Source organism: Burkholderia sp. Leaf177 (assembly GCF_001424345.1).
In the GTDB taxonomy this organism is placed as follows: Bacteria; Pseudomonadota; Gammaproteobacteria; order Burkholderiales; family Burkholderiaceae; genus Caballeronia.
Window position 1 is genome coordinate 170,446 of the sequence record NZ_LMPF01000023.1, and the last position, 230,686, is coordinate 401,131.

At 59.7% G+C, this 230,686-nt stretch carries 199 protein-coding genes, 1 tRNA gene and 3 pseudogenes (2 of these 203 running past the window's edge); 81 read left to right on the forward strand and 122 right to left on the reverse strand.

Annotated features, from left to right (window positions below; genetic code table 11):
* Positions 1–154: the 5' end (the start) of an alpha/beta fold hydrolase gene (locus tag ASG35_RS21835; protein ID WP_082508545.1), read on the reverse strand. It extends 929 nt beyond the left edge of the window; the window shows 154 of its 1,083 coding nt (coding positions 1–154); it begins with the start codon at positions 152–154; its stop codon lies off the left edge, out of view.
* A 169-nt stretch (positions 155–323) separates the two neighbouring features.
* On the opposite strand from ASG35_RS21835, the gene ASG35_RS21840 reads away from it, so the two are divergent.
* The 3 genes from ASG35_RS21840 to ASG35_RS21850 are packed head-to-tail and all read left to right on the forward strand — an operon-like array spanning position 324 to position 1,897.
* Positions 324–1,103 (forward strand): DNA/RNA non-specific endonuclease, encoded by a 780-nt coding sequence (locus tag ASG35_RS21840; protein ID WP_056362579.1) that lies wholly within the window; start codon positions 324–326, stop codon positions 1,101–1,103.
* Positions 1,096–1,356: a hypothetical protein gene (locus ASG35_RS21845; protein WP_056362582.1), complete on the forward strand. Its 261-nt coding sequence runs from the start codon at positions 1,096–1,098 to the stop codon at positions 1,354–1,356. Before ASG35_RS21840 ends, ASG35_RS21845 begins: the two co-directional genes overlap by 8 nt.
* A 37-nt stretch (positions 1,357–1,393) precedes the next feature.
* Positions 1,394–1,897 carry a methylated-DNA--[protein]-cysteine S-methyltransferase gene (locus ASG35_RS21850; RefSeq protein ID WP_056362585.1) on the forward strand — a complete coding sequence of 168 codons (504 nt, stop codon included), beginning with the start codon at positions 1,394–1,396 and terminating at the stop codon, positions 1,895–1,897.
* Between the two features lie 101 nt (positions 1,898–1,998).
* Here ASG35_RS21850 and ASG35_RS21855 read toward each other — a convergent pair whose 3' ends face one another.
* The 3 genes from ASG35_RS21855 to ASG35_RS21865 form a co-directional block, all read right to left on the reverse strand.
* A complete protein-coding gene (locus tag ASG35_RS21855; protein ID WP_056362588.1) occupies positions 1,999–2,700 on the reverse strand; it encodes an OmpA family protein in 702 nt (233 codons plus the stop codon).
* A gap of 395 nt (positions 2,701–3,095) precedes the next feature.
* The gene (locus ASG35_RS21860; protein WP_056362591.1) at positions 3,096–3,803 is read right to left on the reverse strand and encodes a DUF2968 domain-containing protein; all 708 of its coding nucleotides are present in this window, start codon (positions 3,801–3,803) and stop codon (positions 3,096–3,098) included.
* A 195-nt stretch (positions 3,804–3,998) separates the two neighbouring features.
* Positions 3,999–4,274, reverse strand: a complete 276-nt coding sequence (locus ASG35_RS21865) for a hypothetical protein (protein WP_056362594.1) — start codon at positions 4,272–4,274, stop codon at positions 3,999–4,001.
* Positions 4,275–4,642: 368 nt separating this feature from the next.
* Here ASG35_RS21865 and ASG35_RS21870 point away from each other — a divergent pair, with 368 nt between their 5' ends.
* From ASG35_RS21870 to ASG35_RS21885, 4 genes are all read left to right on the forward strand, one after another.
* Entirely contained in the window at positions 4,643–6,142 is a 1,500-nt protein-coding gene (locus tag ASG35_RS21870) for an ATPase domain-containing protein (protein ID WP_056363737.1), read from the forward strand.
* Positions 6,139–6,495: a response regulator gene (locus ASG35_RS21875; protein WP_056362597.1), complete on the forward strand. Its 357-nt coding sequence runs from the start codon at positions 6,139–6,141 to the stop codon at positions 6,493–6,495. The genes ASG35_RS21870 and ASG35_RS21875 overlap by 4 nt, the downstream gene beginning before the upstream one ends.
* A 107-nt stretch (positions 6,496–6,602) precedes the next feature.
* Complete coding sequence (locus ASG35_RS21880; protein WP_056362599.1) at positions 6,603–6,857, forward strand: CsbD family protein; 255 nt, start codon at positions 6,603–6,605, stop codon at positions 6,855–6,857.
* 132 nt (positions 6,858–6,989) lie between these two features.
* Positions 6,990–7,223: a hypothetical protein gene (locus ASG35_RS21885; protein ID WP_056363739.1), complete on the forward strand. Its 234-nt coding sequence runs from the start codon at positions 6,990–6,992 to the stop codon at positions 7,221–7,223.
* Between the two features lie 29 nt (positions 7,224–7,252).
* On the opposite strand, the gene ASG35_RS21890 is transcribed toward ASG35_RS21885, so the two are convergent.
* Positions 7,253–7,480: a hypothetical protein gene (locus ASG35_RS21890; protein WP_056362602.1), complete on the reverse strand. Its 228-nt coding sequence runs from the start codon at positions 7,478–7,480 to the stop codon at positions 7,253–7,255.
* Between the two features lie 74 nt (positions 7,481–7,554).
* Positions 7,555–8,853: an AarF/UbiB family protein gene (locus tag ASG35_RS21895; RefSeq protein WP_235527672.1), complete on the reverse strand. Its 1,299-nt coding sequence runs from the start codon at positions 8,851–8,853 to the stop codon at positions 7,555–7,557.
* Positions 8,854–10,126: 1,273 nt separating this feature from the next.
* Here ASG35_RS21895 and ASG35_RS21900 point away from each other — a divergent pair.
* The 4 genes from ASG35_RS21900 to ydiK all read left to right on the forward strand — a co-directional run bounded on the left by ASG35_RS21900 (position 10,127) and on the right by ydiK (position 13,389).
* On the forward strand, positions 10,127–10,684 hold the full coding sequence (locus tag ASG35_RS21900; RefSeq protein WP_056362606.1) for a hypothetical protein: 558 nt from the start codon (positions 10,127–10,129) through the stop codon (positions 10,682–10,684).
* Positions 10,685–10,900: 216 nt separating this feature from the next.
* A complete protein-coding gene (locus tag ASG35_RS21905; RefSeq protein ID WP_056362609.1) occupies positions 10,901–11,266 on the forward strand; it encodes a hypothetical protein in 366 nt (121 codons plus the stop codon).
* 120 nt (positions 11,267–11,386) lie between these two features.
* On the forward strand, positions 11,387–12,229 hold the full coding sequence (locus ASG35_RS21910; protein ID WP_056362612.1) for an alpha/beta fold hydrolase: 843 nt from the start codon (positions 11,387–11,389) through the stop codon (positions 12,227–12,229).
* A 44-nt stretch (positions 12,230–12,273) separates the two neighbouring features.
* Positions 12,274–13,389, forward strand: a complete 1,116-nt coding sequence (gene ydiK / locus ASG35_RS21915; RefSeq protein ID WP_056362615.1) for an AI-2E family transporter YdiK — start codon at positions 12,274–12,276, stop codon at positions 13,387–13,389.
* Here ydiK and ASG35_RS21920 read toward each other — a convergent pair.
* Positions 13,386–14,795: an aminotransferase-like domain-containing protein gene (locus ASG35_RS21920; protein WP_056362617.1), complete on the reverse strand. Its 1,410-nt coding sequence runs from the start codon at positions 14,793–14,795 to the stop codon at positions 13,386–13,388. The two genes, ydiK and ASG35_RS21920, sit on opposite strands and share 4 nt — an antisense overlap.
* Positions 14,796–14,943: 148 nt before the next feature.
* On the opposite strand from ASG35_RS21920, the gene ASG35_RS21925 reads away from it, so the two are divergent.
* From ASG35_RS21925 to ASG35_RS21945, 5 genes are all read left to right on the forward strand, one after another.
* Entirely contained in the window at positions 14,944–15,258 is a 315-nt protein-coding gene (locus ASG35_RS21925; protein ID WP_082508546.1) for a DUF2917 domain-containing protein, read from the forward strand.
* Positions 15,259–15,309: 51 nt separating this feature from the next.
* Positions 15,310–16,548: a pyridoxal-phosphate-dependent aminotransferase family protein gene (locus ASG35_RS21930; protein WP_082508547.1), complete on the forward strand. Its 1,239-nt coding sequence runs from the start codon at positions 15,310–15,312 to the stop codon at positions 16,546–16,548.
* 474 nt (positions 16,549–17,022) lie between these two features.
* The gene (locus ASG35_RS21935) at positions 17,023–18,306 is read left to right on the forward strand and encodes an MFS transporter (protein ID WP_056362622.1); all 1,284 of its coding nucleotides are present in this window, start codon (positions 17,023–17,025) and stop codon (positions 18,304–18,306) included.
* A gap of 57 nt (positions 18,307–18,363) precedes the next feature.
* Positions 18,364–19,710, forward strand: coding sequence for a guanine deaminase (guaD, locus tag ASG35_RS21940; RefSeq protein ID WP_056362625.1), 1,347 nt, complete (start codon positions 18,364–18,366; stop codon positions 19,708–19,710).
* A 104-nt stretch (positions 19,711–19,814) separates the two neighbouring features.
* A complete protein-coding gene (locus ASG35_RS21945; protein WP_442854853.1) occupies positions 19,815–20,894 on the forward strand; it encodes a porin in 1,080 nt (359 codons plus the stop codon).
* On the opposite strand, the gene ASG35_RS21950 is transcribed toward ASG35_RS21945, so the two are convergent.
* Positions 20,891–21,700 carry an IclR family transcriptional regulator gene (locus ASG35_RS21950; RefSeq protein ID WP_442854854.1) on the reverse strand — a complete coding sequence of 270 codons (810 nt, stop codon included), beginning with the start codon at positions 21,698–21,700 and terminating at the stop codon, positions 20,891–20,893. The genes ASG35_RS21945 and ASG35_RS21950 overlap by 4 nt on opposite strands.
* A 112-nt stretch (positions 21,701–21,812) precedes the next feature.
* On the opposite strand from ASG35_RS21950, the gene ASG35_RS21955 reads away from it, so the two are divergent.
* Positions 21,813–22,997: a fumarylacetoacetate hydrolase family protein gene (locus ASG35_RS21955; RefSeq protein ID WP_056362628.1), complete on the forward strand. Its 1,185-nt coding sequence runs from the start codon at positions 21,813–21,815 to the stop codon at positions 22,995–22,997.
* Between the two features lie 22 nt (positions 22,998–23,019).
* Here ASG35_RS21955 and ASG35_RS21960 read toward each other — a convergent pair whose 3' ends face one another.
* Positions 23,020–23,391 carry a hypothetical protein gene (locus ASG35_RS21960; RefSeq protein WP_156393315.1) on the reverse strand — a complete coding sequence of 124 codons (372 nt, stop codon included), beginning with the start codon at positions 23,389–23,391 and terminating at the stop codon, positions 23,020–23,022.
* Between the two features lie 116 nt (positions 23,392–23,507).
* Between ASG35_RS21960 and ASG35_RS21965 the strand changes: the two genes are divergently transcribed.
* On the forward strand, positions 23,508–23,717 hold the full coding sequence (locus tag ASG35_RS21965; protein ID WP_056362633.1) for an FmdB family zinc ribbon protein: 210 nt from the start codon (positions 23,508–23,510) through the stop codon (positions 23,715–23,717).
* A 48-nt stretch (positions 23,718–23,765) separates the two neighbouring features.
* Here the strand turns inward: ASG35_RS21965 and ASG35_RS21970 are convergent, their stop codons facing one another.
* The 6 genes from ASG35_RS21970 to ASG35_RS21995 all read right to left on the reverse strand — a co-directional run bounded on the left by ASG35_RS21970 (position 23,766) and on the right by ASG35_RS21995 (position 31,216).
* Complete coding sequence (locus ASG35_RS21970; protein ID WP_056362636.1) at positions 23,766–24,005, reverse strand: hypothetical protein; 240 nt, start codon at positions 24,003–24,005, stop codon at positions 23,766–23,768.
* A 311-nt stretch (positions 24,006–24,316) separates the two neighbouring features.
* Positions 24,317–24,393: transfer RNA gene (locus ASG35_RS21975), tRNA-Ile, on the reverse strand.
* A 161-nt stretch (positions 24,394–24,554) separates the two neighbouring features.
* Positions 24,555–26,801, reverse strand: coding sequence for an RNA polymerase sigma factor RpoD (rpoD, locus tag ASG35_RS21980; RefSeq protein WP_156393335.1), 2,247 nt, complete (start codon positions 26,799–26,801; stop codon positions 24,555–24,557).
* A 487-nt stretch (positions 26,802–27,288) separates the two neighbouring features.
* Positions 27,289–29,166: a DNA primase gene (gene dnaG / locus ASG35_RS21985; RefSeq protein ID WP_056362639.1), complete on the reverse strand. Its 1,878-nt coding sequence runs from the start codon at positions 29,164–29,166 to the stop codon at positions 27,289–27,291.
* A 33-nt stretch (positions 29,167–29,199) separates the two neighbouring features.
* The gene (locus ASG35_RS21990) at positions 29,200–29,646 is read right to left on the reverse strand and encodes a GatB/YqeY domain-containing protein (protein ID WP_056362642.1); all 447 of its coding nucleotides are present in this window, start codon (positions 29,644–29,646) and stop codon (positions 29,200–29,202) included.
* Between the two features lie 358 nt (positions 29,647–30,004).
* Positions 30,005–31,216 carry an NAD(P)/FAD-dependent oxidoreductase gene (locus tag ASG35_RS21995; RefSeq protein WP_056363750.1) on the reverse strand — a complete coding sequence of 404 codons (1,212 nt, stop codon included), beginning with the start codon at positions 31,214–31,216 and terminating at the stop codon, positions 30,005–30,007.
* 111 nt (positions 31,217–31,327) lie between these two features.
* On the opposite strand from ASG35_RS21995, the gene tsaD reads away from it, so the two are divergent.
* On the forward strand, positions 31,328–32,356 hold the full coding sequence (gene tsaD / locus ASG35_RS22000) for a tRNA (adenosine(37)-N6)-threonylcarbamoyltransferase complex transferase subunit TsaD (protein WP_056362645.1): 1,029 nt from the start codon (positions 31,328–31,330) through the stop codon (positions 32,354–32,356).
* A 12-nt stretch (positions 32,357–32,368) separates the two neighbouring features.
* Here tsaD and folE2 read toward each other — a convergent pair whose 3' ends face one another.
* The 4 genes from folE2 to ASG35_RS22020 form a co-directional block, all read right to left on the reverse strand.
* Positions 32,369–33,175 carry a GTP cyclohydrolase FolE2 gene (folE2, locus tag ASG35_RS22005; RefSeq protein ID WP_056362647.1) on the reverse strand — a complete coding sequence of 269 codons (807 nt, stop codon included), beginning with the start codon at positions 33,173–33,175 and terminating at the stop codon, positions 32,369–32,371.
* A 110-nt stretch (positions 33,176–33,285) separates the two neighbouring features.
* Positions 33,286–35,226: a 1-deoxy-D-xylulose-5-phosphate synthase gene (dxs, locus tag ASG35_RS22010; RefSeq protein ID WP_056362654.1), complete on the reverse strand. Its 1,941-nt coding sequence runs from the start codon at positions 35,224–35,226 to the stop codon at positions 33,286–33,288.
* Positions 35,227–35,311: 85 nt separating this feature from the next.
* The gene (locus tag ASG35_RS22015; RefSeq protein ID WP_056362657.1) at positions 35,312–36,199 is read right to left on the reverse strand and encodes a polyprenyl synthetase family protein; all 888 of its coding nucleotides are present in this window, start codon (positions 36,197–36,199) and stop codon (positions 35,312–35,314) included.
* A complete protein-coding gene (locus ASG35_RS22020) occupies positions 36,196–36,507 on the reverse strand; it encodes an exodeoxyribonuclease VII small subunit (protein ID WP_056362659.1) in 312 nt (103 codons plus the stop codon). Before ASG35_RS22020 ends, ASG35_RS22015 begins: the two co-directional genes overlap by 4 nt.
* 297 nt (positions 36,508–36,804) lie before the next feature.
* On the opposite strand from ASG35_RS22020, the gene ASG35_RS22025 reads away from it, so the two are divergent.
* The gene (locus ASG35_RS22025) at positions 36,805–37,911 is read left to right on the forward strand and encodes an aromatic ring-hydroxylating oxygenase subunit alpha (protein ID WP_056362661.1); all 1,107 of its coding nucleotides are present in this window, start codon (positions 36,805–36,807) and stop codon (positions 37,909–37,911) included.
* 64 nt (positions 37,912–37,975) lie between these two features.
* Here ASG35_RS22025 and ASG35_RS22030 read toward each other — a convergent pair whose 3' ends face one another.
* A complete protein-coding gene (locus ASG35_RS22030; protein ID WP_056362665.1) occupies positions 37,976–38,920 on the reverse strand; it encodes a hypothetical protein in 945 nt (314 codons plus the stop codon).
* 318 nt (positions 38,921–39,238) lie between these two features.
* Between ASG35_RS22030 and ASG35_RS22035 the strand changes: the two genes are divergently transcribed.
* The gene (locus ASG35_RS22035; RefSeq protein ID WP_056362668.1) at positions 39,239–40,108 is read left to right on the forward strand and encodes a sulfurtransferase; all 870 of its coding nucleotides are present in this window, start codon (positions 39,239–39,241) and stop codon (positions 40,106–40,108) included.
* 32 nt (positions 40,109–40,140) lie between these two features.
* Here the strand turns inward: ASG35_RS22035 and ASG35_RS22040 are convergent, their stop codons facing one another.
* The 3 genes from ASG35_RS22040 to polA all read right to left on the reverse strand — a co-directional run bounded on the left by ASG35_RS22040 (position 40,141) and on the right by polA (position 45,394).
* The gene (locus ASG35_RS22040) at positions 40,141–41,016 is read right to left on the reverse strand and encodes a dienelactone hydrolase family protein (RefSeq protein ID WP_056362671.1); all 876 of its coding nucleotides are present in this window, start codon (positions 41,014–41,016) and stop codon (positions 40,141–40,143) included.
* A 248-nt stretch (positions 41,017–41,264) separates the two neighbouring features.
* Positions 41,265–42,623, reverse strand: coding sequence for an NAD(P)/FAD-dependent oxidoreductase (locus ASG35_RS22045; RefSeq protein ID WP_056362675.1), 1,359 nt, complete (start codon positions 42,621–42,623; stop codon positions 41,265–41,267).
* Between the two features lie 32 nt (positions 42,624–42,655).
* Positions 42,656–45,394, reverse strand: coding sequence for a DNA polymerase I (polA, locus tag ASG35_RS22050; RefSeq protein ID WP_056362678.1), 2,739 nt, complete (start codon positions 45,392–45,394; stop codon positions 42,656–42,658).
* 1 nt (position 45,395) lies between these two features.
* Between polA and ASG35_RS22055 the strand changes: the two genes are divergently transcribed.
* Positions 45,396–46,145, forward strand: coding sequence for a TIGR00730 family Rossman fold protein (locus tag ASG35_RS22055; RefSeq protein ID WP_056362681.1), 750 nt, complete (start codon positions 45,396–45,398; stop codon positions 46,143–46,145).
* A gap of 47 nt (positions 46,146–46,192) precedes the next feature.
* Here ASG35_RS22055 and ASG35_RS22060 read toward each other — a convergent pair whose 3' ends face one another.
* Positions 46,193–47,725, reverse strand: coding sequence for an AMP nucleosidase (locus ASG35_RS22060; protein ID WP_056363752.1), 1,533 nt, complete (start codon positions 47,723–47,725; stop codon positions 46,193–46,195).
* 222 nt (positions 47,726–47,947) lie between these two features.
* Here ASG35_RS22060 and ASG35_RS22065 point away from each other — a divergent pair, with 222 nt between their 5' ends.
* The 5 genes from ASG35_RS22065 (at position 47,948) to ASG35_RS22085 (ending at position 51,436) form a co-directional block, all read left to right on the forward strand.
* The gene (locus tag ASG35_RS22065; protein WP_056362684.1) at positions 47,948–48,361 is read left to right on the forward strand and encodes a hypothetical protein; all 414 of its coding nucleotides are present in this window, start codon (positions 47,948–47,950) and stop codon (positions 48,359–48,361) included.
* A 115-nt stretch (positions 48,362–48,476) separates the two neighbouring features.
* A complete protein-coding gene (locus tag ASG35_RS22070) occupies positions 48,477–49,454 on the forward strand; it encodes a homoserine kinase (RefSeq protein WP_056362686.1) in 978 nt (325 codons plus the stop codon).
* A gap of 3 nt (positions 49,455–49,457) precedes the next feature.
* Positions 49,458–50,279, forward strand: coding sequence for a BPSS1780 family membrane protein (locus ASG35_RS22075; protein ID WP_056362689.1), 822 nt, complete (start codon positions 49,458–49,460; stop codon positions 50,277–50,279).
* 140 nt (positions 50,280–50,419) lie between these two features.
* On the forward strand, positions 50,420–50,872 hold the full coding sequence (locus tag ASG35_RS22080; protein ID WP_056362693.1) for a MarR family winged helix-turn-helix transcriptional regulator: 453 nt from the start codon (positions 50,420–50,422) through the stop codon (positions 50,870–50,872).
* Between the two features lie 144 nt (positions 50,873–51,016).
* A complete protein-coding gene (locus tag ASG35_RS22085; RefSeq protein WP_056362696.1) occupies positions 51,017–51,436 on the forward strand; it encodes an organic hydroperoxide resistance protein in 420 nt (139 codons plus the stop codon).
* Positions 51,437–51,583: 147 nt separating this feature from the next.
* Here the strand turns inward: ASG35_RS22085 and ASG35_RS31040 are convergent, their stop codons facing one another.
* Positions 51,584–51,757: a DUF3563 family protein gene (locus ASG35_RS31040; RefSeq protein ID WP_082508548.1), complete on the reverse strand. Its 174-nt coding sequence runs from the start codon at positions 51,755–51,757 to the stop codon at positions 51,584–51,586.
* A gap of 126 nt (positions 51,758–51,883) precedes the next feature.
* Complete coding sequence (locus tag ASG35_RS22090; protein ID WP_056362699.1) at positions 51,884–53,026, reverse strand: extracellular catalytic domain type 1 short-chain-length polyhydroxyalkanoate depolymerase; 1,143 nt, start codon at positions 53,024–53,026, stop codon at positions 51,884–51,886.
* Between the two features lie 271 nt (positions 53,027–53,297).
* On the opposite strand from ASG35_RS22090, the gene ASG35_RS22095 reads away from it, so the two are divergent.
* The 4 genes from ASG35_RS22095 (at position 53,298) to ASG35_RS22110 (ending at position 56,250) form a co-directional block, all read left to right on the forward strand.
* Positions 53,298–53,993 (forward strand): phosphatase PAP2 family protein, encoded by a 696-nt coding sequence (locus ASG35_RS22095; RefSeq protein ID WP_056362702.1) that lies wholly within the window; start codon positions 53,298–53,300, stop codon positions 53,991–53,993.
* A 93-nt stretch (positions 53,994–54,086) separates the two neighbouring features.
* The gene (gene modA / locus ASG35_RS22100; RefSeq protein WP_235527699.1) at positions 54,087–54,848 is read left to right on the forward strand and encodes a molybdate ABC transporter substrate-binding protein; all 762 of its coding nucleotides are present in this window, start codon (positions 54,087–54,089) and stop codon (positions 54,846–54,848) included.
* 6 nt (positions 54,849–54,854) lie between these two features.
* Complete coding sequence (gene modB / locus ASG35_RS22105) at positions 54,855–55,529, forward strand: molybdate ABC transporter permease subunit (RefSeq protein WP_056362708.1); 675 nt, start codon at positions 54,855–54,857, stop codon at positions 55,527–55,529.
* Between the two features lies 1 nt (position 55,530).
* Positions 55,531–56,250, forward strand: coding sequence for an ATP-binding cassette domain-containing protein (locus ASG35_RS22110; RefSeq protein WP_056362712.1), 720 nt, complete (start codon positions 55,531–55,533; stop codon positions 56,248–56,250).
* Here the strand turns inward: ASG35_RS22110 and ASG35_RS22115 are convergent.
* Positions 56,213–57,028: a TOBE domain-containing protein gene (locus ASG35_RS22115; RefSeq protein ID WP_056362715.1), complete on the reverse strand. Its 816-nt coding sequence runs from the start codon at positions 57,026–57,028 to the stop codon at positions 56,213–56,215. The two genes, ASG35_RS22110 and ASG35_RS22115, sit on opposite strands and share 38 nt — an antisense overlap.
* 51 nt (positions 57,029–57,079) lie before the next feature.
* Positions 57,080–58,495, reverse strand: coding sequence for a CHAD domain-containing protein (locus ASG35_RS22120; RefSeq protein WP_056362718.1), 1,416 nt, complete (start codon positions 58,493–58,495; stop codon positions 57,080–57,082).
* A 185-nt stretch (positions 58,496–58,680) separates the two neighbouring features.
* Between ASG35_RS22120 and ASG35_RS22125 the strand changes: the two genes are divergently transcribed.
* On the forward strand, positions 58,681–60,273 hold the full coding sequence (locus ASG35_RS22125; protein WP_056362720.1) for an inorganic phosphate transporter: 1,593 nt from the start codon (positions 58,681–58,683) through the stop codon (positions 60,271–60,273).
* Between the two features lie 23 nt (positions 60,274–60,296).
* On the opposite strand, the gene ASG35_RS22130 is transcribed toward ASG35_RS22125, so the two are convergent.
* Positions 60,297–60,554, reverse strand: coding sequence for a hypothetical protein (locus tag ASG35_RS22130; RefSeq protein WP_156393316.1), 258 nt, complete (start codon positions 60,552–60,554; stop codon positions 60,297–60,299).
* Positions 60,555–60,593: 39 nt separating this feature from the next.
* Between ASG35_RS22130 and ASG35_RS31045 the strand changes: the two genes are divergently transcribed.
* The gene (locus tag ASG35_RS31045; RefSeq protein WP_069638401.1) at positions 60,594–60,752 is read left to right on the forward strand and encodes a DUF3309 family protein; all 159 of its coding nucleotides are present in this window, start codon (positions 60,594–60,596) and stop codon (positions 60,750–60,752) included.
* Between the two features lie 103 nt (positions 60,753–60,855).
* Positions 60,856–61,644: an SDR family NAD(P)-dependent oxidoreductase gene (locus tag ASG35_RS22135; protein ID WP_056362727.1), complete on the forward strand. Its 789-nt coding sequence runs from the start codon at positions 60,856–60,858 to the stop codon at positions 61,642–61,644.
* Positions 61,645–61,724: 80 nt separating this feature from the next.
* Here ASG35_RS22135 and ASG35_RS22140 read toward each other — a convergent pair whose 3' ends face one another.
* Complete coding sequence (locus tag ASG35_RS22140) at positions 61,725–62,099, reverse strand: hypothetical protein (protein WP_156393317.1); 375 nt, start codon at positions 62,097–62,099, stop codon at positions 61,725–61,727.
* An 18-nt stretch (positions 62,100–62,117) separates the two neighbouring features.
* Positions 62,118–62,348, reverse strand: coding sequence for a hypothetical protein (locus ASG35_RS22145; protein ID WP_056363753.1), 231 nt, complete (start codon positions 62,346–62,348; stop codon positions 62,118–62,120).
* 229 nt (positions 62,349–62,577) lie between these two features.
* Here ASG35_RS22145 and ASG35_RS22150 point away from each other — a divergent pair, with 229 nt between their 5' ends.
* The 3 genes from ASG35_RS22150 (at position 62,578) to ASG35_RS22160 (ending at position 64,091) form a co-directional block, all read left to right on the forward strand.
* Positions 62,578–62,844: a DUF2866 domain-containing protein gene (locus ASG35_RS22150; protein ID WP_056362733.1), complete on the forward strand. Its 267-nt coding sequence runs from the start codon at positions 62,578–62,580 to the stop codon at positions 62,842–62,844.
* A gap of 90 nt (positions 62,845–62,934) precedes the next feature.
* On the forward strand, positions 62,935–63,357 hold the full coding sequence (locus tag ASG35_RS22155; protein WP_056363755.1) for an MbcA/ParS/Xre antitoxin family protein: 423 nt from the start codon (positions 62,935–62,937) through the stop codon (positions 63,355–63,357).
* Positions 63,348–64,091, forward strand: a complete 744-nt coding sequence (locus tag ASG35_RS22160; protein WP_082508578.1) for an RES family NAD+ phosphorylase — start codon at positions 63,348–63,350, stop codon at positions 64,089–64,091. The genes ASG35_RS22155 and ASG35_RS22160 overlap by 10 nt, the downstream gene beginning before the upstream one ends.
* A 21-nt stretch (positions 64,092–64,112) precedes the next feature.
* Here the strand turns inward: ASG35_RS22160 and ASG35_RS22165 are convergent, their stop codons facing one another.
* From ASG35_RS22165 to ASG35_RS22180, 5 genes are all read right to left on the reverse strand, one after another.
* Entirely contained in the window at positions 64,113–65,435 is a 1,323-nt protein-coding gene (locus ASG35_RS22165) for a DNA topoisomerase IB (RefSeq protein ID WP_056362735.1), read from the reverse strand.
* A gap of 79 nt (positions 65,436–65,514) precedes the next feature.
* Positions 65,515–66,252, reverse strand: coding sequence for a metallophosphoesterase (locus tag ASG35_RS22170; RefSeq protein ID WP_056363760.1), 738 nt, complete (start codon positions 66,250–66,252; stop codon positions 65,515–65,517).
* A gap of 162 nt (positions 66,253–66,414) precedes the next feature.
* On the reverse strand, positions 66,415–67,797 hold the full coding sequence (locus tag ASG35_RS31050; RefSeq protein WP_156393318.1) for a cytochrome c: 1,383 nt from the start codon (positions 67,795–67,797) through the stop codon (positions 66,415–66,417).
* A gap of 23 nt (positions 67,798–67,820) precedes the next feature.
* Positions 67,821–69,422, reverse strand: a complete 1,602-nt coding sequence (locus tag ASG35_RS22175; protein WP_056362738.1) for a GMC family oxidoreductase — start codon at positions 69,420–69,422, stop codon at positions 67,821–67,823.
* Between the two features lie 81 nt (positions 69,423–69,503).
* Complete coding sequence (locus tag ASG35_RS22180; protein WP_056363763.1) at positions 69,504–70,085, reverse strand: sugar dehydrogenase complex small subunit; 582 nt, start codon at positions 70,083–70,085, stop codon at positions 69,504–69,506.
* Between the two features lie 253 nt (positions 70,086–70,338).
* On the opposite strand from ASG35_RS22180, the gene ASG35_RS22185 reads away from it, so the two are divergent.
* The 9 genes from ASG35_RS22185 to treY all read left to right on the forward strand — a co-directional run bounded on the left by ASG35_RS22185 (position 70,339) and on the right by treY (position 92,909).
* Positions 70,339–70,995 carry a DUF1345 domain-containing protein gene (locus tag ASG35_RS22185; RefSeq protein ID WP_056362741.1) on the forward strand — a complete coding sequence of 219 codons (657 nt, stop codon included), beginning with the start codon at positions 70,339–70,341 and terminating at the stop codon, positions 70,993–70,995.
* 367 nt (positions 70,996–71,362) lie between these two features.
* Positions 71,363–73,039, forward strand: coding sequence for a glycogen synthase GlgA (glgA, locus tag ASG35_RS22190; RefSeq protein ID WP_056362744.1), 1,677 nt, complete (start codon positions 71,363–71,365; stop codon positions 73,037–73,039).
* A gap of 382 nt (positions 73,040–73,421) precedes the next feature.
* Complete coding sequence (locus ASG35_RS22195; protein ID WP_442854855.1) at positions 73,422–76,802, forward strand: alpha-1,4-glucan--maltose-1-phosphate maltosyltransferase; 3,381 nt, start codon at positions 73,422–73,424, stop codon at positions 76,800–76,802.
* Between the two features lie 135 nt (positions 76,803–76,937).
* On the forward strand, positions 76,938–80,327 hold the full coding sequence (treS, locus tag ASG35_RS22200) for a maltose alpha-D-glucosyltransferase (RefSeq protein ID WP_200945773.1): 3,390 nt from the start codon (positions 76,938–76,940) through the stop codon (positions 80,325–80,327).
* Positions 80,320–82,539 carry a 1,4-alpha-glucan branching protein GlgB gene (gene glgB / locus ASG35_RS22205; protein ID WP_056363767.1) on the forward strand — a complete coding sequence of 740 codons (2,220 nt, stop codon included), beginning with the start codon at positions 80,320–80,322 and terminating at the stop codon, positions 82,537–82,539. The genes treS and glgB overlap by 8 nt, the downstream gene beginning before the upstream one ends.
* A gap of 996 nt (positions 82,540–83,535) precedes the next feature.
* Positions 83,536–85,803, forward strand: a complete 2,268-nt coding sequence (glgX, locus tag ASG35_RS22210) for a glycogen debranching protein GlgX (protein ID WP_056362750.1) — start codon at positions 83,536–83,538, stop codon at positions 85,801–85,803.
* A 94-nt stretch (positions 85,804–85,897) separates the two neighbouring features.
* Positions 85,898–87,769 carry a malto-oligosyltrehalose trehalohydrolase gene (treZ, locus tag ASG35_RS22215; RefSeq protein ID WP_056362753.1) on the forward strand — a complete coding sequence of 624 codons (1,872 nt, stop codon included), beginning with the start codon at positions 85,898–85,900 and terminating at the stop codon, positions 87,767–87,769.
* A gap of 5 nt (positions 87,770–87,774) precedes the next feature.
* Positions 87,775–90,000, forward strand: a complete 2,226-nt coding sequence (malQ, locus tag ASG35_RS22220; protein WP_082508579.1) for a 4-alpha-glucanotransferase — start codon at positions 87,775–87,777, stop codon at positions 89,998–90,000.
* A 5-nt stretch (positions 90,001–90,005) separates the two neighbouring features.
* Positions 90,006–92,909: a malto-oligosyltrehalose synthase gene (treY, locus tag ASG35_RS22225; protein WP_056362756.1), complete on the forward strand. Its 2,904-nt coding sequence runs from the start codon at positions 90,006–90,008 to the stop codon at positions 92,907–92,909.
* A 36-nt stretch (positions 92,910–92,945) separates the two neighbouring features.
* On the opposite strand, the gene ASG35_RS22230 is transcribed toward treY, so the two are convergent.
* Complete coding sequence (locus tag ASG35_RS22230) at positions 92,946–94,352, reverse strand: hemolysin family protein (RefSeq protein ID WP_056362761.1); 1,407 nt, start codon at positions 94,350–94,352, stop codon at positions 92,946–92,948.
* A 60-nt stretch (positions 94,353–94,412) separates the two neighbouring features.
* On the reverse strand, positions 94,413–95,543 hold the full coding sequence (locus ASG35_RS22235) for a sensor histidine kinase (RefSeq protein ID WP_327019662.1): 1,131 nt from the start codon (positions 95,541–95,543) through the stop codon (positions 94,413–94,415).
* A 256-nt stretch (positions 95,544–95,799) separates the two neighbouring features.
* On the opposite strand from ASG35_RS22235, the gene ASG35_RS22240 reads away from it, so the two are divergent.
* Positions 95,800–96,141, forward strand: a complete 342-nt coding sequence (locus ASG35_RS22240) for an FKBP-type peptidyl-prolyl cis-trans isomerase (protein WP_056362764.1) — start codon at positions 95,800–95,802, stop codon at positions 96,139–96,141.
* Between the two features lie 49 nt (positions 96,142–96,190).
* On the opposite strand, the gene ASG35_RS22245 is transcribed toward ASG35_RS22240, so the two are convergent.
* The 26 genes from ASG35_RS22245 to ASG35_RS22370 form a co-directional block, all read right to left on the reverse strand.
* Positions 96,191–97,384, reverse strand: a complete 1,194-nt coding sequence (locus tag ASG35_RS22245) for an O-succinylhomoserine sulfhydrylase (RefSeq protein ID WP_056363773.1) — start codon at positions 97,382–97,384, stop codon at positions 96,191–96,193.
* Between the two features lie 286 nt (positions 97,385–97,670).
* Positions 97,671–99,218, reverse strand: a complete 1,548-nt coding sequence (purF, locus tag ASG35_RS22250) for an amidophosphoribosyltransferase (RefSeq protein WP_056362767.1) — start codon at positions 99,216–99,218, stop codon at positions 97,671–97,673.
* A gap of 137 nt (positions 99,219–99,355) precedes the next feature.
* Positions 99,356–99,892, reverse strand: a complete 537-nt coding sequence (locus ASG35_RS22255) for a CvpA family protein (RefSeq protein WP_056362770.1) — start codon at positions 99,890–99,892, stop codon at positions 99,356–99,358.
* 6 nt (positions 99,893–99,898) lie between these two features.
* Positions 99,899–100,774: an SPOR domain-containing protein gene (locus ASG35_RS22260; RefSeq protein WP_056363775.1), complete on the reverse strand. Its 876-nt coding sequence runs from the start codon at positions 100,772–100,774 to the stop codon at positions 99,899–99,901.
* Positions 100,775–100,809: 35 nt separating this feature from the next.
* Complete coding sequence (gene folC / locus ASG35_RS22265) at positions 100,810–102,132, reverse strand: bifunctional tetrahydrofolate synthase/dihydrofolate synthase (RefSeq protein ID WP_056362773.1); 1,323 nt, start codon at positions 102,130–102,132, stop codon at positions 100,810–100,812.
* A gap of 121 nt (positions 102,133–102,253) precedes the next feature.
* Entirely contained in the window at positions 102,254–103,126 is an 873-nt protein-coding gene (accD, locus tag ASG35_RS22270; RefSeq protein WP_056362778.1) for an acetyl-CoA carboxylase, carboxyltransferase subunit beta, read from the reverse strand.
* A 63-nt stretch (positions 103,127–103,189) separates the two neighbouring features.
* Positions 103,190–103,993, reverse strand: coding sequence for a tryptophan synthase subunit alpha (trpA, locus tag ASG35_RS22275; protein ID WP_056362781.1), 804 nt, complete (start codon positions 103,991–103,993; stop codon positions 103,190–103,192).
* A gap of 61 nt (positions 103,994–104,054) precedes the next feature.
* Entirely contained in the window at positions 104,055–104,918 is an 864-nt protein-coding gene (locus ASG35_RS22280; RefSeq protein ID WP_056362785.1) for a DNA-methyltransferase, read from the reverse strand.
* Between the two features lie 11 nt (positions 104,919–104,929).
* A complete protein-coding gene (gene trpB / locus ASG35_RS22285; RefSeq protein WP_056362789.1) occupies positions 104,930–106,123 on the reverse strand; it encodes a tryptophan synthase subunit beta in 1,194 nt (397 codons plus the stop codon).
* A gap of 48 nt (positions 106,124–106,171) precedes the next feature.
* On the reverse strand, positions 106,172–106,840 hold the full coding sequence (locus ASG35_RS22290; RefSeq protein WP_056362792.1) for a phosphoribosylanthranilate isomerase: 669 nt from the start codon (positions 106,838–106,840) through the stop codon (positions 106,172–106,174).
* On the reverse strand, positions 106,833–107,657 hold the full coding sequence (gene truA / locus ASG35_RS22295) for a tRNA pseudouridine(38-40) synthase TruA (protein ID WP_156393319.1): 825 nt from the start codon (positions 107,655–107,657) through the stop codon (positions 106,833–106,835). The genes ASG35_RS22290 and truA overlap by 8 nt, the downstream gene beginning before the upstream one ends.
* 7 nt (positions 107,658–107,664) lie before the next feature.
* On the reverse strand, positions 107,665–109,947 hold the full coding sequence (locus tag ASG35_RS22300) for a FimV/HubP family polar landmark protein (protein WP_056362797.1): 2,283 nt from the start codon (positions 109,945–109,947) through the stop codon (positions 107,665–107,667).
* 130 nt (positions 109,948–110,077) lie between these two features.
* Positions 110,078–111,199, reverse strand: a complete 1,122-nt coding sequence (asd, locus tag ASG35_RS22305) for an aspartate-semialdehyde dehydrogenase (RefSeq protein WP_056362800.1) — start codon at positions 111,197–111,199, stop codon at positions 110,078–110,080.
* A gap of 454 nt (positions 111,200–111,653) precedes the next feature.
* Positions 111,654–112,721: a 3-isopropylmalate dehydrogenase gene (gene leuB, locus ASG35_RS22310; protein ID WP_056362803.1), complete on the reverse strand. Its 1,068-nt coding sequence runs from the start codon at positions 112,719–112,721 to the stop codon at positions 111,654–111,656.
* Between the two features lie 29 nt (positions 112,722–112,750).
* The gene (gene leuD / locus ASG35_RS22315) at positions 112,751–113,401 is read right to left on the reverse strand and encodes a 3-isopropylmalate dehydratase small subunit (RefSeq protein ID WP_056362805.1); all 651 of its coding nucleotides are present in this window, start codon (positions 113,399–113,401) and stop codon (positions 112,751–112,753) included.
* 18 nt (positions 113,402–113,419) lie between these two features.
* Entirely contained in the window at positions 113,420–113,548 is a 129-nt protein-coding gene (locus ASG35_RS31980; RefSeq protein ID WP_056362808.1) for an entericidin A/B family lipoprotein, read from the reverse strand.
* Positions 113,545–114,954, reverse strand: coding sequence for a 3-isopropylmalate dehydratase large subunit (gene leuC / locus ASG35_RS22325; protein WP_056362810.1), 1,410 nt, complete (start codon positions 114,952–114,954; stop codon positions 113,545–113,547). Before leuC ends, ASG35_RS31980 begins: the two co-directional genes overlap by 4 nt.
* Before the next feature lie 248 nt (positions 114,955–115,202).
* Positions 115,203–116,303: a polyphosphate kinase 2 gene (gene ppk2 / locus ASG35_RS22330; RefSeq protein WP_082508581.1), complete on the reverse strand. Its 1,101-nt coding sequence runs from the start codon at positions 116,301–116,303 to the stop codon at positions 115,203–115,205.
* Between the two features lie 57 nt (positions 116,304–116,360).
* On the reverse strand, positions 116,361–116,582 hold the full coding sequence (locus ASG35_RS22335; RefSeq protein ID WP_056363777.1) for a YdcH family protein: 222 nt from the start codon (positions 116,580–116,582) through the stop codon (positions 116,361–116,363).
* Positions 116,583–116,872: 290 nt separating this feature from the next.
* Positions 116,873–118,174 (reverse strand): citrate synthase, encoded by a 1,302-nt coding sequence (gene gltA, locus ASG35_RS22340; protein WP_056362815.1) that lies wholly within the window; start codon positions 118,172–118,174, stop codon positions 116,873–116,875.
* A 75-nt stretch (positions 118,175–118,249) separates the two neighbouring features.
* The gene (locus ASG35_RS22345; RefSeq protein WP_056362818.1) at positions 118,250–118,522 is read right to left on the reverse strand and encodes an FAD assembly factor SdhE; all 273 of its coding nucleotides are present in this window, start codon (positions 118,520–118,522) and stop codon (positions 118,250–118,252) included.
* A 13-nt stretch (positions 118,523–118,535) separates the two neighbouring features.
* On the reverse strand, positions 118,536–119,240 hold the full coding sequence (locus ASG35_RS22350) for a succinate dehydrogenase iron-sulfur subunit (RefSeq protein WP_031362534.1): 705 nt from the start codon (positions 119,238–119,240) through the stop codon (positions 118,536–118,538).
* 15 nt (positions 119,241–119,255) lie between these two features.
* Positions 119,256–121,034 (reverse strand): succinate dehydrogenase flavoprotein subunit, encoded by a 1,779-nt coding sequence (gene sdhA, locus ASG35_RS22355; protein ID WP_056362822.1) that lies wholly within the window; start codon positions 121,032–121,034, stop codon positions 119,256–119,258.
* A gap of 3 nt (positions 121,035–121,037) precedes the next feature.
* Positions 121,038–121,406 (reverse strand): succinate dehydrogenase, hydrophobic membrane anchor protein, encoded by a 369-nt coding sequence (gene sdhD / locus ASG35_RS22360; RefSeq protein WP_156393339.1) that lies wholly within the window; start codon positions 121,404–121,406, stop codon positions 121,038–121,040.
* 8 nt (positions 121,407–121,414) lie between these two features.
* Complete coding sequence (gene sdhC / locus ASG35_RS22365) at positions 121,415–121,825, reverse strand: succinate dehydrogenase, cytochrome b556 subunit (protein WP_056362828.1); 411 nt, start codon at positions 121,823–121,825, stop codon at positions 121,415–121,417.
* Positions 121,826–121,982: 157 nt separating this feature from the next.
* Positions 121,983–122,771: a GntR family transcriptional regulator gene (locus ASG35_RS22370; protein WP_056362831.1), complete on the reverse strand. Its 789-nt coding sequence runs from the start codon at positions 122,769–122,771 to the stop codon at positions 121,983–121,985.
* Positions 122,772–123,340: 569 nt separating this feature from the next.
* Between ASG35_RS22370 and ASG35_RS22380 the strand changes: the two genes are divergently transcribed.
* The 11 genes and pseudogenes from ASG35_RS22380 (at position 123,341) to ASG35_RS22430 (ending at position 137,967) form a co-directional block, all read left to right on the forward strand.
* Positions 123,341–124,327 carry a malate dehydrogenase gene (locus tag ASG35_RS22380; protein ID WP_056362837.1) on the forward strand — a complete coding sequence of 329 codons (987 nt, stop codon included), beginning with the start codon at positions 123,341–123,343 and terminating at the stop codon, positions 124,325–124,327.
* Positions 124,328–124,467: 140 nt separating this feature from the next.
* Entirely contained in the window at positions 124,468–125,469 is a 1,002-nt protein-coding gene (locus tag ASG35_RS22385; protein ID WP_056363779.1) for an HpcH/HpaI aldolase/citrate lyase family protein, read from the forward strand.
* Positions 125,470–125,494: 25 nt separating this feature from the next.
* Positions 125,495–126,667: a bifunctional 2-methylcitrate synthase/citrate synthase gene (gene prpC, locus ASG35_RS22390; protein ID WP_056362840.1), complete on the forward strand. Its 1,173-nt coding sequence runs from the start codon at positions 125,495–125,497 to the stop codon at positions 126,665–126,667.
* A gap of 142 nt (positions 126,668–126,809) precedes the next feature.
* Positions 126,810–127,337 carry a hypothetical protein gene (locus ASG35_RS22395; RefSeq protein ID WP_056362843.1) on the forward strand — a complete coding sequence of 176 codons (528 nt, stop codon included), beginning with the start codon at positions 126,810–126,812 and terminating at the stop codon, positions 127,335–127,337.
* A gap of 218 nt (positions 127,338–127,555) precedes the next feature.
* Positions 127,556–128,764, forward strand: a pseudogene (locus tag ASG35_RS22400) (bifunctional 2-methylcitrate dehydratase/aconitate hydratase); the annotation flags it as partial.
* 49 nt (positions 128,765–128,813) lie between these two features.
* Positions 128,814–129,206, forward strand: coding sequence for an MmgE/PrpD family protein (locus ASG35_RS32845; protein ID WP_056363780.1), 393 nt, complete (start codon positions 128,814–128,816; stop codon positions 129,204–129,206).
* Between the two features lie 74 nt (positions 129,207–129,280).
* The gene (acnA, locus tag ASG35_RS22410; RefSeq protein ID WP_056362845.1) at positions 129,281–131,998 is read left to right on the forward strand and encodes an aconitate hydratase AcnA; all 2,718 of its coding nucleotides are present in this window, start codon (positions 129,281–129,283) and stop codon (positions 131,996–131,998) included.
* 209 nt (positions 131,999–132,207) lie between these two features.
* On the forward strand, positions 132,208–133,998 hold the full coding sequence (locus tag ASG35_RS22415) for a phospholipase D-like domain-containing protein (protein WP_056362847.1): 1,791 nt from the start codon (positions 132,208–132,210) through the stop codon (positions 133,996–133,998).
* Between the two features lie 160 nt (positions 133,999–134,158).
* Positions 134,159–136,357, forward strand: a complete 2,199-nt coding sequence (locus ASG35_RS22420; RefSeq protein WP_056362850.1) for a phosphocholine-specific phospholipase C — start codon at positions 134,159–134,161, stop codon at positions 136,355–136,357.
* A gap of 192 nt (positions 136,358–136,549) precedes the next feature.
* Complete coding sequence (locus ASG35_RS22425; protein WP_056362853.1) at positions 136,550–137,155, forward strand: TetR/AcrR family transcriptional regulator; 606 nt, start codon at positions 136,550–136,552, stop codon at positions 137,153–137,155.
* A gap of 122 nt (positions 137,156–137,277) precedes the next feature.
* Positions 137,278–137,967 (forward strand): type 1 glutamine amidotransferase domain-containing protein, encoded by a 690-nt coding sequence (locus tag ASG35_RS22430; protein WP_056362856.1) that lies wholly within the window; start codon positions 137,278–137,280, stop codon positions 137,965–137,967.
* Positions 137,968–138,070: 103 nt separating this feature from the next.
* Here ASG35_RS22430 and ASG35_RS22435 read toward each other — a convergent pair whose 3' ends face one another.
* Positions 138,071–139,510, reverse strand: a complete 1,440-nt coding sequence (locus ASG35_RS22435) for an NAD-dependent succinate-semialdehyde dehydrogenase (protein ID WP_056362858.1) — start codon at positions 139,508–139,510, stop codon at positions 138,071–138,073.
* Positions 139,511–139,706: 196 nt separating this feature from the next.
* Here ASG35_RS22435 and ASG35_RS22440 point away from each other — a divergent pair, with 196 nt between their 5' ends.
* A complete protein-coding gene (locus tag ASG35_RS22440; RefSeq protein ID WP_082508554.1) occupies positions 139,707–140,774 on the forward strand; it encodes an FUSC family protein in 1,068 nt (355 codons plus the stop codon).
* 15 nt (positions 140,775–140,789) lie between these two features.
* Here ASG35_RS22440 and ASG35_RS22445 read toward each other — a convergent pair whose 3' ends face one another.
* The 4 genes from ASG35_RS22445 to ASG35_RS22460 form a co-directional block, all read right to left on the reverse strand.
* Complete coding sequence (locus tag ASG35_RS22445) at positions 140,790–141,473, reverse strand: hypothetical protein (protein WP_056362863.1); 684 nt, start codon at positions 141,471–141,473, stop codon at positions 140,790–140,792.
* A gap of 171 nt (positions 141,474–141,644) precedes the next feature.
* On the reverse strand, positions 141,645–142,268 hold the full coding sequence (locus ASG35_RS22450) for a hypothetical protein (RefSeq protein WP_056362868.1): 624 nt from the start codon (positions 142,266–142,268) through the stop codon (positions 141,645–141,647).
* Positions 142,269–142,298: 30 nt separating this feature from the next.
* Positions 142,299–143,081, reverse strand: coding sequence for a molybdopterin-dependent oxidoreductase (locus tag ASG35_RS22455; RefSeq protein ID WP_056362871.1), 783 nt, complete (start codon positions 143,079–143,081; stop codon positions 142,299–142,301).
* A gap of 3 nt (positions 143,082–143,084) precedes the next feature.
* Entirely contained in the window at positions 143,085–143,663 is a 579-nt protein-coding gene (locus ASG35_RS22460; protein WP_442854856.1) for a cytochrome b/b6 domain-containing protein, read from the reverse strand.
* Positions 143,664–143,889: 226 nt separating this feature from the next.
* Between ASG35_RS22460 and ASG35_RS22465 the strand changes: the two genes are divergently transcribed.
* Positions 143,890–144,570: a heavy metal response regulator transcription factor gene (locus ASG35_RS22465; RefSeq protein ID WP_056362876.1), complete on the forward strand. Its 681-nt coding sequence runs from the start codon at positions 143,890–143,892 to the stop codon at positions 144,568–144,570.
* Positions 144,571–144,575: 5 nt separating this feature from the next.
* Positions 144,576–145,973 (forward strand): heavy metal sensor histidine kinase, encoded by a 1,398-nt coding sequence (locus ASG35_RS22470; RefSeq protein WP_056362879.1) that lies wholly within the window; start codon positions 144,576–144,578, stop codon positions 145,971–145,973.
* Between the two features lie 30 nt (positions 145,974–146,003).
* Here ASG35_RS22470 and ASG35_RS22475 read toward each other — a convergent pair whose 3' ends face one another.
* The 4 genes from ASG35_RS22475 to ASG35_RS22490 form a co-directional block, all read right to left on the reverse strand.
* Positions 146,004–147,821, reverse strand: coding sequence for an FAD-dependent oxidoreductase (locus ASG35_RS22475; RefSeq protein WP_235527674.1), 1,818 nt, complete (start codon positions 147,819–147,821; stop codon positions 146,004–146,006).
* Positions 147,818–148,894, reverse strand: coding sequence for a DedA family protein/thiosulfate sulfurtransferase GlpE (locus ASG35_RS22480; protein ID WP_082508583.1), 1,077 nt, complete (start codon positions 148,892–148,894; stop codon positions 147,818–147,820). Before ASG35_RS22480 ends, ASG35_RS22475 begins: the two co-directional genes overlap by 4 nt.
* Before the next feature lie 304 nt (positions 148,895–149,198).
* Positions 149,199–152,888, reverse strand: coding sequence for a DUF748 domain-containing protein (locus ASG35_RS22485; RefSeq protein ID WP_056362886.1), 3,690 nt, complete (start codon positions 152,886–152,888; stop codon positions 149,199–149,201).
* Between the two features lie 154 nt (positions 152,889–153,042).
* Positions 153,043–154,557, reverse strand: a complete 1,515-nt coding sequence (locus ASG35_RS22490; protein WP_082508556.1) for a DUF1254 domain-containing protein — start codon at positions 154,555–154,557, stop codon at positions 153,043–153,045.
* Between the two features lie 345 nt (positions 154,558–154,902).
* Here ASG35_RS22490 and ASG35_RS22495 point away from each other — a divergent pair, with 345 nt between their 5' ends.
* Positions 154,903–157,191, forward strand: a complete 2,289-nt coding sequence (locus tag ASG35_RS22495) for a heavy metal translocating P-type ATPase (protein WP_235527675.1) — start codon at positions 154,903–154,905, stop codon at positions 157,189–157,191.
* Here the strand turns inward: ASG35_RS22495 and ASG35_RS22500 are convergent.
* The 5 genes from ASG35_RS22500 to gpW form a co-directional block, all read right to left on the reverse strand.
* Positions 157,125–157,625 carry a thioesterase family protein gene (locus tag ASG35_RS22500; RefSeq protein WP_056362891.1) on the reverse strand — a complete coding sequence of 167 codons (501 nt, stop codon included), beginning with the start codon at positions 157,623–157,625 and terminating at the stop codon, positions 157,125–157,127. The two genes, ASG35_RS22495 and ASG35_RS22500, sit on opposite strands and share 67 nt — an antisense overlap.
* Before the next feature lie 10 nt (positions 157,626–157,635).
* Positions 157,636–158,583: an L-carnitine dehydrogenase gene (locus ASG35_RS22505; protein WP_056362894.1), complete on the reverse strand. Its 948-nt coding sequence runs from the start codon at positions 158,581–158,583 to the stop codon at positions 157,636–157,638.
* Between the two features lie 26 nt (positions 158,584–158,609).
* Positions 158,610–159,539 (reverse strand): 3-keto-5-aminohexanoate cleavage protein, encoded by a 930-nt coding sequence (locus ASG35_RS22510; RefSeq protein ID WP_056362896.1) that lies wholly within the window; start codon positions 159,537–159,539, stop codon positions 158,610–158,612.
* A 14-nt stretch (positions 159,540–159,553) separates the two neighbouring features.
* Complete coding sequence (locus ASG35_RS22515) at positions 159,554–160,510, reverse strand: choline ABC transporter substrate-binding protein (RefSeq protein ID WP_056362899.1); 957 nt, start codon at positions 160,508–160,510, stop codon at positions 159,554–159,556.
* A gap of 506 nt (positions 160,511–161,016) precedes the next feature.
* The gene (gene gpW / locus ASG35_RS32850; RefSeq protein ID WP_442854862.1) at positions 161,017–161,208 is read right to left on the reverse strand and encodes a gpW family head-tail joining protein; all 192 of its coding nucleotides are present in this window, start codon (positions 161,206–161,208) and stop codon (positions 161,017–161,019) included.
* A 402-nt stretch (positions 161,209–161,610) separates the two neighbouring features.
* Here gpW and ASG35_RS22525 point away from each other — a divergent pair, with 402 nt between their 5' ends.
* The 3 genes from ASG35_RS22525 to ASG35_RS22540 all read left to right on the forward strand — a co-directional run bounded on the left by ASG35_RS22525 (position 161,611) and on the right by ASG35_RS22540 (position 164,371).
* Complete coding sequence (locus ASG35_RS22525; RefSeq protein ID WP_056362904.1) at positions 161,611–162,450, forward strand: hypothetical protein; 840 nt, start codon at positions 161,611–161,613, stop codon at positions 162,448–162,450.
* Positions 162,451–162,753: a hypothetical protein gene (locus tag ASG35_RS22530; protein WP_056362907.1), complete on the forward strand. Its 303-nt coding sequence runs from the start codon at positions 162,451–162,453 to the stop codon at positions 162,751–162,753.
* A gap of 634 nt (positions 162,754–163,387) precedes the next feature.
* Positions 163,388–164,371 carry a GlxA family transcriptional regulator gene (locus ASG35_RS22540; RefSeq protein ID WP_056362912.1) on the forward strand — a complete coding sequence of 328 codons (984 nt, stop codon included), beginning with the start codon at positions 163,388–163,390 and terminating at the stop codon, positions 164,369–164,371.
* A gap of 6 nt (positions 164,372–164,377) precedes the next feature.
* Here the strand turns inward: ASG35_RS22540 and ASG35_RS22545 are convergent, their stop codons facing one another.
* The 3 genes from ASG35_RS22545 to betC all read right to left on the reverse strand — a co-directional run bounded on the left by ASG35_RS22545 (position 164,378) and on the right by betC (position 168,328).
* Entirely contained in the window at positions 164,378–165,526 is a 1,149-nt protein-coding gene (locus ASG35_RS22545; RefSeq protein WP_056362917.1) for a porin, read from the reverse strand.
* Positions 165,527–165,799: 273 nt separating this feature from the next.
* On the reverse strand, positions 165,800–166,750 hold the full coding sequence (locus ASG35_RS22550) for a choline ABC transporter substrate-binding protein (protein ID WP_056362920.1): 951 nt from the start codon (positions 166,748–166,750) through the stop codon (positions 165,800–165,802).
* Between the two features lie 39 nt (positions 166,751–166,789).
* Positions 166,790–168,328 (reverse strand): choline-sulfatase, encoded by a 1,539-nt coding sequence (gene betC, locus ASG35_RS22555; protein ID WP_056362925.1) that lies wholly within the window; start codon positions 168,326–168,328, stop codon positions 166,790–166,792.
* Between the two features lie 122 nt (positions 168,329–168,450).
* Between betC and ASG35_RS22560 the strand changes: the two genes are divergently transcribed.
* Positions 168,451–169,371 carry a choline sulfate utilization transcriptional regulator gene (locus tag ASG35_RS22560; RefSeq protein ID WP_056362928.1) on the forward strand — a complete coding sequence of 307 codons (921 nt, stop codon included), beginning with the start codon at positions 168,451–168,453 and terminating at the stop codon, positions 169,369–169,371.
* A 118-nt stretch (positions 169,372–169,489) separates the two neighbouring features.
* The gene (gene purU, locus ASG35_RS22565) at positions 169,490–170,374 is read left to right on the forward strand and encodes a formyltetrahydrofolate deformylase (protein WP_056362931.1); all 885 of its coding nucleotides are present in this window, start codon (positions 169,490–169,492) and stop codon (positions 170,372–170,374) included.
* Between the two features lie 84 nt (positions 170,375–170,458).
* Here purU and ASG35_RS22570 read toward each other — a convergent pair whose 3' ends face one another.
* The 10 genes from ASG35_RS22570 to ASG35_RS22615 form a co-directional block, all read right to left on the reverse strand.
* Positions 170,459–171,319 (reverse strand): glycine betaine ABC transporter substrate-binding protein, encoded by an 861-nt coding sequence (locus tag ASG35_RS22570; protein WP_056362933.1) that lies wholly within the window; start codon positions 171,317–171,319, stop codon positions 170,459–170,461.
* A 144-nt stretch (positions 171,320–171,463) separates the two neighbouring features.
* Positions 171,464–172,693 carry a hybrid-cluster NAD(P)-dependent oxidoreductase gene (locus ASG35_RS22575; protein ID WP_056362936.1) on the reverse strand — a complete coding sequence of 410 codons (1,230 nt, stop codon included), beginning with the start codon at positions 172,691–172,693 and terminating at the stop codon, positions 171,464–171,466.
* A gap of 36 nt (positions 172,694–172,729) precedes the next feature.
* Entirely contained in the window at positions 172,730–174,031 is a 1,302-nt protein-coding gene (locus tag ASG35_RS22580) for an aromatic ring-hydroxylating oxygenase subunit alpha (protein WP_056362939.1), read from the reverse strand.
* A 63-nt stretch (positions 174,032–174,094) separates the two neighbouring features.
* A complete protein-coding gene (locus ASG35_RS22585) occupies positions 174,095–174,892 on the reverse strand; it encodes a drug:proton antiporter (RefSeq protein ID WP_056362943.1) in 798 nt (265 codons plus the stop codon).
* Entirely contained in the window at positions 174,889–176,076 is a 1,188-nt protein-coding gene (locus ASG35_RS22590) for an electron transfer flavoprotein subunit alpha/FixB family protein (protein WP_056362946.1), read from the reverse strand. The genes ASG35_RS22585 and ASG35_RS22590 overlap by 4 nt, the downstream gene beginning before the upstream one ends.
* 3 nt (positions 176,077–176,079) lie before the next feature.
* Positions 176,080–177,999: a (Fe-S)-binding protein gene (locus ASG35_RS22595; RefSeq protein WP_056362949.1), complete on the reverse strand. Its 1,920-nt coding sequence runs from the start codon at positions 177,997–177,999 to the stop codon at positions 176,080–176,082.
* Positions 178,000–178,001: 2 nt separating this feature from the next.
* Positions 178,002–180,065 (reverse strand): NADH:flavin oxidoreductase, encoded by a 2,064-nt coding sequence (locus ASG35_RS22600; protein WP_056362953.1) that lies wholly within the window; start codon positions 180,063–180,065, stop codon positions 178,002–178,004.
* A 48-nt stretch (positions 180,066–180,113) separates the two neighbouring features.
* Positions 180,114–180,650, reverse strand: coding sequence for a DUF5943 domain-containing protein (locus tag ASG35_RS22605; protein ID WP_056362956.1), 537 nt, complete (start codon positions 180,648–180,650; stop codon positions 180,114–180,116).
* A 26-nt stretch (positions 180,651–180,676) separates the two neighbouring features.
* Positions 180,677–181,648, reverse strand: a complete 972-nt coding sequence (locus ASG35_RS22610; RefSeq protein ID WP_056362959.1) for a dipeptidase — start codon at positions 181,646–181,648, stop codon at positions 180,677–180,679.
* A gap of 34 nt (positions 181,649–181,682) precedes the next feature.
* Entirely contained in the window at positions 181,683–182,972 is a 1,290-nt protein-coding gene (locus ASG35_RS22615) for a serine hydroxymethyltransferase (RefSeq protein WP_056362962.1), read from the reverse strand.
* Positions 182,973–183,390: 418 nt separating this feature from the next.
* On the opposite strand from ASG35_RS22615, the gene ASG35_RS22620 reads away from it, so the two are divergent.
* Positions 183,391–184,401 (forward strand): GlxA family transcriptional regulator, encoded by a 1,011-nt coding sequence (locus ASG35_RS22620; RefSeq protein ID WP_056362965.1) that lies wholly within the window; start codon positions 183,391–183,393, stop codon positions 184,399–184,401.
* A gap of 43 nt (positions 184,402–184,444) precedes the next feature.
* Here the strand turns inward: ASG35_RS22620 and fdhA are convergent, their stop codons facing one another.
* Positions 184,445–185,644 (reverse strand): formaldehyde dehydrogenase, glutathione-independent, encoded by a 1,200-nt coding sequence (gene fdhA, locus ASG35_RS22625; protein WP_056362969.1) that lies wholly within the window; start codon positions 185,642–185,644, stop codon positions 184,445–184,447.
* A gap of 210 nt (positions 185,645–185,854) precedes the next feature.
* On the opposite strand from fdhA, the gene betI reads away from it, so the two are divergent.
* Genes betI through betA form a run of 3 tightly spaced genes read left to right on the forward strand, consistent with a single transcriptional unit; the run spans position 185,855 to position 189,633 of the window.
* Positions 185,855–186,454, forward strand: a complete 600-nt coding sequence (betI, locus tag ASG35_RS22630; RefSeq protein WP_056363789.1) for a transcriptional regulator BetI — start codon at positions 185,855–185,857, stop codon at positions 186,452–186,454.
* Positions 186,455–186,464: 10 nt separating this feature from the next.
* Positions 186,465–187,934 carry a betaine-aldehyde dehydrogenase gene (betB, locus tag ASG35_RS22635; RefSeq protein WP_056362972.1) on the forward strand — a complete coding sequence of 490 codons (1,470 nt, stop codon included), beginning with the start codon at positions 186,465–186,467 and terminating at the stop codon, positions 187,932–187,934.
* 10 nt (positions 187,935–187,944) lie between these two features.
* Positions 187,945–189,633, forward strand: a complete 1,689-nt coding sequence (betA, locus tag ASG35_RS22640) for a choline dehydrogenase (protein WP_056362975.1) — start codon at positions 187,945–187,947, stop codon at positions 189,631–189,633.
* On the opposite strand, the gene ASG35_RS22645 is transcribed toward betA, so the two are convergent.
* Genes ASG35_RS22645 through ASG35_RS22675 form a run of 7 tightly spaced genes read right to left on the reverse strand, consistent with a single transcriptional unit; the run spans position 189,630 to position 196,990 of the window.
* Positions 189,630–189,893: a hypothetical protein gene (locus tag ASG35_RS22645; protein ID WP_056362978.1), complete on the reverse strand. Its 264-nt coding sequence runs from the start codon at positions 189,891–189,893 to the stop codon at positions 189,630–189,632. The genes betA and ASG35_RS22645 overlap by 4 nt on opposite strands.
* 7 nt (positions 189,894–189,900) lie before the next feature.
* Positions 189,901–190,341 (reverse strand): dihydroneopterin aldolase, encoded by a 441-nt coding sequence (locus ASG35_RS22650; RefSeq protein WP_056362982.1) that lies wholly within the window; start codon positions 190,339–190,341, stop codon positions 189,901–189,903.
* Complete coding sequence (locus tag ASG35_RS32295; protein WP_056362985.1) at positions 190,338–190,988, reverse strand: sarcosine oxidase subunit gamma; 651 nt, start codon at positions 190,986–190,988, stop codon at positions 190,338–190,340. Before ASG35_RS32295 ends, ASG35_RS22650 begins: the two co-directional genes overlap by 4 nt.
* Positions 190,978–193,980 (reverse strand): sarcosine oxidase subunit alpha family protein, encoded by a 3,003-nt coding sequence (locus tag ASG35_RS22660; RefSeq protein WP_056362987.1) that lies wholly within the window; start codon positions 193,978–193,980, stop codon positions 190,978–190,980. Before ASG35_RS22660 ends, ASG35_RS32295 begins: the two co-directional genes overlap by 11 nt.
* Positions 193,977–194,279, reverse strand: coding sequence for a sarcosine oxidase subunit delta (locus ASG35_RS22665; protein ID WP_056362990.1), 303 nt, complete (start codon positions 194,277–194,279; stop codon positions 193,977–193,979). The genes ASG35_RS22660 and ASG35_RS22665 overlap by 4 nt, the downstream gene beginning before the upstream one ends.
* Before the next feature lie 20 nt (positions 194,280–194,299).
* Positions 194,300–195,544 carry a sarcosine oxidase subunit beta family protein gene (locus ASG35_RS22670; RefSeq protein WP_056362992.1) on the reverse strand — a complete coding sequence of 415 codons (1,245 nt, stop codon included), beginning with the start codon at positions 195,542–195,544 and terminating at the stop codon, positions 194,300–194,302.
* A gap of 51 nt (positions 195,545–195,595) precedes the next feature.
* The gene (locus tag ASG35_RS22675) at positions 195,596–196,990 is read right to left on the reverse strand and encodes an L-serine ammonia-lyase (protein ID WP_056362995.1); all 1,395 of its coding nucleotides are present in this window, start codon (positions 196,988–196,990) and stop codon (positions 195,596–195,598) included.
* 309 nt (positions 196,991–197,299) lie between these two features.
* Between ASG35_RS22675 and ASG35_RS31055 the strand changes: the two genes are divergently transcribed.
* From ASG35_RS31055 to ASG35_RS22690, 4 genes are all read left to right on the forward strand, one after another.
* A complete protein-coding gene (locus tag ASG35_RS31055) occupies positions 197,300–197,584 on the forward strand; it encodes a hypothetical protein (protein ID WP_082508557.1) in 285 nt (94 codons plus the stop codon).
* 237 nt (positions 197,585–197,821) lie between these two features.
* Positions 197,822–197,956: a hypothetical protein gene (locus ASG35_RS32475; protein ID WP_255580681.1), complete on the forward strand. Its 135-nt coding sequence runs from the start codon at positions 197,822–197,824 to the stop codon at positions 197,954–197,956.
* Positions 197,957–198,015: 59 nt separating this feature from the next.
* Entirely contained in the window at positions 198,016–198,183 is a 168-nt protein-coding gene (locus tag ASG35_RS31620; protein WP_156393320.1) for a hypothetical protein, read from the forward strand.
* On the forward strand, positions 198,170–199,264 hold the full coding sequence (locus ASG35_RS22690; RefSeq protein WP_056363004.1) for a GlxA family transcriptional regulator: 1,095 nt from the start codon (positions 198,170–198,172) through the stop codon (positions 199,262–199,264). Before ASG35_RS31620 ends, ASG35_RS22690 begins: the two co-directional genes overlap by 14 nt.
* A gap of 27 nt (positions 199,265–199,291) precedes the next feature.
* Here ASG35_RS22690 and ASG35_RS22695 read toward each other — a convergent pair whose 3' ends face one another.
* From ASG35_RS22695 to ASG35_RS22710, 4 genes are all read right to left on the reverse strand, one after another.
* Positions 199,292–200,245: a choline ABC transporter substrate-binding protein gene (locus ASG35_RS22695; protein ID WP_056363008.1), complete on the reverse strand. Its 954-nt coding sequence runs from the start codon at positions 200,243–200,245 to the stop codon at positions 199,292–199,294.
* A 76-nt stretch (positions 200,246–200,321) separates the two neighbouring features.
* Positions 200,322–201,335, reverse strand: a complete 1,014-nt coding sequence (locus ASG35_RS22700; protein ID WP_056363011.1) for a GlxA family transcriptional regulator — start codon at positions 201,333–201,335, stop codon at positions 200,322–200,324.
* 48 nt (positions 201,336–201,383) lie between these two features.
* On the reverse strand, positions 201,384–202,286 hold the full coding sequence (gene choW, locus ASG35_RS22705; protein WP_056363014.1) for a choline ABC transporter permease subunit: 903 nt from the start codon (positions 202,284–202,286) through the stop codon (positions 201,384–201,386).
* Positions 202,279–203,457, reverse strand: a complete 1,179-nt coding sequence (locus ASG35_RS22710) for a quaternary amine ABC transporter ATP-binding protein (protein ID WP_056363017.1) — start codon at positions 203,455–203,457, stop codon at positions 202,279–202,281. Before ASG35_RS22710 ends, choW begins: the two co-directional genes overlap by 8 nt.
* Positions 203,458–203,853: 396 nt before the next feature.
* Here ASG35_RS22710 and ASG35_RS22715 point away from each other — a divergent pair, with 396 nt between their 5' ends.
* The gene (locus tag ASG35_RS22715; RefSeq protein WP_056363020.1) at positions 203,854–205,839 is read left to right on the forward strand and encodes a methyl-accepting chemotaxis protein; all 1,986 of its coding nucleotides are present in this window, start codon (positions 203,854–203,856) and stop codon (positions 205,837–205,839) included.
* An 18-nt stretch (positions 205,840–205,857) separates the two neighbouring features.
* On the opposite strand, the gene ASG35_RS22720 is transcribed toward ASG35_RS22715, so the two are convergent.
* From ASG35_RS22720 to ASG35_RS22745, 6 genes are all read right to left on the reverse strand, one after another.
* Entirely contained in the window at positions 205,858–206,490 is a 633-nt protein-coding gene (locus tag ASG35_RS22720) for a flavin reductase family protein (RefSeq protein ID WP_056363024.1), read from the reverse strand.
* Positions 206,483–207,424, reverse strand: a complete 942-nt coding sequence (locus ASG35_RS22725; protein ID WP_056363027.1) for a 3-hydroxyacyl-CoA dehydrogenase family protein — start codon at positions 207,422–207,424, stop codon at positions 206,483–206,485. The genes ASG35_RS22720 and ASG35_RS22725 overlap by 8 nt, the downstream gene beginning before the upstream one ends.
* Before the next feature lie 207 nt (positions 207,425–207,631).
* Complete coding sequence (locus tag ASG35_RS22730; RefSeq protein WP_056363029.1) at positions 207,632–207,937, reverse strand: hypothetical protein; 306 nt, start codon at positions 207,935–207,937, stop codon at positions 207,632–207,634.
* A 602-nt stretch (positions 207,938–208,539) separates the two neighbouring features.
* Complete coding sequence (locus ASG35_RS31985; protein ID WP_200945775.1) at positions 208,540–208,692, reverse strand: hypothetical protein; 153 nt, start codon at positions 208,690–208,692, stop codon at positions 208,540–208,542.
* Between the two features lie 234 nt (positions 208,693–208,926).
* Entirely contained in the window at positions 208,927–209,346 is a 420-nt protein-coding gene (locus ASG35_RS22740; protein WP_156393321.1) for a hypothetical protein, read from the reverse strand.
* A 128-nt stretch (positions 209,347–209,474) separates the two neighbouring features.
* Complete coding sequence (locus tag ASG35_RS22745) at positions 209,475–210,158, reverse strand: MgtC/SapB family protein (protein WP_056363038.1); 684 nt, start codon at positions 210,156–210,158, stop codon at positions 209,475–209,477.
* Between the two features lie 162 nt (positions 210,159–210,320).
* Here ASG35_RS22745 and ASG35_RS22750 point away from each other — a divergent pair, with 162 nt between their 5' ends.
* Positions 210,321–211,436: an AGE family epimerase/isomerase gene (locus ASG35_RS22750; protein ID WP_056363041.1), complete on the forward strand. Its 1,116-nt coding sequence runs from the start codon at positions 210,321–210,323 to the stop codon at positions 211,434–211,436.
* A gap of 266 nt (positions 211,437–211,702) precedes the next feature.
* Entirely contained in the window at positions 211,703–212,143 is a 441-nt protein-coding gene (locus ASG35_RS22755; protein ID WP_056363045.1) for a PaaI family thioesterase, read from the forward strand.
* An 81-nt stretch (positions 212,144–212,224) separates the two neighbouring features.
* Here ASG35_RS22755 and ASG35_RS22760 read toward each other — a convergent pair whose 3' ends face one another.
* The 5 genes from ASG35_RS22760 to ASG35_RS22780 form a co-directional block, all read right to left on the reverse strand.
* The gene (locus ASG35_RS22760; RefSeq protein ID WP_056363047.1) at positions 212,225–213,073 is read right to left on the reverse strand and encodes an ureidoglycolate lyase; all 849 of its coding nucleotides are present in this window, start codon (positions 213,071–213,073) and stop codon (positions 212,225–212,227) included.
* Between the two features lie 206 nt (positions 213,074–213,279).
* The gene (locus tag ASG35_RS22765) at positions 213,280–214,122 is read right to left on the reverse strand and encodes an amidohydrolase family protein (protein ID WP_056363050.1); all 843 of its coding nucleotides are present in this window, start codon (positions 214,120–214,122) and stop codon (positions 213,280–213,282) included.
* A 2-nt stretch (positions 214,123–214,124) separates the two neighbouring features.
* On the reverse strand, positions 214,125–215,198 hold the full coding sequence (locus tag ASG35_RS22770) for an aldo/keto reductase (RefSeq protein WP_056363053.1): 1,074 nt from the start codon (positions 215,196–215,198) through the stop codon (positions 214,125–214,127).
* A 32-nt stretch (positions 215,199–215,230) separates the two neighbouring features.
* On the reverse strand, positions 215,231–216,520 hold the full coding sequence (locus ASG35_RS22775) for a UxaA family hydrolase (RefSeq protein ID WP_056363056.1): 1,290 nt from the start codon (positions 216,518–216,520) through the stop codon (positions 215,231–215,233).
* Complete coding sequence (locus ASG35_RS22780) at positions 216,517–216,864, reverse strand: UxaA family hydrolase (protein WP_056363058.1); 348 nt, start codon at positions 216,862–216,864, stop codon at positions 216,517–216,519. Before ASG35_RS22780 ends, ASG35_RS22775 begins: the two co-directional genes overlap by 4 nt.
* 188 nt (positions 216,865–217,052) lie before the next feature.
* On the opposite strand from ASG35_RS22780, the gene ASG35_RS22785 reads away from it, so the two are divergent.
* On the forward strand, positions 217,053–217,883 hold the full coding sequence (locus tag ASG35_RS22785) for an IclR family transcriptional regulator (RefSeq protein WP_056363061.1): 831 nt from the start codon (positions 217,053–217,055) through the stop codon (positions 217,881–217,883).
* Positions 217,884–217,964: 81 nt separating this feature from the next.
* Positions 217,965–218,510: a hypothetical protein gene (locus tag ASG35_RS22790; RefSeq protein ID WP_056363064.1), complete on the forward strand. Its 546-nt coding sequence runs from the start codon at positions 217,965–217,967 to the stop codon at positions 218,508–218,510.
* Between the two features lie 11 nt (positions 218,511–218,521).
* Here ASG35_RS22790 and ASG35_RS22795 read toward each other — a convergent pair whose 3' ends face one another.
* Positions 218,522–220,903, reverse strand: coding sequence for a GNAT family N-acetyltransferase (locus tag ASG35_RS22795; RefSeq protein WP_056363067.1), 2,382 nt, complete (start codon positions 220,901–220,903; stop codon positions 218,522–218,524).
* Positions 220,904–221,186: 283 nt separating this feature from the next.
* On the opposite strand from ASG35_RS22795, the gene ASG35_RS22800 reads away from it, so the two are divergent.
* The gene (locus tag ASG35_RS22800; protein WP_056363070.1) at positions 221,187–222,071 is read left to right on the forward strand and encodes a LysR family transcriptional regulator; all 885 of its coding nucleotides are present in this window, start codon (positions 221,187–221,189) and stop codon (positions 222,069–222,071) included.
* Between the two features lie 79 nt (positions 222,072–222,150).
* Here the strand turns inward: ASG35_RS22800 and ASG35_RS32855 are convergent, their stop codons facing one another.
* The 7 genes and pseudogenes from ASG35_RS32855 to ASG35_RS22830 all read right to left on the reverse strand — a co-directional run.
* On the reverse strand, positions 222,151–222,504 hold the full coding sequence (locus ASG35_RS32855; protein ID WP_442854863.1) for a FimD/PapC C-terminal domain-containing protein: 354 nt from the start codon (positions 222,502–222,504) through the stop codon (positions 222,151–222,153).
* Positions 222,505–222,555: 51 nt separating this feature from the next.
* Positions 222,556–224,840, reverse strand: a pseudogene (locus tag ASG35_RS22805) (fimbria/pilus outer membrane usher protein); the annotation flags it as partial.
* 180 nt (positions 224,841–225,020) lie between these two features.
* Positions 225,021–225,764, reverse strand: coding sequence for a fimbrial biogenesis chaperone (locus ASG35_RS22810; RefSeq protein ID WP_056363073.1), 744 nt, complete (start codon positions 225,762–225,764; stop codon positions 225,021–225,023).
* 84 nt (positions 225,765–225,848) lie between these two features.
* Positions 225,849–226,409: a fimbrial protein gene (locus ASG35_RS22815; protein WP_056363076.1), complete on the reverse strand. Its 561-nt coding sequence runs from the start codon at positions 226,407–226,409 to the stop codon at positions 225,849–225,851.
* 367 nt (positions 226,410–226,776) lie between these two features.
* A complete protein-coding gene (locus tag ASG35_RS22820; protein WP_082508558.1) occupies positions 226,777–228,183 on the reverse strand; it encodes an MFS transporter in 1,407 nt (468 codons plus the stop codon).
* A 118-nt stretch (positions 228,184–228,301) separates the two neighbouring features.
* Entirely contained in the window at positions 228,302–229,747 is a 1,446-nt protein-coding gene (locus ASG35_RS22825; protein ID WP_056363079.1) for an NAD-dependent succinate-semialdehyde dehydrogenase, read from the reverse strand.
* Positions 229,744–230,686, reverse strand: a pseudogene (locus tag ASG35_RS22830) (aldo/keto reductase) (it continues 94 nt past the right edge of the window). The gene ASG35_RS22825 and the pseudogene ASG35_RS22830 overlap by 4 nt, the downstream one beginning before the upstream one ends.

Consider the following 230,686-nt stretch of genomic DNA (forward strand, 5'->3'; position numbering starts at 1 on the left):
AGACGGGGCCGTCGTTGTCGTTATCGGCGGCGGCGGGTGTTGCAGATGTCGCCGATGTCGCGGGTGATGAAGCGGTTTCATCCGCGAACACGGGCGATGCAAGCAGTGAAACCGAAGCCAAAACAGCGCAAAACAGGCGGCTGAACAAAGTCATGGGCGCATAAACTCGCGGATAAAAACAGGAAGGACCGGCACTCACGGCGCTTGAGCAGGAATACCGCGGCGAGGGAATTTTATCGTGTGCGGGCGTTGATCGTTGAGCGCTCGTTCGCGTGCCGTGCGCTTATACTGCCGCCTCGAACAAATGACGCCTCGCTTTCCGCATGCAAATCCGCATTTCGCAGTTCAAGACCCGCTTTACGCTTTTCCTGGCCGCTCTCGGCTGTACGCTGTCGCTGAACGTCCTTGCCGCCGATTGCCCGCAGTTCAGTCCCGATGGCCGCGCGCCCGTCGTCGTGAATGCGAAGATGCGCGCATCGACGCAACAGCTTTGCTATTCCGATTTCTCGGTTCTCCACTCCGGCATCACGCACGGGCCTTTATGGTCGGCGGAACATCTGACGCCACAACATATTGACGATGCCCGCGACAACGCGCGCACGAACCGCTTTTTCGTCGATAAAAAACTGCCGCCCGGCGACAGCGCCACGCTCTCGGACTACAAACGCAGCGGCTACGATCGCGGCCACATGAGTCCCGCCGGCGATCGATGGAACAAGAAGGGCATGGCCGAGTCGTTTTCGCTTGCGAACGTCGTGCCGCAAAATCCGTCGAACAACCGGCGCATCTGGGCGCGTATCGAGCAAGCCGTGCGGCGGCTGGTGGAAGAATCCGGCGATGCCTACGTCGTGACCGGACCGATCTTTTCAGGACGGCAATTGCAGACTATCGGCGAGTCGCGCGTGCTGGTTCCCACCCAGTTATATAAGGTGGTGTATATGCCGCAACGCAAGCTCGCGTTTGCGGTTGTCGTCGACAACACGCCGACGAACGAATACACGGTCAAGACGGTCAACGAACTGGAAGCCATGAGCGGCCTGCAATTCCCGGGCATTCCCGGCTCGCTGAAAGATCAACGCATTGGAGGACTGAAAGGTGTTTAAGCCATTTTCAAACGATACCGACACGCTCAACATCAACGGCGACGCCCTGGTTATTGCCAATGATCCCGCACGCCTGTCGGTTTCCGGCGACTTGACGATCACCCGCGACAAAGCCGGCCTGACAACCGCGCTCGCCTTGCAAAAAGCAGTGAACGCGATCGTCGATGTATTGCAAGGCGATCCTGCGCTGCCCGTCAAGCTCGCCGCCGAACCGGTGAAACCGGCCGGCAAGACGGATAATCCGTTCATCTAGGCAGCACGCACGTTGCATTTAAAGTAGGGAGACGCTGTTGATTGAATGTCACATTGCACCGAGTCCGCTGGGTCATCTTGCGTATCGCGCTGAAGACGAACACCTCACGGGGCTTTATTTCGTCGGGCAGAAGCACTTCCCAAAAGGTCTCATCGATACCGGCGCGCCGCAGTCCCGAGTCATTGCTGAAGCAATGGAACAGATCGCCGACTATTTCGCCGGCCAGCGCACCGTGTTTTCGGTGAAGTTGCGTTTGAACGGAACCGAATTTCAGCAAAAGGTCTGGGCTGGGTTGCAGGAAATTCCGTTCGGGAATTCGTGGACTTACGGCGATCTCGCGCGCCGCATGGGCCATGCGCCGGGGGCATCGCGCGCGGTGGGCGCGGCGAACGGGCGCAATCCGGTGTGCATTATCGTGCCGTGTCATCGTGTGATTGGCGCCGATGGCGAGTTGACGGGATACGCCGGAGGCATGGAGCGCAAACAACATTTGCTCACGCTTGAAGGCGGTCCCGGACGCGCGCAACTCACGTTGTTCTAACCGATCAAAGTTTCACCAGTTCCGAAAGCACAAAAACCCCGCAAGCGCTGCGCGCTTGCGGGGTTTTTTACACGGGGCGTTAAATGAAACGCCCGACGCGATTACTGCGTGCTGACGCGAATTTCAACGCGACGGTTCTTTGCGCGGCCCGCTGCTGTCGAGTTCGGAGCAACCGGGTTAGCTGCGCCGAAACCTTGCGCCGCGAAGTTTTGCGAGCGCAAACCGTTGCTCTTCAGGTACTGAAGAACCGATTCCGCACGACGCTGCGACAAACGCAAGTTATGCGATGCCGAACCCGTGGAGTCGGTGTAACCCGCTACTTCGACCTGACGCAATTGCACGTTCTGACCGGCAGCCACGAACTCGTCGAGCGTGCTCTTTGCATGCGGCGTCAACGTGGCGCTGTCGGTTGCGAAGTTCGCGTCGCCGCTCAGGTCGATCTGACGTGGCATTTCCGGCGCGGCTTGCGGCACGGGTGCCGGAGCCGGTGCAGGCGCTGCTTCCGGCTGAGCCGGCGCGCCGCACTGGAATGTCAGGACGCGCGGATCCTGAGCGTCGTCAGACGGTGAACGCAGGCGTTCCATGGTTTCGAGCTTGTATGCAGGCTTGTCGCCGCAAATCTTTTGCGCCTGCTTCACGCATGCCGCGACGCCTTCAAACAAACCATGGCATTCCACGCGATAAACCTGCGCGCCATTGGCGGTTTGAATCTGGTTCGCGTTGAACAAGGGACCCGACGCGCTGGAGCAGCCCGCGAGGGCGCCAATCGACAACAAGCATGCAGCGATTAATTTATTAGACATCCTGTTTACCATTTCGAAATTACGTGTGACTGAGATATCGAGACAAATGCGTACTGGTCGGGCCATCAGACACTTACCCGATTTCCACAGCCACCTTATTCGCCTCAAGCCTTCGATTCGGATAATCAAAAATCAATCTGGAATCCGAAATCGCGCGGAATGTTAGCATGCGAAATCAAGCATTCCTTACTGGATAATTCCTAATTAATGAAACAGCTTTGGACGATTCTGGAAATAACCGCCAAACGTAAATAATCAGAAAAGCTTTGGCCACTTATAAACACAGAAGGCAATAAAAAACGGCTGCAAATGCAGCCGTTTTTGCAAAGCTCGAAACGCTGCGCGATCTTCGCAGCGGCTGCTGCATCTGCAGCGGTCGACCCTTCAAACGCGGATCATTTTGGAAATGGCAGCGGCATGAGGTCGGTATCGGACTGGCGTTGCAAGTCCTGCACCTTGGTTTGCAAAGCGCGCAATTGCGCTTGCGCCGCATCCTGCTCCGCACGCAGCGAGCGAATCGCTTCCTGTTGCTCGGCCTGACGATCGACCACCTGGCTTTGCTGAGCGCGCGCCACTTCCAGGTCTGCCTGCAAGCGGCTCGCGCGCGATTGCTGAACCGCGATCAACCGGTCGGCAAAGTTCTTCTCGGCTTCGAGCTTCGTGCGGCGAATCTCTGTATCGGCAAGCGCAGCGCTGTTCTTGGCGAAGTCTGCATAAACTGTTTCCGCGCGGGCGTCGGCTTGAGTCTTGATTACCCGCCAGAATTTCTTTTGCTGGAACAAAGCAATATAGAAAGTCATTTCGTCCGGGTAAAACAACATGCTCGCGCCATAACTGCCGTTATACGTGGTGCGCAATTCCTTTACCTTTCCGTCGCGAATCATTTGCTGCAATTCCGCGATGTTGCCATTCGCCGTGGCCTGAGGTTCGTCGGCCGCGCCGTTGGTCAGAAGGCTGCGCCGTGTTCCCGAGCCACCCAGGGGATCGCCTGTTGTTGCGCTGCCTTGTGCGTTCGCCGCAGGGCCCGCCGCGTACGTTGCGCCGCACAGAATGAACCATGCCAAGACCAGCGCCCCGCCTCTCGTTGTTTTGTTGGAGTTCATGGAATTTCCGGGTTGAACGCATTAAGAATGCGAAAGCACCGGAATTATGGCAGATAGAAAAGGCAAAGCGGAAAATGCGTGAGGCTGCTTATTGCATCTACTTCATTGCCCGAAACATTGCTTGCTTTACAACGATTCCTGGAGCAATTCTTTAACGCTTCTATGCGCATTTTCTAAAGCGTTTCGAGCCGCGCTTCATAAGTCGTGGCGCAAACGGGGCCGATCCGGATTAGGGCGGCGCGGGTTCAGATCGCCCATGTCGCTGACAGGCAAGAGAATGCGATTATCGACGGTCTGGTCGGGCACCGCCGACATGATCCCGCGATCGGCCTGATACGCGAAAGGCGCACCCGAATAGATGTGTGGATCGATGGATGTTGCCGCCATGCCGGACTCGGCGTGCGCCAGACTGCTGAGCGCGAGCAGGCTCGCGGCTATCAAAACGAAACGGGAAGAAAAACCAGGGAACATGAACGATCTCGCAGCCGGATGCCTGCGCGAACGGCCAGATAATTGCGGACTCGAACAGGCGTGAAAGGTGAAAAGAACGCGTGTGCCTGAAGTGATGCAACACGCGTATGGCAAACCAAGATGAGACCATCCACGCGTTTTTCAGACCATGAGCAAGTTCTTAAATCGTTCCCGGGGAAGATGACGCCGGTCAAAACGTAGCAATACCGCGAAGTCTTCTGGTCCGGGATCGAAATCTGCGACCCAAGCTGAACCGAGCGCTGCGCGAATAAATTCAAACAAATTCACAAATACCGACATCGTGCGTCTTCTCGGCGATAATCCCGTTTTACGCGCCATCCATGCCGGGCTACGCACCCGAGATATTCATGACCGATCAAGCCTTCCCGCAGAGCCCGCCAGAAACCGATCCGAACACTGTCACCACCGGCGTGCCCGGCCTCGACGACATCCTCGGCGGCGGCCTGATCAAGGGCGGCCTCTATCTGATAGAGGGCATGGCGGGCGCGGGCAAGACGATTTTGTCGACGCAGATGGGATTTCATCGCGTGAGCGAGGGCGATACGGTGCTCTACATCACGCTGATCGCGGAATCGCATTCGAAACTGCTGTCGCATCTCAAGGCGCTGTCGTTTTATAACGCCGACGCCATCTCGGACAAGATGCTCTTCGTGTCCGGCTATCACGAATTGATGCGCGACGGCCTGAGCGGATTCCTTGCGCTGATCGCCTCGACCATCAAGACAAGCCGGCCGCGTTTCATGGTTATCGACGGATTTCGCAGCGCACGCGAATTCAGCTCGACTGAACTCGAACTGTCACAGTTCATCCACGAATTGAGCGCATTTGTATCGGCTGCGGGCTGCACCACGCTGATCCTCGCGCCGCTGTCGGGCAACGAGCCGCATCCGGAACACACGCTGGTCGATGGTCTTATAGAACTGAACCGGTTTGCGACCGGCATGCGGCGCGCGCGGGAAATCGAAGTGCACAAGTTGCGCGCTCGCGATCATCTGCTGGGGCGGCATTCCTTCAAGATTACCGTCGACGGCCTCGTCACATTCCCCCGACTGGAAGCCCGGCCGTTACTGCGCGAAGGCGCGCCTGATTTGAAAACCAAGCTCGCGTTCGGCCTGCCGGACTTCGACGCCATGCTGAGCGGCGGCGTGGTGAAGGGCTCCACTACTACGCTGATCGGGCCATCGGGGATTGGGAAGACGCTGATATCGATGAAATTCCTGGAAGCCGGTATCGCCCGCGGCGAGCGCTGCGTGTACTTCGGCTTTTATGAATCGCCGGAACGCCTGATCGCCAAGGCGGAATCCGTATCGATCAAAGTCGCCGAAGCCGTCGCCGATGGACGCCTGATCATTGAATGGCGCCCGGCGGTCGAACTTGCGATCGATGAACTCGCCGCCGAGCTGTTATCGGTCGTGAAACGCGTTGGCGCGTCCCGGCTCGTGGTCGACGGCATCGAAGGTTTCCACGATTCGGCGAACCGGACCGAGCGCTTCGGACTTTTCCTGAACGCGCTGACGCATCGCTTGCGTCAGGAAAGCGTCACCACGCTGCTGACGGAAGAACTGCCGCTGTATGGCGACATTTCGCACGGCGGTTCAATCCGGGCATCGGCGATGACGGAAAACATCGTCCTGTTGCGATACGTCGAGACGGCAACGTCCTTGCATCGGATCATTTCGATCGTCAAGCAGCGGGAAGCGGCACATGATCCGTCGATCCGGCGCTTTATCATCGACGAAAACGGCTTGCATCTGAGCGATGGATTTGTCGGCACGACCATGCTTTTGTCGGCGCGCGGCACCATTCCGCCGACCTTGTCCCCACAGGACGCCGGCACGCGGACATGAAAAAAATCCTCGTCGTCGACGATGAATTCGACTTGCTCACCACCTGGCGGCTCGTGCTGCAGATGGAAGGCTATGAAGTCGGCACCGCGTCCAATGGCTTGCTGGCGCTGGATTCGATCCGTGCAAATCCGCCCGATCTGGTCATCACGGACTGGATGATGCCGAAAATGGACGGACTTGCACTCTGCCGCGCGCTCGCAGCCGATACCAGCCTCTCGCAGATTCCGGTTGTGCTCTCCAGCGCTGCCGCGCGCACGCCGGAAATCGAACATCCCAAACTGGAGTTTCATCGGAAGCCGCTTTCCATCGATGCGCTGATCGATATCGTCACGCGGCTGATCGGGCCGGCTTGAAGCACGACGCCTGGCGTTCTCCGAAAGCCTGGGCACGAACCCTGCTCAAATGAACTCTCCGGTACGCCGGATTATTCGATAAACCGCTTCACAGAACGGGAGGCACCATGGTGCAGGATCAGGTAGAAGGCGCGGCGCAAACCGTCGTTGGCAAGGTTCAGGATGCGGTAGGCGGACTTACCGGCGATGCTTCGACGCAGGCAGAAGGCAAGGCGCGGCAAGCGCTTGGCACGATTCAAAAGAATTACGGCGAGACGCTCGACAACGTGCGCGAAGCGGTGATTTCGCAGCCGATCAACGGCGTGCTGGTCGCCGGCGCAATCGGATTTGTGCTCGGCGCAATCTGGGCGCGGCAACGGTAATTGCGTTCGTCCGGGAAAGACCGGCTGTGCCTTTGGGTGCCGCCGGTTTTTTTTTCGTCCGGATTATTCGTTGGGAAAGGCCGGGCGCAAATGATGCTGCGTCGTAAAGATCAAAATCTTCGGAACACCACCATGACAATCACCGCGAATCGTTTATCCGACACTGAAGTGGCTGTAGAAACGACCATCTATATGTTCTCTGACAAAGTGGTTGCCGACGCGTTTCTGCTGTGCATCGGGCAGGAATCTCTTGAAACGTGCAGTGCGAATCACGCGCCAATGTCTTCGCGTGCAGCCAACGAAGACAAAGTCGATGATCTTCCGCCCGGAAGCATCATTTCGCCATCGCTGGGCGGCATGCCCTGATCGCGGCCGCTGCAAAGCGGCCATATCATTTATTTTTCGGGCTTGTCGGCTACGCGTTCGGTGGCGGGCGGGCTCGATTTGCTGGACGTCCCCTTCGATACCCCTTCCGGCTCCGAACTATGCGAGCCAAAACCGCCAGTGCCACTTGGTTCCGGCGCGCCGCCGCTGCCGAGCGGGACCTCCGCGGTTTGCTTTGGGTCTTGCTTCAGGTTGCGGTTATCGGGCTCGCCCGGTTCCAGTTTCGTGGATGCGGTCATGGTTTTTCTCCTTAGTTTGACGATGTACAGGAGTTACCGAGCAACACGCGTTCCCCTTCCGATGGCAACCAAACTCAGCGCGTCGGGTTCGAGCGCGCATTCGCGTTCCGCTGGTTCTGCCGAACCACCCAGTCGGAAAGCAGATTCGGCACGCGTGGCAGCGCGTGCGGCCAGTGCACTGCCTCCTTGACCACCTGCGCCATGACGCCGTGCGAGCTGAACTGATCCAGCGCCAGACGCAGGATTACGCGCCGGGCAATTTTCCAGACATCGATATCGGGCGAAATCCGCTGCGCCATTTCCTCGATGCTTTGCGCCGAACGCGCCAGCAATGCCGCCCGCGATGCAATCCCGGTATGGGTATCGGCGAAAGCGTGTTCCAGCGCGCCCTTGCCGAGCGCGGTGAACAGATCGGCAACAGTGCGATGTCGATGCGCATTGCCAGCAAAACGCTCCGCTTCCCGCCGATATGTCGCCTCCACTCGAACCGCGTGCTGCGCGTCATGCCGGTGTGGCGTGCCCTGCCGCATGTGTTCGCGCGCCGCCGCTTTGTGGTCGCCGCGCAAGAGCGCGTCTGCGCCGGTCAGCAAAAAACCGCGTTCGTGGGCTGGGAGAAACGTGAGCGGCGAGTCGCCGTCGAGCACCAGACGACCAAACGTATCGGGTTCGATGCTGACCGCAGCGCCCGCTGCCGCAAGCCCGGCGTGGTAGACGCCCTCGCCGAGCGCGATCTCGAAAAAGGCTTCGATCCACGTCGCGATCAGATCGGCCGGCTCGATCCCGTGCGCCCGTAACGCGGCGGTATCCGATAGTGGCACGTGGCGCACGGCTCGGGTTACGAGCGCGGTATTGCTGCAGAAATCCCAGAGTACTTCGGGCACGACCACACGGGTATCGTTGTTCACGTCGCGCAGGCGATACCGCAGGAAACTTTGATCGGCGGCGCGCTGGCGAAGGTCCAGCATCGCACTGACGGCGTCGCCCAGTCGCGCTATCAATGCACTTACGTTCTGCGCGCGCACCTCGCGCGAAAACCGCTCGGCGAGGCGCGCGGCAGCAGCCGCGACATCGAGATCCTGCGCCAGCGCCTTGCATGTATCCGCGCGCAAAAGGGTAACGCGGGCGCTGAAAGGCGAGCCGCCGGCATCCGGTCGGATCAAAGCGCGATTCGATTGCTCTGCGATCCCGCAGCGCTCGGGCTCGTCGTCCACTTCGATCAAAGCCGCGGCGCGCCCGGAAGGCAACGACACCTCGAGGGCCTGACGCAACGCGCTCCCCTTCAGTGGTTCCCTCAAAGCAGCAAGCTCGACGAATGCGACACGCAGCGCTGTCTCGGACAGAGCGGGATGCTGCGCGAGAACATTCGAAGTCATGCTCAGCACGCCGGAGAGATTCTGGAGCAGCGGTACTCGCTGGGAAAGGCTGGTAGCGCCGCTAACGCGCGCGCCGGCCGCGAACGAGCGGATAACGCGATAGAGCGGCTCGTTCCGGCCGGAATGGGTCACCCGGCTCTCACGCAAGAACAGCAAAGCAAGGCGCCAGATGCTGGAGAAACGCGGCGTCACGAGTCCGTCCGAATAAGGGAGTTGCTGATGATTGTTGCTCCTGTCGAAACGAAGGTTCTGCTGCAGCAACGTGGATTAAACCCCATGGACGTTCATCACGCAATTTGTAGTGATGCTCGCTACGCGGCCAAGCGATTGGTAAGGCGATCGGACTTAGGACATTCCAATTGGATTGCATTCCATGCGTACCGAATTGAAAAGGTAATTCGAAAAGTTAAGTTGTCGAGAGTTTTGCCCACCTAATTCTCTGAACAGCTGGCGTGGATTTAACGTACATTGGAATGCCGTTTCAGTGGCGCCGTAATTAACTAGCCAATTCCCCACAACGCTCATACAGTGAATACATAACAAATTGCAATGAAGTTTGTACGTTTAGCATGCTTTTCGAACAATAAAATAGCGTGCTTTCCCCTCGGGAATTCGAGCTTTCTTCTATTCAATTCAGCATGCCAGCCGTAATATAGTTATTGAAACGATTGGTCGGACTCATTGACAACATAAGGCCATTAGCGAAAATTAGGTTTCAATGTCCAACTGCACAGAAAAGCCACGACGCGCATAAAAAGTAAGCTTGCTGGGCACCGCATTTAACCGCAATGCTTCCTCTGAAAGCAAACACAGCATGCGTTGACGGGTTCGCGCTACGGACCAATCTCAAAAGTTGCACAGGTCCCGATCTTACGCAGATGAAGAATTACTAATTACAAACATGACCATATTAGGGCAACGAGAATAACCCGACTTACTCGTGCAAGTTTTGACGTTTTTTCCGAAATGAAATGAAGCAATCAATTATTCCGCCTTCTAACAAACAGAACAGTTCCCCCCATATGCAATTGTCAAATTTATACAAATATTGCTCTTCTGTAACAGACTGCCTTTACAGTTGTTTGGCCTGCCCTTGCAAAAATATAAGGTTGAGAAGTCCCATTAAAGATCATTGTTAAACCGCAGTAAAAACCAGGGCAACTATTCGCTCCTATGACGCCTGAAATTTGGCACGGTTCATGCTAAATTTTTAGGACTTCCTCGCCTCATTCCGATCACCTATATGCCAACCATTCAAGTTATCGAAACACATATGACAGCCCTGAGCGCGGTACTCGCCGAGTGCGCCGAGCTTAAATGTCGCGTCGAGACGGAAAGAGTGGCGGTATCGGCCATAACAGCCGCGCTTGTCGACGCCAGCGAGACGCTCGTGCAGCGCGGCTTGTTGACCCCGCAAAAGGTCGAGGGGTTGACGGTATCGATGGAAGAAAACGCACTCGATCTCAGGGCCGCACTGGACGAAGTGGATGCGTCGATCACCACTGCCATCGCCCCGGTGGAGGTTTTCACTCAGGCCACCGAGCGACTTAGAAACGTTGAAACGAGCGAGGTCTTGTCGCTGGACGCAAGCGCCGGTGAGTCCGCCGAGACACTGCCCACGCTGCTCGACACCATCGCGGCGCAGTATTCAGCGTTGTGCGAAAGACTGCTGCGCAACGTTCGCGAGCTGGCCGCCATCGCGGCTCTTCGCCTCGACGATCTGCGAGAAAAAATAAGCCTGCTGCAGTCGTCTTTCGGCGAAATCACGGCTGCAATGGCCGCGCCGGAATTCCGCCGGCGGCCGGCTCGGCATGTTGTTACGCATCATTAGCGGTTTGCCGTAACACCTGGGCCGTAACGTAACATCGACGCAAAAGCTCAAACGCCGCCGCCGTCGTGCTGCGACGCTACCAACGCCTGCGGCTGTTTGCGCGGCCTCACACGTTCGGCGGAAATGGTTGATTTCGCATTGCACTGTGGCGTGATATCGTTTTCCTGTCGGAGTTAAAACTTCCGGAAAACATCAATCATCTTCGTGAGCAATGCCATGAACGATGTACGCCACAACCTTGGCCCCAATGACCGCGTCGAATTGCTCTGCTGGCTCACCTGCGGGAGCCTCGGCGCGTATTACCTGAACGGTTCCTGGCCCACCGCATCCTTCCATGTGCAGGCTGCGCATAAATGGCTCGACCGGCATCATCGGCAAGCGGAATGGCTCGCAATTGCCAAACTGTCGGCGATTGCGTCGGACCTCGCGCAGCGGCATTCCGAACTGGTCGATGCCGATTGGGCCCGCGATGCCGTCGAAGAAATTCTCGACAGCGACGACCTCAACTACCAGTCGGAACTCGTCATGCGCGTGCTGGATGAATGCCGGCGCGCGCTCGCCGACAAACGTCCGGCGGATTGATCGAAGGCGGGCAACCGGCCTTGCACGGAACCGGCGACTAACACAAACGTATGGCGGTTCTGCGCTTAGTTTCTGCGCTTAGTTTCCGCGCTTAGTTCCTATGCTTACATACGAACCCACATGGATCGCCTCGCATCGCAAACGTTCTCATCACGCCTGTCATCTCCCGCACACATCGCAGCGACGGGCGATCGCGAATCGTTGCACATTGAGTACCGCTGGTTGAATGCCGCGCGGACCGAGGCGCCCATTGCGGTGTTCCTGCACGAAGGTCTCGGCTCGGTGGCAATGTGGAAAGACTGGCCGCAGGCGCTTTGCGATCAGCTCGGCTTTCGCGGACTGGTTTATTCGCGGCCCGGCTATGGCGCGTCCACGCCGCGCAAGCCCGGCGCCAAATGGCCCGTCGAATTCCTGCACGTTCAAGCGCAAGATGTCCTCCCGGCTCTGCTCGATGCCCTCCAGATAGACCACCTCGAACGCGCCCGGATGTGGGTGATCGGACACAGCGACGGCGGCTCTATCGCCCTGCTTTACGCGGCGGCGTTCCCCAATGCACTCGCGGGCGTCGTTGCCATCGCGCCGCATGTGTTCGTGGAGGATATATCGGTGGAGATGATCGGCCAGGCTGCGGTTCAGTACGCGCAAGGCGACTTGCGCAGCCGTTTGTCCCCGTACCACGCGGACGTGGATTCGGCCTTTTATGGATGGAACGATATCTGGCTGAACCCAGCCTTTAGAACTTGGGATATAACGGGGCTTTTATCGTCTATCGAGGTGCCACTTCTCGCGGTTCAAGGCGAGGACGACGAATATGCAACGATGGCGCAGATAGATGCCATTCCGTTGCACGTACCAAACGCGACGCTCGTGAAATTGCCCGCTTGTGGTCACTCGCCGCACAAGCAACGTCCTGAAGCGCTCGATGCCGCGATTACCCGGTTCATTATTGGGAAGCGCGAGTAAAGCATTGAGGCACAATGCGGGCAAATCCTAGTCGGGAGTACCAAATGAACCCACGCCAACCAGTCGATATTGCCCGGCATTTGCTCGTAATCGTCATCCTCATGGGATTGATGATCGGCAGCCTCTATATTCTCCGGCCATTCATCCCGGGCCTGATCTGGGCTACGACCATCGTGGTTGCGACCTGGCCTGTGATGCTCGCGGTGCAGCGCCGCGTCGGCAACCGCCGATGGGCGGCTACCGCCATCATGCTCATCATGCTGGTGATCGTGATCGTCCTGCCGCTTTACAAGGCTATCTCGACACTCGCGCTGCACGGCGGCGAGATCATGGCGGCCATCAAGAGCTTGCCGAACTATGCGCTTCCGCCACCGCCCGGCTGGATATCCGACGTTCCACTTGCGGGCCATCGCATCGCGCGTGAATGGCAGACCTTGTCCGACTCCGGTCCGGGCGGCATCCTGGCGCGGCTCGAACCGTATGTGACCATCGCCGCGCGCTGGCTGCTCGGCCATGCGGCCATAGTCGGCGTGTTCGTGATCCACATGTTCGTGACCATCATCATCTCGGGCATTCTTTATAGCCAGGGCGATCACGCGGCCCGGTTCGTCACGCGCTTCGCCGTGCGACTCGCCAATCAGCGTGGCGCCGAAGCGGTCAAGCTCGCGGGACTTGCGATCCGCGCGGTAGCACTTGGGATTGTGGTGACGGCGGTGGTGCAATCGGCTTTGGGCGGAATCGGCTTGTGGATTGCGGGCGTTCCGGCCGCCGGCATTCTGGCTGCGCTGATGCTCATGTTGTGCCTTGCGCAGATCGGCCCCTTGTTGCCCTTGCTCGGCGGCGTGGCTTATCTCTTCTGGCACGACTCGCAGCTCGCGGCCATTCTGTTGCTGGTCTGGTCGATCATGGTCGCCATGCTCGACAACTTTCTGCGGCCCATGCTGATCAAACGCGGCGTCAATCTTTCGATGCTACTAATCTTGTCCGGTGTCCTCGGCGGCATGTTCGCGTTCGGGATCGTCGGGTTGTTTATCGGGCCGGTCATTCTGGCGGTGACGTCCACGCTGCTGACAGCGTGGATCGATGAACCCGCGCCGGTGGCGCGCATCACCACGGACGAAGAGCGCGCCGTAACCTCGGAACACGCAAGAAAGGTCTAGCGCTTCGGCGCGTAGTTCGCCATGTGCTCGAAAAACCTGAGTGCGCGCGGGTCGTCGGCGTGGGCCGTATTGATGCGGACCCACGCCGAGCTCTCCCCGTTCGGCCGATAATAATTTCCTGGCGCGAGCGTGATCCCGAACTTGAGCGCCTGCTCGACCAGCACCATGGAATCGTCGATGTGCGGCACGCGCGTCCAGATGAAATTGCCGCCGCTGGGTTCATCGAATACTTCCCAGCCATGTTCCTCGATCCGCTGAACGGCCGTGGATAACGCATCGCGCACTCTTCGCCGCAGCCGCTCCAGGTATTTTCTATACGTCCCGCGCTCGAGCAGCGCCGCCACCACGCATTCGCTGAAACGCGAACCACCGAGACTGGTGAGCACTTTTACATCGACGAGATCCTTCACCAGCTCGCGCTTCGCGGCCAGATACCCAATGCGCAGCGACGACGACAAAGTCTTCGACAACCCGCCGAGATAGATCACGTGATCGAGCTGATCGAGCGACGCAAGCCGTTGCGTCGGCGTTGCCTGGAAGTCGGCGTAGATATCGTCTTCCACGATGGTGAAATCGTGCTGCTGCGCCAGCTGCAGCAACTTGAACGCCACTTGCGGCGCAATGTTGGTCGCGGTCGGATTATGAAACACCGTGTTGATAAAGAACAGTTTCGGCTTGATGGTCTTTAACAGATGCTCGGCGAAATCGACATCGGGCCCGGTTGCAAGACGCGGCACGCCGACAATCTTCATGCCCTGCAGCTTGAGCAATCCGAACAGGTTGTAATAACCGGGATCCTCCACCAGCACCGTGTCGCCGGGCTTCAGCATGAAGCGCACGATCAGGTCGAGTCCCTGGCTCGCGCCGCTCGTGACGATAATGTTCGAAACATCCGCCTCCACGCCGACGTGCGCAAGGCGCATCTGGATCTGATAACGCAGGTTTGCGTCGCCATGCGGCATCGCGTAATCGATGATGCTGCTCGGGTCTATCCGCATCACTTGCCGCACGGTTTGCGTGATGCCTTCCAGATCGCGCCATGCTTCCGGTACGAAACCGCTGCTGAGTTTCAGCGTCTCGCCGGGATAGTTGAACTGTTGCAGGATCTGGTTCGATTCCTCTTCGGCGAGGCGCGGATCCGACCCGCCGCCCGGCTCCTCGCTTCCCATGTGGTTCGCTACAAAAAATCCTGAGCCGTGCTTGGGCACGATCATTCCCAGCGACGAAAGCCGGTCGTATGCCTCGATCACCGGAAAGCGGCTGATCTGCTGGCTCGCCGCGAGCGCGCGGATGGACGGCAGTTTTGCGCCCGACAGCAACTGGCGCGTGCGGATCAGGTTCGTGATGCCCGACACGAGCTGGTCGGTCATCGGAACGCCGCTGCTTGCGCTGATTTCGAGGTTCATCGTCGTCTGATCTTTGGAAGTGTGCAGGGAAAATCACTGAACAGTGCGGCACAACTGTTCGTGACTGTACATTTTCAAGATTGAAGTTTAAATAAATAATGCAGTCAAGAGGCCGTCTCTTTCTGAGCGGCCAGGATGGGAGAGCGACATGCGTGAAATCCGGACCTTGGAGCAGCAACCCAGCGAGGCGCCAGCCTGCTGGCTGATCGACCGGCCTCATACCTTGACTGTGTGCCGGGGAACAGTGTGGGTCACCATTGAAGGCGACACTGCCGACTGGTGGCTGCGAGCAGGCGATACACTCGAACTTCCGCCACGATCAAAAGTGTGGATCAGCGCGTCGGAACCGGACAGCCGTTTCATGCTGGCATCGGCGCCGGTGTTTTCGAGCATGCGCCGCTTCGCATTGCCGCTTTACTGGATGCTGGCGCGTTTGGGTCAGCGCAGGACGCGGGCAATGTGAATGCATGGGGCCGGCCAGCCCTGACCATTCAATGAATGCAGATAAAAGAATATGAACGATCGAATTCCGTCCTTCAACTCTTCAGGTACATCCAGCGCATTCGGCGTGGCGTGTCCTTCGGTGCTGCCGCTTTCATCGATCCTTCCCGAAGAGCCGCTCCTCATGATGGGCGCCGGCCCCGTGCCGATCCCCGATGCCGTCGCGAAAGCCAACGGCGTGGTGATCAACCATCTCGGTTCGACCATGGCCGCGGTTATTGGCCAGGTTAAAACCATGGCGCGTTACGTGTTCCAGACGGAATCGAAATGGGTGATGGGCGTGGCGGGTCCGGGATCGGGCGCGATGGAAATGGCGATCACGAACCTGGCGTGGAAGGATTCGCGCGTGCTCAGCATCTGCAATGGCTTTTTCAGCGAGCGCATGGCGGAAATGGCGCGGCGCACGGGCGCGGTCGTCGAGACGCTGAAAGTCAGCGACGGAAGCGCCGCCGATACGGCAAAAGTCGCGGAGGCAATCGAGCGCTTCCGGCCGGAAGTCGTCACCATCGTGCATGGCGAAACGTCTAACACGGTCTGGAACCGCAGCCTCGAATCCATCGCGGCGGTGGCGAGCGCGGCGGGTGCGCTGGTTGTCGTCGATGCCGTCTGCACGCTCAGTACCATGCCCCTGCCGATGGACGCGTGGGGTATCGATGCGGTCATCACGGGCGGCCAGAAAGGTCTGTCGTCCATCCCGGGCGTGTCGCTGCTCGCGTTCTCCGAAAAAGCGTGGGACCGCATCACGTCGCGTCCCGTGCCGCATACGCACTGGTGCTTCGACGCGTCGCTCGCGGCCAACTTCTGGCATAACGCGTCTTATCACTACACGGCGCCCGTGTCCGGCGTGCTCGCGCTGCATGAAGCGTTGCGTTTGGTCTGTGCTGAAACTTTGGAACGCCGTTTCGCGCGGCATCTGCGATGTTCGACGGCGCTGCAAGCAGGCGTCGAAGCGCTTTCCTTGAAGCTGTACGTGCCGAAAGAGAGCCGCCTGAATTCGGTTGTCGGTATCGAGGTGCCGAAGGGCGTGACCGGCGCGGATATCTGCGCGCATATCTCGCGCAAACATCATGTGGAAATTGCGGGTTCGTTCGGTGCTCCGATCGTGCGGATCGGGCAGATGGGCGAGCAATGCCGCGAGCATCATCTGTTCCGTACCATTCACGCGCTCGGCCGCACGATGGTCGATCTCGGCGTTCCGGTCGATCTTCCGAGCGGTGTCGCGGCATTGGAAAGGTCGTTATCGGCTGCTTGATGATTTTGCTGGTCTCTTTATGAATCAAAGCCCGCTGAATGCGGGCTTTTGCATTTCATGACTATCCCCGATTGAACGCATTAACAAAACAATTGAAGCGCGCCATATCAGTTACGGTCATCTGATTTCTAAAATAAACCGGGTCATTTAATAACTTCTCGTCGATCGATAATTAAAGGCTTGAAGAAGCGCTTGCCAGTTGTTAAGTTAGGCGAATTCCCAACCGATCCGTAAGCCGCTGCAGATCCTTGCTGCACATCCTTACCACGTATGCCACACAGGCACGAAGGCTGAACCGCACCATTCAACAAAGAGCAACGTACCGCATTTAATTTCGCTCATGAAAAATCCGTAACCAATACCGTCTTCGCGATTAATTCAACGCCTTATCGGCGTGAAGCTCCGGAATATTTCTAATTCATTTTAAATTGCGATCACCCGATCGCGGAGTTGCTTTTCGCCTGGAGAAAGTCCATGAACACGGTTTCATCGAAACAAACATCGGCCGCCACATTCCAGCTCGGTGGTCCGCGAGCCTGGTGGATATGGGCGTTGTCGGTCGCGTTCGTCATCTATCTTTTCAGCGTGCAAACGGGATATTCGATCGTCAATCCCGAAGTGAAAAAAAGCGCGTCGCTGAGCGTGGATCAGGTTGCCACCATCGCGGCTGTCTATACGTGGGTCTTCGCGGTTTGCCAGTTTTTCGGCGGCGCATTGCTCGACCGGCTGGGCGCGCACAAGGTCTTGCCCATATCCGTGGTGCTGGTCACCGCGGGCGTGTTCCTGTTCGCGAACGCGCAGAGCTACGGCACGCTGCTCGTCTCGCAGTTCGTCATGGCCGTGGGCGCGTGCACCGGCTTCGTGGGCGCCGGTTATATAGGCGGGCAATGGTTCGGCATGGGGCGCTTCAACTTCATGTTCGGGCTCGTGCAATTCGCGGCGTCGCTATCGTCGGCGTTTTCGGTCAACGCACTGCAATGGGGTCTCAGCGAAATTCCATGGCGCGAACTGTTCAATTTTGTCGGCGCGGCGGGCGTGGTGCTGTCCGTGCTCGCGTTCCTCTTCCTGAAAAATCCGACGCCGGTTGAATCCACCGGCGCCGGTGGCGCGGCCGCGTTTGTTCATTCCGTGCTCGATGCGCTTTTGCAAGTCGCAAAGATCCCGCATGTCTGGTTTTCCGCGCTGATCTGCGCGGCATTGTTCGGCAGCATGCTCGCCGGCGGCGTGGTCTGGACGCCGATGCTCATGGAAACACTCGGCGCGTCGCCCGGAACCGCGGCGTTCAGTTCGTCGCTGCTGTGGCTGGGACTTGCAGCAGGCTGTCTCGTCATCCCGGCTCTTTCCGACAGAATCGAACGGCGCAAGTTGCCGATCATCGTCGGCATCGCGGTGCAACTGGCTTGTCTGGGCGCGCTGTTATACGTGCCGTCCTTGCCCATTCCCGTTGCAATGGTGCTCAACTTCATTTTTGGCTTTGCCAACGCTGCGCACATGCTTACGTTCAGCAGCGCGGCCGACGTGGTGCCGCCGCAACTGATCGGTACATCGGCGGCATTTGTAAACGGCCTTGCGTTCATTGCGGGCGGCATCATGATCGCGGCGCCCGGCTCGAGAGTGGTGTCCGGCGTCGCTGCGGGACTGACCGACCATACGCTCGCCATTGCCGAATACGCCGCGGCGCCGATCCTCTACGCGCTGATTGCCGCGTTTGTCATCTCGCTGATCATGAAGGAATCGCATCCGGCCCGTCGCCACTGACCTTTCCCCCGACACGAAAGCCGGCCGCCCGGCCGGCGCACTTTCCAGGAACTCGACATGACTTCACTCAAAGCATTGCGTGCCGACGTGGTGACCTTCAACGGCGACCCGTTTCTTCAGGCGCCCGAGCAATGCCTCGTGCACATCCCTGATGCCATCGTGGTGCTCGACAACGGCAAGATCGTCGATATCGGCCCTGCAGCCGAAGTGACACCGCGTCTGCCTGCGGGAACCCAGGTTCAGCACTATCCGGACGCGATCATTTCGGCGGGGTTTATCGATACTCACATTCACTATCCGCAAACCGAGATGATCGGCGCGTATGGCGAACAATTGCTGGAATGGCTCAACACGTACACGTTCGTCGCCGAGCAGAATTTCGCCGATAAAAACCATGCCGACATGGTCGCCAAGGTTTTCCTGCGCGAACTGCTGCGCGCGGGCACGACCACGGCCGCTGTGTATTGCACCGTGCATCCCGGCTCGGTGGATGCGTTCTTCGAGGAATCGTCGCGCTTCAACACCCGCATGGTCGCGGGCAAGGTGCTGATGGATCGCAACGCGCCCGCCGCATTGCTCGATACCGCCGAACTCGCCTACTCCATGAGCTCCGACCTGATCGCAAAGTGGCACAAGCGCGGTCGCCAACTCTATTGCATCACGCCGCGCTTCGCGCCTACGAGCACCGACGCCCAGCTCGATGTCTGCGGCACGCTGCTCAAGGAAACACCCGATGCCTACGTGCAAACGCATTTGTGCGAGAACGTCGATGAAATCGCGTGGGTCATGTCGCTCTTCCCCGAGCGCAAAAGTTATCTGGACGTGTACGCGCACGCGGGCATTGTCGGGCCGCGCTCGATATACGGCCACGGCATTCACCTCACCGAAGACGATCTCTGCACGTGTCATCAGACCGGAGCGGCGCTGGCGCATTGCCCGACATCGAATTTCTTCCTCGGCAGCGGCCTGTTCCGTATCTTCGATGCCAAGAATCCGAAGCGCCCCGTTCGCGTCGGTCTGGGCACCGACGTGGGCGCGGGCACGAGCTTTTCGCAACTGCAATCGCTCAACGAAGCCTACAAGGTCGCGCAGATGAACCAGACGAAGCTCAACGCAATCCAGGCGTTCTACCTCGCCACGCGCGGCGGCGCGGAAGCGTTGTACTTGCAGGACAGGATCGGCACGGTGGCGAAGGGTTTTGAGGCCGATCTCGTGATCCTCGACAAGAAGGCAACGCCGCTGATGTCGTTCCGCTCGGGATATTGCAAGGACATCGTGGAACAGCTTTTCGTGCTGATGACCCTCGGCGATGACCGCGCGATCAAAGCCACGTACGTGGCGGGCGAACAGGTCTACGAACGCAGTCCGTCAGGCGATGGATTCCGTTATCCGCTGGCTGCCTGAGTCCAGGCACGACTTATTTTCTTTCATGCAGGCTGGAACGGCGATCCGCACCGCGCGGTGCGATCCGCGTTCGTTCGCCTGCTTTTTTGCTGGTCGGGGGACGCGTGAAGAACTGCTTCAGTTTTGGTTCAAAGGGGATCGCGGCGCTCGCGTCCGTGCTCACCACAGGAATGTTCTATAGCGGCGCCGCGAGCGCGCAATCGAGCATCCAGCTTTACGGACAAGTCGATGCCTGGGTTGGCGCACAGAAATTCCCCGGCGGCGAGCGCGCGTGGACGCTGGGCGGCGGCGGCATGTCGACATCGTATTGGGGCTTGAAGGGCGCGGAAGACCTCGGCGGCGGATACAAAGCCATCTTCGCGCTCGAAGACTTTTTCCGGCCGCAAAACGGCGCCTACGGCCGCTTTCAAGGCGACTCGTATTTCTCGCGCGATGCGTACGTCGGCATTCAGTCGCCGGATGGAACCGTGACGGCTGGACGGCTTACCACGTCGCTGTTTGTATCGACGATCCTCTTCAATCCCTTCGCCGATTCCTACACATTTTCGCCGATGGTCTACCACGTGTTCCTCGGCCTGGGCACGTTCCCCGCCTACGCGACCGATCAGGGCGTGGTCGGCGATTCCGGCTGGGACAACGCGATCGCATACTCAACGCCGGACTATCACGGCCTGAGCGGCACCGCGATGTACGCATTCGGCAACAAGGCGGGCGAAAACGGCCAGCACAAACTGAGCGCGCAATTCCAGTATTTCAGCGGGTCGCTCGCGGCAACAGGCGTCTACCAGTACGTCAACTTCAATACCCAACCCGACGACCTCAGCTCGCTGGTTTCCGGCATGCAAAGCCAGGCCGTGGCGCAACTCGGCGTGTCCTACGACTTGCGCGTGGTCAAGCTTTTCGGCCAGTACATGTACACCGACAACACCGTGCGCACCGGCAACTTTCATATCAACACGGCGCAGGGCGGCGTGACGGTGCCGCTCGGACCTGGCTCCGTGATGGCGTCCTACGCGTATTCGCGCGACGGAGGCGGCCTCGACCAGACGCGGCAAACCTGGGCGCTGGGCTACGACTATCCGTTATCGAAACGCACCGACCTTTACGCCGCGTACATGAACGACCGGTTCACCGGGCAATCGACGGGAGATACCTTCGGCGCCGGCGTGCGCGCGAAGTTTTAGCGTTCTCCGCGAACCGGCGTAAGGTTCGCCGCGGGGTTTTGCTCGCATTTCGCGCCAATCTGCTGCGCCATGCGCGCAATCGCGATGCAAATCCGCTTCTCGCGGCGCGCGTCCATGCGTCCCACCGGCACGCTGGTGCTCACCGCCAGCCGCTTGCCGTGCGGTGTTTCGCCAACGTACGCCGCAAAACATGTCAGCCCCGCTGCCGCTTCTTCACACTCGCTCGCAAGCCCGGTTTCGCGGACGCGCGCAAGTTCCCGCAGCAAGGCCGCGCGCCGCGTGATCGTTCGCGGCGTTGTGGCCGTGAGCCTGTCGGGCAGCAACTGGAGCAATTGTTCGTCGGGAAGGGTCGCGAGCAAGGCCTTGCCGAGCGCGCATGAATGCGCGGGCAGCCGCGATCCCAGATCGGATACAAGCCGCACCGCCCGTCGCGAATCTTCCCGCGCGATATACACCACGTCGCGGCCATCGAGCGTGGCAAGCTGCACGACCTCGTTGTGCGTCGCAACAAACGCCGCTGCCTGCAAGCGGAACGCGGCTTGAAAACCATCGTGGCGAACGAACGCGTTTCCCAGCTCGAACAGCTTCACGCCGATGATGTAACCATCGCCCCGCTTTTCGATCCAGAACTGACGCTCGAGCGAATCCAGTAGCAGATATAACGTGCTGCGCGATAAACCCGTGGCCTCGTGCAACGCCGACGCACGCACGGGCGTGCGCGCATTGGCAAGGACTTCGAGCACGTCGTTGGCGCGCCGCAGCGCGGGCACTTCGTAGGGGCGGTCAGGGGTTTCGGTTTTCATCATGAGCGTCCACTTTTCTGTCCAACCAGTTGGAATTATCTACAACATAATGGACAACTCGATACCCCGATAATACGATCAAGGCCCTGATTTCCACCAGCCCGGACCACTATTCATGGCTTCGTTTTCCCCATCCGCCTGCCTTCCCGATGATCTCGACCGTGCCGTGCTGATCGGCCGCGTCTGGCGTCCTGCGCCCGTCAATGGACCGTCCGTGGTCTGCGTTCGCGGCGGACAGGTTATCGACATCACGTATATTGCGCCGACGACAGCCGACCTGTTCGAACGCGCCGATGCACTCGATATTGTTCTAAATGCCGACGGTGAATCGCTGGGTTCGGTCGAAGACCTCGTGCGCGCGAGCTTCGATCCGCAATCAACCGGCGTCAAATTGCTCGCCCCGTGCGACGTGCAGGCCGTCAAGGCCTGCGGCGTGACGTTCGCGGTCAGTCTGCTCGAACGCGTGATCGAAGAACAGGCAGGCGGCGACGCAAGCAAAGCGAAGGAAGTGCGCGAGACCATCAACACCTTGATCGGCGCGGATCTTTCGAAAATCGTGCCGGGCTCGGAAAGCGCGGAGAAGCTGAAGGCGGAACTCGAGCGCCGCGGTGCGTGGTCGCAATACATGGAAGTCGGCATCGGTCCGGACGCCGAGGTGTTCTCCAAATCGCAGCCGATGTCTTCCGTTGGGCTCGGCGCGGATATCGGGCTGTATCGGACATCGGTATGGAACAATCCCGAGCCTGAAATCGTGCTGGCCGTGAACAGCGCGGGAACGATCGTTGGTGCGACGCTCGGCAACGACGTGAATTTGCGGGACATCGAAGGGCGTAGCGCGCTGTTGCTCGGCAAGGCGAAGGACAACAACGGATCGTGTGCAATAGGCCCGTTCATTCGCCTTTTCGATGAAAAATTCACACTCGATTCAGTGCGCCAGGCGAGCGTGTCATTAAGAATCGAGGGCGCCGATGACGGCTTTACGCTCGACGGCATCAGCCATATGAGCGAGATCAGCCGCGATCCGGCCGATCTCGTGGAGCAGACGATCGGTGCGCATCATCAGTATCCGGACGGCCTGATGTTATTCCTCGGCACCATGTTCTCGCCGATCAAGGATCGCGACACGCCGGGCGGCGGTTTCACACATCACATGGGCGATACCGTCACAATTTCGGCGCCCGCACTCGGCGCGTTGGTGAACACGGTGCGCCGGTCGGAGGAGATTACGCCGTGGACATTCGGCGTCCGCGCGCTGTACGCAAATCTGGCGAAGCGAGGCATTTCGCCCAGCCAGGGTTAAAACGCGCTGAAAAGGCTGCGCCTTATTCCTTGGGGCGCGGATTTTTATCGATAGTCGATGGCAGCGCGGCTTCGGTCGATGTCTGGAGACGTGGGCTGTTCGCCGAATCTCCAACGCTCGAGGTTGCGCCTTCCGTCTCTGACTTACGGTAACCATTGCCTTCTACAGGTGTCGTTCGGCGTTTGACCTCGTCGACCTCTTCCGCTGGTTTGTCGGTTCTCCCATCGTGCTCGCGCAACGGAGCGTCAGGCGTGCGCACGCCTTGGTGAGCGTCGCCGCCAGTCGCTGCTCCGCCAGGCCCAGGCAGGTTGCCAATCGAACCGCCGCCGCTCGCGCCCGATCCGCTATCGCCAAGCGGCTTGCCACTATTCTTCTCGCGTTCTGTCTGGGCCATGATGAAATCCTGTTCACTGTCGATATTCAATATGAACAGCAACTCACATTCCACTACTTACTGAATATCGCCGGAAGCGCTACGCTTGGTCTCTGATTTTCGATTTCTCTTAGAACATGCCAGTTTACGATTACGAATGCACCGAATGCGGCCATTTCGAAACTGCACGGCGGATCGCCGAACGTAACGACGCAACGGATTGTCCCAACTGCGGGTCGACCGCACATCGCGTGGTCGTGGGTGCGCCGTCGTTATCTGGCGAAGCGGCTGAACCCAGCGGGCGATATGGAATGTGGCACGTCGGCGGATGTGCGTGCTGCAAGTGACGAAATTTTGCTTCGTCGGACGCGCTTAGAACCGGCGCGGGTTCATCGTCAGGACACGCGAAGCGGCTGCGGATTGAATGGCGAGCGAGGCATCGGCTGTCCATCGACGAACGCTATCGCGCAACGAACTGCAAACGCGTAAGCGCAGTCACGGTTTGCAAAGGCGCCCAAGTCTCCAAGCGATGTGGCTTCGCCGTCTTCTTCAAGCAGCGACACACGCGCAACGAATGTGTGCCCACGCTTGATCACCGAAGGTTGAATCGCAGCTCCACGATGGTAGAAAATCATCGAACGCTCCTGCAATCAAAGCGACCACGCTTATTACGGTTTTTATGCGGCAACGCTTCCGTGATTCACTAAGCTAATAACTAAAAACGAGCGAATAAATACCGCATTTACCTTTTTTATTTTGCAATCTTTGAAAGCACTTTGTGTCCATTTCTGTTGCCCACATCCTGCGGTTTCCGTACATGCCAGAATGTTTGCTTGAATGGGACACCACGCGTTATTACTGACTGGCGTAAAGAACACGCGCACGACCAGGCGCGCTGAAGCATCGCAGCAGCGAGAGGCAGGCTAAAGCCAAGTGTGAGGATGAATGGTGGGCCGGGTGGGATTCGAACCCACTATCGGTCGATTATGAGTCGACAGCTTATACCAATTAAGCTTCCGGCCCTTTGTGCAGCTGCGGGCGAACATACGTTGCCGCAATGACGAAGTGCGTTCGCAGCCAAGATTGCGAAGGTCTGCGAGTTTGCCTTGAAACGGGCTATAAAACAAGCGCGGCGGTCCAAAATCGGGCCGCCGCGCTCAGGTGCTACGTCCACGCCGCTACGATCAATTCCCTTCCAGGAAAGACTTCAGCTTGTCCGAACGGCTTGGGTGACGAAGCTTGCGCAACGCCTTCGCCTCGATCTGGCGAATCCGTTCGCGCGTCACGTCGAACTGCTTGCCGACTTCCTCGAGCGTATGGTCCGTACTCATCTCGATACCAAAACGCATGCGCAATACCTTCGCTTCACGCGGCGTCAACGAATCAAGCACGTCTTTGACCACGTCACGCATGCTGGCATGCAGCGCGGCGTCGGCGGGCGCGACCGTATTCGTATCTTCGATAAAGTCGCCCAGATGCGAATCGTCGTCGTCGCCGATCGGCGTTTCCATGGAGATCGGTTCCTTCGCGATCTTCATAATTTTGCGGATCTTGTCTTCCGGCATTTCCATCTTTTCGGCGAGCGTTGCCGGATCCGGCTCAAGACCGGTCTCCTGCAGGATCTGCCGCGAAATACGGTTCATCTTGTTGATCGTTTCGATCATGTGAACCGGAATCCGGATGGTGCGCGCCTGGTCGGCAATCGAACGCGTGATGGCCTGGCGGATCCACCACGTGGCATACGTGGAAAACTTGTAACCACGGCGATATTCAAACTTGTCCACCGCCTTCATCAAGCCAATATTGCCTTCCTGAATCAGGTCGAGGAACTGCAGACCGCGGTTCGTGTATTTCTTTGCAATCGAAATCACGAGACGCAAGTTTGCTTCCGTCATTTCGCGTTTTGCCTGACGCGCCTTCAGTTCGCCGGCCGCCATTTGACGGTTCGTTTCCTTCAAGTCCTTGAGCGGCAACACAACACGCGCCTGCAAGTCCAGCAAACGTTGCTGCTGCTCGCGAATCGCCGGAACGTTACGCGCGAGGATCACGCTGTATCCGTGATTTTCGGCAACGACCTTCTCCGACCACTCGAGGTCCGTTTCGCTGCCCGGGAAACGCGCGATGAACTCGGCACGCGGCATGCCGCATTTATCGACGACAGTATGCAGGATTTGACGTTCCACCTGACGCACTTCGTCCACTTGCGCGCGCAGCGTGTCGCACAGGCGCTCGACAGTCCGGGCGGTAAAGCGGATGGTCATCAGCTCGCTCTGAATGGCTTCCTGCGCCTTCAGGTAAGCCTTCGACTTGTAGCCTTCCTTCTCGTACGCGCGTCGCATCTTGTCGAACCACTCGCTGATCAGCGAGAACTTTTCGAGCGATGCACGCTTGAGCGCTTCCAGCTGCGCAGCATTTGCGTTGGCCTGCGCGGTGGTTTCGTCGACTTCCTCCTCGTCCTCGCTGCTTTCGTCGGCTTCCTCTTCGTCCTCGCTTTCAATGGCTTCCGCTTCCTGCTCGGAGAAACCATCGGCATCGGCGGCATTCGGATCGATCAAACCATCCACCAGCTCATCAACGCGCGTTTCTTCGTTCTGCACGCGTTCGGCCATGGCGAGGATATCCGCGATGGTCGTCGGGCATGCCGAAATGGCCATCACCATATGCTTGAGGCCATCTTCGATACGCTTCGCGATCTCGATTTCGCCTTCGCGCGTCAGCAGTTCGACCGTTCCCATTTCGCGCATGTACATACGCACGGGATCGGTCGTGCGGCCGAATTCGGAATCGACGGTGGACAGCGCGACTTCGGCTTCCTCCTCGACTTCGTCATCCGACGATGCCGCCGGCGCATTGTCGTTGAGCAGCAGCGTTTCGGCGTCCGGCGCCTGTTCGTAGACGGCCACGCCCATGTCGTTGAACGTGCTGATGATCCCTTCGATAGCTTCCGTTTCCGTGAAGTTATCGGGCAGATGATCGTTGATTTCCGCGTAGGTCAGGAAGCCGCGTTCCTTGCCGAGCTTGATCAGCGCGCGCAGCTTTGCGCGACGCTCTTCGAGCTCTTCAACGGTACCGGGCGCGCTTGACGCGAACGCGTCCTTCAGCAGCGCTTTTTCCTTGGCGCGCCGGTCGCGCGCCTTGACCTTTTCGACCTTGACCGGAGGCGCGGCTACGGCTTCCGCTGCGGGCACCGCAGGATCGGCCTGGACGTTTTGCGCGTTTTGCGTTGCGTCGTCATCGACGGGTACTTCGTTCAGCTTTTTCGTCATGGAGTTCGCCGTACCGGCATTAGTCTCGACTCGCGGCTGCTGGACGACAGCCGATGGAACCGTGGATACTGAATGTGTGCGCGCTGCCTCGTCCTGCGTCGACACGACCTTCCGGGCATTACGCCGTCCGGGGTCCTGTGCCGGACCTCGCTTCACGACGCGCATGCGAGTCTGCTTCGACTCCTGCTTCGTGACGCGTTTCCGGCCCGCATTAGCAGCCGCTTCCGTTGCACTCGCTTGCTTGCCGGCCGAACTTCCGGCCTTCTCCGCTTCGCCCGCCGCACTTGTCTGGCCAGAAATGCTGCCGGCCCGGCTTGTCGACTGACCCAGCGTCTTTTTGCCTGGCGGCCTGACGGCTTGCGCCGCCCGGGCCTGTCCCGCACTCACTGCCGATGCAACCGAGCTTTGCTTCTTGGTACTCAAAGCAGACGATCTGGAAGGTGACTGAACGGCTGTCGCGCGATTTCTGGACGCTCCGGAGGAAGGAACTGACCGGCTTTGGGCCACTGCCCGTTTCGACTCGTTCGAGCCGCGTGCCGTCGTTTTCTTCCCGCTAGCAGTCTTAACCATGCGTGCCTCACCTCATTTCGCAAATGAGCACAAAAGTCAAAAAAACAACTTGCTGAAAACCTTTAATTGTAGCATGCGTGATTTATATGTCCCGACTCACCCCGCGTGCAGCCTTGATTTGAGCAGCTTTAACCGACAAATCCGAAAATTCGGCAATTTCTTCCGCCGTCAGGCTTGCCTGCTGCGCCAGCTGGTCCAGCCGGGTTCGGTAACTGTCTTGCCGAAGCTTGACAACCGTTGCCTGCAATTCTTCCGCCAGCAACTTCTTTTGCTCCTGAACCCGTTCATTGGCGGTTTCATCGGCTGGGTCGCGCATCAGCAAGTCCCGTACATTTTCATCATAGGCGAGAATTTCCTGGAAGATATCCTCGTAAGTCGGGGCGTTCGCGGCGTTGCGCAACAGATCGGACAACATTTGAAACTCCGCTGTCTCGCCCAGTTCCCGCGCGTGGCCGATCACCTCGCTGAATAACTCGCCATGTTCGGTCATGGTCACGAGCGACTGCTCGCTTTCGTGATCCAGTGTTGAATAGATGGATGGATACATCACCAGATTGCGCAGCGCCCGTTGCTCATGCCCTTTCACGCGACGCCGCTCGCTCTTGGGCAACGCGGCCCGCGCGACCGCTGCAGCGCGTGAATCGATATCACACAATGCCGCAATTTCACCGAACGGCGTATTCAGCCGATCGGCCAACATGTGCAGGATCTGCACGCGCAAAGCATTGGCCGGCAGCGCCTGTAACAGCGGTTTGGCATCGAAAAGCGCCTTCGCGCGGCCTTCCGGCTGATCAAGTTCCTTGTCGTTCAGGATTTCGTTGAGCAGGAACTGCGAGAGCGGCATGGCGCGATCGACCTGTTCTCCGAAACCGTCCGTGCCGAACTCACGCACGTAGCTGTCCGGGTCGTGCTCCTTTGGCAGGAACAGGAAGCGGATGGTGCGGTTATCCGCGGCGTGCGGCAAACAGGCTTCGAGCGCCCGGCGCGCGGCGCGGCGGCCGGCAGAATCGCCATCGAAGCTGAATACGACCGTTTCAGTCTGGCGAAACAGCTTTTGGACGTGGACCGGCGTACAGGCCGTGCCGAGCGTAGCCACCGCGTTCGCAAAACCAAGCTGGGCGAGCGCAACGACGTCCATATACCCTTCGACGACCAGCGCGTAGCCGAGTTCACGAATGGCCAGACGTGCTTCGAAAAGCCCGTACAGCTCGCTTCCCTTGCTAAAAAGCGGCGTTTCCGGTGAGTTCAGATACTTGGGTTCGCCGCCATCCAGCACGCGCCCGCCAAAGCCGATCACATTCCCCTTCACGTTGCGGATTGGGAACATCACGCGTTCGCGAAAGCGGTCGTATCGGCGGGATTGGCCCTGGTTGTCGCTTTTTTCGCTGACGATGATCAGACCGGCTTCGACCAAGTTGTCGTTTTTATAGTCAGGAAACGCGCTTTCCAGGTTCTGCCAGCCGTCCGGCGCGTAGCCCAGCCCAAACCGCAGCGCGATTTCGCCAGTGAGACCGCGTTTTTTCAGATATTCGATAGCGTTAGGCGCACCGCGCAATTGCTTCTTGTAGAAGTCGGACGCGGTTTGCATGATCTCCGTCAACGCGACGCTTACGGCCTTGCTCGGCGCGGGCGAATATCCTTCGCCGGAACCGCCCGCGAGCCGCGAAGGTTCTTGCGGAACCGTCAAGCCGACCGACTGGGCGAGTTCCTGAACGGCTTCCGGGAAGGTGAGCGCCGTGTGCTCCATGAGGAAGCTGATTGCCGTGCCGTGCGCGCCGCAGCCGAAGCAGTGATAAAACTGCTTGGTCGGGCTGACCGTGAACGACGGGCTCTTTTCATTGTGAAACGGGCACAAACCCATGAAATTCGCGCCGCCCTTCTTCAACTGGACGAACCTGCCCACCACGTCGACGATATCGACGCGGTTCAGCAAGTCCTGAAGAAACGAATGCGGAATCACTAATTAGGTCTTTGCTAGGTCTTTATAAGAAGCTTATTTGGCGAGCGCCGCTTTTACCAGGCCGGATACCGCCGTCATGTCGGCACGTCCGGCGAGTTTCGGCTTCAGCACGCCCATCACCTTGCCCATGTCCTGCGGACCCGCCGCGCCCGTTGCCGCCACGGCCGCCTGGATCTCGGCGTTGATGTCGTCGGCTGATAACTGTTCCGGCATATAGGCGGATAAAACCGACAATTCGGCTTGTTCCTTCGCAACCAGGTCGTCGCGCGCAGCCGTCTGGAACTGGCTGATGGAGTCCTTGCGCTGCTTGATCATCTTGTCGATAACCGCCGTGATCGCCGCGTCGTCCAGCGTGACGCGTTCGTCGACTTCACGCTGCTTGATCGCCGCGAGCAACAGCCGGATGGTTCCGAGGCGCTCGGTTTCGCGGGCGCGCATCGCGGTTTTCATGTCGTCGGTGATCTGGTCTTTAAGGCTCATTGCTTGGGAACTCTGCTAATGCTGGGTTAAAAATATTCTGCCATTCACGGCTCAATGCAAAAACCCGCTTGGGACGTTTCCTCAAGCGGGATCATGAACAGGGTGTTTCGAATGCGTGTGAAGCTGGCCAGCGATGAACCGGCAAACGCTTGCCAGCGTGTTCTCGGAAGGGATCGAATTGTCTTTCATGGATCACCGCCCCCGTTTGCACTCTGTTTGAGTTGCGCCGATTGTCGTTAAATTGTCGCTACGAACGAAGCAGTATAGCAGGTCGAAAACAGGTTTTCTCAGCCGAAAGCTCCGTTCCGCCACGCCTGATTTCGTCGCCAAAACCTATGCTGGCCGTGGGTTTTCGGCTTTACCCCGCAACCATCCCGGCCGCCGCCCTTCCCGCTGCCACGCCGGACGCCCACGCCCACTGGAAGTTGTATCCGCCGAGCCAGCCGGTAACATCGACGGCCTCGCCGATGAAATACAAACCCGCGACGCGCGCGCTCATCATGGTCGCCGACGAAAGCTCGCGCGTGTCCACGCCGCCGCGCGTGACTTCGGCTTTCCGGTAGCCTTCCGTGCCGTTCGGCGTCAGCGTCCAGCGCGACAGGGATTCGCCGATCTGGCGCAGGGTTTTATCGGCGAGATCGGCGAGACGCGAATCCGCGCGCACGCGCTGGACGTCCAGCCAGGTTTGCGCCAAGCGCGTCGGGACACGTTCCGCGAGAAACGTTCCGACCTGCTTGCGCGATTCGCGTTTGGCGGCGATCAGTTCGTCCGTGGCGTTCACGCCCGGAAGCAGATCGATGGAAATAGGCTCGGCAGGATTCCAGTAGCTGGAAATCTGCAATACGCCAGGCCCCGATAATCCGCGATGAGTAAGCAGCAGATCTTCCGAGAATTCGGTCCGCTGGCGCCCGGTGCCGGCGCTCAGCTCCACGGGAACGGATAGCCCGGATAACGCCGAGAACGGCTCCCAGTCGGCCGGCGCAAAGGTCAATGGCACGAGAGCGGGACGGGTATCGATAAGTTTATGACCAAACTGCTTGGCCACCCGATACGCAAAATCCGTGGCGCCGATTTTCGGGATCGACAGACCGCCCGTGGCTACGACGAGCGCCGCACACGACATTGCGCCTGCGGTCGTTGCAAGCGTAAAGCGGGCGCCGTCGTGACTGATCGAATCGATGCCGACCGGTCGCCGCCATGTCACGACGCCAGCATCGCATTCGCTTTTCAGAACGTGAATGATCGATTCGCTGGAATCGTCGCAAAAAAGCTGGCCTTTATGCTTTTCATGCCACGCCACGCGATGCCGCTTGAGCAGCGCCAGAAAATCCTGCGGGGTATATCGGGCGAGTGCGGAGCGGCAAAAATGCGGATTTGCCGATAAAAAATTGGCCGGCCCCGCGTTGATATTCGTGAAATTGCAACGTCCGCCGCCCGAAATGCGGATCTTTTCGGCGAGCCGTTCGGCGTGATCGATCAGCACCACGCGACGGCCGCCCTGCGCGGCCACGGCGGCGCACATCATGCCGGCGGCGCCCGCGCCGACGACGGCGATATCGTAAGTTTCCATGGCGCGCATTGTAGCGTTTTGACTGTCACCGGCGGTGGCCTTGCCTGGGTCGAAATTCCCGCCGCTGGTATACTGGTTCGTTACCCAGCAACCCCCGAGACGTCCTCCGCCATGCTCGTTCTAGGCATAGAAAGCTCCTGCGATGAAACCGGTCTCGCTCTCTACGACACAGAGCGCGGCCTGCTTTCGCACGCACTGCATTCGCAAATCGCCATGCATCGGGAATACGGCGGCGTCGTGCCCGAACTGGCGTCGCGCGACCATATCCGGCGCGCGTTGCCGCTACTCGAACAGGTGATGGCGGAGGCCAAAACGTCGCCTGCGGATATCGATGCCATCGCGTTCACGCAAGGCCCCGGCCTCGCCGGCGCGCTGCTGGTCGGCGCGAGCGTGGCAAACGCATTGGCCATGGCGTGGGACCTGCCAACCGTAGGCATTCATCATCTGGAAGGGCATTTGCTGTCGCCGCTGCTGGTGAGCGAGCCGCCGCCTTTTCCGTTCGTGGCGTTGCTGGTATCGGGCGGACACACGCAATTGATGCGCGTCACCGACGTCGGCGAATATGAGACGCTCGGCGAGACGCTCGACGACGCCGCCGGCGAAGCCTTCGATAAAACCGCCAAACTCCTCGGCCTCGGCTACCCGGGCGGCCCCGAAGTCTCGCGCCTGGCGGAATTCGGCACGTCGGGCGCAGTCAAGCTGCCGCGCCCGATGCTGCATTCCGGCGACCTCGATTTCAGCTTCAGCGGGTTGAAGACCGCGGTGCTGACGCACAGCCGCAAACTTGGCGCGAACATCTGCGAACAATCGAAGGCCGATCTGGCGCGCGGTTTCGTCGATGCCGCCGTCGATGTGCTGACGACCAAGTCCATCGCGGCGTTGAAGCAGACTGGCCTAAAGCGGCTGGTGGTGGCGGGCGGCGTGGGAGCGAACCGGCAGTTGCGCGATGCGCTGTCGGCGGCCGCGAAAAAGCGGCGCTTCGAAGTGCACTACCCTGACTTGTCACTGTGTACCGATAACGGCGCAATGATCGCGCTCGCCGGCGCTCTGAGGCTCGCGCGCTGGCCCGATCAAGCCGTGCGCGACTACGCGTTCACGGTGAAGCCGCGCTGGGACTTGACGTCTCTGGCGGCTGCGTAGTTCCTAGCCGGATCAGGCGATCCGCTTGTCACGTTCGATCACGGCGTACGCGCTGTGATTGTGTATGGACTCGAAATTCTCCGCTTCCAGCACATACGCCATGATCCGATGGTCGGCGTTCAGGCGCGTGGCGACATCGCGTACGAGATCTTCGACGAATTTGGGATTTTCATATGCGCGCTCGGTCACGAACTTTTCGTCGGGGCGCTTGAGCAATCCCCACAACTCGCACGACGCCTCTTCTTCCGCCATCCGGATCAAATCTTCGATAGCCAGATCGCCCGCGAATTCGGCGCTGATGGTCACGTGCGAACGCTGGTTGTGCGCGCCGTATTGCGAGATCTGCTTCGAGCACGGGCACAAGCTGGTCACCGGCACGAGCACCTTCAGCGACGTCCGTGTTTCGCCCGCGCGAATTTCGCCCGTCAGGGTGACCTCGTAATCCATCAGACTCTGCACGCCCGAAACCGGCGCGGTCTTCATGACGAAGTACGGAAACGACACTTCGATGCGGCCCGAATGCGCCTCGAGTTTCTGCAGCATCGCGGCGAGCATGGCGCTAAAAGAAGCTTGGTCGAGCGGCGCGCGATGTTCTTCGAGCAACGCGACAAAGCGAGACATGTGCGTGCCTTTCTGATCGGCGGGAAGGTGCACGTCGAGATTCCAGAGGCCCACACCGGGCTGCAATTCTCCAGTCGATGTCCGCACGGTCAGCGGATATCGGACCGCTTTTACGCCCACGCGCTGGATTGGGATTTGCCGCGTATCGAGTGAGCTCTGGACATCGGGCATCGCAAAGGCGGGATTCATCTGATTCATCGTATTTCCTTGTCCGTCGCGCGAATTGTGATGTTTGTCACGCGAGGATCATGCCGGGATGCAAACGGCGGACGTCACCGACGCCCGCCGTCTCAAACCATCCGCTCAAATCAAGCGACGCGTTTGGTCAGCTTGCCTGCGTTGTGCGCGACATCGTTCTGGACATCGTGCGACACGGCGTCTTTCAGAAAGCGCTCGCGAATCGACTTGGCGATACCGGCGCCGTCCAGTCCGCATGACGCCAGCAGCTTGACCGGATCGCCATGATCGATAAACACGTCCGGCAAGCCAAGCTGCAAAACCGGCTTGATGACCGAGCTGGCCAGGAGGCTTTCAACGCAAGCCGAACCCGCGCCGCCCATGATCGCGCCTTCTTCGACGGTCACGAGCGCGTCGTGCGTGGCGGCCAGTTCGCGCAGCAAGTCGGCATCGATAGGCTTCACGAACCGCATGTTGGCGACCGTTGCGTCCAGTTCCTCGGCCGCGGCCAGGGCGGGCGCAACCATGGTGCCGAACGCGAGGATTGCGATGCGCGATCCGGAACCGGCTTTTTGCGTCGATTCACGGCGGACTTCACCCTTGCCGAGCGGGAACGCCGTCATCTTCTTGACGGTTTTCACACCCGTTCCCGCGCCGCGCGGATAACGCACGGCAGTGGGATTCGGCTGCTGCAATGCCGTGTACAGCATCTGGCGGCATTCGTTTTCATCGGACGCAGCCATCACGGTCATGTTCGGGATGCAGCGCAGGAACGCCAGATCGTAGTTCCCCGCGTGCGTTGCGCCATCCGCGCCGACCAGACCCGCACGGTCGATGGCAAACACCACCGGCAGGTTTTGCAGCGCGACGTCGTGGATCAGCTGGTCGTAGGCACGCTGGAGGAACGTGGAGTAGATCGCGACGACCGGGCGCATGCCGTCCGCGGCTAGACCGCCCGCGAAAGTCACGGCGTGCTGCTCGGCAATGCCGACATCGAAATAACGATCCGGGAAGCGTTTCTCGAACTCGACCATGCCGGAGCCTTCGCGCATGGCCGGCGTGATGCCTACGACGCGCGAATCCTGCTCGGCCGCGTCGCATAACCATTCGCCGAAAACTTGCGTGTACGTTTTCTTCGATGGCACCGTCGACGGCTTGATCCCTTCTGCCGGATTGAACTTGCCGGGACCGTGGTACAGGACCGGATCGGCTTCAGCCAGCTTGTAGCCCTGGCCCTTCTTTGTCACGACGTGCAGGAACTGCGGCCCGCGCAATTCCTTGATGTTCTGCAGCGTCGGAATCAGCGATTCGAGATCGTGACCATCGATAGGTCCGATGTAATTGAAGCCGAACTCTTCGAACAACGTGGCCGGCACGATCATGCCCTTCGCGTGTTCCTCGAGCTTGCGGGCGAGATCCAGCATGGGCGGCGCAACGCGCAGAACACGCTCCACGCCGGCGCGCGCTGCCGCGTAGAAACGACCCGACATCAGCCGCGCCAGATGGCGATTCAGCGCGCCGACGGGCGGCGAGATCGACATGTCGTTGTCGTTCAGGATCACGAGCAGCGGCACGTCGTCGGCAACGCCAGCGTTGTTCATGGCTTCGAAGGCCATGCCGGCGGTCATGGCGCCGTCGCCGATCACCGCGATGGAATAGCGGTTGTCGCCCTGCAACTTGCTCGCGATCGCCATGCCAAGCGCCGCCGAAATGGACGTGCTGGAGTGCGCTGTGCCGAAGGTGTCGTATTTCGATTCGCTACGGCGCGGGAAGCCGGAGATCCCGCCCGCCTGACGCAGCGATTTCATCTGGTCGCGCCGGCCCGTCAGGATCTTGTGCGGATAAGTCTGGTGGCCGACGTCCCAGACGATGCGATCGTTCGGGGTATCGAAGACGTAATGGAGCGCGATCGTCAGTTCGACCGTTCCGAGATTCGACGACAAATGCCCGCCCGTCTGCGACACGCTGTCGAGCACGTAAGCACGCAGCTCTTCGGCCAGCGGTTTTAGTTCGTGGCGGTCCAGCGCTCGCAATGCGGCTGGATCGTCGATGGTTTTCAGCAAGTCGTACATCGTCGTCCCATTTAGGAAAACTGGCGAAACCGTTCAGGTTGCAAGCATCTTGCACGCCCGCCGGTTTCGCGTTTTATCGTATGTTTCAGTTCACCCGGTTCACAACCAGGTCGGCCAGTTCGCCCAGTCGGGCGGCCCGCGGGCCAAACGGCGCTAGTGCAGCATGGGCGTCGCGGCCCAGTTGAGCTGCCAGTTCGCGCGATGCATCGAGTCCGATGATCGACACGTACGTTGGTTTGTCGTCCTTTGCGTCCTTGCCCGCCGTCTTGCCAAGCGTGGCGGAGTCCGCGGTGACGTCCAGAATGTCATCCACGACCTGGAATGCAAGGCCAACTGCAGCCGAATACGCGTCTAGCGCGCTCATGGCGGCAGCATCCGGCGCTTCGCCACAGAGTGCACCCATTCGCACGGCTGCGCGCAACAAAGCGCCGGTTTTCTTCCGGTGCATGGTTTCAAGTTGCGGGCGCGAAAGCTTGCGGCCGACACTTTCCAGGTCGATAGCCTGGCCACCCGCCATGCCAACCGAACCGCTTGCAAGCGCCAGTTCCCGCGTGAGCGCGGCCTGCTGGACGGCGCTCAAGCCGTTATTGTCCGCTGTCAGCGCGACGAACGCCTGGGACTGCAGCGCGTCCCCAACGAGGAGTGCCGTCGCTTCGTCATATTGCACGTGTACCGTTGGTTTTCCGCGACGCAGAGCGTCGTCGTCCATGGCAGGCATGTCGTCATGAACCAGCGAATACACGTGGATCATCTCGAGCGCCGCGCTCGCGGCATCGAGCGCAGGCGCAGGCGCACCCGTCAGTTCGCCGGCGGCGTGGCACAAGAGCGGGCGCACCCGCTTGCCGCCGCCGAGCACGGCGTAACGCATGGCTTCATGCAGCTTCGCGGGCGCGATGTCCGTGCCCGGCAGGTAATGCTCCAGCGCCGTTTCAACGCGATCGAGGCTCGCGTGCATCCATTGGTCAAAGGTCATAAGTCGTCCCCGTTATCTGCCGATGTGCCTGCGCCCTGGGTCGCGCGCTGCAGGTCGGCGGGTAGCGGTTTTAGTGTGTCGCCATCGAGCACGCGAACCTGCTGCTCGACCTTTTCTAGTTGTTGCTGGCAAAAGCCGACGAGCGCAGCGCCACGGCGATACGCGGCAAGCGACTCTTCGAGGCTCAGCGTGCCGCCTTCCATACGTGCTACAAGCCCTTCCAGCTCGGCTAGCGCCGATTCGTAGTTCTCTGGAAGCGGTGCGTTGTCCGCACTCGCCGAGCCTTCCTGCATTGCGGTTTTCGCCATGAATCGTGGGTGTGATGTCTGTTTTCGGGAAACAAGTCGGACATTCTACGGCAAAAGCGGCTTTTCCGGCCTCCACCATGCGCTCACCCGCGCCTATGGCGCGTCCCAGACTTTCATCGCTCATCTCAAAAAATCTCGAAACTCCCGCAAATGCCCGGAACTCTGCGCCGGGATTTGACCCAAAACAAGTCCTCGGGCGCCCCATTGAAAGGGTTTTCGTTATAATTCGCGGTCTCCCTAAATCGAATTTTCGATGGTTGGGTTGTTCACTGCTTTCACGTCTTCACGGGAGTGGGAATGTCCAATCTGAGCAATGCATTGCAACTGAACGCAATCCACAGCCAGTTGCCAGTCACGGCTTACTTTGACGAAGCGCTTCTCAAGCGCGAAATCGACACGCTTTTCAAGCACGGTCCACGCTATATCGGCCACGAACTCATGGTGCCCGACGCGGGAAATTATTTTGCTTTGCCCGGCGAGGGCGAAGGGCGTCTGCTCGTCCGCAACAAACAGGACGAAATCGAACTGCTGTCCAATGTCTGCCGGCATCGCCAGGCCATCATGCTGAATGGACGCGGCACGGCGGAGAACATCGTGTGTCCGTTGCACCGGTGGACGTACGATCTCGACGGCCAGTTGCTCGGCGCGCCGCATTTCGCCGATAAACCTTGCCTGAACCTCGGCAAATCGCCTCTGCAGAACTGGCAAGGCCTGCTATTCGAAGCGAGCGGACGCAATGTTGCGGCCGATCTCGCCCGACTTGGGCCGGCCAAACATTTCGACTTTTCGGGCTTCATGTTTGATCACGTCGAAGTGCACGAATGCAATTACAACTGGAAGAGTTTTATCGAGGTGTATCTCGAGGACTATCACGTCGCGCCGTTCCATCCGGGCCTGGGAAGTTTTGTTTCCTGCGACGACCTGACCTGGGAATTCGGCGACTGGTATAGCGTGCAGACAGTTGGCGTGCACAAGAATCTGGAGAAGCCGGGCAGTCCCACGTACCGTAAATGGCACGACGAGGTGCTCCGTTTCCGCGACGGCAAGATGCCGGAGTTTGGCGCGATCTGGATGGTGTACTACCCGGGCATCATGATCGAGTGGTATCCGCACGTGCTCGTGGTGTCGTGGCTGATTCCGCAAGGGCCGCAGAAGACTACGAACATCGTCGAGTTTTATTATCCTGAAGAAATCGCGTTGTTCGAGCGTGAGTTTATTGAAGCTGAGCGGGCGGCGTATCTGGAAACCGCGCGCGAGGACGATGAAATCGCCGAACGCATGGACGCAGGACGGCGCGCACTGATGAATCGGGGCGAGTCGCAAGTCGGCCCGTATCAAAGCCCGATGGAATCAGGCATGCAGCATTTTCATGAGTTCTTGCGCCAGCAACTGGGCGAGATTTGAAGATGCAAGTTGTGACCGTTGAACGAAGAATGCCCATCGATTGATGGGCATTTTTTTGCCGCGGTTAGAACAGCGCGGTCTGCAGCGGCGCACGATGTTCATGAACCTTCAAGATGCGGAAATCCGTTTTAAGCGCACCATCGGCAATGGTTTGTATGTGTTGAAGATCCACAACCAGCACGTCACCCTTTCCAAAGCGTTCGCCTGCATTGACTTTCGCAAGGAAATCGCCATCGTCCATCGACGTAAAAAACGCTGACTGGCCGTCGTTCACGCGCCACTTGTTCTGATCCTTGAATGTTACAGACTCGATCTGGAGCAGCTTTCGACCGGTAAAGTCGGAGACCACCTCTTCCCGCGTGTCGGCAAACGCAAACGCTGGCAACTCTTCCTGGTCAATGTCCAGATCGATGTCGTTGCCGCGGACCACTCCGAAGCTCGTTATGCCCTCGCGTTCGAGCGGCGACAACATCTGCTGCAAAAATACTCTCACTGCCCGCGTTTTATAGAGCCGCAGCACCGGTCCCGATACCTCGATGACTTCGGTTTCCGTCATCCAGACAGTGCAAGACTCGCCGTCGACCTCGACGTGCTTGGGCCGACGACCTCGCAGCTTTCGTAGAAAACCAATCAGACCGCCGCCGCCGACGAGTCCCACTACAGCAAGAATCGCCGACGCATTGGAGACAGCCGTCGCGGTGGAGCTTGCAAACATGTCGCGCAACTGCGCAACTAACGCTTGCATGAAGATCAGCTCGATCTCGAACGACCCCGATTTGAAATTTCCTTTGACCTCGACGCGAACCTCCGCAGACGTTCCGTTCAACTCCGTATTAGCCGCGGAGAATAGATCGGCTATTGCGATCAGCGCTGGTGCGAGATCGCGAACGTTCATCCGATGCTCATCGAGCGCCGGGCCGTCGTACACAACGTGGAATTGTTCGTGGTTGCTCATTGGACCGGAGTTTATAACGGGCAAGGCGGGGAGGCCGTATGATTTTGTCGCCATGCGCAATCCTTGGATTTCGGCCGATAAGGCAGCGGGAAGTGCAACGCTGCGTGACCAACCATACTGGCGACACGCTGCACTTCATGACACGCGAAACGTCCTAATTCAGGGTCGATTTTTACTAATACCAGTTGAGAATTAAGGCATCGCGCGAGGTCGGGCGAGAGACACCGTTCTTCCGCCATTCGCGACAATGAATGGCGATAAGCACAACAGTCGCGCGTTTTTTGTTTAGACTTGAATTTCACTTTTCGCCGCGCGCGATATGCCATTCAAAGCATTCATAAGCTAAAGCGCCGCGTTGCCTCAGGAGTCGTCATGCCCCACACCCACTACACCACGCTTATTTCCGCGGCCAACCTCGTCGAGCGGATTGCCGCTGCGCCTGGCAGCGTGTTTATGGTCGATTGCCGCTTCGACCTGGCCGCGCCCGAAGCCGGCGAAGCCGCTTATGCCGCAGGACATATCCCGGGCGCGCATTATTTGAATCTCGATCGCGACTTGTCCGGCGCCAAGACCGGAAAGAACGGCCGTCACCCGTTGCCGGAGCGTGCAGCGTTCGTCGCCAGGCTCAAGAAAACTGGCTTGAACGAAGGCCAGCAAGTCGTCGCTTATGACGCTCAAGGCGGCATGTACGCGTCGCGTCTCTGGTGGCTGTTGCGCTGGCTCGGCCACGATTCCGTCGCGCTGCTCGACGGCGGTCTGCAAGCGTGGCAGGCGGCCGGGCAACCGCTGGATTCTGCAACGCCGTCCGCTTCGACGGGAACGTTCAAGGCGGCCGCACCGCTGTCGGTGACTATCGATGCAGATAGCCTGCTGCGCAATATCGATACACACGAGCGCGTGGTGATCGATGCTCGCGCGGCCGACCGGTATCGCGGAGAAAACGAGACGCTCGATGCCGTCGGCGGTCATATTCCCGGCGCGTTGAACCGGTTTTTCAAAGACAACCTGACCGTCGATGGCCGCTTCAAGACGGCGCACGAATTGCGCGAGACGTTCGGCGCGCTCATCGGCGCAATGCAGCCGGATCGCGTGGTGTTGCAATGCGGATCGGGCGTAACGGCATGCCATAACGCGCTGGCGATGGAAATCGCCGGCTTTCACGGCGCGGCGTTGTATCCGGGATCGTGGAGCGAATGGAGTTCGGACGCGTCGCGGCCCGTGGCGACCGGCGCGACAGCATAAAAACTAGCCGTGCCGAGGCGTGGGCTACGAAGTTACTTGACCCCGTGGTCCTTGAACCACGCAACCGCGCGCTTCCAGCCATCTTCGGCATCGGCTTTGCGATAACTCGGCCGGTAATCGGCGAAAAACGCGTGCGGCGCGTCGTCGTAGACAACGAATTGCGAGCCGCGCGCGACCTGTGGCCCAGTCGCGATCGCCTCTTTCATTTGCGCGAGCGTGTCCTGCGGAATGCTTTGATCGAGCTTGCCGTATAACCCCAAAACCGGCGCCTTCAAATTGGCAGCAAGGTCGAGCGGATTCGCGGGATTGTTCGCGGTTTTCGCGCCGACAACGCGTCCGTACCACGCGACCGCCGCCTTGATCCGCGGATTGCGCTCGGCATAAAGCCACGTGATCCGGCCGCCCCAGCAGAAACCCGTGATTCCGAGCCGGTTCAGGTCGCCGCCATGCTCGCCCGCCCATGCCACGGTCGAATCGATATCCGATAAAACCTGATCGTCCGGCACCTTGGAGACAAGCTGGTCGTTGAGTTGCTGCATCGACGGATATTTGGATGCGTCGCCTTCACGCACGTAGAGATCGGGCGCGACCGCCAGATAACCGAGCTTGGCGAAGCGGCGGCAGACATCGGCGATATGTTCGTGAACGCCGAAGATTTCGTGAATCACGATAATCACCGGCAAGTGCGTCTTGCCTTTCGGCTGCGCGCGATAAGCCGGCACGAGCGTGCCGTCCGCGGCCTTGAATCCGACGGGGCCGGCTTCGAGACCGTCGCTGTCGGTGATGATGGTTTGCGCCGAAACCGGCAAGACGCAGGCGGCAAAACCGCTGCCGACGGCCGCCTTGATGAACGTGCGTCGGTTGAATGGAACATGCGGAACGAGGCTGTCGATTTCAGGCGTAAGCATGCAGAGCTCCAGCGGCGTGAGGCCGCAAGAGGATGGCCGGCGGCGAGCAGTAAGCAAGCAGTAACGCGCCGGTCCATCCAGAACGGGTACGCCCCGATGTCCGGTCAAGCGCCGGACATCGAGGCACGGCAAGGACTTCGACTACGACCGCGCCTTGAACGAACCGCTTCCAAAGCGTGCCGCTCATTCTAAACAGCTTTATGCTGCATGCTCAGTTCGGCTTCAGGCTGGTCAAATCAATCGATGAATCAGTGCAGCTTGACGCGCGGCGCGGTGGAACGCCGCAACCAGTGCGCAATGGTGTCCAGCGCCATGCGCGCCCAGCCATGCAACGCGGCAATGTGCATGCGGTAAAGCGACTGGTACATGAACCGCGCGAAGAGTCCTTCTATCAGCATGTTCCCGCCAATCAACCCGCCCATCAGGCTGCCGACCGCGCTGAAGTGTCCGAGCGACACGAGCGACCCGAAATCGCGATACGTGTATTCCGGCAACGGCTTGTCTTCCAGCCTGCGTTCCATCGATCGCAGCAAAAAGCTGGCTTGCTGATGCGCGGCTTGCGCACGCGGCGGCACGGTGCGCCCTTCTTTCTCGCCGCCCGGCCAAGCGCACGCCGCGCAATCGCCGATGGCGAACACGTTGTCGTCGATCTCAGTTTGCAGCGTACGGCGCACGATGAGCTGACCGAGACGATTGATCGGAAGTCCATCGAGTTGGGACAACACAGCCGGCGCGCGAATCCCGGCGGCCCACACCGTCAGATCCGCCGCGACGGTCTTGCCGCTCGCCGTGCGGATTGAATCGCGCGACACTTCGGCCACTGTCTCGCCGGTCATCAGCTTGACGCCGAGTTTGCCCAGCAATTCGGCGGTCGCCGTGGACACGCGTTCAGGCAGCGCGGGCAGAATCCGCGGTCCTGCTTCAATCAACACAATGCCGATATCGTTTTTTGGGTCGAGTTTGTGCAGCCCGTACGCGTGCAAAACTTGCGCCGTATTGCGCAATTCCGCCGATAACTCCACGCCCGTCGCACCGCCGCCAACAATCGCGACCTGGATGCGCGGTTCCCTGGTGGCGGCGTCGGCGGGATTCAGCGTCGCCGGATCGGGCGCCCTATATTCCGCGCGAATACACGCCGCGATCAACCGTTTGCGGAACAACTCGGCCTGATCGACGGTATCGAGCGCGAGCGAATTTTCCTGCGCGCCCTGCACGCCGAAAAACGCCGTCGTGCTGCCAATAGCCACAATCAACGTGTCGTATTCCAGATCGCGTTGCGGTAACAGTTCGCCGGCTTCGTCGTCGAGAAGCGGACCGAGCGTCACCTTCTTCGCCGTGCGGTCGATGCCCAGCAAATCGCCCTGCTGGAACTCGAATCCGTGCCAGCGCGCCTGCGCCGCATACGGCAATTCCTGCGAGAACGGATCGAGGCTGCCCGCCGCGACTTCATGCAGCAAGGGCTTCCAGATATGCGTGGATTTCCGGTCGACAAGCGTCACTTGCGCACGCGCCGTGCGCTTGCCGTCGGCGCTGCCGAATTTGTCGCCCAGACGCGTAGCGAGTTCAAGCCCGCCCGCCCCGCCGCCGACGATTATGAAGCGATGCATTCAACCTCCGTTGTGACGCAACCAAAACCTGCTCAGTGCGCTTCTTCCCAGTTGTTGCCCACGCCGACTTCGGCGACGAGCGGAACCTTCAGCTGCGCGACGCCGCACATGAGTTCCGGCAGGCGCTTGCGCACTTCCGGCAGCTCGGCTTCGGGCACTTCGAGCACGAGTTCATCGTGGACTTGCATGATCATCTTGGTGTTTATCTTCGATGCTTCCAGCCAGTCCTGCACCGCGATCATGGAAAGCTTGATCAGGTCGGCAGCCGTGCCTTGCATGGGCGCGTTGATTGCCGCGCGCTCGGCGCCCTGCCGGCGCGGACCGCTGCCGCCGTTGATCTCGGGCAACCACAAACGCCGCCCGAACACCGTCTCCACGAAACCGTCGCGCTTCGCCTTGACGCGCGTTTCGTCCATGTAGTTGGCGACGCCCGGATAGCGCTGGAAATATTTATCGATATAAAGCTTCGCTGCATCGCGCGAAATGCCGATATTCGATGCCAGTCCAAACGCGCTCATGCCATAGATCAGGCCGAAGTTGATGACCTTCGCGATGCGCCGCTGATCGTTCGACACCTCGATCGGCGTCACGCCGAAAATCTCGGACGCCGTTGCGCGATGCACGTCCTCGCCCTCGGCGAACGAACGCATCAGCGACGGATCGCCGGAAATATGCGCCATGATCCGCAACTCGATCTGCGAATAATCCGCCGAGACAATCTTGCTTCCCGGCGGCGCAATGAACGCCTCGCGAATGCGCCGGCCTTCGGCGGTTCTCACCGGAATGTTCTGCAAGTTCGGTTCATTCGACGACAAGCGCCCCGTCACCGCAACGGCCTGCGCGTAGTTCGTATGCACGCGGCCGGTCTTCGCGTTGACCATGCGCGGCAACTTGTCCGTGTACGTCGATTTCAACTTCGACAAACCGCGATGCTCGAGCAGGATCTTCGGCAACGGATAGTCTTCGGCGAGCTTTTGCAGCACTTCTTCGTCGGTGGAAGGCGCGCCACTCGGCGTTTTCTTGACCACCGGCAACTGCAATTTCTCGAAGAAGATCTGCCCGATCTGCTTCGGCGATCCAAGGTTAAATTCGCCGCCCGCGAGCATGTACGCCTCGGCTTCGAGCTGGATCAGACGCGTCGCGATCTGGCCGCTTTGCACGCGCAGCAATTCGCCGTCGATCAGCACGCCATTGCGCTCCATCTTGCGCAACACGCGTGAAGTCGGCATCTCGATATCGCGATACACCTTCAGCAATTGCGCTTCGTCGGCGAGTTGCGGATACAGCGCCTGATGCAAACGCAATGTGATGTCGGCGTCTTCGGCGGCGTAGGGCGCGGCCTGATCCAGCGCGACTTCGTCGAAGCCGATCTGCGACGCGCCCTTGCCCGCGACCTCTTCGTATTTGATGGTCTTCGCGCCCAAATGCCGCAGCGCGAGGTTGTCCATGTCGTGCGGCCTGTGCGATTCGATCACATACGATTGCAACAGCGTGTCGTGCTCGACGCCATTCAGTTCGATGCCGTAATTCGCAAGCACTTGTTCATCGTATTTGAGATGCTGTCCGACCTTCTTCTTCGATGAATCCTCGAGCCACGCCTTCAATTTTTGCAGCACTTCGTCGCGGGGCAATTGCACCGGCGTATCCGGCCCGCGATGCGCGACCGGAATATAGGCCGCGCGTCCCGGCTCGACCGATATCGACAAACCCACGAGTTGCGCGAGCATGGGATCGAGCGCGGTTGTTTCGGTATCGAAGGAAGTCAGTTCAGCGGCGTCGATGCGCGCGAGCCATTCATCGAACTGCTCCCACGTCTGCACTGTTTCGTAGTGCCGTTCCATTTCGGTGGCGGCCGCGGGCGGCGTGTCCACGGGACCTTCCACGGCGTCGGCAATTTCGACTTCGCGCAACCACGTCTTGAAGCCGTGACGCGTAAAGAGATCGCGCAATTCGTCGCGCGCTTCGGGCCGCGAAGGCAGCGTTTCCTCGATCGATGCGATCTGCGCCGCCAAATCGCATTCCGTATGTACGGTAACGAGCTTTCTGGCCATGGGCAGGAAGTCCAGAGCCTTGCGTAGATTGTCTCCCACCGCACCTTTGATTTCGCCGGCATGTGCCACGATGCCATCAAGGGAATCGTATTGTGTGAGCCACTTCAGCGCCGTCTTCGGCCCGCACTTCTCGACGCCCGGTACGTTATCGACCGTATCGCCGATGAGCGAGAGATAGTCGACGATCCGCTCCGGCGGCACGCCGAACTTATTCAGCACCCCGGCGCGATCGAGCGTCTCGTTCGACATCGTATTGATGAGGGTGACATGATCCGTCACAAGCTGCGCCAGATCCTTGTCGCCCGTCGACACGATTACCTTCATGCCGCGCTTTTCGGCGGCGACTGCAAGCGTACCGATGACGTCGTCGGCCTCCACGCCTTCGATCATCACGAGCGGCCAGCCGAGCGCCCGAACGGTCTCGTGGATGGGTTCTATTTGCTTCGAGAGATCATCCGGCATGGATGGCCGGTTTGCCTTGTAATCCGCGTACCAGTCGTCGCGAAATGTCTTGCCCTTGGCGTCGAATACGCACGCGCTATACTCTGCATTGATGTCCTTCCGCAGGCGCCGCAGCATGTTGATCATTCCGTACAACGCGCCTGTTGGTCCGCCATCCGGCCCGCGCAGATCCGGCATGGCGTGGTAGGCCCGATACAGATAGCTGGATCCGTCGACCAATAGCAGGGTCTTACCTTCAAGATTAAGTTCTTCAGGCATTATGAACAAAAGAAAAGTGATTCCGAGTCTGCGATCGCTCGCAGATCAAGAGCGCGCGACGGCCAAGAAGGCTCGCGCATCGTGGCAGATGTTCACGATTATGGCAGAGTTTATCGAGGCGACCGAGTACCTCTCCGAGATCCGACCTGCCATCAGCATCTATGGTTCGGCGCGCCTGAAACCCGAGTCGCCGTACTACAAGCTCACCATTGAAATCGCGCAGAAATTCTCCGACGCGGGCTTCGCCGTGATCTCTGGCGGCGGTCCCGGCATCATGGAAGCCGCGAACAAGGGCGCGCATGCGGGCAAGTCGCCTTCGGTGGGATTGAACATCGAGTTGCCGCATGAGCAGTCGGGCAACCAGTGGCAGGATATCTCGCTGCGTTTCCGCCATTTCTTCACGCGCAAGGTCACGTTCGTGAAGAATTCGGACGCTGTGGTGGTCATGCCGGGCGGCTTCGGCACACTCGACGAAATGGCTGAAGTGCTGACGCTGATCCAGACGAAGAAATCGCGGCATGTTCCCATCGTGCTGGTGGGCGCCGAGTTCTGGGAAGGTCTGCTCCTGTGGTTCCGCAATACGCTGGTTCCCACCGGCGTGATCAGCGAGAAAGACCTGGATCTGATGCAGGTTATCGACGATCCGGATCAGGTGCTCGAAGCGGTGCTGCAGTTCTACGAAGATCGCGAAACGGCGGAAGAACAGCCGGCCGAAGGCAAGTCCGACGAAGACAGGATGTTCTATCTTTGATAGCTCGGGCGATTGAAAAGCGGCTCCCTGCGGAGCCGCTTTTTGCATCACTGGAACGCCACTTCAGCGAACCCGCGCAACTTGCGGCTATGGAGTTTCGATAGCCCGTTCATGCGCAGCAGTTCCATTGCCATCACGCCGATCTGCAAATGCTGATCCACTTGCGCGCGATAAAACTGATCCGCCATGCCGGGCAACTTTAGTTCGCCGTGTAGAGGTTTATCGGAGACGCAGAGCAGCGTTCCGTATGGCACGCGAAACCTGAACCCATTCGCGGCGATGGTCGCGCTTTCCATATCGAGCGCGATCGCGCGGCTTTGCGATAAACGCTGCACGGGCTCGCGGTGATCACGCAACTCCCAGTTGCGGTTATCCACGCTCGCGACGGTCCCGGTACGCATCACGTGCTTCAAATCCACGCCTTCGAGCTTGGTCACCTGCGCGACGGCTTTCTCCAGCGCGACCTGAACCTCGGCCAGGGCGGGGATCGGAATCCAGAGCGGCAGGTCGGCGTCGAGCACGTGGTCTTCGCGTACATAACCGTGCGCGAGAACGTAGTCGCCGAGACGCTGTGTATTGCGCAATCCGGCGCAATGCCCGAGCATGATCCACGCGTGCGGCCGCAGCACGGCGATGTGGTCCGTGATCGTCTTTGCGTTCGATGGTCCAACGCCAATGTTGATCATCGTGATGCCGCTGCCGTCGGCGCGTTTCAGGTGATACGCGGGCATTTGCGGCAAGCGCGCCGGCGCCACGCCTTGCGGTTCTTCCTGCAGATCGCCGAGGTTTTCGTTGCCGGTGATCACGTCGCCGGGTTCCACAAACGACGTGTATTCGCTTCGATACTTCCGCGTTTCTTCGTCGTCCGTTCTGGACATGATCTTGCGGCCGAGCTTCACGAATTCATCGATATAAAACTGGTAGTTCGTATAAAGCACGTAGTTCTGCGTGTGCGTGGGCGAGGTCGCGGTGTAATGCTTCAGCCGATGCAACGAGAAATCCACCCGCGCCGCCGTGAACAACGCGAGCGGATGCGGTTCGCCTGGCGCGGGTTCGTACGTGCCGTTCACAATGCGGTCGTCGAGCAGCGCGAGATCGGGCATATCGAAGATATTGCGCATGGCGAGCAGCCGGTCGCGATCCAGGTCGCCTTCCAGGTGAATGCCCTCGGCAAACGCGAAATGAATGGGAATAGGTTGCGCCGACACGCCGACTTCAATTCCGACATGATGATTCTTGGTAAGCAGGCGCAATTGCTCGCGATAATAATCGCCGAACATGTCCGGCCGCGTAAGCGTGGTCTCGAAAATCCCGGGCCCCGCGACGAACCCATACGAACGGCGAGAATCGATCTGCGTGTTCAGCTCGGTCCGCACGCGCACGAACGGATAACACGCTCTAACGCGATGCGAAAACGGCTCGTTTTTCCGATACCGCGCGAAGGCGTCGCGCAGGAATCCGGTGTTGGCTTCGTAAATGGCCGATACCCGCGCGACCGCTGCCACGGGGTCATCGAAAGATTCCGTGGGGAAGTTGCTGGCGGGCGTGGAATGAGTGGCTTGAGTCCGGTCGTTTGTCATGTTCTTCATGCGCTCTTGTGGTGAATCGACATTAACACGGAAGAACCACACGCCCATGAACACCCCTCCCGCCGATGCGTTTCTTCAACACATCGGGACACATCGCCATGCTTTATTTGAAACCAGCGCAAAATAAGGCTTTTGCGACGATTCAAATGTCCCTTAGCATCCCTCAAGCGGGTGCGGTTTGCTAAAATTCGGGGACTCATCTGGAGAAACATCATGAAGTCGCTTCAATCTGTCGCCATCACGGCTGTTCTGGCCGTTGCCAGCATTGGCGCAAACGCGCAGAGCCTTCCCGCTCAATCGGCGGCCGCGACGGATGCAACTCCGGCGCACGTCATGTCGCCCGAAGAGAATGCCGGCTTGCCCGACCTGAAGGCGATCAATCGCCCGGCGGCGGAAGTCAGCTCGAAGGTGGAAATCTCGCCGCCGCGTCTGCCGAGCTATCACGAGACCAGCACGAACGGCACGGAAATCACGGAATACCGGGACAAAGGCAAACCTGTCGAAATCAACGTGCGCTCGAATTTCGGCACGCGCTATCAGATGAGCGCGCCCGCCGACGCGTCGCCGACCGTGCGCGACAACGGCAAGGCGAGCACGCGCCTGCCTTCGTGGAATCTGCGCTACTAAGCTTTTTTATGGCCGCCGGGCTTTGCATCGACTTATGCCCGGCGTTCGCCGTTGTCCCCGCCACTGATCCGCACGCCGGTCCGCGCGCCTTCCAACCTCACCGACGCACTCCCGCATGGCCGTATTCACTGCTGTCTCCGATTCCCAGCTCACCGACTGGCTCCAGAACTACGAACTCGGCGAAGTCACCGAGTTTCGTGGCATTGCATCCGGCATCGAGAACAGCAACTTCTTTTTGACGACCACGCGCGGCTCGTATGTCCTCACGCTCTTCGAAAATCTGACGGCAACCCAGTTGCCGTTTTACCTCGATCTGATGCGCCATCTGGCGTCGCACGCGGTGCCGGTTCCTGATCCAATGCCACGTCGCGATGGCGCGTTGTTCGGCACGCTGAACGGCAAGCCGGCGACCATCGTGACAAAACTCGACGGCGCGCCGGAATTGTCGCCGGGCCCGGAACATTGCATCGAAGTGGGCCATATGCTGGCGCGGCTTCATCTGGCGGGGCGTGATTTCGCCACGCATCAGCCGAATTTGCGCAGCCTCGCGTGGTGGCAGGAAAACGTGCCGGCCGTTTTGCCGCATCTTACCGGCGACCAGCAAGCGCTGATCAAGAACGAACTCGCGCATCAATCGGCGTTTTTTGCATCGGCTGAATACAAAGCAATGCCGGAAGGCCCGTGTCATTGCGATCTGTTCCGCGACAACGTGCTGTTCGCGCATCCCACGGCGGACGAAACGCGTCTCGGCGGGTTTTTCGACTTCTATTTCGCCGGCAACGACAAATGGCTGTTCGATGTCGCCGTCTGCGTGAACGACTGGTGCGTCGATCTGGCAACGGGCGCGCTCGACGCGGCACGCACGGACGCCCTGCTGCGCGCATACCAGACGGTCCGCCCGTTCACTCCGGCCGAAGAACACCACTGGAGCGACATGTTGCGTGCGGGCGCTTTACGTTTCTGGGTATCGCGTCTTTACGACTTTTACCGGCCTCGCGAAGCCGAAATGCTGAAACCGCACGATCCTGGCCATTTCGAACGCATTTTGCGTGAGCGCATCAAAACCGCGCCCCTTCCCGCTGATGGTAATTAATCAATGCATTTGATCGAAGTCCCCGCTAAAACCGGTTATGTGTGGTTCCGACAGGGAATCTGGCTGTTTCGCCGGAATCCGCTGGCGTTTCTTACGGTGTTCTTCGCGTATCTGTTTGCCATGACGCTGATCTCGCGGCTGCCGTTGATTGGGCCCGTGCTGCCGCTGCTGCTGATACCGGGCGTGGCGGTGGGATTCATGGCGGCCTGCCGCAATACCATCGCGAAAAAGCCAGTGTGGCCGACCGTACTGGTCGATGGTTTCCGCTCGTATGGGCAGATCGTCGCGCGCCGGTTGCTCGTGCTCGGCGTGGTGTATGTGGTCGCAATGGGCGCTGTGTTCGCGTTGTCGGCGCTCGTCGATGACGGCGTGCTGCTCAATCTGATGATCGGCAACGGTCCTGCCGGCGATCCGGAAACCATCGCGGCAAGCTTCAATCCGCTCGCGGTGCTGGTTGCGATGGGCTGCTACATCCCCGTCGCCATGCTGTTCTGGTTCGCGCCGGTTCTCGTGGCTTGGCACGACGTGCCGCCGGCGAAGGCGCTGTTTTTCAGCTTTATTGGCTGCTGGCGCAATCGGGGGGCGTTCGTGCTTTACGGCGCGTTGTGGATTGGCGTGGCGCTGGCGGTATCGTTTGGATTGAGCGCGTTGATGCAAGTGCTTGGAGTTGGGCAGGAAATGGCGCTCGCCGTCCTGATGCCCGCGTCCATTCTCGTCACCAGCGCGTTGTATTGCTCGTTTTACGCGACGTATCGCGGCTGTTTTGGCTTGCAATCAGAGGACTCGGCGGACGATATTCCGGACCTTTCCGGACCTGCAGCCTGATTTGCGCGAAGGCTTACTAAAGCGCCGGCGACCGCCAAGGTCCCCGGCGCTTTTTTTCGCGCGGTTCATTTGATTCGTGCGCTAACGATTCGCGTGCAGTATCGTTACGTATCGTCCTTAGCATAAATAATGCGATCGCCATGACTTCTTCGCCGCAAATCCCGCTCGAACTCGATGCCCAGCTTTGCTTCGCGCTCTACTCCACGTCGCTTGCGATGACAAAAACGTACAAACCTATGCTGGATAAGGTCGGGCTGACTTATCCGCAATACCTGACAATGCTGGTGCTCTGGGAAAGGGATGCGCTGACTGTCAAGCAAATGGCCGAGCGGTTGAATCTCGATTCGGCCACCATGACGCCCTTACTGAAACGACTTGAGGCGCAGGGTTTTGTACAACGCGTGCGCAGCAAGGAAGACGAGCGGCAGGTGCATATCAATCTCACAGATGCCGGCCGGGCGCTCAAGAAATCCATCCGCGGCATTCCGGCCGAGATCTTCTGCGCTGCCGGATCGGACGCAGAACGCCTGCTCAAATTGCGCGACGAACTCGTGCAACTGCGTGCATCGCTGATGGAACACAACGAAACTTAACAATTCGATAGAAATTACCAATCGCGGATCACTTCTATTTCATTTGCACACTAATGATTATCGCGATATATTTCTCTCCGTGGTCAGCGCATTCCCAAACACACTTTCTGCCGCCAAGCGGTCACCATTGAACAGGAGAACATCATGAGCGTCCTTTACACCGCACACGCAACGAGCACGGGCGGCCGCGACGGCCGGGCAGTATCGTCGGACAAGAATTTGGATGTGAAATTGAGCGCTCCCAAGGAATTGGGTGGCGCGGGCGCAGAAGGCACTAACCCGGAACAGCTTTTTGCTGCCGGTTATTCGGCTTGTTTCCTGAGCGCAATGAAGTTTGTCGCCGGTCAGCAAAAGAAGGCAATTCCCGCCGATACAACCGTTTCCGCCGATGTAGGCGTCGGTCCGAACGACAAAGGCGGCTTTGCGTTGGATATCGAACTGCGGGTTTCGCTGCCTGGACTTGATGCAGCCGAAGCGCAAACACTGGTCGATACCGCCCACCAAGTGTGCCCGTACTCGAACGCAACGCGCGGGAACGTAGACGTTCGCGTCAAGCTGGTTTAATCCAGCGTAACCGGAAGGCAAAAGCCTTCCGGTGTTTTTCAGGCAGAAGACGCAAAAATGCCGGCCAATGGAGCCGGCATTTCTTTGCTTCGATAACACCGCTTTCAGCGTATCGAATCCTGCTTGTATTTCTTTACGGCCGTTGAATTACTGCGCGAGCCACGAAGGATGACGTGTCGTTGCACGGCGATCCAGCTTCTTCATGCGGTATTCGAGGTCGTAAATGTCAGTGGCTTCGGCCAGATAAGCGTCGTTACGTTCCTTGTCACGCTGGTCGGCGGATTTCGTCAGGAACAGGAAGAGGCGGCTGAGCAGATACATGGTGAACCTCGCTGGGTGATATAAGGGTAATTACCTAGTGCTTGAACGAAGTATAGGGTAATCCCTAGTCACGGGCAAGTGTTCAAAAGAACGTGTTGATGCAAAAGGCTTTTTTACAACACTGGATCAAACCAGCGTCTCGTCGCGAACCGGCGACTGCACCCGGCGTTGATGCTTGAAGAACTCCCACAGCATGGCTGAAGCCTCCGGACCCTTGGCCGAATGGAATGGCACGGTATCGTCGCCACCGCTCCACGCGTGGCCCAGTCCGCGCACGATGCAAACGCGCATGACGCGCCGGCCATTTCTCACATAATCCGTCGTCACGCTGGTAGCCTGGGTTTCTTCGCGGCGCTCACCGTTTTTCCAGGCACCGTTGGCATCGACGAAACGATTCAGACGCAGGAATTCCGAAGTCAGCTGCTCGGCATTGACCTTCGACACCACTGAATCCAGTTCGCCATGCAAGATCACAGTTGGCATGCCGGGATAACTGGTGACATCGACGGCGGCATCGATCAACGCTACCGGGTCTTTCCGCGAGCCTCGACGCATGATGTCCATTGCATCGATACCGGAGTTGGCATCGCCGAAAACCACGCCCGAATGCAGGCCCACGGCCGCGAAAACGAAGGGATATTCGACCGCAAGCCGGGCCGCGAGCCCAGCGCCGGCCGACATTCCGGCAAGATAGACGCGTTCGGCATCCAGGTCATGCCGGCCGACAATCTCATTGATCAGCGATACGACCGAAGCCGCTTCCCCGTCGCCTGCACCCTCATACCAATGCCAGCATCGATGAACATGCGCTGTTTTCGACTGCTCGGGATACAAGACCGCGAATCCATACCGGTCAGCAAGCAAATTGACGCGTGTGCCCTGCGCGAACTCTTCGGCGGATTGCTGGCAGCCGTGCATCATGACCAGCAGCGGCATATGGGTAGGTTCGGCGTTCGCGGGCAAGTACAGCGCATAGGCCAGGTGATTTACAAACCGGCCGGCCGCGGGGGGCGCCGAGTGGAACGATCGCGCCCACTTACCCGCGGCCCATGCAGATGCACGCGGCCGGACGCGCGATTCACGCACGGCGCGCGCCTTCACCGTGGTTCGCGGCTTGACTGGCAAGCTCGGGCTGATTACGGATTTCGCAGCCTTGGCGCTTACAGGACGCACTGCAGTACGCGGCTTCGGTGATCTTGGCGGCGCAATTTGTGTGGCGACCAGGCGTTTCAAGCCTCGTAGCCACAATTTCGTCAGACTTTTAGGCATCGAATTTGGTCCCACACGTTAGAAAAGTGATCCGTCAAAACGCATCAAAATGACGGAAGTTGTGCAGTGCACAATAGCATCTATTGGGAAGCTGCGTGCGAGACACAGAATTTCACCTCGACACGTATTGTTGACACGTAGATGCCAGAACAGCGCTAATTAAGCGAAGTTGAGCTTTATCATCGAAATTCATGGTGACCGCTTCGTTAAGTTTGCAGCCTGAACCGCCCGGTATAATGTCTGCTTTTTCCCGCTATGCAGAACAATCTTCATGCCTGACTTGCCGCTATCTCTCTGGCTCACCATTACTTCGATCGGCAGCGTCGGTGTCATGATCCCGCTCGCCCTCGCGGTAGCAGCCTGGCTCGCGATCGGATACCCGTGGCGTTACGCCGTCTGCTGGCTTCTTCTGCTCGGCGCGGCAAGCGGGCTGGTCTTTCTCACCAAGCTTGCGTTCATGGGCTGGGGCATCGGCATACGCGATCTGGATTTCACAGGAATTAGCGGCCACGCGATGATTTCGTCGGCGGTATTGCCGGTCGCGTTGTTCGTGGCGTGCCTGCCCGGTCGGCAATGGGTAAGAGGGCTCGGTGTCAGTGTTGGCGTGCTGGTCGGAGTCGTGGTCGGCGTGTCGCGCATTCTGTTGAACGCGCATTCAGTGTCGGAAGTGGTCTCGGGCTGCGGGCTCGGCGCTCTGGCGGCGCTTCTGTTCGTGGCGTACGCGTGGCGTGCGGAAGCGGGCAAGCTGTCGCCAGCGCCTGTTGTCGTAAGTCTCGCGCTGGTCGCAGTCGTGCTCCACGGGATTCCCGTGCCTACGCAGCGGTGGATCACCGATATCGCTTTGCAGCTATCCGGCCGCGAGCAGCCGTATATCCGGGCGCGCTGGAAAGCCGGCCAATACGACAAACCTGCCGTGAAGCCGGCAAGACATATCGACGTCCGGTTTGGTGGCCCAACGGAGTCATGAAGCCCTGAGTAATCGAGTGCGCGCTTCCCGTTATAGCCGCGAATATATTACGATGCGCTTTCCATTCATTTCGACCTGGCCATCGTGTTCAAAATCAAACAATCGCTGATCGTCGCCGCCCTCGCCGTTTCTTCCATCGCGCTGCAAAGTGCGGCTCATGCCGATGAAATCGTCGTCTCCGCAGCCGCGAGCCTGACCAACGCGTTCAAGGCCATTGGCGACGCCTACGAAAAGCAGCACCCGGGCACCAAGGTCCTGATGAACTTCGGCGCGTCCGACGTGCTCATGCAGCAGATCGTGAAAGGCGCGCCCGCCGATGTCTTCGCGTCCGCCGATCAGAAAGCGATGGACAAGGCCATCGGGGAAAAAGTGATCGCAACCGAATCGCGCCGCGACTTCGCCGCGAATTCGCTCGTGTTGATCGTGCCGAAGGACAGCGCTTTCACGCCTGCCAGCGTGAAAGACCTCACCGAAGCCAGCGTCAAGCGCGTGGCATACGGCGATCCGGCTTCTGTGCCGGTCGGCCGATACACGGAAGGCGCGCTCAAGGAAGCCGGCGTTTGGGATGCGGTCAGCGCCAAAGGGGTGCTTGCATCGAACGTGCGCCAAAGTCTCGACTACGTGGCACGAGGCGAAGTGGACGCGGGATTTGTGTTCGGCACCGACGCCGCCGTGATGCCGGATCGCGTGAAAGTGGCGCTGACCGTGCCGACGCAAACCACGATCACCTATCCGATCGCGCAGGTCGCGCAAAGCAAACATGCCGCCGATGCTCAATCGTTTATTGCGTTCGTGTTGTCGCCGGAAGGCCAGAAGACGCTGGCGCAATTCGGCTTCAAGCCGCCGGTTAAGTAAAACTTCATGGATCACGCGTGGATTCCGCTGCTGTTGTCGCTGAAAGTGGCCGGCTGGGCGACGGCGATCGACGTCGTGCTCGGCGTCGCGGTGGCGTTCGGTTTGTCGCGATGGCGGTCGTCGGCGCGCGAGTTGGTCGATTCGTTGCTGACGTTGCCGCTCGTCATGCCGCCTACAGTTCTCGGTTATTACCTGCTCGTGCTGCTCGGCCGGCGCGGCGTGATCGGCGCGTGGCTCGATAAATTCGATATCCAGCTGGTCTTTACGTGGCAGGGCGCCGTGATCGCGTCGGCGGTGGTCGCCTTTCCGCTCGTCCTGAAATCCGCGCGCACGGCGTTTGAAGCCGTTGATCCGCAGTTCGAACGTGCGGCGCGAACGCTCGGTATCGATGAAACCGCTGTGTTTTTTCGTGTCACGCTGCCGCTCGCCGCGCGCGGCATTCTGGCCGGCGCGCTGCTCGCGTTCGCGCGGGCGCTGGGCGAGTTCGGCGCCACGCTGATGATCGCGGGCAATCTCCCCGGCCGGACACAAACGCTTTCGGTCGCGGTATATGCAGCCGTGCAAGCCGGCGACGACAGCACGGCGAACGTCCTGGTGATCGTGACATCCGTAACGTGCGTGGTGATTTTGCTCGCGGCCGGGCGCTTGTTGCCCCAGCGGTCGATGGCATCGGTACGTTGATATGACCGCCCTTTCCGTTCGCCTGCGCAAGCATTTCATCACGCCCGAGCGCGATTTCCTCCTCGATGTAGCGTTCGAATCGACCAGCCAGCGCATCGTGTTGTTCGGGCCGTCGGGCGCGGGGAAGAGTCTGACGCTTCAGGCTATCGCGGGATTGATCCATTTGGACGAAGGCGCGATCGTGCTGAACGGCACCACGCTGCTCGATACAACCAAGGGCATCGACCTGACGCCGCAGGCGCGGCGGATCGCTTATCTGTTCCAGGACTACGCGCTTTTTCCCCATTTGAACGTTCGGCAGAACATTGCGTTCGGCCTGAAGCGCGGCTGGTGGAATCCGTCGAAACACGTGGCGCACGCGGACATTGATTACTGGCTGAACGCGTTCGATTTGAAGCCGGTCGCGCGGCAATATCCCGCGCAATTATCCGGCGGTCAAAAGCAGCGCGTGGCCCTGGCGCGGGCGCTGATTCCGCATCCGCAATTGTTGCTGCTCGACGAGCCATTCTCCGCGCTCGACATGGCGTTGCGTCAGCGTATGCGACAGGAACTCGCCGATCTGCAAAGCCGCCTCGATATCCCGATGATTCTGATCACGCACGATCCTGACGATGTCGCCATGTTCGGCGATCAGGTCGTGAATCTGCGCGAGGGTATCGTGCAGATTCACGATGCCGGCAGTCTCAATCCGTCACGCCAAGAATCACGCTCGACGCCTTGAATGCCGCGATCGCGTTCTGACCTTCCGCGAGTCCGAGCGTGTCCACGCTTTCGTTGGTGATGACGGCGGTGACCGTGGTCGCGTCATCGAGTGCAAGCGAAACTTCCGCGTTCACCGCGCCGCGCGTCACCTTCGAAACCTTCCCCTTCAGCTGATTGCGCGCCGAGATCCGGACCGGTTCGTCCGCCATCAGGATCACCCACGACGCCTTCACCAGTGCAAACGCGCCACCGCCTTCCTTGAGGCCGAGTGACTCGGTGCTTTCGTGCGTGACGATCGCGATAATCGATTGGCCGCCCGACAGCGCGAGTTCGATTTCATCGTTGACGGCGCCGCGCGTGATCTTTTTGACCGTGCCGAATAGCTGGTTGCGTGCGCTGGTTTTCATGCCGATCCGTCCAATGAGTTGCCAGTCGTGCTCGAAATCTTCTATGGCCGCGCCCGCGCGATCGAGAAACAGCCGGTGTTCCCGTTCGATGGCGCCATATGTATCGATCAGCTTCAGCGCCTTCGGCGTCAAAGTCGTTCCGCCGCCGCCCTTGCCGCCAGTTGCACGCACGACGAGCGCGGCGCCGGCGAGGTTGTTCATGGCATCGATAGCGTCCCACGCCGCCTTGTAGCTCATCCCGACTGCTTTGGCCGCGCCGGTGATCGAGCCGGTTTGCTGGATGGCCGCGAGCAATGCAATGCGTGCCGCGCCGCCGAGCGTCTCGTTGCCACTGCGAAACCAGACGGCGCCGCCGACTTCGATGGGTTCGTCACGCATTTCGTGGGTCATGGCTGCATCGCCGGCTTGTTAAACAGAACGCGATTATATTGGGCGCTGGAATTACCTGATATGCGGCTTTTTTATCTTGCGCAAGATACGTTCGCCTTCGGCCGCGTGCATCTGCTGAGCTGCGACGGCGAAACCCTTCGCCAGACCTTTCTGGAAATCATTGGCTTCTTCCAGCGTTGCAAGGCGTTGCGCGGCGACGGCTGCGTCGTTGCCATCGCCGAGAACGGTCTGCAAATCGCCCAATGCTTTCTCCACGTCCTTGCGCGTGGATCGCGTGACGATCGAGCGGAAAAACTCGAGCGCGTAACGCAAGCGCTTGGCATGGATGCGTACTTTGTGGCGCGTGCTTGCATCGATGCTCGTCAGATCCGGCGTCCGCGCGATCTTCCGATAATGCTTGGTGATGCGCTTTTGCGCGTGCTCGCCAAGCGTGCGATCCGCGAGCTCGGGCGGCGCTTCGAGCGTGCTGAACCATTGCACGAACGCCACGGCGAGGCTCGCGTAACGTGGCGAACTCATTGCGTCGACCAGACGCTTGCGCGCGGCCATGCGTTTTGCATCGGCGGCGCGGTTTAACACGGACCACGAATCCTGACGATGTTCGTCATCGGCGGCGGCGTAGGCCGGAAGCGTTGTGTCGGTGAAGACATCCCAGTCGCGGGCATCGGCGAGCAAGTCGCCAAACCACTTCAGATCGGGCGCGACTTGCGCGTTCCAGGTTTCATCGATCCATTCGGGGAAAAGTTTGAGCGCGGTCTTGAGCCGCCGCTGCGCCACGCGCAGTTGATGCACATGTTCAGCTTCAAGACAGACGCGCGACGCCCCGTCGTTACCGAACCATTGCGCCGCCACGGACTTGCCGATCTCATCGAACGCACCGGTCGGCGTGATGTGGCGCGGCAACTTCAGCTTGCCGGCTTTCACGGGCTCGTGCGCGGCGGGATCGATGTGAACCGGTGAGATCACGAAAGGCAGCGTCTTGGCTATCTCACGCGCGATCTCGAACAGCGCTTCACGCGATTCGGGCGTGGCGGTGAGCGTTAAGGTCGCCGGGTTATTGGCTTCTATTTTCAGGTTCGCGCGAACCGATCCCGGTAGATCCCATTCGATCATTGGCGCTTCGGAGGCTTCGCCAAGAATGGCGTCGGTATCGCCGAGAAGTTTCTGCAAGTCAGCAAGGGTTTGTTCGGACGCAATCCACGCCTTTAAATCATCTTGCGCGTCAGCGGCGGCCTCTTTAAGCCAAACAAAAGGCCATTCCCACCGGCGCGCCGCAAACATCTTTTCCTGCCCGCGCGTTTCGATGCTCACGTCAAAACCCTGCAAATCCGCTTCGACTTTTTGCGTTTGCAACATGACATCGCGGCGGCGTGCTCCGGAAAACGAAGCGAGTTCCGACAGCGCCTTATCGGGCGGCGTGTTCGAAACATCACGGGAAATCATCACCAGCTCGACGAGTTGCAACATAAGTTCTCCATCATGAACGCGACACTCATCAAGGCAGCAAGTCCCAAGCCGCGCTTTCAAATCAGACGAATTTCAATGCTTTCGCGTGTCATCAAAACGCAATAAAGCGCGTGCAAACATGGACAGCGTTACTGCCAGATGCCCACTCTCCGCACCATTCGCTGCTTCCGCACAAAGGACGTTACATGCCTGACTTGACCCTTCCCGATAGCAACGACACGCAAGGGCGAACGCTCGGACGGCGGCTCAGCATGCCGCTCTTCCTGATCGTCATTGCCGGCGGCATCATTTATTGCGTCACGCACTTGCTGCACGACCTCGAAGCAGTCCAGCAATCGTCGATATTGCCTTACGTTCTACTCGGCGTTGCGTTGATGATCGCGCTGGGCTTTGAGTTCGTAAATGGCTTTCACGATACCGCCAACGCCGTCGCGACTGTGATCTACACCCATTCGCTCGCGCCCAATCTCGCGGTCGTCTGGTCAGGCGCGTGGAATTTCCTGGGCGTGCTGGTATCGAGCGGCGCGGTTGCGTTCGGCATCCTGCAATTGCTGCCCGTGGAACTGATCCTCGGCGTGGGGACATCGCAGGGATTCGCGATGGTCTTCGCGCTTCTGATCGCCGCGATCATCTGGAACCTCGGCACGTGGGCGGTCGGGATTCCGTCGTCGAGTTCGCATACGCTGATTGGATCGGTGATCGGCGTCGGGCTGATGAACCAGATGTTGCATGGCACGTCGGGAACATCGGGCGTTGACTGGGGGCAAGCGCTCGCGGTCGGCAAGTCGTTGCTGTTTTCGCCGCTGATCGGCTTCGTTCTGGCCGGCCTGCTGCTTTACATCATGAAGCTCGTGGTACGCGTTCCCGCGCTTTATAAAGAGCCGAAGAAAAACACGCCGCCGCCCTTCTGGATTCGATGCCTGCTGATCCTGACCTGCACGGGCGTTTCGTTTGCGCACGGTTCCAACGATGGTCAGAAAGGCATGGGACTCATCATGCTGATCCTGATCGGGACGGTCCCAACCGCTTACGCGCTGAACAAGGCCGTGACTCCTGCCGAGACGCAGACCTTCTTGTCGGTCGGACATCATGCGTCAGAGGTGCTCGGCAAATACACGAATGGCGCGGCGCCGGTCGCCGATCCGCGCGCCGTCGTGCAGCACTATGTGCAGACCAAGACGGTCGAGCCGAATACGATCGTCGCGTTGAAGCAGCTCACCGATCTCATCGACGGACAAGTCGGCACGTCGGATTCCATGGCGAACGTGCCGCAAAATATCGTGGGCAACGTGCGCAACAACATGTACGTGAGTTCGGAAGCGCTGCGCCTGATGGACAAGCAAAGTGCGCCGGCTTTCGCGCCTGAAGATGCCGCCGTGCTCAAGAACTACAAAGGCCAGCTCGATCACTCGACGAAGTTCATCCCGACGTGGGTAAAGGTCGCCGTCGCGGTGGCTCTTGGGCTCGGCACCATGGTCGGCTGGAAGCGCATTGTGGTGACGGTGGGCGAGCGCATCGGCAAGACGCATTTGACCTACGGGCAGGGTGCATCGGCGGAACTGGTCGCGATGGTGACCATCGGCGCCGCCGATATGTACGGCCTGCCGGTCAGCACGACGCACGTGTTGTCGTCGGGCGTGGCGGGAACCATGGCCGCGAACGGCTCCGGGCTGCAATGGAAAACCGTGCGTAGCCTGGCGCTTGCCTGGGTGCTGACGTTGCCGGTTTCCATCGCGCTGGCGGCCGGATTGTTCTGGGTGTTCCGCGGCCTGTTCTGAGCGTTTGCGGTTGTTCAGCTGTCTCAGTTCTTCTCCAGCGGCAGCGGGTTTTTGATCTCTCTAAAAACCGCTGCCGCGCTTGCAAAATTTCCCGATCGCTGACCGGCTTTTGTTCGTGCGTCAGCATCGCGTCGATCCCAATCCATATCCACCAAGCCTTTCCGCCGATGGCACAGCGTTTGCTCATAGGATCGGGCAATCGCGAGGGTATCGGCGATGCGGGACACAACAAGCTTCACCATCCGCCGATACTCACGCCGCCCCGCTCGCGGCATCGCCATTCACTCTTCAGCAGAAGCCAATAATTAAGGAGAAGTGGAATGACTATCGGAACAATTTTGCTCGTTGTGTTGATCCTGTTGCTGCTCGGCGCTTTCCCGTCGTGGCCGCACAGCCGCAGCTGGGGTTATGGCCCAAGCGGGATTCTGGGCGTGGTGTTGATCATCGTGATCGTGCTGCTGCTCATGGGCCGGCTATAAGTCGTTAGCCGCTCTAGACCGTTGCGTCATCGCCCGCGTGCAGGGGAACATTCCTGCCGCGGGCGATTCACATTTCCAACCCTCATCAAGGAGTAAGGATTCCATGAACCTCCATCTCGAAGGAAAGCTGGCGCTCGTGTCGGGATCGACGAAAGGCATTGGACTGGCTATCGCCACCGGCCTTGCACGCGAAGGCGCGCATGTGATCGTGAACGGACGCAAGCAGGAATCAGTCGATGAATCCATCGCCAAGCTCCGCGCCGCCGTGCCCGATGCAAACGTGGAAGGTTTCGCCGGCGATCTTTCCGATGCCGCGCAAGTCAAGGCGGTGGTCGCGAAGTATCCGGCGGTCGATGTGCTCGTGAACAACCTCGGTATTTTCGATCCCAAGCCGTTCGCGGATATCCCGGACGAAGACTGGCAACGTTTCTTCGATACCAACGTCATGTCGGGCGTCCGTCTCTCGCGCGCTTATTTACCGAAGATGAAGGAGAAGAACTGGGGCCGCGTGGTGTTCATCAGCAGCGAAAGCGGCATTCAGATTCCCGTGGAGATGATCCACTACGGCGTGACGAAGACGGCGCAACTGGGGTTATCGCGTGGACTTGCCGAGGATTGTGCCGGGACGGGCGTCACGGTGAACGCGGTATTGCCGGGCCCGACGCATTCGGATGGTCTCGATGAAATGGCGGCCAAAGGCATGGGCGACAAGACGTTCGCGGAATTCGAGAAAGGCTTCTTCGAAACCGAACGGCCGAGTTCGTTGATCAAGCGTTTCGCCACTACTGAAGAAGTCGCGAACATGGTGGTGTATGTGTGTTCGGAAGCTTCATCGGCCACGAACGGCGCTGCATTGCGCGTGGACGGCGGCGTGGTGCGTTCGGCGTTTTAGGCGTTTTAGGCGTTCTTGGCGTTTTAGGCGTTCTTGGCGTTCTTGGCGTTTGGCGTTCTTGGCGCTTCAGGCAGCCGCGATCACACCCGAAGTACGCGTCCGTCCGGGCCGATCAGCGGCGGCAGCTTCGGCAATGAATCTGTCGATTTCGGTGCGGTCTTTGCGCGACCGACATTTGACGGCGATGCCGAAGGCGCAACGGTCAACGCGGGCGGCGGGGTCGTGGTTCTATCTGCGACTTGCTTGACGGCCGGACCGCTCTTGCGCTTTTTCTTCGACTGCGCCGTGACTACGCTGCGCGCCTTGGTCTTGGGCGTATGCAATTGCGACTCAGGCGGATTCCAGACTTCGACATAACGTTCGGCAGCCATTGCGGCGGCGGATCCCGCACTCAGGGATCCAGCCAGCAAAGCCAATACGACGCTCGATGAAAGTGCGGATAAAACAGGTCTCACAGCAACGCTCCAGATTGTTCAGTGTTCTTCAGCGCGCGAAAGTATAGCGTCGAGCGAGCGCTGCGATGTGTCGAGTTCGAGCAACGCGCTGTCGAGCCGTTGCAGCGCCAGTGCGACCTTGCCGCCGCCCGTGCCGAGTTCCGGCTCGGCACGAGTGGCATTGAATGCCGCCGATACCGCGCGCGTTGCCTGCACATACCGCGCGAGCGCGGCGGCTTCAGCAGAAGATTGGATGTCAAGGCGATTCATTTCGTGTCCATGCAAGAGCATCAACCTGTATGAATATACAGTAATGCCGTGCGCGCGAGAAGTGCTGTGGCGCGTCCTTGAGCAAACACATGTGCGCGACAAAGCATGCGCGTAAACCCGCCGCGTTTAAGGTGCGCTTAATTGTCGGAGGGCACATTTCAAAACGCCAGCTTTCAATACCGCCACCATTCGGCGGCTTTTCACCGGAGCTTTCACGCGAGGATACGCCATGGCCGCCAGCGCATCGTTTCAGAACATCAAGTCGACGATGAAAACCGAGCACGCTTTGCCGCTGCATCAATGTCGTTTATCGGAAGCCGTAGAACGACCGTGGGGCAAGGCTTACCGCATGGTGGAATGGGCGCGCAAGAGCGACCCGTGCAGTCAGTTGAGCGTGGTGCCGGCGGAATTCACCACATCCGAGATTGCCGAAGTTTTGCGCGCCCACATATCCGGCCGACGCTACGGCCCCACGGATTCTGACGGCAGCATCTGATAAACGCAGCGCGGGCATTTCTCGATAAAACTTTGATAAAGTCCACAAATGGACTATTATACGACTCAAGTTCAAAACGAGACTCATGCCATGCCCCGCGTTCAACGCGTCCCACGTTCTGTGCCGGCGCCCCGACCGTCTATCGCCGATATGTCCGCAGCCGGTCTGCGCGCGTTCTTCAGCATTGCGACCGACTGGACCCTTTCCGCCGACGAACAAATCGTCCTGCTCGGCTCTCCCGGCCGTTCCACGTTCTTCAAGTGGAAAAACGCGCCGCAAACCGCGCGCCTCGGCCGCGATACGCTGGAGCGGCTTTCGCTGATTCTCGGCATCTACAAAGCCCTGCAAATCCTGTTGCCTCAACCCGAAGCCGCCGATGGCTGGATCAAGCGCGCGAACACCGCACCGCCATTCGGCGGCAAGCGCGCGCTCGATCGCATGCTTGCGGGCAATGTCAGCGATCTCGTGGCGGTCCGGCAATATCTCGATGCAATGCGAGGCGGCTGGGCGTGAGCGATCTATCCAATGTGCCCGAGGCGGAAAACGACTGGCGTGCTCGCTGGCCGCACGCCGAAATCGACTGGTCGCCCGCGTATCGCGTGATTCCAACGCGTTTTCCGGCCGTCAATCTCTTTGACCGCGTGGCGTCGCCGCAAGATTTCGATGCCCTTTACGCGCTCGAAGCCATGACCAACGACCGGTTGCGAACGGAAGTGGGCGAACTCGACCTCGTTCCGTCCGATGAACGCCGATACGGCGCCGGTTACGGCCCGATCATGGCCGCGTTCACGCATCTGAACCCGAACGGCAGCCGCTTCTCCGACGGTACTTACGGCGTCTTTTATTGCGCGCGCGAGAGGCGCACGGCTATTGAAGAAACGCGCTACCACTCGGCGCTTTTTCTCGCGCATACGCAACAAGCACCGCTGCGCCAGCAAATGCGGCTTTACACGGTTCTGGCGCAAGGAGAAGTGGTCGATCTCTGCGGCGGCCGCTTGACGCAAAGCGCGCTCGATCCGGAGATTCTGTCGCCATCGAATTACGCTGCGGGCCAAGCGCTTGGGCGCGCGGCGCGCAAGGCAGGCGCGCGCGGGATTGCGTATCCGTCGGTGCGGGACGAAGGCGGCGAATGTCTTGCCGCGTTCCGCACGACCTTGCTGCGCGATTGCCATCACGCTGCGTATCTGGAATACGAGTGGAATGGCGAAACCGTCACGAACGTCTATGAGATGAGCAAGGTCGGTTAGTTTCTAAAGCCGATCAGCCGATCAGCCAATGGCAACCGCTGTCGGCGAACGCACCCGCGAAATTTTTTTCGTTGCCGGCCGCGCGGCTTTTGATTTCACCTTCGGTTGCGCCGCTTTCCCCGACGCAGCTTTGACGGCAGCAAGCGCTTCCGCCTTCACGTCCTTGCCCGAGCTTTTCAAGGCGGCAGCTTTCTGGCTGGATTTGGTCAGCAGCCGGGCGAGACCGGGATCCGCCGTGTTCGACTTGCCCTTGCGCGCACGAGCCGCTTCCCGAGCGCGGCGCTTTGCATCCTGTTCGAGAAAGATGGCGAGCGTGGCTTCATCGGATTTAAGGCCCGAACGGCGCGAAGCCGGAAGGTCATCGGCGAGCTGGCCTGCTTCGAATGCCTCGATCACCGCCGGATGCACATAACATTTGCGACAGACGGCCGGCGTATTGCGCAACATCTTCGATACTTCCTTGATCGTCCCCACCACGTGCTTGCGCGCCTCCGTCACCGTTTCCCACGCGAGCTTGCGCAGCGCGGCGAGCGCGAACACGCTGCCCGCCCACGTCCGATAATCCTTCGCGGTGAAATCGGCGCCGGTGATCTCGTGGAGATAATCGTTGATGTCGGAGGAGCTGATGGCGTGACGTTGACCGTCGGCATCGAGATACTGGAAGAGCTCGTGTCCCGGCAAATCCATGCATCGCTTGACGATTTTCGCGATGCGCGGATCACTCACCGATACATCGTGCTCAATCCCGCTTTTGCCGCGAAACTGGAAACGCAGCGTGCCTGATTTGACGCTGAGATGCTTCTTGCGCAGCGTCGTGAGGCCGTAGGACTTGTTGTCGCGCGCATATTCCTCGCTGCCAATTCGAATGAGCGTGGTGTCGAGCAACCTGACGACGGTGGCAAGAACCTTGTCGCGCGGCATGTCCGGCAAGTCCAGGTCGCGTGCGACGCGTGCGCGCAGCTTCGGCAGGACGGCGCTGAAGGCAAGCATGCGTTCGTATTTGGTGGCGTCGCGGGTTTCGCGCCATTGCGGGTGATATCGGTATTGTTTGCGGCCGCGAGCATCGCGCCCGGTGGCTTGCAAATGACCGCGCGAGTCCGGACAAATCCAGACGTTTGTGTAAGCCGGGGGGATTGCAAGAGCGTTGATGCGCTTGATCTCGGCTTCGTCGGAAAGCTGTTTGCCTTGCGTGTTGAAGTAGACGAACGCGCCAGATTTCCATTCGCGCGTGTAGCCGGCGCGGGAATCGTCGACGTAACGCAAACCCGGTGGCAAATCTTCCGGGCAACCTTTGATATCGGTGGACGGCTCGGCGATTATTTCTGTGACTGGGGAGGTCGGCATTGTTGCTAGTCTCGCAAGGGTCGCCCGTCGGGCGTTTGAGAGAACTAAGCAAGCCTGATGCCGCGACCGTTCGCGCGTTCTAGCGGAATCCCTCGGCGAGTGACCCGGCGCCCTTCGCCCAGCCCTGCTTGACCGACCAACGCTGATCCGTTCCGGCTTCGACAATCGTCAGCCTGCCATCGTCCGTGTACGCGCCGGTATCGATAAAAATCTGCGCCCCGATCTGCTTGATCGCCTTGACCGGAGTATGTCCGCAATAGGTCGGCGATAAACCCCGTTGCAGGGAAGTCTTTCCCGTGCCGAGCGCGAGCGAACGTCCCCACAGCAATTGCTGCCGGACATCGTCGGGGAAATAGGCAACTTCCAGATCGGCGTCGCTGCCAAAAAACTCCGCGTGCAGCACGTTGAAGCGCGTCGCGCCGTCGCCGACTATGCGCACCAGCGGCACGCTCGCCAGCTTTCCGGCGAGGCGTTGCAACTGTTCGTCGGTCAGATTCGATGCCCACGCGCCGCCAATCGAATACCAGACATGACGCTGCATGCGCCCGCTCGCGACGGCGCACAACGCGTCTTCATGATTGCCGAGCACCGGATAAAACCACGGCTGGTCGAGCAAATCGAGCGCTGCGAGCGAATCGCTGCCCCGATCGACCAGATCGCCGACCGAAAAAAGCCGGTCGCGGGCGCCATCGAAGCCGATCTCATTCAGCAAGTAACGCAATGCATCGACGCAACCATGCACGTCGCCAACCACGAGGTCACGGCCGAGTTTGTTCGCCGGATGCCAGCAAACGACGGGATGTGTAGCAGCAGTCATAGCCAAATCTTCTTCGTACACGGCGCAAAAGCGCGCCAAAACTTAAAGGCAAGTTCACATTCTGAAACGCGCGCCGCCGATACGCAATCTCTGCGGCGCGACAAAGCAAAATTTGCCGTGCCGCACCGCACAAACGTGCATTTACTACGCGACTTCGCATCTTTACTGCGGCGTTCCACGCAATTTCGTGACCTGAGCGCCAGTTGTCGTCGATTGCGGATTTCCGAACGTCTTCGTCACGTAGTTGCTGATGGCGGCAATTTGCTCGTCATTGAGCTGATCCGCGAACGCCGGCATGAAAACATGAGCCGTTTTGGTCTCGCGATTCACGCCGTGCAGCATGACCATGGTCAGATTGTTCGCCGCCGATGCCCCGACCACGCTGTTATGAATCAGCGACGGATACGCGCCCGCCGCACTGCCTCCGCGTCCTTCACCAGTCCAGCTATGGCAAGTCGCGCAATTCGCGATGAACAATTGCTCGCCGTTCACGCCGCTTATCCGTGTGCCGCGCATCGCGATCACGTCTTCGCTGGTCGCCTTGCCAAAAGAATCGCGCGGACGCGTGTCGCCGGCGCTTTGGGCAGGAACCGTGCGCAGATACGCGACCATGGAACGCAAGTCTTCCGAGCTCATGTATTGCGTGCTGTTCTGGATGACATCGGCCATCGGGCCTGCTGCGTTCGCGCGGCCATGCACGGCGCCGGTGGCGAGATATTGCGCGAGTTCATCGTCCGTCCAGTTGCCTACGCCCGCGTTCTTGTCCGGCGTGATGTTGTACGCGTGCCAGCCGGAAAGCTCCGCGCCGCTGAAGCGTTCGCTCGACTTGAGGCCTTGCGTGACATTGCGCGGCGTATGGCATTCCTCGCAATGCGCAAGACCTTCGACCAGGTAAGCCCCGCGATTCACTTCGGCGCTCTGCTTCGGGTCAGGGACAAAACGGCCTTCCTTGAAGTTGACCATGTTCCAGAACACCATCAGCCAGCGCTGGTTGAACGGAAACGACATCTCGTTGCGCGGCGGCGAATAGTGGATCGGCGCGAGCGTGTTGAGGTAAGCGCGGATCGCGAGGACATCGCTGTCCGTGACCTTGGTGTAGTCCGCGTAGGGGAACGCCGGATACAAGCGCTCGCCGCCCTTGCCGATGCCTTCGTGCATGGCGCGCAGGAAATCGGCGTCGGTCCATCGGCCGATACCCGTGTCCGGATCGCTCGTGATGTTCGGCGTGTAGATGGTCCCGAACGGCGTGTTGATGGGGAGGCCGCCGGCGAAGGGACGAGCTTTGTCGGCGGTATGACACGCAATGCAATCGCCCGCGCGCGCGAGATATTCGCCACGCTTGATCAAGTCGGCACTGGCCTGGTTGTCTTTGACGATCGTCGCCGTTTCCGCGCCGTTCGTCGCGCCCGCAGCCGTTTGTGCCTGCGCGGGTTCGATCAGGGAATGGACATTCATCGCGCCGGCTATGGCGAGCGCCAGCACGGCAAGTGCGGCGCCAAGACGTTTTATCGGTCTGCGGGCGTCGCGGGGTTTCTGGTTCTTCATCGTGGCTCTCCGTCGGCGCGCAATCAAAGTTCTTTCTTCAGTTTGTCGGCGAGACGCAGCGACAACGCGGACAGCGTCAACGTGCAATTCACCGATGCCGCCGTCGGCATCACCGCGCTTCCGGCCACGAACAGGTTCGGATGGTCGTGCGTGCGGCATTCGGTATCGACCACGGAATCCTTCGGATCGGCGCCCATGATGGTCGTGCCCATGATGTGATTGTTCGGGGCGAATTTATCGTCGAAGGTGATCTCCGTGCCGCCGAACAATTCCGCGATTCGCGCGTAGTGCGTGCGGGTATCGGCGGCGCTTTTCTTCACGTAGTCGTTGATGGAGTAATAGATCTCGGGCTGCGGAATGCCGAGCGAATCCTTATGGTCCGACGACGGCAACACGCGGTTCTGCGGTTCGGCCAGATGCTCGTGGAAGCTGTTGATGTTCATGGTGCGCGCGGCGCGATCGCGAATCTGGCGATCGAGCTCGGCGCCGCTCAAACCCTTCGCGATGAGATCCGCGGTGATCGCCATGGTCGGCACGCCATTCGAAAGATGCAGCTTCTTCGCCGCGTATTCGGAACGGAAGGCGCCATCGCGGAAATTGACGATGGACGTCATTTCCATCGGCCCGCGTCCCGGCCATAAGGTTTCATTCGCGAGGAAAGTCACGCCGGTTCCCGGATGGTCCATCAGGTTTCGGCCAACCTGGTCGGAGCTGTTGCCAATCCCGCTCTTGAACCTGTCGGACACGGATTGCAACATCAGCTTCGGCGTTTCGATGCCGTTCGCCGCCAGCACGAACAGCTTGCCCGTGACGCGCGTGCTGTTGCCGTTCGGGTCCTTGTAATGGACGGCGGTGATCAGGCCTTTGTCGTCGGATTCGATCTTGTAGACGACCGCTTGCGGAACCAGCCTGGCCCCTGCGCGCTCGGCTTTCTCGGCATGCGTGACGCCGTTGTACATGGCCGCGATCGGGCAGATCGGCATGCAGTTGTTATTGCCACAACACGTCGGGCGTGAATCGTACGGACGGCTGTTGCGCGCGACCGGTTCGGGCACGACATGAAACGAGTCGGCGTTGAGGACATCGGAGAAACGCTGGTCCATGTACGAGAGCGGCAACATGTCCATGGGATACGGCTTCGAGCGCGGCGAACCGAGATCGACATCGCGCCCGGGACCCGATACACCCAGCTGCACCTCGGCCGCCTGATACCACGGCTCGAGCGTCTCGTACGAGATCGGCCAGTCGCGGCCCACGCCATACAGCGTCCTGATCTTGAAGTCAGCGGGCAGCAAACGCCACGCGGCCGCGGCCCAGTGCCACGTCGTGCCGCCCACGAGCCGCAAGTATTGCGATGCATACGGATACTCGCCCTTCTGAATCAGATAGTTGTTCTCGGGCGAATACTCGGGATGCGGCGCGTAAGGCGTGGACGGATACGGCGTCGCGAAATCCGCTTTTGCGGGCGAGTTGCGAAAGTTCTCGACGATCTGCCAGCGCGGAATGCGCGGCCCGGCTTCGAGCAGGATCACGGATGCGCCCGCGCTTGCGAGCTGATGGGCGACCAGACCGCCCGCGACGCCGGATCCGACGACCACGACATCGGCCGAATTCGAATTTGCCATTTTGTATTGTCCTGTGAGGTGCTTATGTGCTTCGGTCGCGCTGATCAGCCACGCGCCGGCGTGATTTTTATACGGCCTGCTTCAGGCGGCGTTCGGCGCGCCGACTGCCGGCGGCTTTTGCGTCCAGTAGAACGGGACATCGCGGCAATAGGAAGGAATGGTCAGCACGTCGTTGACCGGATCGAACATCAGCGCGCGTTCGTAGGCCACGACGCTCGTGCTGGGTCCATCGCCGACGAGACCGAGATACCACGCGCGCATGACAGCCGTGACCGTGCCGGCGAGCCTGGGGGTATCGGCCTTCAATGCTTGCGTGACCGTATCGGATGGCACGCCGCCGTGCGCCGCGAGCCATTCGTTGAGCGCGGTGACATTTGCCACGAACTCGCTATCCGACTTCGATAACGCGTCGTACACGCGCTGCGCCAACGCGGGATCGAAGCTCGTGCGGCCGGTGAGCCTGCGCGATAGCAGAAGGAAACCTTCGAGGCCGGCGGGAGGGGTATCGGCGAAAGCCTGCGTGAAGAGCGAAGGAAACCCGAGTCCCGCCGATGTGAACGCGAGCGCGACCGCCGATGCACACGCGCCGAGGACGAACCGCCGGCGCGCGGCCGAGTGTTTGTCCGAGTGAGCGGGCAACGAGGGATGTTGAGGCTGTGTCATTGGTTGATGTCCCGATTCGCGTTTGTTGCGCAAGAGCGATGATCGACAAATACGCGGCCGGTAAGACACGGTCTGTCGATATCTTTGAAATGGTTGAAGCTGTACGTCAGAACGTCAACGCGCGTGAGACTGCACACTGCGCCGAGAGTCCGTTGGAATTTGAAAGCTGCCCGGGCAATAATCGCGGCGCTACAACTTGGCGCGATGACCGCCGATAACCGCCAATGACCGCCATTACCAGGCCACGATAAAAATGAACCTGATGCTTCCCAACGTAGTTCGATATCGCCCGAGGGCAGTCATTGCTTTGGTCATTGGTGTGATTATCGCAATTTTGGTTCCATATGACTTGCGCCCGCTCGTGCGCGGACTGATTGGCTGGGACACTACCGTATGGCTGTATCTCGTGCTCATATGGATCCAGATGTGGAGGGCTCATCAGGACGACGTCCAGAAGCTCGCCGCGCGCGAAGACGAAAACGCCGGCATGGTCCTGCTGATCGTCAGCCTCGCGGCCATGGCGAGTGTCGTGGCGATCGTCGCCGAACTGGCGGCTGCCAAGAACATGGGATTTCGCAGCGCCTTCCCTAACTATCTGCTGACGGGTATCACCATGTTCGGCGCGTGGTTCCTGATCCCGACCATGTTCACGCTCCACTACGCACGACACTACTATCAGTCGCAAGACGAGACATCGCTGAAATTTCCCGATACGCACTTGAAGCCCGGCTATTGGGACTTCCTGTATTTCTCGTTCACGATCGCGGTGGCATCGCAGACATCGGACGTGGTGCTGCGATCAACCGAAGTCAGGCGAACCGCATTGGCGCAGTCGGTGTTGTCGTTCTTCTTCAACGCTGCCGTGCTGGGTTTATGCGTGAATACCGCTGCCGGATTATTAGGCTCATAAATCTGGCCATAAACACGCGCATAGCAATAATTGCTGGAAACAAAAAAGCCGTCGGTCTTATTTTCCTGCATTCGTTTCATATAACCATTCCCAATTCCGCTGTGTAAAAACGCCGTTACCAACGCGTGCTTTTTTACACAGCTTCAAATGTCTGTCTTCTTCCGAGCGTAACGTCATCTATTAAGTGCGGCCTGCCTAACGCTTTCCCGCGGTTTTGGGGAAAATCATGCTGCATGGCACAACGTTTGCTCTAAAGAATTCGCATCCCCTCTTCCCCTCCGATAAAAGCACCGGACGCGTGCGCCGCCTTTTGAACAGGCCGGGCGCCGCCCATCGCTTTTCATCTTTCAAACGCCAGGAGTCAGCTTTGTCCTTGAACGTATTGCTTGTCGCTTCAGAGGCCGTGCCGCTTGCCAAAACTGGCGGATTAGGTGACATGGTCAGCGCATACGCCGCAGCGTTGCGTGAAGCGGGAGTGGATGCGGCGATACTTTTGCCGGCTTATCCAAACGCATTGCAATTAGTCGATGGTTTGCAGAAGGTCGCTTCATTGACGGGCCTTCCGGGCGGTGACGGCGTTTTATATCGTGGCCGCATGCCTGATACGGGCGTACCCGTAATCCTGTTGCGCATGGATCATCTGTATGCACGCGACGGGCTTTATCAGGACGCCAGCGGACGCGACTACGAAGACAACGCCATCCGGTTTGCATCGTTATCGGCGGCGGCGGTTCGGCTGGCCGAAGGCGTTCGCGGCTTCAAGAAGCCGGACATTGTCCATGCACACGACTGGCACTCCGGCCTCACGCCGCTCTTGATGAAGCACGCCGGCGTGCACGCAAAAAGCGTTTTCACGATCCACAATCTGGCGTTCCAGGGCAACTATTCGCTCTCGCTTGGTGCAGCGCTCGGCGTGCCGGCGAAGTGGCTCGTGCCTGCGTTGACTGAACAGAAGAGCATCGAATTTTATGGCGCGTTGAGTCTGATGAAAGCCGGCATTGTCCACGCGGATCATGTCGCTACCGTCAGCGAAACCTATGCGCGCGAAATCCTCACGCCGCGCTTCGGCCATCTGATGGAAGGCGTCCTGCAATGTTATGCAGAGAAGCTGTCGGGCATCATCAATGGCATCGATGTCGGCGCGTGGGATCCCATGACGGACGCACAAATCGCGCGCAACTATTGTTTCGACGATATGCGCGGCAAGCACGCCTGCAAGCGCGAGCTTCAACAAATGTTCGGGCTTCCTGTCGATCCTTTCGCGCCGGTGATTGCAATCGGCAGCCGCATGACATCGCAGAAAATGGCCGATGTCGTGATCGATGCAATCCCCGCCATGCTCGAGCAGCATCCGCGTTTGCAGATCGCGGTGATCGGCAAAGGCGAAGCGCACATTGAAACGGCGTTCCAGCGTTTGGCGCAAACGTGGCCGGACCGGATCGGCGTGCATATTGGTTACGACGAACGTCGCGCGCACGTGCTTCACTCCGGCGCAGATATCCTGCTGCACGGCAGCCGCTTCGAGCCATGCGGCCTAACGCAAATCTACGCAATGCGCTACGGCACCTTGCCGGTGGCATCGCGAGTTGGCGGACTGGCTGACACCATCGTGGATGCCGCCGAAGCTTCGTCGCTGCAAGAAGGTTTCCAGTCTTCGCCGGTTGAAAGCCTCGGCAGCTTTGAAGGCGCGACATCGTCGCGTGCGGCCACGGGTTTTCTCTTCGATGGCGAAGCGGCTCAAGACATGGTCGCCGCCGTCACGCGCGCCGTTCAAGCATTCATGCGCCCGCAACAGTGGCGCACGCTCCAGCGCAACGCAATGGCGCGCGACTATGGCTGGAGCCACGCGGTTGCAAAATACGTTCAGCTTTACGCAAGCCTGACGGACGCACGTCCCGCGAAAACACCGCTGCGCACGCGCCGTGTGCCGGTCCATACGCCCGCGGTTCCGTCGATCGCCGTCATCTCCGCCAAGGCAGCGCCCGCTGCCGCTGCATCCCGACAGGGCACAGAGCGGCCACAACTCATCGCGCGCAGCGCCTGAAGGCGTTCACATCGCGCCGTTCAATGGTACGGTTACGACGTTGCTGCCCGCCGCACTGATTTACGTGCGGCGGGCAGCGGTCGTTTGACCTGAAGCAAGGCTCTCGACACCCACGCCAGATCCCGCGAACGGCGCGGCACGTTACGTGCTGTGACCACAAGGCGACCCTGGCGCCGCACTGAACGACGTATCGCGCATGACAGCTTCATGAAGATACGTACCGCACTCGTGACCCCGGAACTGGTGCTTGAAGACTGTCTGAGGCTCGTCTGCCGTAGCCGTTCTTGCGGTTGGTTATTGCCTGGTTGAGCGCGATCGCGTTTTCCCGCATCCACGCCATAGCAGGACGAACTGGAAAAGACGACCGATGGAACACCATCACATGCTTCAAGCGTATGCGCCACGAATCTATTTCATCGACCCGCTTCTCGTCGGACCATTGTCTCAGTGGCCCGCGCAATTCGAACACGCCGCAGCCCTCGGCTTCGATCACGTCCTGATCGGTGCGCCTTTCCTGCCCGGCAAGAACGGGCATCGACAGGCAGTGGCCGATCATCACAAATTGCACCCCGCATTCGAATCCGACCTGCCGGCAAGCGAAGCCTTGCGACTGCTTTCAAGCCAGGCGGAGAAGAGCGGGCTGACACTGCTGGTCGATATCAACCTCGATCGCGTCAGCGCCGAAGGCGGCCTGTTCCAGGACAACCGCCATTGGTTTCATCCGTTCGAAGCCGCCGAAGCGCGGCTCGACCCGCGCACCGCGCCGCACGAAGAAAGCGTCGCGCATGCCAATTTCGGCGATGGCGAAGCGGCCCACGCGCTGACCGAATGGTGGGCGCGCGAGTTGATGCTGATCGCCGATGCCGGCGTTGGCGGCTTTCGCTTCGAAGCGCCGCACAAGGTGCCCGCGCATGTCTGGCGGCGTTTGGGTGCGGCCGTGCGCGAGCGTCATCCGCAAACCAAGTGGCTTGCGTGGACGGTTGGCATCAGCCGCCAAGACATTGCGAATCTCGCCGATGCCGGTTTCGACTCGGTGTTTTCATCGGCGAGATGGTGGGACTTTCAGAGCAACTGGCTCTTCGATGAACACGCGGCGTTGTTCCGCATCGCGCCGCCGATTGCGTTCCCCGAAGAACCCTACGGCACGCGCTTGCTAAACGACCTTCCCGATACCAGCGATTCGTCGCTCGTGGAACGCGCTTACCGACGCGCGTTGTACACGGCGGCGGGCATCGGCACGGGCGTGCTCGTGCCAATGGGCTTCGAATACGGCGTCACGCAACCGCTCTCGTACAACCACGGCAGCGCGGAAGAATTCAATCGCGCGAAAGAGAATGCGCGCTTTAATGTCTCGGCGGAAGTCGCGCACGCGAACGCGCTGCAACGCAATTCCGCTGCGCTCGCCAGCACCGGCGAGTTGCGCACGCTCACCGGTCCCGGCACGCCGTACGCTGCAATCTTGCGCGGCAGCGGCCCGGACTTGCGCACGGCGAGCGAAGCTGCGCTGATCGTGATGAACGCCGACCTGACCAAGCCGGTTTATATCGATACCCGTCATTTGCTCGATGGCGCGCCGGGCAACTTCACGCGTTTTCGCGCGATCGATGAAGACACGACCGAGACGCCGTTGCCGCTCAAACCTTTCCTGCTGCAGCCGGGCGAAGTCCGCTTGTTGCGCGGCGCGTCCGAACCGCCCATTTTGCTTGCCCAGCCGCAAGTGAAGCGCGGCGCCAAATCCGCCGATAGAAAATCGGTGAACGAGGCGCTCGTCGCGGCGCGCGTGATGATCGAGAGCGTCGAACCATCAGTTGATCACGGACGTTTCCCGGCGAAGCGGATCGTGGGCGAAGCCGCCGAGATCACCGCGGCGATCTTCGCCGAAGGCCACGACAAGATCGCGGCCGCGGTCCAATGGCGCGCCGCCGATGAAACCGACTGGCACGAAGCCAAGATGGTTCCGGTCATTCCGCTCGGCAACGATTTGTGGACGACCAGCATTCCGCTCGATCGTCTTGGCCGTCATGAATTCACCGTGATCGCATGGCGCGACGATTTTGCATCGCTGATCGATCACATGCAGAAAAAGCTCAAGGCCGAGCAGACGGTCGAACTCGAGCTCGAAGAATTGCGGCACTTGTTCGCGCTGATCCTGGCCGAGGTGAAGACCACGGAAGGTTCACAGACGGAGCCGCTGGAAGGCATCGTCAAGCAGTTCGCGAAAGCCGATGGCGAAACGCGCCTTGCGCTGGCTTTGTCCGCGGAGACGGCGCAGGCGATCGAAGCGGCGCGGCATCGTCCGTTCTTGTCGCGCGATCCTGTGATTTACCGGATCGACGCCGAGCGCGCCGCCGCGCGATTTGCAAGCTGGTACGAGATCTTCCCGCGTTCCATGAGCGACGATGAAAACCGCCACGGGACATTTATCGATGTGATCGGCAAGATGCCGCGCATTCGCGAAATGGGTTTCGACGTGCTGTACTTCCCGCCGATCAACCCGATTGGCATTGCAAACCGCAAGGGCAAGAACAATACGCTGACGGCTTTACCCGGCGACGTGGGCAGCCCGTATGCGATCGGCGGCAAGGAAGGCGGGCACGACGCCGTCCATCCGGAGCTTGGTAATCTGGACGACTTCAAGCGCATGCTCGAGGCCGCGCGTGCGCACGGCCTTGAAATTGCGCTCGACTTCGCGGTGCAATGTTCGCCGGACCATCCGTGGCTGCAGGAACATCCCACGTGGTTCGCGTGGCGCCCTGACGGCACGCTGCGTTACGCAGAAAATCCGCCGAAGAAGTATCAGGACATCGTGAATCCGGACTTTTATGCGAAGGACGCAAAGCCTGAGCTGTGGCTTTCATTGCGAGACGTATTTCTGTTCTGGATTGCGGCAGGCGTGAAGATCTTCCGCGTCGATAACCCGCACACCAAGCCCATGCCTTTCTGGGAATGGGTGATCGGCGACGTGCGTGCGCGCCATCCCGACGTCATGTTCCTGGCCGAAGCGTTCACGCGTCCGCGTGTCATGAACCGCCTCGCCAAGCTCGGTTTCTCGCAGTCGTACACGTACTTCACGTGGCGTGAATCGAAGCGCGACTTTGTGGAATACATGCACGACCTGACGCAAACCGATGCGAAGGATTTCTTTCGTCCGAATTTCTTCGTCAATACGCCCGATATCAACCCGCGTTTCCTGCAGCGTTCGGGACGCGCCGGATTTGTGATCCGCGCGGCGCTTGCCGCAACGCTTTCGGGACTTTGGGGCGTGTATAGCGGTTTCGAGTTGTGCGAAGCCGCGGCGCTGCCGAACAGCGAGGAATATCTCGATTCGGAGAAGTACCAGATTCGCGCGTGGGATTGGAACTGGCCGGGGAATATTGTCGGCGAGATCACTGCGTTGAACCGAATCCGGAAAGCAAACCCGGCGCTGCATTCGCATCTCGGCGTCAACTTCCTGCCTGCGCACAACGACAACATCCTCTTCTTCGAGAAAGCCAACGCCGCGCGTGACAACGTGGTGCTGGTCGCGATCAACCTCGATCCGTTCAACGAGCAAGGCGCGGATATCGAATTGCCGTGGCAGACCCTTTCCGGCTGGGGCGTGCAGGAATGGGACGCGCTGGCGGTAGAGGACCAGATGACGGGCGAACGTTTCGAATGGCGCGGCAGACGGCAGCACATTCGTCTCGATCCCAATACGCGGCCGTTTGCGATCTGGAGAATCGCACCGACGTGGGGCCTGCCCCGCAAGGACACCGCAGCCTGAAATCAACGAGCCCGCGGGCCTTACAAAAAGCGCGCGGGGCATCATCACGAAGGCATTGGCCGACGTGACACAGAACAACTCACGCAGCCGGAAACAGTGCGCACACGCGCACCTCGCCGGCTCAAGGAGCGACACGTGAAGCGCAACAAGAATTCGACTGTCAGCAACGATCCGCTCTGGTACAAAGACGCGATCATCTATCAGATCCATATCAAATCTTTCTTCGATGCCAACAATGACGGCATCGGCGATTTCCCCGGTCTGCTCGCCAAGCTCGATTACATCGCGGAACTCGGCGTGGATTGCATCTGGCTGCTGCCGTTCTATCCATCGCCCCGTCGCGACGACGGTTACGACATTGCCGATTACCGCAACGTGCATCCGGATTACGGCACGCTCGCCGACGTCAAGCGCTTCATTCAGGAAGCGCACGCACGCGGCATTCGCGTGGTGACGGAACTCGTCATCAACCATACGTCCGATCAACACCCGTGGTTCCAGCGCGCGCGTCTTGCGAAGCCCGGCTCGAATCACCGCAACTACTACGTCTGGTCCGATACCGACAAGAAATACGAAGACACGCGGATCATCTTCATCGATTCGGAGCCGTCCAACTGGACGCATGATCCGGTCGCGGGTCAGTATTATTGGCACCGGTTCTTCAACCACCAGCCCGACCTGAACTTCGATAATCCTTCCGTGCTGAAGGAAGTGCTGTCGGTCATGCGCTTCTGGCTGGATATGGGCATCGACGGGCTGCGGCTCGACGCCGTGCCGTATCTCGTGGAACGCGAAGGCACGAACAACGAAAATCTGCCTGAAACGCACGCGATCCTGAAGACGATCCGCGCGACCATCGACAAGGAATATCCGAACCGCATGTTGCTGGCCGAAGCGAATCAGTGGCCGGAAGACGTGAAGGAATATTTCGGCGATGAAGACGAATGCCACATGGCGTTCCACTTCCCGCTGATGCCGCGCATCTATATGTCGATTGCGAGCGAAGACCGCTTCCCGATCACCGACATCATGCGCCAGACGCCGGACCTCGCGCCGACCAACCAGTGGGCGATTTTCCTGCGTAATCACGATGAACTCACGCTCGAAATGGTGACGGATTCCGAGCGCGATTATTTGTGGAACACGTATGCAAGCGATCGCCGCGCGCGCCTGAACCTCGGCATTCGGCGCCGTCTCGCGCCGCTGATGGAACGCGATCGGCGTCGTATCGAGCTGATCAATTCGCTGCTGCTTTCCATGCCCGGCACGCCCGTGATCTATTACGGCGATGAACTCGGCATGGGCGACAACATCCACCTGGGCGATCGCGACGGCGTGCGTACGCCGATGCAATGGTCATCGGACAGGAACGGCGGATTTTCGCGCGCCGATCCCGAGCAACTCGTCTTGCCGCCGGTGATGGGATCGCTTTACGGCTACGACGCGATCAACGTGGAATCGCAAAGCCGCGATCCGCACTCGTTGCTCAACTGGACGCGCAAGATGCTCGCCGTGCGTCGCGCGAAACATGCGTTCGGCCGCGGCACGATCCGCTTCCTGCGCCCGAACAACCGCAAGATCCTGGCGTATATCCGCGAGATCGAAGGCGAACCGCCAATCCTGTGCGTCGCGAATCTTTCGCGCGCGCCGCAAGCCGTTGAGCTGGATTTATCCGAGTACGCCGGTTCCGTGCCGCTGGAAATGACCGCGGATTCCGCTTTCCCGCCTATCGGCCAGTTGACGTATTTGCTGACGTTCCCGCCGTACGGTTTCTTGTGGTTCCAGCTTTGCCCGGGCAATCAGCGGCCGGCGTGGAGCCAGGCGCCGTCAGAACAATTGCCGGAATTCGTGACCATGGTGATCCGCGCCGGCCAGACCGGCCCGACGCCGGAGAACGTGCGCCTGCTCGAGTCCGAAGTGCTGCCGTCTTATTTGAGCAAGCGACGCTGGTTTGCATCGAAGGATCAGACGTTGAAGAGCGTGCGGCTCGCCGCGTTGACGACCATTCCCGAAGCAGGCTTCGCGTTCACCGAAGTGGAAGCCGATGTCGGCGATCACACCGAACGCTACGTGCTGCCCCTGACCATTGCATGGGGCACGGAAACCACGTCGCCGCTTTACATGCAACTGGCGCTGGCCCGCGTGCGCCAAAGCCGCAATATTGGTCACATCACCGACGCGTTCGCCGTACCGGCGTTCACGTATGGCGTGTTGAGGAAACTCAAGCAGCGCGCGGTGGTTCCGACCGTGCAGAAAAGCGAGATCCGCTTCGTCCCGACCGAGCGTCTGGATGCGCTGAATTTCAATTTCAAGCCGGGCGAACCGCTGCCCGAGATCCGCTGGCTGGCGGCAGAACAAAGCAACAGTTCGCTCGTGATCGGCGATCAGGTCGTGCTCAAGCTCGTGCGGCGTCTCGTTGGCGGCATTCATCCGGAAGCGGAAATGAGCCGCTACCTGACCAAGCTCGGTTACGCGAACACGGGGCCGCTGTTCGGCGAAGTCGTGCGCGTCGATCCGGAAGGCGTGCCGCATACGTTGTGCATCTTGCAGGGATTCATCGACAACCAGGGCGATGCCTGGAACTACGCGCTCGACTATTTGCGCCGCACCGTCGATGAACTGGCGCTCGCCGTGGACACCGAAGATCATTCGATGGACCGCGAGAAGGAAATGCAGGGCATCGAGGGATACCGGAAGATCGCGGGGATCATTGGGCGGCGTCTCGGCGAACTGCACGTCGCGCTCGCCTCGCCTTCCGACGATCCGGCGTTCTCGCCCGAGACGGCATCGAAGGAAGATGTGCGTGCATGGAACGACGGCACGCACACGCTGCTCGTCACCGCGCTCGACATTCTCAGCGCCAAGATCCGCGACTTCAGCGAGCACGACCGCGAACTCGCGCAAAGCCTGCTCGATCGCCGCGATCTGCTGCTCGCGGCCGTGCAGAAACTCGTGCCGGAAAGCGCCCAGGCGCTGCGCATCCGCATTCACGGCGACTTCCATCTGGGTCAGGTCCTGATGGCTCAGGGCGATGCATTCCTGATCGACTTCGAGGGCGAACCGGCGCGGCCGCTGGAAGAGCGCCGCAAGAAGTCGAGCCCGTTGCGCGACGTGGCCGGCTTATTGCGTTCGCTTTCGTATGCCAGCGCCGCAGCGCAGCCGACGACCGAGAACGCACCGGCCGCTACCGCCGATCGCAAACGTGCACTGTTCGAGCGCCTGCGCGCGCACGGCGAAGAAGGTTTCCTTGCCGAATACAACGCGGCGGTCGCGACCTCCCCGCAACCCGTTGCCGGCGATGAATCCACCCTGGCTGCCTTGCTCGATCTTTTCCTGATCGAAAAAGCCGCCTACGAAATCCGCTATGAAGCGGCCAACCGTCCGACCTGGATCGGCTTGCCGCTGCGTGGCCTCGCGTCGCTCGCGAGCCGCTTGCTTGGCGATACCGGCGCACCGCTCGCGCCCGGCTCGCGTCCCGCGGACGCCGCACAAAAGGACACATCCGATGGAAACGAACATGAATAAGCGCACCGACGACCGCAGCCTGACCGAAGGCCTGCATCCGCTCGATATCGACGCGCTCGTCGAGGCGCGGCATCCCGATCCGTTTTCCAAGCTCGGCTTGCATCAGACCGATACCGGCCCGGTAGTGCGCGTGCTGCTGCCCGGCGCGACCAGCGTGCAGGTCCTCGCGCGCGACGGCAGCGCGCCGCTCGGCACGCTCACGCAGATTCATCCCGCGGGGCTTTTTGTTGGGTTTATCGACGAGATGCAGCCTTACCGGTTAAATATCGACTGGCACGGCACGCCGCAAGAAGTCGCCGATACCTATTCGTTCGGCCCGGTTCTCGACGAAGACGCGCTCAACCGCATTTCATGGGGCGATCCGTATGCGGTGCTCGAATGCCTGGGTTCGCGGCCGGTCGTGCATGGCGGTGTATCGGGTGTGCGTTTTGCCGTCTGGGCACCAAATGCGCGTCGCGTTTCCGTGGTCGGCGACTTCAATTCGTGGGACGGCCGGCGTCACCCCATGCGCCTTCGCCACAACGCGGGCGTCTGGGAATTGTTCGTCCCGGGCCTCGGCGCGGGCACGCGCTACAAATACGAAATCATCACGCGCGAAGGCCATGCGCTGCCGTTGAAAGCCGACCCGTGCGCGATGCAAAGCGAACGGCCGCCGGCGACGGCATCGGTGGTTGCAGATGCGGATGCCATCGACGGATACAGCTGGACCGACAGCGAATGGATGAACACCAAGCGCGGCCCAAAGCAGACCGTCGACGCGCCGATCTCGATTTACGAAGTCCACGCGGAATCGTGGCTGCGCGTGCCTGAAGATGGCAACCGCGGTTTGAACTGGCATGAACTTGCCGAGCGTTTGATCCCCTATGCAAAGAGCATGGGTTTCACGCACCTTGAATTCATGCCCGTTGCCGAGCATCCGTTTGGTGGATCGTGGGGATATCAGCCGTTGGGGCAATTTGCGCCATCGGCACGATTCGGGACGCCTGAGCAATTCGCGGAGTTCGTGAACCGCGCGCATGAGGCTGAGCTCGGGATCATTCTCGACTGGGTTCCGGCGCATTTCCCGAACGACGCGCATGGTCTTTATCAGTTCGACGGCACGCCGCTTTACGAGCATGCCGATCCGCGCGAGGGTTATCACCAGGACTGGAACACGATGATCTACAACCTCGGGCGCAACGAGGTGAGTGCGTTCCTGGTGGCGTCCGGGCTGGCGTGGCTGAAGCGTTATCACGTCGATGGGCTGCGCGTGGACGCGGTGGCATCGATGTTGTATCGCGACTATTCGCGGAAAGCCGACGAATGGGTGCCGAACATTTACGGCGGCCGTGAAAATCTCGAATCGATTGCGTTTTTAAAACGCCTGAATCACGAGGTCCGCCAGATCCCGGGCGCGATCACGATTGCAGAAGAATCGACGGCGTGGCCGGGCGTGACGGCGCGCGTCGAAGATGGCGGATTGGGTTTTGATTTCAAGTGGAACATGGGCTGGATGCACGACACGCTGCATTACATGGAAGAAGATCCTGTGTACAGGCAGTACCACCACAACATGTTCACTTTCGGGATGGTCTACGCGTATTCCGAGCGCTTTGTATTGCCGCTTTCCCACGATGAAGTCGTGCATGGGAAGGGATCGTTGATCGGCAAGATGCCGGGCGATCACTGGCAGAAATTTGCCAATCTGCGGGCATATCTAGGTTTTATGTGGACGCACCCGGGCAAGAAATTGTTGTTCATGGGTGGTGAATTTGGTCAGTTCGCCGAGTTCAATCACGATGCATCGCCGCATTGGCATTTGCTTGATGATCCGTACCACGGCGGATTGCAGAAGCTCGTTCGCGATTTGAACAAGGTGTACGGGGCGGAGCCGGCGCTTCATAAGCTCGATAGCGATCCGCGTGGTTTTGACTGGCTCGTGGGGGATGATTCCGGGAATAGCGTGTTTGCTTTCCGGCGGACGGATGGTGAAGGGCGTGAGTGTGTGGTGATATCGAATATGACGCCGGTGCCCCGGCAGGGGTATAGGGTTGGGTTGCCGTGCGGCGGGCGATGGACGGAGATTCTTAATTCCGATGCTTCGGTTTATGGGGGATCGAATGTGGGGAATGGCGGCGTTATTCATGCCGAGGAGATTTCTAGTCATGGGCGAGAGTTTTCTGTTGCGCTAGTGTTGCCACCGTTGGCTACGATTGTGTTGAGGCTGGACTGAACGGGGGGTTGGTCGGGGTTAGTGCTGGGTTGCTGCTGTTTAAGCTTTCGCGGGTTTTGTGTTTTCTATTCTCTCTTGCACTGTTAGCCACTGTCCGTGGCGGGACTTCATTTCTTTGTCCAACGGCGACAAAGAAACGAAGCAAAGAAAACGCCTTCCAACCGCTAATTCTTAAGTGTCCACATGTCCGTGGCGGGACTTCATTTCTTTGTCCAACGGCGACAAAGAAACGAAGCAAAGAAAACGCCTTCCAACCGCTAATTCTTAAGTGTCCACAGCGTGCAGTGAAAACTGCGTGGCACGCAAGAAGCACCCCCAGCGCATAACCCCGACCACTTGAAACCCTCCCCCTCCGTTCACGGATACCCACACGCTTCGCCACCAGTGTGGGAATCCACTAACTCGGAAACCCAGCGCCCACCAGTTCAGGGCAACGAAGACTTAGCCGTGTTGGCGGCAACCAGACGATAACCCTGCGCGGAGCGTACGCACGGTGAGGTCTTGGACGAATTTCGAGATGCGGGAAATGGTTACGAGCTCAAGCCGAAAATATGTGTATGCCGGGTTTCCGTATTAACGGATTCCGACGTTGGTGGCGAAGCGTGTGGGTATCTGTTGCCGGAGGGAGAGGGTTTCAAGAGGACGCGGTTATGCGCTGAGGGTGCTTCTTGCGTGCCACGCAGTTGTCGCTGCACGCTGTGGACACTTAAGAATTAGCGGTGGAGAGGCGTTTTCTTTGCTTCGTTTCTTTGTCGCCGTTGGACAAAGAAATGAAGTCCCGCCACGGACAGTGGCTAACAGTGATAAAGAGAACAGCTAAAACAGAACCCGCGAGGACCTGAAAAGCAGCAACCCGGCACGAACCCCGACCGCTACTGTGAAACAGGCCCGCCACGGCCAAAGCGAACAGCAAAGACAAAACCCGCAAAGACCCAAACAGTAAAAACCCACCCAAACCCCAACCCCAAAACCCCATCGAGTGCGAACGAAAATTCTATGCCGAATTCATTCCCCGACAAGTTACTCCCGGGCGCGCCCTACCCGCTCGGAGCAAACTGGGACGGTTTGGGTGTCAACTTCGCCGTCTTCTCCGCCAACGCGCAAAAAATCGAAGTCTGCCTCTTCGATACAACCGGCCGCAAAGAACTCACCCGCTTCGAACTCCCCGAATGCACCGATGAAATCTGGCACGGTTACCTTCCGGGCGCGCACCCCGGCACGGTCTACGGCTTCCGCGCCCACGGCGCCTACCAGCCCCAACACGGCCACAGGTTCAACCCGCACAAGCTCCTCCTCGACCCGTACGCCAAAAAACTCGTCGGCCAATGGCGATGGTCCGACGCACTCTTCGGCTATCGCGTGCACTCGAATCGCCTCGACCTCTCCATGGACCGGCGCGACTCCGCGCCCGCCATGCCGAAATGCGTCGTCACCGACGACGCTTTCGACTGGTCCCGCGACACACGCCCCGACGTCCCCTGGGGCGAAACGGTCATCTACGAAACACACGTACGCGGCACCTCCATGCTGCGCCACGATATCCGCCAGCACGAACGCGGCTCGTTCGCAGCGTTGTCGTCACCGTGGTTCATCGAACATTTGCAGAAGCTCGGGATCACGGCTGTCGAATTTCTTCCGGTGCACGCGTTCCTCAACGACCGCTTTCTGGTCGAACGCGGCCTGAAGAACTACTGGGGCTACAACACCGCCTGTTTCTTCGCGCCCGAACCGTCCTACCTGTCAACGAACCGCTTGAACGAGATGCGCATCGCCGTGCGCCGGCTGCACGCGGCGGGCATCGAGGTGTTCCTCGACGTGGTCTACAACCACACGTGCGAAGGCAACGAACTCGGCCCGACCATGTCATGGCGCGGCCTCGACAACGCCAGCTACTACCGCCTGATTCCCGGCGACGAACGCCATTACATCAACGACACCGGTTGCGGCAACACGGTCAACCTCTCGCATCCGCGCGTGCTGCAAATGGTGATGGACTCGCTGCGCTACTGGGCAACCGCGTTCAACATCGACGGCTTTCGTTTCGATCTGGGCGTGACGCTCGGCCGCGAAGGCCACGGCTTCGATCCGGGCTCGGGTTTCTTCGATGCCATTCGTCAGGATCCCATCCTGAATACGCGAAAGATGATTTCGGAACCGTGGGATATCGGGCCCGATGGCTATCAGGTCGGCAATCATCCGCCGGGCTTCGCGGAATGGAACGATAAATTTCGCGATGGCGTGCGCCGTTTCTGGCGCGGCGACGCAGGCGTGCGTCCCGACCTCGCGGCACGGCTGACGGGATCGGCGGAGCTGTTTTCCCGGCGGCGCAGGAAACCGTGGGCATCGGTGAATTTCGTGGCGTCGCACGACGGCTTCACGCTCGCCGACGTCACCGCCTACGACCAGAAGCACAACGAGATCAACAAGGAAGGCAACAACGACGGCCACAACGAGAACTGCAGCACAAACTGGGGCGTGGAAGGCCCAACCGACGACGCCGAAATCCTCGAAACACGCGCTCGCGTGGCGCGCGCGCTGGTCGCGACCAACCTGCTTTCGCTCGGCACGCCAATGCTGCTCGGCGGCGACGAATTCGGCCGTTCGCAAATGGGCAACAACAACGCGTATTGCCAGGACAACGAGATTTCGTGGATGGACTGGCGTCTCGCCGATACCCCCGCCGGCCGCACGATGACGGACTTCATCGCGCGCGTGATTGCGCTGCGAAAAAACTACCCGCTGTTACGCGAAATGCGTTTCCTGCACGGCGATAAAGAGGTCCTCCCCGGTCTCTACGATGTCGGCTGGTTCGACGAACGCGGCGCCGCGCTCACCACCGACGCGTGGCAAGACCCGGAAGGGCGCGCGCTCACGCTGCGTCGCGCGGGACCGGGTCTCGACGGGACGATCGACGTCATGCTCATCATGATGAACGCGTCCTCGGCAGCGCTGACTTTTGTGCCGCCCGCACCGCACTTGGAATGGAATGTGCTCATGGATAGCGCTGCGCCCGACGCATTGCAGTCCCCGTTGATTGGCGCGGAACTGGAGGTGCAGGCCCATAGCGTGGCCGTCCTGCTCGCGCAGCCAACCGGCGACGCCGACTGGCAAGCCGTTTGGATGGCCGGTGCGCACGAGGGACCGCGGTTGCTGACCGCGTTGCCGCCGGACCCCGGCACGATTGGACCCAGACGCACGCCGGAACCCTGGAAAACGGCTGGGAATCCGGCAACACCATTGGCGCCCGACGAATCCGAAACTTGATTGACGTAGCGATAAATGCGGCGAACGTGGCGAATGATCAAAGCCTACGCACCCTAGCCAAGTATCTGAAAGCGCACTTGAAGGCAAAGAGACCATGTCTGAAACTCCCATTGACCCGCACAAGCGCCAACACGCTCATTGCCTGCCGTTCGGCGCCCACCTCACCGACGCCGGCCACACGCGGTATCGGTTCTGGGCGCCATCGCTCAAAGCGGTTCAGCTCGAACTGCTTGAAGGCGACCAGCAACCCAGGCTCATCGATATGAACGCGACAGGCGACGGCTGGTACGAAGCCGTGGCCGAAGGTGGCGCGGGTACGCGCTATCGCTACAGACTGAACGACGATCTGGCCGTGCCGGATCCCGCATCGCGTTTTCAGCCCGAAGACGTCAATGGCCCGAGCGAGGTCATCGATCCACGCGCGTTCCGGTGGGAAAACACGAGCTGGCATGGCCGGCCGTGGGAAGAAACCGTGCTCTATGAATTGCACGTCGGCACGCTCGGCGGTTATGCCGGCGTGACGAAGCGCCTCGAAGAACTGGCGCATCTCGGCGTGACGGCGATCGAGCTGATGCCGCTCAATGACTTCAGCGGCACGCGCAACTGGGGTTACGACGGCGTGCTGCCTTACGCGCCGGATTCGGCATATGGCACGCCGGAAGAACTGAAGACGCTTATCGATACCGCGCATGGTCTCGGCCTGATGGTTTTCCTCGACGTGGTCTACAACCACTTCGGCCCGGACGGCAATTACCTGAGCGCGTACGCAAAGACTTTTTTCCGCGAAGGCGTGAATACGCCGTGGGGCCCGGCGATCGATTTCGAACGCCCGCAAGTGCGCGATTTTTTCTTCGATAACGCCATCTACTGGCTCAACGAATATCGATTCGACGGCTTGCGTCTGGACGCCGTGCACGCCATCAACGACGACGAATGGCTGCGCGAATTGGCGGACCGCGTGCGTTCGTCGGTGGAACACGGGCGCCATGTGCATCTTGTGCTCGAGAACGAGAACAACACGTCGAATTTGCTGGAATCGCATTTCAACGCGCAATGGAGCGACGACTCGCACAACACCTTGCACGTGTTGCTGACCGGCGAAGACGAAAGCTATTACGGCGCCTACAGCCAGGATCCGATACACAAACTCGCCCGCGTCCTGAGCGAAGGTTTTGTGTATCAAGGCGAGCCATCGCCCATTCACGATGGAGAACCGCGCGGCGAACCGAGCGGTCATTTGCCGCCGACCGCATTCGTGATGTTCTTGCAGAACCACGACCAGGTTGGCAACCGGGCGATGGGCGACCGGCTGCGCACGCTGACCACGGAAGACGCGCTGTACGCCGCAACAGGCTTGATGCTGTTGTCGCCGCAAATCCCCATGTTGTTCATGGAAGAGCAGCACGGTTCCACGCAACCGTTCCTGTTCTTCACGGATTATCACGACGAACTCGCCGATGCCGTGCGCGAAGGACGCCGCAAGGAATTCGCGAAATTCACCGTTTTCACCGACGAAAAGCGCCGCGCGCAAATTCCGGATCCGAACCATATCGACACGTTCAAGATGTCGTCGCCGGACGCATCAAAACTTGCCGCCGATCACAACGACTGGCTGCATTTCTATCGCTCGGCGCTGGCTGTGCGCACGAAGCTCCTGATGTCGCGCCTGAAGAATTCGAAGGCGCTGGGCGCGAAGGTGATCGGTGAAAAGGCGGTCGTCGCGAACTGGCGGCTTGGCGATGGCAGCACGTATTCCATCGCGCTGAATCTCGGCCGCGAACCGGTTCAACTCGCGGGTCATCCGCCAGGCAAGGTCGTCTTCGAAACGCCGGCGCGCGCACGCGATTCCGCGGATAAGGGCGAGCTTGGCGCCGAGACTTTTATCGCGTGGCTGACGGGCGATTTCGCCGATGCCGCGTTCAATCATGACGCCCGCCGCGTCAAAGCTTCGGGGAAAACCTCGTGAGCACGATCACCACACCGCCGGCCACGTCCGGCCAAGCACCCACGCCGCCCACGCCCATCGAGGCGCTTGCCATCAAGGCCGGTTTCGAAGTCGAGTGGCAGGACGCGCACAAGCAAACGCAACGCGTGCCGGAAGAAACGCTGACTGTGCTGCTGGAACGACTTGGTCTGCCTTGCGGCAACGCCGCGCAGTTGAAGCAAAGCACTGCCACGCTCGACGCCGAGCTGGCCGGCCGCAAGCTGCCGCCGCTGATGACCGCTGAAATCGACCGCGCCATTGCGCTGCCGGTGGCGGCTGTGAAAACCGGCGCGCGGTATCGGATAGAGCTTGAAAGCGGCGCTGTGATCGACGGACGATTCACGTCGCCACGCGGCGAAACCGCGTTGCTCTCGCCGATCTCCGAGCCGGGATATCACACGCTCGTGATCAACGAGCAGCGCACGACGCTCGCCGTGGCACCGGCGCGCTGCTTTACCGTCGACGACGCCTGGCGCGCGATCGAATCCGACGCGAAAAAAGCCCCGCCGATGTGGGGCGTCGCCGCCCAGGTTTACGGTTTGCGGCGCGCGGGCGACGGCGGTGTCGGCGATTACACCGCGCTTGCCACGCTCGCCGCCGAGAGCGCGAAGCGTGGCAGCCACGCCGTTGCGATCAGCCCGATGCACGCCATGTTCAGCGCCGAGCCGAACAAGTTCAGCCCGTATTCGCCGTCGTCGCGCTTGTTCCTGAATATCGCGCATATCGATCCGGCGGCGGTGATGGGCGCGGAAGCTGCGCAGAACGCGATCGAGACAGCCAATGTCGCCGATGAATTCGCCAAGCTCGAAGCGCTGCAACTCATCGACTGGCCGCGCGTGGTGACGGCGAAGCTGGCGGTGCTGCGCGCGCTTTTCGCCCAGCTGAAGTCGCAAACCGACAACTCGCTGCACCAGGACTTTGCGAAGTTCGTCAAACATGGCGGACGCGCGCTGGAAGACCACGCGCGTTTCGAAGCGCTGCAGGCGGCGCAGTTGAAGGAATCCGGCGAAGGCCATTGGCGCAACTGGTCGAACGATCTGGACGATCCACGCAGCCACGCCGTCGCCGAATTCGCCGATGCGCATAAAGAAGAAGTCGAATTTTTCCTGTTCGCGCAATGGCTCGCGGCGAAAGGTTTGTCGCATGCGCAACACGTGGCGCGCGATTCCGGCATGGCGATCGGGCTGATCGCGGATCTCGCCGTGGGCTGCGACAGCGCGGGAAGTCACGCCTGGTCGTATCGCGATGAAATGCTGCAAGGCGTGTCCGTCGGCGCGCCGCCCGATCTGTTCAACCAGAAAGGGCAATCGTGGGGACTCACCACGTTCTCGCCACGCGCCATGCGCACGCAGGGCTTCACGGCGTTTATCGACATGCTGCGGGCCGCATTCACGCTCGCGGGCGGTATTCGTATCGATCACATTCTCGGCTTGCGCCGTTTGTGGCTCGTGCCCGATGGCGAAAGCGCGAAGAACGGCGCGTACCTCCGCTATCCGCTTGAAGATTTGTTGCGCCTGATCGCGCTTGAATCGTGGCGGCATAAAGCGATTGTGATTGGCGAAGACCTCGGCACCGTCCCGCCGGGTTTTCGCGAGCGGCTGCAAGAACATGGACTGCTCGGCATTCGCGTCCTGTGGTTCGAACGCGCCGAGGAAGGTCCCGGTTTCAAGGCGCCCGCGGATTGGGACCACGATGTTTCCGCGACCACGACCACGCACGATCTGCCGACCGTAACCGGCTGGTGGACCGGCGAAGATATTGTGTGGCGCTCGAAGATCGGCCAGACCGCGGTTCGCGCCGATGGTAAGGACCCCGTCGAACTGGCGCAGGCGGAACGCGGTGAGGATCGCGAATTGCTGTGGACTGCTTTTCAGGATGCCGGCGTTGCCGCGCCGGATGTCAGCATTGCCGCCGATATCTCGCCGCAAACGGCGCCGGTCGACGAAGCGCTTGCGTTCGTGGCATCCACGCCCGCGCCGCTCGTCACTTACCCGCTGGAAGACTTGCTCGGGCTCGCCGAGATGCCGAACCTGCCCGGTTCTATCGACGAGCATCCGAACTGGCGCCGGCGGCTGGCCGTTCCCGTACCAGAACTGTTCGATGACGATTCATTCGTTGACCGGCTGCTTGCCATCGATCAGGCCCGACAGAAATCCGCCCATACGAAGGCGGCCGCGCATGACACCGCGCATAACGCATCACCCACTGACTGAACACCATGACCGTCCCGCGCTCCACGCTTCGCCTGCAGCTTCACAAGGATTTCACGTTCGACGACGCCGCGCGCCAGGTCGACTACATGGCGTCGCTTGGAATCAGCCACGCATATTTATCGCCGATCACGACCGCCACGAGCGGTTCCACGCACGGCTACGACACCGTCGACTACACACGCGTGAACCCTGAACTCGGCGGCGAAGAAGGCTTGAAACGCCTGGTCGAAAAGTTACGCGAACACGAGATGGGCGTGATCGTCGACATCGTGCCGAATCACATGGGCGTGGGCGGTTCCGAAAACCTTTGGTGGATGGATATCCTCGAATGGGGCCGGCACGCAGCGCATTCGCGTTATTTCGACGTGGACTGGCACTCGCCCGATCCCGCCTTGCGCGGCAAAGTCCTCGCGCCGTTCCTGGGCGCCGCCTACGGCGAGGAACTGAAAGGCAACAAGATCAAGCTGACCTTCGACGCCGCCGACGGCCGTTTCAAGGTCACGTACTACAGCAACACGTTCCCGGTCAGCCCGCTCGACTACGCGTCGATCCTGCAGGACAGCGCGCCGGACATGGCGCAGCGCTTCACCGGCCTCTCGACGCAACCTGCCGATCAGCCACGCGCCGACGAAGCACGCGCGGCGCTCAAGGAATTCGCGGCAACGGATGAAGGCAAGAAAGCGATCGATGCCGCCGTGCGCGCCCATTCCGGCGAAAACGCAATAGGCCGCGACCGTTTGCACCGCTTGCTCGAACGCCAGCATTATCGCCTTGCATGGTGGCGCACGGCCGCGGACGAAGTGAACTGGCGGCGTTTCTTCGACGTCTCCACGCTCGGCGGCATGCGCGTTGAGCGCCCGGAAGTGTTCGAGGCATCGCACGCGCTGATTTTCCGGCTGTTCACTGAAGGGCTGATAGACGGCGTGCGTATCGATCACGTCGATGGCCTTGCCGAGCCGCGCGAATATTGCCAGCGCCTGCGCAGCCGCCTTGAGGATCTTGCGCAACAGCGGCCCGAACATCTGCGCCAGCCGCGCACGTATTTTGTCGTCGAAAAAATCCTGGCTCGCGGCGAGCCGGTGCGCGATGACTGGCAAATCGATGGCACCACCGGCTACGATTTCATGAACGACGTCGGCGCGTTGCTGCACGATCCGCGCGGCGCCGAACCTTTGGCCCTGAGCTGGGCCGAGTTGTCCGGCCGTCCCGCCGAGTTCGCAGTCGAAGCCGAAGCCGCGCGCCGCAAGATCCTCGCCGAGAATCTTTCCGCCGAACTCGACCGCGTTTCGCGCGCGCTGCACCGGATCGCACGCGACTTGCCCGCCACGCGCGACTTCACGTTTTCATCGTTGAAACGGGTCACGACTGAACTTGTCGTGCATTTCCCCGTGTATCGGATTTATCCCGTTAGCGGTCAGCGCAGCGCCGAAGACGAACGCTTCTTCTCAATGGCATACGAAGGCGCGAAAGCCGCGCTCGCACCTGCGGATCACGGCATTCTGGATCAAGTCGCGCAATGGCTCGGCGGTCCTGGCGGCGAAGAAGCCGTTGAAGAAAAGCCGCGCGAACGGCCGCTCGATCGCCACGGACGCGAGCGCCCGGTCAGCGCGTTCAACAACCCGCCGGCAAGCGTCAACGGCTCGAATTCAATCGGCTCGCACAGGCGCAATGCGCAAACCTTGTTCTCGCAGCTGACGTCGCCGGTAGCGGCCAAGGCTGTTGAAGACACCTCGTGTTATCGATACGGCCGGCTCATTTCACGTAACGAAGTCGGAGCGGATCCGGGCGAGTTTTCGTTATCGGTCGAGAAGTTTCACGCAGGCAACGAGGAACGTGCCGAACGCTTTCCGAACGCCATGCTCACGACCGCGACGCACGATCACAAGCGCGGCGAAGACGTGCGCGCGCGAATCGCGGCGCTGAGCGAGATCCCCGATGAATGGGCGGCCACGCTGAAAAGCTGGTCGACGCTGAACACGCCGCATCGCCGCATCCTGAACGCCGATGAAACCGCGTGGGCGCCCGGCGCCGGCGCCGAAGCAATGCTGTATCAGACGTTGGTCGGCTGCTGGCCGCCGACGCTTTCCCTCGACGACGAAGCCGGCGTCAAGGAGCTCGCCGAGCGTGTGAGCGCGTGGCAATTGAAGGCAATGCGCGAAGCCAAGTTACGCACGAGTTGGTTCGCGCCGGACGAAGCGTACGAAAACGCCTGCCGCGATTTCCTCTTCGATATCCTCGCGCCTCAGCGCCGCGATGGTTTCCTCGGCGAGTTGCCCGCGTTCGTTGCGCGCATTGCGAAGACCGGCGCCATCAACAGTTTCCAGCAGACATTGTTGCGGCTGACATCGCCGGGCGTGCCGGATCTTTATCAGGGCACCGAACTATGGGACTTCAGTCTCGTCGATCCCGACAATCGCCGGCCGGTCGACTTCGATCAGCGCCGTGCGTGGCTTGCCGAAGGCGAGGCGCAAGGTGCGCCATCGGAACAATTGCAGAACTGGAAGGACGGTCGCGTGAAGCTCGGCATCGTGCGCCGAGCGCTTGCGTTGCGCGCGCATGCGCAGTCGCTGTTCGAGCGCGGATCGTATGTGCCGCTGAAAGTGGAAGGCGCTCACGCCGACAACGTGATTGCCTTCGCGCGGCACCTGGGAAGCGCGTACGTGATCGTTATCGCAACGCGCCTGGCTGAGTCGTTGCTCGCGGAAAACAACACCGGCCTGCCTTTGGTCGATGCCGCCGATTGGGGCGACACGGCGGTCGTGTTGCCGGAAGCGCTGGCATCGCGCGCGTTGTTCGACTGGCTGAGCCCGAACGCGCCCAAGTCCGACGGTCAGCACCTGTTCATGCGCGACGCGTTGGCATCGATGCCGGTTGCACTGCTAATGGAAGAAGGCGTGCCGCGCGTCTGATAAAGCCACGCTTCAGGAAGGGGAAGAAGCGGACGATCAGTCCGCTTCTTCCGCAACCTCTTCATGCGGATACACACGCACGAGCACGATGCGCGGCCCGTTCATCTTCTTCACGACAATATCGAAGCGATCGAAACCCACGCGCTGGCCTTCGCTCGGCAGATCGCCCAGCGCGTTGATCACGAGTCCGCCGACCGATTCGGCCTGCCCTTCATCGATATCGATCCCAAGCGCGCGTTCAAGCGATACCACCGGCAAGCTGCCCTTGCCCATCAGCGTGCCGTCGTCCATGCGTGACCAGTCGGCGTCGCCCTGACGAAACTCGTCGTGGATCTGGCCGACGAGCGCGCCCAGCAGATTGTCGAGCGTCAGAAAACCCATCGGCTTTTCACCTTTGCGACCGACCAGCGCAAAGTGCGGCGCGCCCTTGCGAAAACGCCGGAACAGTTCGAGCGCGGACAGATTGCCCGCCACGTACTGAACCGGGCGCACGTGCCGCGCGAGGGTGTCCTGCTTCGTGTCCTGGCGCGTCAGGCCGTGAAGCAGGCCGCGCCCGGCGCCATCGCGTGCGAGCAGCAGGTCTTTCAAGTGGATCATGCCCAGCACGCGTTCGTTGCTGGCATCGGCGAAAAGCGGATAACGGCTGAAGCGATGCCGCGCGATCACCTGCATGTTGTCGCGCATGGGCACGTCGTTGCGCAAGCCAACCATCTCATGGCTCGGACGCATCAGGTCGGAGACCGTCATGCGGCTGAAATCGAGCGAATGCGCGATGGTGTTCCATTCGTCGGCGTTATAGCTGGAGTCGGCGTTCGACGTGGAAAAACCGAAGGTATCCGGCGTAGTCGATGCGCCGGTCAAACGGCGGCCGCGCAGGATCAGCTTGAGTTCGTCAGTGGAATAGTGCGCGTCGCCGCCGTGTTCCGCGCTCAATCCAAAGAGACGCAGCACGAAATTCGCGCTCGAATTGAGCACCCAGATGAACGGGTACATCGCCCAGTAGAAGCCGTAGAGCGGCATGGCGACCCAAAGCCCGACCTGTTCCGCGCGACGGATTGCCCAGGATTTCGGCGCGAGTTCACCGACCACGATATGCAAAAATGAAATGCAGGAGAAAGCGAAGAACAGGGAGATTGCATCGATCAGCTTTGCCGATTCAATGCCCACCAGCGCAAACAGCGGATGCAGCAATTCGGCGAACGCCGGCTCGCCGAGCCAGCCGAGTCCGAGCGACGCCAGCGTGATACCAAGCTGACACGCCGACAAATACGCGTCGAGCTTGCCATGAACCTTGGCAAGCAGGCGTCCGGGCAACCCGTTCGACCGCGCGATTGCCTGGACGCGCGTGGCGCGCAACTTGACCAGCCCGAACTCGGCCGCGACGAAAAACCCGTTCAGCGCGACGAGTAGCAAGGCACCAATTAGCGCGACAACCTGATTCAAAGCAACTTGCTCCGCAAGAGAAAACGCCAGTATAGAGGCGCAAGCTGATCGAAAGTTAAATCAGGTGCCGCTCAACGGCACGCGAAGTTTGAGCGTTACGTTGGCGCCATCGGTTATGTCTTCGTGTTCGAACGTACCACCGTGTCCTTCCGCCACGCGCTTGCAGAGCGCCAGGCCCCAAGCGATGCGCGCCGCTTCGCGCGGCGCGATCGCCTGCTTGCGCGCGAATGCTTCGAGCGCGTGAGGGAGATCGGGATCGCCGAGCGCTTCTGCCGACGCCGTGAAACCGACCGTCGCGACAAACGCGCCGTCCTCCACGCGCACTTCGGTAATTACGGTTGAACCGGCCGAACTGGCTTCGGTAGCGAACGCGAGCATCAGCCAGAGTGCCTGGGTCAGCCGTTCGTTATCGCCGATGATCTGCTCTTCCGCCAGCGTCGATTCCACTTGCAGCGTCACTTTGCGCGCCGTTGCGAGGCTTGCGCGCGCTTCGCCCGCCGCGTGCTCCACGAGCGGACGCAAGGCGAGCGGCCCGCGGTTGAGCACGAGCGTCTTGGTCTCGGCGCGGGTTGTATCGATGGATTGCTCGATCAGCTTCACCTGCTGCTCCACGCCGGAGCGAATGCCGCCCAGGGCGCGCTGAGCGGAGGCATCGGCGGAATCGACCTTGCGTTCCAGCACGTAACCCCAACTGTGGATTGCATTCAGCGGTCCGCGCAGATCGTGCGACACGACGCCCAGCACGTGATCGCGCATGAACAACGCCGCCTCGGCGCGCAAGTGCGCGGTGCGCTCGTCCGTCTGCTTTAGCGAGCTTTGCGCGGCCGTATCCGGGCGGCACGGCGACACGATCAGCGTCACCGTATCCGAACTGGGCAGCGCGAGGATGTCGAAGGCCCGCGCGCCGCCCTCGCCGATCGATACCCGCGCGCGCCGGACGCTGCCGGCTGCAAGCGCGGCGTCGGCGGCTTCGGCCAAAACCGCGATGAGCGGCTTGGGCAGAGGGGTATCGGCGAGTGCGCGGCCATCGACCGCGTGAGCGTCGAGATCGAACAAATGGGTGAGGACGGTATCGGCGGAAAGGCAGCGTTGCGCGGCATTCAGGACGAGCACGCCATCCGTGCCCGCGACCGGCGCTTCAGGACGGGGAGCGCGCCCCGTTTCGACCGTGCCGGAAAATGACGTTGTCACGATTGGAAATCCTTGAGCGTTGATAAATGCGTGGACCTTGCCCGGTTTTCGAGATGACCGGCCATTATAGGAGAGTACCCGACGGCCTTTCGTTTCGGGGCAAGTCATCCTCACGTAAATGTTTACAAGATAAACGGCCTGACGGTGCAGCAAACGTCGTGCACGCTTCGCCCGATGTAACGATGCGTCCGAAAGCCCTACAATACCGGTTTCGATTTCAGCCGGCGATGAAGCCGGCGATTACAAGGAGAGTGAGATGGCGATCGTGACGACAGATTCGGGCCTCAAGTATGAAGACCTGGTCGTGGGTGAAGGCGCGGATGCCGTCGCCGGGAAGACGGTCAGCGTGCATTACACGGGCTGGCTGACCGACGGCCAGAAGTTCGATTCGAGCCACGACCGCAATGATCCGTTCGCGTTCGTGCTGGGCGGCGGCATGGTCATCAAGGGCTGGGATGAGGGCGTGCAGGGCATGAAGGTCGGCGGCAAACGCAAGCTGACCATCCCGCCGCAACTCGGTTATGGCGTGCGCGGCGCGGGCGGTGTGATTCCGCCGAACGCCACGCTGGTATTCGATGTGGAATTGCTGGACGTTTGATTTTTTACCGCAGCGCGGACCGGAATCGATTTCCGGGCCCGCTGCCGGATCATTGCCCGTTCAGGCCGCGCTCCAGATCTCCACGAATATCGGCGGCGTTTTCCAGCCCCACCGCGAGCCGGATCAACCCTTCGCGAATTCCCGCAGCTTCACGAACCTCCGGCGTCAAACGCCCGTGCGTGGTCGTCGATGGATGCGTGATCGTCGTGCGTGTATCGCCGAGATTGCCGGTGATCGAGCAAATCTTCGTTGAATCGATCACGCGCCACGCGTTCGCCCGCTGCTCTTCGCGCGTCGCGCCCTTCAGCTCGAACGACACAATCGCCCCGCCCGCCTTCTGCTGTTTCTTCGCGATCGCATATTGCGGATGCGATTCGAGCCCCGGATAAAACACGCGCTCGATGGCCGGATGCGTTTCCAGCCAGCGCGCGATCTCGAGCGCATTCGCCGACTGCTTTTCCACACGCAGCGAAAGCGTTTCCATTCCCTTCAGCAACACCCACGCGTTGAACGCGGACAAGGTCGGCCCGGCGCTGCGCACGAACGGGAACACCTTTTCCATGATGAATTGCTTCGATCCAACCAGCGCGCCGCCCAGCACACGGCCTTGTCCATCGAGGAACTTGGTGGCCGAATGCATCACCACGTCCGCGCCGAGCTTCAAAGGCTGCTGCAAGGCCGGGCTGCAGAAGCAGTTATCGACCACGAACAACGCGCCCACTTCCTTCGAAATCTTGCCGATCGCTTCGATATCCGCGATCTCCGTCAGCGGATTCGAGGGCGTTTCGAGGAAGAACATCTTTGTTTCGGGCCGGACGGCGGCCCGCCATTCGTGGAGATTGGTTGGATCCACGAACGTGGTCGTGATGCCGAACTTGGTGAAGATCTGCGAAAACATCCCGACCGTCGATCCAAACAGGCTCTTCGAGCTAACCAGATGGTCGCCCTGCTGCATGGAACACATCACGACCGACATGATCGCGGCCATTCCCGACGCCGTCGCCATGCACGCCTCGCCGCCTTCGAGCGCAGCCAGGCGCTTCTGAAACATCGCGACGGTCGGGTTCGTGAAGCGCGAATACGTGTAAGCCTCTTCGGCGTTCTTGAAGCTTTCCGCGGCGTGCGCGGCGCTTTCGAACACGAAACTCGATGTCAGGAAAATCGCCTCCGAATGCTCGTTGAAGTCGCTGCGCAAGGTTCCCGCGCGTACGGCGAGCGTGTCGAAGTTGAGGTTGTCGTCCATGTTCGTATCTTCCATTCTTTCCATCTCTTTATTCGTGGTGACCCGGCGGCAGCCAAAACCGGGACGCAAAAAAGCCCGCTTCTGCGTCAGCATGAGCGGGCTCGGTGCGGAAAAGCCTGTAGCGTCGCCGGGAAGTGTCGAGTGAAATGAAACGATCACCACCGGTTCGCTTTAGCTGTTTCGGGTTCCGATTGATAAAACCATCAAAACCCGCGTCCGCAAGCTGATCTCAAATCGACGCAAACCCAATCCTATCACGCGTTTTCACGCGTTGCAGCCAACCGCGTCATTCCACCGACAACTGCAAGTGCAGCTGCGAACGCGATACGCCGCCTTCCATCGCTTCACTTGCAGCGTCGCGATCCGATTGTGCCGATGGCGCGAGACGCGCCGTTTCCAGCCGGTCGAGATACGCCTCGTTGATGTCGCCGGTGATGTAGTTGCCGTCGAAGCACGACGCATCGAATTCCTTCAGCTCCGGGTTGATATCGCGGATAGCCTGCTTCAGATCGGCCACGTCCTGATACACCAGATGATCCGCGCCGATCATGCGCGCGACTTCATCGTCCGAACGGCCATGCGCCACGAGTTCGCCGCGCGTGGGCATGTCGATGCCATACACGTTCGGGAACTTCACCGGCGGCGCAGCGGACGCGAAAATCACCTTCGCGGCGCCGGCATCGCGCGCCATTTGCACGATTTCGTGAGACGTAGTTCCACGAACGATGGAATCATCCACGATCAGCACGTTCTTGCCCTTGAACTCGATCGCCATGGCGTTGAGTTTCTGGCGCACCGACTTCTTGCGCACTGCCTGGCCCGGCATGATGAACGTGCGGCCAACGTAGCGGTTCTTGAAGAAACCTTCGCGATATTCCACGCCCAGCTTCGCGGCCACTTGCATGGCGGCAGGACGCGACGAATCCGGAATCGGCATCACCACGTCGATTTCCACGCCGGGCAGCACGCGCTTGATCTTCTCGGCGAGGTAATCGCCCATGCGCAGACGCGCGTTGTAGACCGGCACGCCGTCGAGGCACGAGTCCGGACGCGCGAGATACACGAGTTCGAAAATGCAGGGGTTGAGGCTGGGATTATCGGCGCATTGCTGGCTGTGCAGATTGCCGTCGTTATCGATGAAAATCGCTTCGCCCGGCTCCACGTCACGCACGAACTCGAAGCCGATCCCTTCGACCGCGACCGATTCCGACGCCACCATCCATTCCACGCCCGTGGCCGTTTCCTGTTTGCCGAGAACCAGCGGACGAATGCCGAACGGGTCGCGGAAAGCCACGAGGCCGTAACCCGCGATCAACGAAACGATCGCATACGAGCCTTTCACCCGGCGATGAACGCCGCTGACCGCCTTGAACAGCGCAGCCGGATCGAGTTGCAAGCCGGAGCTCGACAACTGCAGTTCGTGGGCGAAAACGTTGAGCAGGACTTCGGTATCGGACGCGGTGTTGATGTGCCGGCGATCGATCCGGAACATCTCTTCCTTCAGCTGCGGCCAGTTGGTCAGGTTGCCGTTGTGGGCGAGGATGATGCCGAACGGCGCGTTCACGTAGAACGGCTGGGCCTCTTCTTCACTCGATGCCGACCCGGCCGTCGGATAACGCACCTGGCCAATGCCGACATTACCCGGCAGGCTGCGCATGTTGCGCGTGCGGAACACGTCGCGCACCATGCCATTGGCCTTATGCATGTGGAAGTTGTTGCCGTTCGCCGTCGCAATGCCGGCTGCGTCCTGGCCGCGATGCTGCAAGAGCAGCAAGCTGTCATAGATCAGCTGGTTGACGGGAGTCTGGGAAACTACGCCTACGATGCCGCACATGGCATTGGTCCTTCAAAGAGTCGAAACGGGTCGAAAGGGCGTATCGATGCAACGGTTCAGGCATCTCAAAAAATATCCGAACAACGTGGATGTTGCGCCGAGCCTTCACACAACTCCCGTGTAGCGCGCCTTGGCCGTTATTGCGCGGGCGCCGTCGACGGTTCTTGCGAGCCGTCCGGCGGGGTGCGCACATACGCGGCGAGCGTATCGGGAAGCAGCGGTTTCAGTTCTCGCACGCCTTGTTCGACCGCGGGCCGGAACAACGCGTTACGCCAGAAATCGTGTTGCGGCAGTTCGGTCAAGCCCGCCAGGGCGACCAGGATCACTACCAGAATTGCGCCTCGCACGAGGCCAAACAAAAGTCCAAGCGACCGGTCTATTCCGCGCAACCCGACTACTTCGGTTATGCGTGAAAACAACGCGCCCGCCACACTCGATACCACCAGCACGGCCGCCACGATCAGCAAGAATGCAATCAGCCATTGTGTCAGCGCGCCGCCCGGCCAGTTCGCGGGAATGTACGGCACGACCAGGCTGACAAAACGTCCCGCGATCAACAACGCCGCGATCCAGCCGATCAGGCCGAACACTTCGGCCAGCAGGCCACGCCACATTCCGCGCAGCGCGGAAAGGCCGATCACGGCCATCACCGCGTAGTCAAAACTCGTAAACATCAAATGCTAGTTCGCCGACGCGTTATTGCCGCCGCCAAGTCCGGCCTGGCGCACTTTGCTCAGCGCCGCCGATGCAGCCGCCCGGTCGGCAAACGGTCCCGCGCGCAACAGCGCTCGCGTGGTGCCGTCGGCTTCCTTCCGACGTTCAACATATGCGGGCACTCCGGCCGCCTTCAACTTCGTCACCCAATTTTGCGCAGCGGCGTCTTCGTCGAACGTACCGATCTGGATCACAAAACGGCTGCCAGCTGGCGATGCCGGCGTGTTTTTCTGAGCCGCGGCGGCGGTCGCCGGTGCGTCTGCGGGAGGCTTTGCGGCTTGCGATGTTTGTGCCGGCGTCGGCGCGACAGGCGCCGCTGTAGTGGCCGGCTTCGGCGCTGTAGGTGCCGCAGCAGTTGCCTGTTGTTGCGCTTGATTTGGCTTTGAAGCCGGCTTCGTTACGGGCGCGGCGGCAGTCGGCGCGTTATCCGTGCCGGTAACCGGACTATCCGGCGCTACGCCAGCCTGTGTATCGGCGACGGAATCGGTTGCCGGGCCGGCCGCCGCGGTATCGCCATGCGTGGTCTTGGGCAATGGCGCTGCGGGGCGCGTAGGGATATCGATGGAAATGTCGTCGGTGACGGGCTTCGGATGCGAATCCAGAACCATTGGCAGAACGATCACAGCCGCCGCGACCAGCGCAAGTGCGCCCACCAGACGGCGACGCGCGCGCTGCTTTTCCGGCAGCGTGGGATCGAGCATCATTGCGTCGGCTTCAGGACGGTCGCTGCGGCGCGTCCGGCGTTCCGTACGGACGGTCTGACGCGAACCGCGCGGGGAGTCGGAATAATCATCGCGACCCGAAGGCGCGTCGTCTTTCTTGCCGAACGAAAAAAAGGACATGGTTGGCTTGTGCGAGAGGCTGGCCGGCCGTCCGTTCAATGACGCTGCGATTTACGGTACGCCATTACGCCGGCGACCGTATGGAAACTGCCGAAAACCAAAATTCTATCATTTTCGGACGCCCGCTTTAACGCATCTTGAAAAGCGTCGGCCGGATTGTTGAATTGAGTAACGCTGCTGTCCGCGCTGTCGTTGACGCCGGCCTCGCGTAATACGCTTTCGAGAACAGCAGCCGATGCCGCGCGCGGCAATGGAAGCGCCGTCACGTTCCAGTGATCGACCTCGCCTTTCAAATGATTCACGACGCCCGCGATGTCTTTATCCGACATGGCGCCGAAGACGGCATACGTGTACGGGAAAAAGCCCATATTGCCGAGGTTTTGCGCCAGAACGGCCGCTGCGTGCGGGTTGTGGGCGACATCGAGGATCACCTGGGGCTTGCCTGGTACAACCTGAAAGCGCCCGGGCAACTCGACGTTTGCCAATCCGAGACGAATATCCTGCGCGGAAACCGGAATGCGATCGCGCAACGATTCCAGCACGGCGAGCGCCGCCGACGTATTGATCAGCTGATTCGCGCCCCGCAGAGCCGGATAAGCCAGCGCGGAACGCCGTTGCGTTCGGCCGATATAACTCCATTGCTGGCGCTCGTTGCCGCCCTGCGCTTCGTACCGGAAGTCGCGGCCAACCAGCCACAGATCTGCGCCAATCGCCTCGGCGTGATCGATCAACGACTGTGGCGGCGATGGATCACCGCAAATCGCAGGCGTATCGGGGCGGAAAATACCGGCTTTTTCGAAGCCGATCTTCTCGCGTGTATCGCCGAGATAATCCGTATGGTCTATGTCGATGCTCGTCACGATCGCGCAATCGGTATCGATGATATTCACCGCGTCTAGCCGCCCTCCAAGCCCAACTTCGAGAATCACCGCGTCCAGTCCGCTGGATGCAAACAGCCGCATGATCGCGAGCGTCGTGAATTCGAAGTACGTCAGCGACACCGGTTCCGCGAAACTCGTCCGCGCCTTTTCAACGGCCTCGAAGTGTTCGAGTAGCTGGAAATCCGTGGCATCGACGCCATTCAGCCGCGCGCGCTCGTTGAACGCCAGCAGATGCGGCGACGTATGGCAGCCCACGCGATACCCCGCGCGCAGCAAAATGGTTTCGAGGATCGCGCACGTAGAACCCTTGCCGTTCGTGCCGCCCACGGTGATCACGGGGCACGAAAATTCGAAGCCAAGCGCCTCGCGGACCCGGCCGATGCGCGTCAAACCCATATCGATACCGACCGGATGCGCCGATTCCAGATGCGCGAGCCACGCGTCGAGGGTAGGAAAGCTATACGAAGAAGTCGTCATGAAAGAGTGTTGAGCGCGGCGCTTTGCATGTTCGCGCCGTAAAGCTGCTCGGCGGCCGCGAGACGTGCTATGTCCTGTCAATCGCTGCTTGGAAGGCGCATTAAATCAATGCGCTACGACTTCAAGCGACCGAATCTGCCGGTTGCAGCGTCAGCAATGCGATCAGGCGCGCGATCTCTTCGCGCATTTTCCGGCGATCGACGATCATGTCGATGGCGCCTTTCTGGATCAGGAACTCCGAGCGCTGGAAACCTTCCGGCAATTTTTCGCGCACGGTCTGCTCGATCACGCGCGGCCCTGCAAAGCCGATCAACGCCTTCGGTTCCGCGATTACCACGTCGCCGAGAAACGCGAAGCTCGCCGAAACGCCGCCCATGGTCGGATCGGTCAGCACGGAGATGAAGGGCAACTTGGCTTCGGCGAGCTTGGTCAGCATGGCCGTGGTTTTCGCCATCTGCATCAGCGAAAGCAGGCTTTCCTGCATCCGCGCGCCGCCTGATGCCGTGAAACAGATGAACGGCGTGCGCTGTTCGAGCGCGTTGCGGGCGCCGCGGGCAAAACGTTCGCCGACCACCGAGCCCATCGATCCACCCATGAACGAGAACTCGAAGCACGCAGTAGTGACAGGGATGGTGTGGATCGCGCCGCCCATGACGACCATGGCGTCGGTCTCGTCCGTGTCTTCCATCGCCTCTTTCAGGCGATCCGGATATTTGCGGCTGTCCTTGAATTTCAGGGCATCGACAGGAAGCACTTCCTGGCCGATCTCGTAGCGGCCTTCCGGATCGAGCAGGCCATCGAGCCGTTCACGCGCGCCGATCCGCATGTGGTGGCTGCACTTCGGGCAGACGTGCAGGTTGGCCTCGACGTCGTTGCGGTACAGCACCGCTTCGCACGCGGGGCATTTGATCCACAGCCCTTCCGGAATGCCCTTGCGGCTTTTCGGATCGGTTTGCTTGATCTTCGGCGGTAACAGCTTGTCGAGCCAGCTCATCGTGTTTCCTTCATTTTTCTCGTGTTTCGCGGCCTTTTTAGTTATTCGGGCCGCCAATACGGGTTATTTTGCAGAATCCAGCGCGGTACGGATTTCGGCGATAAAACTTGTCAGCTTCTCAGCTGCCGCGTCCGGCGACGCTTCTTCGAGCAATTGCACAAGACGGCTGCCGATCACGACCGCATCCGACACATCCGCCACCAACCTCGCCGATTCCGCGTCGCGAATCCCGAAACCGACGCCTACCGGCAACGCCACATGCTTCTTGATCGCCGGGATTTTACTCGCGATACTCGCCACGTCCAGATTTGCCGAACCGGTCACGCCTTTCAGCGACACGTAATACACATAGCCGCTTGCCACTTTGCCAACAGCGGCAATGCGTTCGTCCGTCGACGTGGGCGCGAGCAGAAAGATTGGATCGATGCCCGCTGCGAGCATCGACTGGCTGAATTCCACCGATTCTTCCGGCGGGTAATCGACGACCAGAATGCCATCCACGCCGGCATCCTTCGCCGCTTTTGCGAACGCTTCGGTGCCCATGCGCTCGATAGGATTGGCATAGCCCATCAACACGACCGGCGTTTGTGTGTTCGTTTCGCGGAAGCGTTTTACATCGGCGAGAACGTGTTTCAGCGATACACCGCGCGACAAAGCGCGCTCGGACGAACGCTGGATCACGGGACCGTCGGCCATTGGGTCGGAAAACGGAACGCCTAGTTCGATGACATCCGCGCCGCCCTTGGCCAGGGCGTGCATGAATTCAACTGTCTGTTCAGGGTTCGGGTCGCCGGCGGTGATGAACGGGATCAAGCCTTTTTTGCCCTGCTCGGCGAGTGCCGCAAATGTACTTTTGATACGGGACATGATGATCTCTCTGCGCAATGTTGGCGCGATTTAGCGTTTTATAGCAGTGACTTAGCGACGTTCAGGCTTGATCGATGGAAACATCTTCAGCAACGGCCACGGGCTTTTCGACAGGCACAACGGCCAGAGGCGTTTCAGCTACTCGCGCTTCTGCAATCGCATGATAGTCGGCGTTGATCTCATAGCCGACAAACTCACGCCCGTGCCGCGCACACGCAACCGCCGTCGTGCCGCTACCCATGAATGGATCGAGCACGCGGCCGCCGCGTGGACAACTCGCCAGCACCATCCGCTCGATAATCTCGAGCGGCTTTTGCGTTGGATGATCGACCCGTTCAGCGTGTTGCCTATGCAGCCTCGACACCGACCAGACGTCTTTCGGGTTGTATCCAAGCTCGAGCCACTTGCTGCCTTCGAACAACTTGCGCGAACGCGCTTTCTTCGTCACTGCATCGTAAGGAATGCGGATGGGGTCGAGATCGAAGAAGTAATCCTTCGATACCGCGAAATACCCGATGTTGTCATGCACCGACGTGAATCTGCGCACCGTTCCGCCCATGCTCGGCACGCGCCGGTCCCACACAATTTCGTTGACCATGGTGAGGCGACGCTTGAGGAACACGAAAATCTCGGGCGCATATTGCCATGTGCAAAAAATGTAGAGCGAACCGCTGGGCTTGAGCTTCGGGATTGCAAGCTCGAGCCAGCCGTAGGTCCAGTCGAGGAAAGCATCGCCGGAGCGCATATCCGAGTCGTTGCCGTAATCCTTGCCAAGACCGTAAGGCGGATCGGCCACGATCAAATCGATCGAGCCGTCCGGCAGATTCGCTGCATCGGTCAGGAAATCGCGGTGATGCAAGTGGATGCCAACGTGCGACTTGCCTTCGGCGGCATCCGTTCCTGCATTGACGATTTCATCGCGCATTGGCTGCGAGCTCAGAACGTGATGCCGGTGCGCTCGGCGACCGTATGCATGTCCTTGTCGCCACGGCCCGACAGATTGACGAGCAGAAGCTTGTCTTTCGGCAGCGTGGGCGCAAGCTTCGCGGCGTAGGCCAGCGCGTGGCTCGATTCGAGCGCGGGAATGATCCCTTCGATCCGGCAGCAATCGTGGAAACCCTTGAGCGCTTCTTCGTCGGTGATGCCCACGTACTCGGCGCGGCCTGCGTCCTTCAACCACGCGTGTTCCGGGCCAACGCCAGGGTAATCCAGCCCAGCCGATACCGAATGCGTTTCGATGATCTGGCCGTTGTCGTCCTGAAGAAGATACGTGCGGTTACCGTGCAGAACGCCCGGGCTTCCGCCCATCAGCGACGCAGCGTGACGGCCCGTATCCATGCCGTCGCCAGCAGCTTCAACGCCGATCAAGCGGACGTCCTTGTTATCGATATACGGGTAGAAGATACCCATCGCATTCGATCCGCCCCCAACGCACGCAATCACCGCATCGGGCTGACGTCCGGTCATTTCGGGCATCTGAACCTTGCATTCGTCGCCGATAACCCGCTGAAAATCGCGAACCATCATCGGGTACGGATGCGGACCCGCCACCGTGCCGATAATATAAAACGTGTTTTCGACGTTCGTAACCCAGTCGCGCATGGCTTCGTTCAACGCGTCTTTCAGCGTCTTCGAACCGGATTCGACTGGCACAACCGTCGCGCCCAGCAGCTTCATCCGATAAACATTCGCCGCCTGACGCCGCACATCTTCCGAACCCATATAAACAACGCATTCCATGCCGAACCGCGCCGCAATGGTCGCCGTCGCCACGCCGTGCTGCCCCGCGCCGGTTTCCGCGATCACGCGCGGCTTGCCCATCTTCCGCGCCAGCAACGCCTGGCCGATCACGTTATTAACCTTGTGCGCGCCCGTATGGTTCAGGTCTTCGCGCTTCAGATAAATCTGCGCGCCGCCGAGCATTTCGCTCCAGCGCTTCGCGTGATAAATAGGCGAAGGACGGCCGACATAATGCTTCAGCTCATACTCGTATTCCGCGATAAACGCCGGATCCTTGCTCGATTCTTCGTATGCGTCGCGAAGTTCATCGAGTGCGTGAATCAGTGTTTCGGAGACGAACGTGCCGCCATAAGGGCCGAAATGGCCGCGATTGTCAGGTAAGTTGTACATGTATGCCACTCTCTCGGTACGTGGAAGCGTGGTGCTTGCTCACGTTGATCATCCGGCATCCGCTACGCGCACCGCGCGTACGAACGCCGCCATTCGGGCGTGATCTTTCACGCCCTTGACCCCCGCTATTTCAATGCCGCTGGAGACATCGACCGCGTAGGGCCGGACGAGCCGGATGGCGTCATGGACGTTTTGCGCGTTCAACCCACCACTCAAAACGGCCCGATGCCCGAGATCTGTTGGGATAAGTGACCAATCGAATACCTTTCCACCGCCACCGTAGCCATCGACATGGGCGTCGAGGAGCACACCGCTGGCTGCTGAATAATTAAGAGATGATTCTACCAAATCGCGTGGGTTGGCATCGGGCCCTACCCGAACGGCACGCCACCACGGCAGACCAGCGACTTCGGCGAGCGCGGCGCATTGAGCCGGGGTTTCGTCGCCGTGGAACTGCAAGAGCGACAATCTCACATTCGATGTCACCTCGCGAATCCATTCCGGCGTCGCGTTGACGAAAAGCCCCACAGCCGAAACCAGCGGCGGGACGCGATCCGCCAGATCGATCGCCTGGCCGACGCCGACCGAACGCGGGCTGGGCGGATAAAACACGAAACCCACGGCATCGGCGCCGAGGTCGACGGCCACATCGACATCTTCAGGCTTCGATAAACCGCACAATTTGATGCGCGTTCTATGCAGATCGTTGTTATCCATTATGTTTTGCACGTTCAATTCCTTGCCAGACTGCGCTCCACGGATAGCTTCCAAGACGTGGCGCGGGAACAGCGAAGTTCTCAGGATAGCCGACCTCGGCCAGATAGAGGCCGTCGGGCATGAAGGTCGGCGCGGCGCGCTTGCGGTCGCGCGCTTCGAGCAGATCGCGCATCCATGAAGGCGGATGTTTGCCACGGCCGATGGCGACGAAACATCCCATCAGGTTGCGCACCATGTGATGCAAAAACGCGTTCGCGCGAAAGCGAAAGTGGATGAAATCGCCCTGCTCGACAATATCGATCTGATGCAAGTATTTCACCGGCGTCTTCGCCTGGCATTCGGACGACCGGAACGCCGTGAAATCGTGCTTGCCGATGATCAGCGCGGCCGCTTCGCGCATGGCGTTGGCATCGAGCGCCGCGTAGCACCAGCCGGCGTGGCCGGTGCTCATCGGCGAGCGCACCGGATGGACGTACAGCGCGTAGTAATACGTGCGCTCGAAGGCGCCGAAACGTGCGTGGAAATCGTCGGGCATCGGACGCGCCCATTGAACCGCGACGCTTTGCGGCAGGAAAGCGTTCGTGCCGCGAACCCACGCAAAGTCAGTACGTTCGAGTTCGGTATCGAAATGCACGACCTGACCGAGCGCGTGCACGCCCGTGTCGGTGCGCCCCGCGACGACCGTCTGCACGCGCGTCTGCGTGAACTTGCCGAGCGCGCGTTCAAGCACGTCCTGCACGGTCGGAACGTCCGATTGTGTCTGCCAGCCGCTGAACGCCGAACCGTCGTACTGGATACCCAGGGCAATGCGCTTCAAAGCCATATCAGGAAAGCGGCGCCAACGTGGATAACAACGTGGCGGCGGGTTGTCGCGTAGCTGGATCGTTCGATTCGATGACTTCCTGGAGCAGCGTGCGCGCGCCGGACAAGTCGCCGAGCTCGATGTATTCAACGGCCAGTTCCAGCTTGTTGCGCGCGATCGTCGCAATCTGCTCGGGCGTGAACGCGGGCAGCGGTTCGGTCTGGCTCGACGGCGAATCGTAGTCGAAATCGAGGCTTAACGGGCCGAAGCGCGACGCACCCAAACCGGCTACCGATGCCGCGCCGGCTGTGCCTGTTTCGATTTGCTGCGCCACGGACGCGGCTGGCGGCTTGGACAGGGCATCCGGGTGACAATGCTGCTCGTTTTGTTGATCGAATACGGCCGGATCGGCGATAGGTTGCGGGGTTATCGCTGAAGGGACGATCTCCGGTTGTTTGGGCGTTTGGGCTTGTTCCGCTTCACGCGAAACTTCCCGGCGCGGCGGCAAGCCGAAATCGAGCGCACTCAAGGCTTCTATGGCTTCTTGCGGGAATTTGGGCTGCGGCAGACGCGACGCTGCGCTGGAGGGTTCGTCGTCGTAGGAGTCGTCGTTCGGGGAGTTTGCGTGGTCGGCGGGAGGCGCAGCATGCAACTCGGCTTGCCGTTCGGAAGCCTCGCGCGCTGCGGCTGCTTGGGCTTGAGCCTGAGCTTCGGCTTGAGCCTCAGCTTCGGCTTCGGCCTGAGCTTCGGCTTGGGCCTGAGCCTGAGCTTCGGCTCGGGCCTGAGCCTCGGCTTGCGCTCGCGCCTGAGCTTCCGCTTCGCGTGCTGCCGTTTCCCGCGCCTTGGCCTCACGTACTTCCGCTTCTCGTGCCGCGGCTTCACGGGTCGCTACCTCGCGCGCTTCTGCTTCACGTGCCTCCGCCGCTAGTCTCTCCGCTTCACGCTCTTGCGCCTCGCGTTCCGCCGCCTCCTTCGCCTCCAGTTCGCGTTCCGCAGCTTCCCGCTCGATGGCCTCCCGCGTTGCTCGCTCAAGGGCCGCCGCGCGCTCCGTCGCAGCACGCTCGGCCGCCAGCGCAGCCTCTACCGCACCCGGCCGGGGCGGCGTGAAATCGCGATGCAGCGCCGCCGGCGCATCCGGCATGAATGGCGCGCGCCGGGTATCGGGTTCGGGTTCGGTCGGCGCAACCGCGGCGCTCAGTGTTACGCGAGCGGCATCGTCGTTATCGACGCCTGGAGTCGCTTCCGTCGGCGTAAGCGGCGTGTCTTCCGTGGGGGTATCGAAGGATTGAGCGGCGTCGTAGTTTTCCATGCTCGCCGCGACCGCGTTCAGCTCACCCTGCCCGCGCTGGACGGCAACGCCTTCAAGGTCGGCCGCGCCGGTCGCGGGATGCGAATGCGTGTCGTGCGCCGCGGAATGCGTCACCTCTGGCGCCGGCGGCACAACCGCCGGCTCCGGCGTCACGCGATCATCCTCGGGCGCCTCAGCATTACGGCGGCGCTTGCCGGCTCGCATAGCGATCAGAAGCAAGCCGATAGCCACGATCACGCCGATGATCCAGCCAATCGGCCCATTTCCGGACGTCGGCCCAGCGCTCGCCGTCGAGGCGGGTGTCACAGCCGGCGCAACGGGCGCGGACGCGGGCACTGAAGCCGCCATCGGCGCCGAAGCCGTGTCGCTTATGCTCGACGCAGGCTGCGTTTCGGAACCAGCTGCCGCGCCACTCGCCGTGCTTGCGGTCACAGCACCGCTCACCTCGGCGCCGGATGCCTTGTCCGTAGAACTGGACGCCGCGTCAGCAGGCGCGGCAGTCGTAGCCGAAGCGCTCGGTGCAACAACCGGCGCCGCAGTAGCAGGCGATGAAGCAACAACAGCAGGCGCAGCCGGCGCAGACGCAACCGAAGCCACCGCCGAAGCCGCCGATGCGCTCGCCGCCTCGTCACCCTGCGGCACGTTCAACACCGATCCCAGCTTCAGCCGGCTTGGATCGTGACCCATGAACGCGTTCGGATTGGCATCGAACAACGCGCGGGCCATCTTTTCGCGCGTGGCGCGATCAGTCGATCCGGTGATCTGCGTAGCGATATCGCTGAGAGATTGCCCGGGCTTCACGCTGTATTGCGTCACCGCAGCCGAGTCCGACGCAACCGTGGGCGCGGATGCAGCGCTCGCCTGGGCCGCTGCATCGAAAGAAAACAACGTCCCGAGCAGCACACTCGCGGCACTCGCCGCGATCAGCGCCGCACGCCGCGCACGATGGAAATGGCGGCGCTGCGAACGAAGTGGCCGACTCGGACGAACGATCATTGAAACTCCAGGCGAGTGGACAAAAACGGAAGAACAGGACACGACGGCAAACCTTGCCGCACAACGAAAAAGCGCCGCGCAAGCGCGACGCTTCAATCGGACTACCGCGCGTCGTGGCGCGTAGTTTACTTTACTTGTCCAGCAGGATGCGAAGCATCCGGCGCAGCGGTTCGGCCGCGCCCCACAGCAACTGGTCGCCAACCGTGAACGCCGACAGATATTCGCCGCCCATCGCAAGCTTGCGCAGACGGCCGACCGGCACCGTCAACGAACCCGTAACGACTGCCGGCGACAAATCGCGCATGGAAGCCTCGCGTTCGTTCGGCACGACCTTCACCCAGTCATTCGCCGACGCCAGAATGCCGTGCACTTCGTCCAGCGGCACGTCCTTCTTCAGCTTGATGGTCAACGCCTGCGAATGACACCGCATTGCGCCGATACGCACGCACAAGCCATCGACCGGAACCGAGCCCGGCTCGCCCATGGCCGGCAGTCCGAGAATCTTGTTGGTTTCCGCGCCGCCTTTCCATTCTTCCTTCGACATGCCGTTGCCAAGGTCTTTATCGATCCACGGAATCAGCGCGCCGGCGAGCGGCACGCCGAAGTTGTCGATAGGCATGCGTTCACTCGACATGGCCGCCTGAACGCGCTTGTCGATATCCAGAATGGCCGACGAAGGGTCCGCCAGATCTTCCTTGGCCGCGCCATACAGCACGCCCATTTGCTGCAGCAGTTCGCGCATGTTCTGCGCGCCCGCGCCGGAAGCCGCCTGATACGTCATGGCGGTCGTCCATTCGACCAGCTTGTGATTGAACAAACCGCCGAGCGCCATCAGCATCAAACTGACCGTGCAATTTCCGCCGATGAAATTCCGGCCACCTTTAACCAGCGAATCCTTGATGACGTTCAGGTTCACCGGATCGAGAATGATGACCGCGTCGTCTTTCATGCGCAGCGACGAAGCCGCGTCGATCCAGTAACCCTTCCAGCCGGCCGCGCGCAGCTTCGGGTACACGTCGTTCGTGTAGTCGCCGCCCTGGCACGTGATGATTGCGTCGCACTTTTTCAGGTCGTCGATGCTTGTCGCGTCTTTGAGTTTCGTCTCGTTTTTCGCGAACGACGGCGCATTGCCGCCCGCATTGCTGGTGCTAAAAAACACCGGTTCGATCAGGTCGAAATCGCCTTCCTGCTGCATGCGCTGCATCAGCACGCTGCCGACCATGCCGCGCCAACCAACGAGACCTACGTTCATGACTAACCTTTAATTTGGACACTTCCCCGCTTGTCCGGCCCTCCGCCGGCGTGACCGCGCGGGGAAGATGGGCGGGCACGACAGGCGATCAGCGCAACGTGATCGTTTTGAGGGAAATGGTTTTCGTAATGCGTTTGAGGCACGTGACCGTGCTCGAACGCGTCATGGCGAGACGAATCGTGCGGGCGCCTTCAATGCCGCCGCATGAAATCGAGTCCTGAGAGATTTTGGAGATCTTCGCCATAACAAAAGAGTCTACACGATAACCCGCATATTCGTCCCCGGGCACGAGCGAAACACGCTGTTTCGACGTGGTTCGTGCGTCAAAAGCGACGAATCGAGGTGAAAGTTCGCGATCGGCCGTATCTTGATAATGCGCCGATCGCGTGACGCTTTTCCACCGGAATTTTTCGCCGAAGCGTGCAGTGGAAAAGCGCGTTGCCGTTCCGAACGATTAAAGCGCTGCGAGAACCGCGTCGCCCATTTCCTTCGTGCCGACCGTCCGGCCGTCTTGCGTGGCAATGTCGCCGGTACGAAAACCTTGCGCCAGCACCTTCTTCACTGCCGTTTCCACGCGATCCGCCTGCTCAGTCTTGCCAAGCGAATAGCGCAGCATCATGGCGGCCGAAAGAATGGTCGCCAGCGGATTCGCCACGCCCTTGCCGGCAATATCCGGCGCCGAACCATGCGACGGCTCGTACAAACCCTTGTTGTTCTTATCGAGCGAAGCCGAAGGCAACATGCCGATGGAACCCGTCAACATGGCCGCTTCGTCCGAGAGAATGTCGCCGAACATGTTGCCGGTGACGACCACGTCGAACGCTTTCGGCGCTTTCACCAACTGCATGGCCGCGTTGTCCACGTACATGTGCGACAACTCGACATCCGCGTATTCCTTCGATACATCGATCATCACGTCGCGCCACAACTGCGACGTTTCGAGCACATTGGCCTTGTCCACGCTCGTCAGCTTCTTCGCGCGCTTTTGCGCCGCCTGAAACGCGACGTGCGCGATCCGGCGCACTTCCGGCTCGGAATAACGCATGGTGTCGAAGCCTTCCTTCGCGCCTTCGAACAAACCATCCGGCGACGAACGCACGCCGCGCGGCTGGCCAAAATAGATATCGCCATTCAGCTCGCGGATGATCAGGATATCCAGCCCGGCCACGATTTCCGGTTTCAGCGACGAAGCCGCCGTCAATTCCGGATAACAAATCGCCGGACGGAAGTTCGCGAACAATTGCAGATGCTTGCGCAGACCCAGAATGGCCTGCTCGGGACGCAGCGCGCGCTCGAGCGAATCGTATTTCCAGTCGCCCACCGCGCCGAACAAGATTGCTTCCGATGCCTTCGCCAGCGCAAGCGTTGCGTCCGGCAGCGGATGGCCGCTCGCCTCGTAACCCGCGCCGCCGACCGGCGCTTCTTCGATCTCGAACTTCTCGCCGAGCGCGTTCAAGACCTTGACGGCTTCCTTGATGATCTCCGGACCGATGCCATCGCCGGGCAGCACTGCAATCTTCATGGTATTTCCTTATCTTTGTTGGTTAGTTTTTAGCGCACGAGGCGGTTATTCAGCCACGGCTGCTTCACGAGGCGTTCGTTTTCGAATTGCTTGATCTTGTCGGCGTGACGCAGCGTGAGGGCGATATCGTCGAAACCGTTCAGCAGGCAGAACTTGCGGAAACCCGGCACTTCGAACGGATATTCCGTGCCGTTGCCCGCCAGCACGACCTGGCGCTCGAGGTCCACTGTGAGCGTGAAGCCGTTGAACGCGTAGGTTTCGTTGAACAGCTTGTCGACCTGGCTGTCCGTCAGCACGATCGGCAGCAGACCGTTCTTGAAGCAGTTATTGAAGAAAATATCCGCGAAACTCGGCGCGATGATCGCGCGGAAACCGTACTGGTCCAGTGCCCACGGCGCGTGTTCGCGCGAGCTGCCGCAGCCGAAATTCTCGCGCGTCAGCAAGATGGAAGCGCCCTTGTAGCGCGCCTGGTTCAGCACGAAATCGGGGTTCAGCGGGCGTTTCGAGTTGTCCTGGCCGGGCTCACCGACATCCAGATAACGCCATTCATCGAACGCGTTCGGGCCAAAACCCGTGCGCTTGATGGACTTCAGGAACTGCTTCGGAATGATTGCGTCCGTGTCGACGTTTGCACGATCCAGCGGCGCCACGAGCCCGCTATGTACAGTGAATTTTTCCATGATCCGTAACCGGTTGGTTTATTTGACCGCGTTGCTGATTGCGTTGCCGGTGGCGCGAACGTCCTCGCCAAAGCCGTGGACGGTGTTGCAGCCCGCCGCGCTTATGGCAATGCCCATCAACACCAGCAAACTTGCGATGCGTTTCATGCGAGTTCGCGGATATCGACAAAATGGCCTTCGATAGCCGCTGCCGCCGCCATCGCCGGGCTCACCAGATGCGTGCGTCCGCCCGCGCCCTGACGTCCTTCGAAGTTACGATTCGACGTAGACGCGCAACGTTCGCCCGGATCGAGCCGGTCGGCGTTCATGGCGAGGCACATGGAGCAGCCGGGCTCGCGCCATTGGAAGCCGGCGTCGATAAACACCTTGTCCAGCCCTTCGCGCTCGGCTTGCGCCTTCACGAGGCCCGAGCCCGGCACGACCATCGCGAGACGAATATTCGATGCCACCCGGCGGCCGAGCGTCTTCACCACATACGCGGCCGCGCGCAAGTCCTCGATCCGCGCATTCGTGCACGAGCCGATGAAAATCTTGTCCGGCTTGATGGATTGCATCGGCGTGTTTGGTTCGAGCGCCATGTATTTCAACGCGCGTTCGATTGCATCGCGCTTGACCGGATCTTTTTCACGCTCTGGATCGGGCACGCGACCGTCGATTGACACCACCATTTCCGGCGACGTGCCCCACGTCACTTGCGGCACGATTTCGGCGGCGTTCAATTCCACCACGCGATCGAACTTCGCGCCTGCGTCGGAGGTGAAACCGCGCCAGTAGGTTGCGGCCTGCTCGAACTCCACGCCCTGCGGCGAGAACGGGCGATCCTTCAGGTAGTTGATCGTGGTTTCATCGACGGCGACCATGCCGGCTCGCGCGCCCGCTTCGATAGCCATGTTGCAGACCGTCATGCGCCCTTCCATGGAAAGCGAACGGATGGTCGAGCCGCCGAATTCGATGGCGTAGCCATTGCCGCCGGCCGTCCCGATCTTGCCGATGATCGCCAGCACGATGTCCTTGGCCGTGCAGCCGCGCGGAAGCGGTCCTTCGACCTTCACGAGCATGTTCTTGCTTTTCTTTTGCAGCAGCGTTTGCGTGGCGAGGACGTGCTCCACTTCCGACGTGCCAATACCATGCGCCAGCGCGCCGAACGCGCCATGCGTGGACGTGTGCGAATCGCCGCAAACGATGGTCATGCCCGGCAGCGTCGCGCCCTGTTCCGGCCCGATGATATGCACAATGCCCTGGCGCAAGTCGTTCATCTTGAACTGCGTGATGCCGTAGGCGTCGCAGTTGTCATCGAGCGTATCGACTTGCAGCTTGGAGATCGGGTCCGCGATGCCATTCGAACGATCGGTGGTTGGAACGTTATGGTCCGAAACCGCGAGGTTCGCGCTGATGCGCCACACCGGCCGTTCGGCCAGTTTCAGTCCTTCGAAAGCCTGCGGGCTGGTCACTTCATGCAGCAAATGGCGATCGATATAAAGAATGGACGTGCCGTCGTCCTCTGTATGGATCACATGCGAATTCCACAACTTGTCGTAGAGAGTCTGGGCCATGGTCTTTTTGAACGGTTGTAACTGCGGGGTATGTTTTTTGGTTCGATGATTATGCCACGCGGAATGCGGCGCTGCGCTATTGCCCGAGAAAAAACCGATATAAAACAGTGAGTTAGGGTGGTAGTCGCGCTACCTGTATGGGTAATACCGGGCTCGCGGGATTATGAATGCGCGCGGCGCCAGAACGTAAAACGGGTGTAAGCGCTTATTGCGCTTACACCCGCTCTTCAACCCCTTGCAGTTGCCTTTTACAACGCTCGCCCCACAATCAACGGATCAACCGTTCCAATTGCGCGCATATCCCGGTTCGTGTACGGCAACTTGTGCAGAATGTGCCGCAACGCGTTAAGCCGCGCTCGCTTCTTGCAATCGGAGAGAACAACCGCCCAGGGACAATCGGCTGTGTCTGTTTGCGCGAACATCGCTTCCTTGGCTTGCGTGTATTCGTCCCATTTATCCAGCGATGCCAGATCTACCGGGCTCAGTTTCCATTGCTTGAGCGGATGAATCTCGCGCTCCTTGAAACGCCGCCGCTGCTCTTCGCGGCTTACGGAAAACCAGAACTTGACCACATGGATTCCGCTTCGAACGAGCTGGCGTTCGAACTCGGGAACCTGCTGCATGAAATCGTTGTATTCGTTTTCCGAGCAAAAACCCATTACACGCTCGACGCCCGCGCGGTTGTACCAGGATCGATCGAACAGAACGATTTCACCCGATGTCGGCAAGTGCTGGACGTATCGCTGGAAATACCATTGGCCGCGCTCGGATTCCGACGGCTTCTCAAGCGCGACGACACGCGCGCCGCGCGGGTTCATGTGCTCCATGAACCGTTTGATGGCGCCGCCCTTGCCGGCTGCGTCGCGTCCTTCGAATACGATCACCAGGCGTTCGCCGGTCTCGCGGACCCACGCTTGCAGTTTCAGCAGTTCCACTTGCAGCGCGTACTTCTGCTTTTCATATCCGCGCCGAGACATCAGATTTCGATACGGATAACCGCCCGTGCGCCAGTTGCGCGACAGCTCGTTATCCGGATGGCGCGAAGCGCGCGTGTGCCACAACGCCGGATCACCCTCGAGCATGGCACTGCGCAAGGCGGTTGCCTCGTCGGGCGAGAGCCCGCTCATCAGCGCCTTGATGGTTTCCATCAAGGTTCCAGCGTCTTGTGCATCACTAGTCGAGAGCACATGCTGCACGGTGCTTGCAATGTGTTCATTGGCTGCGTCGACGGCGCGGCTTGTTTCATCGATTTGCGCAGCGCGCGGCGTATTACTGGGCAACGTGTCGCCATGTGCGACGGGTCGAACGGCCGAGTGGCGAGTGTTGAATTTGTCGTGCGGTGATGTCAAATCGTTATCCTTGTGACGAAGCACCCCGGCTTTAAGAAGCAACGGGGCGCTTCCTGCTCAAGCTGTCGCTGCGGCTTTTTTCAGAACTACATAGATCTTGTCCTTCAGCAGCAATTTCTCTTTCTTGAGCGTTTCGATAGAACGCCCGTCCGCGGGGACCGGACCGTCCTCCATGTTTTTGATTTGCTGATCCAGTTCGTTATGGCGCTGGAAAAGCCGGGAAAAATGGGCGTCTTCAGTTTTGAGTGTGGAAATGAGATCGCGGAATTCTGGAAACATCGGAAGCTCCTCAAACAATATGCGGGTAATACCCACAGGGTCAGTAAGCCTGAATATCTTGGCATTACTACATAAATTGGATGTTGATAAACATCGTGTTTAAGTGAGTTTTGCCTTGGCTGCGATGTTTTCATGATCTGTCGGCAGCACAGGTCTTACAACGGCGCGTTGTTTCGCATCAGCCAAAAGAAAACGCCCCGACTGGCAACCAGTCGGGGCGTTTGTCCATCTCTCTACTTCACGTTTCGCAAAACCTTGAAAATCGTGCGAAGCGCAAAACAGCTTATTGCTTACCGCTTGTCAATCGACTTTGCTTCACGCGGGGTATCGCCGATAAACAATTGACGCGGACGGCCAATCTTCTGTTCCGGATCAGCGATCATTTCGTTCCACTGCGCAATCCAGCCCACGGTACGCGCCATTGCGAACACGCAGGTGAACATGGCCGTCGGGATGCCCAGCGCGCGCTGAACAATGCCCGAGTAAAAGTCGACATTCGGGTACAGCTTGCGCGACACGAAATATTCGTCTTCCAGCGCGATCTTTTCCAGCGCCATGGCGAGCTTGAACAGCGGGTCGTCGTGCAGACCCAGTTCTTCGAGCACTTCATGGCACGTTTCACGCATCAGTTTCGCGCGCGGATCGTAGTTCTTGTACACGCGATGCCCGAAGCCCATCAGCTTCACGCCGGAATTCTTGTCCTTGACCTGCTTGATGAACTCGGGAATGTTATCGACGGAACCGATTTCTTCCAGCATGTTCAACGCGGCTTCGTTCGCTCCGCCGTGCGCCGGGCCCCACAAACAAGCGATGCCGGCAGCAATACACGCAAACGGATTGGCACCCGACGAACCTGCCAGACGCACGGTCGAGGTCGATGCATTTTGCTCATGGTCTGCATGCAGGATCAGGATGCGATCGAGCGCACGCACGAGCACGTCGTTGACCTTGTACTCTTCGCACGGGTTCGAGAACATCATGTGCATGAAGTTCGCGCTGTAGGACAGGTCGTTCTTCGGATACACGAACGGCTGACCGATCGTAAATTTGTACGCCATGGCCACCAGCGTCGGCAGTTTCGCGATCATGCGAATAGCCGATACGTCGCGGTGACGCGGGTCGTTGATGTTCAGCGAGTCGTGATAGAACGCCGACAATGCGCCAACGGCTGCCACGAGCACGGCCATCGGGTGTGCGTCGCGACGGAAACCGCGGAAGAAGAAATGCATTTGTTCGTGAACCATCGTGTGCTTCGTGACGGTTTCGACGAACTCTTCCTTTTGCTCGGCAGTCGGCAGATCGCCGTGCAGCAATGCGTAGCAGGTTTCCAAAAAGTCGGCCTTGACCGCGAGTTCCTCGATCGGATATCCGCGATACAGCAACTCGCCCTTGTCACCGTCAATGTACGTGATCGCGGAATTGCACGCCGCCGTCGACATGAAGCCCGGATCGTAGGTGAACTTGCCGGTCTGGCCGTACAGCTTGCGGATGTCGATTACGTCCGGGCCCAGGGTGCCCTTGTAGATCGGCATTTCGACGCTCGGCGAGTTGTCGCTGAACGATAGCGTGGCTTTAACATCTGACGGGGTCATAGCACATCCTCAATCGAAGTATGGAAACAGGTTTTCGATAATTCGCACGACAATTGCACGACTCTCGTGGCTGGCTCAAGCTGAGCGCAGCATCTCCAGCACGCGAGTCATATCCGGCGAGGCCAGTTCGCCATCCGGTTCCTTGCGTGCCAGCAGCAAGTCCATCAGGTCGTTGTCGCTCAGTTCCAGCAGTTGCGTCAGCACGCCGACGTCCGTGTCACTGAGGTCATGCTCATATCGGCTGAAAAAACGCTCGAAGATCAGATCGTTTTCCAGCAGACCGCGCCGCGCCCGCCATCTCAGGCGTGCGCGACGTAGAGGGTCGGACTGATGCCCGGAGTCATTCATGACACAGTCCCTATCAGACAGCGCGGCGCACCATCAATTCCTTGATCTTGCCAATTGCCTTGGTGGGGTTCAGTCCCTTCGGGCACACATCCACGCAATTCATGATCGTGTGGCAACGGAACAGACGATACGGATCTTCCAGGTTGTCCAGACGTTCACCCGTCGCTTCGTCGCGGCTGTCCGCAATAAAACGATAGGCTTGCAGCAAGCCCGCCGGACCCACGAACTTGTCCGGGTTCCACCAAAAGCTCGGGCACGAGGTGGAGCAACTGGCGCACAGAATGCATTCGTACAGGCCGTCAAGCTCGTCGCGTTCTTCGGGCGTCTGCAGACGCTCCTTTTCCGGCGGCGGCGTGTCGTTGATCAGGTACGGCTTGATCGAATGATACTGGTTGAAGAATTGCGTGAAGTCGCAGATCAGGTCACGCACGACCGGAAGACCCGGCAGCGGACGCAGCACGATCTTCTGCGGCAGGTCGTTCATGTTCTGCAGGCACGCCAGACCGTTTTTGCCATTGATGTTCATGGCGTCCGAACCGCACACGCCTTCACGGCACGAACGGCGGAACGACAGGGTTTCATCGACGGATTTCAGCTTCAGGAGCGCGTCCAGCAACATGCGTTCGTGCGAGTCGATTTCGATCTCGTACGTCTGCATGCGGGGCGCCGCGTCCTTGTCCGGATCGTAGCGGTAGATTTCAAAAGTACGCTTTGCCATTTCGATTCCTTTGCCTTAGAAGGTCCGTGCTTTGGGCGGCACCGATTCGACCGTCAGCGGCGTCATGTGCACCGGCTTGTAGTCGAGCTTGTCGCCTTCGCTGAACCACAGCGTGTGCTTCATCCAGTTTTCGTCGTCGCGATGCTCGAAGTTGCTGTGCGCGTGCGCACCGCGGCTTTCCTTGCGCGCTTCCGCCGAAATCATGGTGGCGCGGGCCACTTCGATCAGGTTCGCAAGCTCGAGCGCCTCGACCTTCGCCGTATTGAAGACCTTGGACTTGTCCTTCAGATGCACGTGCTTGACGCGCTCGGACAGTTCCTTGATCTTGCCCACGCCTTCTTCCAGCAACGCGGACGTGCGGAACACACCAGCGTGTGCTTGCATGGTCGCGCGGATATCGTTGGCGATATTCTGCGTGTATTCGCCCGATGACGAACTTTCCAGCACGGCGAGACGTGCGAGCGCTGCGTCGGCTGCATCGGCGGGAAGGGGCTTGTGCTCCTTCATTTCCTGCGCGTGCTTGATGATGTGATTGCCGGCCGCGCGGCCGAACACCACGAGGTCGAGCAGCGAGTTCGTGCCGAGACGGTTCGCGCCGTGCACCGACACACACGAGCATTCGCCGACAGCGTAGAAGCCGTTCACCGGTTCTTCGTAGCCGCCCTTGAGCGTACCGACAACCTGGCCGTGAATGTTCGTCGGGATGCCGCCCATCTGGTAATGGATGGTCGGCACAACCGGAATCGGTTCCTTGATGCAATCGACGTTCGCGAATTTCATCGCGATTTCGCGGATCGACGGGAGACGCTTCATGATGGTCTCGGCGCCGATATGCGACAGGTCCAGCAGCACGTGGTCCTTGTTCGGACCCACGCCGCGGCCTTCCTTGATTTCCTGGTCCATGGAACGCGAAACGAAGTCACGCGGCGCCAGATCCTTAAGCGTCGGTGCGTAGCGTTCCATGAAGCGTTCGCCGTCCGAGTTACGCAAGATGCCGCCTTCGCCGCGCACGCCTTCCGTAATCAGCACGCCCGCGCCGGCAACGCCGGTCGGGTGGAATTGCCAGAATTCCATGTCCTGCAATGCAATGCCCGAACGCGCCGCCATGCCGAGTCCGTCGCCGGTATTGATGAACGCATTGGTCGATGCCGCGAAGATCCGGCCCGCGCCGCCCGTGGCGAACAACGTGGTCTTGCCTTCGAGAATGTGGACGTCGCCCGTTTCCATTTCGAGCGCGGTCACGCCGAGCACGTCGCCGTCGGCGTCGCGGATCAGGTCCAGCGCCATCCACTCAACGAAGAAGTGCGTCTTGGCCGCGACGTTTTGCTGATACAGCGTGTGCAGCAATGCATGACCCGTACGGTCAGCCGCAGCGCACGCGCGCTGGACCGGCTTTTCACCATAGTTCGCCGTGTGGCCGCCGAACGGACGCTGATAAATCGTGCCGTCGGCATTGCGGTCGAACGGCATGCCCATGTGTTCGAGTTCGTAGACAGCGCCGGGCGCTTCACGGCACATGAATTCGATCGCGTCCTGGTCGCCGAGCCAGTCGGAGCCCTTGATGGTGTCGTAGAAGTGGTAATGCCAGTTGTCTTCGCTCATGTTGCCGAGCGACGCGCCAATACCGCCTTGCGCGGCCACCGTGTGCGAACGCGTGGGGAATACCTTCGACAGCACCGCGACCGACAGACCTGCGCGAGCGAGTTGCAGCGAAGCGCGCATGCCGGAACCACCTGCACCTACGATGACGACGTCGAAACGGCGACGCGGCAGGGACGTTTTAATTGCAGCCATTCTTTACACTCTCCAGAGAATCTGTGCCGCGTAGCCGATACAACCGACCAGCCAGAGGATCGTTACCACTTGCAGGAGCAAACGCAAGCCGACCGGCTTCACGTAGTCCATCCAGATGTCCCGAATGCCGACCCACGCGTGGTAGAAGAGCGAGAGCAAGGCTACGAAGGTGGCGAGCTTCATCCATTGCATGGCGAAGATCGACGCCCAGCCGTCATACGAAAAATCGCGCGCACCGAAAAACCAGAACAGCAGCACCAGCGTGTACAAAGCCATCACAACGGCCGTAATGCGCTGCGCGAGCCAGTCGCGCAGACCGTAATGCGCGCCGACTACGAGGCGCTTGGGACCAATTCGATTGTTGTTATTCACGGCCATTGTCAGAAGGCTCCGAAGAGTTTAAGCGCAACGACGATTGTCAGCAGAGTCGACACCGTCAGCACGACGATGGACGTCTGCTTGCCGCCTTCCTTGCTCACTGCGCGGTGTGTATCGAGGAGGAGGAAACGGATGCCGGCACAAAAGTGGAACAGGAAGGACCACGACAGCACGAGCACCACGATCTTGACGAGAGGATTGGCGAGAAAGCCCTTGAATGCATCGAAACTGATTTCCGATGTCAGGCTCTGGTCCAGCAGATAAAGCAGAAACGGCAGCGCTACGAATAGAAGCAGACCACTGATGCGGTGAAGAATCGAAACCTTCCCCGCTAGCGGCAGCCGGTAGGTTGCGAGCTGAGCAAGTCCGATATTCCGGTACTCAGGCCTTGGTTTTTTTACAGCTTCAGCCATGCTAGACCCCAACTTTGTTATCACACTAGTCCGCGATTTTAGCGCCTTTTCATATCGCGCTGCAGCGAAATGCCTCACAAGAAGCTATTGCCAATCGCGTGAGAAAGGCTTTTATGTCGACCCTGCGGGTTCGTCATGCAGCCGTCCACGTTCTGTTTCAACTCAAATCGTTTTGATAGTAATAACCGTCCGTGACATACCAGCCGCGCCGGACTTCTACTGGCCGGTCGCCGTAGGTATAAGACACGCGCTCGACCGATAAAAGCGGCGAGCCCTCGCTTACTCCCAGCAATTGCGCGACCGCGACGTCGGCTCCGACCGCTCTTATTTTTTCCGATGCCCGGATCATCCGCGTGCCGAACTCCGTTTCGAACATCGCATAAAGCGGGCCTTTGTAATCTGCCAGCCGCTCGGCCGTAAGTCCGCGGAACACCGCGCCGGGAAGCCAGATCTCGTCAAATACGGTGGTTTCGCCGTCGAATTGCAGCAGGCGTTTTATGCAAACGACCGGATCGGAAGGTTTTAAATCGAGCTGACGGGCGATTTCGGCGGGTGCGCGCAGGCGGCGACACTCCAGCAAACGGCTGACGTGAGGGTGGACATCGCCATCTTCCGGCAGCAGCCGCAGAAAGCGGAACTGTACGCGATCTTCGTTGTGCGTCGCAACAAACGTGCCCTTTCCCTGACGCCTCACGAGCAGGTTGTCGGCCGCCAGTTCGTCGATAGCCTTGCGTACCGTGCCTTGGCTCACCTTGTAGCGGGCGGCGAGTTCGACCTCGCTAGGGATGATTTCGCCAGGTTTCCATTCACCCGTTTCGAGCCCTTGCGTGATGAGGGCCTTGATTTGCTGGTACAGCGGGCTGAACGTCGGCGACGAAGCGGGCACGCTTTCAGCCGCGTTGGGCGTGCCGGAAGGGTTCGTCGTGCTCGCTGGGTTCGAATTCATCCGCGCATTTCATCATAAAGCCCCGAGCCGCGTCCAGCGGTTTCCCCGACATTCCTATGTCTTATATAAGACATATGATATGGTTGACTTTGACTCATTCGAATCCTACACTCCTTGGCGAGCAAGGGTTTGCGGGGTGACGCGCGCGTTTGCCGGCGTAGCCTGTATGTCATTCGGTAAGGCGCTTTTGCGGTACTTTGCGTCAATGTGCCTTCGCTCATCGCTTCAAGCCGAACGGCTTTCGTGTTCGCTTGGCCGCTGCCAGTGCCCCGCTCTTGCAACGCCCGCGCGCAGAACGAACCCGCAGCGCTCGAAGCGTTGAACGGCGCTGATGAAGCTGATCCCAGTGCAAACTCCCGCTCGCAGGACCCGATTTCCAGCATGTGGGTCGGGCTGCGATTGCCGGCATGCTACCGGACAGTCAGTGACAATCTCGCTCCAGGCGCGTGGTTATTGGCTTTCCAGGGTTGCCCGCGCAGTTCGGATCACTTGCTTCATCAACGCTTCGCGTAACGCGCCTAAAATGGCGTTTTCCCTAGCGTTTCACGCACCGTTCAGGAGTGTTCTCAATGGCTAAGTCCGCAAAGCGCGTTGCCGTCACCGGCGCCGCAGGTCAAATCGGTTACTCGCTGCTGTTTCGCATCGCCAATGGCGATCTGCTTGGCAAGGACCAGCCGGTCATCCTTCAGTTGCTCGACCTGCCGCAGGCGCAAGGCGCCGTCAAGGGCGTAGTCATGGAACTGGAAGATTGCGCGTTTCCGCTGCTCGCTGGCGTGGTCGTCACCGACGACCCGAAGGTTGCGTTCAAGGACGCAGACGTAGCGTTGCTGGTCGGCGCACGTCCCCGCTCGAAAGGCATGGAGCGCAAGGACCTGTTGTCCGCCAACGCCGAAATTTTCACGGTGCAAGGCAAGGCGCTCAACGACGTGGCAAGCCGCGACGTCAAGGTGCTGGTCGTCGGCAACCCGGCGAATACCAACGCCTATATCGCCATGAAGTCGGCGCCGGATCTGCCGAAGAAGAACTTCACGGCAATGCTGCGTCTGGACCACAACCGCGCGCTGTCGCAACTGGCATCGAAGTCGGGCAAGCCGGTCGCCGCCATCGAAAAGCTGGCCGTGTGGGGCAATCATTCGCCGACCATGTACCCGGATTTCCGTTTTGCAACGGTCGAAGGCGAGTCGCTCACCAAGCTGATCAACGACGACGAATGGAACCGCAACACGTTCATCCCGACGGTTGGAAAGCGCGGCGCGGCGATCATCGAAGCGCGTGGTTTGTCGTCAGCGGCGTCGGCTGCCAATGCGGCAATCGATCACGTTCGTGACTGGGTGCTCGGCACGAACGGCAAGTGGGTGACCATGGGCATTCCGTCCGACGGTTCGTACGAAATCCCGGAAGACATCATCTACGGTGTGCCGGTGACGTGCGAAAACGGCGAATACAAGCGTGTGGAAGGCCTGGAAATCGACGCGTTCTCGCGCGAGAAGATGACCGGCACGCTGAATGAATTGCTGGAAGAGCGCGACGGCGTTGCGCATCTGCTGGGCAAGTAATTAGCAAGATGTAATCGCGCGGACGCCTTTGTACAAGGGCGTTCGCGGCCGATTCGAGTGCGTTTGGGCGGGCTTTGTTCGCATCGAACGTAATCGAATCCGCAGTTCCCATTCTCTTAAAAGCAAACCCGACGCCGACGATGCGCGCTCTCACCCCCGCCGAAGTGCTGTTTGAAGGCGACGTGCCCCCCGCTGTGATGCCGCCGTGCGATCACTACGCCGGAAGCGAGAAGCTGATCCGCAAATCGCTCGCGTTGCAGGCGCAACTCGGCCCGGTTTTCGATATCACGCTCGATTGCGAAGACGGCGCACAGGTCGGTCAGGAAGCGTCGCACGCGGAGATGGTGGCATCGTTTCTGGGTAGCGACGACGACCGCTTCGGCCGCGTCGGCGTCCGGATTCACGACTTCGAAAACCGCGCGTGGCGCGACGACGTGCGCATCATCCTGCGCGCCGCCAAAAAAGCGCCCGCCTATATCACGCTCCCCAAGATTCGCAGCGTCTTCGATGCCGCCGAGATGGTCGCGTTTATCGAAGCTTCGCGATGCGAGTTCGGGATCGAGAGTGCGATCCCGTGCCAGTTGTTGATCGAAACGCATGGCGCGCTGGCCGAAGTGTTCGACCTTGCCGCGCTGCCCGGCGTGGAAGCGCTGAGTTTCGGGCTGATGGACTTTGTATCGGCGCATAACGGCGCGATCCCCGATACCGCCATGCGCTCGCCCGGCCAGTTCGACCACCCGCTCGTGCGCCGCGCGAAGCTCGAGATCGCGGCGGCTTGCCATGCGCACGGGAAAGTGGCGTCGCATAACGTTTGCACGGAAGTGCGCGACATGAGCGTGGTTACAAACGACGCCCAGCGCGCTCGCAACGAGTTTGGCTACACGCGCATGTGGAGCATCCATCCGGAGCAGATCAGGCCGATCGTCGATGCCTTTCTGCCACGTGGCGATGAAATTGCCGTGGCTACGGAGATTCTTCTTGCTGCGCAGAACGCGCAGTGGGGCCCGACGCGGTATCAGGACACGCTGCATGATCGCGCGAGTTATCGGTATTACTGGTCCGTGCTGCGGCGCGCGAAGGCGTCGGCACAGGCTATCCCCGAAAGCGCGGAGACGCTTTTTTCACAAGACAGAGTAGCTTGACCTACCTATCAGGAGACCAGGTCGAATGAGCGATACCTTGACGAAAGAAGCACCCGCTGCAGGCGGGTTCAAGCCGAAGAAATCCGTCGCGCTATCCGGCGTGACTGCGGGAAATACCGCGCTGTGCACCGTCGGCAAGACGGGCAACGATCTGCATTATCGAGGCTACGACATTCTCGATATCGCCGGGACGTCCGAGTTCGAGGAGATCGCGTATCTGCTCGTGCACGGCAAGTTGCCGAATGCGGCCGAATTGAAATCGTATAAAACGAAGCTCAAGGCCTTGCGCGGTTTGCCCGCAAATTTGAAAGCCGCGCTCGAATGGATCCCCGCTTCCGCGCATCCGATGGACGTCATGCGCACCGGCGTCTCCGTGCTCGGCACGCTGTTGCCCGAGAAAGACGATCACAACGTCCCGGGCGCGAAGGATATTGCCGACCGTCTGATGGCATCGCTTGGATCGATCCTTCTGTACTGGTATCACTATTCGCATAACGGCCGGCGCATCGAAACCGAGACCGACGACGATTCCATCGGCGGCCATTTCCTGCATTTGCTGCATGGCGTCGCGCCATCGAAGTCTTGGGTCGATGCCATGCATGCATCGCTCATCTTGTATGCCGAGCACGAGTTCAACGCATCCACGTTCACGTGCCGCGTGATTGCCGGCACGGGATCGGACATGTATTCGGCGATCACCGGCGGTATCGGCGCGTTGCGCGGCCCGAAGCACGGCGGCGCGAATGAGGTCGCGTTCGAAGTCCAAAACCGCTATCAAACGCCCGACGAAGCGGAAGCCGATATCCGTCGCCGCGTGGAAGCGAAGGAAGTGGTGATCGGCTTCGGCCATCCGGTGTACACGATCTCCGATCCGCGCAACAAGGTGATCAAGGACATCGCGAAGAAGCTGTCGAAGGAAGCGGGCGATACAAAAATGTTCGACATCGCCGAGCGACTTGAAACGACGATGTGGGACGCGAAGAAGATGTTCCCGAACCTGGACTGGTTCAGCGCGGTTTCGTATCACGCCATGGGCGTGCCCACCGCCATGTTCACACCGCTTTTCGTGATCTCGCGCACGTCGGGGTGGAGCGCGCACATTATCGAGCAACGCATCGATAACAAGATCATTCGACCGAGCGCGAATTACACCGGGCCCGAAAATCTGAAGTTCCAGTCTCTAAATAAGCGAAAATAGCGCGCTGCGTGCGCCGGATGGTCCAACCGGCACGCGTGCTTTCGCAAAACGGGCCAATGCGGCGCACCATTTCACACTGAAATATCCCGCCGATAAAGACCCGGGTTGAACACTTAAACGATATCTAGAAAGGCTGTCATTGATGAACAAACTCCTGATCGCCGCCGTAGTCGGCGCCCTGTCCATGTCCGGCATGCTCGCCACCACGAGCGCGCTGGCCGCGGATGCATCCACCGCACCTGCAAAAACCACGGCTAAAAAAGCAGTTGCAAAACGCCCGGCCCCGGCGCGCCGTCTGATCAAGCGTAAACCCGGCACCGAAGCCAAACTGGCGGCCAAGGTTGACCCCGTTCCCGATGGTTCGACCAAATGGTCGTGCAACGAAGGCCTCGCTTTCTACCTGAAAGGCGACATGAAACGCGACCAGATCGTCACCGTGAACTGGGCGAAGAAGGATTACCAACTGCCGCGTCAGGCCACGACCACGGGCGCTGACCGTTTCCACGATTCCGCCACGGGCCTCGATCTGGTCGTGATCCCGACGAAGGCCATGCTGTTCTCCGACAAAGACGAAGCGCGTCTCGCCGACGAATGCAAGACGGCTGAAATGGCAGCAACGGGTGCTCCGGCGCCTACGCAAGCAAACGAGTTGATCAAGAACGTCAAGTAAGTTTCCAACTGGGATTTTCGATGTCCGCACCGATTTCAAACGTCCGGCCCGAGCCGGATCGCGTACTGGTCGACATAGTCGACTACGTTCTCAACTATCAGATCGACAGCGAACTGGCGCTCGATACCGCTCCATTGCTGGCGCTCGTTGCCGCCCTGCGCTTCGTACCGGAAGTCGCGGCCAACCAGCCACAGATCTGCGCCAATCGCCTCGCCTATATGAGCCATATTTCAAACGTCCGGCCCGAGCCGGATCGCGTACTGGTCGACATAGTCGACTACGTTCTCAACTATCAGATCGACAGCGAACTGGCGCTCGATACCGCGCGCAATTGCCTGATCGACACCCTCGGTTGCGGACTCGAAGCCCTCACCTATCCCGCYTGCACCAAGCTGWTGGGACCCATCGTGCCCGGCACGATCGTCCCCAACGGCGCCAAGGTTCCAGGTACATCGTTCCAGCTCGATCCGGTTCAGGCCGCGTTCAACATCGGCGCGCGACCCATCGTGCCCGGCACGATCGTCCCCAACGGCGCCAAGGTTCCAGGTACATCGTTCCAGCTCGATCCGGTTCAGGCCGCGTTCAACATCGGCGCGATGATCCGCTGGCTCGACTTTAACGACACGTGGCTCGCCGCCGAATGGGGTCATCCGTCCGACAATCTCGGCGGGATTCTGGCGACTGCCGACTGGTTGTCGCGCAACGCCGTCGCCACAGGCAAAAAGCCGCTGACGATGAAAGACGTTTTGATCGGCATGATCAAGGCGCACGAAATTCAAGGCTGTATCGCGCTGGAAAACTCGTTCAACAAGGTCGGGCTCGATCACGTGTTGCTGGTGAAGCTGGCATCGACGGCGGTCGTCGGGCAACTGATCGGCCTCACGCGCGATGAACTGATCAACGCGGTTTCGCTGGCTTTCGTCGATGGTCACTCGCTGCGCACGTATCGTCACGCGCCGAATACGGGTTCGCGTAAATCGTGGGCCGCAGGCGATGCCACGTCGCGCGCCGTGCGTCTTGCGTTGATCGCGAAGACCGGCGAGATGGGATATCCGTCGGTTCTGACCGCTAAAACGTGGGGCTTTTACGATGTCCTTTTCAAGGGCAACGAGTTCAAGTTCCAGCGTCCGTACGGTTCGTACGTGATGGAAAACGTGCTGTTCAAGATTTCGTTCCCGGCTGAATTCCACTCGCAAACGGCGGTGGAAGCAGCGATGACGTTGAACGCGAAGCTGGCTGAAAGCGGCAAGAAAATTGAAGACATCAAGAAGATCACGATCCGCACGCACGAGGCGGCGATCCGGATCATCGATAAAAAGGGTCCGCTCGATAACCCCGCCGATCGCGATCACTGCATTCAGTACATGGTCGCCGTGCCGCTGATTTACGGTCGTCTCACGGCTTCCGATTACGAAGATTCGATCGCGATCCGATAACCCCGCCGATCGCGATCACTGCATTCAGTACATGGTCGCCGTGCCGCTGATTTACGGTCGTCTCACGGCTTCCGATTACGAAGATTCGATCGCGAAAGATCCACGCATCGATACCTTGCGCGCGAAGATCGAGTGCGTGGAGGACCCGCAATTCACGAAGGATTATTTCGATCCGGAGAAGCGTTCGATCGCCAATGCGCTGACGGTGGAATTCAACGACGGCAGCACGTTCGACGAGCTGGTCGTTGAATACCCGATCGGACACAAGCGCCGCCGCGAAGACGGCATTCCGCTGCTGGTCGAGAAGTTCAGGACCAACCTCGCACGACGCTTCCCGGCGAAACAGCAAGAGGCGATTATCGCGGCATCGCTGGATCAGGCAACGCTCGAAGCAATGCCGGTCAATGAATATGTTGATTTGTACGTGATTTGAGTCAGCATCCGTGACACGTTCTTTAGATTGAAAGTACTGAAGGTGTTTCCTCGTTTAAACCAAGGAAAAAAAACATGGCCCACAATCTCCATAAAACGCTCAAGGAATTCGACAGTGGTTCCGGCAAAGGCAAGTACTACTCGTTGCCCGCGCTCGGGAAGGCGCTGAACATCAAGATCGAACGTCTGCCGGTATCCATTCGTATCGTGCTGGAATCGGTGCTGCGCAATTACGACGGCAAGAAGATCGGCGAAGAACACATCAAGCAACTGGCGAACTGGAAGCCGGTCGCGGATCGTACCGACGAAATTCCGTTCGTGGTCTCGCGCGTCGTGCTGCAAGACTTTACGGGCGTGCCGCTGCTCGCCGATATCGCCGCAATGCGTGGCGTGGCGAAGCGCGCAGGTAAGGACCCGAAGGCAATCGAGCCGCTCGTGCCGGTCGATCTGGTGGTCGATCACTCGGTTCAAATCGATTACTTCCGTCAGAAAGACGCGCTCGACCTGAACATGAAACTGGAATTTCAGCGCAATAACGAGCGCTACCAGTTCATGAAGTGGGGTATGCAAGCCTTCGATACGTTCAAGGTCGTGCCCCCGGGCGTCGGCATTGTTCACCAGGTGAACCTGGAATATCTGGCGCGCGGCGTGCACAAGAAGACGCTGGAAGGCGACACCGTGTATTACCCTGATACGCTCGTCGGCACGGACAGCCACACGACCATGATCAACGGCATTGGCGTTGTGGGCTGGGGCGTGGGTGGTATTGAAGCTGAAGCCGGCATGCTCGGCCAGCCGGTGTATTTCCTGACGCCGGACGTAGTGGGCGTCGAACTGAAGGGCAAGATTCGCGAAGGCGTGACGGCAACCGATCTCGTGCTGACCGTCACCGAAATGCTGCGTAAAGAGAAGGTCGTCGGCAAGTTCGTCGAGTTCTTCGGCGAAGGCACGGCTTCGTTGTCGCTGCCGGACCGCGCGACCATCGGCAACATGGCACCGGAATACGGCGCGACCATGGGCTTTTTCCCCGTCGATGAAAAGACCATCGATTATTTCAAGGGAACGGGCCGTACCGACGCTGAAATCTCCGCGTTCGAATCGTATTTCAAGGCGCAGAACCTGTTCGGCGTGCCGAAGGCCGGCGAGATCGACTACACGAAGACGCTAACTCTGGATCTGAGCACGGTTGCGCCTTCGCTGGCGGGTCCGAAGCGCCCGCAGGATCGTATTGAAATCACGAACGTGAAGTCGAACTTCACCGACCTGTTCTCGAAGGCTGTGAGCGACAACGGTTTTGGCAAGAAGGCCGCCGACCTGAACACGCAATACACGACCACGAACAACGTCAACGTGAAGAACGGCGACATCCTGATTGCCGCGATCACGTCGTGCACGAATACGTCGAACCCGAGCGTCTTGCTGGCTGCCGGATTGCTGGCGAAGAAAGCGGTCGAAGCCGGTTTGACCGTTGCGCCGCACATCAAGACGTCGCTGGCTCCGGGATCGCGCATTGTCACGGAATACCTGACGAAGACGAACCTGTTGACGTACCTGGACCAGCTCGGTTTCACGCTGGCCGCTTACGGCTGCACGACGTGTATTGGCAACGCGGGCGACCTGACGCCGGAACTGAACGACGCGATCACGAAGAACGACATCGTGGCGGCCGCCGTGCTGTCCGGTAACCGTAACTTCGAAGCGCGTATTCACCCGAACATCCGCGCGAACTTCCTGGCATCGCCGCCGCTGGTCGTGGCTTACGCCATCGCCGGGAACATGACGGTCGACCTGATGACGGAACCGGTCGGCAAGGGCAAGAACGGCAAGGACATTTTCCTCGGCGACATCTGGCCGACGAGCGACGAAGTCAACGCGCTGCTCAAGTACGCGCTCGACGCCGATGCGTTCCGCAAGAACTACGCGGAACTGACGAAGACCGGCGACCTGTGGAGCAAGATCGAAGGCGAAGCGGGTCAGGTTTATGACTGGCCGAAGTCGACGTACATTGCCGAGCCGCCGTTCTTCGGCAAGGACTTTTCGATGACCCCGGCCGACAGCATTCCGGCCGTCAAGGGCGCGCGTCCGCTGGGCATCTTTGGTGATTCGGTTACGACCGACCACATCAGCCCGGCTGGCTCGATCAAGGAAAGCTCGCCTGCGGGCGTGTGGCTGAAGGCAAACGGCGTGCAAAAAGCCGACTTCAACAGCTACGGCTCGCGTCGCGGCAACCACGACGTCATGATGCGCGGCACCTTCGCCAACGTGCGGATCAAGAACCTGATGATCCCGCTGAAGGCGGACGGTTCGCGCGTGGAAGGCGGCGTGACGATATTCCAGCCGAGCGGCGAAGAAATGTCGATCTACGATGCAGCGATGAAGTACATCGATGCAGGCACGCCGACCATCGTGTTCGCCGGCGAAGAGTACGGCACGGGTTCATCGCGCGACTGGGCCGCGAAGGGCACGCAACTGCTCGGCGTGAAGCTGGTGGTCGCGCGCAGCTTCGAGCGGATTCACCGTTCGAACCTGGTCGGCATGGGCGTGTTGCCGCTGCAATTCAAGGGCTCGGACAGCGTCCAGTCGTTGAACATCACTGGTGAAGAAACGTTCGACCTCGAAGGCCTTTCGTCCGATATCAAGCCGCAGCAGGAAGTGACGCTCGTGATCCATCGCAAGGATGGCAGCGAGCAACGCGTGACGGTGCTGCTGCGTATCGATACGCCGATTGAAGTTGATTACTACAAGCACGGCGGGATTCTGCCGTTCGTGCTGCGGTCGTTGCTGGCTGCTTGAGGTTTAGTTGTTGCAGGTGACCGCGCGTTTTTTTGGATCAACGCGTGATTTGGTCGTATTGCCGGTCACTTGAAGCAATGAATAAAGCCGCGCTCATTTATGAGCGCGGCTTTTCTGTTTTTACGTGGTCACCGCAAGGCCACCCGCACCGGATCGGAGAGTTGTCACACAGCCTCCATAAAATCCCCTCGTCCAATGAGGGGAATTCCATGGCTATCGATATTCGCGCATATTTGTCGCCGACCTTGGTGCTGCTGGCATTCGACTGGGCAGAAGGCAAGTCGAATCCCGATTTCCTCGGTTTCGCGATCAAGCGTTCACCGGGTTTCTGGTCGGCCGATGGAAAAACGCGCGATGCACAAAGCTGGCTTCCCAATCGGCTCACCTTCGAAGGACCTGTTCCAGCGGGCAAGCCGGACGCTCCGTCGAACATCGCGCCGATTCAGAAATTCATGTGGTGGGACGCGAAGATCGATGAACCCGATCGAGGACAGACGTTCACGTACACCGCTTACCCTGTTGTCGGCAATTCGCACGCCCCGGCGCTCTGGGAGGCTGATGCTGCCACGCTGCAAGTGACGCTGCCCGCGCATGTGGAAGATGGCATTGGAACGTGGTTCAACCGCGCGGTGCTCGGCTCGCAGGCGTTCTCCCGCAAGCTCGCCGCGATGGGGCTCGACCCAAAGAAAGCGCCCCCTGCGAACGAAGCGCGGGAACTGCGCACGTGGCTTGCGAACGATCTCCAGGACAGTTTCCAGTTTGTCTTCGATAACGCCACGCGCGCGGCCACTGCCGTGTATCACCTGACCGATAAACTTTGGGTGATCCCCAAATTCTCCCAGTTCGCCAAGGCCAACGGTCCCGCATCTTTAGCCGTGGTGTACGACGCCCATGGCGACGCCGGCAGCAAGACACGTCCGCCCGCATCGTCACCGAATCAACAAGCGGTCCAAGAGCTTGGTCCCATTGCCAGGTTGTTTCCGCGCAAGGCGACCAACATCATGCACGACAAGTTCATTGTCACGGATGCACCACATGGCTCGCAGGCGCCATCGCGGCTGCTCACCGGCTCGGCCAATTTCACGACCGAAGGCATCACCCAGCAAGCGAACCTGCTTCACTCGTTTGATTCAACTGAACTCGCCAAGCTATATAGCGATCGTGCCGCCGCCATTTCGTCCGATCCGCCGTTGGCGGCAACCGCGAAGTTACCGCATGGCTGGACAGACCCGGTGGCAGTCGGCGATGCCCTCGTCCGCGTCTCTTTTTCTCCGGAGCCGACCGCCGAACATAGCCAGATCGCCGCAATTGTCGATGCAGTTTCGAAGGCCCGGCATTCGGTACTGTTCTGCCTCTTCTCGCCTACCGACGAATCCTTGCTTAGCGCTTGCTTCGAAGCCGGCGACAAAGGCTTGATGATGTTTGGCCTCGTCAATTCCATATCGGAACACGCGGCTGAAACAGCGGAAAACAAAGAATTGCAAGGAGGCCACTTGAGCACGTCGGAACTGGCGAGCATCGAGCTTTATCATCGGAACAAGAAAAATCGTGATGTGGTCGATGGCAAATATTTCACGAGCGCAACTGTGCCCGAAGGCTTCGATGTCGAAGTCCAGTTGTTCCCCGGGGACAAGCGACCGCCTTATCCGCCGGTTGTGATCCATCACAAGTTCGTGGTCATCGATGCAGAGGGAACCGAACCTGTCGTGTTCACGGGCTCGGCGAATATGAGCAATAACTCAGAGCACAAAAACGACGAAAACCTGCTTGAGATTAGAGACCGACGCGTCGCCAGCATTTATATAGCGGAGTTCCTGCGGCTGTATGAGCACTATCGTGCACGCGCGCTGGCTATTGAAAACAAGCTGAATCCGACTAAAAAGATCCATTTGGCGCTTCAGCCGGATCGGCATTGGGCCGACAAATACTACGTCGATGGAAGCGCGGAATCGAAGGCGCGTGTGGCACTTGCTGCTCCTGTAGCCGCACCTTCGAAATAAACGCGCGGAGCGTTTGGCAACGACGGGTTTGAATTCACATCGGTGTCACTGCACCGAATTAAATTTCGTCCTGATAAATTACGAAATATTACCTGCAAGAAGCGCGGGCTGCGCGGCCTCGCCTATACCTATCCCATCCTCGGATTACCCCGACAAAAATATGACAACGATTGATCGCCGTACGTTCTTACGCACCGCCGCCAAAGCTGCGGGCGCGGCAGCAGCTACCGCCCTCCCGGCGTCTATTCGCGACGCGTTGGCTATTCCGGCACACAACGCAACACGCTCGATCAATGACGTCAAGCACATCGTGATCTTGATGCAGGAGAACCGTTCCTTCGATCATTACTTCGGCGCGCTGCGTGGAGTGCGTGGATTCGGCGACCGCTTTCCCATACCGCTCGAAAGCGGCAAATCGGTCTGGCATCAATCGAACGGCGTGAAGGAAATCACGCCTTTCCATTTTGACGAGTCGAAGATGAACGCCGCGCTCATCATAGACACGGCGCACAACTTTCCTGATCAACAAGGTGGGTGGGCTCAGGGCAAGTTTGGTCAGTGGCCCATGTACAAGGGCGACACATCGATGGGCTATTACAAGCGGTCCGAAGCGCCTTTCCAATGGGCGCTCGCCGACGCATTCACAATCTGCGACGGTTACTTCTGCTCGCTGCGCAGCGCCACCGATCCGAACCGCACCTTCCTCTGGTCGGGATCCAATTTCGATCCTGCGCGCCGTGAAGCAGGACTGAACAGCGACATGTCCACAGCCGAAGTCGTCAATCTGCGATGCTGGATCACCGGAACGTTTCCCACCCCTGGCTACACTTACTACGGTTCGGCGCTGCCATGGAAAACGATCCCCGAAGTGCTTCAGGACGCAGGCGTGAGCTGGCGGATTTATCAGGATCCGAATGACAACTGGACCGGCGCCATGAATGGCGCTCTGGCATTCGAAGGTTTTCGCAACGCAAAGCGTGGGACGCCGATCTACAAAAATGGACTGTCGCACTGGTCTCTTGACGACCTCAAACGCCATGTGATGAAAGGCACGTTGCCTTCCGTGAGCTGGATATGTCCGTCGCAACTGCAATCGGAGCACCCCGGCGCTCCATCGAGTCCGGCGCGTGGAGGCGACTTCACACAGCAAGTCCTGGAAGCGCTGACGGCCAATCCGAAGAGCTGGAGCAAGACGGTGTTCCTCGTGACCTTCGATGAAAACGACGGGCTCTTCGACCATCTGCCGTCGCCGGCGGTGCCCTCTTACAACCTCGACGGCACGCTTGCAGGGAAATCGACAGTTGATCTGCGGGGCATGTATTTTGAAACAGACGGCAGCCCTTACAGTGATCCGCTGTTCGCCCGGCTGGGGGGTGTGCCATCGGTCACCTATCCGTTGATCGATCCGCGCGACACCATCAGCGGCAATGTACGGCCATGGGGCATGGGCGCGCGCGTGCCCATGTATGTCATTTCGCCATGGAGCCGCGGCGGCTGGGTCAGTTCGCAAGTGTTCGATCACTCGTCCGTAGGGCAGTTCATCGAGAAACGTTTCGCCGTGACGATACCGGCCATCAGCCCATGGTCGCGCGCGGTCAGCGGCGATCTCACGTCCGCGTTTAACTTCGTCACGCCAAACGATCCGTCGGTGCCCACGCTGCCCGACATGAGCGATTACGCCGCGATCGAAGCCGCGTCGAAAAAGTTGCCCACGGTATCCGTGCCCGGTACGCCGGAGCCGCTATATCAAGAATCCGGGACCCGATTTTCGCGAGCATTGCCATATGAGTTGCACACGAACGCGCGTCTCAAGGCGCACGCGCAAAAGGTGACGCTGTCATTTATCAACACCGGGCGTGCCGGCGCGGTCTTCCATGTCTACGATAAAAAACATCTCGATCGTATTCCGCGTCGCTACACCGTCGAAGCTGGAAAAGCGCTCGAGGACGATTGGGACGTGCATTACGACGCGGGCAATTTCGAGCTGCTTGTGTACGGTCCGAATGGCTACTATCGCGGCTTCAAAGGGCATGTCGGCGCAACTGACGAGCCGGTCGTCCATGTGGGTTACGAGGTGTCGCGCGGAGGCGTGCAGCTTAAGGTCAGCAATACACAGGGAAAGCCCATCGATATCACCATTACCGACAACGCTTACCGCCTGGGTGGCCCCTGGACACACAAAATCCGCGTGGGCGACGACTTCGAAAAACTGATATGGCTCGCGACGAGCGGGAACTGGTACGACTTCACGATCACGTGCGCGCAGACCAGCGGTTTCGAACGCCGCGTTGCCGGGCGAGTGGAAACGGGCAAGGACAGCTACAGCGATCCGGTATTAGCTATCGGCGGAACGTTATGAACTATCAGAACCGCCTAATTTATATTGCGACGAGCTTATAAATATATTTCGGATAACTTACATATTGCACCGTAGGTAAGCTCGACGATTTAGCCAACGATGATCTAGCGCAGCTTCGGCTCATTGCAGGCGATGTAAATCCCTCAAAAAATATTTCTAGACGACTGGTCTACTATGAGCTAAAGTTCATGCATGGCTACCGCAAACACATCCGAAACCGCCGACGTCCGCGAGAACATTATTGCCGTTGGTCAGCGGTTGATCGGCGCCAGAGGTTTTTCAGCTGTTGGTTTGAACGAGATTCTGTCAGAGGCAGGCGTTCCGAAAGGATCGTTCTATCACTACTTCGGTTCGAAGGATGCGTTCGGCGTGGCGCTGCTTGAAAGCTATTTCGATGAATATTTGGAGGATCTCGACCAGACGCTTGCTCAGCCGGGTTTGAACATGGCGCAGCGGTTGATGAACTACTTTCGGATATGGCAGGAAACCCAGTCGTTCTACGATTGCCAAGGCAAATGCCTCGCGGTCAAGCTGGGAGCCGAAGTGGCCGACATGTCTGAAGCGATGCGCACGACCTTGAATCGAGGCACGGCGGGGATTGTCACCCGGCTGTCGCGTGCTATCAAAACTGGCGTAAGCGAAGGTTCGCTTTCTATCGAAGGCGATACGGCAAGCGCCGCACAAAGCCTTTACCAGTTGTGGCTCGGCGCCAGCATCATGGTCAAGATCGTTCGCAACCTGCAGCCATTCGAAATGGCGATGAAAACCACGCAGCAGATGCTTCACCTCGTGCCTTGATTCGATTGGGCAACGAACGCACTTCTCCGGAAGTGCTTTTTTTAGGCATTTTTACTAGACGACTGGTCTACTATATGTAAGTAACCCGTTCACCAACTTACTCACCCCGACGGAGAAACAACATGAAAGTACTGATGGTTCTGACCTCGCATGACCAGCTTGGCAACACAGGCCGCACGACGGGTTTCTGGCTCGAAGAACTGGCCGCGCCCTATTACGCGTTCAAGGATGCTGGCGCGGAAATCGTCTTGGCTTCGCCCAAGGGCGGTCAGCCGCCGCTCGATCCGAAGAGCAATGAGCCGGCCAATCAAACCGAAATGACACATCGTTTTGAAGGCGACGCAGATGCCAAGGCGCAACTTGCGGCCACGCTGCGACTCGACAGCGTCTCGCAGGAAGATTTCGATACGGTGTTTTACCCCGGCGGCCATGGTCCATTATGGGATCTGGCAGAAGACAAGAACTCGATCGCGTTGATCGAATCCTTCATTGCCGCCGGCAAGCCCGTCGCGCTGGTCTGCCACGCGCCCGGCGTGTTACGGCATGTCGTTACGAAGGATGGTGCGCCGTTGGTCGAAGGCAAGAAAGTCACTGGTTTTACCAACTCTGAGGAAGCCGCGGTTGGACTGACCGAGATCGTGCCATTCCTCGTTGAAGACGAACTTAAGGCAAAGGGCGGCGTTTATTCAAAAACGGAAGATTGGGCGCCGTACGTCGTCAGCGATGGCCTGCTGATCACGGGACAAAACCCCGCGTCATCGGCGCCGGCCGCGGCCCTTCTGCTTAAGCACCCTGCGCTCGCCACGAAGTAGAGTTATTGGTGAAGTGAAATGGAGTGAAGCTAACCGGACGATAAAAAAACGCGACGCAGCCAAAAGCCACGTCGCGTTTTCACGTGCAACGACTGCCAAGCGACTATCGCGCTTCGCTCACGAACTTCGTGACCAGATACGCTTCCATTGCTTCGCTGCCGCCTTCCGAACCGTAGCCCGATTCCTTCACGCCGCCGAACGGCGTTTCCGGAATGCCCAGACCGTGGTGATTGATCGACACCATGCCGCTTTCGATATCCTCACCCACCGCCGCCGATGTCGCGCTCGAACGCGTATAAGCGTAAGCCGCAAGGCCAAATGGCAAGCGATTCGCTTCGGTGATGGCTTCGTCGTAGGACTTGAACGTCGAGATCGGCGCGATCGGGCCGAACGGCTCTTCCGTCATGATGCGGGCCGACAGCGGTACATTGGCGAGAACCGTCGGCGCGAAGAAGAACCCTTCGCGACCGATGCGCTCACCGCCCGTCAGGACCTTGGCGCCGTGCTCGACGGCATCGGCGACAAGACGTTCCATGGCTTGCAGGCGACGGCCGTTTGCCAGCGCGCCCATTTGCACGCCCTCTTCCAGTCCGTTGCCGACCTTCAGCTTCTTGGTCGCCGCGACAAAATGCTCGGTGAACTCCTCATAAGCCGATTCCTCGACGATAAACCGCGTCGGCGAAATGCAAACCTGACCGGCATTGCGGAACTTGGCGCCAGCCAGAAGCTTGGCCGCGCGCGGGATGTCGGCATCGGCGAAAACGAGTGCCGGGGCGTGGCCGCCGAGTTCCATCGTGGCGCGCTTCATGTGCTCGCCGGCCATCGCGGCCAGCAACTTGCCAACCGGCGTGGAGCCCGTGAACGAGATCTTGCGGATCAGCGGATGCGCGATTAGGTACTTCGATACGTCGGCAGGAACGCCAAACACGAGGTTCAGCACGCCGGCAGGCAAGCCTGCATCCACATAAGCCTGAACCAGCGCCGCGCAGCTCGCCGGCGTTTCTTCCGGTCCCTTCAGCACGACCGAACATCCCGCAGCGAGCGCCGCCGAAACCTTGCGCACTGCCTGGTTGATCGGGAAATTCCACGGCGTGAACGCGGCGACCGGGCCGACCGGCTCGCGCGTCACGATCTGGCGCACATTCTCGGCGCGTGCCGGGATCACGCGGCCGTACGTGCGGCGCGCTTCCTCGGCGAACCAGTCGATGGTATCCGCCGCGCCCAGCACCTCGATGCGCGCTTCGACCAGCGGCTTGCCCTGCTCCATTGTCATGATGGCGGCAACTTCTTCCGCGCGATCGCGCAGGTTTTGCGCGGCGCGGCGCATCAGCTTGCTGCGCTCGAACGCCGATACCTTGCGCCACGCCTTGAAGCCGCGGCCGGCGGCATCAGCAGCTTCCGCGAGTTGCTGTTCGCCGGCCAGCGCCAGACGGCCGATTTCCGCTTCCGTCGCCGGATTGACGACAGCCGTGTCGCGAGCGCCCGCGCGCCATGCGCCATCGATATACAACTGCGTGCTCGGATATTGGGTGTTTTGGCTCATGCGTGGCTCCTGATTAGTGTGATCGATGAAACGGGTAACGATGCGCGCCAGCTTCAAAAGCGCGTTTTACCGAACCACTTATGGTAACGCGACCAGCGCGATGCTGCAGGCTGGTGTTTTGCACGTGGATGAACGCTCACACAGGGAAAGTGCGCGCGCTCGGCCATAATTCAAGCATCCAATCTGGTATTACTCCATGTCTTTAGCTGCCTTTCACGATCTACGCCGGTTATCGTTCAAACCCGGTGGAGCGGAAATCCGGCGATTTGCGCGAACGCTGATCGGTTGTTTGCTGAGTTATGGCGCGGCCAAACTCGCGACGCTGCCCGAACTTTATTGGGCCGTTATCACGACGTTGATCGTGGTCACGCAACCGAGTCTCAACCAGGCGCTGACGACGGGACGCGATCAGATTATCGGCGCGGTGATCGGCGCGATACTCGGCGTGCTCGGTTTGCTTGCCATCGTTCGCGGGGCGCCGCCGTTGGTGGTTTTCGCGGTCGAACTCGTGCCGCTTGCAGCGCTCGCCGCGTGGCGCCCAACGTTGCGGCTCGCGTGCGTCACGCTTGTTATCGTCGTGCTGATTCCTGCGAGCGGCGTTGGGTCGCCGTTTTCGAGGCCTATCGATCGTGTGCTGGAGATTTTGATTGGCGCGGGCTCGGCGTTGGTCGTGGCGTTTTTGCTGCCGAACCGGGCGATTAATGCCGCGCACAATCGCGCTGGGGAAATTGTGCTGGCGCTTGGCGAATTGATCGCGCTTTATCTGCGTAAGCCCGACGATGCGCGCACGGCGGAAGGGTTGCATCGAAAATCGGCGGCGGCGGAACAAGCTCTCGACGATGCAATTACCGAGGCCGGAAGGGAGCACATTATCGTGCCGGTTAAGAGGTCGCGCGAGAATGTCATCGATAAGGTTGCGCCTATGCTGACGCGCTTGCATCGCGATGCGCTGTTTTTAGGGCAGGCGTTTGTGGGCGATGTGAGCTTGGCGCGGCGGTTGAATTCGGTTGCTCGAAAGGCGTTAAGCGAATGCGCGGATGCGTTTGATGCGTTGGCGAAAGCGCTGGCGGCTACGCTCGATGCCGATAAACGATCGCAGGATGAGAATGTTAAAGCGGCGCGGGAGGCGTTTGAGAGGCTGAGGGAAGCGGCGAATAAAGCGACCGCATCGATGGAGAAGAATACCGTGCTGGCGTTCGTGCTGAATCTGCTAGTGACGGATTTTGGGGAATTGGTTACGACGGTGGAGAGGACGGACGAGTAATCCGCGCCGCGAAAATCAGGACTTATTGTGTGAGTTTCTGACCTCACCCGTGACCTTCGTGATACGCAACGCAAGAGCAAACGCCAGGAGTAAAGGTCCTAATACCTTCATCAGGTTTTCCGTCTTATTGGGCATGCTAGTCGCTCTATACATGGCATACCGGCGCTGCTCACGCTCGTAAAAATCAGCGGCTTGGTTGATCTCCGCTATGTACTGCATCTGATAATGAGCATTCATCCCGAATCGCTCGAAACCTGTGTCAGCAAGCGGAGGGAGATCGTGGTCGAAATCCATGGGCATCCGCTTCGCGATTTCATTCGACTTCGCGCACAATTCGCGCGCTTCCTTCACTCTAGCGTCAAAGTCCGCAGGCGAGTTTGGCCCTTTGGTGTAAGCGGCGCAAACGCCGGCCGGATTGATCAACGCCTCTCTCAAACGATGGTACGCGGACCATGTAGCAGGACCTTGCGAATGTTCTGCGTATCGTCCTGATAAAAAATGCTCCGCTTCCCTGCTGCTCCCAATCAATCCCAATGTCGCCGCCGCAAGCCATATGTAGTCGATGCGTTTCCACGAACGGCTGGAAAGTGGCCGCCAGTAGACGAGTGTTGCGTGCATCAATATCAACAGGAAAACAAAAAAACTAGCCAAGTACGCGGGTGTCGCGCTAAGTTCTTCTACTAAAGTGCTGTAACGCATGAACCCTCGCTGTCCTAAGGAATAGCAAAAAATCTCAGGCCAGATTGTAGTTGGTCGTTGGGGCGCATTTAGTGACTATTTGTCGAAGTGTGTCACTGATCTGGACGACGTTACTCAATAAAAAGCCGACCTCCGGTCGGCTTTATCCTTTCCTACGCCTACGTCCCAACCTCACATCGGCGGCGCAACTCCATCCTTCTCCACCACAACACGCGAAGCCGCATACTCCGTGCCCTTGACCGGTGTGGCAATAATGAACACCTTCTTCCCCGCGAGCAAATCAGCGCGCGCAGCCGGCGCAAACGTCACGACAGGCACGCCTTCCGGCACCGTCACGGTATTCGAACCACCCTTATAAGACAGCTTCAAATCCCGGCCACTTGTTCCGGTAACAACCTGATCCACATTCGCATTCGTCATCGTGCTATTCGGCGACAAGTCCCAGGCGTAATGCCCTTCACCCGTTCCGCGTGCCGCTTCCGGGAATACCAGCACTTCAGTCGCCGTCATCTTGCCGTCGGTGCCAGTCGTGGCAGCGGTTCCAATAAACGACCCCGCCTTGATATCGCCGAGCTTGATGTTCTTGACGGCCGTAACCGGCGTGTCCTGCTTCATGTCGATGGTCACGGTATCGCCGCTACGACGGTGCACGGTGAGTGTATCGCCGGAGATCGAGACGATATCGCCACGAATGCGCGCGGGCTTCGCAGCCGGCGTTTGAGCCAGCGCGGCACCGGCGAATGCGAGCGCTGCAATCGATACACCCAGTTTCATGCGAATTGACGCAGATGCCATGGAAACTCCAATAGTGATTAGTGAAAAACCTTAAGCCCCACCGAACCAGTTGTAACCCTGGTTCTCCCAGTAACCACCGGGATATTCGTTCGTCACGGTTATCGCGACGATGTGCTTCGGATTCTTGTAGCCCAGCTTCGTGGGCATGCGCAGCTTCATCGGGAAGCCGTATTTCGGCGGCAAAATCTGACCGTCGTAAGTCAGCGTCAAAAGCGTCTGCGCGTGCAGCGCGGTCGGCATATCGATGCTCGTGGAATAGTTGTCGGCGCAATGGAACGCTACGTACTTGGCTGTCGTATCGGCGCCCGAACGCTTGAGGAAATCGGCAAAACGCACGCCGCCCCATTTGCCTATCGCGCTCCATCCTTCAATGCAAATGTGCCGCGTCACCTGGCTTTCCTGCGGTAACGCATGCAATTCATCAAGAGTCCAAATGTTCTTGCCCTTCACCAATCCGCCAATAGGCAGCTTGTAACTGGCGGCATCGACTACCGGAACTTCGTCGATGTCATAGAACGCGTTGAACGGGAACGGCCGCGTGATCATCGACTCGGGATAGGTCGGCGCGAGTTTGTTGGGATCGAAGAGGAAGGCTTGCGCGTCATCGTTGAAACGCGACATGGTGCGCAAAACGGTGTCGACGGATTTATCGTCGGAGATATTGCAGCCCGACAACAGCATCAAACCGCCCAACGACAAAATACGCTTGCCGAAGAGACGCCGCGCGGGCGCTTTCAATTCGTTGCGCGCATCTTTGAGGATGTTGTCGACATCGAGATGCTTGGCTATGAGTTCGCTCTTTCTATTCAACATGGTTCATCGGCCCCGGATCATCAGTAACAACGAGCGTGGAACGAGCGCGACCATCACCACGTGCAGAACGAAGAACGCAACAAGGAAACTCATCGCGAAGAAATGGACCACGCGCGCATTGTCGTAACCGCCCAGCAAGTCGCGCAATAACGGAAACTGCACTGACTTCCAGATCGCGAGCCCCGACAAAATCACGACCACGATGTCCACGATAACCGCAAGATAAGCCGCCTTCTGCACGGCGTTGTAATGCGACAGGTCGTCGTGCTTGAGCTTGCCGGTGAGCGCTGCGCGCAAATCCCCAATGAGGCTTTTCGCGCTAAGTGGAAACAGCTTGCGGCGGAATCGTCCGGACACAATGTTCATCGCGACGTAGATCAGGAAGTTGGCGACCAGCACCCACATGGCCGCGAAGTGCCATAGCAACGCGCCGCCGAGCCATCCGCCTAAAGTGATGCTGGCCGGAAAAACCAGCGCCGGGAAAATGGGTGAAGCGTTATAGACCTGCCAGCCGCTCGTGACCATGACCACGACCGCAAGCGCATTGATCCAGTGCGTGATGCGAACCCAGCCGGGTTGCATCGCGCTCGCCTTCATTGATTGAGTCGAAGATTGAGCCAAACTCGCCTCGTGGAAATGGTTGTACAACGCAATGAAGCCGCTGCTTGATCGCATCTTAACGATCGCACGCTGATGAACGCATGACACGTTAATGACTTTTTTGTCATTCTTCAGGCTTACGAGAGATGGATCGTTAGAATAAGGTTCTTCGCAACCTGATCGCACTCGCACGCAACATACCCGCTGCATGACCATTCTCGTTATAGAAGACGACCGCAAGACCGGCGACTATCTGAAGAAGGGACTGACGGAGTCCGGGTATCAGGTCGACCTGGTTCGCAATGGCGCCGATGGCCTGCATCAGGCTCTGGCGCATCCGTACGAGCTGATCGTGCTGGATGTCATGCTGCCCGGCCTCGATGGCTGGCAGATCATGCAGGCGTTGCGCGCCAAACGCGACCTGCCTGTCATCTTCCTGACGGCGCGCGATCACGTCAGCGATCGTATCCACGGTCTCGAACTCGGCGCGGACGATTACCTCGTCAAGCCGTTTTCGTTCACGGAACTCGTGCTGCGCATCCGCACGTTGCTGCGGCGCGGCGTGATCCGTGAATCGGATGTGTTCCAGGTTGCGGACCTTCATGTCGATGTCTTGCGACGTCGCGTGACGCGCCAGGGCGTAGATATCGCGCTGACGAACAAGGAGTTTGCGTTGCTGCATCTCTTTTGCAAACGGCAAGGCGAAGCATTGTCGCGCACGCTGATTGCGTCGGAAGTGTGGGACATGAACTTCGACAGCGATACCAACGTGGTCGATGTCGCTATCAAGCGCCTGCGCGCCAAGCTCGATCAGCCCTTCGATATCAAGCTCATCCACACGGTGCGCAGCATCGGTTATTCATTCGGCGCGACCGGGGAGTCGCATTGAATCCAATGCGTTCGCGCTCGCTCGTTGTCCGCATCACGGTCCTGTTTGCGTTGATCGTGTGCGTGGTGGTGAGCATGGTCGGCGGCTCGCTTTATCACGCGACAAGCCTGACGCTGTCCACGCGCGCCGATTATCAGCTGATCGGACGCGTTGAACATTTTCGCTCTCTGCTGCACGACCTCTACACCATCCAGGAAATCGAAGCGCGGCCGAGGCTCTTCGAAACCATGCTCGGCGATCGTCAGGACGTGATCATTTTTCGACGGTCGGGCGTCCCGCCGTTCATCAACGTGAATCCGGAAAACATGCCGTTGCCGCCGCTGGTTCCCGTGCCGGTGCAGCGCGCGGTGGGCCTCGATGCGCTTTACGAAGGCACACGTTCCGACGGCGTGCGCATGCGCTGGGTTGCGGCTCAGGCGCAAGTGGGCGATAGCGGCGAAGTGGTCGAGATCATCGCGGCGCACGTGATGACGCAAGAGGCGCGGGTGTTGTCCACCTATCTGGTGCGGGTCTGGATCAACGTGGCGATTGCCGTTCTGGTCACGGCGCTGCTGGCGTGGTGGGTATCGAGCCGCGGTCTTACGCCGTTGCGAAAAATGGCCGATAAAGCCGCCGAAATCACGCCCAATACACTTTCCGCGCGGCTCGATGTCGAAAACACGCCGACCGAATTGCAGAGCCTGGCGGTATCGTTTAATGCGATGCTCGATCGATTGTCGACGGGATACGAACGGCTGCTGCAATTCTCGGCGGATCTGGCGCATGAAGTGCGTACGCCCATTGGCGTGTTGATCGGGCAAACGCAGGTCACGCTCGCCCATACGCGCAGCGAGAGCGAATACAAGGGCGTGCTGGAATCGAATCTGGAGGAGCTCGAGCGGCTGGGACGCATTGCGCAGAACATCCTGTTTCTCGCGCAAGCGGATCACGAACGGCAGGAAATCGAGCGCACGACGCTGAACACGCGCGAACAGCTCGAAACCATCGCGACTTACTTCGAAGGTCTCGCCGATGAACGTAATCTCCACTTCGACGTTCAGGCCGAAGGCGAGATGTTCGTCAACGAAATCATGTCGCGGCGCGCGATCAGCAATGTAGTGGTGAACGCGGTTCGATACGCGCAACCCGGCACCACGATCCGCCTGACCGGCAGCGAAGACGCGCAAGGTGCGCGCATCGTGATCGGCAATCAGGGCGAGCGCGTGTTGCCGGAAGAACTCGCGCGGCTGTTCGACCGGTTTTATCGTGGTGATGCCGCGCGCAGCGAATTTACGGAATCGAGCGGACTCGGCCTTGCGATCGTGCAGGCAATCATGCGCCTGCATGGCGGATCGGCATCGGCGAGTTGCTCGGCGGATGGGTGGATCGAGTTCACGCTGCGGTTCGCCTCAAAACCGCGCTGAACTTAACACGCTGAACTAACGCGCAAACCTTTATTCCACCGCGCCGGCCTTCAGCGCGAGTTCCTGCCGCACCGCCAGCAAACCGTGAATCTGCGACACGACCGCCGCGCCCTCGCCAACCGCGGCGGCGACGCGTTTTGTCGATGCCGACCGCACATCGCCGATGGCAAACACACCCGGCACGCTCGTTTCCAGCGCAGTCGAGCCGTCCGTGTGCCCGCCGTGCGCCTCGGGTCCCGTGAGCACGAAACCCTTGCCATCCGTGCTGACGTTGCATCCGGTGAGCCATGCCGTATTCGGATCGGCGCCGGTGAACAGGAACAAATGCCGCGCGTCGAGCGTGAGCGGACCGTCGGGCGTCTTGCAATGCACGGCGGCGAGCGTGCGGCCATCGCCTTCGAGCGATTCGATCTGCGTGCGCGTATGCACCGTCACGTTCGGCAACGAAGCAATCCGGTCGATCAAATACCGCGACATGCTCGATTCCAGCCCCGCGCCACGAATCAGCAAATGCACGCGCGCCGCGTGCGAGGCAAGATAAACCACCGCCTGTCCCGCCGAATTGCCACCGCCGACGAGCACAACCTCCGAGCCCTTGCAAAGCTTCGCCTCGACTGGCGACGCCCAATAATAGGTGCCGCGTCCTTCGAATTTCTCCAGCCCTTCAATCTCCGGCCGCCGATACGCCGCGCCCGTCGCGATCACCACGGTGTGCGCGGTGACGCGCGTGCCGTTCATCAATTCGATCTGGATGGGCGTGCAATCGCAATGCAGCGCCTTGATCTCGGTGGGAATGGCAATATGCGCGCCGAATTTCTGCGCCTGCACGAACGCACGTCCGGCCAGCGCCTGACCGGAAATGCCGGTCGGAAAGCCAAGATAATTTTCGATACGCGAACTCGCGCCCGCCTGGCCGCCCGGCGCGCGGCAGTCGAAAACGGACACCGACAAACCTTCGGAAGCCGCATACACGGCCGTCGCCAATCCGGCCGGTCCCGCGCCGACGACGGCGACATCGTAGATATGCGCCGGATCGAATTCCGGCAGCCAGCCCAGTTGCGACGCGAGCTGGTTTTCATCGGGGGCGCGCATCACGGTGCCATCGGGACAAATGACGAGCGGGAAATCCGCCTTCGACGTCGAAATCCGTTCCAGCAGTGCAATGGCTTCGGGATCGGTGCAGGCATCGATCACGGTATGCGGATAACCATTCCGGCTCAAGAATCCTTGCAGCGATACCAGCCGTCCATCGTCCGATTGCCCCACAAGAATCGGCCCGCTGCCCTTTTCGATCAAGCCCACGCGACGCAGGATCAGCGAACGCATGATCCGCTCGCCGAGATCCGCTTCCGCCACGAGCAACGCGCGCAGCCGGTCGGGCGCGATCAGGATGGCTTCGACGTCATCGATTGCGTGGCCATCGACCAAAGCGGGTTTCCCCGATAACTGACCGACTTCCGCGAGAAATTGGCCCGGTTCCGATTCGACCACCAGATGCACATGACCCAGACCGTCGCGCCGCGTGATACGCACGTGGCCGTTGAGCAGGACGAACATGCCGGGACCGGGCGAACCGACTTCGAACATCAGTTCGCCGGCGCGGTAGTGCTTGATCGAGCCGAACCCGCGCATGCGGTCGATTTCCTCGACCGTGAGATGCGGGTACATCTGGTGACGGCGGCTTTGAAGCGGGGAAAACGGGGCATCGGCAGGCGTTTCCGCCGGCGCGGCGCTGCCCGCGTCGTTAGTGATGGTGTTGAGGTTTTCGCGCGGCGGCGGCGCGTTGTCCCGCCATTCCGCTCGGGCGTGATTCGATCCTTCGTTCATGCCTTCGTGGGCAGTACTCATGCGTGTCGATCTCCGTGAAGGTAGACGGCGTCGTGCAACGTGCCTTTGCCGGCGGCCGGCGCTTTTGCGGGCCACGGGCACATGGCGGCCATTTCACCCAAGTCCTCGCGCGCGCCGCCGAAGTCCGTCAGCGGCTTGAGTTCGAGGCCCGCGAGCCGCCATGCGTCCAGGCCGCCGGTCAGCGGCACGACGTCCTTGAAACCCGCGTTGCGCAATGACTTCGCCATCCACGCCGCCGATACCTCGTTCGGGCACGAGCAATAAATGATGATCTTCTGATCAGGCTGATAACTTTCGACGATCTTCTGGAGTTCGCGTTCATCGGCGAAAACGGAACCGGGGATCACGAACGGATCGAGCACGCGTTTCTCGGCCGAACGGATATCGAAGATTGCCGGCAGCGGCTCGTTTTCCATCAGGGCATAAAGTTCATCGACGGTGATGCGCGCCGTTTCCAGCGTTTTCATCAGCATCTTCCGGCGCCAGTAGCGGTACGCCACGTAGCCCGCCAGCGCAATTGCCACGACAATCAGCGCCTGCCGCCCGAGTTGCGCGATCATCGCAAAAACCATGTCGAGCTGCGCCGCGAAGACTACGCCGACCAGCAAGCCGACCGCGGCCCACAGCGCCACGCCCACGCCGTCATGCGCGATGAACGAGCGCGTGCGCACGCCCATGGCGCCGGCCAGCGGCACCGAAACCAGCGACAAACCCGGAATGAATTTCGCGACGAGCAACACGCGCACGCCCCATCGGCCGAAGAAGCGTTCAGTCTTCTTCACGCAGGTATCGCGCGAGAGCGACAACTTGCAGATGGTCTTGAGCGTGCGGTCGCCATAACGCCTGCCGCCCTGGAACCAGACCAGATCGCCCAGCACGCCGCCGAGCACGGCAATGCCGAGCATCAGCGCGAGATGCGGGAACACGGCCTGGCCGTTCACGCCCATCATGGCGACCGATGCGCCTACGACAATCAGCGTAGGCATTGCGGGAACGGGCAGGCCGAGCGCCGCGCCCATCACATTGAAAAACACGATAGCCGGACCATACCGGTCAGCCAGATCATGCAACAGCATGAGATTCTCCCTGCGGGTTGTGCAGCGCTGGATTCGGTGGGGAATGCCTGATGCTGGAAGTCGCCCGGAGGCGCGTGCTCAGCGGCAGTTTTTACGGCTCTGAAACGAAGCGCGGGACGGATTTGAAGCAGCGCCCGCAGCAGTCATGCACGTCGCCCGGCGCCGCTGCATTAATGAGATGAGTGTAGCGCGGATTGACGAAAATGCCATGAACCGCGCGCCTCGCCTTACCCCATATGACGGCGCTGAATTTCAGCGCACGCCTAAATAATCAAGTCCGAGTCCAGAAATCAAAAAGGCCTTATTGCAAACCAAAATCCACGCGCGTGGGCGCGCCTTTGTCCTTGATGCCGTCGGCGTTCATATGCGGTGAAACAATGAAAATCCGCTTGCTGTCGATCTTGCCGTCAAAGTAAGTCTTCACCGCTGTCGCCCGTTTTTGCGCCAACGCGCCGAGCGCGCCTTCATCGATAGGCGCATTGGCCGCGAGCGCCGCTTTCATGTCGGCGTCGGGCAAGGTCTTCGTCAAGCCGATCATGTTGCGCGGCTTCTTGAAGTCCGCGTCCTTGTACGCCTTGGTCAGGAACTTCGTGTATTCATCCGCGGAAAGCGTGATGGTCGACGGGCTGATGTTCGGGTTGTCGTCGCTCGAATCCTTCATCTTGGCAAGCTTCACCTGGCGATCCACGTATGCCGCGCGCAAGCCGGGTTCGTCGACGGCGGGATCCACCCGCGCCGACAAATCCATCTTGATGGACGGCTTGTCCGCCAACGCCTTCGCGATCGTGTCGAGCTTTTCCTTGCTGGCGTCGCTCAACGTGGACGAACCCGGGTCGAACTCCACATAACCGAGTTCCTCGGCGTTCTTGCCGCCGCCAAACGCGTTTGCCAGCAACGAGAACGGCGCGGTCACGGCGCGTTCCAGCAGGTTCACGATCGCTTTCCAGACCAGCGCGCCGACCGAAAACTCAGGATTCGAAAGCGAGCCGGAAATCGGGATATTTACATCGATCTCGCCGCGCGAATTCTTCAGCAAGGACACGGCCAGCCGCACCGGCAACTTGGTCGCGGTCGAGTTATCGACGTGATCGCCGAACGTGAGTTGATCGATAAAAAGATGATTGTTCGCGCTGAGCTTGTCGTCGGCGAGCTGATAGTGCAGGTCGACGTTCAACTTGCCCTTTGTGATCGGATATCCGGCGTATTTCGTGGAATACGGCGAGATATTCGGCAATTCGACGTCGTGCGCGCTCGCCGTCAGATCCAGGGCGGGTTTGGCAATCAGCGGATTCACCGTTCCCTTGATCGATACCGGTCCGTTTGCGTTGAGTTTCGCGGCGACATCGACGGGCGCGGAAACGGTCGAATGCGTCCCGAATGCGCCGATAGTCCCCGTGATCGCGACCAAATTCGCCGTGAAATTCGGCTTGATGAAGTTGTCGGTGTAAGTCACGCGGCCGTTTTGCAGCACGAGCTCGCCGAAGCGCAGATTAGGTGTAGGTGAGGTCGAGGTCGAGGTCGATGCCGGCTTGGACGTAGCCGGCGCGGAGGCAGCGGGCGCGGGCGTGGCGGCTACGGTCTGAATTCCCGTCTTGTCCTTCACCACGACGTCGCGCAGGTTCAGCTTGCCTTGTGCATCGAGAAGAACGCGGCCGTAGAAGTTGGCGAACGTGACGCGCGCGGCTTCCACGTCGGCGCCTTTTTCGTCGTAACGCGCGTTGAGCTTCGTCAAGCCGAGCAGCTTCCATCCGGCGAGCGGCTGGGAACTTACCCGGTCGATCAAACGCACGTTCGACAACGACACATCGCCCTTGTAACCCGCCTTGAGCGTGCGGCCCTCGCCCGAGAACGACGCGTCGCCGTTCGCGGTAAGCAACGCGCTGGAAAGCGATGCGTTCAGCGCGCTTCCGAAATAGGGCTCGAATGCCGCGGCGTCCAGCTGGCTTGCATCGAGATGCAGCGCGAGACTCAGCGGCTTGATCGTCAACGTTCCCGCCGTGGCAAGCGCGCCATTGCCGTTCAAGGTCAGCTTGCCATCCACGGCGAGCGGTTTCGTGAGGTCGTCCGTGACCTGCTTCACGTTCACCTGAAGCGGCGCAATGTGCAGCTTTACCGGAGTTGGCGTGGTTTCGTCGGTGAATTCGGCGGTGCTGTCGGCAAGCGAAACCTGCGCGATCTGGTAGCGCCAGGCCGGACCAGCGGCGTTCGTTTTTTGGATCTTGTGGGTTGCGCTGACTTCCGGCGCGGCTTCGTGCGGTCCGGCGAGCGCCGCGAGGTCGATGCTGCCGTCCTTCAGGCGTTTTGCATCGATGGACAGGCCGTTCAGCGTCACGCTTTCCAGTGCGGCGGTGCGCGCGGCGACATCGATTTTCGTAATTTTCGCCTCGGCCGAAGCCAGCGCAACCGGCGCCGTATTCGCGGTTGGCACGAGTTTCAGCGACTTGAGCGAGACATCGCCGGCGCTTACCTGAATGGACGCTTCGGGCTTCGACCAGTCAACGTGCAGCGGCAAGTTCGCGCTGAGCGCGCCGTCCGATACCCGCGCGGCAAGCGCGTTCGCAACGTACGGTTGCAGCGGCGGAAGCGGCAGACCGGCGAGCGCGAGTTTTGCGTCGGCGTTCTTGCCGGGTAATGTGAATCCGCCCGATGCCGCCAGCGTCCCGCCATGATCCAGCGCGGTTTTCAGCGTATAACGCGCCGGCGCTTTTCCGAGTGTGGAGAAGTCATCGAGCGTGACGTCCAGCGCCTTCAGGCCGAGCTGGGCGGGTTGCGCCATCAGGTTGTCGTTGAAGGCAATCTGGCCTTGGTCGATAGCAACATGTTTGATCGATAAATCCAGCGGTTGCGTCTCAGCCGCGGCCTTGGTTTCGGCGGCCGGAGGATTATCCGCGGGTGGACCGCTCAGTTTCTGGAAGTTGAAGGCGCCGGATTTATCGCGGGAAAGTTTTATATCCGGCTGAGCTAGTTTTATCTCGGTCAATTGATAAACATTGCGCAATGGCTCCAGATTCACCGCGTTCACATGCAGCGACTGCGCGGCAAAAAGCGGCGCGTCCTGCTTGTCCGTCACGTCGATATCCGCAAGATCCGCCGTGCCCTTGATGCGCACGACGGGTGCGTCGCCATTGAGCGAAAAACTCACGTCGAGATTGGTCGAAAGCTTGCCGCTTTTCACTGCGACGGGGAGCGAAGCCGGCGCGTACGAAACCAGTTGCGGCACATCGAGCCCGTCGAGTTGCAGCGCGACTTCCGACTCGCGCGACTCGGCGAACGGCTTCGTGCGGCCCTTGATGAACAGCGGCGATCCGTCGATGCGCGCCTGCAACGACGGCGTCACGAACAACTCGGTCGTGGAAGGCAGGTTCGCGATAAACGGAATCCCGACCGACCATTGATCGATCACGTGCTGCGTCTTCTGCAAGCGGTCGTCGAAATCGATGCGCCCGTTCGCAATCCGGATATTCGATACGGAAAACCGCGCGGGTTTATCGGAGGGCTTGGCGGACGGCTTTGAAAACTTTTCGATGAGATCCGAGAAATTGAAGCGCTGCGCGTCGTAACGGACGATATGAAAGCGCGGCGAATCGATCTTCAGCTCGTTGATCACGGGCGCGAGCCGAAACAGCGACGACCACGAAGGCAACACGATCAGCCGTTCTATATCGATAAAATCGCCGCCCTTGGCGTCGGCCGAAAGATTGCCTTTCGCCTCGCCAATATGCACGCGGTCGGCTTCGAAGCTGAGCGTATAAGGATTGAGCGCAATCCTGCCGATGCTGGCCGGACGGCCAAGCTGCGCGGAAATCTGCTGCTCGGCGATATGACGAATGAGAGGCGGCGCCGCGAAAAAACCGAGCAGCCCGATCACGATGACAAATAAAACCAGGCCAATTGCGACACGGCGCGTGCGGTTCGAACTGGCAACCGCATTTGCTCGACCGATCAGGCCACGGCCAGCGGATGTCAGGGAAGTCTTGTTCAGGCTTGCCATGCGGGCCTCACAGCGCGGCCACGCGCCTTGAAACCGCGCGTGACCTGGGGGAAACGGAAGGCCCGAGTATACGACGCGAAAGCGTCAAATTGAATCGGCGATGGTCCGTAGGTCCCTCGCTTAATACCGCGCTTAGTGCCTGTTTACTACCGTTCTATTGCCGTTCGATGGCCGGCGGCGCCCACGCGCCGGAAGTCGCTTCGGGCTTCGGCGCGTACAGACGCATCATCAACTGGAAGTCGCCATCGGGCGCGGGCAACCAGTTCGACGCGCGCGCCTTGCCCGGCGACGTCGCGGAAACGACTACATCGGTGGAACCATCGCGATTCTTCTTCAAGCGATCGCGGTCGCTGAGCGAAAGCCGCGGCGCTTTGTCATCGATCAGCGCGCCGTCCTTCGTGTACGCCGTCAAGGTCCAGAAACCGCGCACCGGCGGCAACTGATTGGGCGCGAAGTGCAGCACATAAGTATTTGCGCCGTTGAGCGCGTGGGCGTCGCTGTCCAGGAACGCGACGGGTTTCACCTCGCTCTCCTTCGTGCCCGTGCCCGGCTGACGTTTGGCGAGGAATGCACGCAACGTGTAGTCGGTGTCGTAATTGCCGACGGCGTCGCCGAACCAGACCCAGCCGTTGCGGCTCAACGCGTTCGACGGAACCGTGTCGACGCGCGCGCGGCCATCGGCGAGACCGGTTGTGAGCAAACCTGCATCCGACGGACGGAACTGAACCGGCTCGCCCGCCTTCACGCCCAGTTGCGCCAGCAAGCTCACCGCGTGCGGATCGTCGGGCACGGGCGGATTGTCTTCCAGCGACTTGGCCAGGCGCGTGAAATACGCGGTGGCGTCGAGCGACTCGGGTTTGTCGCCGCTCGAAATCACGCTCGGCGTGTTGGCCGTGACGTTCGGCCACGCGGCGCCGGCGGTGGTGGGACTGGTTTTATCGGCGGAAGGCGCCTCGATGCGCATCGCGGTCTGGAGCTTGCGCGCCTCGCGCACGTCGCGCTGACCGTTCACACGCACTCGCACCGACAACCACACGTAGCGCGTTGGTGTTTCCACGCGCGTCACGCCGTCGGGCAGCGTGCCGGTATAACCCTTCGGCACGAACGCGAGAACGCTGGCTTGCTCGGCCGCCGCGCGCGCCGCCTTGCCACGTTTTTTCACGATGAGCGCGGGGGCATCGGGCGTGGCGCCGATGCTGGAATAGATCACGTTGGTCCAGGCATCGAAGGCGCGGGCATCGAAATAACGGCCGCGCAACGCACCCGATGGCGCCGATTGCATGGACGACAACGCGGGCAACGAAACCAAAACCGGTCCACTCGATACATCCAGCCAAGCGGTCGACTCGAGCGTATCCACGCTCGGCCGCCCGGTCGCGCCGACCGGCGGCAACGCCGTGGTGTGCCGCAAGGTGTTCACGGGCGCTTGTCCCGGCTTCGATGCATTGCCGCCCGTCGCTTTTTCGCGCGCCAGGTCGGAGGCCACCAGCGGATAACCGAACACATAAGCATCGGCGACCTGATCTTTTCGCCAGCCGTCGCCGTTCGTCACCACGGGCGCTTGTGTAGAGCAACCGCCCAAGATTGCCAGCGTGCTCAAACCGGCAAGCATCCAGCGTGTCCCACTCATCGCAAACAACGGCACTGCCCAGCGTCGGTTATTTTTCATTCGAATTAGGTCTGTTTAGGCTTTTTTACTTCGTTCGGCGCGCGCGCCGGCTAGTCCTGGAATTCATGTCCTGCAGGTTCGCTCGCCGACGTTCAAACTATCGCTCAAGTTATCTTGAAAACGCGTTTTATCTTATCCAATGACGATAGGCAAGAAGCGCGTAACGATGTCAGATAATTAGTCAGATGTTTCAGAATTTTTGCTGCCTGTAACTGCCTATATAGTGCCGGTTTTTTATTCCCGCGCCATGGCAACGCAGGTACATCTCGCTTGAAAATACGCCTTGACCTTCCAATCATTGGAATGTCGATACTGGTGTTATCGGCCGGAAACTGATGGCCTGCAATGAATCGGGAAGGTTTTATGTCTGTTAGTACGGTTGAAAACATCGCTGTTGCATCGAATACCGCTGAATTTGCGATCGGCGGAATGACATGCGCGTCGTGCGTGCGGCGCGTCGAAAAAGCGCTCGCCAAAGTGCCGGGCGTGGAAACCGTCTCCGTGAACCTCGCCACGGAAAAAGCCACCGTTCACGCCGAATCGACCGTCTCGCGCGACCAGTTGCTCGCGGCCGTGACCAAGGCGGGGTATGAAGCGACGTTTATCGAGCCGGAAGCCGCGCCGGTCGTCGGGCCCGCGCACACGGGCGAGCTGGTCGCCGTGGTCGTTTCGGCGCTGCTGACGCTGCCGCTCGTCCTGCCGATGCTCGGAATCGACCTGAATCTCGGCGTGTGGGTATCGCTGGCATTGGCGAGCATTGTCCAGTTTGGGCTCGGCGCGCGATTTTATGTCGGCGGCTTCAAGGCGGTGCGCTCGGGCGAAGGCAACATGGATTTGCTGGTCGCGCTGGGTACATCGGCGGCGTGGGGTTTGAGCGTCTATGAATTGTTCGCGCATCCGGGCGAGTCCGCGCATCTCTATTTCGAAGCCGCGGCGGTCGTGATCACGCTCGTGCGCTTCGGCAAATGGCTGGAAGCGCGCGCAAAGCGGCAAACCACCGACGCCATTCGCGCCCTCGACGCATTGCGCCCCGAGCGCGCGCGGATTCGCGACGCCGCGACCGGCCAAGAACGCGATATCGCGCTCGCCGATGTCCTTAACGGCGACGTGGCAATTGTCCGGCCAGGCGAGCGGATGCCGGTCGATGGCGTGATTCGCGAAGGCCGCACGCACGTGGACGAATCGCTGATTACCGGCGAAAGCCTGCCGGTCGCGAAAGAAACCGGTGCGCGCGTCACGGCGGGATCGATCAACGGCGAAGGTGTGATTGCCGTCGAAACGACCGCGACGGGCGCGGAAACCACGCTCGCGCGCATCATCCGGCTGGTTGAATCGGCGCAGGCGGAGAAGGCGCCGATACAACGGCTTGTCGACCGGGTATCGGCGATCTTCGTGCCGGTGATCCTCGTGATCGCGCTCGTGACGCTGATCGGCTGGCTCGCGGTGGGCGCGGGCGCGGAAACGGCCGTGCTGAACGCGGTCGCGGTGCTCGTGATTGCGTGTCCGTGTGCGCTCGGGCTTGCAACGCCCGCCGCGATCATGGCGGGAACTGGCGTTGCAGCGCGCCACGGCGTGCTGATCAAGGATCCGCAGGCGCTGGAAATGGCGCATCGGATCAGGATTGTCGCCTTCGATAAAACCGGCACGCTGACCTTTGGCAAGCCATCCATGACCGCCTTCGATGCCGCCGATGGAATCGAACGGAACGAAGCGTTAGGGCTGGCCGCGGCCGTTCAACGTTTCAGCGATCACCCGTTGGCGCGCGCGGTCGTGGCCGCCGCCGATGCCGAATCGCTCTCGCCCGTCACCGCAAGCGATGCAAAAGCGGTCGCCGGGCGCGGCGTGGAGGCGCGCGTGGGCGAGCGTCGCCTGGCCATAGCGAGCGCGCGTTGGCTCGAGGAACTGGCCGTTGCCGCGCCGGATGGGCTCAAACAGCGCGCGGTGGAACTGGAAGCGCTTGGGAACACGGTGTCGTGGCTCGTGGACTTGAGCGTCCCGGCACGCGTCCTTGCTTTGCTCGCATTCGGCGATTCCATCAAACCTGGCGCGCGCAATGCCATCGCCCGGTTGAGCGCAATGGGCATCCGCAGCGTCCTGATTACCGGCGACAACGCGGGCAGCGCGGCGAGCGTTGCAAAGTCGCTCGGTATTGCCGCCGAAGACGTCTATGCGCAAACTCTTCCCGCCGACAAAGCGCGTGTCATTACGGAGTTGAAAGCGCGCACGACGGGCGCGGTCGCGATGGCCGGCGACGGCATCAACGACGCGCCCGCGCTCGCGGCGGCGGATATCGGCATTGCGATGGCGACCGGCACCGACGTCGCCATGGAAGCAGCCGGCATTACCCTGATGCGCGGCGACCCGGCGCTGGTGGCGGATGCTATCGATATTGCGCGGCGCACGTATCGCAAGATCCAGCAGAACCTGTTCTGGGCGTTCGTGTACAACCTGATCGGCATTCCGCTCGCCGCGTTCGGCCTGCTCAATCCGATGCTCGCCGGCGCTGCCATGGCGTTCTCGAGCGTGAGCGTGGTGACGAACGCCTTATTGCTGCGGACGTGGCGCGCTCAGGCCGGTCTGGTCGATGCCGGCGAACCCGACCTCGAAGGCAAGCCGATCACGCGCCCGGCGTAACGCGCGTCCGTGATCGACTCACGATGCATCTCTTCAATGCGGGCGGCAATGTCCGTATCGAAGAGCGCCGCTTTCGCGCCGTTCGTCATATCGACGTGAAGCAACATCTGCTCGCTCGCCGAGACGGGTTCCGAGCCGTCGCCCTCGAACATTTCCATGTAGAGATGAACGCGCTTGGCATCGAACGCAAGCACCGATGCCTCCACGCGAACCGCCGCGCCTTCCTTGATCTCATGCAGATAATTGATGTGCGCTTCGAGCGTGAACAACGAGCGGCCACGGGACGCGCGCCCGGCCTCGTCGAGACCGATGCGATCCATGAACGCATCGGTCGCGAGGCTGAAGATCAGCATGTAGAACGCGTCACGCAAATGGCCGTTGTAGTCGACCCACTCCGGCTTCACTATGTCACGATGAATGGTCGCGTTTTGCATGGTTGCGCGCTTAATCCTTGATGCCGTGGCGTGATTTCGCTTCGGCTATCGCGGTGAGTACGCTGGTAATGCAGTCATCGCGATACCGTTCCAGCTGCTTGATCGAGTGCGAACCTTGCTGTTCGGTCGTGCCTTCTACCACGCGGCCGATGAGTTCGTCGGTGAGCTTGGGCGCAACCAGTTTGGTCCACGGCAATTCTAGCGCCGGGCCGAATTGCTGCATGAAGTGGCGCATGCCAGCTTCGCCGCCCGCGAGCGTGTAGGTCAGGAACGTGCCCATGAACGACCAGCGAATTCCAGCGCCAAAACGGATGGCGTCATCGATTTCACCGGTCGTCGCCACGCCTTCGTTTACCAGATGCAACGCCTCGCGCCACAACGCTTCGAGCAACCGGTCCGCAATAAATCCCGGCACTTCCTTTCTCACGCGCAACGGCCGCATGCCGATGGATTCATAGAACGCAGACGCCGCTTTCAACGTGTCTTCGGACGTCTGCTCGCCACCTAGAACCTCGACCAATGGCAACAGATAAACCGGATTGAACGGATGGCCCACGATGCAACGCGACGGGTTTTTCGCGCTCGCGTAGAAGTCCGTTGGCAACAATCCGGATGTGGATGATGCAATGATCGCTTCCGGTTTTGCCGCCTTCGATACCCGCTCGTGAAGACTCAGCTTCAGGTCCTCGCGCTCGGGAGCGCTTTCCTGAATGAAGTCGGCTTCGGCCACACACTCTTCAATTGCTTCGACGAACCTCAATCTTTCCTTCGATGCCCCGTGCGCCAGCCCGACACGCTCAAGCGCGGGCCACGCATTCGCGACGTTCTTCCTTAGTTGTTCCTCGGCGCCCGGCGCCGGATCCCACGCAATCACGTCGAGCCCGGCCGCCAATGCCCGCGATACCCATCCACTGCCAATCACACCAACGCCCAACGCCGCAAACGTTCTGACTTGCATACAACGGATTCCTTATTAATTGTAATTCAAGCAAACTGCTCGATCTTGCGACGATCCAGCAAACGTTCGCCGCGTGCGGGCAGCTTGAGCTTCTTGCGCCCTTCAGCAGGTGTCAACGCGCGGCCGCCCAGACGTTCGATGATCTCGACCGCGCGCTGCACGAGCGTCCCGTTGCTCGCGTGCACGCCGCGATCCAGATACAAATTATCTTCCAGTCCAACGCGAACGTGGCCGCCTAAAAGTATGGCTTGCGCGACCATCGGCATCTGCATCCGTCCAATACCAAACCCTGCCCAGTGCGCGCCTGTCGGCATGTTGTCGACCATCGACTTGAACGTGCCGACATCCGCTGGCGCGCCCCATGGAATGCCCATGCAAAGCTGGAACAAGGGTGCGTCGTCGAGAAGGCCTTCCTTTTGCATTTGCTTCGCGAACCAGAGATGGCCGGTATCGAAGATCTCGAGTTCGGGCTTTACACCGAGTTCCTGAATGCGTTTTGCGCCGGCACGAAGTTGCGCGGGAGTCGAAACATAGATGGTGTCGCCATCGCCGAAATTCAGCGTGCCGCAGTCGAGCGTGCAGATTTCCGGCAACAGTTCTTCCACGTGCGCCAGACGCGTCAAGCCGCCGACGAGATCAGTGGCGGCGCCGAATTCCATCGGCGATTCGCCTGCGCCGATTTCCAGATCGCCGCCCATGCCGGCCGTGAGATTGATGATCACGTCCACGTCCGATGACCGGATGCGGTCCACGACCTCGCGATACAGCGCCGGATCGCGGCTGCCGCGGCCCGTTTTTGGATCGCGAACATGGCAATGCGCGACGGTCGCGCCTGCACGCGCGGCTTCGATTGCCGCTTCCGCGATCTGTTTCGGTGTGACCGGAATTGCCGGATGTTTGCCGGTGGTGTCGCCTGCGCCCGTTACCGCGCACGTCACGATTACTTCGTAGTTCATGTCACGCCGTCCTTTCAAAGGCCAAGATATTGCTTGACTGCCGGCAAGCCATCCTTGCCGTCCACCGTCTTCACGCCCGCAAGCCATGCGTCGAGCACTTGCGGATTTTTCTTCAGATAAGCCTTCGCCGCGTCGGCTGGGCGTTCCTTCGCCATGACGGGAATCATCAACTGGTTCTCGAGTTGCGTTGTGAATCGAAGGTTCGATACGAGCTTTCCGGCATTCGGGCAACGCGTCAAAAAGTCCGGGTTGGTGAGCGTATAGACGCGTGCTTCGCCATAGTTCGGGCCGAAGACTTCGTCGCCGCCGGCGAGGTAATTCATCTTGACCTGAATGTTCATGGGATGCGGTTCCCAGCCAACGAACACGACCCATTTTTTATCGCGGACAGCGCGATCGACCGTCACCAGCATGCCCGCTTCGCTCGATTGCACGAGCTTGAAACCGCCGAGTCCGTACTGGTTGGTATCGATCATCTTCTGGATTTGCGCGTTAGCGCTGCTGCCTGGTTCGATGCCATAGATCTTGCCGTCGAGTTCGTCCTTATGCTTCGCGATGTCCTGGAAAGTCTTCAGGCCCGCGTCGTATTCGTAGCTCGGCACGGCGAGCGTGGCTTTTGCGCCGGAGAGATTCGGTGGATCGAGTTTGTCGATGGCCTTTGAGTCGATGAATGGTTGCACCACCTTTTCCTGCACGGGCCACCAGTAACCGAGCGATACATCGATTTGTTTGCTTTTGAGCCCTGCGAGCGAGATTGGCACGGAGGCGACGGTGACTTTCGGGTTATAGCCCAGGCCTTCGAACACGACTGACGCGAGTGCGGTGGTCGATGTAATGTCGGTCCAGCCGATATCGACGAAACGGACCGTATGACAGGTTGCGTCTTCTTTGCTCTGGGCTGCGGCGCTGAGTGAAGTCAGCGCGAAAAACAGGCAGGCGAAGAGTTTTCTTGTGGCCGGGAGAGTGGGCATGGCTTCCTGTTCCGATGGTTTTTGTTTGGACGTTGGGTTGGGGTTCGGTCCCAACTGACCGTGTGTAAAAGTACTGCCGCAGAATACCGGGCGGGCGCCCGGGTGCGACCGGGTTTTGACTGCATGCGACCAGGGCCGGTCGTTCGCACTTGGTTTTGGGGGGCGGTTGGTAAGGGTTTGAGGGTGGGTTGCTGCTTTTTAGGTCTTTGCACGTTCCGTTCTAGATGTTCTCTTTAGCACTGTTAGCCACTAGCCGTGGCAGGGCTTCATTTCACGAGGTTCGACGCTGGCGCTTGGGCGGTTGTTTATAGTGGTTGGGGTTGGTGCCGGGTTGCTACTGCTTGGGGCTTTGCGGGTTCTGTCTTAGCTGACTTCTTTATCACTATTAGCCACTGTCCGTGGCGGGACTTCATTTCACAAGGTTTGCCACTGGGGCTCGGGCGGTAGTTTGTCTTGGTCGGGGTTGATGCCGGGTTGCTGCTTTTTGGGGCTTCTCGGCTTCTGTCTTAGCTGTTCTCTTCAGCACTGTTAGCCACTGGCCGTGGTGGGCCATATATAAACCGCACCGGGGCACGCGCCTTGCAAATAACCTCGAGCGCTTGCTGTAGCTGTCGAATCAGCGCGACAAGGTTAGCCATGTTCGACGCCGTATAGGTCACACTCTTGGTGCCGTCGCCTTGCGCGTACGAATACGACACACCCTGCCCGCCGTCGAGAGTCGCAAATATCGGCTTGCGCTTCGGAGAGTTGCGCTTCAAGTTGCGCTCGCGTTATGCCGCTAAAAAGGCTCGTCGCGGGGTCGTTACAGCATGGGCGCATGTACGGACACATGAGAGTCCTTTAAAGTCGTGCGGCGAATCCGCGGGCCTTTTCTTGGATCACGCGGCGCGCGCACACGCGATGCACGGTGTTATGTCCCGTCGCTATTGCTTGCATCGTTCGCCGCTTGGCCGGGATTGCTTCCTTTCCCATTCGTCGCACGCGCGTTGCGTAATGCGGATTGCACCTCACATTTGAAGATATGACATTGCGCCTATTTTGAGATTGATGCGCGCAAAAGTGCGTTAGCGTAGCGAGCCATGCATTAACAAAAAATCAGGATGACAACCGAATTGACGCGGTACGACAGATTCCGTTATGTGATGCGCAAGGCGCAACGCTTCAGTGTTGGCGATGACGCCGATAAAACGAAGGCTGGGCGCGCCATGTTGATGAACGCCGACATGCACATATGGGAGTCGAACACAGCGCTTGTGGCGCGCGTCGAAACGTTTCTGCGCGGCGGCTTTTCGTGGTATTCCCAATCGGACAAGAGCGCGCGGGACACGCTGCAGACGTTGCTCTCATACGTGCGTGATGGCGCGGTCGACATCTTGCAGGAAAGCGGCGCGACTACAAACGCGTTCGAGAACGGCGGCTTCACGCTTGACCCGCCAGCGCGACAAGAAAAACCGGATGCGCCGCCGTTCGATTACAACGCGCTCCTAGAACCGGATCGTCAATCGCTACGCGAATACAACGCAGCTATTGACGCGCGTATCGAGCAGGAAGCGCGATTGAACCCGTTGCCCTTCGAAACGGTGAAAGAATCGGAAATGCCGTTCCTGCTTTCGGTTGTGAGCATGGTTGCGCGTAGCGCAAACCTTGGACGCCAAGCGGTGCAGAAGGCAGCGTCCGGGCTTGGCGATATAGCAGACAACGCAAGTACGCCGTTGGGCCACGCGGCCCCGTTTGAGTACGTTAAGAGCATGGCGCGCGATGATGTATTGTCTATAGCCGCGCGCGGAGTGAGTGAATCACACGAAGGGGAATGCTTCGCAGATTACGAGAACGACTTAGAAATGTGCAATTTCGCAGGTGCACTGTATAAAGACCCGCGCACATTGGCTCTATGCAAGCAAAGGGCGTTTTCGAATTACCAATCCTGTAGGGGTTACTGAATGAATCTACGATACTTAGTTACCGGCTATGATCCGGCTACAAAAACACTTCGTCAGTTTTTTGTAGCCGCAAACGCGATAAGCGGTATTAGTGATGCACAAAACCGAACCCTTATCGAAGTCCCCGTGGATGATGAAAATGTGCTCGATGATGAGGCGGCGCGACGAATCGGAGGTATGGTTTTGATGTCGCTAGTTTCACAATACCCCGAATTGCGCCCGCTCGCGTTGATAACGGACGGCGACGGGAAAACGCTAATAGAGCGGACGGACGGGGGGCGAAAGTCGCCGTTTGAGCCGTAGAAGCGCCGTCAAGCGCTTAGTGGCCCAAGAGTTGGGACTTGCTATCACCGCGTTATGCCGCGTGTTGGTAGTTGTCATCCTGCCCGTCTAGATTGACGTTAGACCATTCGAGCGAGAGCATTTCTGTTAGCCGCATACCCGTATTAAGCGCGGTCAGTACGGCGAGTTTGAGGTAGCCAGCGAACACGCCGTCGAGCGCTGAAAGCGTAATCCTACGCGCGTTACGAGTCATGCGGCGCACTCTGCGCGCACCTGCGATTCGTGGTCTTCGAGCGCTTGCATAAGCCCGATACGTTCGTCATCGGTTGCCGCTGGGGTTAGCGGAAAACTCAGGCAAAATCCAGCGTTGAACTGTTCTGCACAACGGAGCACACTGTAAGACGTGACTTGCTATTTAAAAGAGGATTCGCACCGTTTAGGATATCAGCGCATCGCATTTTTTACCCCGGACAGAGTGGCTAACAGTGATAAAGAGATCAGCTAAGACAGAACCCGGGAAGACCTGAAAAGCAGCAACCCAGCATCAACCCCCGACCACTCCCACCCAACCCTCCCGTCCCCCGGTAAACCTCCCCATTGCGCCAGCAATATCCTCTTGCTACCGTCCCCGGTGCCACCAAAAAACCCACCCCTGATGCCACCGATCGAAGACTTTCATTTCTTGCTGCTGCCGGAGTTTTCGTCCATCGGCTTCATGTCGGCTATCGAACCGCTGCGCGTGGCAAATCGCTTTCGCGGCGAACTCTACCAATGGCACATTCTAACCACCGACGGCGGCCCCGTTTGCGCCAGCAACGGCATCTCCCTCAACGCAGAATGCGCCCTCGCCGACGTCAAATCAGCTCAGAACGTCATCGTGGTCGCCGGGTTCAACCCGCTCAGCCAATACTCCCGCGAAGTCGCCGAATGGCTGCGCAAGATGGACCGCGCAGGCGCAACCCTCGGCGGTATCGATACAGGCAGCTTCATCCTCGCCGAAGCCGGTCTCCTGCAGCACGAACGCGTGACCCTGCACTGGGAAGCGGCATCGGCGTTTCAGGAACGCTATCCCTCGCTGGCTGTAAGTCAGGAACTCTTCGAAATCGATGCACGCCGCATCACGTGCGCGGGCGGCACGGCGTCTATCGACTTGATGCTGGACCTGATCGGCCGCGGCCATGGCGTGGAACTCGCCGCGCAAGTGTCAGAACAGTTCGTGCTCGGCCGCATCCGGCAACGCTCGGACCATCAGCGCATGCAGATCGCGGCGCGTTATGGCATCCACAATCGCAAGCTGATTCAAGTGATCGGGGTGATGGAACAGCACATGGAGGAACCGCTGTCGCCCGATGCATTGGCGGAAGAAATCGGCGTGACGCGTCGTCAACTCGAACGCCTGTTCTGCTCTGCGCTGAAAGACACGCCGACGCATTTCTATCTCGGCCTGCGCCTTGCGCGCGCCCGCGAATTGCTGCAGCAAACGGATATGTCGATCACCACGGTGTGTGTGGCGTGCGGCTTCGAATCGCCATCGCACTTTTCTCGCACGTATCGCACGCGCTTTGGTTCCAGTCCGCGACAGGACCGCGCTTCGCCACGCGCGGCACCCCCACTTCAGGTCTCCGCCGCGGTGGCTTGAACGTCTTTAGAACGAGTGCCGCAGACCGATACGTACATCGCTTTGCGTATTCGATGTCGATGGCGTGAAGCTATATCCAATCACCGCATCCACTCCGTTCGATGCCCTCAGGTAATCGCCGGAGATGTAGACATCGGTACGCTTGGACAAGAGGTAATGTAACGCGAGCGAACCCATGTTCCACTTGTGCCCCTCGAAGGCCGTGAATTGATAACCGCCGTAGAGAATGAGCGCCGGCGTGAAGTTATAGGACGCGCCGCCCTCGCCCACATGCATGTGCGACGATTGTCCAAAACCCTTGATCGTGGTGTACGTATAGTTGCCGAGCAGCATGAGGTTGCCGAACGCATACGATGAACCAATGCCGTAAGTCGCCTGGCTATCGACAGCAAGCGGCGTGCTGCTGAACAGATCGTTGAATGCACCAGTTGCCGGGTCCACCGTTGCAACAGTCTGGCCGAGGAAGGTCTTCGTGCCGATCATCGCGTAGGGATCGAACGCGTAGATGCCGTTCGGGTTGTTCAGGCGCGTGTATGCCGTGCCAATCGTGAAGTCGCCATGCGCGTAGTGCGCGCCTGCGCTATACGCGCTTTGCTGATGAAAATTGCCGGAGACATTGCCGAACGAATACATGCCGCCGAACGTGAGACCGCTGATGTCGGGCGACATGTATTTGATCGCGTTCGGCAAACGGTCGCCGTTCATGCGGTCGAAGTCGCCTTGGTGGATCGCGTAGCCGCTTGCGAACGCGGAGATATTGTAGCCTTCCATGAACTCGTTGGTCATGTCGAGCTGGTTACCCAGCGACACCGTTCCCCACTGGCTCTGCAATCCGACATACGCCTGACGCCCGAACTCCGCGCCGCCGAACGCGTATCGCCCGGTGCCGATATGAAAACCGGACTCCAGCGCGAAGATCGCCTTCAATCCGCCGCCGAGATCTTCAACGCCCTTGAACCCCAGCCGGTTGCCGTACGAGATGCCGTCCTCGAAGCGAAAGGCGTGCGAGCCGCCGGTGTTGTTCACGTAGGTGATACCCGCGTCCAGAATGCCGTACAACGTCACGCTGCCTTGTGCGTGGACCACGGCGGGTGCGGATACGGCGCTTGCGCTCAATGCAAGGGCCGCCAGCTTTGCGGCATTTCGCTTCTTCATCGTTGATTCTCCCTGATGCCCGGTTGCTCGTTGCGTTGGATAAAGCGAGTCCCGCGCTGCTCCGGCGAAGCCGTCCCGAAGGGCAGCCTCGCGCAACGCTCCCGCTCGATTTTTTATTGCTGAGACTTGTTGGTACGGTGATCTGAAGCTAGTGATGCCGGCGCTCGCTGCGGCACTTTCAAATGCGCGCACCAGCCATGCAAAAGTACGGGTCCATATTTAACGGGGCTCGACGGTTTGCGACGAAAACCTGCCCATGTGCGACGTATGTTGTTATTTCGATCCAAGCGCGGTTTGCACGGCTTGCAAACCATTCGCGCCTGTGGCCGTAGTCACACCATCGAGCCAACCCGTCAAGACATCGGGATTGCGCTTGAGCGCCGCGGCGGCAGCGGTATCGATGTTGGTCTTGTTTTGCAGCACGTCCGCGATGATCCCGTTTTCGAGGTCCACATTGAAGGTCATCTGCTTGAACAGGCGTCCGACGTTAGGGCATTCGCCGATATACCCCGTGCGTGCCACCGTGTTCACCGTCGCGCCGCCGAAGTTCGGGCCGAAGTACTTGTCGCCGCCATCGAGGTAAGTGAGATGAAATTTCGTGTTCATCAAATGCGGTTCCCACGCGAGAAACACGATCCATTTCTTCTCCCGCACAGCACGCTCGACCTGCGTCAGCATGCCGGTTTCGCTGGATTCAACGAGCTTCCAGCCATTGAGTCCGAAAGCCTTTTCATCGACCATTTTCTTGATGTTCTGGTTCGCCGGCGCACCCGGTTCAATGCCGTAGATCTTGCTTTCGAACTTGTCCGCGTTCTTCTGCAAATCGGCGAAGGTGTGGACGCCCGCGGCGGCCACATAGTCGGGAACGGCAAGCGTGAACTTGGCGTTGCTCAGGTTGGGATGCACGACCTCGATTGATTTTTCATCGACGAAAGGTTTGACCATGGGTGCCTGTGCAGGCATCCAGTTGCCGAGGAACGCGTCGATCTGCCCTTTCTTCAACCCTTGATACGTGATCGGCACCGATAGATTCGATACGGTCTGCTTGTAGCCCAGCGCCTTCAGCACCACGCCGGCCATGGCGTTGGTTGCGTCGATATCAGTCCAGCCCGGGTCCGCCATCTTCACCTGCAAGCAGCTTTGAGGTTCGGCCGCGACCACCGAGCTAATTGATGCGCAAAGCGCCGCAATGCAGAATAGTGCTTGTTTCAAGGGCTTTTTCATGGTGCCTTCCTGTGGGTGTGTTTTTTTAAAGCGCCTGAATCACTTCTTAACGGCGGGAAAACGCGCCATTGCTTCGAGCGTGTCCAGGTCGATGTGATTGCGCATATAACGCTGGCTGGCATCGACCGAGGGCTGCCAATCCCATGATTCGATCACGCCTTGCGTGGTGGCATCGAAATGAAACTGGCGGCGTCGCTGGCTTTGCACCACGTCTTCTCGCAGCTTCGCGAGATCCCAACGTTCCGCGATTTCCGCACGGAATGCAGCGACCTGCGCCGCGTGTTCCGGATGCGTGGCCAAGTTCGTTCGCTCGAGCGGATCGGCGGTGACGTTAAAAAGCTGATCGGGATCGGCCGGCGTATGGATGAACTTGAAATCGCCGCGACGCAACATGACGATAGGCGCAATCGCCCCTTCGGCAAGGTATTCGCCAATGGCTTCATCGTGCGCCCGAGGCTCGCCGCGAAGATGCGGCACGAGGCTTCTGCCATCGAGCGTATCGGGCCACACGGAGCGTTCGGAACCACGGCCCAGCTCGACCAGCGTCGGCAACACGTCGAGATGCGAGACCGACGCCTTCACATGTCGCGCCTCGAATTGTCCCGGCGCATGCACGATCAGCGGCACGCGGCACCCGCCTTCGAAGAACGTCATCTTGTACCAAAGGCCGCGTTCGCCGAGCATCTCGCCATGATCGGATGTCACGATCACGATGGTGTCATCGGCCATGCCCGATTGATCGAGCGCTTCGAGGATCGCGCCGAATTGCGCATCGACGTATGAAATCGCGCCGTAATACGCGTGACGTGCGTTGCGAATCTGCTGGTCGGTCGGCGGCGTCTTGTCGGTTTCGCAAACATAGCGGAGACGCTTCGAATGCGGATCGGCCGCTTCCAGCGAGTCGCGATACGCGGGCATCTCGATGTCTTCATCGCGATACATGTCCCAGTACTTCTGCGGAATCGCGTAAGGATCGTGCGGATGAGTCAGTGACGCCACCACGCAAAACGGCCGCGCATCTTTGCCGGCCTGACGCTCACGAGCAATATCGAAAAGCTTCTGGCGCGTGGTGTACGTGACTTCGTCGTCGAAATCGAGCTGATTGGTGCGCACGCACGGCCCTGCATCGATTACCGAACTCATGTTGTGATACCAGCTCGGGCGCGTCTCGAAGTCATCCCAGTTCGGCGTCCAGCCGAAATCGGCCGGGTAGATATCCGTGGTCAGCCGCTCTTCGAAACCGTGCAACTGATCGGGACCGCAGAAATGCATCTTTCCCGAAAGAACGGTCCTGTACCCCTCCGCGCGCAGATAATGTGCGAACGTCAATGTTTGCGATGGAAATTCGGCGGCGTTATCGTAGGCACCTATGTTGGATGGCAGCTTGCCGGACAAGAATGAAAAGCGCGAAGGCGCGCACAACGGACTCGCGCAGTAAGCGGAATCGAACACCACGCCGCGCGCCGCGAGCGCGTCCATGTTCGGTGTTTTTGTCACGTGGTGACCATAAGCCGATAACGCGAATGGCGTCATCTGGTCGGCCATGAGGATCAGGATATTTTGTCTGGGCTTAAGCATCGGGTGAGGCTCGAATAGAATCAATGGGTGAAACGCGGAACGCATTGCATCGCGTATCACTATTGCCGTTCAATTCGCGGCTGTGAAGAGAGCAAAACGTTATGAGCTCATAAGGGGCGCTTATGTCGAGACAGGATCGTTTGCCGCCAATGCAGGCGCTCTCCATGTTCGAGTCCGCCGCGCGTCTTGCCAGCTTTACCGCGGCCGCGCGCGAACTCGGCTCCACGCAGCCGGCAGTAAGCCAGCGTGTGGTGCAGCTCGAAGAAAATCTCGGCGCGCCGCTGTTCGAGCGAGGGCATCGCGGCGTGACGCTGACCGAGGACGGGGCGCGCTTGTTCGAAGCCGTGCGCCTGGGCCTGGAAACCATTCGCATCGCCACAAACGATATTCGCGCGCGACACTCGGCGCCCGCGCAGCAGTCGCTCAACCTTCTGACGGACTTCGGCTTCGCGACCTACTGGCTGATGCCGCGTTTGTCGCAATTCAAGGCGTTGATGCCTGACGTCGATGTGAAGATCACCACCGCGCAGGACGTGCTCGCGGCGGAACACGATCATGCGGATATCGTGATCGGCTTTGGTCATGTCTCCATGAACTGGCCTGGGCACGGCACGCTCAAGCTGTTTCCCGAACAGGTCACGCCCGTATGCAGTCCCGCGTTTCTGGCGCGGCACGGCAAGCCGGTGACTGCTGCAGACTTGAGCGAATTACCGCTGCTGCATCTCGAACCAACGAATCCTGAACGCTGGCTTTCATGGCACGGCTGGTTTGCAGCACACGGGCTGGCCGCGCCGCCTGCGCATCGCGGCATCACGTTCACTAGCTACGGCTTTGTTGCACACGCCGCGATCATGGGCCAGGGCGTGGCGCTTGGCTGGGCGCCGCTTGTGGATGAACTCGTCGCAAGCGGGCAATTGATCCGGCTATTCGATACACCCGTGATCACCGACGGAGGATATTTGCTAAGCGCTCCGCGCGCGCAAACAACGACCGTCTGTGCATTCCGCGATTGGCTGCTCGCGGAATGCGGCGTTGCATCCTGACGCTCATATACCAGCATCACGGCGCGTAGCTTCTAGCCGGGCGCATACGCGATTTGCTCTACTGGCATTTACACGCGCCGTGTTCGCGGCGCTGCCCTTTGCTAGTGGAGAAAACCGCATGGCCGGCGTTACAGTCAGTGAAACCCTTCCTCATCAACTCGTGCTGACGGTCGCTTGTCCAAGCGCCGCAGGACAGGTCGCCGCCGTGGTCGGCTTTCTCGACCGCCATCATTATTATGTCGATGAACTGACCGTTTTCGACGACGACCTCAGCCAGCGCTTTTTCGTGCGCTGCGTTTTCCATGGCGTGGATCGCGATGAAACCCTGCCGCTCGCGGCATTGCAGCAGGAATTCGCGCCGATCGCCGAGCGTTTTTCAATGACATGGGCCATTCATAATGTCGACGCGCGGCCGAAGGTTTTGATCATGGTGTCGAAGCTCGAGCATTGCCTCGCCGACCTGCTGTTCCGCTGGCGCATGGGTGAACTAAAGATGGATATTGTCGGGATTGGATCGAATCATCGTGACCTTGAACCGCTTGCCGTTCAGCATGGTCTGCCGTTTCATCACCTTCCTGTTACCGCCGAAACCAAACCGCAACAGGAAGCGCGTCTGCTCGATTTGTTCGAGACGTCCGGCGCGGAGTTGATGATCCTTGCGCGCTATATGCAGATTTTATCGGGCGAGACGAGCCGCAAGCTCGCCGCGCGCGCGATCAACATCCATCATTCGTTTCTGCCTGGATTCAAGGGTGCGAAGCCTTATCATCAGGCGCATACGCGCGGTGTGAAGCTGATCGGCGCAACGGCGCATTTCGTGACCGATGACCTCGATGAAGGTCCGATCATCGAACAGGTGGTCGAGCGCGTGGATCATTCATACAAGCCCGAACGCTTGCTGGCGACCGGACGCGATGTGGAATGCATCACGCTTGCGCGCGCGGTTAAAGCGTTCATCGAAAGGCGAGTGTTTATCAACGGCGATAGAACGGTAGTGCTGTAGCAACTTCGAACTGCCAAAAAGAAACGCCGCTTGATACAAGCGGCGTTTTCATTGAAGCGTTGAAACGTCCAGCATTGGAACGATTTAGTTCGTCCAGCTCGTCACACGATCTGCATGCGCATTCACCCATGCATCGGCAGCGGCGGCCGGCTTTGCGCCGTTCGTCGTTGCGAGCATGACGCTGTCAATCTCACCCGGTTTCCACTGGAACTTCTTCAGGAACGCGACAACCGTCGGCGCTTTCGTTTCCAGTCCAGGATTGACCACGCTGTCCACGTGCTCGGCTTCACCGAATACCTTCTTCGGATCGTCCAGGAACTTGAGCTTGTACTTCGCGAACATCCAGTGCGGCTTCCAGCCCGTCACGATGATCGGCTTCTTCGCATTCTCGGCGCGCGCCAGTTCCGCCGTCATCGCGCTGCCCGAACTCGGCATGAGCGTGTAGTCGAGGTTATAGGCCTTGATTGCCTCGCTCGTCTTCGACATCACGCCAGCGCCTGCGTCGATACCCACAATCCGTCCGCCGAAATCAGCCTTCTTCGCTTCGAGATCCGTGAGGCTCGTGACAGGCGCATCTTCCGGCACGATCAAGCCGATCTTGGCGTCAGGAAAGTTTGCGCCGAGGTCGACGACCTTGGACTTGAAGTTGTCCCAGTACGCGCCGTGCGTGACCGGCAACCACGCTGACAAGGTTGCGTCGAGGTCGCCGCGCGCCACGCCCTGCCACATCACGCCCGCTGCCACGGGCACGAGTTGCACGGGATAACCGAGCTTCTTCTCGATGATCTGAGCCGCGACATTCGACGTCGCCACGCTGTCATCCCAGCCTTCCACGTAACCGATCTTGATGGTCGGTTTCGCATCGGCGGCGATAGCGGACACGCTGGCCGCAGCCAACGCTGCGCTCATCGCGCTCACAACAAACAGTTTCTTGATCAGTTTCATTGTCTTCTCCCCTTCGCGGTACAAACGATATTGAGGCTTTAGAATCACTTGCCAGAAATACGCCGACTGGTTTTTTTTCGACACCCAGTTGTCCGGATGCGACCTCGTTTTATCCCGGTGCGTCGCCGGTCCTGATGAATACCCTTACTTGTCTACGATGAGATCGCTCAAAGGCTTGCTGCAACACAGAAGCACCATGCCCTGATCGATTTCCCGCTGACGAATGCCGCCGTTGTGCTTCATCTGCACTTCGCCGGAAAGTAGCTTGACCTTGCAGGTGCCGCACATGCCTTGCGTGCAAGAAGCGGGCAAGCGCACGCCGGATTTTTTGGCGGCATCCAGGACGTGTTGTCCGCTACCGCATTCAATTTCGCGATTGCTCTTGGCGAAGCTGACCTTGAACGTGGTTTCCGCAGGCACTGCCGCCGGTTCGGGTGTCGGCGCTGGTGCGGGTGCGGGTGCAAAGCCGACCGCGGTTTCACGCGCTTCGACAAACGTCTCGGCTGACTGCAACGCATCGGCGACATGAGCCGTGGTGAGTTCGGCTGCAAGCTCGGCGATCGTCTCGAAGGAAAAGCTTTCCTCGTGATAATGCTTTGCGTTGAAACCGCCTTCCGCGAGCAGATCGCGCACGGCTTTCATGTACGGCGCGGGACCGCACGTGAAAATTTCACGCTCCATGTAATCCGGCGCGATGAGCTTGAGCAAGGGCAGCGTAAGGAAACCCGTCACGCCCTGCCAGTTCGTTCTTGCGCCGACGCGTTCGCAGACGAATGCGGTACGGAAGTTCGACTGGTTCGACGCAATCAGGTCGAGCTCGCGAGCGAAGATGATGTCATCGGGCGTGCGCGCGCTGTGCACGAACACAATGTCGCGGTCTTCGCCCAGTTCGTGATGCGCGCGGCTCATGGACATCAATGGCGTGACGCCCGATCCCGCCGATAAAAACAGAAACTTGCGCGCCGGGTGCCTCGCGCAAGTGAACTCGCCAGCCGGTCCGAGCACGCGTACCTTGCCGCCGATCTGAAGATTATCGTGAAGCCAGTTCGATACCTTTCCGCCGGGTACGCGCTTCACCGTGATGGAAATGGTATGCGGGCGCGTAGGCGGTGACGAGATGGTGTAGCAGCGATTGATCGACTCGCCGTCTATCTCCAGCTCGAGCGTAATGAACTGACCCGGCTCGAAAACGAACGTGCGCTCACTCGGCGCGCGGAAGAAAAAGCTTTTGACGTCATGCGTTTCCTGACGCACGTGACAACAAACGAGTGTGTCGTCGGTATCGCTGTCCCAGCGTGCTGGAAGCTTGCCCCAGAACTCGGGCTGGGTGACTCGGTTCGGGGCGGGCTCGAACGTCGCCTGATCGCGCATCATCTGTTTCTCCGCTTTTAGCCTTGGTACGCGTTGTAATCAGCGCTTGAACGACACAACTTTTTCGCCGTGCGAAGAAGGTACGGCGACTTCATCCGGCGTATTCGCGTAGTCCTCCAGACGCCCGATGTACCACTCGCAGAACTTCTCCACCAAGCCTTCGGTGTAGGGCGAATACGGACCCGGTTCATACGCGCTGCTCGTCACGCCCAGTTGCGAAAATTCAACCAGCGCACGATCCTGATCGTTGGTCGCGCGCCAGACGGCCGTGAGGTTATCGACGTTGTAGTCAATGCCTTCGCGCGCGTCCTTGTTCACCAGCCACTTCGTGCGCACGAGCGTTTCTCCCGCCGACAGCGGAATCACCGAAAAGCTCACGATGTGATCGCTCATGAAGTGATGCCACGAGTTGGGTTGCGTCCAGAACGACAGGCCGCCGAGATCGGCTTGCTCAAAACCGCCGAGCAGTTTTGTCGATGCAACCTTGGCGTCCATGGTTTGCGATTCACCGCTGCGATCGAGCGGCAGGCGTTGCGTGCGAAAGCCGGTGACGAGATCCGCAAGCCGGTCGATTTCCTTCGACGGCAGGTTCATCGCTTCCCATTGCGCGGTACGTTCTTCCACGGTCTTGTCGAACGCGGCCATCGCTTCTTCGTTATCGGCGGAACGTTGATAACCGAAGCCGTATTCGTAGAGCGAGATGGTCAGTTCGGGATGATTCGCCACGCAGTGATAGCACTCGCGGTTGTTCTCCATGGTGAGCTTCCAGTTGCCCTTTTCGATGATGTCGATCGAAGCGGCAACCTTGCAATCAGCGAGACCATGCGGCAACAAATACGGTTCCATGGATGCACGCAGCACCGCGAAATCTGCAGGCGGCGTTTCGGCGAGACAAACGAAGATCAGCCCGGCGAGGTTCTCGAGATGAACCTTCTTCAGGCTGTGCTTGCATTTGTCGAACTGCTCGCCCATGTGTTCGGCGAACATCAGGTCGCCGTTCAGGTTGTACGTCCAGCTGTGATACGGACACACGATATTGCCAAGCGAGCCCTTTTCCGAGCTGCACAGACGCGCGCCGCGATGGCGGCAAACGTTATGGAACGCGCGGATCTGCATGTCGTCGTCGCGCACGATCAGAATTGAATCGTTGCCGAGTTCAACGGTCAGATAGTCGCCAGCTTCCGGCACGTCCGGCTCCACCGCCACCTGAATCCAGTGCTTGCGGAAGATCACCTCCATGTCCAGCGCGTGAATTTCCTCGCTCGCGTAGAAAGGCGCTTCGAGCGTGTGGCCCTTCTTGCGGCGTTCGATCATTGCGCGAACGTCAGCCGAAACTTTCATCGTGTACTCCGTGTTTTGGTGCCCCGGGCGACCTTGAACGCGCGGGAAATTTCATATCGCGAATCAGTAATCCACGAGTTGATGCTCGCGCAAATACGCCAGGATCACTTGTGCTTTTTCGACGGAAGTCCCTTCAATTACGACGCTTCCGCCACGGCTTTCGGTAGTTGTTGCAGAGAGCATGCGCGCGTGGCCCGAACGCTTCTCGGCCGCGGCCAGGCGCACGGGTTTTGCGGTCGCGGGTTTGACGGTCCATGCCGCGTGATCGGTCGCGCTCGCCGCACTGACCAGCACTTTTTCGATGGCGCCTTCGCGCAGCTTTGCATACGCGTAGCGCGGCGTGACGTTTGCCATCGGATGCACGGCGACAAGCGCCGGAAGCCTTGCCTGAACCCGGCGACGCAACCCTTTTGGCAGGAATTGCCGGACCGTCACGTGATCCGTTTCAATATCGATGTCCACCGCCGATGCAATCAACGGCAAGTCCAATGCATCGGCAAGCTGGTACGGCAGCATGCCGCTGTCTTGCGTGCCCTCCGCTCGCGTGCCGGTAAGGACGAGGTCATAGCCTTTCAAGCGAACGCTCAGCGCGGGCGTGATTTCATCGCCGTCGGCCACCGAAAGCACTTCGACTTTCGTCGCGCCCAACGCGAGATATTCGCGCAACGCGGGGTTCGTCGGATCGCCCGCGTGGATCACGTCGAGCGTCGCCTGATGTTTGACGGCAAGCGCCGATGCGAGCGTGAGTGCAGCGGCGTCGTTGCGGCTATAGCGCTGCGTTCCGCTGACCGGATGACGGCCGACCGATACCAGCACCGCAATCCTGCCCGCGCGTTTCGTGGTCGATGCGTTGACGTTCATGCAAGCGCTCCTTCCAGCTTTGCGGCATTTGGCACACCGCCACCGTGCGCGGACATTGCGCCCGGATTTGCGCGAGCGCTGCGCGCTGCAGCGGCAGCATCGGTCAGCGCTGCGATGGTTTCGGCCGCATCGCCGATGATCGTCAGATTGGCCCGTTTCGAAATCGGCGCACTTGCGTCCAGGTTCACCGCGATCACGTGGCGGCAATCCTTGATGCCCTGCAAATGCTGCACCGCGCCCGAGATACCAAACGCGATATAGATGCTGGCATCGACGGTCTTGCCTGTCGCACCGATCTGCTTGTCGCGCGGGAACTTGCCATCATCGACCGCGACCCGGCTTGCACCGATCGCGGCGCCAACCGTGCTGGCAAGACGCTCGAATGCAGGGACGTCGGTGACGCCGTTGCCTGCCGACACGATGAAATCCGCTTCCTCGAGTGCGACCTGCGCGGCATCGATTTCTTCAATGCCGAGGTCTTTGTACACGCTTGCGCTTTGCGTGCTTGCGCTCGCGAACTGCGCGGCATCGACATGCTCGCCAGCGCCTACAAAAGGCAAACGGACATCGACTGCATTCGGTGACAGCAAGATCACATCGGGCAATGTGCGAACCGCGTAAGCCTTGCGCGCCTGCGCGTAGACCGAAACATGCGCGGCATCGATCTCGACTACTTGCGTTGCGACCGATGCCTTGGCTTGCGCCGCGTATCGACGTCCGAGGTCGCCGTCGCCGGTGGCGTTATCGGGCAGAAAAATATGCGCCGGCGAGTACGCCGCGACACATGCAGCAAGCGTGTCGAGCGCAGCGTCGGGCGTGAACGCGCGGCGATCGAATGTGGGCAGTGCGATCACTTTGTCTGCGCCGAGCACGGCTGCGTCGTCTTTCAATTCGCCGAACACGAGCAATACGACTTGCGTCGCCGCATCCGAAAGCAATGCTGCAGCGGCGAGCGTCTGACGTGCGTGGTCATCGAGCGAACCGCGATCGCTGTGGGCCGCCACAAGCATGGACCGAAGCGCGGCAGATGTCGTGCGACGCGGCTTTGCCTGTTCACGATGCCCGCTCAGCGCCGCGAGATTGAGTCCACCCGCCGTTCCGATAACACCCAGCGTTATGCGTTTCAGTCCCTCGGCCGTAACCGAAAACGGCCGGCGCGGATCGATTCGTTTGATTGTGTGCATTGCTTACTCCAGCGCCGCTGCAACGAGTTCGGCAACGTCGAGCACCTCGGGACGCGCACCCACGACACCTTCGAGCATCGCCGTGCAATTCGGACATCCGACCGCTACGATCTCCGCGTTGACTGCGCGAGCGTCGTTAATGCGGATGTCGGGAATGCGCTGCTTGCCGGGAATGTCCGTGAGAGGCGCGCCGCCACCGCCGCCGCAGCATCGTCCGCGCATGCCATTGCGTTCCATCTCGACCACCTTGATGCCGATGGTCCGCAGCAACGTGCGCGGTGCTTCGGTCTCGCCGTTGTATCGGCCGAGATAGCACGGGTCGTGGTACGTGACGGTCTTGCCTGCCGCGAGCGCGCTTTCTGCCGATGGTTTCAGCTTGCCGCTTGCCACAAGCTCCGCAATCAGCGCCGTATGATGCTGCACTTCATACAAGCCACCGAGCGCACGATATTCATTGCGCAAACTATGCATGACATGCGGGTCGGCGGTGACGATCTTCCTGAACGAATACTGCGAGAGCGTTGCGATCAATTGCGCGGCGAGCTGCTGGAACGTGGCTTCGTCGCCGAGACGACGGGCGGTGTCGCCCGTGTCCGTTTCCACGCCGCCAAGTACCGCGTAATCCACGCCGGCCTTGTTCAGCACTTTGACCAGCGCACGCAACGAGCGTTGGTAGCGCATATCGAACGCGCCTTCGCCTGCGATCAGCAACACGTCGACCGGACGCCCGGGTTGCGCAACCTGAACTTGCAGATCGACGGCCCAGTCGTAACGCGCGCCGATATCAAAGCCATTCGCGCTGCCCGTCTCGCGCAGATTGGCAAGCGTTTCCGGACCCTTGCCCGGCACGATGCCTTCGACCAGCGTCTGGTTGCGCCGCATATCGACGATTGCATCCACGTGCTCGATCAACATCGGGCACTCCTGGACGCAGGCGAGGCAGGTGGTACACGACCAGATGGTGTCCGCCTCGATCATCGTGGAGATCAACGGTTTCGAAGGCGCGCCAGAATGTTCGCCGAGGGGAATGCCGGGCGTCGGGCTGCCTGCATACGCGGCGTCGGTTCCGCCGACCATGCCGGTCACCAGATCCTGAATCAGCTTCTTGGGGTTCAACGGCTGACCTGCCGCGAATGCCGGACATGCCGCTTCGCACTTGCCGCATTGCACGCAGGCATCGAAACTGAGCAACTGGTTCCATCGAAACTCGACCGGCTTGGCGACGCCGTATTCCTTCGCATCGAGAACGGGCATCTTGAGCGCGGTCGGCGGCACCACATCATGTTCATGACTGCGGCCGGTAAAGCGTTCCTGGCGCGGATGAAACGCCAGATGCAGCAAGCCTGCAAGCGCATGCTTCATGGGACCGCCGCGCGCAGCACCGAAGGTCATCGTGAACGCACCCGCTGCAATCAGCAATGCAACGATGATCGCCAATGCGCCGGACATCGCGGCGGCCGGCAGCACGATAAACAGCACGAGTCCCAGCGCAAACGATCCGAGCAACAACGGCAAGCTGTCCCACGGACCACGCGACAGACGCGCCGGCACCGCTTTCGCACCATGCCGGCGACGCCACACGAACACCGCGCCCACCAGCATGATCAACGCCGCGAGGAAAATCAGCTTGTCGATCCACGCCGAATAAATCGCGAGACCGTAGTTGATGAACACGAGCCCCATTGCGGCAATGGCGCCACCAGCCGTTGCCACATGGGTCTTGGCAATGTACGGATCACGCGCGACCACATGATGCAGATCGACAAAATAACGCTTCGGAATAGACAGCAAATTGCCCCATCCGTATGCGCCCGCGGCTGTCGCGCGGCCTTCGCGCCAGTACGCCGCGCGCTTGAACAATGCGAATGCCAGACCCGCCACCGACAACCACAACAACGCGGTAATGACAAACACCGGGCTCATTATCAGAAGTCCTTGACGAGGCGCAGCGCGTCGTAGATCGCGCCGTGAATGTTGTGCATGGAAATGCAATCGCCAACGCGGAACAGCAGGAAGCGACCATTGCCAAGCTCTTCGCTCAACGAGGGTTGCGGCTCCGATGCAAAGAGCTTGTGGACATCGACCTGTCCGCGATTGAGCGACTCTGGCTTGAGCTTCCAGTAGAGATCGTCGTTCGGCGTAATGCCGTTCTCGATCACGACCTGATCGACCGCCCGCTCTTCCTGCTCTTCGGTGTATTCGTTGCGGATCACGGCGATCTTCTTGCCGTCTTCCTCGTAGACTTTATCGAGCCAGTAGTTAGGCGTGGAGATCACACCTTGCGCATACAGCCGCCGATAAAAAATCGGGAACGTCGTACCGCCCACGTCGTCGGAGACCTTTACGTCCGGCGTCACGATCTCGACATTCGCACCACGGCTCGCGATGAAATCCGCCACGCCCGCGCCCGCGTGCATGCTGACACCGTCATACACCAGCACGTTCTTGCCGGGCTCGACCTTGCCTGAAAGAATGTCCCACGAACTCACCGCGAGCCCTTCTTCGACACCCCACGCCGGAACCTGCTGCGTGAACGACGAACCCCCGGTCGCCAACACGATGATGTCCGGCTTCTCCGCCATGATCATCTTCTCGTCGGCGGCAACGCCCAGGCGGCGATCCACGCCAAGGCGCTTCGTTTCCATATCGAACCAGCGCACAATGCCGGCCATCTGTTCACGTTGCGGCGCCTTCGCGGCCAGCATGATTTGCCCGCCGACGTAGTCGTTCTTTTCGAACAGCACCACGTCATGGCCGCGCGATTTCGCAACCCGCGCGGCTTCGAGTCCTGCAGGACCCGCGCCCACGACCACCACCTTGCGCTTCGGTCCGCGCGACTTTTCGATCACGTGCGGCATGGTTGCTTCACGCGATGTCGCCGCGTTCTGCACGCACAATACGTCGAGTCCGTTGTACTGGCGGTCGATGCAATAGTTCGCGCCCACGCACTGCTTGATCTCGTCTTCGCGGCCATCGCGAATCTTGATGACCATGTGCGGATCGGCGATCTGCGCGCGCGTCATGCCGACCAGGTCGATCATGCCGGATTCGAGCAGACGCTCCGCTTGCCCGGCCTCGCGAATACTTTGCGCGTGCATGACCGGCAGCTTCACGACCGACTTGATACCGGCAGCCAGGTGCACGAACGGCTCGGGCGGCAACGCCATCGGCGGCATGCAGTTCGCGAGCGTGTTGTGCGTATCGGCACCGGATCCAATCACGCCGATATAGTCGATCAGACCCGACTCCGACATCGACTGAGCGATCTCTTTCAGTTGCGTGTGATCGAGTCCGTCTTCGTGAAATTCGTCGCCGCACATGCGCAGGCCGACGCAGAAGTCAGGGCCTACCGCTTCACGCACGGCCTTCAACACTTCGTTCCCGAAGCGAAGGCGATTCTCGAGCGAGCCGCCCCATTCATCGGTACGAAAATTCGTGCGCGGGCTCCAGAATTGGTCAATGAGATGCTGGTGCGCCGCCGAGATTTCGACGCCATCCATACCCGCGTCTTTCACGCGTTTCGCGGCCGCCGCGAAGTCGGTGATGATGCGTTTGATTTCCTCGACTTCAATGATCTTCGCGTTACCGCGATGCACCGGTTCACGCACACCCGAAGGCGACATCAAGTGCGGCCAATGTTCGCCGTGATACGCCGTACGACGGCCCATGTGCGTTGCCTGGATCATGATCTTCGCGCCGTGCTTGTGCATGGCTTCAGCAAGACGCGCAAGCGGATCGATGATCTGATCCGTCGACAGGTTCACCGACTTCCACCATCCTTGCGGACTATCCACCGACACCGGGCTCGAACCGCCGCACACCGCGAGTCCAACACCACCCTTCGCCTTCTCTTCGTAATAGCGGATGTATCTGTCGCCCGGCAAACCACCCGGCTCCGCGTAGACCTCCGCGTGCGCGGTGCTGACAATGCGATTGCGCAGCGTCAGCTTGTTCAACGTGAGAGGCTTGAAAAGGTTGGGGTAACGCATCGCGGTCGACCTCGGATTTATCTATGTACTGTGCGGCTTGCTACGCGTTCACGCTGCCAGCGGCGTCACTTCGAACACGCAATGCGGATAACCTTCCGCGGCGCATTGCGTTTCGACCGAGAACGACTTTGGTCCCTTCTTCGTGCCTTCCGGCGCGGTGTCGTTGACCCAGTCCATCGCACCTGAAAACCAGCCGGCGAACATGTAGCAAAGCTTGCCTTCCCTTCCCGGCTGCGCAAGCACGAACGACGAGTTATGCAAGTGCACGGTTGCCGTCGATGCTGCCGGATCGCTCTTTACGATCGAGAACAAACCCCAGCCGCGCTGCGACAGGCGCTTCAGATAATGCTCGAACACCGCCATGCCGCTGATGCCGTGCTGCTTGGCTTCCTTGTCGCACCAGTGATACGCCGACTTGTGGCCCGCCGTGTACAGGCTTTTTGCGTACACTTCGCGGCCCAGTGCTTCTTCAACGGCAAGATGATTGTTCGTGAAGAAATGGCGGGGAACGTACAGCATGGGCAGCGAATCCGTGGTCCAGACGCCGGTTTCCGGATCAACGTCAATTGGCAATTGCGGTTGCATTGTTTAGTTTTCCTGGGAATGAGGGCTTAGACGTTCCAGACGCTGTCGAACACGCGTACCCAGTTCTCGCCCATGACCTTCTTGATGCGCGACTCGCTCCAGCCGGCGCGTTCCATCGCGGCCGTCAGGTTCGGGAATTCGCCGATCGTACGGATTCCTTCCGGATTGACGACCTTGCCGAAATTCGTCAATTGCCGATAACGGCCCTTGTCGTGCGTGATCCAGTCGAAGAATTCCGTGCTGTAGCCTTGCGTGAAGTCCGTGCCAATGCCCACGTTGTCTTCGCCTATCAGATCGACCACGTATTCAATCGCTTCGAGATAATCCTCGACGGTTGCATCGGGGCCGCGCTTAAGGAACGGCGCAAACATCGTCACGCCTACAAAACCGCCTGCATCGACAATTTCCTTGAGCTGCTCATCCGTCTTGTTGCGCGGGTGTTCCTTCAGGCCCGAAGGGCAGCAATGCGAATAGCAAACCGGCTTGGTCGACGCCGCGATCGCTTCAGAAGAAGTCTTGCCGCCAACATGCGAAAGATCGACCATGATGCCGACGCGATTCATCTCCTGGATCACTTCGCGGCCGAAACCGGACAGGCCGCCATCGCGTTCGTAACATCCCGTACCCACCAGGTTTTGCGTGTTGTAGCAGAGCTGCACCACGTTCACGCCAAGCTGCTTGAACGTTTCGATATAACCCAGGTTGTCCTCGAATGCATGCGCATTCTGGAAGCCGAAAATGATGCCGGTCTTGTTCTCTTTCTTCGCGCGGCGAATGTCGTCCGTGGTGCGTACGAGCGTGAGAATGTCGCTGTGTTCGCGCATCATCTGGCGCATTTCGGCGATGTTGTCCACGGTCTTCTGGAAGCTCTCCCAGACGGACACGGTGCAGTTCACCGCGGTCACGCCGCCCTTTCTCATGTCCTCGAACACGGAAAGCACGAACTTCGAAATGTTCAGCCCGTCGATGATGATGCTGGTGTCGTGCAATGTGCTCATCTCATGCTCCAGAATGGGAGGACGTATCAATTGATCAATAAATGGGGAAGCGTTCGCACAGCGCGAAAATCTCGCGGCGCACGCGATGTTCTGTATCGGCATGGCCTTCCGGGTGGTCGCGCAACGCGTCGAACACTTCCACGATCAAGCGGCCAATATCGCGGAACTCGGCCACGCCGAAACCGCGCGTCGTGCCGGCCGGCGTACCCAAGCGCACGCCCGAGGTGACGGTGGGCTTTTCCGGATCGAACGGAATGCCGTTCTTGTTGCACGTGATGCCGGCGCGCTCAAGCGCGTGCTCGACCTGATTGCCCTTCAAACCCTTCGGACGCAGATCGACGAGCAGCAAGTGGTTGTCGGTGCCGCCTGTGACGAGGTCCACGCCGCCCGCCTTCAGCACTTCGCCGAGCGCCTTGGCGTTTGCCAGCACGTTGTCTATATACGTCTTGAACGAAGGCTGCAGCGCCTCGCCGAAGGCCACGGCCTTACCGGCGATCACGTGCATGAGCGGGCCGCCCTGAAGGCCCGGGAAGACCGCGGAATTGATCTTCTTGGCGATATCTTCGTCATTGGTCAGCACGAATCCGCCGCGCGGACCGCGCAAGGTCTTGTGCGTGGTTGAAGTCACCACGTGCGCATGTTCGACCGGATTCTGATGGCGCCCCGCCGCGATCACGCCGGCAATGTGCGCCATGTCGACCATCAGCTTTGAACCGGCTTTTTCGGCGATGGCGCGCAGCCGTGCAAAGTCCAGTTCACGCGGATAAGCCGAGAAGCCCGCGATCAACAACGTCGGCTTGTGCTGCATTGCGAGTTCTTCGATTTGCTCGTAATCGATCAACATGGTCTCGCGGTTCACGCCGTACTGAACCGCGTTGAACCACTTGCCCGACATTGCGGGCTTCGCGCCATGCGTCAGGTGACCGCCCGCATCCAGCGACATGCCGAGTACCGTATCGCCCGGCTTGGTCAGCGCGAGCATCACTGCGCCGTTGGCCTGGGCGCCGGAATGCGGTTGCACGTTCGCGAACTGAGCGTTGAAGATTTGCTTCACGCGATCGATCGCAAGCGTTTCGATTTCATCGACGAATTCGCAACCACCGTAATACCGCTTGCCCGGATAACCTTCCGCGTACTTGTTCGTCAGCACCGAGCCTTGCGCTTCCAGCACGGCGCGCGACACGATGTTTTCCGACGCGATCAGTTCGATCTGCGACTGCTGGCGCTCCAGCTCCTTGAGAATGGCGCTGCGCACGGGTGTGTCCCGAGAGGCGAGCGGTTCGTCGAAGAAAGGCGCAGCGGGACGAGTGGTGGAATTTGACATTGAAACATCCGTGAGTTCGGGGACAAGTCGTATTTTGGAAGGTGGACTTGCGATGCCGGGGCATTCAAAAAGCGCTTCCCAATGCGTCTATTCTTGACTTTCGTCCAATCCGCCAATTTATGAATTTAGACGTGTTCTTGGCCTTTTCCGACATGAGCGTCCGTTTTACACAAGTCGCACTGAGCGCTTTCAGATAGGCCGCTCCTTGCTGCACTGCGGCGGACATTTCGCGCTCTCGCGCGGTGCGCATTCATCGCACTATCCCCGTGCCGGTGCGCTATCGGCGACTTTCATTTGCGTAAGCTTCAATGCCGATAGGGTTTAGCCTGATGGCATGCTAGTTGCAAACATCTACAAAATGTCCATAGTCGTGTCCCCACGACACAGCAACCCACGATTCGAAGGAATCATTCCTCTCATGTCCCCCGACCGCACCGCGTCGCTCGCGCATTTTGCGTTCATGCCGCTGCCGAACTTCACGATGATCGCGTTCACCAACGCCATCGAAGTGCTGCGCATGGCGAACTATCTGACGGGGCAGAAGCTTTACACGTGGTCTATCGTGAGTCCTGAAGGTGGCCCGGTGTCGGCGAGCAACGGTCTTTCCGTCGATACAGGTCCGGTCGATAGCGTAGGTCAGCCGGACATCGTGTTCGTGGTTGGCGGTATCGACGTACAGCGCGAAACCACGGCGTCGCATCTTGCCGCGTTGCGCCGATTCGCGCGTCTGGGCAGCGCCCTCGGCAGTCTCTGCACGGGCACCTACGCGCTTGCACGCGCTGGCCTGCTCGCCGGTTATGCATGTGCAATCCATTGGGAAAACATGTCGGCGCTGAAAGAGGAATTTCCCGACACACGCTTTCTCAAGGAGCTGTTTGTTATCGACCGGGATCGCGTGACGTGTACCGGCGGCGTTGCGCCGCTCGACATGATGCTCAATCTCATTGCTACGCGCGTGGGTTCCGCCAAGGTCACGCAGATCGCGGAGCAGTTTATCGTGGAGCATGTTCGCGATACCAGCGCACAGCAGCGCATGCCGCTGGTTGCGCGCCTTGGGTCGGCGAACAAGTCGTTGTTCGAAGTGATTTCGCTGATGGAAAACAACATAGAGGAGCCGTTGTCGCGGGAAGAACTCGCGCGGCTTGCGGGGATGTCGCAGCGGCAATTGCAGAGATTGTTTCGCGAGCATCTCGGCATGACACCCACGCACTATTACCTCACGCTGAGGCTGCGGCGTGCGCGCGAATTGCTACTTCAAACCGATATGTCGATCATGCACATCACGATGGCTTGCGGCTTTCAGTCGGCATGCCATTTCAGCAAGAGTTATCGCGATGCGTTCGGGACGGCGCCCACGCGCGAACGCCGCCGCCAGTTGCCTCCGCTCGCCGTTGTTCCTGCAATGGCCATTGTGCAAAGCGCCGCATAAGAGCCTGTTTCAAGCCTTATGCGACGACCGCAGGACTCACGCTTCAAGCGGCTTTCAGCAATCCGTGCGGATCGATCACGAACTTGCGCGGCGCACCGCCATCGAATTGACGATACCCATCCGGCGCCTGATCGAGCGTCACCACCGACACATTCACAATATCCGCAATCGGCAAGCGGTCCCACAAGATCGCCTGCATCAGGTTCTGGTTGTATTTCATGACAGGCGTCTGCCCCGTGAAAAACGAATGCGATTTCGCCCAGCCCAGACCGAAGCGGATGCTCAACGCGCCCTTCTTCGCGGCTGCATCGGCGGCGCCTGGATCGTCGGTGACATACAGGCCCGGAATCCCGATTGCGCCCGCTACCCGCGTGATCTCCATCAGCGAATTCAATACTGTCGCGGGCGCTTCCTGTTGGTGTCCGCTGCTGCCGGTGCCGTGCGCTTCGAAGCCGACGCAATCGACCGCGCAATCCACTTCCGGCGTGCCGAGAATCGCGGCGATCTGTTCGCTGAGCGTTGCGTCCTTCGATAAATCCACCGTCTCGAAGCCCACCTTGCGCGCGTGCGCCAAACGCTCTTCGTTCATATCGCCGACAATCGTGACAGCCGCGCCCAGCAGGCGCGCCGACGCCGCGGCGGCCATCCCCACCGGTCCCGCGCCCGCGATATAAACCGTCGATCCCGGTTTCACGCCCGCCATCACGGCGCCGTGATATCCCGTCGGCAAAATGTCCGAAAGGCATGTGAGGTCGCGGATCTTCGACATCGCCTGATCGCGATCAGGAAACTTCAGCAGATTGAAATCCGCGTACGGAACCATGACGTATTCAGCCTGACCGCCAATCCAGCCGCCCATGTCCACGTATCCATATGCGCCGCCCGCCCGCGATGGATTCACGTTCAGGCATACGCCGGTGTTCTGCGCCTTGCATGTCGGACAGCGTCCGCACGCCACGTTGAAGGGCACGGAAACCAGATCGCCGATCTTCAGTGTCTCCACGTCGCGGCCGATTTCAATGACTTCGCCGGTGATCTCGTGTCCGAGCACGAGCCCGACCTGAGCGGTCGTCCGGCCTCGGACCATGTGCTGGTCGGACCCGCAAATGTTGGTGGTGACGACCTTGAGAATCACGCCGTGGCCGATTTGCCGGCCGGCTGGATCGACCATCTTCGGATAGTCGATGGATTGCACTTCCACCTTGCCCTGCCCTAAATACACAACACCGCGATTGTTGCTCATGCCTGTCTCCGTTCTCGTGGACGATCCGCATGGCTGACAGCGCCATGCACCGTCATACGAGCGTAGTCCCGTCCCGCACCCGAGATGCGCCTGAAACGCGACATGGGTTTGCCCGGAACCGACATCGCGGTTTTTTATTGATTGACCGTTCAATATAAAATCCATAGCATCCGGGTCATGCATCTGGTAGCCGCTATAGAGATAACGTTTATGCCCAAGCTTGGAATGCGCGAGATCCGCCGGGCGCAGCTGATCGATGCGACCCTGCTCACCATCGACCATGCGGGTCTTCCCGGAACCACGCTGGCATCCGTCGCACAGCGCGCGAGCATATCAACGGGTATCGTCAGCCATTATTTCGGCGATAAAGACGGCCTGCTCGAAGCCACCATGCGCCATGTTCTGCGCGATCTTTGGAACGCGACTTCGCGCAAACGCCGCCTTGCGAAAGACGAACCGCGAGCACGTTTGCGCGCTGTCGTCGCCGCGAATTTCGATGCGGCGCAAGTCAGCAATCCGGTCACGAAGACATGGCTCGCGTTCTGGTCGGAGAGCATGCACAAACCGCAACTGCAGCGCCTGCAACGCATCAATACCCGCCGGCTCTACTCCAACCTGTGCGCCGATTTCTCCAAGGTCCTGCCGCGTGTTGCAGCGCGTCGTGCTGCGAGCGGCCTGGCCGCGCTGATCGACGGTTTGTGGCTGCGCGGCGCATTGTCGGGGGAACCCTTCGACACAAAGGCCGCGGTGCGGCTCGCCAACGACTACATCGACCTCGTGCTCGATACACGCGGCCGCACATTCACCTGAGGACTACGCCATGCCCGCATTCGAATTGCAGCGCCTGTACATAGGCGGCGCTTACGTCGACGCCACCAGCGGCGAAACCTTCACCACGACCGATCCCGCCACCGGCGAAACGCTTGCAAGCGTGCAACAGGCGAGCGAAGCCGATATCGATCGTGCCGTGCGATCAGCGCATGACGGGCAGCGTGAGTGGGCCGCCATGACCGCCATGCAGCGCTCACGCATCCTGCGTCGCGCGGTGCAGATTCTGCGCGAACGCAACGACGAACTCGCCGCGCTCGAAACACGCGATACAGGCAAGCCGATCGCGGAAACACGGGCGGTCGATATTGTCACGGGCGCCGATGTGATCGAGTACTACGCCGGGCTTGCAACGGCAATAGAAGGCCGGCAAATTCCGCTGCGCCCGACATCGTTTGTCTATACGCGCCGCGAACCGCTCGGCGTTTGCGCGGGCATTGGTGCGTGGAATTATCCAATTCAGATCGCGTGCTGGAAGGCAGCGCCCGCCCTCGCCGCCGGCAACGCGATGATCTTCAAGCCAAGCGAAGTCACGCCCTTGAGCACGTTGAAGCTCGCCGAGATCTTCACGGAAGCGGGAGTCCCCGCGGGCGTGTTCAACGTCGTGCAAGGCGACGGCCGCGTCGGCGCAATGCTCGCGGCACATCCGGACATAGCGAAGGTATCGTTCACCGGCGGTGTGGAAACGGGCAAGAAGGTCATGTCGACGGCGGGCGGTTCGTCGTTGAAAGAAGTCACGATGGAACTCGGCGGCAAGTCGCCCCTGATCGTTTTCGATGACGCCAATCTTGAACGTGCCGCAGACATTGCCATGAGCGCGAACTTCTTCAGCTCGGGCCAGGTTTGTACAAACGGCACGCGCGTATTTGTTCAGCGCGAGGTATATACGAAATTCGAAGTGCTGATTCTTGAACGCATCAAGCGCATTCGGATTGGTTCACCGACGGACGCCAACACCAATTTCGGGCCGTTGGTCAGCGCAGCGCAGTTGCACAAGGTGCTGGGGTTTATAGAGAGCGGCAAGAAAGAAGGCGCGCGGCTGCTGGCGGGTGGATCGCGGATCGAGCACGGTGGGTTCGCCCAAGGACAATATGTCGAACCAACCGTCTTCACTGATTGCCACGATGGCATGCGCATTGTGCGCGAAGAAATCTTCGGGCCTGTCATGAGCATCCTGATCTTCGATGGGGAAACCGAAGTAATCGACCGGGCGAATGCGACATCGTATGGGTTGGCCGCGGGTGTGGTGACCGAGAACCTTGCACGTGCGCATCGTGTGATTCATGCAATCCAGGCTGGCATCTGCTGGATCAATACGTGGGGCGAGTCGCCTGCGGAAATGCCCGTTGGCGGCTTCAAGCAATCGGGCGTAGGCCGCGAGAACGGCATCACCACGCTCGAACACTACACGAGCATCAAGTCCGTTCAGGTCGAGATGGGTCCCTATCAAGCCGTGTTCTGAGGAGCGGTCAATGAGCGCTAAGGAGTTCGATTACATCATCGTGGGCGCGGGTTCGGCGGGTAATGTGCTGGCGTCGCGTCTCACAGAAGATGCCGACGTGACCGTCCTGCTGCTGGAAGCGGGCGGTCCTGATTACCGCTTCGATTTTCGTACGCAAATGCCGGCGGCGCTGGCCTATCCGCTACAAGGCCGCCGATACAACTGGGCCTACGAAACCGATCCCGAACCGCACATGAACAATCGTCGCATGGAATGCGGACGCGGCAAGGGACTGGGTGGATCGTCGTTGATCAACGGCATGTGTTATATCCGCGGCAACGCGCTCGACTACGACGGCTGGGCCGAACGAAAAGGCCTTGAAAACTGGACCTATTCGAATTGCCTGCCGTATTTCCGCAAGGCCGAGACGCGCGATGCCGGACCCAATCCATACCACGGCGGCGATGGTCCGGTCCACGTGACGACATCGAAGCCCGGCAACAATCCCCTGTTCGCCGCAATGGTCGATGCCGGCGTGCAAGCCGGATATCCGCGCACCGACGACCTCAACGGCTACAGCCAGGAAGGCTTCGGTCCAATGGACAGAACAGTTACGCCGCAAGGACGCAGATCGAGCACTGCGAGAGGTTATCTCGACCGCGCGAAAGGCCGGCCGAATCTCACTATCGTCACGCACGCCGTGACAGACCGCGTGCTGTTCTCGGGCAAACGAGCCATTGGCGTAGCGTATCTTCATGGCGGCGAACGCGTGAGCGCGCATGTGCGCCGCGAAGTGCTTGTATGCAGCGGCGCAATTGCATCGCCCCAGTTGCTGCAGCGCTCGGGCGTTGCTCGCTCGACATGGTTGCGTGAACTCGATGTCCCATTGGTCCACGACCTGCCAGGCGTGGGCGAGAATCTTCAGGATCATTTGGAGATGTACATGCAGTACGAATGCCTCGAACCTGTATCGCTGTATCCTGCGTTGCAGTGGTGGAACCAGCCGCAGATCGGCATGGAATGGATGTTCAAGGGCACCGGCATTGGTGCAAGCAATCAGTTCGAGGCAGGCGGTTTTATCCGCACGCGCGACGACGATCTCTGGCCCAACATTCAGTACCATTTCCTCCCGGTCGCAATCAACTACAACGGATCGAATCCCATCAAGATGCATGGTTTCCAGGCGCATGTCGGGTCGATGCGCTCACCAAGCCGAGGGCGTGTGAAATTGAAATCGCGCGATCCGAATGCGCATCCAAGCATCCTGTTCAACTACATGTCGGACCCGCTCGACTGGCGTGAATTCCGCGATGCAATCCGCATCACGCGCGAGATCATGCATCAGCCGGCACTGAAGAAATATCGTGGACGCGAGCTCCATCCCGGCGCTGACCTGAAGACCGACGATCAGCTCGATGCTTTCGTGAGGCAGCGCGCGGAAACTGCTTACCATCCGTCGTGTTCGTGCAAGATGGGTTACGACGACATGGCCGTGGTCGATACCGAAGGCCGCGTCCATGGAATTGAATCGTTGCGTGTGGTCGATGCGTCAATCATGCCGCAAATAGTGACTGGCAATCTGAACGCGCCGACCATCATGCTCGCGGAAAAGATCGCCGATGCAATTCGCGGTCATGCGCCTCTGGCGCGTGTGGACACGCCATATTTCGTCGCGCGTGGAGCGAAGGCGCGGCAGATGGAAACGGTCGCGGACGACTAGCGCCCAAGCCGTGTCCGAGCTGCTTCGGCCAAACGCGCGATGGTCTCCGTGCTCAAGCGCTCGGCGATCTTTTGCACGTAATTGTGATGCCGCGCGCAAAGCGGTGCGTCGAGATATTGCGCGTGCAGGTATCGGATCAAGGCAATGCGCCGGTGCCCAAGCGCAATACTGCGATCAAGCAGCGCGAGCGCCGCATGCGCGTCGTGTTGCTCGCAGGCAAGTTGCGAAAGCCCGGCGGTTTCAACGCGCGTGGAAGACATTGTTGTTTTAGCGTAATGCCGCCGCGTGCGACCCGGACGATACACACCACGCGTCGAAGTCAGCGCGATGCCAGTCAAGCTCGACCCCGACACGTCGCGTGCCTTCGCGGATCTTCGGCTTGTACAAAAGCAGCGTCAACGCATCGAGCGCGGGCCATTCCGTGAAGGACAACGCCGCGACTTCGAGCGCAAGGGTTTCAAGCAAGCGCGTGTGCGGCTTGCTTTCCAGATACGCCGAGACCCGCGCGCACCATCCTTCATAATCGATCAAACCGTCCGTATTCCCTTCAACCGGAACGCCACGATAATGAAGGCTTGCGTCGATACCTACTGGTTGCGGCGCAAGATACTCACGATCGTATAACCCGATGCGCGTGTGCACGACCAACTCATCGACCACGATGCGCCAGCCGCGTCCGGCAGGACTGATTGGTTCGTAGAGTTTCACGACATCAGCGGCTCTGCCGCGTCGAGCATGATCTTCACGAAATAGTCCGCGAAGCTGCGGCGGATCACCAAGTCGAAGCTGTCCGCTCCGGTCGGAATGATCGTCACCGATGCCTTGAAATAATGGCTTTGCGCGCATTGGCCTAAACCAAACAAACGCGGATGCAAATCGAGCGGACAACCGCGAGCGAGGACATCGCGGGTACGTGGACCGCTGATTTCGAGCACGGTGTAGCCGCTGCCGATATCGACGGCAGCCGCATACAAGCCTTTTATTGCATTGCGCAGTTTTGCTTCCATTGGCGCGGCTTGCGTGGCCGAGTGCGATGCAACCGAGCGCACGAGCCATTCGTCGGGACCCAGCCACAACACATCGTAGCCGTTTCCCGTCGCCGTGGTATTCGCCTTCTCGGGCGGTTTGCAGCCAAGCACGTTTTCAACCGCGGCGACAAACGCGGCGTCGCGCAGGTCACCCCGCAAATTCACGAGTTCAAGGAAAGGCCGCTCGACCAGACGAAACGCCTTCGACGTTGCCGCCTGATGTTTCTTCAGCAAATTGTCGGCCCCTACCAGCGGAGACTCCTGCCACACACCCTGCCCGATTGCGCGATCCACGACCGTCTGGTTACTGCCGTTTTCATTCCACATGTTGACGTGCTCCTTCGCTGTCGTAGAACACCGAGCTGGTGATTTTTGCGGGCATCTGCTTGCCGCCGGCGAGCGGGATCATCACCGATTCGCCGATCTTGTCGAGACCGCCCTTGATGACCGCCATCGCGATCGAGCGCTTTAAAATAGGGCTGAAATAGCTCGATGTGACATGACCGAGCATCGGCGCCGTCTCGCCGCTGAACGGACCCGCGACAATCTGCGAGCCTTCCGGAATGACGAACGACCCGTCTTCGGCGAGCAATCCGACAAGCTGCTTGCGTCCCGCTTTGGCCGTATCCGAGCGCGTCAGCGACCGCTTGCCAAGGAAGTCCTTCGACTTCGCGACAAGACCGCCCATTCCGAGGTCGTAGGGTGTCATGGAACCGTCCGTATCCTGACCCACGATGATGTAGCCCTTCTCCGCACGCAACACGTGCATGGTTTCGGTGCCGTAAGGCGTGATGTCGAACTCGGCGCCGGCCGCCATCAAGGCTTCCCACACTGCACGGCCTACGTTCGCGGGCACGTTGACTTCGTAGGCGAGTTCGCCGGAAAAGCTGATGCGCATGACGCGCGACGCCGCGCCAGCAACGGTCCCTTCCCGATAGCTCATGAATGGAAACGCAGCGTTCGCAAAGTCGATATCGCGGCAGACCTTCTGCAAGACCTTGCGGCTGTTCGGGCCTACTACGGCGAACGTCGCCCAGTGATCCGTGACCGATGCCAAACGCACGCGCATGTCGGGCCACTCGGTTTGCAGCCAGCGTTCCAGCCACGTCAAGACACGCGCCGCGCCGCCGGTCGTGGTGGTCATCATGTAATGCTGATCGGCGAGGCGAACGGTCACACCATCGTCGAAAATCATGCCGTTTTCGTCGAGCATCAAACCGTAACGGCACTTGCCGACTTCCAGCTTGCTCCACGGGTTCGTATAAACCCAGTTGAGCAGCTTGGCTGCATCGGGACCTTGAATATCGATCTTGCCGAGCGTCGATGCATCCAGAATGCCCACGCTCGTGCGCGTGGCAAGCGACTCGCGCGCGACCGCCGCGTGCATGTCTTCACCCGGACGCGGGTAGTACCACGGCCGTTTCCAGTTGCCGACGTCCTCGAACGCGGCGCCGTTTTCAACGTGCCATTCGTGCACCGCGGTCTTGCGAACCGGATCGAGAAACTCGCCCAGTTCGCGTCCGGCAAACGTGCCGAACGTCACCGGCGTGTAGTTCGGGCGGAACGTCGTCGTGCCCGTTTCAGGGATGGTCTTGTTCAACGCCTGCGCAAGGATCGCCATGCCGTTGATGTTGCCGAGCTTGCCTTGATCGGTGCCGAAGCCCATTGCCGTGTAGCGCTTTACGTGCTCGACCGACTCGAAGCCTTCGCGTGCTGCGAGGAAAATATCGGCGGCGGATACATCGTTTTGATAATCGATAAATTGCTTAGGACCCCGTGTTGCCAACTCGCGGCCACCGACGAGCCACAAAGGCGTCAACGGCGCTTCGCTGATCTCCGCGACTTGCAAAGGCGTGGGACGAGCGACGATCAAGCCAATAGCGCGCGCTGCATCAACGCCGGCGTCAACGGCAAAGCGAATCGAACGGGCAAGCGTGAATTCACCCGCGCAACCGCCCACGCTGCTCTCGGCCTGCATGGCCTTGCCCGGTACGAAACACAATTTTTCATCGTGCCAGTGCGCTTTGCCACCGGACTGCGCGAACAAATGCAGGATCGGGCTCCAGCCGCCGGACATGGCGAGCAGATCGCAGGACAGATCCGTCTGCTTCACGCCCACGGTGCCGCTGGAATAAGCGCTGATCTCGACCGATGCCACCCGCAGCTTGCCGTGCGCAGCGGTGACGACCGAGCCATTCAGCACCTTCACGCCATAGCGTTTTGCCTGAGCTTGCAACGCGCCTTTTTCATCGGCGAGACGCGGGTCGACGACCGTGACTTGTGCGCCCGCTGCCTTGAGATCGAGCGCGCATTGATAACCACTGTCGTTGTTCGTGAACACGACCGCGTTGCGTCCGGGCAGCACGGCGTATCGATGCAAATACGAAGACACCGCCGACGCCAGCATCACGCCCGGAAGATCGTTATTGCCGAAAACGATGGGACGTTCCTGCGCGCCGGTCGCGAGAATCACGCGCTTGGCGCGGATTTTCCAAAGCAGTTCGCGCGTGCCCTTCCTCATCGATACCGGCAGATGTTCGGTCAGACGTTGCGTGACGGTGACGAGGTTATGGTCCTGATAACCGAACGCCGTGCTGCGGCACAGGATCTTCACGTCCGCCATCTTGCGCAGTTCGGCCTCGATCTTTTGCACCCATTTCAAGCCCGGCGCGCCATCGATTTCCGCACGGCACGAGAGCAGTGATCCGCCGAGTTCAGGCTGGTCGTCGACCAGAATCACGCGAGCGCCCGACAATGCCGCCGCGTGCGCCGCGGCAAGACCCGACGGCCCCGCGCCGATCACCAGCACGTCGCAATGCGCGAAGCATTTGTCGTATCGATCGGCATCGACCTGTTCCGGCGCCTTGCCGAGACCGGCTGCATCGCGGATCACTTCTTCGTACTTCGGCCAGAACTTGCGCGGCCACATGAAGGTCTTGTAGTAAAAACCCGCCGGGATGAAACGCGCGATCTTCTGGTTCACGGCCATGCGATCGTTTTCAATGCTCGGCTTCGCGTTCACACTCGTCGCGACCAGCCCCTGATACAACTCGATCTCGGTAGCGCGTGCATTCGGCACGGTGTACGCGCCGGTTTCGAGCTGAACAACCGCATTCGGTTCGGCCACGTCAGCAGTCACAATGCCGCGCGGCCGATGATACTTCCAGCTGCGCGCCACAAAGTGCACGCCGTTGGCGAGCAGCGCGGACGCAAGCGTGTCGCCCTGATGACCCTGATACGTCTTGCCATTGAACGTGAACGTGAGCGAGATTGCGCGGTTGATGCGCCCGCCCGTGGCGAGTCGGTCTTTCTGGCTCATTTCGTTTGTCCTTCTTCTTTCGATTCCATCACGGCGAGCGGCCGCGCGAACGTGTCGTAACCCTGGAACGCGTAGCTCACGGTATCGCGCTGCGCCATGAACCAGCGGCGGCATCCTTGTGCATGCATCCATTGCTCACGATGCACACCGCGTGGATTCTTTCGCATGAACAGGTAGTCGCCCCATTCTTTGTCGGTGAGCTTTTCGGTGTCGAGCGGGCGCGCAATGTCTGCTTCGCCGCCGCAGGAGAATTCGGTTTCGGCACGCGGTCCGCACCAGGGGCATTCGATCAGCAACATGTCTTTTATCTCCGGGCAGATTAGTGGGCGACAGCGGCGGCGCCGTGCTCGTCGATGAGATGACCGGTATAAAAACGGTCGATGGAAAACGGTGCGTTCAACGGATGCGGCTCGTCTTTGGCAATCGTGTGGGCATACGCCCAACCGGAACCCGGCGTCGCCTTGAAGCCACCCGTACCCCATCCGCAATTGAAATACAGGCCTTTGACGTCGGTCTTGCTGATGATCGGGCACGCATCCGGCGATACATCCACAATCCCGCCCCACTGCCGGTTCATGCGCACCCGCGAGAACACAGGGAACATTTCGACGATCGCCTCGAGCGTCCCTTCAATGATGTGAAAACTGCCGCGCTGACCGAAGCCCGTGTACTGATCCACGCCCGCACCGATCACCAGGTCGCCCTTGTCGGACTGGCTGATGTACGCGTGCACCGCGTTCGACATCACTACCGTGTTGACCACGGGTTTGATCGGCTCGGACACGAGCGCCTGGAGCGGATGGCTTTCGAGCGGCAAGCGGATGCCGGCCATATCGGCGAGCGTTGAAGTGTTGCCTGCCGCGACCACCGCGACTTTTTTCGCCTTGATAAAACCCTTGGTCGTATCCACGCCCACGACCTGACTGCCGTTGCGCCGAATGCCCGTGACCTGGCAGTTCTGCACGATATCCACGCCGGCCTGATCCGCGCCGCGCGCATAACCCCACGCAACGGCGTCGTGCCGCGCAACCCCGCCGCGACGCTGGATGGACGCGCCGAGCACGGGGTATCGGCTATTCAGGTTGATGGTCGGCTCGATCTGCTTGATCTGCTCGGGCGTCAAAAATTCGGCATCGACACCATTCAGGCGGTTTGCATTGACACGACGTTCAGTATCCCGAACATCCTGCAGTGTATGCGCGAGGTTCATCACGCCGCGCTGGCTGAACATCACGTTGTAGTTCAGGTCTTGCGAAAGGCCTTCCCAAAGCTGCATTGCTTTTTCGTAGAGCGCCGCCGATTCGTCCCACAGATAATTCGATCGCACGATGGTCGTGTTGCGCGCCGTATTCCCGCCGCCAATCCAGCCTTTCTCGAGCACCGCGATGTTGCGCACGCCATGCTCTTTCGCGAGGTAATAAGCCGTGGCAAGACCATGCCCGCCGCCGCCGACGATCACCACGTCGTACTCCTGCTTCGGCTCCGGACTCTTCCACTGGCGTTCCCAGTTCTCGTGGTACGACATGCCGTTGCGCAGCAGGCTGAATATCGAATAGCGGCTCATGGTGTTTCCTTGAACTTGTTAGTATCGCAAACTACTTTGTTACTCTATGAATCAGCATTCGATGACGTTCACGGCCAGTCCGCCGCGCGACGTTTCCTTGTATTTCGTCTTCATGTCAGCGCCGGTTTCGCGCATGGTCTTGATGACGTTATCGAGCGACACGTAGTGCGTGCCGTCGCCTTTCATCGCCATGCGCGCGGCGTTGAGCGCCTTGATCGCACCCATTGCATTGCGTTCAATACACGGAATCTGCACGAGCCCGCCGACCGGATCGCAAGTCATGCCGAGGTTGTGTTCCATGCCGATTTCCGCGGCGTTTTCCACTTGCGTCGGCGTGCCGCCCATCACTGCGGCAAGCGCGGCGGCGGCCATTGAACACGCCACGCCCACTTCGCCCTGACAACCGACTTCGGCGCCCGAGATGGATGCCGTTTCCTTGTAGATGATCCCGATTGCCGCAGCCGTCAGCAAGAACGTGACGATGCCTTCATCGGTCGCGTTGTGCATGAACTTCACGTAGTAATGCAGCACGGCGGGGATTACGCCTGCCGCGCCGTTCGTAGGCGCTGTGACCACGCGCCCGCCGGCGGCGTTCTCCTCGTTCACGGCCATGGCGTACAGGTTGACCCAGTCGAGCATGGAGAGCGGATCACGCAGCGATTCCTCCGAGCGGTTGCGCAATTGCGCCGAGAGTTCGGCCGCGCGGCGCTTGACGTGCATCGGTCCCGGCAGCTCGCCGCGAACCTTGCAACCGCGCTCGACGCACGCCGCCATCACGCGCCAGATGGCGAGCAAGCCTTCGCGCACTTCGCTTTCCGGACGCGATGCACATTCGTTCAGCATGGTCACTTGCGCAATCGATAAACCCGTTTCCCGGCACACGCGCATCAGGTCGTCACCGGTGCGAAACGGATGCGGAACTTCGCCGCCGGATTGCACGCCGTTCACGCGCGTTCCCTCGCGATTGATCACGAAACCGCCGCCAACCGAGTAGTACTCTTTTTCAACCACGAGCTGGCCGTTTTCATCGAAGGCCTGGAAGCGCATGCCGTTCGGATGCACGACGCTCGATCCCGGCGCGCCCGGCATCAGCTTGCGAAAAAAACCGAGATGCTCGCGTTCATCGAATTTCACTTCGTGCTTGCCGAGCAGCATCAGCGTCTTGCACTCGCGGATTGCGCGCAGACGCGGTTCAATTGCATCCGGATCGATCGAGTCGGGAAGATAACCTTCGAGTCCGAGCAGCACGGCTTTGTCGGTGCCATGACCTTTGCCCGTTGCGCCGAGCGACCCGAACAAATCCACGCGGACGCGGCGCACGAACGCCAGCAAATTCGCATCTTCAATGTGCGATGCAAACCTGCACGCCGCGATCATCGGGCCGACCGTGTGTGAACTCGACGGACCAATGCCGATCTTGAACAGATCGAAAACGCTGACGTTCATGGCTTGCCTTGTGAGTGGAATGCGAGGGAATCACCAGGTAGCCATTGCACCGCACGCCGATTTCCTCCGATAGAACAAAAACGGCATGCATGTGGGACGGCGGCGTCAGCGCAAGAAGTCAGTTTGATGACGCGGCGCGAGCGGGCGTTTTAGCGATATTCGACGTCGGAAACTGGCAAGTGAAACGTCATTTGCGATGGTGGTGGCACGTCGCATGCTGAATGACGATTGAGCAAGCCAGTGAGCGTCCGCTTGTTCGGTATCAAACGATCCATGGACGTCTCCCGCCTTACAGAAAGGAATCCAGGCATGAAGCACTTTTCAATGGCATGCGCGATCGGCGCCGTACTCTGCGTTTCCAGCACGGCATTCGCCCAAAACAATCCGCCGAGTTCCGCCACCGGCTTACAGGCAGGTGACAACGCCCAGACGACGAATCAGTCGGCTGGAACGGGCACGACGGGAATGACCCACCACAAGACGATGAAGCACAAGAGCTCGACGTCGATGGGCAAGAGCAACACGCCCGGCCTTGGTACCGCAACCCCGAGTGGCCCGGCAGCACCGGTCACGGCAAGCGGTTCAGGCTCGTAAGACTGTGGCTGAAGGGAGCGTTGCATGGCGTTCCTTTCGCCATGCAATTGCAGAGTTCAAGGCATCAACCCGGCTTGATGAAGGCTAACCGCAAGTTTGTCGTCGGCAGCAATACAACACTTTGGCAGCATGCGTTATAGACCATTTCGGGTTGAAGAAACGCTGCGCTACACTGTGTTGGCGTTTTGCAATGCGCCTAGTAAACCCTCGTCAAACTCTCGCCATCAGGTTCGCCTCATGAACAATCTTCTGAAGAAATTCCTTGCCGTTTTGATCGTTGCAGCAGTTGCGGCTCCGGCTGTTTCTTATGCAAAACCGCATCATCATCACAAGTTTCCTAAAGCCAAGCACGTGACGCATACGGCTCATTGAGTTACCGGCGATGGTTTATTAACCTCAAGCCGGAGCAGTTCGCCGGCTAGCGGTTATAAATGAACGGCTTGCTCCTTACCGGGCAAGCCGTTTTCTTTTCTACAGCCTGGAATTTCAATGCCTTTAATGTCAGTGATATCCTGACCTATATTACTGCGTCGCTTTTCTTTATCCGCATTCCCCCGATTTTGGCTGCACATCCACGGCAAGCGCATGAATCCCGCTGACCTTCTTCCCGCTCAATCGCCCGATACGGCGTCCAAACAGCGCATCCGCTTTGGCATTGTCCTGTTGCCGAATTTCACGCTTACGGCATTTTCCGGCTTTGTCGATTTACTGCGTCTTTCCGCCGACGAAGGGGATTTCAGCAAACCGGTAAGGTGCTCGTGGAGTGTGATTGGCGAGACGCTCGCGCCCGTGCGCGCGAGTTGCGGCATTCAGATCACGCCATGGGAAACCTTCGATCGCGCCGAGCCATTTGATTACGTCGTGGTGGTGGGCGGTTTGCTGCATTCCGGCGCGGGCGCAAGCGACGCCACGCTGCAATTCATCCGGCGCGCCGCCACCACGGACGCTACCCTCGTCGGCATTTGCACGGGCGTGTTTTCGTTGATGCGCGCGAGCGTGCTCGATGGTTATCGGATCTGCGTCAGCTGGTTTCACTACTGGGATTTCGTGGAGCGATTTCCCGGCGTGAACGAGGACATGCTCGTAGCGGATCGTTTGTTCGTGATGGATCACCGGCGGATTACATGTTCGGGCGGACGAGCATCCATCGACGTTGCAGCCGCCATCTTGCTCCGCCATTTCGAGGCGGCGACGGTGCAGAAAGCGCTGCGTATTTTGCTAGTCGATGACATGCAAAAAGGCAACTCGCCTCAACCGCATCCGCCGGGCCTTGCACCCGCCACGCATCCCAAGGTGAAGCGGGCGATCCTGCTGATGGAGCAGCACGTAGGGCGTTCCCTGACGCTCGATGAGCTTGCGCACAAGCTGGATTTATCGACGCGGCAGTTGGAGAGATTGTTCAAAGCCGAGACGGGAAAAGCACCGCAAGCCTACGCGAAGCAAGTCAGGTTGCGCACGGCCGCGTGGCTTTTGACCAGTTCCGATAAAACCGTCGCGGACATTGCATCGAGTTGCGGATTTTCCGATGCTTCGCATCTTGGGCGCGAGTTCAGGAAGCAGTTCGGGCTGGCGCCAATGATGTATCGCGAGCAGCGTGGCACGGCCGCGCCGGAAGATGCGACGCTCGAACTAGCCGCGGATTTCGATGAAACATTTCCAGGACGCGCGCGGGCTATCTAAAGCCGCTCGAACGCGCGCGGCCGGAGATTACTGCGCTACGTATGTTTTGACCGCGGCCAGGCCGTCCTTGCCATCGAACGTCTTGACGCCGGCCAGCCATTTATCGAGCACGGCCGGATTCGCCTTCAACCAATCCTTCGCGGCCTTGTTCGGATCGGTCTTGTTCATGATCGGCGTCATGACGTGATTTTCGATGTCCGTCGAGAACTTCAGGTTATCGACCAGATGCGCCACGTTCGGGCATCGCGCGGCGTAATCCGGCGGCGTTACAGTCAGCACTTTTGCTTCGCCGTAGTTCGCGCCGAACACGTCGTCGCCACCGCTCAGGTAATCGATCTTCATCGATACATTCATTGGATGCGGTTCCCAGCCCAGAAACACAATCCACTTCTTCTCGCGAATCGCGCGGCCCACTTCAACCAGCATGCCGGCTTCGCTCGACTCGACCATCTTAAACTTGCCGAGCCCATACTGGTTCGAGTCGATCATCTTCTTGATCAGCGCATTGCCGTCGTTACCCGGCTCGATGCCGTAGATCTTGCCGTCGAGCTTGTCGTAGTTCTTGGCAATATCCGCGAACGACTTCAGCCCTCTTTGGTACGCATAATCGGGAACGGCCAGCGTATATTTCGCGCCGGTCAGGTTGGGCGTGGGCAAGACCTTGATCTGACTCGCCTTCGTGAACGGCTGAACGATCGGGTCCATCGTCGGCGACCAATAGCCGAGAAACACATCGATCTGCTTGTTCTTGATACCGGCAAATGTGATCGGCACGGAGGCAATCGTTTTCGTGGGTTTGTAACCAAGACCCTGCAGCACGGTTGTCGCCAGGCCCGTCGTAGCGGCAATATCGGTCCAGCCGACATCGGCGAAACGAACGTTCTGGCACGCTGCCGCATCAGCCGCATACGCGCCGCTGGACAGCGTGACATTCAACAAAACCGCCAGCGCACACGACGACGCTATTCCGTGAAGTTTCATATTTTCTCCATGTTGTGGAAACTGCAGACATGACAATGCCGCGCTCGACCTCGCGCGTCACGATTGAAACGGCCAATCAAGCTGATTGCCTGCGCTCGACGCTCGGCGCGTGGCCGAACTGCGCGCGATACGCCTTGCTGAAATGACAAGGCGAATGAAAACCGCAAATGGCGGTGACGCGCGAGATGGATGCATCGCTGTTGCGCAATAATTCACGCGCACGCCTGAGGCGCAGCGTCAGGTAATAATGCGTCGGCGATACGCTCAGGAACATCTTGAACATGCGCTGTAAGTGCCGCTGCGAAAGCTTCACGAGCCGCGCGAGTTCTTCGAGTGAAAGCGGCTCTTCAATATTCGCTTCCATTAGCCGGACGACTTCAATCAATTCGGCGCGTGAAAATCCGACGCGTGCATCCACGGGTATGTGCTGATGATCGGTCGTGCCGCGAATGCGTTCCACGATGAACTGCTCGGACACCTGCGCCGCGTGCGCCTGTCCAAGCCGCATGCCGACCAGGTTCAGCATCAGGTCGAGTGGCGCGGTGCCGCCCGTGCATGTCACGCGATCCCGGTCGATGACGAAGATTTCATCGGCGAAACGCACGTGGGGATAGCTCTTGTGCAGCGGCGACATGTCTTCCCAATGCACGGTGCACCGGTAGCCATCCAGCAAATTCGCCGCGAGCAGCGCGTAAGCGCCCGTGCAAATACCGCCGAGCGGTTTGCCTTGCTGCGCAACGTGTTGCAGCAGCGCGATCACCTTGTCGTCCACGTAATCGCGCACATGCCAGCCCGCGCACACGATCAGCACGTCGGGCATGCCTGCTTCGGCGAGCGTCTTCGTAGGCTTGACCGTGATGCCGTTGCTGGCGCGCGCCGGTTCGCCGTCAGGCGTGATGACCGACCACGTGTAGTGCTCCGCGCGGCCAACATAGTTCGCCATCCGTAATACTTCGATAGCGCTCGTGAACGCGATCATCGAAAAATTCGGCAGCGTCAAAAACCCGAAGTGCGACAGCTTCGATAACGGCGAGTCAGGCGGCTGACTCGCTGGATAAATCCGGTCCGGCACCATCGCGTCGCGCTTCATCGGGGTTTTATCCTTGGCTGATTTGACCGCGTGCCTTCATTTGAAACCTCAACCTTGTTGCGCAGCCGGCGCACGCCGCACGCGCATGACGCTGCGAATGCCCGAGAGCAACGGTGCGCGCGCCATGCCAGGCGAACGGCCGAAGCTTTCCGTGATACGGTCCAGGATGATCGCGAGCAACACCACCGACAAGCCGCTCTCGAATCCCAAGCCGATATCCAGCCGCTGGATACTGGCGAGCACGTCGTTGCCGAGACCGCCGGCGCCGACCATCGAAGCGATGATCACCATCGACAACGCCATCATGATGGTCTGGTTCACGCCGGTCATGATGGACGGCAGCGCGTTCGGAAATTGCACCTTGTAAAGCAGTTGCCACGGTGTGCATCCGAACGCCTGACCCGCTTCCACGATCTCGCGGTTCACGTGCTTGATCCCAAGCGATGTAAGACGCACGGCGGGCGGCATCGCGAAGATCACCGTCGACAAGATGCCGGGAACGCGTCCAAGACCGAACAGCATGGCCGCCGGAATGAGGTAGACGAACGCGGGCATGGTCTGCATCAGGTCGAGCACGGGACGCACGATAGTCTCGATAGTCCTGCTCTTCGCCGTCCAGATCCCGAGCGGAATGCCGAGCAGCAAGCTGATCAGCGTGGAAGAAAGCGTGAGGCCGAGCGTGATCACCATCTGATCCCAGAAGCCGGTCGCGTAGATCAACAGGAGCGACAACAACACGAACAACGCAAATCGCCAGCCAACCCGCCACAAGCCGATGCCGACAAAAATCGCCATCATCAGCCACATTGGAATGGCCTGAAGGCCGTGTTCGACCAGCGCCGCGAAGCTCTCGATAACCCGGCCGATGGCATCGAAGGTTTTTGCGTCGTGGTCCAGCAAATATTTGACGCCGTGATCGACCCAACTGCCGAGCGGGATAATTTCAGACATGGGAGCCTCTATGTCGAGTCAGAGCCTTGAGGACGTTCGTCTTGTTGACCGAACCACAATACGATCCGTCCGCGTCCACCACCGGCAGCGGCGCGCGGCTCGCGACCACGCGGCTGACGACGATGTCGAGCGGCGTGGTGCGTTGAATGCATTCAATCAGGTTGATTTCCGGCGATGCCTGTCCCACCGAATCGCGGCACACAAAACCGCGGATCTTGCGCTCCTGGTCCATCACGAACGCATAGTCGGCGCTGCCGTTGAGCGCTTGCGAGACACTCGATGCGTCGATTTGCGAGCCGTGTTTCATCAACGGAACGGCGTCGGTTTGCATGAGATCGCCGGCGGTCAGGTAACGGCTTGTATCGATACCTTCAAAAAACGCCTGCACATAAGCGTCGGCGGGATTCGAGATGATTTCCTGCGGCGTGCCGATTTGCACCACGCGGCCGCCTTCCATGATCGCGATGCGCGTGCCGATGCGCAGCGCCTCTTCAAGATCGTGCGAGACGAACATGATCGTGCGTTGCTGTTCGCGCTGCAGGTCGAGCAGCACGTTCTGCATTTCCTTGCGCTTGAGCGGATCGAGCGCGGAAAACGCCTCGTCCATGATCATCAGCGACGGGTTCACGGCCAGCGCTCGCGCGAGCCCGACTCGCTGCTGCATCCCGCCCGACAATTGCGCCGGCAGTTTCTGCGCGAACGGCGCGAGACCTACTTGTTCGAGCACGGCCATCGCGCGTTTTTCGCGTTCCTTCCGCCCAACGCCCGCCACTTCCAGCCCAAACGCCGCATTCGATAAAACCGTGCGTTGCGGCATCAGCGCAAACGACTGGAACACCATGCTCATGTCCTTGCGCCTAAGCGATGTCAGTTCCGAGCGCGGGACGGAGGCCACGTCGCGTCCATCGATCAGGACCTTGCCCACGGTGGGTTCGACCAGCCGGTTGATCAACCGGATAAGCGTTGATTTGCCGGAGCCCGACAAACCCATCAGCACGAAGATCTCGCCCTCGCGCACGTCGAAAGACACGTTGTGGACGCCGACAATCTGGCCGGTCTTGGCAAACACTTCTTCTTTCGTTGCGCCGCCCGCAAGCATGTCGATCGCCTGCTTCGGGCTCGTGCCAAAGACCTTGCAGAGGTTTTCGACCACGACCTTTTCGGATTTCATCGAACGCTCTCCTGGTTGGCGGACGTGCGTCCGCGCTCTCTATACATAGTTGCCAGAAAAAAGTGCGGGTTGCCGACTATTTCCGACGCTCACATGTGGAAATACGACACCCTGATTTGCTTTTTCTAGCAGATGGAAAGACGGAGCCTTGCGTGGCAAGGGTTTGCGAGCAGTTACTTGGGATTTTTGGCGGTTTTTGGCATGTCGCGCCAGAGCAAGTGCCAAGCGTTTTTATTCGATTTCGCGATGCACGCGACGTGTTTCTAGCGCCCGTTCATCGTTTTAGAGCACTGCGGACGGCTTCTTCGGTAAATGCGAACGGTTGTCCGGAGTCAAGATTCCTGCCGCGCCGCCGTTAACCATTCATCTTCCCTACATGCCTTTCAGAAATCAACTATGTCGAAATTCAGCCTCCGCCGTGCAAGTGTCGGCGCGAAGTTCGCTGTTCTAGCGTGTGTTTTGGCGGCCGTGGTCGTGGCCGGTTTTACCATCGCGGTGACGCATTCCGCCGGGCAGGAGATCGACGCCCAGGCGCTCGCCCGCATGGACGACGACAACCGTGCGATCGGCACGATGATCCATCTCTACGATAAATCCGTCAGCGCCGAAGTCGAACGCGCCATGACGCTGTTCGCAAGTTTCCTGCCGGCGGATTTCGCGCTCGATGAAACGCAGAAAGTCGATATCGGCGGAATGGCGACGCCGACGTTCAAGGCCGGCGACAAGCCGATGAACCTCGATTTCTCGATTCCCGACCAGTTTCTCGAACGCAGCGGCGCGATCGCGACGGTGTTCGCGCGCACCGGCGACGACTTCGTGCGCGTGACGACATCGCTGAAAAAGCAGGACGGCGAACGGGCGATCGGCACATTGCTCGACCGCAAAAGTCCTGCGTATGCGCTGATGCTCGGGGGCAAACGGTTTATCGGCATGGCGTCGCTGTTCGGCAAGCAGTACATCACCGAGTACAAACCTGTCGCGGATGCATCGGGCCGCGTGATTGGCGCGTTGTTCGTAGGCGTGGACATCAGCGCGGAAATCGCCACACTGCAGCAGAACATCCGCGATCTGAAAGTGGGTGAAAACGGCTACTTTTTTGTGATCGACGCATCGAACGGGCCGAACCGCGGCAAGCTTCTGGTTCATCCGGGCCTGAGCGATTCGAACGGCACAGCGGCCGCGGCCATTCAATCCGCCGATGAACGCATTGCACCGTTCAAGCAAATACTCGACGCCAAGCAGGGCAGCCTTTCCTTCGATGCCCCTGCCACGTCCGAGATCACGAACCCGCAAGTGCATGGCGGCGCGAAGGAAATCGTGTTTCGTTCCGTGCCCGAGTGGCAATGGGTGATCGGCGGAATTGCGTATCGAGATGAACTGCTCGCCGATATGCGCGCCATGCGTTTTCGCTTTCTGGCGCTAGGTTTGCTCGTGATCGCGGGCTTTGTCGCCGTGCTGCTTTTTGCGGTGCGCAAGCTCGTGACGCAACCGTTGGAAGCCGTCACGCACGCATCCGAGCAGATTGCGGCGGGCGACTTGAGCGTGCGTCTTTCGACCACGCGTGCAGACGATGTCGGCCGGCTGATGACAGCAATCGATGGAATTGCGACAGGACTCGCGCGCATCGTCACGCAGGTGCGAAGTGCATCGGCGGATATGTCCGATGGCACCGGCCGGATCGCGGCAGGCAGCAGCGACATTTCGCAACGCATCGCGACGCAAGCCAGCAGCCTCGAAGAAACGGCCGCAAGCATGGAACAGATCACGTCGACCGTGCAACAGAACGCCGCCAACACGGCGCAGGCGGATCAACTGGTGGCATCGGCATCCGATGCTGCCCGCGCCGGCGGCGAAGCGGTGAGCCGCGTTGTCACCACGATGAGCGAAATCGATGCATCCGCGCGCAAGATCTCGGACATCACTTCGGTGATCGAAGGAATCGCGTTCCAGACGAACATCCTCGCTTTGAACGCCGCCGTGGAAGCCGCGCGCGCGGGCGAGCACGGTAAGGGCTTTGCCGTTGTGGCCTCCGAAGTGCGAGGCCTCGCGCAACGCAGCGCCGCCGCGGTCAAGGAAATCGAGGCGCTGATCGCGGAATCGGTTGGCCGTGTTGCCACGGGGTTCCGGATTGCCGAAGAAGCGCGCGGCACGATGACTGGAATCGTGGAACGTGTGGCGCGGGTGAACGCGATCATCGGCGAAATCAGCGTGGCGTCGCGCGAGCAGTCGACCGGCATAGAACAAGTGAATCTCGCGGTTGCGCAGATCGGCGAAGCAACCCAGCAAAACGCGGCGCTGGTTGGCGAGGCGGAGCAATCCACCGCGGAATTGCTCGAACAGGCCGAGCAACTCAGCCGCGCGGTGAGCGTGTTCCGGCTTTAGGCAAGCGCCGGTCGACCGTTACGAACCCGGCCGGATCATCTCGAACATTTCGCCGATGCCCGCGTAATCCCCTCGATACCCCGCACGCATGATCGGCTGAGCGGCGGCGGTATCGAAGATGCCGTCCTTCAGGAATTCACGGCGAATATGAACGCCGACGACCTGTCCAAGCGCGAGCCAGTTGTTCATTGGCGTGCCGTCGAGCGCCTTCAGCCGGATGATTTGCAGCAACTTGCATTCGAGCGCAGCCGGAGACTCGGCCACGTGAGGCACGGCGACATTCACGCCTGGCGCCTTGGTCAACCCGGAAAGTTCGAACTCATCGGTTTCATGAGGAACGGGCGCCGATGTCTTGTTCATCTGCTCGGCGAGCGGTTTGCTCGACAGATTCCACACGAATTCGCCGGTCTCCTCGATGTTCCTGATGCTGTCCTTGTACCCCTCGCTCGAGAATCCGATGATGTAGGGAAACGTCGCGAACGCGCCAAAGAAGCTGTACGGCGCGAGATTCACGCGACCGTTGGTATCGCGACTCGAGATCCAGCCGATAACCCGCGGTGCGACGATTGCCTTGAATGGATCGTGGCGAAGCTGATGGCCTTCGTCGGGATGATAGAAATGCGTGCCGGAGTTGCTGCTGCTCTCACTCATGGTTCTTCCTGGTCTTCTTTGCGGTGTGGTGAATCAGGCGCTTGCGCCCAGCCTTCACGCGCGCATGGTGCGCGTCGTTCCAGTCGTAAAAGCCCTGCCCGCTGCGCACGCCCACGTGACCTTTTTGCACGCGCTCGCGCATCAGCTGCAGGACGTCTTCATCTTTTGCAAGCTCGGGCATGAGATGCAGGCCGATGTCGAGCAGCGTATCGAGTCCGCCCAGATCGGCGCTTTCCAGCGGCCCGACCACGCCGTATCGGCGGCCGAGCGACGCTTTCATGACCGCATCGACAACTTCCGGCGTCGCCGCACCCGACCTCACAATAGCCAGTGCTTCGCGCAAGACTGCAAACTGCAGCCGGTTGCCGACAAAGCCTGGAATTGCCTTTGTCAGCACAACCGGTTCCATACCGATGGCCGTCATCAAATCCGCCGTGCGGCGCGTGACTTCAGGATCGGTCTCGGTGCCCGGCACGACTTCAACGAGTGGAATGGTATGCGGAGGATTCCAGAAGTGCGCGATCACAAAACGTGCTTTGTTCCGCAGCACTTGCGCCAGGAGATCGGGCGGAAAACCGCTGGTATTGCTGGCAAAAATGGCGTCGTCACGCAGAAGCGGCTCGAGCGCACGATACGTCCGGTTCTTCAGTTCGAGCACTTCGGGAATCGCTTCCACGATAAACCCCGCCGTCGCCACGCGTTCCAGCTTTTCGGTGGTTTCAATGCGCCCAAGCACGCCGGCTTTATCGTCCGCATGGAACACGCCGGCGTCGATCAATTCGTCGAGAACCGCTTCTGCTTTTGCATGCACCGACGTCAGCCGCGCGGCATCGATGTCATGAACGATGGTCGCATATCCGTGAAGCGCTGCTTGTGTTGCAATGCCGACGCCCATCAGGCCGCTGCCCACCACGCCAATAGTGATCTGATTCAAGTTCTCTCCGCTATTTTCCGAGCTGATCGCAGGTTTAATTCACCCGCCCAAGCCAGCTAGGATAGCGCAGCAGCCTCGAATACGCGCCTCGGCCAAATGGGCTATGACGTGAACCTAAACGCCGGATTCATTGCGAAAAAAAACCGGCTGCCCCTTTTGGGCAACCGGTTCTGTCGTGCGTCTTTAGTCGGGCCTTAGCCGTAGCGATCAGCCGTGACGATGATCGTCGTGGCGATCGGCATGCGGCGGCGGCGCGTGATGCGGACCTGCATCGTGCGGATGATGGCGCATCCATTCGTCGCGCTGCCAATAACGGTGTCCATCCCAATAACGGTCGCCGTGCCAGCCCAGATTGATGACCACGGCCGTTTGCATCATGTGCGGTTCGCCGTAGCTTTGCTGGATTGCCGGTCCCTGAATCATGCCGTTATCGACTTGAGCGAATGCGGCCGTAGCCGTCATCAGCGCGCCGCCGGCCAGCATGGCGGCAATGATCGTGCGTGAGGTTTTCATGACTGTTCTCCCTTGTTCAGCTGGATCTTCTTTAAAGACGCGCGGTGAACTGGTGATGTGCTGTCAGTGCCGCGTCGTTGAGAACCACTTTAGCCACGCCGCAGATTGCACGACGTGAGCGCTTGTAAGTGTTCGTATCAATCGCGCGGACGATTGAATTCCTGTTCACGGCGTTGTAAACCATTGAATCGACTGATTTTTGTCGCAGTTTCGCAATGACGGTGCGGCAGGTTTTGTCGCGCGCCGTGTAAGCAACGAAAATATGAAACCACTCGCGGGGTTACGACACTTTACGAACGCGTTTCAGCCTTGCGCGGATTTATTGATTTGTAATGAACGAGCGTGCTTGATCGCGGTAGGCGAGCGCAAGTATCCAGGAGCGAAGGGAGACGCGCGTAAAAGCGCATTGAACAACGAGGATGGCAGATATTTGAAGACGATTGACCAAGCGACGATCGATCGGTAAAACAATTTAAGCTAGAAAAACTACATAATCCCACACTCGAGAAAACAGGCGGACCGCACTACGAAAAACAGATGTCAAGCCGCAAAACAAAAAACGATCTATTTCCCTATGCCATCCGCGCTGCTTCCACGACAGCTCACAGACGAATTCCGAAAACCGTGCCGCGTGCCTTACGAACGCGCTCTGCTTCGCGTTGACGGGCTTGGTACGAGTAGTCCGAGTCCATCGGAAGATGCGGCGATTCGAACAACGAGGCGATTTTTTGCAGCAGTGCGAAGAGGTAGCTCATGTCAGACTCCGGTGGGTTGGTTCAGGGTTATCCCTTAGTCATGATTATAGGGTTTTCACCGAGCGATTCCTAGCGCAACGCAACATTTTTCCCGTAGTTTTTCTACATCAATGCGTTTTCGCAACAGATATAGTTGGAGGCGGAGCGCGATGTCAGTAGGTGTTACCGGCTTTCGTCGCTTTTTTCATAAGGCAAAATTTGGGGTTGGACCAGAAAGTAGTCATGCGCGCCATGTCAGAACTTGGCGCGCGGCTCATCGAACAAGAGATCAAGCGTTGGTGACGCATTCTCGGCGGTGCTCTCGTTAGGTAAGACACACGCGCCGGCATCGTCCGAAACAGCAGCGCGCCGCGACGTCGACCGCAAAACCGAAGCCGATACCGCAGACACCGCCGCCATGAACACATCGGGTAGCTCGAAGCCCGGCAACGTGGCCTGCCGAATGTCCGTGTTCAATGCCTGGAGCGTGGCCCGCTCGGCATCTTCGGCGAAAAGATCGAGCGTCGGCGCGCCGTATGGGCCAGTACACGGAACGCGATCCGGCGCCGAACCGCGCTGCGTCTGCCGCGCGGGGCGAGGCAAACTGACGGCAGGGTCATCGGCTAAAGGAGCGAGGTCGTTCAAACGGGCGGGATTTACAGCGGAATCGGGCATAAGTCGAGAATGAACAACAACACGCCAGTGAAGCAAGCGGCTAATAAAGCGCTTGGCATCGAACGTCAGCGGAATTTTCGAGCGCGCATTGTCGCACGCCGCTACCGATAATTTCACCCGCCGCAGCACTACAATGCGCCCTCTTCCTTGAATTCGCGCACGGTTTCGAGCGCGCGCAGCCGTGAACAAATCGCCTGGTATTCCGCCGATGAAACCCGCGATAACGAAATCTGCACTTCATCCAGATCGGCGGAATCATCGCTCTGCTGCACGACGAACTGCTTGACCCGCACGCTGCCCGCGCCCAAGACCTCGTGCAGCGCGTGAAAATTCAACGTGCCGCGGTCGACGAGCAAGGTCAGTTGACGCCGCTGTTTCACCGATATGAACCGCCGCTCCAGCGGTTTGATGCCCGCGAGAATGATCAGGATGATGATGGTTGCAGCTATGGACGCGGTGTAGAGCCCGCCGCCGACGGCAAGCCCGATCGCGGCGACCGACCATAGACTCGCTGCCGTCGTGAGACCGCGGACAATCTCGCCGCGCAGCAGGATGGAGCCGGCGCCGAGGAAGCCGATTCCCGACACGACCTGCGCGGCGATCCGCGACGGGTCGAGGACGATGTGCTCGCTGCCGAGGACATCGGCGAAACCGAACGCCGAGACGATCATGATGAGCGTCGATCCAACGCACACGAGCATGTGCGTGCGCAGTCCGGCCGCCCACGAAAGCCGTTCCCGCTCGAAGCCGATGACACTGCCGAGCGCGGCGGCCAGCACGAGCCGCGCGATGAGTTCCATATTGCCTAACATGGGTGGTTTTTCTCCTTTGCGTGGGTTTTATGGTGGCCAGAACAGGACTGCGATGGCCTTCGCGCGCCGATGTTGGTCCGGCAAGCGGCCGTTTTGATTTATCCTTGGTGCCCGCGTCCGGTGGCGAGCGCCGCCGGGCTCAACCATTATCAATAAAGCCGTATGCACGACCCAGATTCCACTGCTGGAACATCTCCGACCGGCGCGACCCTGAAAGCACATTATGAGCGCGTCGTGCTGCCCATCTGGCGCGGACCGGGCTTCAATCCAGCCATGCGTCTCGCCTACGAAGCGGTTGCCAAGGACGGCGTGACGCCTGTCCCCGCACATCGATACCGCGCCATGGCATGCGCCCGGCAATTGTTCGTGTTTGCGCACGCGGGGGACATCGGCCACGCCGATACGCTGTTCGATTCGCTTCTGACCTATTTTCAGGACAGGAAAAACGGCGGTTGGTTCTATAGCGTCGATGCAGCCGGCGCGCCGCACGAGCGTCAAAAGGACCTCTATACACACGCGTTCGTGATTTTTGCGTGCGCCGAATACGCTCGGCATGCATCGCCGGCCGCCGCGCAAAAAGCGTTGGCAGTGCTGGAGGAAACGTCGGCGATCATCGAACGGCAAATGAACGCCGGTGGCGATCTGTTCCATGCGGCGATGAGCGAGGATTTTTCGGCATCGCTCAATTCGCCGCTTCAAAACCCGTTGATGCACCTGACCGAAGCGTGGCTCGCCGCGCGTGAAACCACTGGCTTCGCAGTCTTCGATCATCGTCTGGAAAAGCTCGGCGCGGCCGTCGCGCGTGCTTTCGTGCACCAGGAAACGGGGTGTATCGCGGAATTGCCGATTGGAAGCGCGAACAATTGGCTCGAACCCGGCCATCAATTCGAATGGCTGTTTCTGGTGGAAGGCAGCGCACACGCGGCTTTCGAAGCGGTGGGACTGAACCGGGCGTTATATCGCGCGTTCGATTTCGTGCAGCAATCCGGCGTTGATCCGGTGACGGGCGGCGTGGCGGCGTCGGTGGATGAACGCGGCGGTGTTATCGATTCGACGCAACGCATCTGGGCGCAGACCGAATATCTGCGCGCACTCGCTACGCATTCCGGCGCGGACGTGCGCGCGCAATTGCCCGATCAGATCGGACGTTTCACGAAACGTTTTCTTCGGCCAAACGGCTGGATTGAAAGTCAGGCGGCAAATGGCGCAATCGTCCGCGCAGAAATGCCTTCGACCACGCCTTACCATCTCGCAACCGCGTACGACGCGTTGCCCTGAAACTCCAAGCCCGTTTTCGGCGTGTTCAAACGCCTCGCCATTCGCGCGAGGCGTTTTGCATTTCAGCCTGAACAACCGCCGTTTTAAATTCGAATCGCCGATAAATCGTCTTTAAACCAGTAATTTGTCCGCGAATTCGAGATCGTCCTTGCAGAGTGGAGATGCGCTACCTACAGTCCTTGCAGGACCGCGACGGCGGCGCTTGCCTCGATGCGGATTGTGGGACTCAAGCTGACTGGACCGAAACCAAATGTAGGAGTGTCCGAATGGCCGAAATTGTCGATATCGCACGGGGCGCGTTGAACGCGCAGCCGTTTAGCGCCCTGCTGGGAACGAAACTCATGCAGGTCGACTCCTCGAGTCTCACCCTATGCCTGACCATCCGCGATGAACTCAGGCAGCAACACGGTTTTGTGCACGGCGGCGTGGTGAGTTATCTCGTCGATAACGCCCTGACCTTCGCCGGCGCGCTGCGCCTGGGCCCGAAGGTGGTCACCGGCGAGTACAAGATCAATTATTTGCGGCCCGCTGTATCGGGCACATTGCTGGCCCGCGCGCGCGTGATCTACGCGGGAATGACGCAGGCCACGTGTCAATGCGACGTTTATGTCACCGATGGCGGCACGGAACGCCTCGTTGCGGTCGCGCAAGGGACGATTCACCGGATCAGCGAGATGGCTGCGGAGCTGGAACCGGTGAGCGCCTGATACGCTTTCTCTTGCAGTAAAACGAACGAGGGGCCGTTCCAACTTATGCCGGAACGGCCCCTCTCTTTTATCGGTTCGTGCTTACTTTGCGTCGACCGTGCGTTGCTGTTGCTCGCCCAATCCCTGAATGCCCAGGCGAACCGTCTGGCCCGCTTTCAGGTAAACCGGCGCGGGTTTCACGCCCATGCCAACGCCCGGCGGCGTGCCGGTGGAGATGACATCGCCAGGCTGCAAGCTCATCACCTTCGACAAATACGCCACCAGTTCTGCGACGCCGAAGACCATCGTCTTGGTATTGCCGTTCTGATAACGATGTCCGTCGACGTCGAGCCACATATCGAGATGCTGCACGTCGGCGATTTCGTCCTTCGTGACAAGCCACGGGCCGATCGGGCCGAAGGTATCGAAACCCTTGCCCTTGTCCCATTGCGTGCCGTGCTCGATTTGCCATTCGCGCTCGGAAACGTCGTTGATCACGCAATAGCCCACCACGTAATCCAGCGCGTCCGCTTCGCTGACGTACTTCGCGTGCTTGCCGATCACCACGCCGAGTTCGACTTCCCAGTCGGTCTTTTTCGATGCACGCGGGATTTCGATATTGTCGTTCGGGCCGCAGATCGCGCTCGTCCATTTGCCGAACAACACCGGTTCGGTCGGAACCGGCAGATTCGATTCGGCGGCGTGATCGGCGTAATTCAATCCGATGCACACGAACTTGCCCACGCGCGCAACGCACGGGCCGATGCGCGGTTCGCCCGTCACTTCAGGCAGCGTGGACGGATCGATTGCGCGGAGTTTCGCGAGCGATGCATCCGATAGCGTTTCGCCGGCGATGTCGTCGATAACACCCGACAAATCGCGAATCTTGCCATTCTGATCCAGCAAACCCGGTTTTTCCTGACCGTTCGGCCCAAAGCGCAGCAGTTTCATCGTGAGTGATCCTTCAGTTTCAGGTTTTGATTCGGTTGATGAGGTATTCGGTGCAGCCCGCGTTTGGCTGGCTTCGCCGGGAGCGGCGTTTCAAATATCGTGCGACAGAACCATACCATTCACGCGATACATCTTTTTACCATCCCCGGCTTTCGTTGCGATTGCTGATGCGAAATTCCGTGTATACCTTGCCGATTCTTCACGCGTTATAAGCGGTAGAACGTTTTTGCCGTATCGCAGAAGATCGCTTGCTGTTGAGTTGGGTCGAGATGCGACGTCAATTGCCGCGCTGCGTCATTCCACTTTGCATAGTCGCCGTTTAGATTCAGTACCGGCCAGTCGCTTCCCCACATCAGCCGGTCCGCCCCAAAGTGCTTCAGAAGATGATCGACGTATGGCTTGAGCGTTGCGATCGTCCAGCCGGACGCGGCTTCCGTCGCAAGGCCCGACAGCTTGCAGCGCAATCCTTGAGGCAACGCCGCCAACTCTGCAATGCCATCCGCCCAGATTTGCCATCCGGCGTCGCCGTCCTTGATTTGCGGTTTCGCGCCGTGATCGATGACCATTCGCAAGTCAGGGAAACGCTCTGCAAAAACCTTCAGCGATGCAATGTGGCGCGGAAAGATCAAGGCATCAAAAGCAAGATTGTTCTTGATCAGCGCATGGATTGCCGGCGTCAATGCAGGATTCTCGATCCAGCGATCATCGGGAAGATCCTGAAGCATCGGGCGCACGGCTTTGAACTTCGGCTCGCGCGCTAAGCGATCGATCAATTCAACCGCATTGGGCGCGTCGAGCGGAACCCATCCGACTACGCCCGCAATCGATGGATCATTGCGCGCGAGATCGAGGAGATATCGTGTTTCATCCACAGTTGGCGCCGCCTGGACGACGACCGTCCGCGCCACGTTCGCGGCTTCGCGAAGCGGCTTCAAGTCATCCGGACCAAACACGCGATACAACCCGCTCAACTCAGGCGTCAACCAGCCATAGTCGCCGCGCGACGGATCCCAGAAGTGCTGATGTGCATCGATAAATTCAACGCTCATGATTACGCTTCGCCGGAGGGTTCGGGTACAGGCGCCGATGCATGCAGCAATCCCGCTGCTCTCAACGCGTCCCATAAGTCTGCGGGCAAAGGATCGGCGAACGACGCGGCGTTCAACCGGACCTCGTCCGGGTTGCGCGCGCCCATCAGCACGGTGGCAATAACTTTATGCGCATAAGGAAACTGCAAGGCAGCGCTCGACAATGCAACGCCATGCTCGCGACAAATCTGTTCCAGCGCGTCGACACGCTCGATGATCGACGGCGGCGCATCGCCATAATTGAATTTCTGGTTGATCGCTTTTGGCGGCTTATCGTGCGTCAAACCGCGCGCAAGAATGCCCGAGTTGAACGCACCGCCGAGCAATATGCTGACATCGCGTTTCTCGCATTCAGGCAGCAAGTCGTCGAGGACAGCTTGTTCCAGAAGCGTGTATCGGCCGGCGAGCAGCGCGCAATCGATATTAAATTCCGCCATTGCTTCCTGCACCGCCGCGCCTTCGTTCACGCCAAGTCCAACGGCTTTAACGCCTCGCGACGCGCGCAGTTCATCGAGCGCGCGAAAACCGCCTTCGTTCGTGAGTTGCCGCCAATAAAACGCATTCTTTTCGCCGTGCGTGACGCGGCCAATGTCGTGGATCAGCACGATGTCGATATCCACGATCCCCAAGCGCTGCTGGCTGTCTTCGAATGAACGAAGAATGCCGTCGTAGGTGTAGTCGTAGATTGCCTGGAAAGGCAGCGGATTCGCCCAGCCTTCGCTGCCGTCATACGGCGTTGTGCGAGGGACAAAGCAGCGGCCGACTTTGGTGGACAACACATAGTCTTCGCGCGGATAGCGCCGCAATGCGTCGCCCAGGCGATGTTCGGCTTTCGTGTGGCCGTAGTGCGGCGCGGTATCGAAGTAGCGAATGCCGGCTTGCCATGCGGCGTTGACGGTTGCTTGCGCGTCTTCCTCCGACAACTCGTGATACAAACCGCCGAGCGGCGCACTGCCCAGCGACAACGCGGTGACTTCCAGCGAAGTCTTTCCAACCTTGCGCGTTTTCACGACAGGATTTCCGGTGATTGGGTTCATCGCTTTGATCTAGAAGCGTGTCGATAAGTGGGTCAAATCGAAGCGATCGGCACGGCATGCCGCGGCGTCGCATTTGCGGGCAAACAGGCGGGCCCGACTGGATCGAATGTCTTGTAGGTCAGGATGAACTCCTGATGGCCTAGCGATTCGGACTTGGACGCGGCGCCTGCCGCGACTTTCACGGTGACATCGAATACTTCGCGGCCCACATCGTCGAGCGTACCGCGGCCTTCGAGAATCCGGCCGGCATCGACGTCCATGTCGCCGGAAAGATTGCGATACGTCGCGGGGTTTGCGCAGATCTTGATCACGGGCGAGATGGCCGAGCCGACCACCGACCCGCGCCCCGTCGTGAACAGGATCACGTGCGCACCGCAAGCGATCAACTCGCCGATTTCCGCGTTATCGCTGATGTTCGGGAAGCCGAAACGCGGTTCGCCGTCGGGCACGACATCGAGCAAATACAGGCCGCCGACTGGCGGAATGTCGCCCGGTTTGATGATGCCGACAATCGGCGACGCGCCGCTTTTCGCGTATGCGCCAAGCGACTTTTCTTCTTGCGTCGTGAGGCCGCCATCGGCGTTGCCGACCGCAAACGAACCGTGTCCGAGAATCGAGTAATAGCGCGCGGCTTTATCCACGCACGCGACGATTTCCTGCCCGAGTTCCGGCCGCGCGGCGCGGCTTTTCATATGGAATTCGCAGCCGACAAGTTCCCCGGTTTCCTCGAAAATGCAGGCGGCGCCGGCATCGATGAACGCATCGAACGCGCGTCCCACCGCCGGATTCGCCGTGATGCCGCTCGTGCCGTCGGAACCGCCGCAAATCGTGCCGACGATGAGTTCGTCGAGCGCCATCGGCACTTTTGGCTGGGCTGCGAGCGTTGCGCGCGTTTCGCGAATCCAGTCGAGACCATTCTGGATGGTGCTGCGCGTGCCGCCCTTTTCCTGGATCGTCAGGACCTCGGCGGGACGGCCGCTTGCGCGCACGGCATCGACAAGATAGTGCTTGTTCATGCTCTCGCATCCCAGCGATACAAACAGCACCGCGCCCACGTTCGGATGCGTGGTCAGCCGCTCCATCATCTTCTCGGCATAACCGTTCGGATAGCAGCCAGGAAAGCCGATCAGATGAACGGGTGGTTCCTGCTCGGCGTTCGGGTCATCGAAGGCATCGAATGCCGGACGAAACTGCGTGACGATCTCGCGCGCCACGTGATGTGCGCACTCCACGAGATACGCGACCGCGATCACGTTGCGAATGCCCTTGCGGCCATCGGCGCGCAAAAAACCTTGAAGCTGGGGAGCGGTGGAGGCTGTCATTGGCTTGGCTGTTCCCGATGATCCACAAATGCGTGGCGGGCGTCGTGGGTATAGGTCGGGATGTAATCACTCTCGAGATTGTGGGTGTGCAAATGGTCGCCTGGCTGAACGTCTGCATTCACGTGGCCGATGATCGCGCCGTAACGCAGTACCTTCTGATCCGTTTGCAGCGCGTAGCGCGCGACTTTGTGTCCAAGATCGATGGTTTTTGCAAGCGTGACCGTTTCCCCTTCAATCTCGACGCGCTCGCCCGCCTCCAGACGGGCGCCCGCAATCAGGCAATTGTCTTGCGGGCTTTGCAAAATCAAACGTGAGTCGGTGGGTTTGTGCGGGGTTTGCGGCACGCAGACGTCCTTGAATTCGTTTCGACGTATATCGAAGATACGGGTTTGTATCGGTACAATCGTTTATCAGTGAACGTATTATTCATATGCGGACAAGTTCAAGTCAAGCTTACTGCGCCCCGAAACGGTCCGTGTTTTCCCTTAGCATCTGCGTTTATCGCTGATCGATTGTTCTTAACAAGGCTGACATGCAGGCAGAAGATCCGACCGACGCCGACCGATACCGCGCGCCCGCGCTGGACAAAGGGCTCGACATTCTCGAGTTGCTCGCCGAGCAGAAGGACGGCTTGACGCGCGCCGAGATCACAAAATCGCTTGGGCGAAATGCGAGTGAGATGTATCGGATGCTCGAGCGGCTCGTCGCGCGGCAGTACGTGGTGCGCTCGCCGGCGGGCGACCGTTATTCGCTGAGTCTTAAGCTGTATGCGCTCGCACATCGTCATCCGCCGATGAACCGGCTGATCACGGAAGCCCTGCCGATCATGCAGCGCTTCGCCGACCGCGCCGAGCAATCCTGCCATCTCGCGACCTATGACCGGGGCAATCTGCTGGTGATCGCGCAGGTCGACGGGCCCGGCACATGGGGTATTTCGGTGCGGCTTGGCGCGCGCATTGGTTTGATCGATACCGGTTCGGGGCGCGTGACGCTGGCGTTTCAAAGTGCTGAACAGCGCGCGCACATGCTCGCCGAACACACTCAGGTCAAGGGTGAAACAGCGTTGGACCCTGCCGCGCTCGAAAGTGCGTACGCCAAGATCCGCGCGGACGGTTTTCTCCATAAAGAAAGTCAGCAGACGTTCGGCGTGATGGACGTCAGCTTTCCGCTGCTCGGACCGTCGGGCCAGGCGGTCGCGACGCTGACATGCCCGTTTCTCAGGCGTATCGACGAATATGTCGCACCGTCCATTGACGATGTCAGCGCAATGCTCGGCGAGGCGGCGGCGGCGCTCTCGATGTATCGCGAGCCTGAAGTTGAACTCGATGGCATGCGCGACGCGCGAGATTCCAGCGCGGCTTGATAGAATGGCGCCCCTCTCAAAAAGCGGCTGGTCGTTGTGCGCGACCTGCTGCGTCTTTTTCTACGCAATCTACGCAAGGCCATGGCGAAACTTCTGTCCGATCCCGAATTCCAGCGCTTCTCCGAACTTCAGCAAAAGCAGTCCAGCTTCACGATCACAAGCGAAGAAGCCGATGAACTGCGCGACATTGTTGCCCGCGCCCAGAAAAAGCGCGACGACCGCGCGGCGGCAATGCAAAGCATTGAAACGTTTATCCAGCAATTCGATATCGGCGCGGACGAGCTTTTCACCGCGGACCAGATCGGCGATGCCGCCCGCAATTTCGGCCTGATTCCCGCAGCGAAAAAAGAACGCGTGATGCCTCCGCAGCTGTCGTTCAATGGAAAGCCTTATCAATGGACGAGCCGCGCATTGCCAGACGATATCCGCGTGCCGTTGTTCGAGGCATTCACCTCGGGCGCCTCAGTCAAGTCGTTCATCGCAACGCCTAAGGACACGACGCGTTGCGCGGCGACCATCGCGCGGCTGGAACGCGAAACCGGCAGCGTTTATGCCGATGCATGGCTGGAAGAGCTGGCGGTATCGCGAACACAAGTCGATGAAGCGCTCGCCAAGCTTGCGGCTTAAGCGTTAAAAATCTATGGCCGCGCCGGATCGGCGTCGGTCAGCCGCATGCGGAATCCCACTACGCCCGGATCCTCAGTCGGCGTGATCTGGAAACCGCAGCGGCGCGCAAGAGCAATCATTCCTGTGTTTTCGCGCAACGCCTCGCCGGCGAGCCACCGCGTCCCGCGCGACTTGCAATACGCAATGATCCGCGCCAGCAGCAACATTCCCAGGCGCCTGCCCTTCTGGTCGGAACGCACCGCCACCGCAAACTCGGCCGTCTCGTTGTCCGGATCGGCTATTGCGCGGGCCACGCCCAGCGTCTGCATCGCATTGCTTTCACCCGTCACCGCTATAAACGCCATCTCGCGGTCGTAATCGATCTGCGTCATGCGCGCGAGTTGCGAGTGATCGAAGCTGCGCACCGAGCTGAAGAAACGTAAGCGCAAGTCCTCAGGCGTCATTGCCGCGACAAACGCGCTGTGGGCGGTTTCGTCGTCGGGCCGGATTGGACGCACGGTCACCTGCAAGCCGTTCCATTCGAGCGTTTCTTCCAGCCGGCGCGGATATGGCTGGATGGCCAGCGGCGTTCGATGCGCGGCCAGCGTCAAATGCGGCTCGTACACAACTACCGCCTGACGCGTGACGCGCACCGTCAAGCGCAACGCAACGATTTGCTCGATTTCACATACCGCATTCGATAAAGCCGTCAGTGCATTCAGCAAACTCTCGGCTGGAAGCTCGCGTGCACGCGGTGAGCGCATCACTAGATCACGAGCCAGCAAAGGATTCAACGGCGGAAAGGCGAACTCGTGAAGCGAGTCCGGCAGACCAAGCGCGCCGGCTGTCCTGAATTCGAACACCGGGCCGAATACCCGATGGTTGAGAAGGCGGACATCGATTTCGATGGCGTCGTCACTGCGCGTGCCCGGCGGCCCCGCCTTCACCACGATTCCAAACTGGCCCAAGACCCGTGATGCACGTTCGCCGTCCAGCTCGGCAACGCCCGCAGCCAACGCGGCCGAAACCTGCGCTTGAGCGCTGTCCAGCGCAGCCGCCGCCTGGGGCAACGGTCCGTCCGGCGTCTGCATCAGCAACTCGCGTCCCTGGCGATAATCGACCAGCCGGGCAAAGGCCCTTGCTAGCCGCTGCGGCGTGGTGTGAACCGGAATTCCCTCGGCGTGCAGCGCGTCGCGCGTCGCTACATCGACACAACCAAAAAAGCACGCCAGCAATCCGCGATACGCGTGACTTTTTTGCGCGATCAACATGCGCGCGACTTCGGCGACAGGCGCGGAATGCGTTGGTGCGTGCACCACGAACGCAGTTCCAGTCTCACGATGCGGCGCCAGCGCTTCGAGCGCGGCACCGAAGTCGCTAGCGGTGGCGGTATCGCCGAGTTGCAGCGGATTGCCGAGATGCGCCTCAGGCAAGGCTGCAGCGACCGCCTTGCGCGCCGCGTCGGACCAAAGCGCAAGCGAGTCACCAGCGGCGGCGAATGCGTCCACTGCGAGCGCAGAAACGCCCCGGTCGCTCGTGATCACGGTCGCGCGATCGCTCGCCGCGACGCGACCAACACCAAGCGTTTCGATTTCATCGAGCAGGTCATCGAGCGAATCGACGCGGACCAGACCGGCACGCCGGAATGCTGCGCTGTAAAGCGCGTCGAACGGATCGTTGTATCCGGTTCGCAAAACCAGCACGGGTTTGTTGCGCGCTGCGGCACGCGCCGCCGACATGAACTTGCGTGCCATCCGCACCGATTCGACAGCAAGCAAGACCGCGCGCGTGCGAGCGTCGCTTGCGAGGAAATCGAGGATATCTCCAACATCGACATCCGCTTCGTCTCCGAGCGCGACCACCCGCGAAAAGCCAAGACCACGAGCGTTCGCCCATCCGAGCACGCCATTGGTCAGCGCATTCGACGCCGATACCCACGCCACCCCACCCACCGCAACCGGCGACGAAGGCGCACCGAGAATGGCGCCGGTCGAGGGCGTCATCACGCCCAGGCTTGCCGGGCCGACAACACGCAGCAAGAACGGCCGCGCAGCGATGAGCGTCCGGCTTGTCCAGCCGTTGACCGCCTGATTCTGTTTATCGCCCGCCTGACCGACGATCACAACCGCTCGCGTGCCGCGCTCGCCGAGTTGCCGGACCAACTCCGGCCATGTTGACGGCGGCGTGCACAACACGGCCACAGTCGGTGCGTCCGGCAGGTCGTGGATGCCGGCGAATACAGCGACGTTATCGAGCTGGCGATGCTTCGGATTCACCGGCCAAAGCGGACCCGCAAATTTTGCCTGGCTGAGCCGCGACCACACCATTTCGCCGATGCTGCCCGCGCGCAGCGACGCACCGATCACGGCGATCGACTTCGGGCTGAACAGTGCATCGAGATTGCGTACGGTCATGCGGCCTCCTGGAACGGAATGTATCCAGCATAGGCGATTCAGGCCTAGGTAACTACTAGCCGAATGGCCTATTTCCTGAAGGTTTTTTCGGTGTTCCGACCTTTCCTGATAGCTGATTATGAGAATTACTGATGGCCCAACGTTGGCCGGAAGGTCTATTGTTTGGCACCCGGAATCAAGGTAATTTTATCGAACGCGAGACAAGAAGTTTGCCTCGCGATCGGGAAGGCGCGTGCATCGGGCTGACTACAACAATCGAGGAGACGAGCTGTAAGGAATCACTATGCGACACCTTCCATCGTTAATTGCGCTGCGGTTTTTCGAAGAAACGGCGCGTCATTTGAGTTTCAATCGCGCAGCGCGAGCGCTGTGCGTCACGCAAGGTGCCGTTAGCCGCCAAATCCGGCTGCTGGAGGAATCGCTAGGCGTAAAACTGTTCGAGCGCGACCACAAGGGAATCCGGCTGACGCAGGCCGGCGTGATGCTGATGCCGTCGGTGACCGAAGCGTTTGATGTCATCGAACGGGGAGCCCGGCATTTGACCGGCGCCGTGGAGCGCAGGCGCCTTGTTGTGTCGCTGCCCCCGACCTTCGCGACGCAATGGTTCTCTTCGCGGCTCGGCGGGTTGGCAGAGCAACTGCCGGACGTGGATTTATCGATCCGCATTCAGGAAAGTGGCGAGTGCCATTGCAGTGTCCGGTTCGGGCGCGAGTCGGCTCGCCACCTGGCCACGCAAGGAAGCTCAGAACTTTTGTTGATGGAGCGACACGTGCTGGTCGGCGCGCCGGAATTCGCGGGCTTGCCGGTCGAGCGCCTGCTGGACGAGTTGCTGGCCTTGCATGTATTGCACGAAGACGTCCGTTTGAAACTTTGGCCGAACTGGTTGGCTAAAGCAGGAATGCCGGCGCGCTATGCCGATAACGGAATGGAATTTTCGAATCTGCAGCAGGCAATACATGCCGCGCGGCGAGGTGTCGGACTGGCGGTTGTCGACCTGAACATGATCGACGACGAACTGGCCGAGGGCGTGCTCGTGAGAATGTCGGACGTGGAGATAGTCGGACCGTTTGGATATTGGCTCGATGTGCCCGAAGCGCATCGGGAGGCTGAGACAGTGAGCGCGTTCGCCGCATGGTTGCGCGACGAAGCGCGTGGATCAGGAGGCTGATCGTAGCCGGCCAGATTGCACCAACACGTTCGTGCGTATCTCAGGGGAACAATGCATATGTTCAATCGCCGCTTTTGTATCAGCGAACGGCCGTTGCCGGCGCGCCTGGTTGCGTAACACCCGCCGCCTGCATTTCGCTGCCGGGCACACAATGCGATTGCACCGATAAATACCCGGGGTTATAAGCCTTTGGGTCTTTCTTTGGCAATGTATAGCTGATCCGGCATTGCTCGACCGGACCACTGCCCCACTTTACCGTGAGCGCACCCTGATCTTCGAGACCCCGTGCAAAAACTCTGCTGTCCTGACCAACTACGCCCACCATCTTTCCTTGTTCGTCTTCCACACTCGCTCCAAATGGTAACGATCCACCACCCAGTTTCGGCGCTTGAATCAGTGCCGCCCGGCCACTCACCGTCTCATACTTCATCATCACTATAGAGCCTGCACGAGGTGCCACCTGTGCTGATGTCGATTTAAATTCGACATCGGTAGACGTGCCCTTCGGATCGATATCGACCACGTTCATGCTGTATGGCGACAGGTACGGAACCACTGCATAGCCACGCGAATCGACCGTGGTTCCCGGTGCATTCGTCACACTCGCCCCGGCGGCTGCGGGCGCATTGACGATGCCAAACGTATCGCCCACTGTTTGCGAGAACGTCACGCCCCCCGGGTGCGCACGACCGATCCCTGCACGCCCGCCGATACCTGCCGTGTGCCGCCGCCACCGCTCGCGGACGCATTCACCGTTGCGTATGGCGCGCGATAAGTCGCGCTCACGCCGGCATTGCCGTTATCGGCAGAATTGCCGCCGACGTTGTACGTGCCGTAACCGTTGTAGGAAAACTGGTTCGCGGCGCCCAGCGAACCACTCACGTTTGCCTGCATGTTCGTGGCGCCGTCCGAGTTGTGCGAGGCGTTCGTGGTCAACATTGGCGTGTGTGCCGAATGTCCGAGCGGGATAGTCGTGCTCAACAAGAATTCGTTGGATAACTGCCCGTCCATGGTCCGTGTGCGGCCGGCCGTCAAGCTATACGTTCCGTACTTAAAGGCGTTGGTGTAGCCGGCCTGGAACAATGTATCGGTGCCGCCGCGATTCCAGTAATTCTGCGATGAACCCGTGACGAACATCGTGCCGTGATCGCCGAGCTTCTGGTTCACCGAAACCTGCATGCGGTTGCGCTGCCGGTACACGGCGTTCATGTCACCGCCATGCTCCGCGATATCGCGAATGGTGGCGGCGTCGTTCAGGTTCAGGTAGCCCGCCGTCGAGAACCGGTAAGCCGCGACCGAAACATTCGTATTCGTCGCGCCGACGAACTTGCTGTAGCCCACGCGCAAGCTCGTGCCGCGCATGGATTGCGCGTCGGGCACGCTCGTCATTGCACCCGTGACATCCATCGAAAAAGCGCCGACGTTCGTGTTCAACGCGCCGCCGAAATTCAACGCGCCATAACCGTTCGATGCAACCGCGCCGCCGTACGCCGTGACCATGTTCGTCAGCCCGTGCTGAAGCGTGAACTGGGCGAAGACGGGTTTTGTATCGAGGGAATCGTTGCGCAACTGGCCGGCCGTCGCGCTGAAACGCGTCACGCCAGGACGCAGCAACTGCGCCACCGACGCGAACGGCACGGTGAACTCCTTGCTGCGGCCATCGGCTTCGGTCACGGTTACGACCAGGTCGCCACCATAGCCTGTTGAATACAGATCATTGATCTCGAACGGTCCGGGAGCCACGTTCGTTTCTTCCAGCACCTGGCCGTTCTGCCGGATCGTGACGCGCGCGTTTGTTTCAGCCACACCACGTACGACCGGCGCGTATCCACGTATTGAATCGGGCAGCATGCGGTCATCGGTGGCGAGTTGCGCGCCGCGAAACGACACGCTGTCGAAGATCTCGCCGCCAGTGCTCGTATCGCCGAGAGTCAGTTGCGCGCCGAGCTTTTCGACGTCGCGTTGCACATAGGTCGCGATATTGTCGAACTGGGTGGACTGCCCCGTCGCCGCGGATACCGACGATTGATGGCGGAGGTGCCATGCGCCAAGGTTGATGCCGGCGTTGAGGCCAAGGTAGCTTTGTGTTGAGCCCGGCGCCGAGCCGTCGGTCCGGAATGTGTTGGCGTTGTAGCTCACGAATCCGCCGTTGACGCCCTGATCCCATTGATCGGACGGGACGGAACCCCGTGCCGAGTTGCGCATGTACGCCTGCGGTACGTTGAGTTCGAGCATTTGCCGCGAAAAGTCGAAATCGACCGTTGCGCCTGGCACAAGCGTGCCGATTTCATCGCAAATGTCAGCATTAACAGCAGGGGCCGATGCCGATGTTTTTCCCAATTCAGGCCGCCCGCTGGCCGCGTCCGCTTTGACCATATCGATGCCCGCGTGATTCAGGATTTCGCGGCTGAAACACGGCTTCGATCCGGCTGCGCCGCCTTTGCCGACAAACCGAATGTCTTCACGGCCCAGACGCGCGCCGTTCACGAAGAGATCGACTGCATACGTTCCCGGTGAAACTGCGTTACCGCGCGTGAACCGGCTGGTGTCGATCGGCGCCCCGCTTTCCTGGCGCAGATATGTGTTGTCAAAACTAAATTCAGCGACAGGTCCGTTCTTGTTTTGATCCGTTCCCGCCGCCTCGGCTATCGCTGGCGGAATCGCGGCGCACGTCATCACTGAAAAAGCGATTGCGGCAATGGGCTTCAGACGAAGCCGGAACGCACCCTGGCTTTGGCGCGTGAAAGCGTGTTGAGCAGCTTGTTTCATGATTCGGCCTGCGTTTGGTTCTGTCTATTCAGTCGATTCGGGCGCGAGTTGACCCGCCGGGCTGTTCGGACAGACCGTTTGGCAACGCGTGATGGTTTTCTTGAGGAAGGCGCCGGCCAGTTGATGCCCGCGACGCCTTCAGTTACTCGGGATGACGGTTGCCCCGATCAGGGCGACGTCTTATGGCGCGAGAGGCGCGTCGAGCGGCACGGCGCCCCCAAAATCGCTGATGCTCGAAAATTTGACACGGGCGTTAGCGGGCGCCGTCTTCATATTCTTGATGGGAAACTGCGCGCTTCCATGAGGCTCGATCATGCCGCCCACGTCGTTCCCGAAGGTTTGACCGGCACCGACGACATCGATTTTGCTCAACGACACGTAGTACGCCGTGGGATTGGTTGCCTTCACCTCGTAACCCTTGTTATCGGCGGCGGACACGAGCTTCCATGTCAATTTCGCGGGTGCTTCGTCGGGCGTTCCGGGCAAGCCCTTTGGACGCGCAAACACTTTGATCCGGGTGCGGAACGCAAACTGCAGCGTGTTGACATCGGAATCTTTAGCGGCTTTCGGCGGTACATCGAGTACGTTCAGCCAGAACACCGATTCACGGTCTTGCGGCAGTGCATCGCCCGTGTACATCATGCGCAGCGTCTGCGACTTTCCGGCATCCATCCGAAAGATCGGAGGCGTCAATACGAAAGGCGCACTTGCCTCGCCGGGTTTTGCCGCTGCATTGCCTTTGTCCATCCAGACCTGGACCAGCGACGGTTCGCTGCGATCGTTAGTCAATTTCACCGTCGTCTCACGATTTTCAAGGGGATACACCACGCGTGTTCCGCCCACAGTCACGCTTGCGCCCGCACTTCCGGCAAGCAAGGCCATGACGACGCCCAAACCACATGCAATTTGCCTAATGGACTTCATGATTGATGCATCTCCGTAAAAATCGTATCTCGAAAATTTGGGAAAAAAGAGGCATCTGCGCCTGCAGATGCCTGTTGAGACGATTTATTGGTAATCGACTGTGTACTGAACTGATGTGTTGACCGGACCGGCTGTGGCCTTGCCCGTGGCGTAGTACTCGGCGAAATACTTGAGGTCAGCGTTACCTGAAACGATGGTCGAACCGTTGCCGGCGATATCGTTGTTCTCACCCGTCACTACATTGATGGGCAGGTGCGAAGCGTTCAGCAAACGAACCTGGACGTTTTCGGCGCCGGCGGGTGCCTGGTTTTCAAGGTAGCCAGTAGTCTGGTTGATCGTCGGGCCATTTTCGAAACGTGCGACTGCCTTCGTTTCAGTCGAGCAACCACTCAACGCAAATGTGAGGTCCGCTGCGGCAGTCGTTCCAGCCGTCGAGCCCTTAGCACCGAGCGTGCTGTTCGTTACGCTTGGCAGCGTGACGTTCTTGTCGGCTGCACCGACGGCTTTCGCATCGATCGAGCACGTTGTGTCGGTCACTGCGCCAGTAAATGTGATCGTGCCGTCAGAAGCGTTCGCGCCAGTCGATGCCAGAGCAAGGGTTGCGATGGTTGCAACAGCAGCGATGGTGGAGAAGAATGATTTCATGAAGTTTTTCCAATAAAGAAATTAACGAGGTTTCGAACACTTGCGGCGCGGGGACTGCGTGTCCTTGATGCCAACCGCGCAGTGCGAGCCGCTTTGCCCATCGTCTAAATCCTTTTGAGGGGCGATGCACCGGTTCGTCTGCGAGTGAATGAATATTAAGACTCGACGCTTAGGTTTGCGCTCGGAACTGTCCGAAAGAATTAGGACAAAATTAAGAATTCCTAATATTGAAACAGCACGATTTTTTTATGGATGTGACTGCCGATCCAAATAGAAAGGCGTCCGCAAGCGGACGCCTTTTCAAGGGTGAGAGTTTTCGGGAGTTAGCGTGCGGTACTGGCGTTTCCGGTAACACGCATCAAGCTGGTCATGACCCGCTGGCGGCTCGCAATGTCAGGTTGCGTGTTTCGGGAGCCCAGGCAATCGAGACGATCATGCCGATCAACAAAACCCCGGCGAGGATCATCATGGTGTAGTGAAACCCGATCTGCGCAATGCCGACCGGCAGCAAGAACGTACCAATGGCCGAGCCGAGTCTGCTGCATGCAATGGCGAGACCGACGCCCGATGCTCGCACCTCGGTCGGAAAGCATTCGGGTGGAAATACGCCAACCAGATTGCTGAATGCCGACATGGTTAGCGTGAAGACGGCGAACGCCATGATCATCGCAAGCGTTGCGGAAGCCGGGAGCAAACTCATTGCCACGAGCATGGCGCACGTTACGGCAAACGATCCGATCAGGAAATGCCGCCGAGGCAACTTGATGGTTAGCCAGATTCCAAATATTGCACCGATCACCAGCACCGCATTAAGCAATAAATCCGCGCCGAAACCATCGCTCAGGCCGATCACCTTCAGGATTCCCGGCAGGAATGTGTAGATCGCGAAATATGGAATGACGAGACACACGAAAAATCCACAGTTGAACAGGGTCCGGCGAATCAAGTCGGGTTGGAAAAGTCGAGCATAGCCCTGCTTTCCGCCAATAGTTCGAGTGTCCGGTTCAGCTTCAAGGGCTACGTCTGGCCCGAAATGCTTTAGGACCACTGCGTGCGCTTCCTGCACACGCCCTTTGCCGAGGAGCCAGCGCGGAGATTCCGGCGTCCCAATGCGCAACAACAGCACGATAAACGCAGGGAGACTCGCTGATGCAAGCAGCCAGCGCCACGCGGACGGTCCCGCATCTCCATATGACATACCGAGGACGTTCGCCACCACATAACCGATGGTCCACACAACGCTGAATGATCCAAGCAAAGCCCCGCGATGCTTGCGTGGCGAAAATTCCGCAAGAATGGCGTGGCCCACGGTGAAGTCCCCACCCATGCCAAAGCCGATCAAGACCCGAAGCGCGAACAATTCCAAGGGTGAAGTGGCGAAGAACTGCAGGAATGCGGCCACCGTGATAATGACGAAGCTGGTAAGGAAGATTCGCTGGCGGCCGAGCCGATCGGACAGACGCCCGAAGATCAAGCTGCCCAAAAAAATGCCGATCAACGCCGAGCTGCCGATCGCGCCCATCCAGAAGGAATCGAGTGGCATCTGCCGGTTCATCGATGCCAGTGCGTATCCCACCGTGCCCAACGCATAACCTTCGGTGAAATGCGCACCGAATGTCAGGCCCGCGATTTTCACGTGAAAGCGGTTCAATGGAATGTCGTCGAGCAGAACGGGCTTCGAGGCGGGTGCGTCGTGTTCGCGAATTGGCGCAATGCCTGCGTGTGGCCCGGAACCGATGGGCAATGCACTGCTTGAAATGTCCTGATGACTCACTGCGTCTCCTTACCTATGTGTTCTTTACCTGCTTGCGCTGTTGCCGGTTACACAAGGCAACAGCGTGGCCCCAGCTGAGCAGCGACGATCAACGTCAATCAACCTCAGTCGACACCAATCAACGTGCGGATGCCATCAGGCCGCTGATCATCGTGTATTTGAGTTCCATGTATTCGTCGAGGCCGTATTTGGAGCCTTCGCGTCCCAAACCTGATTGCTTGATGCCGCCAAAGGGCGCGACCTCAGTGGATATGATTCCTTCGTTCACGCCGACCATACCAGTCTCGAGCGCGTCCGCGACCCGCCACGCACGGCCCAGATCACGTGTATAGAAATACGCCGCGAGTCCAAAAGGCGTGTCGTTGGCAAGCTTGATCGCTTCGGCTTCAGTTTCGAATTGGAAACAGGCAGCAACCGGCCCGAAGGTTTCTTCTTGTGCTATCGACATGTCTTGCTTGGCGTTCGCCAAAACAGTCGGTTCGTAGAACGTCCCGCCCAATGAATGCGCGCGGCCGCCGGTCATGACAATCGCGCCTTTGGTTACGGCATCGCGTACATGATCTTTCACCTTCCTGAGTGCTGCATCGTTGATCAGTGGGCCTTGGTCGACTTCATGTTCCAGTGCATTACCTACACGGAGCCCGACAACGGCGAGGGTCAAGCGTCGGGTGAACTCGGCATAGACGCCTGCTTGAACGAAAAATCGATTCACGCAAACACACGTCTGCCCGGTGTTTCGAAATTTCGATGCCATGGCGCCCTGCACTGCCGCGTCCAGATCGGCGTCGTCGAAAACAATGAACGGCGCGTTACCGCCAAGTTCCAGCGAGAGCTTCTTCAGCGTCTCGGCTGATTGAGAAGCCAATAGCTTGCCGACCCGCGTGGAGCCGGTGAACGACAATTTGCGTACGACCGGCGATGCAGTCAGCTCTGCTCCAATTGCAATCGCGTTGCCCGAAATGACGTTGAAAACGCCGGCTGGCACGCCCGCTTCTTCAGCGAGAACCGCCAACGCCAGCGCGCTCAACGGGGTTTCCTCCGATGGCTTGAGGACCATGGTGCAACCCGCGGCCAGCGCAGGTCCGGCCTTGCGCGTGATCATGGCGAGCGGAAAGTTCCAGGGCGTGATGGCCGCCACGACCCCGACTGGCTCCCGCGTGACAATGATCTTCGATCCGGCCTTGGAACTCGGAATGACATCGCCATAACTGCGCTTCGCTTCTTCAGCGAACCATTCGAGAAAACTCGCTGCATAAGCCACTTCACCCTTTGCTTCCGCAAGCGGCTTTCCCTGCTCTCGCGTAAGCAACGCCGCGAGAGCGTCGCAGTGTTCGAGCATCAGTTCGCCCCAGCGCCGCACGCGGGCGCCCCGTTCCTTCGCCGTCAACGCGCGCCATGCCGGAAACGCGGCTTCAGCCGCCCGCATGGCCTGCTGGGTTTGAAGCGCACCTGCCTTCGCTACATTCGCGATAACGTCCCCTGTCGCAGGATTGAAAACCGCGTAAGTCTCGGCACTGCTCAGCCATATACCATTGATGTGATGTTCTGTTCGAAGTAGGTTCATGCCGCGTCCTTCATTGCCTGGTTGAGACCAGCTTGTGGAATACGTGGTTCGCGAGCGATCCGCCGACCAGCCGTGTAGTCATTAATGACATCACACGGCGTGTAGTTACGCTCGAGCTCATACAGTTCGTCGGCGTCGAGGTGCGTGCCGAGCGCGTTCAATGCGCTGTCGAATTGAGCCGGCGAATCGGCGCCGACCAGCATGCTGGCCACACCTGCGCGTTGCAGCACCCAGGCCTGCGCAATTTGGGCGGCGCTCACGCCGCGTTGCTTGGCGACGCGCTCTACCGAGCCGGCGATCTCGCGTGACGCTGTATCGCCATACATTTGCGATGTGAAAAAGTCGGTCTGATTGCGCGTAGACGCCGTGTCGCACGTCAAAAGACCACGCGCCAACGGGCTGAAAACGGACACGCCCAAGCCCTGATCCGCGCAGTACGGCATCATCTCACGCTCTTCTTCGCGGTACGCCAGATTCAGTTGCAATTGCATGTTGATCGGCTTGTGCCAGCCATTTCGTTCGCAAACCTGAATGATTTTTGCGAGCTGCCACGTGTACATGGTCGATACACCGATATAACGCGCCTTGCCCGAACGGACGATATCGTCCAGCGCCGCCATGGTTTCTTCAACGGGCGTGGAAGTATCGAAGTAATGCAGCATGTAGATGTCGACATAGTCCATGCCCAGCCGCCGCAGCGAAGCATCGATACTATCGAGAATATGCTTGCGAGAATGGCCGCCCGCGTTTTGATACGCGCCCATGTCGTAGCCAACCTTGGTGGTCACCACGATTTCCTCGCGTCGTGTGAGACGACCGAGGATCCTGCCGACCACTTCTTCGCCAATGCCCGCCGAATAAAAATCAGCAAGGTCGATAAAGTTCACGCCCGCTTCTAACGCATGGCGGACGATAGGCTCGCTCTTCTGTTCGTCGAAG

Coding starts and splice junctions, on each gene's coding strand:
- ASG35_RS32295 (WP_056362985.1), bottom strand. CDS start 190,988: ATGTGGAATGAAAACGGCAGTAACCAGACGGTCGTGGATCGCGCAATC.
- ASG35_RS22175 (WP_056362738.1), bottom strand. CDS start 69,422: ATGGCAAATTCGAATTCGGCCGATGTCGTGGTCGTCGGATCCGGCGTC.
- ASG35_RS22045 (WP_056362675.1), bottom strand. CDS start 42,623: ATGCATCGCTTCATAATCGTCGGCGGCGGGGCGGGCGGGCTTGAACTC.
- ASG35_RS22720 (WP_056363024.1), bottom strand. CDS start 206,490: ATGAGTGAGAGCAGCAGCAACTCCGGCACGCATTTCTATCATCCCGAC.
- ASG35_RS22395 (WP_056362843.1), top strand. CDS start 126,810: ATGAACAAACTCCTGATCGCCGCCGTAGTCGGCGCCCTGTCCATGTCC.
- ASG35_RS22740 (WP_156393321.1), bottom strand. CDS start 209,346: ATGCCCGATTCCGCTGTAAATCCCGCCCGTTTGAACGACCTCGCTCCT.
- ASG35_RS22145 (WP_056363753.1), bottom strand. CDS start 62,348: ATGAATCGCCTTGACATCCAATCTTCTGCTGAAGCCGCCGCGCTCGCG.
- ASG35_RS22075 (WP_056362689.1), top strand. CDS start 49,458: ATGCATTTGATCGAAGTCCCCGCTAAAACCGGTTATGTGTGGTTCCGA.
- ASG35_RS22130 (WP_156393316.1), bottom strand. CDS start 60,554: ATGGCGATGCCGCGAGCGGGGCGGCGTGAGTATCGGCGGATGGTGAAG.
- dxs (WP_056362654.1), bottom strand. CDS start 35,226: ATGTACGACTTGCTGAAAACCATCGACGATCCAGCCGCATTGCGAGCG.
- ASG35_RS22570 (WP_056362933.1), bottom strand. CDS start 171,319: ATGAAACTGATCAAGAAACTGTTTGTTGTGAGCGCGATGAGCGCAGCG.
- ASG35_RS22280 (WP_056362785.1), bottom strand. CDS start 104,918: ATGCGCGATGAAATCGTCAATGCAGGAACGGATGCCGCCGAAGGCAAG.
- leuC (WP_056362810.1), bottom strand. CDS start 114,954: ATGGCCCAGACTCTCTACGACAAGTTGTGGAATTCGCATGTGATCCAT.
- ASG35_RS22485 (WP_056362886.1), bottom strand. CDS start 152,888: ATGGCAAGCCTGAACAAGACTTCCCTGACATCCGCTGGCCGTGGCCTG.
- ASG35_RS22475 (WP_235527674.1), bottom strand. CDS start 147,821: ATGAGTACTGCCCACGAAGGCATGAACGAAGGATCGAATCACGCCCGA.
- ASG35_RS21950 (WP_442854854.1), bottom strand. CDS start 21,700: ATGATGAAAACCGAAACCCCTGACCGCCCCTACGAAGTGCCCGCGCTG.
- ASG35_RS31040 (WP_082508548.1), bottom strand. CDS start 51,757: ATGTATCTGCTCAGCCGCCTCTTCCTGTTCCTGACGAAATCCGCCGAC.
- ASG35_RS22300 (WP_056362797.1), bottom strand. CDS start 109,947: ATGATCGTTCGTCCGAGTCGGCCACTTCGTTCGCAGCGCCGCCATTTC.
- ASG35_RS22530 (WP_056362907.1), top strand. CDS start 162,451: ATGAATCTACGATACTTAGTTACCGGCTATGATCCGGCTACAAAAACA.
- choW (WP_056363014.1), bottom strand. CDS start 202,286: ATGTCTGAAATTATCCCGCTCGGCAGTTGGGTCGATCACGGCGTCAAA.
- ASG35_RS31045 (WP_069638401.1), top strand. CDS start 60,594: ATGACTATCGGAACAATTTTGCTCGTTGTGTTGATCCTGTTGCTGCTC.
- rpoD (WP_156393335.1), bottom strand. CDS start 26,801: ATGCGCGTCGTGAAGCGAGGTCCGGCACAGGACCCCGGACGGCGTAAT.
- ASG35_RS22600 (WP_056362953.1), bottom strand. CDS start 180,065: ATGCGTTACCCCAACCTTTTCAAGCCTCTCACGTTGAACAAGCTGACG.
- ASG35_RS21870 (WP_056363737.1), top strand. CDS start 4,643: ATGACCGATCAAGCCTTCCCGCAGAGCCCGCCAGAAACCGATCCGAAC.
- ASG35_RS22470 (WP_056362879.1), top strand. CDS start 144,576: ATGCGTTCGCGCTCGCTCGTTGTCCGCATCACGGTCCTGTTTGCGTTG.
- ASG35_RS22610 (WP_056362959.1), bottom strand. CDS start 181,648: ATGAGCACATTGCACGACACCAGCATCATCATCGACGGGCTGAACATT.
- ASG35_RS22545 (WP_056362917.1), bottom strand. CDS start 165,526: ATGAAGAAGCGAAATGCCGCAAAGCTGGCGGCCCTTGCATTGAGCGCA.
- ASG35_RS22825 (WP_056363079.1), bottom strand. CDS start 229,747: ATGAACCTACTTCGAACAGAACATCACATCAATGGTATATGGCTGAGC.
- ASG35_RS22465 (WP_056362876.1), top strand. CDS start 143,890: ATGACCATTCTCGTTATAGAAGACGACCGCAAGACCGGCGACTATCTG.
- ASG35_RS22750 (WP_056363041.1), top strand. CDS start 210,321: ATGCACGACCCAGATTCCACTGCTGGAACATCTCCGACCGGCGCGACC.
- ASG35_RS21865 (WP_056362594.1), bottom strand. CDS start 4,274: ATGTTCCCTGGTTTTTCTTCCCGTTTCGTTTTGATAGCCGCGAGCCTG.
- purF (WP_056362767.1), bottom strand. CDS start 99,218: ATGTGCGGCATCGTAGGCGTAGTTTCCCAGACTCCCGTCAACCAGCTG.
- ASG35_RS22135 (WP_056362727.1), top strand. CDS start 60,856: ATGAACCTCCATCTCGAAGGAAAGCTGGCGCTCGTGTCGGGATCGACG.
- ASG35_RS22180 (WP_056363763.1), bottom strand. CDS start 70,085: ATGACACAGCCTCAACATCCCTCGTTGCCCGCTCACTCGGACAAACAC.
- ASG35_RS21840 (WP_056362579.1), top strand. CDS start 324: ATGCAAATCCGCATTTCGCAGTTCAAGACCCGCTTTACGCTTTTCCTG.
- ASG35_RS22290 (WP_056362792.1), bottom strand. CDS start 106,840: ATGGATAACAACGATCTGCATAGAACGCGCATCAAATTGTGCGGTTTA.
- ASG35_RS22435 (WP_056362858.1), bottom strand. CDS start 139,510: ATGAGCCAAAACACCCAATATCCGAGCACGCAGTTGTATATCGATGGC.
- ASG35_RS22815 (WP_056363076.1), bottom strand. CDS start 226,409: ATGAAATCATTCTTCTCCACCATCGCTGCTGTTGCAACCATCGCAACC.
- ASG35_RS22605 (WP_056362956.1), bottom strand. CDS start 180,650: ATGCAACCGCAATTGCCAATTGACGTTGATCCGGAAACCGGCGTCTGG.
- ASG35_RS22170 (WP_056363760.1), bottom strand. CDS start 66,252: ATGACTGCTGCTACACATCCCGTCGTTTGCTGGCATCCGGCGAACAAA.
- ASG35_RS21885 (WP_056363739.1), top strand. CDS start 6,990: ATGACAATCACCGCGAATCGTTTATCCGACACTGAAGTGGCTGTAGAA.
- ASG35_RS31985 (WP_200945775.1), bottom strand. CDS start 208,692: ATGAGCTACCTCTTCGCACTGCTGCAAAAAATCGCCTCGTTGTTCGAA.
- fdhA (WP_056362969.1), bottom strand. CDS start 185,644: ATGAGCAACAATCGCGGTGTTGTGTATTTAGGGCAGGGCAAGGTGGAA.
- ASG35_RS22550 (WP_056362920.1), bottom strand. CDS start 166,750: ATGAAAAAGCCCTTGAAACAAGCACTATTCTGCATTGCGGCGCTTTGC.
- ASG35_RS22710 (WP_056363017.1), bottom strand. CDS start 203,457: ATGAAATCCGAAAAGGTCGTGGTCGAAAACCTCTGCAAGGTCTTTGGC.
- ASG35_RS22150 (WP_056362733.1), top strand. CDS start 62,578: ATGGCCGCCAGCGCATCGTTTCAGAACATCAAGTCGACGATGAAAACC.
- ASG35_RS22440 (WP_082508554.1), top strand. CDS start 139,707: ATGTCTTTAGCTGCCTTTCACGATCTACGCCGGTTATCGTTCAAACCC.
- accD (WP_056362778.1), bottom strand. CDS start 103,126: ATGAGCTGGCTCGACAAGCTGTTACCGCCGAAGATCAAGCAAACCGAT.
- folC (WP_056362773.1), bottom strand. CDS start 102,132: ATGACGACTTCTTCGTATAGCTTTCCTACCCTCGACGCGTGGCTCGCG.
- ASG35_RS22755 (WP_056363045.1), top strand. CDS start 211,703: ATGGCCGAAATTGTCGATATCGCACGGGGCGCGTTGAACGCGCAGCCG.
- ASG35_RS22115 (WP_056362715.1), bottom strand. CDS start 57,028: ATGACCCACGAAATGCGTGACGAACCCATCGAAGTCGGCGGCGCCGTC.
- ASG35_RS22580 (WP_056362939.1), bottom strand. CDS start 174,031: ATGAAAGTTTCGGCTGACGTTCGCGCAATGATCGAACGCCGCAAGAAG.
- ASG35_RS22350 (WP_031362534.1), bottom strand. CDS start 119,240: ATGGCAAAGCGTACTTTTGAAATCTACCGCTACGATCCGGACAAGGAC.
- ydiK (WP_056362615.1), top strand. CDS start 12,274: ATGAACCCACGCCAACCAGTCGATATTGCCCGGCATTTGCTCGTAATC.
- ASG35_RS22165 (WP_056362735.1), bottom strand. CDS start 65,435: ATGCCGACCTCCCCAGTCACAGAAATAATCGCCGAGCCGTCCACCGAT.
- ASG35_RS22380 (WP_056362837.1), top strand. CDS start 123,341: ATGGCTAAGTCCGCAAAGCGCGTTGCCGTCACCGGCGCCGCAGGTCAA.
- ASG35_RS22240 (WP_056362764.1), top strand. CDS start 95,800: ATGGCGATCGTGACGACAGATTCGGGCCTCAAGTATGAAGACCTGGTC.
- ASG35_RS21930 (WP_082508547.1), top strand. CDS start 15,310: ATGAACGATCGAATTCCGTCCTTCAACTCTTCAGGTACATCCAGCGCA.
- acnA (WP_056362845.1), top strand. CDS start 129,281: ATGGCCCACAATCTCCATAAAACGCTCAAGGAATTCGACAGTGGTTCC.
- ASG35_RS22255 (WP_056362770.1), bottom strand. CDS start 99,892: ATGTTTACGAGTTTTGACTACGCGGTGATGGCCGTGATCGGCCTTTCC.
- ASG35_RS22585 (WP_056362943.1), bottom strand. CDS start 174,892: ATGAACGTCAACGCATCGACCACGAAACGCGCGGGCAGGATTGCGGTG.
- ASG35_RS32475 (WP_255580681.1), top strand. CDS start 197,822: ATGAACAATCTTCTGAAGAAATTCCTTGCCGTTTTGATCGTTGCAGCA.
- ASG35_RS22760 (WP_056363047.1), bottom strand. CDS start 213,073: ATGAAACTGCTGCGCTTTGGGCCGAACGGTCAGGAAAAACCGGGTTTG.
- ASG35_RS22035 (WP_056362668.1), top strand. CDS start 39,239: ATGCCCCACACCCACTACACCACGCTTATTTCCGCGGCCAACCTCGTC.
- ASG35_RS32855 (WP_442854863.1), bottom strand. CDS start 222,504: ATGATGAAGTATGAGACGGTGAGTGGCCGGGCGGCACTGATTCAAGCG.
- ASG35_RS21925 (WP_082508546.1), top strand. CDS start 14,944: ATGCGTGAAATCCGGACCTTGGAGCAGCAACCCAGCGAGGCGCCAGCC.
- ASG35_RS22055 (WP_056362681.1), top strand. CDS start 45,396: ATGAACAAAAGAAAAGTGATTCCGAGTCTGCGATCGCTCGCAGATCAA.
- ASG35_RS21910 (WP_056362612.1), top strand. CDS start 11,387: ATGGATCGCCTCGCATCGCAAACGTTCTCATCACGCCTGTCATCTCCC.
- ASG35_RS22195 (WP_442854855.1), top strand. CDS start 73,422: ATGCTTCAAGCGTATGCGCCACGAATCTATTTCATCGACCCGCTTCTC.
- ASG35_RS22660 (WP_056362987.1), bottom strand. CDS start 193,980: ATGAGCCAGAAAGACCGACTCGCCACGGGCGGGCGCATCAACCGCGCA.
- ASG35_RS22800 (WP_056363070.1), top strand. CDS start 221,187: ATGCGACACCTTCCATCGTTAATTGCGCTGCGGTTTTTCGAAGAAACG.
- asd (WP_056362800.1), bottom strand. CDS start 111,199: ATGAACGTAGGTCTCGTTGGTTGGCGCGGCATGGTCGGCAGCGTGCTG.
- ASG35_RS22560 (WP_056362928.1), top strand. CDS start 168,451: ATGTCGAGACAGGATCGTTTGCCGCCAATGCAGGCGCTCTCCATGTTC.
- ASG35_RS22730 (WP_056363029.1), bottom strand. CDS start 207,937: ATGAAAACCTCACGCACGATCATTGCCGCCATGCTGGCCGGCGGCGCG.
- ASG35_RS21970 (WP_056362636.1), bottom strand. CDS start 24,005: ATGATTTTCTACCATCGTGGAGCTGCGATTCAACCTTCGGTGATCAAG.
- ASG35_RS22500 (WP_056362891.1), bottom strand. CDS start 157,625: ATGCAAAACGCGACCATTCATCGTGACATAGTGAAGCCGGAGTGGGTC.
- ASG35_RS21965 (WP_056362633.1), top strand. CDS start 23,508: ATGCCAGTTTACGATTACGAATGCACCGAATGCGGCCATTTCGAAACT.
- ASG35_RS22095 (WP_056362702.1), top strand. CDS start 53,298: ATGCCTGACTTGCCGCTATCTCTCTGGCTCACCATTACTTCGATCGGC.
- sdhC (WP_056362828.1), bottom strand. CDS start 121,825: ATGGCTGAAGCTGTAAAAAAACCAAGGCCTGAGTACCGGAATATCGGA.
- ASG35_RS22665 (WP_056362990.1), bottom strand. CDS start 194,279: ATGTTGCTGATCGAATGCCCCTGGTGCGGACCGCGTGCCGAAACCGAA.
- glgB (WP_056363767.1), top strand. CDS start 80,320: ATGAATAAGCGCACCGACGACCGCAGCCTGACCGAAGGCCTGCATCCG.
- treZ (WP_056362753.1), top strand. CDS start 85,898: ATGTCTGAAACTCCCATTGACCCGCACAAGCGCCAACACGCTCATTGC.
- ASG35_RS22490 (WP_082508556.1), bottom strand. CDS start 154,557: ATGAAAAATAACCGACGCTGGGCAGTGCCGTTGTTTGCGATGAGTGGG.
- ASG35_RS22065 (WP_056362684.1), top strand. CDS start 47,948: ATGAAGTCGCTTCAATCTGTCGCCATCACGGCTGTTCTGGCCGTTGCC.
- ASG35_RS22335 (WP_056363777.1), bottom strand. CDS start 116,582: ATGTTTCCAGAATTCCGCGATCTCATTTCCACACTCAAAACTGAAGAC.
- ASG35_RS22260 (WP_056363775.1), bottom strand. CDS start 100,774: ATGTCCTTTTTTTCGTTCGGCAAGAAAGACGACGCGCCTTCGGGTCGC.
- ASG35_RS22430 (WP_056362856.1), top strand. CDS start 137,278: ATGAAAGTACTGATGGTTCTGACCTCGCATGACCAGCTTGGCAACACA.
- modB (WP_056362708.1), top strand. CDS start 54,855: ATGGATCACGCGTGGATTCCGCTGCTGTTGTCGCTGAAAGTGGCCGGC.
- ASG35_RS22025 (WP_056362661.1), top strand. CDS start 36,805: ATGTCCAATCTGAGCAATGCATTGCAACTGAACGCAATCCACAGCCAG.
- ASG35_RS22505 (WP_056362894.1), bottom strand. CDS start 158,583: ATGCAAGTCAGAACGTTTGCGGCGTTGGGCGTTGGTGTGATTGGCAGT.
- ASG35_RS21935 (WP_056362622.1), top strand. CDS start 17,023: ATGAACACGGTTTCATCGAAACAAACATCGGCCGCCACATTCCAGCTC.
- leuB (WP_056362803.1), bottom strand. CDS start 112,721: ATGAAGATTGCAGTGCTGCCCGGCGATGGCATCGGTCCGGAGATCATC.
- betB (WP_056362972.1), top strand. CDS start 186,465: ATGCCCGCATTCGAATTGCAGCGCCTGTACATAGGCGGCGCTTACGTC.
- ASG35_RS22590 (WP_056362946.1), bottom strand. CDS start 176,076: ATGCACACAATCAAACGAATCGATCCGCGCCGGCCGTTTTCGGTTACG.
- ASG35_RS21875 (WP_056362597.1), top strand. CDS start 6,139: ATGAAAAAAATCCTCGTCGTCGACGATGAATTCGACTTGCTCACCACC.
- ASG35_RS21990 (WP_056362642.1), bottom strand. CDS start 29,646: ATGAGCCTTAAAGACCAGATCACCGACGACATGAAAACCGCGATGCGC.
- ASG35_RS22420 (WP_056362850.1), top strand. CDS start 134,159: ATGACAACGATTGATCGCCGTACGTTCTTACGCACCGCCGCCAAAGCT.
- ASG35_RS21995 (WP_056363750.1), bottom strand. CDS start 31,216: ATGGAAACTTACGATATCGCCGTCGTCGGCGCGGGCGCCGCCGGCATG.
- polA (WP_056362678.1), bottom strand. CDS start 45,394: ATGCCTGAAGAACTTAATCTTGAAGGTAAGACCCTGCTATTGGTCGAC.
- leuD (WP_056362805.1), bottom strand. CDS start 113,401: ATGGAAAAATTCACTGTACATAGCGGGCTCGTGGCGCCGCTGGATCGT.
- ASG35_RS22645 (WP_056362978.1), bottom strand. CDS start 189,893: ATGTCTTCCACGCGCGTTGAAACCGCCGGGCTTTCGCAACTTGCCTGC.
- ASG35_RS22015 (WP_056362657.1), bottom strand. CDS start 36,199: ATGACCTTTGACCAATGGATGCACGCGAGCCTCGATCGCGTTGAAACG.
- ASG35_RS22575 (WP_056362936.1), bottom strand. CDS start 172,693: ATGATGCGCGATCAGGCGACGTTCGAGCCCGCCCCGAACCGAGTCACC.
- ASG35_RS31050 (WP_156393318.1), bottom strand. CDS start 67,797: ATGAAGAACCAGAAACCCCGCGACGCCCGCAGACCGATAAAACGTCTT.
- ASG35_RS31055 (WP_082508557.1), top strand. CDS start 197,300: ATGAAGCACTTTTCAATGGCATGCGCGATCGGCGCCGTACTCTGCGTT.
- ASG35_RS22385 (WP_056363779.1), top strand. CDS start 124,468: ATGCGCGCTCTCACCCCCGCCGAAGTGCTGTTTGAAGGCGACGTGCCC.
- folE2 (WP_056362647.1), bottom strand. CDS start 33,175: ATGAATCAGATGAATCCCGCCTTTGCGATGCCCGATGTCCAGAGCTCA.
- ASG35_RS22455 (WP_056362871.1), bottom strand. CDS start 143,081: ATGTTGAATAGAAAGAGCGAACTCATAGCCAAGCATCTCGATGTCGAC.
- treY (WP_056362756.1), top strand. CDS start 90,006: ATGACCGTCCCGCGCTCCACGCTTCGCCTGCAGCTTCACAAGGATTTC.
- ASG35_RS22795 (WP_056363067.1), bottom strand. CDS start 220,903: ATGACCGTACGCAATCTCGATGCACTGTTCAGCCCGAAGTCGATCGCC.
- betA (WP_056362975.1), top strand. CDS start 187,945: ATGAGCGCTAAGGAGTTCGATTACATCATCGTGGGCGCGGGTTCGGCG.
- purU (WP_056362931.1), top strand. CDS start 169,490: ATGGCCGGCGTTACAGTCAGTGAAACCCTTCCTCATCAACTCGTGCTG.
- prpC (WP_056362840.1), top strand. CDS start 125,495: ATGAGCGATACCTTGACGAAAGAAGCACCCGCTGCAGGCGGGTTCAAG.
- ASG35_RS22495 (WP_235527675.1), top strand. CDS start 154,903: ATGAATCGGGAAGGTTTTATGTCTGTTAGTACGGTTGAAAACATCGCT.
- ASG35_RS22090 (WP_056362699.1), bottom strand. CDS start 53,026: ATGCCTAAAAGTCTGACGAAATTGTGGCTACGAGGCTTGAAACGCCTG.
- ASG35_RS22770 (WP_056363053.1), bottom strand. CDS start 215,198: ATGAACCCAATCACCGGAAATCCTGTCGTGAAAACGCGCAAGGTTGGA.
- ASG35_RS22510 (WP_056362896.1), bottom strand. CDS start 159,539: ATGAACTACGAAGTAATCGTGACGTGCGCGGTAACGGGCGCAGGCGAC.
- ASG35_RS22080 (WP_056362693.1), top strand. CDS start 50,420: ATGACTTCTTCGCCGCAAATCCCGCTCGAACTCGATGCCCAGCTTTGC.
- betC (WP_056362925.1), bottom strand. CDS start 168,328: ATGCTTAAGCCCAGACAAAATATCCTGATCCTCATGGCCGACCAGATG.
- glgX (WP_056362750.1), top strand. CDS start 83,536: ATGCCGAATTCATTCCCCGACAAGTTACTCCCGGGCGCGCCCTACCCG.
- guaD (WP_056362625.1), top strand. CDS start 18,364: ATGACTTCACTCAAAGCATTGCGTGCCGACGTGGTGACCTTCAACGGC.
- ASG35_RS22785 (WP_056363061.1), top strand. CDS start 217,053: ATGCAGGCAGAAGATCCGACCGACGCCGACCGATACCGCGCGCCCGCG.
- tsaD (WP_056362645.1), top strand. CDS start 31,328: ATGCTCGTTCTAGGCATAGAAAGCTCCTGCGATGAAACCGGTCTCGCT.
- ASG35_RS21855 (WP_056362588.1), bottom strand. CDS start 2,700: ATGTCTAATAAATTAATCGCTGCATGCTTGTTGTCGATTGGCGCCCTC.
- ASG35_RS22370 (WP_056362831.1), bottom strand. CDS start 122,771: ATGAATTCGAACCCAGCGAGCACGACGAACCCTTCCGGCACGCCCAAC.
- ASG35_RS22185 (WP_056362741.1), top strand. CDS start 70,339: ATGAACCTGATGCTTCCCAACGTAGTTCGATATCGCCCGAGGGCAGTC.
- ASG35_RS22040 (WP_056362671.1), bottom strand. CDS start 41,016: ATGCTTACGCCTGAAATCGACAGCCTCGTTCCGCATGTTCCATTCAAC.
- ASG35_RS22245 (WP_056363773.1), bottom strand. CDS start 97,384: ATGGACGACAACCTCAACTTCGACACGCTCGCCGTACGCGCGGGAACC.
- trpA (WP_056362781.1), bottom strand. CDS start 103,993: ATGTCCCGTATCAAAAGTACATTTGCGGCACTCGCCGAGCAGGGCAAA.
- ASG35_RS21920 (WP_056362617.1), bottom strand. CDS start 14,795: ATGAACCTCGAAATCAGCGCAAGCAGCGGCGTTCCGATGACCGACCAG.
- ASG35_RS22020 (WP_056362659.1), bottom strand. CDS start 36,507: ATGGCGAAAACCGCAATGCAGGAAGGCTCGGCGAGTGCGGACAACGCA.
- ASG35_RS22445 (WP_056362863.1), bottom strand. CDS start 141,473: ATGCGTTACAGCACTTTAGTAGAAGAACTTAGCGCGACACCCGCGTAC.
- gltA (WP_056362815.1), bottom strand. CDS start 118,174: ATGACCCCGTCAGATGTTAAAGCCACGCTATCGTTCAGCGACAACTCG.
- ASG35_RS22120 (WP_056362718.1), bottom strand. CDS start 58,495: ATGTTGCAACTCGTCGAGCTGGTGATGATTTCCCGTGATGTTTCGAAC.
- ASG35_RS22675 (WP_056362995.1), bottom strand. CDS start 196,990: ATGAACGTCAGCGTTTTCGATCTGTTCAAGATCGGCATTGGTCCGTCG.
- ASG35_RS22670 (WP_056362992.1), bottom strand. CDS start 195,544: ATGAGCCGCTATTCGATATTCAGCCTGCTGCGCAACGGCATGTCGTAC.
- ASG35_RS22525 (WP_056362904.1), top strand. CDS start 161,611: ATGACAACCGAATTGACGCGGTACGACAGATTCCGTTATGTGATGCGC.
- ASG35_RS21900 (WP_056362606.1), top strand. CDS start 10,127: ATGACAGCCCTGAGCGCGGTACTCGCCGAGTGCGCCGAGCTTAAATGT.
- ASG35_RS22030 (WP_056362665.1), bottom strand. CDS start 38,920: ATGGCGACAAAATCATACGGCCTCCCCGCCTTGCCCGTTATAAACTCC.
- ASG35_RS22110 (WP_056362712.1), top strand. CDS start 55,531: ATGACCGCCCTTTCCGTTCGCCTGCGCAAGCATTTCATCACGCCCGAG.
- ASG35_RS21895 (WP_235527672.1), bottom strand. CDS start 8,853: ATGACTTCGAATGTTCTCGCGCAGCATCCCGCTCTGTCCGAGACAGCG.
- ASG35_RS22515 (WP_056362899.1), bottom strand. CDS start 160,510: ATGCCCACTCTCCCGGCCACAAGAAAACTCTTCGCCTGCCTGTTTTTC.
- betI (WP_056363789.1), top strand. CDS start 185,855: ATGCCCAAGCTTGGAATGCGCGAGATCCGCCGGGCGCAGCTGATCGAT.
- trpB (WP_056362789.1), bottom strand. CDS start 106,123: ATGTACAACTTACCTGACAATCGCGGCCATTTCGGCCCTTATGGCGGC.
- ASG35_RS22700 (WP_056363011.1), bottom strand. CDS start 201,335: ATGAAGCGCGACGCGATGGTGCCGGACCGGATTTATCCAGCGAGTCAG.
- ASG35_RS22155 (WP_056363755.1), top strand. CDS start 62,935: ATGCCCCGCGTTCAACGCGTCCCACGTTCTGTGCCGGCGCCCCGACCG.
- ASG35_RS22810 (WP_056363073.1), bottom strand. CDS start 225,764: ATGAAGTCCATTAGGCAAATTGCATGTGGTTTGGGCGTCGTCATGGCC.
- ASG35_RS22775 (WP_056363056.1), bottom strand. CDS start 216,520: ATGACAGCCTCCACCGCTCCCCAGCTTCAAGGTTTTTTGCGCGCCGAT.
- ASG35_RS21955 (WP_056362628.1), top strand. CDS start 21,813: ATGGCTTCGTTTTCCCCATCCGCCTGCCTTCCCGATGATCTCGACCGT.
- ASG35_RS22595 (WP_056362949.1), bottom strand. CDS start 177,999: ATGAGCCCGGTGTTTGTCATTACCGCGTTGTTGTGGTTGTCGGTGGCG.
- ASG35_RS31620 (WP_156393320.1), top strand. CDS start 198,016: ATGAACGGCTTGCTCCTTACCGGGCAAGCCGTTTTCTTTTCTACAGCC.
- ASG35_RS22425 (WP_056362853.1), top strand. CDS start 136,550: ATGGCTACCGCAAACACATCCGAAACCGCCGACGTCCGCGAGAACATT.
- ASG35_RS22790 (WP_056363064.1), top strand. CDS start 217,965: ATGGCGAAACTTCTGTCCGATCCCGAATTCCAGCGCTTCTCCGAACTT.
- ASG35_RS22450 (WP_056362868.1), bottom strand. CDS start 142,268: ATGGCATCTGCGTCAATTCGCATGAAACTGGGTGTATCGATTGCAGCG.
- ASG35_RS21905 (WP_056362609.1), top strand. CDS start 10,901: ATGAACGATGTACGCCACAACCTTGGCCCCAATGACCGCGTCGAATTG.
- ASG35_RS22125 (WP_056362720.1), top strand. CDS start 58,681: ATGCCTGACTTGACCCTTCCCGATAGCAACGACACGCAAGGGCGAACG.
- ASG35_RS22540 (WP_056362912.1), top strand. CDS start 163,388: ATGCCACCGATCGAAGACTTTCATTTCTTGCTGCTGCCGGAGTTTTCG.
- ASG35_RS22745 (WP_056363038.1), bottom strand. CDS start 210,158: ATGTTAGGCAATATGGAACTCATCGCGCGGCTCGTGCTGGCCGCCGCG.
- ASG35_RS22615 (WP_056362962.1), bottom strand. CDS start 182,972: ATGTCAAATTCCACCACTCGTCCCGCTGCGCCTTTCTTCGACGAACCG.
- ASG35_RS31980 (WP_056362808.1), bottom strand. CDS start 113,548: ATGAAACGCATCGCAAGTTTGCTGGTGTTGATGGGCATTGCCATAAGC.
- ASG35_RS22345 (WP_056362818.1), bottom strand. CDS start 118,522: ATGAATGACTCCGGGCATCAGTCCGACCCTCTACGTCGCGCACGCCTG.
- ASG35_RS22695 (WP_056363008.1), bottom strand. CDS start 200,245: ATGAAACTTCACGGAATAGCGTCGTCGTGTGCGCTGGCGGTTTTGTTG.
- ASG35_RS21960 (WP_156393315.1), bottom strand. CDS start 23,391: ATGGCCCAGACAGAACGCGAGAAGAATAGTGGCAAGCCGCTTGGCGAT.
- ASG35_RS22765 (WP_056363050.1), bottom strand. CDS start 214,122: ATGAGCGTTGAATTTATCGATGCACATCAGCACTTCTGGGATCCGTCG.
- ASG35_RS21890 (WP_056362602.1), bottom strand. CDS start 7,480: ATGACCGCATCCACGAAACTGGAACCGGGCGAGCCCGATAACCGCAAC.
- ASG35_RS22070 (WP_056362686.1), top strand. CDS start 48,477: ATGGCCGTATTCACTGCTGTCTCCGATTCCCAGCTCACCGACTGGCTC.
- ASG35_RS21880 (WP_056362599.1), top strand. CDS start 6,603: ATGGTGCAGGATCAGGTAGAAGGCGCGGCGCAAACCGTCGTTGGCAAG.
- ASG35_RS21860 (WP_056362591.1), bottom strand. CDS start 3,803: ATGAACTCCAACAAAACAACGAGAGGCGGGGCGCTGGTCTTGGCATGG.
- ASG35_RS22715 (WP_056363020.1), top strand. CDS start 203,854: ATGTCGAAATTCAGCCTCCGCCGTGCAAGTGTCGGCGCGAAGTTCGCT.
- ASG35_RS22620 (WP_056362965.1), top strand. CDS start 183,391: ATGTCCCCCGACCGCACCGCGTCGCTCGCGCATTTTGCGTTCATGCCG.
- ASG35_RS22415 (WP_056362847.1), top strand. CDS start 132,208: ATGGCTATCGATATTCGCGCATATTTGTCGCCGACCTTGGTGCTGCTG.
- ASG35_RS22060 (WP_056363752.1), bottom strand. CDS start 47,725: ATGACAAACGACCGGACTCAAGCCACTCATTCCACGCCCGCCAGCAAC.
- ASG35_RS22085 (WP_056362696.1), top strand. CDS start 51,017: ATGAGCGTCCTTTACACCGCACACGCAACGAGCACGGGCGGCCGCGAC.
- sdhA (WP_056362822.1), bottom strand. CDS start 121,034: ATGGCTGCAATTAAAACGTCCCTGCCGCGTCGCCGTTTCGACGTCGTC.
- ASG35_RS22690 (WP_056363004.1), top strand. CDS start 198,170: ATGAATCCCGCTGACCTTCTTCCCGCTCAATCGCCCGATACGGCGTCC.
- ASG35_RS22460 (WP_442854856.1), bottom strand. CDS start 143,663: ATGCAACCCGGCTGGGTTCGCATCACGCACTGGATCAATGCGCTTGCG.